The sequence below is a fragment of the Arcticibacter tournemirensis genome (assembly GCF_006716645.1).
GTDB lineage: Bacteria > Bacteroidota > Bacteroidia > Sphingobacteriales > Sphingobacteriaceae > Arcticibacter > Arcticibacter tournemirensis.
The window spans coordinates 576,715-807,400 of the sequence record NZ_VFPL01000001.1; the positions used below are offsets into that span (position 1 = coordinate 576,715).

203 protein-coding genes, 1 tRNA gene and 1 pseudogene (2 of these 205 running past the window's edge) are annotated in these 230,686 nt (G+C 42.1%); 129 read left to right on the top strand and 76 right to left on the bottom strand.

Annotation, left to right across the window (positions count from 1 at the left end; genetic code table 11):
- Window positions 1-395, top strand: partial view of a metal-dependent hydrolase gene (locus tag BDE36_RS02480; RefSeq protein WP_141813616.1) — the 3' portion only. Its footprint begins 295 nt before the window's first position; 395 of the gene's 690 nt are visible here — the last part of the coding sequence; its start codon lies off the left edge, out of view; the stop codon is at window positions 393-395.
- Window positions 396-464: 69 nt separating this feature from the next.
- On the opposite strand, the gene BDE36_RS02485 is transcribed toward BDE36_RS02480, so the two are convergent.
- The 8 genes from BDE36_RS02485 to trmB form a co-directional block, all read right to left on the bottom strand.
- A complete protein-coding gene (locus BDE36_RS02485) occupies window positions 465-1,727 on the bottom strand; it encodes a glucose-1-phosphate adenylyltransferase (protein ID WP_141813617.1) in 1,263 nt (420 codons plus the stop codon).
- Window positions 1,728-1,736: 9 nt separating this feature from the next.
- Window positions 1,737-3,152 (bottom strand): glycogen synthase, encoded by a 1,416-nt coding sequence (locus BDE36_RS02490; protein WP_141813618.1) that lies wholly within the window; start codon window positions 3,150-3,152, stop codon window positions 1,737-1,739.
- A 119-nt stretch (window positions 3,153-3,271) separates the two neighbouring features.
- The gene (locus BDE36_RS02495; RefSeq protein WP_141813619.1) at window positions 3,272-4,384 is read right to left on the bottom strand and encodes a toxin-antitoxin system YwqK family antitoxin; all 1,113 of its coding nucleotides are present in this window, start codon (window positions 4,382-4,384) and stop codon (window positions 3,272-3,274) included.
- A 6-nt stretch (window positions 4,385-4,390) separates the two neighbouring features.
- On the bottom strand, window positions 4,391-7,189 hold the full coding sequence (polA, locus tag BDE36_RS02500; protein ID WP_141813620.1) for a DNA polymerase I: 2,799 nt from the start codon (window positions 7,187-7,189) through the stop codon (window positions 4,391-4,393).
- Window positions 7,190-7,751: 562 nt separating this feature from the next.
- Window positions 7,752-8,321: a DNA-3-methyladenine glycosylase I gene (locus BDE36_RS02505; RefSeq protein ID WP_141813621.1), complete on the bottom strand. Its 570-nt coding sequence runs from the start codon at window positions 8,319-8,321 to the stop codon at window positions 7,752-7,754.
- Between the two features lie 13 nt (window positions 8,322-8,334).
- Complete coding sequence (locus BDE36_RS02510; RefSeq protein WP_128767991.1) at window positions 8,335-8,682, bottom strand: carboxymuconolactone decarboxylase family protein; 348 nt, start codon at window positions 8,680-8,682, stop codon at window positions 8,335-8,337.
- A 159-nt stretch (window positions 8,683-8,841) separates the two neighbouring features.
- Window positions 8,842-9,171 carry an MGMT family protein gene (locus BDE36_RS02515; protein ID WP_141813622.1) on the bottom strand — a complete coding sequence of 110 codons (330 nt, stop codon included), beginning with the start codon at window positions 9,169-9,171 and terminating at the stop codon, window positions 8,842-8,844.
- Entirely contained in the window at window positions 9,171-9,821 is a 651-nt protein-coding gene (gene trmB, locus BDE36_RS02520; protein WP_128767989.1) for a tRNA (guanosine(46)-N7)-methyltransferase TrmB, read from the bottom strand. The genes BDE36_RS02515 and trmB overlap by 1 nt, the downstream gene beginning before the upstream one ends.
- Before the next feature lie 126 nt (window positions 9,822-9,947).
- Here trmB and fcl point away from each other — a divergent pair, with 126 nt between their 5' ends.
- Window positions 9,948-10,874, top strand: a complete 927-nt coding sequence (fcl, locus tag BDE36_RS02525) for a GDP-L-fucose synthase (protein ID WP_141813623.1) — start codon at window positions 9,948-9,950, stop codon at window positions 10,872-10,874.
- A 53-nt stretch (window positions 10,875-10,927) separates the two neighbouring features.
- On the opposite strand, the gene BDE36_RS02530 is transcribed toward fcl, so the two are convergent.
- The 8 genes from BDE36_RS02530 to BDE36_RS02565 form a co-directional block, all read right to left on the bottom strand.
- Window positions 10,928-11,383, bottom strand: a complete 456-nt coding sequence (locus BDE36_RS02530) for a hypothetical protein (protein ID WP_141813624.1) — start codon at window positions 11,381-11,383, stop codon at window positions 10,928-10,930.
- Complete coding sequence (locus tag BDE36_RS02535) at window positions 11,384-11,740, bottom strand: phage holin family protein (RefSeq protein WP_128767986.1); 357 nt, start codon at window positions 11,738-11,740, stop codon at window positions 11,384-11,386.
- A 35-nt stretch (window positions 11,741-11,775) separates the two neighbouring features.
- Entirely contained in the window at window positions 11,776-12,048 is a 273-nt protein-coding gene (locus tag BDE36_RS02540; protein WP_128767985.1) for a YtxH domain-containing protein, read from the bottom strand.
- A gap of 168 nt (window positions 12,049-12,216) precedes the next feature.
- Window positions 12,217-13,260 (bottom strand): AI-2E family transporter, encoded by a 1,044-nt coding sequence (locus BDE36_RS02545; protein ID WP_141813625.1) that lies wholly within the window; start codon window positions 13,258-13,260, stop codon window positions 12,217-12,219.
- Window positions 13,261-13,317: 57 nt separating this feature from the next.
- Window positions 13,318-14,304 (bottom strand): response regulator, encoded by a 987-nt coding sequence (locus tag BDE36_RS02550; RefSeq protein ID WP_141813626.1) that lies wholly within the window; start codon window positions 14,302-14,304, stop codon window positions 13,318-13,320.
- 13 nt (window positions 14,305-14,317) lie between these two features.
- Window positions 14,318-16,030, bottom strand: coding sequence for an ATP-binding protein (locus BDE36_RS02555; RefSeq protein WP_141813627.1), 1,713 nt, complete (start codon window positions 16,028-16,030; stop codon window positions 14,318-14,320).
- A gap of 58 nt (window positions 16,031-16,088) precedes the next feature.
- Window positions 16,089-17,498 (bottom strand): sigma-54-dependent transcriptional regulator, encoded by a 1,410-nt coding sequence (locus BDE36_RS02560; protein WP_128767981.1) that lies wholly within the window; start codon window positions 17,496-17,498, stop codon window positions 16,089-16,091.
- Window positions 17,499-17,822: 324 nt separating this feature from the next.
- Window positions 17,823-19,040 carry an anaerobic sulfatase-maturation protein gene (locus BDE36_RS02565; protein ID WP_141813628.1) on the bottom strand — a complete coding sequence of 406 codons (1,218 nt, stop codon included), beginning with the start codon at window positions 19,038-19,040 and terminating at the stop codon, window positions 17,823-17,825.
- A gap of 192 nt (window positions 19,041-19,232) precedes the next feature.
- Here BDE36_RS02565 and BDE36_RS02570 point away from each other — a divergent pair, with 192 nt between their 5' ends.
- The 5 genes from BDE36_RS02570 (at window position 19,233) to BDE36_RS02590 (ending at window position 25,400) form a co-directional block, all read left to right on the top strand.
- On the top strand, window positions 19,233-20,903 hold the full coding sequence (locus BDE36_RS02570) for a glutamine--tRNA ligase/YqeY domain fusion protein (protein WP_141813629.1): 1,671 nt from the start codon (window positions 19,233-19,235) through the stop codon (window positions 20,901-20,903).
- Window positions 20,904-21,031: 128 nt separating this feature from the next.
- On the top strand, window positions 21,032-22,312 hold the full coding sequence (locus tag BDE36_RS02575; protein WP_141813630.1) for a replication-associated recombination protein A: 1,281 nt from the start codon (window positions 21,032-21,034) through the stop codon (window positions 22,310-22,312).
- 27 nt (window positions 22,313-22,339) lie between these two features.
- Window positions 22,340-23,818 (top strand): DUF5687 family protein, encoded by a 1,479-nt coding sequence (locus BDE36_RS02580; RefSeq protein ID WP_141813631.1) that lies wholly within the window; start codon window positions 22,340-22,342, stop codon window positions 23,816-23,818.
- 82 nt (window positions 23,819-23,900) lie between these two features.
- Window positions 23,901-24,602 carry an ABC transporter ATP-binding protein gene (locus BDE36_RS02585; RefSeq protein WP_141813632.1) on the top strand — a complete coding sequence of 234 codons (702 nt, stop codon included), beginning with the start codon at window positions 23,901-23,903 and terminating at the stop codon, window positions 24,600-24,602.
- Between the two features lie 12 nt (window positions 24,603-24,614).
- Window positions 24,615-25,400: an SDR family oxidoreductase gene (locus BDE36_RS02590; RefSeq protein WP_128767975.1), complete on the top strand. Its 786-nt coding sequence runs from the start codon at window positions 24,615-24,617 to the stop codon at window positions 25,398-25,400.
- A 10-nt stretch (window positions 25,401-25,410) separates the two neighbouring features.
- On the opposite strand, the gene BDE36_RS02595 is transcribed toward BDE36_RS02590, so the two are convergent.
- On the bottom strand, window positions 25,411-26,070 hold the full coding sequence (locus tag BDE36_RS02595; protein ID WP_161987520.1) for a CPBP family intramembrane glutamic endopeptidase: 660 nt from the start codon (window positions 26,068-26,070) through the stop codon (window positions 25,411-25,413).
- Window positions 26,071-26,419: 349 nt separating this feature from the next.
- Between BDE36_RS02595 and BDE36_RS02600 the strand changes: the two genes are divergently transcribed.
- Together BDE36_RS02600 and BDE36_RS02605 are read left to right on the top strand one after the other, a co-directional pair.
- Complete coding sequence (locus BDE36_RS02600; RefSeq protein ID WP_141813634.1) at window positions 26,420-27,100, top strand: YiaD family glycine zipper/OmpA-like lipoprotein; 681 nt, start codon at window positions 26,420-26,422, stop codon at window positions 27,098-27,100.
- Window positions 27,101-27,250: 150 nt separating this feature from the next.
- Window positions 27,251-28,480, top strand: a complete 1,230-nt coding sequence (locus tag BDE36_RS02605) for an FAD-dependent oxidoreductase (protein WP_141813635.1) — start codon at window positions 27,251-27,253, stop codon at window positions 28,478-28,480.
- A 3-nt stretch (window positions 28,481-28,483) separates the two neighbouring features.
- On the opposite strand, the gene BDE36_RS02610 is transcribed toward BDE36_RS02605, so the two are convergent.
- Window positions 28,484-29,731 (bottom strand): aspartyl protease family protein, encoded by a 1,248-nt coding sequence (locus BDE36_RS02610; protein WP_141813636.1) that lies wholly within the window; start codon window positions 29,729-29,731, stop codon window positions 28,484-28,486.
- A 250-nt stretch (window positions 29,732-29,981) separates the two neighbouring features.
- Between BDE36_RS02610 and BDE36_RS02615 the strand changes: the two genes are divergently transcribed.
- The gene (locus BDE36_RS02615) at window positions 29,982-31,280 is read left to right on the top strand and encodes a class II aldolase/adducin family protein (RefSeq protein ID WP_128767970.1); all 1,299 of its coding nucleotides are present in this window, start codon (window positions 29,982-29,984) and stop codon (window positions 31,278-31,280) included.
- A 181-nt stretch (window positions 31,281-31,461) separates the two neighbouring features.
- On the top strand, window positions 31,462-33,114 hold the full coding sequence (gene glgP / locus BDE36_RS02620) for an alpha-glucan family phosphorylase (protein ID WP_141813637.1): 1,653 nt from the start codon (window positions 31,462-31,464) through the stop codon (window positions 33,112-33,114).
- A 200-nt stretch (window positions 33,115-33,314) separates the two neighbouring features.
- Here the strand turns inward: glgP and BDE36_RS02625 are convergent, their stop codons facing one another.
- Entirely contained in the window at window positions 33,315-33,806 is a 492-nt protein-coding gene (locus BDE36_RS02625; protein ID WP_141813638.1) for a threonine/serine exporter family protein, read from the bottom strand.
- Window positions 33,807-33,809: 3 nt separating this feature from the next.
- Complete coding sequence (locus BDE36_RS02630) at window positions 33,810-34,586, bottom strand: threonine/serine exporter family protein (protein WP_128767967.1); 777 nt, start codon at window positions 34,584-34,586, stop codon at window positions 33,810-33,812.
- Window positions 34,587-34,706: 120 nt separating this feature from the next.
- On the opposite strand from BDE36_RS02630, the gene BDE36_RS02635 reads away from it, so the two are divergent.
- From BDE36_RS02635 to BDE36_RS02645, 3 genes are read left to right on the top strand one after another with little or no spacing between them, the layout of a single operon-like run.
- Window positions 34,707-35,945, top strand: a complete 1,239-nt coding sequence (locus BDE36_RS02635; RefSeq protein WP_141813639.1) for a peptidase U32 family protein — start codon at window positions 34,707-34,709, stop codon at window positions 35,943-35,945.
- A complete protein-coding gene (locus BDE36_RS02640; RefSeq protein ID WP_128767965.1) occupies window positions 35,945-36,175 on the top strand; it encodes a ferredoxin in 231 nt (76 codons plus the stop codon). Before BDE36_RS02635 ends, BDE36_RS02640 begins: the two co-directional genes overlap by 1 nt.
- Entirely contained in the window at window positions 36,172-36,624 is a 453-nt protein-coding gene (locus BDE36_RS02645; RefSeq protein WP_141813640.1) for a hypothetical protein, read from the top strand. Before BDE36_RS02640 ends, BDE36_RS02645 begins: the two co-directional genes overlap by 4 nt.
- Window positions 36,625-36,856: 232 nt before the next feature.
- Here the strand turns inward: BDE36_RS02645 and BDE36_RS02650 are convergent, their stop codons facing one another.
- From BDE36_RS02650 to BDE36_RS02670, 5 genes are all read right to left on the bottom strand, one after another.
- Window positions 36,857-38,548 (bottom strand): pyruvate dehydrogenase complex dihydrolipoamide acetyltransferase, encoded by a 1,692-nt coding sequence (locus tag BDE36_RS02650; protein WP_141813641.1) that lies wholly within the window; start codon window positions 38,546-38,548, stop codon window positions 36,857-36,859.
- A 30-nt stretch (window positions 38,549-38,578) separates the two neighbouring features.
- Window positions 38,579-39,574 (bottom strand): pyruvate dehydrogenase (acetyl-transferring) E1 component subunit alpha, encoded by a 996-nt coding sequence (pdhA, locus tag BDE36_RS02655; protein WP_128767962.1) that lies wholly within the window; start codon window positions 39,572-39,574, stop codon window positions 38,579-38,581.
- An 83-nt stretch (window positions 39,575-39,657) separates the two neighbouring features.
- A complete protein-coding gene (locus tag BDE36_RS02660) occupies window positions 39,658-40,164 on the bottom strand; it encodes a DinB family protein (RefSeq protein WP_128767961.1) in 507 nt (168 codons plus the stop codon).
- Window positions 40,145-41,383, bottom strand: a complete 1,239-nt coding sequence (locus BDE36_RS02665; RefSeq protein ID WP_141813642.1) for a sensor histidine kinase — start codon at window positions 41,381-41,383, stop codon at window positions 40,145-40,147. The genes BDE36_RS02660 and BDE36_RS02665 overlap by 20 nt, the downstream gene beginning before the upstream one ends.
- A gap of 145 nt (window positions 41,384-41,528) precedes the next feature.
- A complete protein-coding gene (locus BDE36_RS02670; protein ID WP_141813643.1) occupies window positions 41,529-43,649 on the bottom strand; it encodes a prolyl oligopeptidase family serine peptidase in 2,121 nt (706 codons plus the stop codon).
- A gap of 195 nt (window positions 43,650-43,844) precedes the next feature.
- Between BDE36_RS02670 and BDE36_RS02675 the strand changes: the two genes are divergently transcribed.
- Window positions 43,845-44,597: a UDP-2,3-diacylglucosamine diphosphatase gene (locus tag BDE36_RS02675; protein WP_141813644.1), complete on the top strand. Its 753-nt coding sequence runs from the start codon at window positions 43,845-43,847 to the stop codon at window positions 44,595-44,597.
- An 83-nt stretch (window positions 44,598-44,680) separates the two neighbouring features.
- On the top strand, window positions 44,681-45,145 hold the full coding sequence (locus BDE36_RS02680) for a response regulator (RefSeq protein WP_141813645.1): 465 nt from the start codon (window positions 44,681-44,683) through the stop codon (window positions 45,143-45,145).
- 8 nt (window positions 45,146-45,153) lie between these two features.
- Here BDE36_RS02680 and BDE36_RS02685 read toward each other — a convergent pair whose 3' ends face one another.
- From BDE36_RS02685 to BDE36_RS02705, 5 genes are all read right to left on the bottom strand, one after another.
- Window positions 45,154-45,564, bottom strand: a complete 411-nt coding sequence (locus BDE36_RS02685; protein WP_128767957.1) for a response regulator — start codon at window positions 45,562-45,564, stop codon at window positions 45,154-45,156.
- A 2-nt stretch (window positions 45,565-45,566) separates the two neighbouring features.
- Window positions 45,567-46,652, bottom strand: a complete 1,086-nt coding sequence (locus tag BDE36_RS02690; RefSeq protein ID WP_141813646.1) for a hybrid sensor histidine kinase/response regulator — start codon at window positions 46,650-46,652, stop codon at window positions 45,567-45,569.
- Between the two features lie 155 nt (window positions 46,653-46,807).
- Window positions 46,808-48,949: a sensor histidine kinase gene (locus tag BDE36_RS02695; protein ID WP_128767955.1), complete on the bottom strand. Its 2,142-nt coding sequence runs from the start codon at window positions 48,947-48,949 to the stop codon at window positions 46,808-46,810.
- 9 nt (window positions 48,950-48,958) lie between these two features.
- Window positions 48,959-49,723, bottom strand: coding sequence for a methyltransferase domain-containing protein (locus tag BDE36_RS02700; RefSeq protein ID WP_141813647.1), 765 nt, complete (start codon window positions 49,721-49,723; stop codon window positions 48,959-48,961).
- 20 nt (window positions 49,724-49,743) lie between these two features.
- Entirely contained in the window at window positions 49,744-50,550 is an 807-nt protein-coding gene (locus BDE36_RS02705; RefSeq protein ID WP_141813648.1) for a hypothetical protein, read from the bottom strand.
- Between the two features lie 601 nt (window positions 50,551-51,151).
- On the opposite strand from BDE36_RS02705, the gene prfA reads away from it, so the two are divergent.
- Together prfA and BDE36_RS02715 are read left to right on the top strand one after the other, a co-directional pair.
- On the top strand, window positions 51,152-52,225 hold the full coding sequence (gene prfA / locus BDE36_RS02710; RefSeq protein ID WP_141813649.1) for a peptide chain release factor 1: 1,074 nt from the start codon (window positions 51,152-51,154) through the stop codon (window positions 52,223-52,225).
- A gap of 128 nt (window positions 52,226-52,353) precedes the next feature.
- Window positions 52,354-52,427, top strand: a tRNA-Asp gene (locus BDE36_RS02715).
- 163 nt (window positions 52,428-52,590) lie between these two features.
- Here the strand turns inward: BDE36_RS02715 and BDE36_RS02720 are convergent.
- Window positions 52,591-53,574 (bottom strand): ISAon1 family transposase, encoded by a 984-nt coding sequence (locus BDE36_RS02720; RefSeq protein WP_244939602.1) that lies wholly within the window; start codon window positions 53,572-53,574, stop codon window positions 52,591-52,593.
- On the bottom strand, window positions 53,567-53,845 hold the full coding sequence (locus tag BDE36_RS02725; RefSeq protein ID WP_244939601.1) for an ISAon1 family transposase N-terminal region protein: 279 nt from the start codon (window positions 53,843-53,845) through the stop codon (window positions 53,567-53,569). Before BDE36_RS02725 ends, BDE36_RS02720 begins: the two co-directional genes overlap by 8 nt.
- 534 nt (window positions 53,846-54,379) lie before the next feature.
- Here BDE36_RS02725 and BDE36_RS02730 point away from each other — a divergent pair.
- The 10 genes from BDE36_RS02730 to BDE36_RS02775 all read left to right on the top strand — a co-directional run bounded on the left by BDE36_RS02730 (window position 54,380) and on the right by BDE36_RS02775 (window position 68,842).
- Window positions 54,380-54,988 (top strand): RNA polymerase sigma factor, encoded by a 609-nt coding sequence (locus BDE36_RS02730; RefSeq protein WP_141813650.1) that lies wholly within the window; start codon window positions 54,380-54,382, stop codon window positions 54,986-54,988.
- 54 nt (window positions 54,989-55,042) lie between these two features.
- Window positions 55,043-56,302 carry a FecR family protein gene (locus tag BDE36_RS02735; RefSeq protein WP_128767950.1) on the top strand — a complete coding sequence of 420 codons (1,260 nt, stop codon included), beginning with the start codon at window positions 55,043-55,045 and terminating at the stop codon, window positions 56,300-56,302.
- Between the two features lie 269 nt (window positions 56,303-56,571).
- The gene (locus BDE36_RS02740) at window positions 56,572-57,606 is read left to right on the top strand and encodes a hypothetical protein (RefSeq protein WP_141813651.1); all 1,035 of its coding nucleotides are present in this window, start codon (window positions 56,572-56,574) and stop codon (window positions 57,604-57,606) included.
- 345 nt (window positions 57,607-57,951) lie between these two features.
- Entirely contained in the window at window positions 57,952-58,176 is a 225-nt protein-coding gene (locus tag BDE36_RS23940; RefSeq protein ID WP_128767948.1) for a hypothetical protein, read from the top strand.
- A gap of 356 nt (window positions 58,177-58,532) precedes the next feature.
- A complete protein-coding gene (locus tag BDE36_RS02750) occupies window positions 58,533-61,961 on the top strand; it encodes a TonB-dependent receptor (RefSeq protein WP_235904381.1) in 3,429 nt (1,142 codons plus the stop codon).
- A gap of 13 nt (window positions 61,962-61,974) precedes the next feature.
- Entirely contained in the window at window positions 61,975-63,861 is a 1,887-nt protein-coding gene (locus tag BDE36_RS02755) for a RagB/SusD family nutrient uptake outer membrane protein (RefSeq protein WP_141813652.1), read from the top strand.
- A 37-nt stretch (window positions 63,862-63,898) separates the two neighbouring features.
- Window positions 63,899-65,098 (top strand): DUF5000 domain-containing lipoprotein, encoded by a 1,200-nt coding sequence (locus BDE36_RS02760; protein ID WP_141813653.1) that lies wholly within the window; start codon window positions 63,899-63,901, stop codon window positions 65,096-65,098.
- Window positions 65,099-65,135: 37 nt separating this feature from the next.
- Window positions 65,136-66,254 (top strand): DUF4998 domain-containing protein, encoded by a 1,119-nt coding sequence (locus BDE36_RS02765; RefSeq protein ID WP_141813654.1) that lies wholly within the window; start codon window positions 65,136-65,138, stop codon window positions 66,252-66,254.
- A gap of 220 nt (window positions 66,255-66,474) precedes the next feature.
- Window positions 66,475-67,737: a sulfite exporter TauE/SafE family protein gene (locus BDE36_RS02770; protein WP_141813655.1), complete on the top strand. Its 1,263-nt coding sequence runs from the start codon at window positions 66,475-66,477 to the stop codon at window positions 67,735-67,737.
- Window positions 67,738-67,810: 73 nt separating this feature from the next.
- The gene (locus BDE36_RS02775; RefSeq protein ID WP_128767943.1) at window positions 67,811-68,842 is read left to right on the top strand and encodes a LacI family DNA-binding transcriptional regulator; all 1,032 of its coding nucleotides are present in this window, start codon (window positions 67,811-67,813) and stop codon (window positions 68,840-68,842) included.
- A 39-nt stretch (window positions 68,843-68,881) separates the two neighbouring features.
- Here the strand turns inward: BDE36_RS02775 and BDE36_RS02780 are convergent, their stop codons facing one another.
- From BDE36_RS02780 to BDE36_RS02805, 6 genes are all read right to left on the bottom strand, one after another.
- Window positions 68,882-69,895, bottom strand: coding sequence for a zinc-binding alcohol dehydrogenase family protein (locus BDE36_RS02780; protein WP_141813656.1), 1,014 nt, complete (start codon window positions 69,893-69,895; stop codon window positions 68,882-68,884).
- 56 nt (window positions 69,896-69,951) lie between these two features.
- Complete coding sequence (locus BDE36_RS02785) at window positions 69,952-70,983, bottom strand: aldo/keto reductase (protein ID WP_141813657.1); 1,032 nt, start codon at window positions 70,981-70,983, stop codon at window positions 69,952-69,954.
- Window positions 70,983-72,233 carry an L-fucose:H+ symporter permease gene (fucP, locus tag BDE36_RS02790; RefSeq protein WP_141813658.1) on the bottom strand — a complete coding sequence of 417 codons (1,251 nt, stop codon included), beginning with the start codon at window positions 72,231-72,233 and terminating at the stop codon, window positions 70,983-70,985. Before fucP ends, BDE36_RS02785 begins: the two co-directional genes overlap by 1 nt.
- 133 nt (window positions 72,234-72,366) lie before the next feature.
- Window positions 72,367-73,470 carry an endonuclease/exonuclease/phosphatase family protein gene (locus BDE36_RS02795; protein ID WP_141813659.1) on the bottom strand — a complete coding sequence of 368 codons (1,104 nt, stop codon included), beginning with the start codon at window positions 73,468-73,470 and terminating at the stop codon, window positions 72,367-72,369.
- 157 nt (window positions 73,471-73,627) lie between these two features.
- Window positions 73,628-75,781: a family 1 glycosylhydrolase gene (locus tag BDE36_RS02800; protein ID WP_141813660.1), complete on the bottom strand. Its 2,154-nt coding sequence runs from the start codon at window positions 75,779-75,781 to the stop codon at window positions 73,628-73,630.
- 38 nt (window positions 75,782-75,819) lie between these two features.
- The gene (locus tag BDE36_RS02805) at window positions 75,820-76,869 is read right to left on the bottom strand and encodes a glycosyltransferase (protein ID WP_235904380.1); all 1,050 of its coding nucleotides are present in this window, start codon (window positions 76,867-76,869) and stop codon (window positions 75,820-75,822) included.
- Between the two features lie 233 nt (window positions 76,870-77,102).
- On the opposite strand from BDE36_RS02805, the gene BDE36_RS02810 reads away from it, so the two are divergent.
- On the top strand, window positions 77,103-78,320 hold the full coding sequence (locus BDE36_RS02810) for a family 1 glycosylhydrolase (RefSeq protein WP_170205910.1): 1,218 nt from the start codon (window positions 77,103-77,105) through the stop codon (window positions 78,318-78,320).
- Window positions 78,321-78,357: 37 nt separating this feature from the next.
- Here the strand turns inward: BDE36_RS02810 and BDE36_RS23525 are convergent, their stop codons facing one another.
- Window positions 78,358-78,531 carry a hypothetical protein gene (locus BDE36_RS23525; protein WP_161987522.1) on the bottom strand — a complete coding sequence of 58 codons (174 nt, stop codon included), beginning with the start codon at window positions 78,529-78,531 and terminating at the stop codon, window positions 78,358-78,360.
- Window positions 78,532-79,043: 512 nt separating this feature from the next.
- A complete protein-coding gene (locus BDE36_RS02815) occupies window positions 79,044-79,310 on the bottom strand; it encodes a SemiSWEET family sugar transporter (protein ID WP_141813662.1) in 267 nt (88 codons plus the stop codon).
- Window positions 79,311-79,412: 102 nt separating this feature from the next.
- Here BDE36_RS02815 and BDE36_RS02820 point away from each other — a divergent pair, with 102 nt between their 5' ends.
- From BDE36_RS02820 to BDE36_RS02835, 4 genes are all read left to right on the top strand, one after another.
- Complete coding sequence (locus BDE36_RS02820) at window positions 79,413-79,823, top strand: OsmC family protein (RefSeq protein ID WP_128767935.1); 411 nt, start codon at window positions 79,413-79,415, stop codon at window positions 79,821-79,823.
- 190 nt (window positions 79,824-80,013) lie between these two features.
- On the top strand, window positions 80,014-80,988 hold the full coding sequence (locus BDE36_RS02825) for an alpha/beta hydrolase (RefSeq protein ID WP_141813663.1): 975 nt from the start codon (window positions 80,014-80,016) through the stop codon (window positions 80,986-80,988).
- A gap of 83 nt (window positions 80,989-81,071) precedes the next feature.
- The gene (locus BDE36_RS02830) at window positions 81,072-83,873 is read left to right on the top strand and encodes an outer membrane beta-barrel family protein (RefSeq protein WP_141813664.1); all 2,802 of its coding nucleotides are present in this window, start codon (window positions 81,072-81,074) and stop codon (window positions 83,871-83,873) included.
- A 2-nt stretch (window positions 83,874-83,875) separates the two neighbouring features.
- Window positions 83,876-84,646 carry a GLPGLI family protein gene (locus BDE36_RS02835; RefSeq protein ID WP_141813665.1) on the top strand — a complete coding sequence of 257 codons (771 nt, stop codon included), beginning with the start codon at window positions 83,876-83,878 and terminating at the stop codon, window positions 84,644-84,646.
- 22 nt (window positions 84,647-84,668) lie between these two features.
- Here the strand turns inward: BDE36_RS02835 and BDE36_RS02840 are convergent, their stop codons facing one another.
- Window positions 84,669-86,099, bottom strand: coding sequence for an alanine/glycine:cation symporter family protein (locus tag BDE36_RS02840; RefSeq protein ID WP_141813666.1), 1,431 nt, complete (start codon window positions 86,097-86,099; stop codon window positions 84,669-84,671).
- Between the two features lie 546 nt (window positions 86,100-86,645).
- On the opposite strand from BDE36_RS02840, the pseudogene BDE36_RS24090 reads away from it, so the two are divergent.
- The 6 genes and pseudogenes from BDE36_RS24090 to BDE36_RS02865 all read left to right on the top strand — a co-directional run.
- A pseudogene (locus BDE36_RS24090) lies at window positions 86,646-87,223 on the top strand (ATPase domain-containing protein); the annotation flags it as partial.
- 69 nt (window positions 87,224-87,292) lie between these two features.
- Window positions 87,293-87,610, top strand: a complete 318-nt coding sequence (locus tag BDE36_RS24095) for a sensor histidine kinase (RefSeq protein ID WP_244939633.1) — start codon at window positions 87,293-87,295, stop codon at window positions 87,608-87,610.
- Between the two features lie 106 nt (window positions 87,611-87,716).
- Window positions 87,717-90,143, top strand: a complete 2,427-nt coding sequence (locus BDE36_RS02850; protein ID WP_141813667.1) for a TonB-dependent receptor — start codon at window positions 87,717-87,719, stop codon at window positions 90,141-90,143.
- Window positions 90,144-90,199: 56 nt separating this feature from the next.
- The gene (locus BDE36_RS02855) at window positions 90,200-91,738 is read left to right on the top strand and encodes a sensor histidine kinase (protein WP_141813668.1); all 1,539 of its coding nucleotides are present in this window, start codon (window positions 90,200-90,202) and stop codon (window positions 91,736-91,738) included.
- A gap of 33 nt (window positions 91,739-91,771) precedes the next feature.
- Window positions 91,772-92,449, top strand: a complete 678-nt coding sequence (locus tag BDE36_RS02860; RefSeq protein WP_128767924.1) for a LytR/AlgR family response regulator transcription factor — start codon at window positions 91,772-91,774, stop codon at window positions 92,447-92,449.
- Between the two features lie 212 nt (window positions 92,450-92,661).
- On the top strand, window positions 92,662-92,877 hold the full coding sequence (locus tag BDE36_RS02865) for a hypothetical protein (protein ID WP_128767923.1): 216 nt from the start codon (window positions 92,662-92,664) through the stop codon (window positions 92,875-92,877).
- A 99-nt stretch (window positions 92,878-92,976) separates the two neighbouring features.
- Here BDE36_RS02865 and BDE36_RS23870 read toward each other — a convergent pair whose 3' ends face one another.
- Window positions 92,977-93,147 carry a hypothetical protein gene (locus tag BDE36_RS23870; protein WP_170205911.1) on the bottom strand — a complete coding sequence of 57 codons (171 nt, stop codon included), beginning with the start codon at window positions 93,145-93,147 and terminating at the stop codon, window positions 92,977-92,979.
- A gap of 182 nt (window positions 93,148-93,329) precedes the next feature.
- Between BDE36_RS23870 and BDE36_RS02870 the strand changes: the two genes are divergently transcribed.
- From BDE36_RS02870 to BDE36_RS02880, 3 genes are all read left to right on the top strand, one after another.
- Window positions 93,330-94,340, top strand: coding sequence for a PorP/SprF family type IX secretion system membrane protein (locus tag BDE36_RS02870; RefSeq protein ID WP_128767922.1), 1,011 nt, complete (start codon window positions 93,330-93,332; stop codon window positions 94,338-94,340).
- A 109-nt stretch (window positions 94,341-94,449) separates the two neighbouring features.
- Complete coding sequence (locus BDE36_RS02875) at window positions 94,450-94,809, top strand: LiaF transmembrane domain-containing protein (RefSeq protein WP_141813669.1); 360 nt, start codon at window positions 94,450-94,452, stop codon at window positions 94,807-94,809.
- 187 nt (window positions 94,810-94,996) lie between these two features.
- On the top strand, window positions 94,997-97,114 hold the full coding sequence (locus tag BDE36_RS02880; protein WP_141813670.1) for a hypothetical protein: 2,118 nt from the start codon (window positions 94,997-94,999) through the stop codon (window positions 97,112-97,114).
- A gap of 81 nt (window positions 97,115-97,195) precedes the next feature.
- Here BDE36_RS02880 and BDE36_RS02885 read toward each other — a convergent pair whose 3' ends face one another.
- Together BDE36_RS02885 and BDE36_RS02890 are read right to left on the bottom strand one after the other, a co-directional pair.
- The gene (locus tag BDE36_RS02885) at window positions 97,196-97,723 is read right to left on the bottom strand and encodes a hypothetical protein (RefSeq protein ID WP_141813671.1); all 528 of its coding nucleotides are present in this window, start codon (window positions 97,721-97,723) and stop codon (window positions 97,196-97,198) included.
- Window positions 97,724-97,729: 6 nt separating this feature from the next.
- A complete protein-coding gene (locus tag BDE36_RS02890; protein ID WP_202616816.1) occupies window positions 97,730-98,992 on the bottom strand; it encodes a DEAD/DEAH box helicase in 1,263 nt (420 codons plus the stop codon).
- 161 nt (window positions 98,993-99,153) lie between these two features.
- Between BDE36_RS02890 and BDE36_RS02895 the strand changes: the two genes are divergently transcribed.
- Window positions 99,154-99,741 carry a hypothetical protein gene (locus tag BDE36_RS02895; RefSeq protein WP_128767919.1) on the top strand — a complete coding sequence of 196 codons (588 nt, stop codon included), beginning with the start codon at window positions 99,154-99,156 and terminating at the stop codon, window positions 99,739-99,741.
- A 6-nt stretch (window positions 99,742-99,747) separates the two neighbouring features.
- Here the strand turns inward: BDE36_RS02895 and BDE36_RS24285 are convergent, their stop codons facing one another.
- The 3 genes from BDE36_RS24285 to BDE36_RS02905 all read right to left on the bottom strand — a co-directional run bounded on the left by BDE36_RS24285 (window position 99,748) and on the right by BDE36_RS02905 (window position 101,604).
- Entirely contained in the window at window positions 99,748-99,927 is a 180-nt protein-coding gene (locus BDE36_RS24285) for a hypothetical protein (protein ID WP_317132924.1), read from the bottom strand.
- Window positions 99,928-99,935: 8 nt separating this feature from the next.
- The gene (locus BDE36_RS02900; RefSeq protein ID WP_317132923.1) at window positions 99,936-100,970 is read right to left on the bottom strand and encodes a TCR/Tet family MFS transporter; all 1,035 of its coding nucleotides are present in this window, start codon (window positions 100,968-100,970) and stop codon (window positions 99,936-99,938) included.
- Window positions 100,971-101,175: 205 nt separating this feature from the next.
- Window positions 101,176-101,604 carry a hypothetical protein gene (locus tag BDE36_RS02905; protein ID WP_128767917.1) on the bottom strand — a complete coding sequence of 143 codons (429 nt, stop codon included), beginning with the start codon at window positions 101,602-101,604 and terminating at the stop codon, window positions 101,176-101,178.
- 255 nt (window positions 101,605-101,859) lie between these two features.
- Between BDE36_RS02905 and BDE36_RS02910 the strand changes: the two genes are divergently transcribed.
- On the top strand, window positions 101,860-102,267 hold the full coding sequence (locus BDE36_RS02910; RefSeq protein ID WP_128767916.1) for a hypothetical protein: 408 nt from the start codon (window positions 101,860-101,862) through the stop codon (window positions 102,265-102,267).
- 2 nt (window positions 102,268-102,269) lie between these two features.
- On the opposite strand, the gene BDE36_RS02915 is transcribed toward BDE36_RS02910, so the two are convergent.
- The 3 genes from BDE36_RS02915 to BDE36_RS02925 form a co-directional block, all read right to left on the bottom strand.
- A complete protein-coding gene (locus BDE36_RS02915; RefSeq protein WP_141813672.1) occupies window positions 102,270-102,893 on the bottom strand; it encodes a YceI family protein in 624 nt (207 codons plus the stop codon).
- A gap of 77 nt (window positions 102,894-102,970) precedes the next feature.
- Window positions 102,971-104,320, bottom strand: coding sequence for a hypothetical protein (locus BDE36_RS02920; RefSeq protein ID WP_141813673.1), 1,350 nt, complete (start codon window positions 104,318-104,320; stop codon window positions 102,971-102,973).
- Between the two features lie 33 nt (window positions 104,321-104,353).
- On the bottom strand, window positions 104,354-104,944 hold the full coding sequence (locus BDE36_RS02925) for a YceI family protein (RefSeq protein WP_128767913.1): 591 nt from the start codon (window positions 104,942-104,944) through the stop codon (window positions 104,354-104,356).
- A gap of 404 nt (window positions 104,945-105,348) precedes the next feature.
- On the opposite strand from BDE36_RS02925, the gene pta reads away from it, so the two are divergent.
- From pta to BDE36_RS02945, 4 genes are all read left to right on the top strand, one after another.
- Window positions 105,349-107,442, top strand: coding sequence for a phosphate acetyltransferase (pta, locus tag BDE36_RS02930; RefSeq protein ID WP_141813674.1), 2,094 nt, complete (start codon window positions 105,349-105,351; stop codon window positions 107,440-107,442).
- Between the two features lie 86 nt (window positions 107,443-107,528).
- Window positions 107,529-108,731: an acetate/propionate family kinase gene (locus BDE36_RS02935; protein WP_141813675.1), complete on the top strand. Its 1,203-nt coding sequence runs from the start codon at window positions 107,529-107,531 to the stop codon at window positions 108,729-108,731.
- A 168-nt stretch (window positions 108,732-108,899) separates the two neighbouring features.
- Window positions 108,900-109,913 (top strand): sensor histidine kinase, encoded by a 1,014-nt coding sequence (locus BDE36_RS02940; protein WP_141813676.1) that lies wholly within the window; start codon window positions 108,900-108,902, stop codon window positions 109,911-109,913.
- 1 nt (window position 109,914) lies between these two features.
- Window positions 109,915-110,634, top strand: a complete 720-nt coding sequence (locus BDE36_RS02945; protein WP_128767909.1) for a LytR/AlgR family response regulator transcription factor — start codon at window positions 109,915-109,917, stop codon at window positions 110,632-110,634.
- Between the two features lie 66 nt (window positions 110,635-110,700).
- Here the strand turns inward: BDE36_RS02945 and BDE36_RS02950 are convergent, their stop codons facing one another.
- From BDE36_RS02950 to metK, 3 genes are all read right to left on the bottom strand, one after another.
- A complete protein-coding gene (locus BDE36_RS02950) occupies window positions 110,701-111,435 on the bottom strand; it encodes a lysophospholipid acyltransferase family protein (protein WP_141813677.1) in 735 nt (244 codons plus the stop codon).
- A gap of 109 nt (window positions 111,436-111,544) precedes the next feature.
- Window positions 111,545-112,105, bottom strand: coding sequence for an NUDIX domain-containing protein (locus tag BDE36_RS02955; RefSeq protein ID WP_141813678.1), 561 nt, complete (start codon window positions 112,103-112,105; stop codon window positions 111,545-111,547).
- 109 nt (window positions 112,106-112,214) lie between these two features.
- Window positions 112,215-113,468: a methionine adenosyltransferase gene (metK, locus tag BDE36_RS02960; RefSeq protein ID WP_128767906.1), complete on the bottom strand. Its 1,254-nt coding sequence runs from the start codon at window positions 113,466-113,468 to the stop codon at window positions 112,215-112,217.
- Window positions 113,469-114,244: 776 nt separating this feature from the next.
- On the opposite strand from metK, the gene BDE36_RS02965 reads away from it, so the two are divergent.
- The 27 genes from BDE36_RS02965 to BDE36_RS03100 all read left to right on the top strand — a co-directional run bounded on the left by BDE36_RS02965 (window position 114,245) and on the right by BDE36_RS03100 (window position 138,588).
- The gene (locus BDE36_RS02965) at window positions 114,245-115,117 is read left to right on the top strand and encodes a diacylglycerol/lipid kinase family protein (RefSeq protein WP_141813679.1); all 873 of its coding nucleotides are present in this window, start codon (window positions 114,245-114,247) and stop codon (window positions 115,115-115,117) included.
- Between the two features lie 4 nt (window positions 115,118-115,121).
- The gene (locus BDE36_RS02970) at window positions 115,122-115,466 is read left to right on the top strand and encodes a translation initiation factor (protein WP_141813680.1); all 345 of its coding nucleotides are present in this window, start codon (window positions 115,122-115,124) and stop codon (window positions 115,464-115,466) included.
- 294 nt (window positions 115,467-115,760) lie between these two features.
- The gene (locus tag BDE36_RS02975) at window positions 115,761-116,588 is read left to right on the top strand and encodes a MotA/TolQ/ExbB proton channel family protein (RefSeq protein WP_128767903.1); all 828 of its coding nucleotides are present in this window, start codon (window positions 115,761-115,763) and stop codon (window positions 116,586-116,588) included.
- Window positions 116,589-116,679: 91 nt separating this feature from the next.
- A complete protein-coding gene (locus BDE36_RS02980; protein ID WP_141813681.1) occupies window positions 116,680-117,300 on the top strand; it encodes a biopolymer transporter ExbD in 621 nt (206 codons plus the stop codon).
- Window positions 117,301-117,327: 27 nt separating this feature from the next.
- Complete coding sequence (locus tag BDE36_RS02985; RefSeq protein ID WP_128767901.1) at window positions 117,328-117,873, top strand: ExbD/TolR family protein; 546 nt, start codon at window positions 117,328-117,330, stop codon at window positions 117,871-117,873.
- Between the two features lie 24 nt (window positions 117,874-117,897).
- Entirely contained in the window at window positions 117,898-118,731 is an 834-nt protein-coding gene (locus tag BDE36_RS02990; RefSeq protein WP_141813682.1) for an energy transducer TonB, read from the top strand.
- 227 nt (window positions 118,732-118,958) lie between these two features.
- Entirely contained in the window at window positions 118,959-119,846 is an 888-nt protein-coding gene (locus tag BDE36_RS03000; RefSeq protein ID WP_128767898.1) for a PstS family phosphate ABC transporter substrate-binding protein, read from the top strand.
- A gap of 32 nt (window positions 119,847-119,878) precedes the next feature.
- Window positions 119,879-121,534 (top strand): tetratricopeptide repeat protein, encoded by a 1,656-nt coding sequence (locus tag BDE36_RS03005; protein ID WP_141813683.1) that lies wholly within the window; start codon window positions 119,879-119,881, stop codon window positions 121,532-121,534.
- A gap of 59 nt (window positions 121,535-121,593) precedes the next feature.
- Window positions 121,594-121,968: an NADH-quinone oxidoreductase subunit A gene (locus BDE36_RS03010; RefSeq protein ID WP_128767896.1), complete on the top strand. Its 375-nt coding sequence runs from the start codon at window positions 121,594-121,596 to the stop codon at window positions 121,966-121,968.
- Between the two features lie 113 nt (window positions 121,969-122,081).
- Window positions 122,082-122,624, top strand: coding sequence for an NADH-quinone oxidoreductase subunit B (locus tag BDE36_RS03015; protein ID WP_128767895.1), 543 nt, complete (start codon window positions 122,082-122,084; stop codon window positions 122,622-122,624).
- Window positions 122,625-123,128 carry an NADH-quinone oxidoreductase subunit C gene (locus BDE36_RS03020; RefSeq protein ID WP_128767894.1) on the top strand — a complete coding sequence of 168 codons (504 nt, stop codon included), beginning with the start codon at window positions 122,625-122,627 and terminating at the stop codon, window positions 123,126-123,128.
- Between the two features lie 4 nt (window positions 123,129-123,132).
- Entirely contained in the window at window positions 123,133-124,341 is a 1,209-nt protein-coding gene (locus BDE36_RS03025) for an NADH-quinone oxidoreductase subunit D (protein WP_128767893.1), read from the top strand.
- Window positions 124,334-124,870, top strand: a complete 537-nt coding sequence (locus tag BDE36_RS03030) for an NADH-quinone oxidoreductase subunit NuoE family protein (RefSeq protein ID WP_141813684.1) — start codon at window positions 124,334-124,336, stop codon at window positions 124,868-124,870. The genes BDE36_RS03025 and BDE36_RS03030 overlap by 8 nt, the downstream gene beginning before the upstream one ends.
- 2 nt (window positions 124,871-124,872) lie before the next feature.
- Window positions 124,873-126,240, top strand: coding sequence for an NADH-quinone oxidoreductase subunit NuoF (gene nuoF, locus BDE36_RS03035; RefSeq protein WP_128767891.1), 1,368 nt, complete (start codon window positions 124,873-124,875; stop codon window positions 126,238-126,240).
- Between the two features lie 21 nt (window positions 126,241-126,261).
- Window positions 126,262-127,266, top strand: coding sequence for an NADH-quinone oxidoreductase subunit G (locus BDE36_RS03040; protein WP_141813685.1), 1,005 nt, complete (start codon window positions 126,262-126,264; stop codon window positions 127,264-127,266).
- Window positions 127,266-128,315, top strand: a complete 1,050-nt coding sequence (nuoH, locus tag BDE36_RS03045; RefSeq protein WP_128767889.1) for an NADH-quinone oxidoreductase subunit NuoH — start codon at window positions 127,266-127,268, stop codon at window positions 128,313-128,315. Before BDE36_RS03040 ends, nuoH begins: the two co-directional genes overlap by 1 nt.
- Before the next feature lie 30 nt (window positions 128,316-128,345).
- Window positions 128,346-128,843 (top strand): NuoI/complex I 23 kDa subunit family protein, encoded by a 498-nt coding sequence (locus BDE36_RS03050; protein WP_141813686.1) that lies wholly within the window; start codon window positions 128,346-128,348, stop codon window positions 128,841-128,843.
- Window positions 128,844-128,900: 57 nt separating this feature from the next.
- The gene (locus BDE36_RS03055; protein WP_128767887.1) at window positions 128,901-129,398 is read left to right on the top strand and encodes an NADH-quinone oxidoreductase subunit J family protein; all 498 of its coding nucleotides are present in this window, start codon (window positions 128,901-128,903) and stop codon (window positions 129,396-129,398) included.
- Window positions 129,398-129,727, top strand: a complete 330-nt coding sequence (nuoK, locus tag BDE36_RS03060; RefSeq protein WP_128767886.1) for an NADH-quinone oxidoreductase subunit NuoK — start codon at window positions 129,398-129,400, stop codon at window positions 129,725-129,727. Before BDE36_RS03055 ends, nuoK begins: the two co-directional genes overlap by 1 nt.
- A 60-nt stretch (window positions 129,728-129,787) precedes the next feature.
- Entirely contained in the window at window positions 129,788-131,695 is a 1,908-nt protein-coding gene (gene nuoL, locus BDE36_RS03065; protein WP_141816476.1) for an NADH-quinone oxidoreductase subunit L, read from the top strand.
- A gap of 22 nt (window positions 131,696-131,717) precedes the next feature.
- On the top strand, window positions 131,718-133,196 hold the full coding sequence (locus BDE36_RS03070; RefSeq protein WP_141813687.1) for a complex I subunit 4 family protein: 1,479 nt from the start codon (window positions 131,718-131,720) through the stop codon (window positions 133,194-133,196).
- A gap of 28 nt (window positions 133,197-133,224) precedes the next feature.
- Complete coding sequence (locus BDE36_RS03075) at window positions 133,225-134,601, top strand: NADH-quinone oxidoreductase subunit N (RefSeq protein WP_141813688.1); 1,377 nt, start codon at window positions 133,225-133,227, stop codon at window positions 134,599-134,601.
- 56 nt (window positions 134,602-134,657) lie between these two features.
- Window positions 134,658-135,335, top strand: coding sequence for a DedA family protein (locus tag BDE36_RS03080; RefSeq protein ID WP_128767883.1), 678 nt, complete (start codon window positions 134,658-134,660; stop codon window positions 135,333-135,335).
- Entirely contained in the window at window positions 135,328-135,873 is a 546-nt protein-coding gene (locus tag BDE36_RS03085) for an inorganic diphosphatase (protein ID WP_128767882.1), read from the top strand. Before BDE36_RS03080 ends, BDE36_RS03085 begins: the two co-directional genes overlap by 8 nt.
- A gap of 5 nt (window positions 135,874-135,878) precedes the next feature.
- Window positions 135,879-137,204 carry a hemolysin family protein gene (locus tag BDE36_RS03090; RefSeq protein ID WP_141813689.1) on the top strand — a complete coding sequence of 442 codons (1,326 nt, stop codon included), beginning with the start codon at window positions 135,879-135,881 and terminating at the stop codon, window positions 137,202-137,204.
- Between the two features lie 19 nt (window positions 137,205-137,223).
- Window positions 137,224-137,922: a 16S rRNA (uracil(1498)-N(3))-methyltransferase gene (locus BDE36_RS03095; RefSeq protein ID WP_141813690.1), complete on the top strand. Its 699-nt coding sequence runs from the start codon at window positions 137,224-137,226 to the stop codon at window positions 137,920-137,922.
- A 3-nt stretch (window positions 137,923-137,925) separates the two neighbouring features.
- Window positions 137,926-138,588 carry a DUF4159 domain-containing protein gene (locus BDE36_RS03100; RefSeq protein WP_141813691.1) on the top strand — a complete coding sequence of 221 codons (663 nt, stop codon included), beginning with the start codon at window positions 137,926-137,928 and terminating at the stop codon, window positions 138,586-138,588.
- Between the two features lie 54 nt (window positions 138,589-138,642).
- Here the strand turns inward: BDE36_RS03100 and BDE36_RS03105 are convergent, their stop codons facing one another.
- Window positions 138,643-140,268: an SUMF1/EgtB/PvdO family nonheme iron enzyme gene (locus tag BDE36_RS03105; protein ID WP_128767878.1), complete on the bottom strand. Its 1,626-nt coding sequence runs from the start codon at window positions 140,266-140,268 to the stop codon at window positions 138,643-138,645.
- A 225-nt stretch (window positions 140,269-140,493) separates the two neighbouring features.
- On the opposite strand from BDE36_RS03105, the gene porV reads away from it, so the two are divergent.
- On the top strand, window positions 140,494-141,651 hold the full coding sequence (gene porV, locus BDE36_RS03110; RefSeq protein ID WP_235904379.1) for a type IX secretion system outer membrane channel protein PorV: 1,158 nt from the start codon (window positions 140,494-140,496) through the stop codon (window positions 141,649-141,651).
- The gene (gene ispF, locus BDE36_RS03115; protein ID WP_128767877.1) at window positions 141,648-142,139 is read left to right on the top strand and encodes a 2-C-methyl-D-erythritol 2,4-cyclodiphosphate synthase; all 492 of its coding nucleotides are present in this window, start codon (window positions 141,648-141,650) and stop codon (window positions 142,137-142,139) included. Before porV ends, ispF begins: the two co-directional genes overlap by 4 nt.
- Here the strand turns inward: ispF and BDE36_RS24220 are convergent.
- On the bottom strand, window positions 142,136-142,306 hold the full coding sequence (locus BDE36_RS24220) for a FeoB-associated Cys-rich membrane protein (RefSeq protein ID WP_338080149.1): 171 nt from the start codon (window positions 142,304-142,306) through the stop codon (window positions 142,136-142,138). The genes ispF and BDE36_RS24220 overlap by 4 nt on opposite strands.
- A gap of 115 nt (window positions 142,307-142,421) precedes the next feature.
- Between BDE36_RS24220 and typA the strand changes: the two genes are divergently transcribed.
- Complete coding sequence (typA, locus tag BDE36_RS03125; protein WP_141813692.1) at window positions 142,422-144,227, top strand: translational GTPase TypA; 1,806 nt, start codon at window positions 142,422-142,424, stop codon at window positions 144,225-144,227.
- Window positions 144,228-144,451: 224 nt separating this feature from the next.
- Window positions 144,452-145,342, top strand: coding sequence for an FkbM family methyltransferase (locus tag BDE36_RS03130; protein WP_161987523.1), 891 nt, complete (start codon window positions 144,452-144,454; stop codon window positions 145,340-145,342).
- A gap of 8 nt (window positions 145,343-145,350) precedes the next feature.
- Here BDE36_RS03130 and BDE36_RS03135 read toward each other — a convergent pair whose 3' ends face one another.
- The gene (locus tag BDE36_RS03135; protein ID WP_141813694.1) at window positions 145,351-146,835 is read right to left on the bottom strand and encodes a polysaccharide biosynthesis C-terminal domain-containing protein; all 1,485 of its coding nucleotides are present in this window, start codon (window positions 146,833-146,835) and stop codon (window positions 145,351-145,353) included.
- A 120-nt stretch (window positions 146,836-146,955) separates the two neighbouring features.
- On the opposite strand from BDE36_RS03135, the gene BDE36_RS03140 reads away from it, so the two are divergent.
- On the top strand, window positions 146,956-147,972 hold the full coding sequence (locus BDE36_RS03140) for a glycosyltransferase (protein WP_141813695.1): 1,017 nt from the start codon (window positions 146,956-146,958) through the stop codon (window positions 147,970-147,972).
- A 64-nt stretch (window positions 147,973-148,036) separates the two neighbouring features.
- On the opposite strand, the gene BDE36_RS03145 is transcribed toward BDE36_RS03140, so the two are convergent.
- On the bottom strand, window positions 148,037-148,810 hold the full coding sequence (locus BDE36_RS03145; protein WP_141813696.1) for a class I SAM-dependent methyltransferase: 774 nt from the start codon (window positions 148,808-148,810) through the stop codon (window positions 148,037-148,039).
- Between the two features lie 204 nt (window positions 148,811-149,014).
- Here BDE36_RS03145 and BDE36_RS03150 point away from each other — a divergent pair, with 204 nt between their 5' ends.
- The 4 genes from BDE36_RS03150 (at window position 149,015) to BDE36_RS03165 (ending at window position 153,701) form a co-directional block, all read left to right on the top strand.
- Window positions 149,015-149,944, top strand: coding sequence for a glycosyltransferase family 2 protein (locus BDE36_RS03150; protein ID WP_141813697.1), 930 nt, complete (start codon window positions 149,015-149,017; stop codon window positions 149,942-149,944).
- Between the two features lie 24 nt (window positions 149,945-149,968).
- Window positions 149,969-151,237, top strand: a complete 1,269-nt coding sequence (locus BDE36_RS03155; RefSeq protein ID WP_141813698.1) for a glycosyltransferase family 4 protein — start codon at window positions 149,969-149,971, stop codon at window positions 151,235-151,237.
- Window positions 151,234-151,983: a glycosyltransferase family 2 protein gene (locus tag BDE36_RS03160; protein WP_141813699.1), complete on the top strand. Its 750-nt coding sequence runs from the start codon at window positions 151,234-151,236 to the stop codon at window positions 151,981-151,983. Before BDE36_RS03155 ends, BDE36_RS03160 begins: the two co-directional genes overlap by 4 nt.
- 182 nt (window positions 151,984-152,165) lie before the next feature.
- On the top strand, window positions 152,166-153,701 hold the full coding sequence (locus tag BDE36_RS03165; protein WP_141813269.1) for an IS1182 family transposase: 1,536 nt from the start codon (window positions 152,166-152,168) through the stop codon (window positions 153,699-153,701).
- A gap of 162 nt (window positions 153,702-153,863) precedes the next feature.
- On the opposite strand, the gene BDE36_RS03170 is transcribed toward BDE36_RS03165, so the two are convergent.
- Window positions 153,864-156,347 carry a YfhO family protein gene (locus BDE36_RS03170; RefSeq protein WP_141813700.1) on the bottom strand — a complete coding sequence of 828 codons (2,484 nt, stop codon included), beginning with the start codon at window positions 156,345-156,347 and terminating at the stop codon, window positions 153,864-153,866.
- Window positions 156,348-156,507: 160 nt separating this feature from the next.
- Here BDE36_RS03170 and BDE36_RS03175 point away from each other — a divergent pair, with 160 nt between their 5' ends.
- Complete coding sequence (locus BDE36_RS03175; RefSeq protein WP_141813701.1) at window positions 156,508-158,442, top strand: T9SS type B sorting domain-containing protein; 1,935 nt, start codon at window positions 156,508-156,510, stop codon at window positions 158,440-158,442.
- Between the two features lie 8 nt (window positions 158,443-158,450).
- Here BDE36_RS03175 and BDE36_RS03180 read toward each other — a convergent pair whose 3' ends face one another.
- The 3 genes from BDE36_RS03180 to uvrB form a co-directional block, all read right to left on the bottom strand.
- Window positions 158,451-158,720, bottom strand: coding sequence for a DUF4834 family protein (locus BDE36_RS03180; RefSeq protein ID WP_128767860.1), 270 nt, complete (start codon window positions 158,718-158,720; stop codon window positions 158,451-158,453).
- Between the two features lie 86 nt (window positions 158,721-158,806).
- A complete protein-coding gene (locus tag BDE36_RS03185; RefSeq protein WP_141813702.1) occupies window positions 158,807-159,007 on the bottom strand; it encodes a YwbE family protein in 201 nt (66 codons plus the stop codon).
- Window positions 159,008-159,166: 159 nt separating this feature from the next.
- Complete coding sequence (gene uvrB / locus BDE36_RS03190) at window positions 159,167-161,194, bottom strand: excinuclease ABC subunit UvrB (protein ID WP_141813703.1); 2,028 nt, start codon at window positions 161,192-161,194, stop codon at window positions 159,167-159,169.
- Between the two features lie 234 nt (window positions 161,195-161,428).
- Here uvrB and upp point away from each other — a divergent pair, with 234 nt between their 5' ends.
- From upp to rfbA, 14 genes are all read left to right on the top strand, one after another.
- The gene (gene upp / locus BDE36_RS03195) at window positions 161,429-162,070 is read left to right on the top strand and encodes a uracil phosphoribosyltransferase (protein WP_141813704.1); all 642 of its coding nucleotides are present in this window, start codon (window positions 161,429-161,431) and stop codon (window positions 162,068-162,070) included.
- A gap of 1 nt (window position 162,071) precedes the next feature.
- The gene (locus BDE36_RS03200; RefSeq protein WP_141813705.1) at window positions 162,072-162,764 is read left to right on the top strand and encodes a YjjG family noncanonical pyrimidine nucleotidase; all 693 of its coding nucleotides are present in this window, start codon (window positions 162,072-162,074) and stop codon (window positions 162,762-162,764) included.
- Window positions 162,761-163,279 carry a DinB family protein gene (locus BDE36_RS03205; protein ID WP_141813706.1) on the top strand — a complete coding sequence of 173 codons (519 nt, stop codon included), beginning with the start codon at window positions 162,761-162,763 and terminating at the stop codon, window positions 163,277-163,279. The genes BDE36_RS03200 and BDE36_RS03205 overlap by 4 nt, the downstream gene beginning before the upstream one ends.
- Before the next feature lie 63 nt (window positions 163,280-163,342).
- Entirely contained in the window at window positions 163,343-164,317 is a 975-nt protein-coding gene (locus tag BDE36_RS03210; RefSeq protein WP_141813707.1) for a DUF6427 family protein, read from the top strand.
- Between the two features lie 273 nt (window positions 164,318-164,590).
- Window positions 164,591-164,740, top strand: coding sequence for a hypothetical protein (locus BDE36_RS23530; protein ID WP_161987524.1), 150 nt, complete (start codon window positions 164,591-164,593; stop codon window positions 164,738-164,740).
- Window positions 164,740-165,483: a type III pantothenate kinase gene (locus tag BDE36_RS03215; protein WP_141813708.1), complete on the top strand. Its 744-nt coding sequence runs from the start codon at window positions 164,740-164,742 to the stop codon at window positions 165,481-165,483. The genes BDE36_RS23530 and BDE36_RS03215 overlap by 1 nt, the downstream gene beginning before the upstream one ends.
- Window positions 165,476-166,774, top strand: coding sequence for a BamG family beta-barrel-assembly machinery protein (gene bamG / locus BDE36_RS03220; RefSeq protein WP_141813709.1), 1,299 nt, complete (start codon window positions 165,476-165,478; stop codon window positions 166,772-166,774). Before BDE36_RS03215 ends, bamG begins: the two co-directional genes overlap by 8 nt.
- Before the next feature lie 3 nt (window positions 166,775-166,777).
- Entirely contained in the window at window positions 166,778-167,347 is a 570-nt protein-coding gene (gene lptC / locus BDE36_RS03225; RefSeq protein ID WP_235904394.1) for an LPS export ABC transporter periplasmic protein LptC, read from the top strand.
- Between the two features lie 105 nt (window positions 167,348-167,452).
- On the top strand, window positions 167,453-169,552 hold the full coding sequence (locus BDE36_RS03230; RefSeq protein WP_317132925.1) for a SurA N-terminal domain-containing protein: 2,100 nt from the start codon (window positions 167,453-167,455) through the stop codon (window positions 169,550-169,552).
- A 160-nt stretch (window positions 169,553-169,712) separates the two neighbouring features.
- A complete protein-coding gene (locus tag BDE36_RS03235) occupies window positions 169,713-170,228 on the top strand; it encodes a DUF2480 family protein (RefSeq protein ID WP_141813711.1) in 516 nt (171 codons plus the stop codon).
- Window positions 170,229-170,321: 93 nt separating this feature from the next.
- Window positions 170,322-171,077 carry a DUF3108 domain-containing protein gene (locus BDE36_RS03240; protein ID WP_128767847.1) on the top strand — a complete coding sequence of 252 codons (756 nt, stop codon included), beginning with the start codon at window positions 170,322-170,324 and terminating at the stop codon, window positions 171,075-171,077.
- A 160-nt stretch (window positions 171,078-171,237) separates the two neighbouring features.
- Complete coding sequence (locus tag BDE36_RS03245; RefSeq protein ID WP_141813712.1) at window positions 171,238-171,798, top strand: DUF3109 family protein; 561 nt, start codon at window positions 171,238-171,240, stop codon at window positions 171,796-171,798.
- A 24-nt stretch (window positions 171,799-171,822) separates the two neighbouring features.
- Window positions 171,823-172,776 (top strand): dTDP-4-dehydrorhamnose reductase, encoded by a 954-nt coding sequence (gene rfbD, locus BDE36_RS03250; protein ID WP_141813713.1) that lies wholly within the window; start codon window positions 171,823-171,825, stop codon window positions 172,774-172,776.
- Between the two features lie 62 nt (window positions 172,777-172,838).
- Window positions 172,839-173,699, top strand: a complete 861-nt coding sequence (rfbA, locus tag BDE36_RS03255; protein WP_141813714.1) for a glucose-1-phosphate thymidylyltransferase RfbA — start codon at window positions 172,839-172,841, stop codon at window positions 173,697-173,699.
- A gap of 96 nt (window positions 173,700-173,795) precedes the next feature.
- On the opposite strand, the gene aspS is transcribed toward rfbA, so the two are convergent.
- Window positions 173,796-175,541, bottom strand: coding sequence for an aspartate--tRNA ligase (aspS, locus tag BDE36_RS03260; RefSeq protein ID WP_141813715.1), 1,746 nt, complete (start codon window positions 175,539-175,541; stop codon window positions 173,796-173,798).
- A gap of 115 nt (window positions 175,542-175,656) precedes the next feature.
- Between aspS and BDE36_RS03265 the strand changes: the two genes are divergently transcribed.
- A complete protein-coding gene (locus BDE36_RS03265) occupies window positions 175,657-175,854 on the top strand; it encodes a hypothetical protein (RefSeq protein ID WP_128767842.1) in 198 nt (65 codons plus the stop codon).
- A gap of 12 nt (window positions 175,855-175,866) precedes the next feature.
- On the opposite strand, the gene dapF is transcribed toward BDE36_RS03265, so the two are convergent.
- Window positions 175,867-176,658: a diaminopimelate epimerase gene (gene dapF, locus BDE36_RS03270; RefSeq protein WP_128767841.1), complete on the bottom strand. Its 792-nt coding sequence runs from the start codon at window positions 176,656-176,658 to the stop codon at window positions 175,867-175,869.
- A 456-nt stretch (window positions 176,659-177,114) separates the two neighbouring features.
- On the opposite strand from dapF, the gene BDE36_RS03275 reads away from it, so the two are divergent.
- The 5 genes from BDE36_RS03275 (at window position 177,115) to BDE36_RS03295 (ending at window position 183,185) form a co-directional block, all read left to right on the top strand.
- On the top strand, window positions 177,115-178,647 hold the full coding sequence (locus BDE36_RS03275) for a Do family serine endopeptidase (RefSeq protein WP_141813716.1): 1,533 nt from the start codon (window positions 177,115-177,117) through the stop codon (window positions 178,645-178,647).
- 102 nt (window positions 178,648-178,749) lie between these two features.
- Window positions 178,750-179,400 (top strand): ligase-associated DNA damage response endonuclease PdeM, encoded by a 651-nt coding sequence (gene pdeM, locus BDE36_RS03280; RefSeq protein WP_128767839.1) that lies wholly within the window; start codon window positions 178,750-178,752, stop codon window positions 179,398-179,400.
- A gap of 109 nt (window positions 179,401-179,509) precedes the next feature.
- Complete coding sequence (locus BDE36_RS03285) at window positions 179,510-180,295, top strand: succinate dehydrogenase cytochrome b subunit (RefSeq protein WP_141813717.1); 786 nt, start codon at window positions 179,510-179,512, stop codon at window positions 180,293-180,295.
- Window positions 180,296-180,336: 41 nt separating this feature from the next.
- The gene (locus BDE36_RS03290) at window positions 180,337-182,271 is read left to right on the top strand and encodes a fumarate reductase/succinate dehydrogenase flavoprotein subunit (RefSeq protein ID WP_141813718.1); all 1,935 of its coding nucleotides are present in this window, start codon (window positions 180,337-180,339) and stop codon (window positions 182,269-182,271) included.
- Window positions 182,272-182,414: 143 nt separating this feature from the next.
- Window positions 182,415-183,185 carry a succinate dehydrogenase/fumarate reductase iron-sulfur subunit gene (locus BDE36_RS03295; RefSeq protein ID WP_202616815.1) on the top strand — a complete coding sequence of 257 codons (771 nt, stop codon included), beginning with the start codon at window positions 182,415-182,417 and terminating at the stop codon, window positions 183,183-183,185.
- A gap of 75 nt (window positions 183,186-183,260) precedes the next feature.
- Here the strand turns inward: BDE36_RS03295 and BDE36_RS03300 are convergent, their stop codons facing one another.
- Both BDE36_RS03300 and BDE36_RS03305 read right to left on the bottom strand, forming a co-directional pair.
- Window positions 183,261-185,144: a M56 family metallopeptidase gene (locus BDE36_RS03300; RefSeq protein ID WP_141813719.1), complete on the bottom strand. Its 1,884-nt coding sequence runs from the start codon at window positions 185,142-185,144 to the stop codon at window positions 183,261-183,263.
- Complete coding sequence (locus BDE36_RS03305; protein WP_128767835.1) at window positions 185,141-185,518, bottom strand: BlaI/MecI/CopY family transcriptional regulator; 378 nt, start codon at window positions 185,516-185,518, stop codon at window positions 185,141-185,143. Before BDE36_RS03305 ends, BDE36_RS03300 begins: the two co-directional genes overlap by 4 nt.
- Window positions 185,519-185,647: 129 nt before the next feature.
- Here BDE36_RS03305 and BDE36_RS03310 point away from each other — a divergent pair, with 129 nt between their 5' ends.
- On the top strand, window positions 185,648-187,048 hold the full coding sequence (locus BDE36_RS03310) for an MBL fold metallo-hydrolase RNA specificity domain-containing protein (protein ID WP_141813720.1): 1,401 nt from the start codon (window positions 185,648-185,650) through the stop codon (window positions 187,046-187,048).
- 8 nt (window positions 187,049-187,056) lie between these two features.
- Here the strand turns inward: BDE36_RS03310 and BDE36_RS23535 are convergent, their stop codons facing one another.
- Together BDE36_RS23535 and BDE36_RS03315 are read right to left on the bottom strand one after the other, a co-directional pair.
- Window positions 187,057-187,230, bottom strand: coding sequence for a hypothetical protein (locus BDE36_RS23535; protein ID WP_161973347.1), 174 nt, complete (start codon window positions 187,228-187,230; stop codon window positions 187,057-187,059).
- Between the two features lie 186 nt (window positions 187,231-187,416).
- Complete coding sequence (locus BDE36_RS03315; protein ID WP_128767833.1) at window positions 187,417-188,445, bottom strand: LacI family DNA-binding transcriptional regulator; 1,029 nt, start codon at window positions 188,443-188,445, stop codon at window positions 187,417-187,419.
- A gap of 448 nt (window positions 188,446-188,893) precedes the next feature.
- On the opposite strand from BDE36_RS03315, the gene BDE36_RS03320 reads away from it, so the two are divergent.
- Genes BDE36_RS03320 through BDE36_RS03335 form a run of 4 tightly spaced genes read left to right on the top strand, consistent with a single transcriptional unit; the run spans window position 188,894 to window position 192,747 of the window.
- Window positions 188,894-190,219: a pectate lyase gene (locus tag BDE36_RS03320; RefSeq protein ID WP_141813721.1), complete on the top strand. Its 1,326-nt coding sequence runs from the start codon at window positions 188,894-188,896 to the stop codon at window positions 190,217-190,219.
- A gap of 2 nt (window positions 190,220-190,221) precedes the next feature.
- Window positions 190,222-190,962 carry a rhamnogalacturonan acetylesterase gene (locus BDE36_RS03325; RefSeq protein WP_141813722.1) on the top strand — a complete coding sequence of 247 codons (741 nt, stop codon included), beginning with the start codon at window positions 190,222-190,224 and terminating at the stop codon, window positions 190,960-190,962.
- Window positions 190,963-191,001: 39 nt separating this feature from the next.
- Window positions 191,002-191,793, top strand: a complete 792-nt coding sequence (locus BDE36_RS03330; protein WP_141813723.1) for a rhamnogalacturonan acetylesterase — start codon at window positions 191,002-191,004, stop codon at window positions 191,791-191,793.
- Between the two features lie 6 nt (window positions 191,794-191,799).
- Complete coding sequence (locus BDE36_RS03335; RefSeq protein ID WP_128767829.1) at window positions 191,800-192,747, top strand: pectinesterase family protein; 948 nt, start codon at window positions 191,800-191,802, stop codon at window positions 192,745-192,747.
- A 21-nt stretch (window positions 192,748-192,768) separates the two neighbouring features.
- Here BDE36_RS03335 and BDE36_RS03340 read toward each other — a convergent pair whose 3' ends face one another.
- From BDE36_RS03340 to BDE36_RS03370, 6 genes are all read right to left on the bottom strand, one after another.
- The gene (locus BDE36_RS03340) at window positions 192,769-193,404 is read right to left on the bottom strand and encodes an NAD(P)H-dependent oxidoreductase (protein WP_128767828.1); all 636 of its coding nucleotides are present in this window, start codon (window positions 193,402-193,404) and stop codon (window positions 192,769-192,771) included.
- 15 nt (window positions 193,405-193,419) lie between these two features.
- Window positions 193,420-193,842: an organic hydroperoxide resistance protein gene (locus BDE36_RS03345; RefSeq protein ID WP_128767827.1), complete on the bottom strand. Its 423-nt coding sequence runs from the start codon at window positions 193,840-193,842 to the stop codon at window positions 193,420-193,422.
- A 16-nt stretch (window positions 193,843-193,858) separates the two neighbouring features.
- Entirely contained in the window at window positions 193,859-194,308 is a 450-nt protein-coding gene (locus BDE36_RS03350; protein WP_276481943.1) for a MarR family winged helix-turn-helix transcriptional regulator, read from the bottom strand.
- A 148-nt stretch (window positions 194,309-194,456) separates the two neighbouring features.
- Window positions 194,457-196,100 carry a glycoside hydrolase family 43 protein gene (locus tag BDE36_RS03355; protein WP_141813724.1) on the bottom strand — a complete coding sequence of 548 codons (1,644 nt, stop codon included), beginning with the start codon at window positions 196,098-196,100 and terminating at the stop codon, window positions 194,457-194,459.
- 22 nt (window positions 196,101-196,122) lie between these two features.
- Window positions 196,123-197,145, bottom strand: coding sequence for a pectinesterase family protein (locus BDE36_RS03360; RefSeq protein WP_128767825.1), 1,023 nt, complete (start codon window positions 197,143-197,145; stop codon window positions 196,123-196,125).
- 369 nt (window positions 197,146-197,514) lie between these two features.
- The gene (locus tag BDE36_RS03370) at window positions 197,515-198,303 is read right to left on the bottom strand and encodes a gluconate 5-dehydrogenase (RefSeq protein ID WP_128767824.1); all 789 of its coding nucleotides are present in this window, start codon (window positions 198,301-198,303) and stop codon (window positions 197,515-197,517) included.
- 255 nt (window positions 198,304-198,558) lie between these two features.
- On the opposite strand from BDE36_RS03370, the gene BDE36_RS03375 reads away from it, so the two are divergent.
- The 15 genes from BDE36_RS03375 (at window position 198,559) to BDE36_RS03445 (ending at window position 221,877) form a co-directional block, all read left to right on the top strand.
- A complete protein-coding gene (locus BDE36_RS03375) occupies window positions 198,559-199,329 on the top strand; it encodes an SDR family oxidoreductase (protein WP_141813726.1) in 771 nt (256 codons plus the stop codon).
- 42 nt (window positions 199,330-199,371) lie between these two features.
- The gene (gene kduI / locus BDE36_RS03380) at window positions 199,372-200,208 is read left to right on the top strand and encodes a 5-dehydro-4-deoxy-D-glucuronate isomerase (protein WP_128767822.1); all 837 of its coding nucleotides are present in this window, start codon (window positions 199,372-199,374) and stop codon (window positions 200,206-200,208) included.
- Window positions 200,209-200,470: 262 nt separating this feature from the next.
- The gene (locus BDE36_RS03385) at window positions 200,471-201,070 is read left to right on the top strand and encodes an RNA polymerase sigma-70 factor (protein ID WP_128767821.1); all 600 of its coding nucleotides are present in this window, start codon (window positions 200,471-200,473) and stop codon (window positions 201,068-201,070) included.
- A gap of 70 nt (window positions 201,071-201,140) precedes the next feature.
- Entirely contained in the window at window positions 201,141-202,238 is a 1,098-nt protein-coding gene (locus BDE36_RS03390; protein ID WP_141813727.1) for a FecR family protein, read from the top strand.
- A 187-nt stretch (window positions 202,239-202,425) separates the two neighbouring features.
- Window positions 202,426-205,857, top strand: coding sequence for a TonB-dependent receptor (locus tag BDE36_RS03395; protein ID WP_235904396.1), 3,432 nt, complete (start codon window positions 202,426-202,428; stop codon window positions 205,855-205,857).
- A 28-nt stretch (window positions 205,858-205,885) separates the two neighbouring features.
- A complete protein-coding gene (locus tag BDE36_RS03400; protein WP_141813728.1) occupies window positions 205,886-207,673 on the top strand; it encodes a RagB/SusD family nutrient uptake outer membrane protein in 1,788 nt (595 codons plus the stop codon).
- Window positions 207,674-207,692: 19 nt separating this feature from the next.
- Window positions 207,693-209,225 (top strand): fibronectin type III domain-containing protein, encoded by a 1,533-nt coding sequence (locus tag BDE36_RS03405; protein ID WP_141813729.1) that lies wholly within the window; start codon window positions 207,693-207,695, stop codon window positions 209,223-209,225.
- Window positions 209,226-209,312: 87 nt separating this feature from the next.
- Window positions 209,313-210,791: a pectate lyase family protein gene (locus BDE36_RS03410; RefSeq protein WP_141813730.1), complete on the top strand. Its 1,479-nt coding sequence runs from the start codon at window positions 209,313-209,315 to the stop codon at window positions 210,789-210,791.
- A 253-nt stretch (window positions 210,792-211,044) separates the two neighbouring features.
- Complete coding sequence (locus BDE36_RS03415; RefSeq protein WP_141813731.1) at window positions 211,045-212,724, top strand: glycoside hydrolase family 28 protein; 1,680 nt, start codon at window positions 211,045-211,047, stop codon at window positions 212,722-212,724.
- 6 nt (window positions 212,725-212,730) lie between these two features.
- Window positions 212,731-214,650 (top strand): glycoside hydrolase family 88 protein, encoded by a 1,920-nt coding sequence (locus BDE36_RS03420; protein ID WP_141813732.1) that lies wholly within the window; start codon window positions 212,731-212,733, stop codon window positions 214,648-214,650.
- 11 nt (window positions 214,651-214,661) lie between these two features.
- Entirely contained in the window at window positions 214,662-216,314 is a 1,653-nt protein-coding gene (locus tag BDE36_RS03425; RefSeq protein WP_141813733.1) for a UxaA family hydrolase, read from the top strand.
- Between the two features lie 36 nt (window positions 216,315-216,350).
- On the top strand, window positions 216,351-217,751 hold the full coding sequence (uxaC, locus tag BDE36_RS03430) for a glucuronate isomerase (RefSeq protein WP_141813734.1): 1,401 nt from the start codon (window positions 216,351-216,353) through the stop codon (window positions 217,749-217,751).
- Complete coding sequence (locus BDE36_RS03435) at window positions 217,748-218,764, top strand: sugar kinase (RefSeq protein WP_235904397.1); 1,017 nt, start codon at window positions 217,748-217,750, stop codon at window positions 218,762-218,764. The genes uxaC and BDE36_RS03435 overlap by 4 nt, the downstream gene beginning before the upstream one ends.
- A gap of 162 nt (window positions 218,765-218,926) precedes the next feature.
- Complete coding sequence (locus BDE36_RS03440) at window positions 218,927-220,372, top strand: tagaturonate reductase (RefSeq protein ID WP_141813735.1); 1,446 nt, start codon at window positions 218,927-218,929, stop codon at window positions 220,370-220,372.
- Between the two features lie 14 nt (window positions 220,373-220,386).
- On the top strand, window positions 220,387-221,877 hold the full coding sequence (locus BDE36_RS03445; RefSeq protein WP_141813736.1) for a UxaA family hydrolase: 1,491 nt from the start codon (window positions 220,387-220,389) through the stop codon (window positions 221,875-221,877).
- 131 nt (window positions 221,878-222,008) lie between these two features.
- Here BDE36_RS03445 and BDE36_RS03450 read toward each other — a convergent pair whose 3' ends face one another.
- On the bottom strand, window positions 222,009-222,455 hold the full coding sequence (locus BDE36_RS03450) for a NanQ anomerase/TabA/YiaL family protein (RefSeq protein ID WP_128767812.1): 447 nt from the start codon (window positions 222,453-222,455) through the stop codon (window positions 222,009-222,011).
- Between the two features lie 139 nt (window positions 222,456-222,594).
- Window positions 222,595-223,620: a sugar kinase gene (locus tag BDE36_RS03455; protein ID WP_128767811.1), complete on the bottom strand. Its 1,026-nt coding sequence runs from the start codon at window positions 223,618-223,620 to the stop codon at window positions 222,595-222,597.
- A gap of 323 nt (window positions 223,621-223,943) precedes the next feature.
- On the opposite strand from BDE36_RS03455, the gene BDE36_RS03460 reads away from it, so the two are divergent.
- From BDE36_RS03460 to BDE36_RS03470, 3 genes are all read left to right on the top strand, one after another.
- Entirely contained in the window at window positions 223,944-224,606 is a 663-nt protein-coding gene (locus tag BDE36_RS03460) for a bifunctional 4-hydroxy-2-oxoglutarate aldolase/2-dehydro-3-deoxy-phosphogluconate aldolase (protein WP_128767810.1), read from the top strand.
- 25 nt (window positions 224,607-224,631) lie between these two features.
- Window positions 224,632-226,074, top strand: a complete 1,443-nt coding sequence (locus BDE36_RS03465) for an MFS transporter (protein ID WP_128767809.1) — start codon at window positions 224,632-224,634, stop codon at window positions 226,072-226,074.
- Between the two features lie 245 nt (window positions 226,075-226,319).
- Window positions 226,320-227,942: an NADP-dependent glyceraldehyde-3-phosphate dehydrogenase gene (locus BDE36_RS03470; protein ID WP_128767808.1), complete on the top strand. Its 1,623-nt coding sequence runs from the start codon at window positions 226,320-226,322 to the stop codon at window positions 227,940-227,942.
- A 158-nt stretch (window positions 227,943-228,100) separates the two neighbouring features.
- Here the strand turns inward: BDE36_RS03470 and BDE36_RS23540 are convergent, their stop codons facing one another.
- Window positions 228,101-228,238 carry a hypothetical protein gene (locus BDE36_RS23540; RefSeq protein ID WP_161987525.1) on the bottom strand — a complete coding sequence of 46 codons (138 nt, stop codon included), beginning with the start codon at window positions 228,236-228,238 and terminating at the stop codon, window positions 228,101-228,103.
- A 58-nt stretch (window positions 228,239-228,296) separates the two neighbouring features.
- Here BDE36_RS23540 and BDE36_RS03475 point away from each other — a divergent pair, with 58 nt between their 5' ends.
- Window positions 228,297-230,686 carry the 5' portion of a hybrid sensor histidine kinase/response regulator transcription factor gene (locus BDE36_RS03475; RefSeq protein ID WP_141813737.1) on the top strand. 1,687 nt of this gene lie beyond the right edge of the window, so only the first 2,390 of its 4,077 coding nucleotides appear in the window; the start codon lies at window positions 228,297-228,299; the stop codon falls past the right edge of the window.

The following is a 230,686-nucleotide window of genomic DNA, read 5'->3' on the forward strand; positions in this document are numbered from 1 at the left end:
AGTTCGGTAAGGTAAAAATGGTATTTGCCGCACATTCAAATTCACTGCCCGACGGAACCTATGGCGGCACGGCGGCAGGTTTCATTATTCAATCCGACGGGAAGACCGTTTATTACTCAGGAGATACCGCCCTAACCCAGGAAATGAAGCTTACAGGCGAGCTCTATACTATAGACCTTGCTTTCCTCCCGATTGGGGATAATTTTACGATGGGAATTAACGATGCCGTTATTGCCTCGAAATTTATTAATTGTACAAATATCATAGGGATGCACTATGATACGTTCGGATACATTAAAATCGATAAAAAAGAAGCCCTGACAAAGTTTGAAAATGCAGGGCTCCGTTTAAGTTTGATTGATATCGGAAGCAGCGTTGAAATAATTGACAATTGACAATTGAAAATTGACAATTGAAAATGGGTATTGTCCCCTGTCAATTGTCCCCTTTCCCTTGTTCATTGCCTAAATCACCGTTCCATTGGTTATTACAGCCGATTTCTTAATAACAACGATGCCGTCTCTTACTGTATATTTCTCATAATCGCCGTCCTCCAGGTGAGGGCCTCCATTAATTCTAACGTCGTTTCCGATCCGGCAGTTTTTATCCAGGATGGCATTCTTTATATAACATCTTTCGCCAATGCCCATAATAGGCGAGCCACTCTCTTTTGCTTCTTCAAGCTGCTCCAGGGTCTGGTAATAGTCACAGCCCATAATATAGCTGCATTCAATCGTTGTTCCTCTTCCGATACGTGTACGGATTCCGATAACCGATCGCTCTACACGGCTGGCGTTTATAATGCAGCCTTCAGCAATAACCGTTTTTTCGAGTGTTGTTCCCAGAACCTTTGAAGGAGGTAACATTCTCGCTCTTGAGAAGATACTACGCTTGTCAAAGAGATTGAACTTAGGGATATTATCCGTAAGACCTATATTGGCCTCGAAAAAGGAAGAGATAGTTCCTATATCAGTCCAGTACCCGTCATATTGATAGCTTAATACCTTTTGCTTGGTGATCGCTTCAGGTATAATCTCCTTTCCAAAATCGGTGTGAGGATCGTTCATAAGCATATCGTAGATCATACTCCTGTTGAAGACATAAATACCCATAGATGCCTGAAATAAGCGGCCCTGCGACTTCATTTCATCTCCAACTTCCGAAGCCCATTCCTCCAGTCCGGTTTTTGGTTTCTCTATAAATGAAGTGATATTATTATTTTCATCAATCTTCATGATACCGAAAGAAGAAGCTTCTTTTGCGGTTACCGGAATAGTGGCTACGGTGATGTCGGCCTTATTTGCCGCATGTTTCTCAATCATATCATTGAAATCCATCTGGTACAGCTGATCCCCGGAGAGGATAAGTACATAATCGAATTCAAATGGTGAAATATGATGGAGAGACTGTCTTACCGCATCTGCGGTTCCCTGGAACCAGGCGCTGTTACTGGGTGTTTGTTCTGCAGCAAGAATGTCAACGAACCCATTGCTAAATACATTAAAATGGTAGGTGTTCTTAATGTGTTTATTCAGGGAAGCGGAATTAAACTGAGTAAGTACAAAGATTCTGTCGATACCAGAATTAAGACAGTTTGAAATAGGAATATCAACCAGGCGGTATTTCCCTGCAATAGGGACGGCCGGTTTTGAACGAGTGGCAGTAAGAGGATGTAAGCGGGTTCCTTGCCCGCCTCCAAGAATAACTGCGATTACTTTCGACATCATATATTTTAATTATTTAAGGCTATTATAAAGGTCAATATACTGAGATGCTGAACGATGCCACGAAAAGTCCAGGCTCATCATCCTCTTACGTAACAATCTCATGCCCGGCGTGTTTGAATATAATTCGGTAGCCCGGGTTATAGCATGCGATATAGCTTCAGACTCGGCCTCTTCAAAGCAGATACCGTAACCCTCAGGCTGTGAGTAATCTATTACCGTATCTTTTAAGCCACCGGTACTTCGTACTACGGGTATGGTTCCATATCTCAGCGCATATAGCTGGTTCAAGCCGCAGGGCTCTACCCTGGATGGCATAATGATAAAGTCTGCCCCCGCGTAAATGAGGTGTGAAAGGGCTTCGTCATACCCTATAAAAACGTTATAGTCTTTTTTGAAAGTTGTTCGCAGTCCGGCCAGTGCCTCTTCTATTTCGGGTTCGCCCGACCCCAGAACCATAATGCTGACTTTACCTTTTAACGATTCGAGCGTATTGCTGATGGCTTCGGGCAGCAGGTCAGCTCCCTTTTCACCTACCAAACGACCGATAAATGCCACCAATGGCTTTGTTAAAGTCAGTCCAAATTCTTTGCATATAGCTCTTTTATTTTCCTGCTTTCCCTTGCTTACGTTGTCAGAATGATAATGACACGGAATCATCGGGTCGGTGGCAGGATTCCAGACCTCTGTATCAATTCCATTAATCACACCCAGGCTTTTCTTTTCTTCGTGTATGAACAACTGTTCAAGTCCGTTCGAGTTATATTTAAGTTCCTCAAGGTAGCTTGGCGATACAGTGGTATATTTCCAGCAGCTTTTTACTCCGACTGCCAGCGAATTAATAGTGCCTTCCCAGTCAAGCATTCCCCATTTCCAGGGGTCTACGTCGGGTAAATAATGGTATTTGTCCCATCCAAACCAACCCTGGTACTGTGCATTATGTATTGTAAGAATAGTAGGGATGTGAGTTAACTGGTTATAACGGAAAGAGTGGTTCATCAAAAACGGTATCAATCCGGTTTGATGGTCATGGCAGTGTACAATATCGGGCTTATCGCCAAATTGTATAAGCCACTCCAGAAAAGCAAGCTGGAAAGCTACAAATTGTTCTGTTTCGTCTGGGTAAGAATAGATTTCTGACCGGTCAAGTAAACCCGGAATTCGGATGAGATGAAGTGGATACCCAAGCTTATCTGTACTTTCTTTGAGGACTTGAAAAGGAAGGGTTTTGCCTCCCATCAGTATTTCAGACTCAAAAACGACATCCAGGCGGCTTTCTCTCACAAATTGCCGGTCATAATAAGGCATTACAACCATCGATGTTATTCCCGCTGCTTGTTGATATTTAGGAAGTGAACCTACCACATCTCCTAAGCCGCCAACTTTAGCTACGGGGTAACACTCGGCGCTTACATGGATTACAACCATAATGTATTGTATGTTTTGCTGTTGAAAGTTATGAATTTATATATGTGGAAAACAAGAAAATAATGATTTTGATAACAGTTTTTACGATTTTTATTTAATTATTAATCAGCTATATAGACTTACGTGCCGTCGCGTCTTTTGATTTTTGCGTTTGTAAAGAGGATTTTGCCGGTTGATTCTGTCGTAAGATCTGCACTAACGGTAAGAACATCGTTGATAATCTTTCCATCTTTTTGCGACGGAATCCAGTAGTCCACAGAGTTCAATATCTGAAGAAAGGCCTTGTTCGCAATAGTATTCCCAAGATCTTTTATAAGAGAAATGCGCGACGATGCTCCATTTTTATCAACCATCAGGGTGAATTCTATGGTTCTATCGGTAGTGTCGCTTAACCATTCAGAATTAAAGTTCTGACTTAGGTAGCCCGACAAATAGAGCGTATAGTTATCATGTTCGTCGATATTACAGCCCTTGGACACAAAAAGCTCTGCATTGAGATAAGGTTCTGATGGTGCAAACAGCACTTTTGAAGTAGTATATGTTGAGTAGTGGTCGAGAAACATTGTCCCCTCCGCCAAATTGCCGTTAATAAATTTTTCAATTGCAGCGACCTCACTCCCTCCTTTGGGGTATTCATAAGAAATTCTCCATAAACCCTCCGGCAAGCCATTCTCAACCTTGCCACTATACACTATAGCGTCATACCCCCTCTCGTTAAAACCAAACTGCGGGTCACGAAGCTCAAACTTTCCGGATCTGTTTTTAATAACAGGTTTTCCTCTCGTGTTCCAGGTATTGGTAATATAAGGACGGCTGTTAATGAGTTCTATGATGCTCATAGGACTTCCGTCGGGGTAATAGAAGTACCAAGTTTTTGTGGGCCAGCCTGCTTTAAATTCCGCCTGCCACTTTAAAAATCCTGTAGGGTAAAACGCTTTGAAAGTACCGTCTTTTTTCCCTTCTTTATAAGTGCCTGTTAAAAGAGTATTCCCCTCTGTGTCGAAATCTGTGAAGGCTCCGTCATATGCCTTTAGTTCAATGCTGTAATTACTTAATCTTTTTATGGCAAAGAATTCGCAGTCTTTGTCGACAAGATAATACTGGCTGTCAAAGTAGAACGTATACAGGCTATCTGAAGTCCGTTCGAATAACTTAAGGTCTGTTTGGCCTGACACTGAATAACTGTGCAGCACAAAGAAGATAAAGCCGGTTAGTAGTACTTTTATTTTCATATTCCCTTAATGGGCTTCAAGCCAGTTTGTTCCCACGCCGGTCTCTATCAGTATCGGAACTGTAGTTTTTATGGCATTTTTCATCCGCTCTTCTACAATTGTTTTCACCAGCTCAACTTCAGATAAAGGTACGTCAAAAACCAATTCATCATGAACCTGCATCGTCATTTTTGTCGATAATTTTTGTTCTTTTAAGTCATGGTGAATGTTGATCATAGCAATCTTGATCAGGTCGGCTGCCGATCCCTGTATTGGAGCGTTGATCGCATTTCGTTCTGCGAAGCCGCGCACTGTGGCATTCGCCGAATTAATATCTCTTAAATAGCGTCTCCGTCCCATTAAAGTTTGTACGTAACCATTTTCCCTGGCAAAGTTCATGGTGTCGTTCATGTATTTCTTTATGCCCGAATACTGCCTGAAGTATTCCTCAATGATATCCGCAGCTTCTTTACGCGGGATGCCCAGACTTTGAGATAAGCCGAAAGCCGACTGCCCGTAAATTATACCAAAGTTTACGGCTTTGGCGTTTCGCCGTTTCGTCGAATCAACCTCTTCGAGCGGGATTCCGTAAACTTTAGCGGCCGTAGCGGTGTGGATATCCAGACCTTTTGCAAAAGCATCCATCATGTTTTCATCTTTGCTTATTTCGGCAATCAACCGCAGTTCAATCTGCGAATAATCCGCCGAAAGAAGAACATGTTCGTTGTCGCGTGGAATGAAGGCTTTTCTTACTTCTCTTCCCCGCTCGGTCCTGATGGGGATATTCTGCAGATTAGGATTATTTGAACTAAGTCGCCCCGTAGCAGCCACGGCCTGGTTGTAAGAAGTATGTATTCTGCCCGTCTTCGGATTGATCATCAGTGGCAGTGCATCCACATAGGTCGACTTGAGCTTCTGAAGCTGACGGAAATCCAGGATGTCTTTTGCGATATCGCTTTTATTGGCCAGCGCCGTTAAAATATCTTCGCCCGTTTGGTATTGCCCCGTTTTTGTTTTTTTCGCTTTTGGATCCAGTTGAAGCTTGTCAAAGAGGACCTCGCCCAGTTGTTTGGGTGATGCGATATTAAACTGCACTCCCGCTTTTTCATAAACGGTAAGTTCCAGCTGCCTGATATCTTTTTCCAGCTGCTTTGAGTAGTCCGCCAGTGCCGATTGATCAATCCGCACGCCTTCGCGTTCCATTTCTGCAAGGACATAGATCAGTGGGTTCTCAATTTCAGAAGCCAGTTTTCGGGCTTCGGCCTTATCGAGTAGAGGTTCAAAAACATCTTTTAGCTGCAGGGTAATATCGGCGTCTTCTGCCGCGTACTCCTTCACCTTTTCGACCTCCACGTCGCGCATGTTACCCTGGTTTTTGCCTTTTGCACCTATCAGCGATGTGATCGATACAGGCGTGTAACCCAGATAGTTTTCCGAAAGAAGATCCATATTATGCCTTGTGTCTGGATCAAGAAGGTAATGCGCCAGCATGGTATCGAAAAGCTCTCCCTTTACGTAGATATCATACCAGTTTAAAACAAGAATATCGTATTTGAGGTTCTGCCCAATCTTGCGGATAGCCGGATTTTCCATTATAGGCTTGAAGGCTGTAATTACTTCGAAAGCCTCTTTTTGATCAGGAGATATTGGTACATACCATCCTTCATGCGGCTTAATGGAAAACGACAAACCCACCAGTTCACAATTGTTTGCGTCTGTACAGGTCGTTTCCGTGTCGAAGCAGAAGAAAGATTGTTGTTCAAGAATACGTATCAGCTCCTGCCGTTTCTCCTCCGTATCCACCAGATGATACTCGTGCGGTGTGTTCTGAATACTTTTCGAAGGTGCAAGGGGTTCGATGATCGTTTCCGTTTTTACCTCTACTTTTTCTACAGGCTGGCCAAACAGATCTGTTTGCTGCCCGTAGCTCACCTGCTTTATGTTCGTTACATTAAATTCCTCCCCAAAAACCCGCCGTCCGATTGTTCTGAATTCCAGCTCCATAAACAGCGGTTCAAGCTTATCCCGGCTGGGCGGATTTATCTGCAGGGCCTCTTCATCCAGTTCCACAGGTGCATTCAGCAGGATTGTAGCCAGTTTCTTTGAAACCATACCCTGCTCGGCATATTGTTCAACGTTTTCACGCAATTTGCCCTTCAACTCGTGGCTGTTTTCAATGATTTTTTCTACCGAACCGTACTGTTTAATGAGCGCTTTTGCAGTCTTTTCGCCAATACCTGGAATTCCAGGAATATTGTCGACTGCATCACCCCACAGACCGAGGATATCGATTACCTGTTCAACCCGTTCAACTTCCCATTTCGACAGCACCTCGGGTACGCCTAAGATCTCCATATCATTTCCCATCCTCGCGGGTTTATAGATAAAGATATTCTCAGAAACAAGCTGCGCGAAGTCCTTGTCAGGGGTCATACAGAACACAGTGAATCCAGCCTGTTCCGCTTTCTTTGCAAGCGTCCCGATAATATCATCGGCCTCGTAACCGTCCGACGTAATAACGGGGATATTAAATCCTTCGATCAGCCGAACCACATAGGGAAGGGCTGCCGCCAGATCTTCAGGCATCGCCTGCCTGTGTGCTTTATAATCTGTGAAATCAGTATGACGTTCGGTAGGAGCCTCTGTGTCAAACACTACCGCCATATGTGTAGGGTTTTCTTTTTTCAGCACCTCAAGAAGGGTGTTTGTAAAACCCATAACAGCAGAAGTATTTATACCTCCCGATGTGAACCGGGGAGTTTTGCTTAATGCGAAATGTGCCCTGTAGATAAGAGCCATGCCGTCTAAGAGAAAGAGTTTTTTCATTGTAACGTTTACAGTGAGATATATGATTACACAGATTATATGATCGACTGATTTTAAACGATTGTGCGGGGCAGTCAGGTATACAATCATTCAAAGTTAACAAGAAATAATCAATCTTCGTGGCTGCGGAATGACACCAGCGAAATCGCTTTTGAAAAGCCGCGGACGTCTAGCCCTTTTCATCCTTCTATACCACAAAATTGCGACAAGGAGCTGACAACTGTCTTACCAGTCCCTGATAATTGCCTGACCAGTCCCTGATCTTGTCAGCATCTCATCAGCATCTTCTCAGTATCATGTCAGACTCTCGTTAGACTTTAGTCTGACATGATGCTGATGAGAGTCTAACATGATGCTGACATTATGCGGTTTTGGTCAGGGATTGGTCAGGGATTAATAAGAAACTTGTCAGGGAGAGGCCGATACTTAGATAATACCGGTCACGTGTTTATAATACCGTTTGAGATGCTGAAACGGGGTTTTAAGCCTGGGAAATAAAGGAGTGCTAATAGTCGTCGGGAATCTAGCTTCCTGATAAGCAGGAAGCCTGGATTATTTACTATCAGTTATATCTGAATGCACAATCGGCGATGTGATCGTTGACCATGCCTGTCGCCTGCATATGGGCATAGCAGATAGTACTTCCAAAGAATTTGAAACCTCTTTTCTTCATGTCTTTAGAAATAGCATCCGAAATTTCGGTTTTTGCGGGTGCATGGCGGTGGTCGGCGAGGTCGTTAACTAATGGTTTGCCCTCTGGCATAAAGGAGTACATATATTTATCAAAGGAGCCAAATTCTTTTTGTACTTCAAGAAAGCGTTGTGCATTTGTAATGGCGGCCTCAATCTTCATCCGGTTACGGATAATGCCGGTGTTGTTCATGAGCCGTTCAACATCCTCCTGTGTGAATTCCGCTACTTTAACCGGATCAAATTCAGCAAATGCCTTACGATAGTTTTCCCTTCGCTTTAATATTGTTATCCAGCTTAATCCCGCCTGTGCTGATTCAAGGATTAAAAATTCAAACAACACATTGTCGTCGTGAACCTCTTTTCCCCATTCTTCGTCGTGATATTTTACGTAAAGCGGATCACTGCCGCACCAGGAGCATCTTTTCAGGTCAGTATTCATGAGTAGTAATGTTTTAAGATTGTGCAACAAGTTCATCCCAATACTCAACGGCCCTTCTGTAATGGGGGATAACGATAGATCCCCCAACGAGGTTGGCGATCATAAAAACTTCGTTCAACTCTTCTGTTGTAACGCCTGCTTCGTAGCACTTCCCCAGATGGTATTTAATACAATCGTCGCACCGCAGTACCATAGAAGCAACTAATCCGAGCATTTCTTTGGTTTTAACATCTAGCGCCCCTTCGGCATAGGATGTAGTATCCAGAGCAAAAAAACGCTTTATATTGGTGTTTGCCGTTTCCATAATCCGGTCGTTCATCCGGCTGCGATAACTGTTAAAATCGTCAATTAGTTGTCCCATTGAGTTAAGAGTTAAAAGTGGAGAGTTAAAAGTAATGAATTGCTGGCTTTGAATATGGATATTAGTAGTGTTGAATAAATATCGTATTTCTTAAATTGAGATTTCATACAAGTTATACTTAAAACTTATTACGTATAACTTATCTAAACGAACCTTCCGTTAAAGCTCGGCCCCGGGTTGCCAGAATAGTTTCTTAAAGTTTTTCACTTTATCATTTTCTACTTCAACTCCCTCGCTTTCCAGTAGTTGCTGCATCAGGTGGGGAGTAGCAAAAGATCGTTTCCCGGTTAACAGTCCCTGCCGGTTTACTACACGGTGGGCCGGGACTGGGGGATAGGCAGTTCCACAGCCGTTCATTGCATATCCAACCATTCGGGATGAACCTTTGGTTCCCAGATATTCTGCAATCGCGCCATAGGATGTAACCCTTCCACGAGGAATTAACCTTACAACCTCATAGACCTTTTCAAAAAAATTCTCTTTATCCATTACCCGAAGCTAAAGCTTAAGTAATTTATGTTTTTATCTACTGCAAGATACTTTTTTTCGTAATATGTTTTTATAGATAGAACTTCGTTTACAAGATCGGAGTTGTACAGATCTTCCGTTTTTTGCAACAGCCTTAACTTCTGTGTTTCCACTTTTTCGGCAGTGTAAGCGTAAAATCCGTCGTTATCTGTTTTAAGATGTATTATTCCTTCTTCCGTTAGGATCTGCCTGTATTTCTCAAGGAAGCCCGGGAAAGTGAGGCGCTTTTTTTCGCGACTTATTTGCGGTTGCGGATCGGGGAACGTAATCCATATTTCGGAGACTTCATTTTCTCCAAAATAATCGAGGATGTTTTCTATTTGTATTCTCAGGAAAGCCACATTTGGGATGTTCTCTTCTATTGCTGTTTTAGCGCCCCTCCAGATCCTGTTGCCTTTATAATCGATTCCGATAAAGTTTTTATCAGGAAATAGTTTGGCAAGGTTAACGGTATATTCACCCTTGCCACATGCGAGTTCTAAAATAAGAGGCTTATCATTCTGAAAGTGCCCGGAACTCCAGTGACCTTTAAAACGCTTGCCTTCTTCCAACTGAAAAACATTGCCGAACGTGTCTATTTCTGCAAAACGCCGTAGTTTATCTTTCCCCATTAAAAATCAAAATTGGCCACAAACTTAGATAAAATTCTTTTATCCCCTTAAAGAACAATTCTCTATTAGAACAATTCTGCATAGATGATTGCAGATTTTTTATATTTGGCCAAATAGTACATATCCGTGGAAAAAAAAGATAAAATATATGTTGCCGGACATCGTGGTATGGTAGGGTCGGCAATTTACCGTAAGCTTCAGAAAGAAGGGTATTCAAATATCATTACGAGACGATCGGATGAGCTTGATTTACGAGATCAAAAAGCAGTGGCGGCATTTTTTGAAGAAGAGAAGCCTGATTATGTGTTTCTTGCGGCTGCCAAAGTGGGCGGAATTGTTGCTAATAATACCTACCGGGCTGATTTTCTATATGAAAACCTGATGATCCAGAATAATGTCATTCATAACTCCTATCTGCAAGGGGTTAAGAAGCTGATGTTTTTAGGCTCAAGTTGCATTTATCCAAAGATGGCTCCGCAGCCGTTAAAGGAGGAATATTTACTTACTGGGCCGCTTGAACATACCAACGAACCGTATGCTATAGCCAAAATTGCAGGCATAAAAATGTGTGATGCATATCGCGACCAATACGGCTGTAATTTCGTGTCGGTGATGCCTACAAACCTCTATGGGTACAATGATAATTATCATCCTGAAAATTCTCACGTACTTCCCGCTTTAATCAGAAGGTTTCATGAGGCCAAGGTTTTGGGGAAAGATAAAGTTGTGATCTGGGGTACCGGCAGTCCTAAGAGGGAATTTTTATTTGCTGATGATCTGGCTGAGGCATGTGTATCACTGATGGAGACTTATGACGAGCCGAATCTTATTAATATAGGTACCGGCGAGGATATTACAATCAAAGAGCTCGCCTTAATTATTAAGGAGATCGTAGGATTTGAGGGTAATATTGAATTTGACTCGTCGAAGCCTGATGGTACGCCCAGAAAGTTAATGGACGTGTCAAAGTTACATTCGTATGGATGGAAACACACAGTAGAGCTCGGGGATGGTATTAGGATGGCGTACTCTGATTTTTTGAGCAAGCTATAATATCGATAACAAAAGAGGGTTTTATCACACAGCCCTCTTTTGTTATTGTATAGTTAATAACTTTCGCTGTCAGGCGGGATACCGTAGTCCACATGGCGACGGGTTTTTACTCCGAAATTACTTACTCCAGAGCTCTTTCTGTTTGCAAATATCCCTTTCACCTTATCCAATATTCCTGATACAGCATTAGAATTCACCTGCTTGGCAACTTTCTGGGAAAGAAAGGTGATCAGCGTTTTGGTAATAAAGCCAGATTTCTTGAATACAATCCCATTCATAAATAAGGGAATTACAAACCTTGCTACGTTCGTTAGAATATCCTGGTTAAGAAGATCTGATGTTAAAGATTTTTTGCTGTTTCCAGACATGAAAAAGCCTTTCACCGAACTGAAAATTGCAGAAGGGCTGCTAAGAGATTCTTTTAAAGCCTCTTCCTGCTGGAAATTCCGAACTTTCAAAAGGTCAATTTCTGCCTGTAGTTCCGCCAAGCTGCTAAAAGATTTTTCCATCTATTTCTTCTTTTTATTGAATATTATTTTCACCATGAAATCCTCCAGATACTTATTAAGATACTTTTCTTTAGTAAAAGCAATTGCCAAAGCTGCTGCGAGATAAATAAGCGCCACTATTCCAAATCCTGCTGCGTACGAATCAAGCAATTCCCCGAGATAAAAGGCAAGGGTTAAAGATGCGAACAAGAAGGTTAAGAGCGCTGCTACAATAACAAAGGTGTTTGTTATTAAACTCGCTACCACCACTGTAAGGCGTTCAATAGCAGTAAGACGGATAAGTTCTATCCTCGTACTTATATATTCTTTTAATAAAGAAACAATATCCTGTGGTTTCTGGTCTTGCGTTTCAGGCATAAACAATGGAGTAAATGAATAGGAGACTTGTTAATTTAAACCTGTCCTGCAGCGTCTTGTGAGGCAAATTCGTCTTCTGCCGAGCTGAGTTTGGTCTTTATATTTTCAACAACCTTTTCTTTAAACGCAGTAAGATTTTCAATTTCTTCTGCCGCGCGGTCCTTAATAGAGTCACCCAGGTTTTTAAGGGCGTCATTTAGTTTGTCGCGTGTTTCAGTACCTTTTTCCGGGGCGAATAAAATTCCCAGTGCAGCGCCAGCAGCTACTCCTGCAAGTAATGCTACTAAAATCTTAGTATTGTCGTTCATGACTTAGAAGTTTAAGTTTTAAAGTGTTATTTAATCTATATTAATACAAAGTACAGGCATTAAGTGTTTTGATTAATTCAAAACTTGATGAAATTGTTTGTAGTGCAAATCTCAAAAAAAAGAATAGATAAAGCAATTTGAAGCGATTCTTTTAATCGGCAACTCGGGTTACTCCTCATCGGTTGACATAATTCTTTCAAGCCGATCAGATGCCAGCTTACTGGTTTCATAAATGCGGACAGTCAGGATAAAATAGGAAAGCAAAAGAGGGCCTAAAACTAAACCCATAATCCCAAAGGCCGGAATACCGATAATAACGCCAATCACAGTAATTATGGGATGAATATTTCCAATATGTTTTGCTATCAAAAAGCGAATTACGTTATCGATATTCGATACAAGCAGAATCCCCCATAGCAAAATACCAATACCAGCTGTATTATTCCCGTTGGCGAGTGCTATAACGCCGGCTGGTATAAAAACAAGCGCCGAGCCTACTAAAGGGAGGAAGGACAGGAATATGGATATAACTCCCCAAAATACCGCGTCTTTTAAACCAAATATAAAAAAGCCCAGGCACACGAGGGAGCCTTGGACGATAGCAATGATTCCCTGTCCCAGAACATTCGAATAGGTTGTGTATTTCAATTCATCGGCAAATTTGAGCGCATTTTGCTCTCTGAAGGGCGAGTACTTGATCAACTGCTTCTCAAATGTTTCATAATTAAGGAACATAAAATAGAGCAGGAAATACATTACAACTATTCCCAACAGTAGTCCCGCTGCACCACCTATGATGGAAGGGAAAAGCTCTCCGGCATAGGACGTGGTCTTTTGAATAGCCTTTTGAAGCATATCAGGCTGATGTAGCTTGGATCCAAAGAAATCATCGATCCGCCGGGCAATCACCTTAAGCTTCAGTGGGTCCCTTTGAAACTCAGAAATTTTGTCGATCACCATAAGGCTTAGCCCGTAAAAAGGTATTACAAAAGTGAGGAAGGAACTGATAATGATGCCAATGCAGGCCACGTATTTATTCCAGTTCAGCGACCTGGTGAGATATACGTATACAGGCCTGAACAGGGTGTACATTATAACAGTACTCAACAATGAACCTGCTATGAACCTGAGCGAATATAAGATGCAGCATCCAAGGATCACCAGGATGATCAGGAGGATGTTATTACGTTGTTTATAGTTAAATACCGCCATATGGGTTGAGCTTTTCGATGATTACCAGGAACTGGCATCTTCAACCCCCGGTTCTTTCTATTCTTTCTTTGCTTCTTCAATAAGGGTTGAAGTCACCTGATTGATTCTTTCACAGTTCTTTCTGATAATGTCCAGCAGTTCTTCGTTCCGATATCTATCAGGGTTATTTTTCAGTTCTTCAGTAGCAAAATTTATGTTTGAAAGAGGATTGTACACTTCCCTGACCATGACATTAGCCAAACGGGCAACTGATATTCGTTTGTCGGATGTACCAGGTTCGCGCTCATTGTGCTTAATAGGCGGAATGTCATGCAGTATGGAATAGTAAAGCTCTTTGTGTCCATGTTGTGAAATCTGTATGAAAGAAGAGATACTGCAATATTTTGTTTTCCCCGAAGATGAAATAATTTCAAGTTCCATATCTTTTACGCTCCCGAGCCGTTCCATGGTATTATTAAAAAGCTCTTTATCCTCTGGGTTTTTATAGAAGGTGAAAAGAGTTTCATTATTAAGCCTGTCGGGAGTTGTATCTAAAAACTCTACCGCTGCATCGTTTGCCGCATAAACAAATCCTTCTGCATCGGTAATCATAATCGGATCTTTAGACCGTTCAAAAAGTATCCTGAACTTGTTTTCGCTGCTTCTAAGCTGGCCGAGCGTGTTATGATGCCTTAAAGCGTAGCGGATTGCCCTGGTGAGGATGTCAAAATTAAGCTCGTCTTTAGTGAGATAATCGGCGGCCCCCAGGCGTAGGGCCTCTTCATCGATCTTATTATCTCCTTTGCCGGTAAGGATAATTACAGGCTCTGAACAGTTAGACCTTACAGCCTCGTTCAGCAGGTCAAGACCGGAATGTTTACCGAGGTGATAATCAACAAGATATACGTCGTAATGGCACTTGAGCATTGCATTGATCGCCTCTGCATAATTGTTACACCACGATAGCTCGTAGGTGTTTCCATGCGCCCTGTGAGACAGAATGTCTCTGGTAAGGATGAAGTCGTCCTCATCGTCGTCAATAAGCAATATTTTAATGCGGCACATAACAATGACTATTCTAACAGGGCAGATAAATTCTTATCTTAGCTCCATTGCCTTCTTCGCCCTCTGCTTCAATATAACCGAGGTGGTTCTCCGTTATTTTTTTACATAGCGCCAAACCCAGGCCGGTACCTTCGTATTCTGTTCTGCTGTGAAGGCGCTGGAATAGATTAAAAATCTTTTCCGCATCCTGTTTGTCAAATCCAATGCCATTATCGATAATTTCAATCCTGCAATACAGCGCTTGTGGATTGATGTCACTGGTTCTGTTTTTTAGTTCTTCTCCATCTATATAAATTGCCTCAATTGTAATCAAAGGAGGGACTTCCGGCCTTGAAAATTTTAGTGCGTTACTTATCAGGTTTTGAAACAGTTGGCGCATCTGTACGGGGATTGCTCTCAATTGCATGTCCACCTTTACCCCAATACGGGCATTCTTTTTCTCTATAATATATTCCAGGTCGGAGAGTACATCGTTGATTACTTCTTTCAGGTCGACCATAACCAGTTCATTCGCTGATTTTCTTGCCCTTGATAATGACAAAATATTGTCAATAAGAAGTTGAAGTCGTTCAGCGGCTTTACGCATTCTGGCTATGTAGTCCTGAGCCTGATCGGGGAGCGAGTTTCCGTAGTCCCTCTCAATCAGGTCACTAAAAGCCTTTATTTTTCTTAGAGGCTCCTGTATATCATGAGAGGCAACATAGGCAAACTGTTCCAGCTCCTGGTTAGAACGTTTTAATTCTTCAACTTTGCGTTCCAGGTCGGCCCCGGCTTTTGCAAGTGATGATTCGCGTTCTTCCAGATTTTTCCAAGTCCTCAGGCTGGCAAGTTTTTGGGTTCGAAGGTGCTCTGCGATTTGTTTTTCCTTTTTTATTGCATGGATATAATTTAACACAATCCCCGCCAGTGGCGTAAGATATCCTGTAGCGCGAAGGAAGTACGCAGCGTTAAAAAAGACATCAAAATCCTCCCTGTGAATAGCCATAAAGACCCCAGCGAGTGCTGATGGTATAATGCTAATTATTATAATCCCCGAAAATGGTGAAGCAAACTTCTGTAGCGAATGGGGGAGAATTATAGATCCCAGGGTTAAATAGATTGAAAGGGTAAGTAGTTCGTATGGATGAGTAATGAATTGATTTTTATTGTGGAGGCCCGGAATGGTTTTCAGAAAGGCTGTAAGTGCAACCGCCGCAGTGAAAAAAAGAAAATAAGTAAAGATTAGAAATGGAACATCTTTATTGTTTTCCCGGATACTTTTGTTGGCGTTAAAGATGAAATAAAATGTGCTGGCTACGAGAATGCTGACATGCAATAACCTGCTTATCAGCCATCTGGAGTAGAGTCCATCCGAAAAGTCCTGCGTCGGCAAAACATCGTACGGCAGTGAATAGAAGACATCGTATAATCCAGTGATTGCAAGAGCAATACCGGCTGTCAGGCCCGATGCTTCTTTTCGGAACGCGTAATGTGCTAAAGCCAGGCCGCCTGCTATGAAACAAGACACGATGCCAAATATGAGCCAGGTGTGATATAACAGAAAGTTACTGAGATTGCCACCGGAGGGGGGATAATTTGTGTACTTAAGGTCAGCAGGATTGTTAACTCCAAGTTGGGGAAGTACAATGATGGCAGGAACGACGCAAATTGCCAGTACGGTTACCGTTAGTGCCGACGGCAGATTTAACCTGTTTTTGTAATGACGAATAAACAAGCGGTTCTCCACTCTTAACTTAGTTATACTTTATGCTACCGGCAATAAATTAACTAAGCTATGGCAATTCTTATTCCAGATTAATTGCCTTCATCTTGTTGTACAAGGTTTTCCGGTCTATATTTAAAATTTTCGCAGCTTTAGTCTTATTGAAGTTAACCTCTTTAAGTACCTTCAAAATTGTTTCGTATTCGGCTTCAAGAGCGGCATCTTTGAGGCCCCGCCTGTTTTCTCTGCTGTGTATATTTTCGACCGCTGTTTCGATGGCAGTTACCTTTGCAAAGGTTGATATTTCAAGAGGTAGTGCTTTAAGCTGGATTTCGTTTGTTTCTGTCAACAGGGTAGCGCGTCTGATAACATTCTTAAGCTCACGGACATTTCCCGGCCAGTTGTATGTTAGTAAACAATTAATTACTTCTTCAGAAAACCCTTCGATATTCCGGTTAAGCTCCTTGTTTGTAAACTTGAGGAAGTTATGAGCAAACAATATAATATCTTTATCACGCTGCCGAAGAGGAGGAAGATGAATGCTGAATTCGTTAAAACGATGGTATAAATCCTCCCGGAACTTTCCCTTCTGAATAGCATCATGTAAATTCTCGTTCGTTGCAATAATGATGCGGACATCCAGATCGATCTCCTTCGTTCCTCCTATTCTTTTCACTTTACGTTCCTGAACGGTACGTAACAGGGCTGCCTGTATCTCGTAGGAGAGGTTACCTACTTCGTCAAGAAATAAAGTTCCGCCGTTAGCCATTTCAAAATGCCCTATTTTGGTATATAAAGCCCCTGTGAAAGACCCCTTCTCATGCCCGAAAAACTCGCTCCCAGCCAGCTCTTTGGTGAGTGAACCGCAGTCCATGGCGATAAAGGGTTTGTCTCTTCTATTGCTTTTTAAATGAATTGCCTGGGCTACAGATTCTTTACCTGTACCACTTTCTCCTGTTAATATTACACTGTAGTTTGTGGGTGCGATCAGTTCGATTTGCCTTAATAGATCTTTAGAGGCTATACTTTCACCTACAATAAAAGTCTCAGGAAGTCCAATGCCGTTGCTCTTTTCTTTTTTGCCTGTTGTATTTATCGAGGTCGAAACTGTTTCTGGTCTGGATAAGGCCTCCTGGGTTTCAAGCGCTTTATTAATAGTGTTTAGAATCTCATCCGGATACAGTGGTTTGGTAATATAGTCGTATGCTCCCATTTTGATAAGCTCGACCGCGAGTTTGATATCAGAATATCCGGTGATGATGATTACTCCTGTGGACGGGTACAGAACCTTGATCTTCTTCAGTATTTCCCGTCCGTCTGTATCTTCTAATCTGAAGTCGCATAAAACGAGATTAAAGTTGTCTTTGCTCAACATTTCCATCGCAGAGCCGCCGCTGGTAGCTATATTAACTTCATATCCGTTGCGGGTTAGGAACTTTGATAATAAAAGACCAATATTTATCTCATCATCAACTATTAAAATCCTCTTCATAATAAATAGAAACAGTTCTATAAAGGTAATTTATAAAAATTATTTGGGAAATATATTCTACAACTTCTGCAAATAAACTTCAGTTTTTCCATAGTTTATCTTTGGTCTTCAACTTGTTTAGATATCTGACCCTTATTCTGGGGTTATACGTATTTTGTTGCAAAAAGATCGCGATATTCGAGTCTTTTGTTTTTTTATATGCTTTTTCGCTGCTGTATGCAGTTTCCAGGCGTTGCTAAACAAGGCTTGCCGCAGCCGGTATCGCGGAGTAAGCCTGGGTTTTTCGAGACGAGAATTTCTGAGGGCATGCGGCTCGTTGCGCTATCAACGTATCCTTTGATACATGATATTTGCGGGAGATCTTTCATGTGCCAGTTCATTGGCCATGAACTTCATATGCGGTTTTACATGGCGAAAGAATAACTTATATCCGTCACAAAGGTAATTAAGTCCCGCTTCGCCCATTTTTGTATTTGTAAATCTGTTTTTTGGACATTCGCCGCGGCAATACCTGTACACGTCACATTCTTTGCATTGACGAGGCAATGAATCGTATTTATCATTACCGAATTTTTGCTGTTCAGGAAGAAGAAGCATTTTTTTGAGCGAAGTATTATTAATGTTCCCTATTTTATATTCGGGATACACAAAATGGTCGCACGAGAAAACATCGCCATTGTGTTCAACGGCCAGGGCGTCGCCACAACGCTCATTAAATACACATACACCAGCCGGCATACCTGCTTCATTAGCTAATGTAGCATCGAATATTTGAACGAAATAACGTCCTACATCCCTTTTTACCCACTCATTAAAGATGGCAACAAGGAATTTACCGTATTCTAAGGGATTGACAGACCATGGAGCCAGTTCTGACTGGCCTTCATATTCCGGTAAAATGAGTGTGAGATCAGATGGAGAACAGTTACCGGCAATACGTTCGGCAATAGGAATGAACTGCATATACCCGCTACCCACCTGTTTTAAGAAAGTATACACTTCCAGGGGCTTTTTTGCGTTGACGTTATTGACTACGGTTAATGTGTTAAATTCAACCTGGTGCTTTTTCAGCAGTTCTATTCCTCTCATAACCTTTGCAAAGGTTCCCTGGCTTCCCTTATTAATACGATAAACATCATGGAGCTTTTCGGGCCCGTCAATAGATATACCTACCAGGAAGTTATAGTCCTTAAAGAATTTACACCATTCGTCATTTAAAAGAACCCCATTTGTTTGAAATGAATTATGGATGATTTTTCCGCTGCCGTATTTTTTTTGGAGCAGCAGGGCATTTTTGAAGAAATCCAATCCTAATAAAGTAGGTTCTCCGCCCTGCCATACGAAGGTTACTTCGGCGCCTGGCTGCTCATGGATATATTTTCGTGTAAATGTTTCCAGTGTTTCGTCGCTCATCCTGAAACTGGAAGCGCCCGGGTACATTTTTTCTTTTTCAAGATAATAACAATAAGCGCAGTCCAGATTGCACACCGCACCTGTCGGTTTGGCGAGCAAATTGAATCCTGAAAGAAGCCTTGTGTTCATTTTACGTTCTTTTTTCAAACTTAGAGAATTGCTTTTATATGCGGACATAATCTACAAAAACAATTTATCGGCTTTTATCAGACATGATAATGGCTACGCTGGTACGCGTTCAGAACGTTGTTCACATCAAGGACGATCTTGTGATGCTTTTAATTGAATGTTTAGTACTTTTGTAGCCTTTTAATGCTGTATATGAGCGAAGAACGATCACTTAATTTTTTAGAAGAAATAATTGAAGAAGATATAAAGAACGGCAAGCATGGTGGACGGGTCCATACCCGTTTTCCTCCTGAACCTAATGGTTATCTCCACATAGGACACGCTAAATCTATCTGTCTGAATTTTGGATTGGCGAAAAAGTACAATGGCCAGACGAATCTCCGTTTTGACGATACTAATCCCGAGAAGGAAGAAACCGAGTATGTGGATAGTATTAAGGAGGATGTGAAATGGCTGGGATTTGAATGGCAGAATGAGTTTTATGCGTCTGATTACTTCGAGCAGCTTTATGAGTTTGCAATACAACTTATAAAAAAGGGGAAGGCCTATGTAGACGACAGTACTCCCGATGAAATAGCAGAACAAAAGGGGTCGCCTACTGAAGCAGGAACTCCATCGCCTTACAGGGACCGCTCTATAGAAGAGAATCTGAAGTTGTTTGCTGAGATGCGTGAAGGGAAATACCAGGACGGCGAAAAGGTGTTACGTGCTAAGATTGATCTGGCGTCGCCAAATATGCATATGCGCGACCCGATTATGTATCGTATTCGTCATGCTCACCATCACAGAACGGGAGATGCATGGTGCATTTATCCGATGTATGATTTTGCACATGGACAATCCGACTCTATTGAGAAAATAACGCATTCGGTTTGTACGCTTGAATTTATTCCTCACCGTGCGTTGTACGACTGGTTTATTGAAGAGCTTGAAATATTTCCGTCGAAACAGTACGAGTTTGCACGTTTGAATATGACGTATACTGTGATGAGCAAACGCCGTTTACTCCAGCTGGTGAATGAGGGTTTTGTGGATTCATGGGATGATCCGAGAATGCCTACTATCAGTGCACTTCGTCGTCGTGGTTACACCGCTGCTTCGATACGTGATTTCTGTGAGAGAATAGGAATTGCAAAGCGGGAGAATGTGATTGATGTAAGTTTGCTTGAGTTTTGCGTGCGGGAAGATTTAAATAAAACGGCCTGGCGCCGAATGGCTGTTCTCGATCCCGTAAAGCTTGTTATCACAAATTATCCCGCGGGACAGGAAGAAGTTTTCAGTGGTGAGAATAATCCGGAAGAGGAAGATGGCGGAGGATCGCGTGAGATTCCATTCAGCGGAGAACTATGGATTGAACGTGAAGACTTTATGGAAAACCCTACTAAGAAGTATTTCAGACTGGGGCCGGGTTTAATGGTAAGGCTTAAGAATGCTTATATTGTTAAATGCGAAGACTTTGTAAAGGATGAACAGGGGAATATTACCGAAGTGCATTGTACATATATTCCTGAATCAAAGTCGGGCAACGATACTTCGGCGCTGAAAGTAAAAGGTACGATCCATTGGGTAAGCGTTTCTCACGCAGCAAAAGCCGAGGTTCGTTTATATGATCGTCTGTTCCGTGTAGAAGACCCGGGAGCCGAAGGCAGAGATTTTAGGGAATATATCAATCCTGAAAGCCTCCAGGTGATTCCAGAGGCTTATATAGAAGCTGACCTGGCAAGTGCCGAGCCCGGCAAAGGTTACCAGTTTATCAGGAAGGGTTACTTTACTCTAGACAGAGAATCTGAACCCGGTAAATTGGTGTTCAACAGAACGGTTACATTAAAGGATACATGGGCAAAGGAAATTAAGAAAGGATAAGGGAGTATTGAGATGTGAGATATGAGTGCTGAGATCGTTTTTTTTAAGTTTTTGATAGTCAGATCTCTAATAAATGTTTGGATTGCACCTCTCAATACTCATATCTCAAAACTAAACACCAGGTATATATGGCCACTCTACCTCCATTAGCTGAACGCATGCGACCTGCTTCGCTCGATGAGTATTCGGGTCAGAAGCACCTCGTTGGGCAAAATGCTATCCTACGGAAGGCAATAGAGAGCGGTAATTTGCCATCGATGATCCTTTGGGGGCCTCCCGGGGTTGGTAAAACCACGCTTGCGTATATTATCTCTCAGCAGTTACAGCGTCCTTTCTTTAGCCTGAGTGCTATCAATTCGGGCGTAAAAGATGTAAGGGAGGTGATTGAAAAGGCAGCGAAGCTAAAGGAGTCGCAGGATAATCTACCTGTATTGTTCATTGATGAAATTCATCGTTTTTCAAAGTCGCAGCAGGATTCATTGCTGGGGGCCGTTGAGCGTGGTCTCGTTACTCTGATTGGCGCTACTACAGAGAATCCTTCGTTTGAAGTGATTTCAGCTTTACTCTCAAGATGCCAGGTTTATATATTGAAATCTTTAAGTGAAGATGACCTGATTGACCTGATCAACAGAGCGTTAAGTGCAGATGAGTTTTTGTTGCATAAAAAAGTAACGATAAAGGAGCATGAGGCCTTACTTCGCTTGTCGGGTGGAGATGCGCGCCGCTTGCTGAATGTACTTGAACTTGTGATTAATGCAAGTGGGAAGGAGTCGGTAGAGATAACCAACGCGTTTGTTCTTGAACACGTTCAGCAGAACATGGCGCTTTACGATAAGGCCGGCGAACAACATTACGACATCATTTCGGCATTTATAAAATCTATCCGTGGCAGCGATCCGAACGCTGCCGTTTATTGGCTTGCAAGGATGATTGCCGGTGGTGAAGATCCTTTGTTTATTGCCAGGCGCCTGCTTATACTGGCTTCGGAGGATATCGGTAATGCCAATCCCAATGCACTGCTTCTTGCTAATAACTGTTTTCAGGCTGTGAATGTAATAGGATGGCCAGAATCCCGTATCGTATTGTCGCAAACTGTGACTTATCTCGCTTCATGTGCAAAAAGTAATGCCAGCTACGAAGCGATTAACCGGGCTTCTCAACTGGTTGAACGAACCGGCGACCTTTCAGTGCCTTTACATTTGCGAAACGCTCCAACCAAGTTGATGAAGAATATCGGGTATGGCACAGAGTACAAATATTCGCATGCCTATGAAGGTAACTTTGAGGAGCAGGAGTACTTTCCTAAGGGATTGAGTGGTACCGTGCTTTACGAACCGGGCAATAATGCAAGCGAACAAAAATTAAGAGAGCGGTTAAAAACATTATGGAAGAATAAATATAAGTACTGATCGATTTATTTTTTTACCTTCACACCTATGACCTCATCTTTTTTACAACATCAGTGGAAAGCATTCTGGCGATCTAAGAATACCGGTAAAAGTATCGCTGTCAGAATTGTAATGGCCTTATTGATCCTTTATCTTCTGGTTAATGTGCTGGTTCTTGCTTTCTTTCTCGACAAGATCTTTAAAGCTATTTATCCTGCCGCCGACGTTATAAGATCGTTCAATAGTTTTCTGCTTTATTATTTTCTCCTTGACCTGCTGGCCCGTTTTCAGTTACAGGAACTTCCTACACTGAGCGTCAAACCCTATCTGAACCTTCCTGTCAGAAAGAATCAGATTGTGAATTATTTGTGTTTGACCTCGTTGTGGTCGGGATTTAATCTTACACCTTTTTTGCTGACTTTGCCTTTTCTGATTAAGGTGGTGATTCCATCGGCTGGCGGCGCTGTATTTACAGCGTATGTGGTAACATTGCTGGGGCTCACTATGTTTAACCATTTTTTCAGCCTTTGGCTTAAACGGAAGGTGAACCTGAATGGCTGGTATATGCTTGCTTTTTTACTGTTTATAGCTGTTGTCAGTCTTCTTGATTTTAAATTTAAAGCTATTTCTATTTCGTCTTTTTCCGTTTTCATATTTAATCAGTTGCTTGTTTACCCGCTGTACATGTTGCTTCCGGTGTTGCTTGCCGCAGGGATGTACCTGGTTAACTATCGTTTTCTTAGGAGCAACTTATATCTTGATGAGCTAAGATCAGACAGCTCGGGTGAGAAATCATCTACAGAGATCCCTTTTCTAAATCGTTTCGGAATGGCCGGGCAGTTGACTGTAACCGAGCTAAAATTAATTCTCAGGAATAAGCGATCGAAATCTTCTCTTACGATTTGTTCAATGATGATGTTATACGGTCTTCTTTTTTACACTAACCCTGCTTTGGGCAGCAGTTATGGATGGAAGATATTTGCATCGTTGTTTATGACCGGCATTTTCATCATCAACTACGGTCAATTCATGTTCAGCTGGCAGTCGAGTCATTTTGACGGGATATTAGCACACCGCATTACAACAGAAGATTTTATTAAATCGAAGTTTATTCTGTTTACTATCTTTTCGGGCATTGCGTTTATCCTTACTATCCCGTATGTGTTTTTTGGGTGGCAGGTGCTGTTTGTGCAGTTCTGCATGTTCTTTTGGAACCTCGGTGTAAATACTTTGATTGTGTTGTTTTTCGCTAACCGTAATTACCGAAGAATAGACCTTTCTAAAGGAGGTACCCTTAATTGGGAAGGGGTTGGAGCTTCTCAATGGTTGCTTTCGCTTCCCCTTTTTATATTGCCATATGTGATTTTCGTTCCACTAAACTATCTTGGCTATCCGCTGATCGCCGTTACACTGATGGGGTTTGTTGGTTTAGTGTTTATTATCACCCGCACTATCTGGATTAATATGTTAGTCAAAAATTTTAAAAAGCAACGTTATCTTATTGCAGAAGGTTTCAGGCATAGTTGACACTTATGACTCCTCTATAAAAGATAGAAAGAAGAAATAAAGATTATCAGTAAGTTCTCCGTTCCCAAAAGTGATTTCAGTCATGATAGAAGTAAAAAAATTAATTAAGGTTTATAATGATGTACCGGTTGTAAATATCCCGGAGTTATCAATTAACAGAGGCGAGACAATAGGCCTGGTGGGCAATAATGGAGCCGGAAAGACTACCTTATTCAGGATGATCCTTGACCTGATACGGGCCGAGCGGGGAGAGGTATTGTCAAAAGGCGAAAATGTGGCTCATTCTGAGACCTGGAAAAACTACACAGCTTCTTATCTTGATGAGGGGTTTCTAATTGATTACCTGACTCCGGAAGAGTACTTTTATTTTATTGCATCTCTTTCAGGCCTTAGTAAAGCGCATACGGATGCAGAACTGGAGAAGTATAATGACTTCTTTAACGGCGAAATTCTGAACAAGAAGAAGTATATCCGCGATTTATCTAAGGGCAACCAGTGTAAGGTCGGGGTAGTTTCATGTTTGTTGCAGGAGCCTGAAATACTGATGCTTGATGAGCCTTTCGCCAATATCGATCCGAGTACGCAGATCCGCCTAAAGAATATGCTGCGTCAGATTAATCAGGAAAAGAACATGACAACGATTATCTCCAGTCACGATTTAAACCATGTTACAGACATTTGTCAGCGGATACTACTGATGGAAAAGGGAAAGATTATTAAGGACATCCAGACAGATAGTAATACAAAAGAAGAACTGGAAGAGTACTTTTCTGTTATGCAATAAACCTCACAATGTATGAACACTGATCTTACAGGAAAACGGGCCTTAGTTTGCGGAAGTACCCAGGGGATTGGGAAAGCTTCGGCTATTGAACTGGCTTCTATGGGTGCAAGTATAACATTAGTTGCGCGCGACGAAGAAAAGCTAAAGGAGGTGATCCGGCTGTTGCCGGTTGATGATACTGAGACTCACAACTACCTCGTAGCTGATTTTAACAACCCTGATCAACTGAGACAGGAACTGGACCATTTTCTTAAAGAGCACCCTGTTGACATTCTTGTGAACAATACCGGGGGACCTAAAGGGGGGCAGGCAATCGATGCAGACGTACAGGAATATATTCAGGCTTTCTCAAATCATGTTGTTTGTAACCAGATTCTCGCCACTGCCGTCGTGCCGGGTATGAAGAGCGCTGGTTGGGGCAGGATCATTAATATAATTTCTGCCTCGGTAAAAACCCCTCTTAGGGGACTTGGTGTTTCTAATACTATTCGTGGCGCTGTAGCAAGCTGGGCTAAAACTCTATCGCTTGAACTGGGGCCTTTTGGTATCACCGTAAATAATGTGCTGCCATCTACATCTATGACAGCACGACTGGAGTCACTTATTCAGAGCCGGGCCGAAAACGAAGGGAAGAGTACGGAGGAGGTTGAGGAAGATATGATTAAAGAGATCCCCGTCGGGAGGATTGGTACGGCTGAAGATGTGGCTGTTGCCGTTGCCTTTCTTGCTTCGCCCGCGGCGGGTTATATAAATGGGATCAATCTTCCGGTAGATGGGGGCAAAACCCCGTCCCTCTAAGCTTAGACTGCTAGTGATTGCCGATTAAATTCCATAAAGCATGGAATACTATGGCTGGAAGGATGTTTTCTGAACGTTCTTTAAGCAAGGCTGCGATGATTCCTGTAAAGAATGAAAGTAGTATTCTGACCAGGTTGATCTGCAGGTGTAATCCGTCCTGAAGAACAAAGCCCTGTGTGAGCCCAAAAAGAAGTGAACTTATCAGTACTCCCCAGCTGAGGCTAAAACCAAACGTATCTTCTTTTGAAGTAAAGACCTTGTTTAAAAGAGCCAGAAGGATGCCTCGAAAGATAATTTCGTCGCTAATAGCGGAGAGACTACCCTGGAAAAGAACGGTTTCTGTGTTAAAGTTAGAAGAGGTGGATTGAAAAGCGAAATAGATTCCAGCCCTTAATGCAACTGCCGCCAGCAGCAGAATGACTACCGGCTTAAATGATCCTTGAGTAAAACGCACCCTCAATCCCGTTTCTTTGTTGCTTAACAGTTTACTGCGATAAATGAAAAATAGTCCCAATAGTAAAGTGATGAGCTTCCCTGTCCAGTTCCACTGCTGTGTTTCAAATAATCTTATTCCTGATAGTCCCGTTGTCAAAACAGACCACAGGAGGAAGAGGACAAAGAAAACTGCAATTATTCTCCTGTCGCTTTTTTCCCAATTACGTTTAGCCATAAAAATAAACGGAAGGAGAATAACTAATTGAAGTAGTGCGCTAAGCAAGGGATAAGATACAATCATCTATACGTGTTGTCTTTACCGCAAAGATAATTGAATATCGGTTGCTGAAATGCCATAAATTGAATTCTATAATAAGGGTCGATTTACCTCACCGAAAAAAAATGTCGGCATTCGATATTTAAACGACAAAAGTGTACTTAAAAATGGTCGTTTTTTTGTTTATAGAAACGTAGGTTTGTGCAGATACACAGATTCCGCTTCGTGAAGCGGGTTTATTTCTAATCGTGTATTTGGCATCGGATTTGAGATTTGATTGTTAAATTTGCAAACAAACACAGATAATATGAAATTAACTAAGATTAAAATAGCAACCTGGTGTGTTGCTATTGCTACCACTTCTTTCGTGGTAACTAGTTGTAGTCAGATGACTCGTACTCAGAAAGGGGCAGTTATTGGTTCGGCAGCAGGCGGTACCATTGGAGCTTTGATAGGTAAGAAAGCGGGTAATACGGCTGTCGGAGCCATTGTTGGTGGCGCTATAGGGGGTACTGCCGGGGCATTTATCGGAAGGAAAATGGACAGACAAGCTGAAGAAATTAAGAATACTGTTCCAGGTGCCGAGGTTATAAAAGCAGGAGAGGGATTGATCGTGAAGTTTGATTCGGGTATATTGTTCGACGTTAATAAAGCGAACCTGAAAGATGCAGCCCGAACAAATATTGCGAACCTTGCGACTTCCATGAAGAACAATCCACAAACTAACATCATGGTGATCGGACATACTGACGATACAGGATCGGATTCCTATAATTATACGCTATCTGAAAAGCGTGCACAGTCAGTAAAAGATTTTGCTGTAGCAAGTGGTGTAAGTTCCTCCCGTATTAATATCTCGGGTAAGGGTGAGACAGAGCCAATTGCCGACAATACAACTGAAAGCGGACGCTCGCAGAATCGCCGTGTTGAGATCGTAATTGTTGCGAACGAGCAAATGAAGAACGAAGCACGTCAAAGCGCGCAATAGTACTCTTAGAGTCGAAATAAAAAAAACCTACCTGGTTGCAGGTGGGTTTTTTTATTGTATTTTGTTAAAATTTGTTAAACTGCTAGTAGGGCCGAATTATCAGATTCTTTCTTACGTTGAGGACTTTATATTTGAAAGAGAATTAAGAAGATGATAAGAAAGATATTTAAAGGAGTTTGTGTAGCTTCTGTTTGCTTGCTGTTGTGCTTTGATGGTTATGCCCAGAAAATAAAAGCAGGTGTGCTGGTAGTTGGCAGTTCATCTGCCGGGGTAGCCGCTGCAATCCAATCGGCTCATTCAGGTGTTAAGACAATTCTGATTGATAAAGGTAATTTTGAATCTATCGTGCTGCCGTCTGATGAAGGACAAACACGGTCAGGTATTTATGCTAATTTTATTAAACGAGTAGAGTCGGCGCAGAAGTATCCTGTGACGAAGAACCAGGTGTTTTCGCCTTCTTTCGCAGCGACTATCTTTAAGGCGTGGGCAGATACAGTTAAAAACCTGACGGTAATTACCAGGGGTTCAGTGACAGCTATTGCGAAAGACGGAAAAGGATGGGAAGCCATTTTATCTAACAAGCAAATTGTAAAAGCTGATGTGGTTGTTGATGCGACTCAGGATAATTATGTTGCCTCTCTGGCATCTTTAAAGGTGGTGGACACCATTAAGAATAGTTCTCCAGACTCTCTTCCGTATGCCGACAATAAGTATCGCACGGGAGTGGCGATAACCCCTTCTGCTAACACATTTCCGGTTACTATACCAGTGTCGGCCTTCATTGGTGCAACTGATAATTTTCTCGCACCCTGGAGCAGGGAGATCATCGCTACAACTGCGAGTGGTCAGGCCACTGGCGCAATAGCAGCATTTTGCTCTTTTTTTAAAACGACCACAAAAAGCCTGAACGTTCGTATGATCCAGAGTGAGCTCATGTCGTTTGGTTCTCAGCTTATGAGATTTGATGATGTTGCCGAAAAAGATACAAACGCCATGGCTATTCAAAATATAGCACTGACGGGGATACTTAAAGGACGCGCAGTATCGGGTAAATTTCACTTTATGCCTGATTCGAATATATCAACCGATGAAATAATGGTACCGGTAAAAGAGTATTCCTCAAGGAGCCAAATTTGGTTCCTCGATAATAAGTCTGAAAAGCTCTCTTTGAAGGAGACCCTGTCACTTATAAAGTTCATAGCTTCCAGGGGTAACGAGTTGGACAGAGAAGTCACGAAGGGTTGGAGTGCTTCTCTGAAGCTCCCCAGCAAGTTTGACCCGGCCCGGCCTGTTACGCGACGGGAATTTGCCGTCCTTTTTAACGCCTTTGTCAGGCCTTTTCATGTGTCGGTGGATTTGGCAGGAGCATTAAAAAGGTAAAGTTTATATTCTTCTTTTAAGGGAAAGAATAACAACCCTGACTTTATCAGTTCCGGAAGGACGAATGCGAAACATTAGATTACGTTTATTCCCCGAGCGCAGTAAATCATAGATGTCTTCCATTCCCATTTCGTTAACAGGTTTTAAGTTGATGTCAATAATCTCATCATTCTCCTGCAGCCCCGCCTCCTCAGCAGCAGAACCATCCTCTATCCTGGCAATAAATAGGCGCTTATAGCCGGGCCCACTCCATGATAGCTCCAGGCCGCTCATATCGTGCTCAAAAGCTTCCTTAAATCTGGAATTTGGTTTAAGGTAAATGCAGGAGTTATTGTAGTCAAAAACTACGCTAAACCGGCGTAATATGCTGTTGCCGACGTTTCCATTCCTGTTGATCGATGGGAATTTTCCAGCAGCATCTTTATAATCCGGAAAAGCTGTAATAACATTCTTAAACTTATATTTTCCTATTTCCAAAGATGGGATCCTTGCAATATGGCCATTTATAACGCCGTTTAACCCCACTCCGAGATTGGCACGTATGTTAGGTTCAGGAACCTGATATGGTAAACCCGAGTCGGTTTCGAGCGATATCGGATGGCCGGCCCCGGTATCAATAATTAATTTCGCGGAAGAACTTGCCCCCTGTTTGATTGATACAGCAGCTGTCAGGTAAGGTTTCCTGTCTTCAATCGTAATGGGAATTCTATGCCCGCGGCGTGGAACGTAAGACACCCGTTGAGAATAAAGCCTAATTGTATTAACCGAGTAATTCAACTTTACAATAAAGCTGCTAAAAAACTCATGGCCTATTAGGCCATGTACCGGAGTACCTGTATAAGATGACAGGTTAAACGAGTCCTCTTTGAGGATAGCAGCTGATAGTTCTCCAACAATATCATTGCCACCGATACCGAGATATAAAGACGGGGTTACAAAAGCACTTAACTCTTCCCCTTCTCCGAAACCAGTGATCCTTAATGTCCGGAGGTTTTTAAGTCCCAGCGAATCAGATAAAGAAGGATCTGTTATCAGCATAATCCCTATTCCTGTATCGAGTACGAAGTTATATGGCCCTTTTCCGTTAATGGTGAGCGGGATGATAATCAGGTTTTTAATATACTTGAAGGTTAGAGTTTTGCTTTTTTTGCCGTTCGTAAGGTGAAAAGACTGCGCAAAAGAAGGTAAGCTACTGCCTGATGCTAGCAGAATGCTTATTGCGATGTACAGAAGAAGTTTCCGCAGGTTCACACAGCGATTGGTTACGCCGATTAAGGTAAAGATTTTATAACAATTCTGCTAGCAAGCAGTGGCTAAAATTTTCCGTATCGGTCTTTTCTATCAATAATCGTACTTTTAAATGATCGCCATCATTTCGCGTCAGCGTAATATTTACCTTCTTTGCAGTAATAAGTGATTAAATAACAAGCCGGATACCACAGGACAGATAAGATGGGGCTTTCGTGTATAATTGCGCATTTATTAAAGAAGTACTATTAAAATGAACGAAATTTTGAATACAAAACTGATGCATCCCCGCGAACAGGTTGCATTAGTAATGACAAGGATTTACCGGAGGGGCCTTACAACTACATCTGGAGGTAATATCTCTGTAATCGATGAGAACGGAGATATATGGATTTCGCCGTCTGCTGTTGATAAGGGGTCATTAAAACCGGAAGATATCGTCTGTATGAAAAATGACGGAACCATTGAAGGTGTGCATAAGCCATCTTCTGAATATCCTTTTCATAAGGCTATTTATTCAATACGTCCCGATATTAAGGCCATTATTCATGCACACCCTCCAGCTCTTGTCTCGTTTAGTATTGCAAGAACGATTCCAAATACAAATATCCTTTCACAAGCCAGAACAGTTTGCGGCCCTATAGGGTATGCTGAATATGAACTTCCCGGTAGTGAGGCTCTGGGTACCAAAATTGCCCAGGAATTTACCAAGGGATATAAAGCCGTAATTATGGAGAACCATGGTACGGTAGTTGGCGGGACGGACCTAATGGATGCGTTCCAAAGATTCGAAACGTTAGAGTTTTCAGCAAGAACCATTTTGTACGGGAAGTCAGTAGGTTCTCCTACCTATCTTCAGGATTCGGATGTTGATGCATTTGAGGCGCAATTGCCCTGCTTACCTGAAATGGAAGAAGTGGCATATCCATCGGACGAAAGGGAAAAACGCGCCGAAATATGTAAGATCGTTCATCGTGCCTGTACGCAAGGTCTCATGTTCAGCTCTTACGGAACGATATCCGTTAGATGGCGGGATAACGACTTTCTAATCACTCCTACGGACTTTTCGCGTTGGGATCTTCAGGCAGATGAAATCGTTCAGATAAAAGATGGAAAACGTGAGCCAGGAAAGGTGCCAAGCCGAACGACCTATCTCCATCAGGAAATATATCGTAAACATCCTGAGATCAACTCCATTATCATCACGCAGTCGCCGTACCTGATGGCGTTTTCTGTAACGGGGGCTTCATTTAATGTTCGTACTATTCCCGAAAGCTGGATATTTCTTCAGGATGTTCAGTCTCTTGAGTTCGGCGCTCAATTTATGGGCAGACCTGATATTCCTGACCTGGTTTGTAAAAGTAATCCTGCCGTTTTGATAAAAAACGACTGTGTACTCGTAACGGGAAACCAGTTACTGCAAACCTTCGACTATCTGGAAGTGGCAGAATTTAGTGCCAAATCCCTTGTTATGTGCGCCTCCATAGGTAATATGGTTCCTATCAGCAACGAGCAGGTAGAAGAGTTACGTAAAGCGTTTTTAAAAGAATAACTTCTCTAAAATATTCCGGTAAAACTTCCGGCATAAAAGTTTCAACATTAAAGCAAGGAATCACTTTTGTTTAAATGTTGAAACATTTATATTTCATCTAAGTATAAAGACAATACATTTGCAGGTGCAAGTTCGAAACACATTTTTATAATAATAATAAATTTATTACTACTTTGCTTATATGATTACAACTAAGGATATTTTTAGCTATGAACCTGATAAAAAATATGCAACCCCCGTTGCGTATTTCTCAATGGAGTTTGCCGTTGACCAGGCTTTAAAAATTTATAGTGGCGGTCTGGGATTCCTTGCCGGATCCCATTTGAGAAGCGCTTATGAATTGAAGCAAAATTTAATAGGAGTTGGGATCCTCTGGAAATTCGGATACTATGATCAGGTAAGGGATACTAACGGCACGATGAAAGCTGCTTTTATAGAGAAACACTATTCCTTCCTCGAAGATACAGGTATTAAGTTTACGATTCCGGTTCATGAATCACCGGTGCATGTTAAAGTCTGGCTTTTGAAGCCTGATGTTTTCAGGTCGGCACCTCTTTTTCTGCTTAGTACTGATGTTCCCGAGAACGATGAAATTTCAAAGAGCATTTGTCACCGCTTATATGATTCTAACGAAGCCACGCGTATTGCACAATCTATCCTGTTAGGAACAGGGGGAGCTAAATTGCTTGATATACTTGGTCGGGATGATTCACTCTATCACATGAATGAAGGCCATTCGCTTTCTCTCAATTTTTACCTCTATTCTAAGTTCAAAAGTGTTGAGGAAGTTAAGAAACGTGTTGTTTTTACTACTCATACGCCCGAAGCTGCCGGTAATGAAGAACATGGGTATGCATTATTGCAGGAGATGTCCTTTTTTTATGGGCTTACCGAGGCTGAAGTTAAATCAGTGTTAGGCCTCGACGGACCGGTATTGAACTATACGCTTGCAGCATTGAAGTTTGCCGGGAAAGCCAACGCGGTATCTAAGCTTCATGGTGACGTATCGCGCGACATGTGGAAAGGTAACGAAGGCATCTGTGAAATCACTTCTATTACTAACGCTCAAAATACAGCTTATTGGACGGATCCCGCCTTTGAAAAGGCCCTTCGTTCAGGAAACGACCAGGGCATTGTTGCCCGGAAGAAGGAAATGAAGAAAGCCCTTTTCGAACTGGTTGCTGATCAATGCGGCAAGCTGTTTGACGAGAATGTTATTACTATTGTGTGGGCGAGGAGGTTTGCTGCCTATAAGAGGGCTGACTTGCTGATGTATGACTGGGAACGATTTCTCAGACTCGTGGAAAATACAGAATACCCCGTTCAGGTAATTTGGGCAGGGAAACCTTATCCTCAGGACTATGGAGCGATTGATATGTTTAATAGCATTATTAAGCGGACTCAACCTATTGCAAACTGCGCAGTGCTGACGGGATACGAGTTAAAGCTTTCGGCGTTACTGAAAAAGGGATCAGATATCTGGCTTAATAATCCAAAAATGTACAGGGAAGCCTCTGGCACCAGTGGGATGACAGCTGCCATGAACGGAAGTGTTAATCTGTCGATTCCAGACGGATGGATTCCTGAGTTTGCCAAAGATCTTGAAAACTGTTTTATTATTGAACCCGCGCCCGATCACTTGTCGACTGAAGAAAAAGATCGTATTGAAGCGCTTGATCTAATCGAGACTCTCGAAAATAAAGTGCTTCCAACTTACTATAAAGATCAGAATAAATGGCTTTCAATAGTTAAGAATGGAGCTGCAGATGTAGCCCCTGCTTTCGAATCCGGCCGTATGGCTCAGGAATACTATGAGATAATGTACTCGAAATAATGGACAGTTGACAATGGACAATTGAGAATTAAAATAAAGAACAAAAGTAAAAGGCAAGCTGTTATTAAACGCTTGCCTTTTGTCTTTCTTAGAGTATTTTAAACAGAGTCACTTAATACTAATGATTCCTTTCATTATCCCTTATCATTCTTCCACTATCCGTTACCAACTCTCAATTGTCCACTGTCAATTGTCCTTTGTCAATTTCTCCTTCTGAATTTCAGGTCTTTTGCAGATTCTTTACGGGTAATAAGCATTGGTATCGCAACGCCCCCAGCAAGACACATCAGGATAAACATCACTTTTAGTCCATAATTAACTGTTTCGGCAAGGACCTGATTATAAGTTTCGGGCTGTATTTCTCCCGCTAGTTTAGTCAAGCCAATGATCATACGGTACGCAAGTATGCCTGGAATCATTGGAATAACAGAAGGAATTGCTAAGACAGGCGGAGGTGAATGTCTTTTGTGAGCAAAATAGATGCTTAGGAACCCAACAACTGTAGCTCCGTATAATGATCCGAAAACAATATTCGTCCCAAAATGCATAGTTAATACTTTGGTAAAACCGCCGGCAGCCCCCATAAGATAGATGGTAGGCAGGTTCTTTACCGGTACATTAAACAAAACGGCAAAACCTGTCGCTGCCAGGCCAAACCAAATACATTTCTCTAATAAAAGTAGCCACTCCATTTTCTAAAACTGATAAATAAACATAGATGTCAATAAACCTAACCCTATCGCAAAAGAGATAATAAGGCCATTCATTCCCCGCACAATTGCGTTCTGAAGGTTCCCTTCTATCATATCCGAGAAGGTGTTGATCAGAGGCACCCCCGGGATCAGGAACAATACAGATGTAGCAAAGGCTTGTTCATGGGTGTAACCCATTCCAAATTTAACGGCACCGCCTGCAATCAATGAAGCAGTAAATGCTCCGAAATAAATACACATATACAAATTGAAGCGTAAACGGGTGGCTTCCTGGCGCACGAAGAGCCCGGCAAAAGTTGCGATAAAGACAGCGAGCATATCAAGCGCTTCACCTCCATTTACTCTGCAGAATGACGAACCAGCCAGCCCAACTAAAATGAGCACTATCCACCTTTCATAATGAGGTAATGCTGTTAACTTTGCAAGTTGTTCATTGATTTGGTTTATAGTTAGTTTATCCTCTACAATCTCCCAGCTTAAGTGACTTATGCCCGATAATAGCGTAAAGTTTACCCCGTGAGGAGAGGAACGTTTTAAGCTATTAAAGAAATATTCATTGTTTTCGTCACTAAGCGTTAATAAAAGTGTCCGGTTATTGATAACAAACTCTGTATTATAGCCAAAAGAGTCAGAAATTCTGGTTATCGTATTTCTTGTTCTCCCTGTACTAGCTCCAGCACTCAATAGAAGAGCCCCAATGTGTAACAAGGTTGCTCCAAGCTCTTTAATCTCCGTGTTTTTGATACTTTCTGGTGTCATAGAATTGACAATTTTTGAAACGCTGCAAAAATAGGAGTCTTTTCTTCTCCACACTTGATAAAGATCATATTTTATAGCAAAAAAAATACAATATTTTGTAGTTTAATTAAATGGTATAAAATGCAGAACAGTAAAGTGGAATTGATGGCCCCTGCCGGATCGTTTGAATCGTTAATGGCGGCTATAAAAGCTGGGGCAGATTCGGTGTATTTCGGCATTGAGCAACTCAACATGCGCGCACGGTCGAGCAATAATTTTACTATCGACGATCTGGCAAAAATCACTGCTATATGTAAAGAGCATAATATAAGGGCCTATCTCACCCTCAATACAATTTTATATGATCATGATATCAGCCTTATGCGGAGTATCATTGATGCTGCTAAGAAGCATGGGGTAGATGCTGTGATAGCCACAGATTTTTCGGTACTTCATTACGCAAAGAAAGTAGGACTGAATGTCCATATTTCTACCCAGGCGAATATAACCAATATTGAAACAGTGGAGTTCTTTGCCGACTATGCCGATGTAATGGTGATGGCCAGAGAGCTCAGCCTGATGCAAGTGGGCGCCATTACGCGCGAAATAAAGCGCAGGAATATAACCGGTCCGTCAGGTGAGCTTGTTCAAATAGAAGTATTTGCACACGGGGCCTTATGTATGGCTGTTTCGGGAAAGTGTTATATGAGCCTTCATTCTGATTTCGCTTCGGCTAACCGGGGCGCTTGCATACAAAATTGTCGGCGCAGTTATATCGTAACCGACAAAGATCAGGGAGTAGAGTTCGAGATTGACAATGAGTATATCATGTCGGCCAAAGATCTGTGTACCATAGATTTCCTCGACAAGATGATGGATGCCGGTATAAAGGTGTTGAAGATTGAAGGCCGGGGGCGTAGTGCCGACTATGTTTATACCGTTATTAAATGCTATAAAGAGGCAATAGGAGCTTATTTTGACGGAACCTATACCAATGAAAGAATAGAGGAGTGGAAGACTCGCCTTTCTACTGTTTTTAATCGCGGTTTTTGGGATGGATATTATCTTGGCAGGAAGATGGGCGAGTGGAGCAACGTTTACGGCTCGAAAGCGACACGCAGAAAGGTATATCTGGGCAAGGGTGTTAAATATTTCGACAACGTAAGGATCGGTGAGTTCCGGATGGAGTCGCAATCACTCGACATTGGGGATGAAATATTGATTACTGGTCCGACAACGGGAATCGTACAGACCACGGTGAGCGAGTTGAGGGTGAATGACCGCCCTACCGGACGGGTGAAGAAAGGCGACGTATTTTCTATGTTGCTGGACGAGAAGGTCAGGCCTTCTGATAAGCTCTATAAATTGGTAGATGCCTGATGGTTCGGATTACACAGCAGAGGCAGAAGTGCATAGGATGTAATGCCTGTGTAGAAGCTGCGAGTTACCGATGGCGTATTTCAAGAAAAGATGGTAAATGTACGCTGATTCAGGGAGTAGAAAAAAAAGGCTTCTATTCTGTTTTAGTCGGCGACGACGAATACGAAAGTAATAAGTCTGCTGCCATACATTGCCCCGTCAATATTATAAAAGTAGAAAAAGTAAAATGACAGACGCCCCAACAGAAATAATAAAAGTCGACAAGCGCATAGTAGCGTTTATCCAATCTCAATCAGTACTTACTATCGCTACCAGCGCCAATAATATGCCGTACTGCGCAACTTGCTTTTATGCTTATAGCGAAAATGCCAATGCACTGGTTTTTAAGTCTTCACCCGAAACAACTCACATCGCTCAGGGTATTGAGAACGACTTTGTAGCAGGCTCTGTTCTGCCTGATAAACTGGTTACAGGCAAGGTAAAGGGTATTCAGTATTCCGGTATTCTGGTTAGGGTAGATGCTGCACTTCAGGATGATCTGCAAAAAGTTTATTATAAAAAGTATCCTTTTGCATTGGCTATGGGAGGAGAACTATGGGCGATCAAGCTTAATTGGATGAAGTTTACTGATAACACGTTGGGATTTGGTACAAAAGTGATTTGGGGAGAACGGGATTAGCCGTTAGCTGTCAGCGATCAGCAATCAACGATCAGCTGTCAGCAATCAGCCTTCAGTAATTAGCAATTAACAATCAGGCGTTAGCTGTCAGCCTTCAGCTGTCAAAAATCAGCCGGTAGTTGCCAACTATCAATTGCTGCCGATCCTTAAAAGGGTAATATTATTCTAATGTAAAAAGGCGGCCTTTTTTAAAGGGCCGCCTTATATTTTTATTAGCTGACAGCTATTTGCTTTAAACCAACAACCTTACAGGTTCTTCAAGCAGTTTTTTGAACGTCTGAAGGAATGCTGCACCCTGGGCTCCATCCACAACGCGGTGGTCGGCGCTTAAAGTAACTTTCATTACGTTGCCAGGAACGACTGCTCCGTTCTTTACAACCGGAACCTGCTGTATCCCACCGATAGCGAGAATACAAGAATCAGGAGGATTAATGATCGCCGTAAATTCGTCTACGCCGAACATTCCCAGGTTAGATACTGTAAAGGTTGAACCTTCCCAATCAGCAGGCTGGAGTTTTTTATTCTTAGCCTTCTGCGCAAAGTCTTTTACTTCGGCAGAGATATGAGATAACGACTTTCCGTCGGCGAAGCGAACAACAGGCACTAACAAACCTTCGTCTACTGCAACCGCTACACCTATGTTGACATGTTCATTTACCCTGATCTTATCATCTCTCCATGATGAATTAACACCCGGATGTTGTTTTAACGCTACGGCAACGGCTTTGATCACCATATCGTTAAATGATATTTTCACAGGAGCATATTCATTCATCTTCGTACGGGCAGCAATAGCGCTGTCCATATCGATACTCATGGTTACATAAATGTGAGGAGCCGTGAATAAGCTTTCCGAAAGCCTGCGCGCGATGGTCTTACGCATCTGTGTAACCGGCTTTTCAGTAAACTTCTCTTCGCCTATATACTGAGGGATAGAAACTGCCGGAGCTTCTTGTTTCGTTTCCTTCGGAGCGGCGCTTTCAGCAGCGGGAGCAGTTGCAGCTTTTGCAGCCGGGGTAAAGCTCTCAACATCTTTCTTTACAATGCGTCCGCCTTCGGCGCTTCCTTTCACCTGAGAAAGATCAATCCCTTTGTCTTTAGCGATCTTCTTAGCCAGTGGAGAAGCTTTTATACGAGCATCCGAATCCGCTGTACTTTGAGTAGCAGCAGCTTCAGCAGCTGGTTGAGCTGTTGTTGCCTGCGCATCTCCCTCTTTTTTATCTTCAGAGGTCGTTGGTGCCGGTGCACCGCCCTGAAGCAGAGGTTGAACATCTGTGCCTTCTTTACCAACAATAGCTATAATATCATTAACTTTTGCAGCTTGTCCTTTCTCTACGCCTATATAAAGTAATGTTCCCTCCGCATAAGCGGTTACCTCCATTGTTGCTTTGTCTGTTTCAACGTCGGCAAGAGTATCATCACTTTTAACCTGATCACCCACCTTTTTATGCCATTCGGCAATTACGCCTTCAGTCATAGTATCACTAAGCAAAGGCATGCGGATAACGGTAGCTCCAATTGATTCAGGGTCTACTGCTCCTTTAGCCTCAACCTGAGCATCGGGAACTTTCGTTTCTGGTTTTTCAGTTGTTTCTGCTGTAGAGTTTGCGTCTTCTACTTTATCCGTTTTTCCTGATTCTTCTTTTGCGGAGCCAGCTCCATCAAGAGCCGCTTTATAATCTTCGCCTTCCTCACCCAATACAGCAATAACAGAATCTACCGGAACGGTTGAACCTTCTTCTGCTCCTATATATAATATAGTTCCCTCCTGGTATGATTCAAAATCCATTGTTGCTTTGTCGGTTTCTATTTCAGCTACCAGATCTCCTGAGCTTACTTTATCACCGACCTTTTTGTGCCATTTAGCGATAACCCCTTCGGTCATGGTATCGCTCATTTTAGGCATGCGAACTACTTCAGCCATTTTGTATACGGTTTTTTGTCTGACAATTATTTAGCTTCTTATAAAAGGATAATCTTCCTGGACATATACATCCTTATATAGTTCAGAAGGATCAGGCCATGGTGATTCCTCAGCAAACTTCACTGCTTCATCCACTATAGCCTTCACTTTTTTGTCTATTTCTTCAAACCACTCATCGTCTGCGTAGCCATTTTGAACAATAGCATGTTTTACAACCCCTATTGGGTCCTTAGCTTTATACCTTTCAAGCTCTTCTTTCGTGCGGTACTTGGCTGGATCCGACATAGAATGGCCCTTATAGCGGTAGGTACGTATTTCAAGAAAAGAAGGGCCTTCTCCTTTACGGGCACGCTCCACAGCTGCGTCCATTGCATTATGCACTGCAACCGGATCCATACCGTCAACAGGTTCCGACGGCATATCAAAGCCCAAACCTATCTTATAGATATCCTGCATATTTGTGGTTCTGGCAACCGAAGTACCCATGGCGTAGCCATTATTTTCACAAACGAAAATGACAGGCAACTTCCAGATCATTGCCATGTTAAAGGTCTCATTTAACGACCCTTGTCTAACCGCACCATCACCCATGTAGCATACACAAACATTATCAGTACCCTGATATTTTTCGGCAAAGGCAATTCCTGCACCCAGAGGAATCTGTCCGCCCACAATACCATGACCGCCAAAGAACTTATGTTCCTTGCTGAACATGTGCATGGAGCCTCCCTTACCTTTTGAGCAGCCAGTGGCTTTTCCATATAACTCTGCCATCACTTCGTTGGGCGACATACCTTTTGCTATTGCATGAGCATGGTCGCGATAGGCAGTGATCATTGAATCTCCAGGTTTTAAAACTGAAATTGCACCAGCAACTACAGCCTCCTGGCCGATGTATAAATGGCAAAAACCTCTAATTTTCTGCTGTCCGTAAAGCTGTCCGGCTTTCTCTTCGAACTTACGCAACAACAACATAGAATCATACCATTGCAGGTAAGTATCTTTGGTAATTTCAACTGAACTCATTTGTCAATAATGTGTTTTTGGGATGGCAAATCTAACCATAACTTCCTAAAAAAAAGAAAATCACCAAGCTTTTGCGCCTGTAATCATAAATATCTTTCAGTTATGATTCTGCGATGATGATTGACATGCCCCGCTATAATAAATAAAAGTGCTCTAACGCTAACTGTACAATTATTAGCCATTCCTCTGTATGATAATTCGCTTTCCTGAAGTGAGCGGAATAAGTACAGGTTGGCTCTCCTTAGAACCCCGAATTCCTCTATAAGTTTCCCAAAATCCTGATTTAGATAACTGGATTTTTTCACGTACTCGTTTTCATCGAATCCAGGAAGAGGGGTGGGATCCTGGCGGGAAATGCAGAGGATACGGTACGTCATAATCCGCTCAGTGTCTATTATATGACCCAGAAGTTCTTTTAAAGTCCATTTTTCCTCTGCATAAGCATAGTCCGCTTTTTCCGGTGGTAACGCTTTAAGGAAATCCGGAAAAGCATGTGCCTGGGTTTCAAGCTCATCGATTACATCGTCTGCTACAGTTTCTATATATCCTTTATAGAAAGGCGCATGTTCGTCAGGCTGTGGCCGGTTCATATTGTGTGCTGCTTTTTAAGATTATACGCATTGTAGTGCCCTTGCCGGGCTCAGAGTCTTTCACGAAAATCTGACCCTTATGGTAGTTTTCGACGATGCGGCGGGTCAGGGATAAACCCAGTCCCCAGCCTCTTTTACGGGTTGTATATCCCGGTTGAAATATTGTTTCAAACTTAAGCCGGGAAATTCCCTTGCCGGTATCGACAACATCGATAAACACTTGTTCTTTAACTAAATTTTCAATAACCCGTACTTCTATTCTTCCTTCTCCTTCGATCGCATTTACTGCATTTTTTAAGAGGTTTTCTACAACCCAGTCAAAAAGTGGGACGTTCATCAGGGCCTCAACCTCAGTATCTCCCGAAACTTCAAATTTAATTCTGTCGCTCGCCCTTACCTTGAAGTAGTTAACATAATCTTTAACCACGTCAAAAACGATGTGGCTTTGAAGGACCGGCTTTGAGCCTATTTTAGAAAACCTGTCGGCCACCATTTCAAGCCGGGTTATATCATTTTCCATTTCAAGGATCAGCGGGTCTTCCTCGGCATTAAACTTTGATTTCAATAGTTCTATCCATGCCATCAAAGAAGAAATAGGCGTTCCCAACTGATGAGCTGTCTCTTTGGCCAATCCAACCCAAACCAGATTCTGCTCAGATCGTCGCGACGAGCTAAAAACAGTATACGCAACCAAAAGAAAAAGCGCCACAACAGTAAGCTGGATGTAAGGGAATACGCGCAGCTGGGTTAACAGCAGAGAATCCTTATAATATACAAACCACTTTTCGCCATTATCCTTGGTAATTACAATGGGTACATGCTGCAACTTCATCTCGTTCAGTTGCATCTTAAAGTAAACAGGATCGTATGTTTTCTGGTTGTAAACCGGCGACTCAATGGTGGCAGCTTCTTGCGGAATATTCGTCTTTGTACTATCCAGCCCTTTCCAGTATATGATGCTGTCCTGTTCGTCTGTAAGGATAGCGGGCATGGTCAGACTGTCGCGTACCGAGTAGATATAGGTAAGAAACTCATCGTTTATATCCTCAATTTCAACGATCTTTTTAGTACTCATGGCCCACACTTCAGCCCTCGTTCGTTCCGAAAGAGAAATGTTCTTCACGAGATAGTAACTATACCAGAGCGACGCTGCAGCTATTACCATAGCAAAGGCAAGTAAAAGAAATTTCCAGCGTCGTTTCTGCTCGTATGGATTCATTATTTAGTAGTTAGCTGTTGGCGTTTAGTTTTAGCACTAGGCAGACACCATCAGTTTACATATTCATTTATAAATTTTCTTGATACCTGTGTCTTGATACTTGCTACTTATATCTTGATACTTGCTACTTGTGTCTTGATACTTTTCATAATTCCTTGTACCCCATGTTATATAGCATAAAGGCCCATTTATCAGCCTGTTCTGCAATTACCTGAGCGGTAGATTTTCCTGCGCCGTGTCCCGCTTTTGTTTCAATCCGTATCAGAACCGGGTTTGGCCCCTTATGATATTCCTGAAGGCGTGCAGCAAATTTAAACGAATGAGCAGGCACTACACGATCATCGTGATCGGCCGTAGTAACAAGCGTAGCCGGATATGCAGTACCTGGCTTGAGAGCATGGTAAGGAGAGTACTTAACAAGATAGTCAAACATCTCTTTAGAATCTTCTGCTGTGCCATAATCATATGCCCATCCGGCACCGGCGGTAAATTTGTTGTAGCGTAGCATGTCCAGCACGCCTACTGCAGGAAGCGCCACTTTAAAGAGTTCAGGCCGCTGAGTCATTGCAGCTCCCACAAGCAGACCTCCGTTCGAGCCTCCCGAGATGGCTAGTTTCTCTTTTGATGTGTACTTATTAGCAATCAGGTATTCTGCCGCCGCTATAAAATCATCAAATACATTCTGTTTCTGCAATTTAATACCTGCCGTATGCCATTTTTCGCCGTATTCCCCTCCTCCGCGGAGGTTGGCTACTGCATAAATTCCGCCTTGTTCCAGTAGGATAATGTTAGAAGTGCTGAAGGCCGGAGTTAAACTAACATTGAATCCCCCGTAGCCATATAGCAGGGTAGGGTTGCTGCCGTCAAGTTTGATCCCTTTTTTATGAGTGATGATCATTGGAATGCGCGTGCCATCTTTCGAGTTGTAGAAAACCTGCTTCGACTCGTATTTCGAAGGATCAAACTGCACTCCCGACTTCTTGTACACTTCAGATTTCCCTGAAGCGATGGTGTATTTGAAGATAGTCGCCGGATATACATAAGAAGTAAAGGTATAGTACAGAACCGTTTCATTCCTTTTTGCACCGAAGCCGGAAGCGGTTCCCACACCTGGAAGGCTGACGGTATGTTCGAGCTTACCATTCATATCGTATTGCAGTACTAATGACGCTGCGTCCTTCAGATAGTTCGCAAATAATTTTCCGCCGCCTGTTCCTGCTTGCAAAACGTTCTCCGTTTCGGCAATGACATCCTTCCAGTTTGAAGGAGCCGGATTTGCTGCATCTGCACTCACCACCTTGTTGTTGGGTGCGTTTAAGTTAGTAAAAATGAATAGTTTGCTTCCCTCGTTGTCAATGATATAATGCTCGTTGTCGAAATTGTTAACAACATTTACAATAGCGCTGCCCGGTTTGCTTAAGTCCTGCAGGTATAGCTCATTACCAGTTGTCGAGTTCGCAGCTGTTATTACCAGAAAACGGCCATCTTCGGTAATCGAAGCGCCAATGTATCTTCTTGGTGTGGCCGTTCCGCCAAAAATCAGTTGATCCTGATCCTGCCGGGTGCCCAGTTTATGGTAGTATAACTTATGGTGTTGCGTCATTCCCGACAACTGACTTCCGGCAACAGGTTTATCATAACTGCTGTAATAGAAGCCGTCATTTCCTTTCCATGCCAATCCTGAAAACTTGACATCAACGAGCGTATCTCCCACAACGCTCTTGTCGGCCGTTTTAAGTACAATCACCTTACGCCAGTCAGATCCTCCTTCAGAAATCTGGTAAGCAGCAAGACTTCCGTCCCTGGTAAAATCTATGCCTGCCAGAGAGGTCGTTCCGTCGGAAGAGAACTTATTGGGGTCAAGGAATATTTCTGGCTCCTGGCCTTCTTTCTGCCGGTACATTACCGACTGATTTTGCAGTCCGTCGTTTTTTGTATAGTAAATATATTCACCTTCACGGAAGGGGGCGCTGTAACGCTCATAGTTCCACAGTTTCTCAAGGCGCTGTTTTATCTTTTCTCTGAAAGGTATTTTTGAAAGGTAATTTTGAGTAACTATATTTTCTTCAGTCACCCAGGCCTTTGTATCATCGGCCCTGTCGTTTTCGAGCCAGCGGTAAGGGTCCTGGACCTGTTTCCCAAAATACGTATCCGTAGTGTTGCCTTTTTTAGTAACGGGGTATTGAATCATTTTTTTTGAATTCTTTTGAGCAAAGCCGGGAAGTGTAAGCCCGGTAATAAGCATGAAGATGCAAAGTTTTTTCATATCTTGAATATAGCGTCGATGATGCGGTGTTAGATACAACGGAAAACATATACTGTTAGTGTTGCCATTTATTCTTTATACTGCTACTAAAGCGCAAAATACAATTTTATATTTATCTTCTAAACGCTTTTAACCATCCCGAGCTTTTACCTTTTGGGTTTCGGCCTTTTACATTAGCTTTGTGCTATTACCAGCATGGCAGAAGAGCGCAACAAAATTTATTTTGCTTCAGACTTTCACCTTGGAGTACCTGATTATTCTAAAAGCAGACAACGCGAGGCACTTATAGTTCACTGGCTTGATTCGATAAAGGAAGATGCCGCGGAGCTATATCTTGTGGGCGATATCTTTGATTTTTGGTTTGAATACAAAAGGGCGGTTCCCCGCGGTTTTATCCGCTTTTTGGGTAAGCTGGCCGAACTCTCAGATAAAGGAGTGAAGGTCACCATGTTTAAGGGCAATCACGATATGTGGATGTTCGGTTACCTCACTCAGGAGATGGGAGTAACAATTGTTTCTGACGAGTTAATCATCGATCGTAGCGGGAAGAAGTTCTATATCCATCACGGAGATGGATTAGGCCCTGGCGATGCAAAATATAAAATCTTAAAAAAGATATTCAGAAGCCGGATATGCCAGTGGTTATTTGCAAGGATCCATCCCAATTTAGGTATGGCCATTGCGCTTGGCTGGTCGGGGCATAGCCGATTGAAAAACATGAAAAAAGAAGTGTTTCTTGGCGAGGACCGCGAATGGCTTGTTGACTATAGCAGGGAGATCCTTAAGAAAGAGCATTTCGACTATTTTATTTATGGACACAGGCATCTGCCTCTGGATATTGCGTTGAACGAAAGCAGCCGGTACATTAATCTTGGCGAGTGGATAAACTATTATTCCTACGGGGTTTTCGATGGAAATGAACTGAAGTTGCAATACTTTAAACAATAAAAATGCTTGTTTAATTATTGGAACCTTTATTATGTTTTTTACGTAATATATTTGCATACTATAACATTAAATGTCTATCAATCATGCTGGATAAGAAAATCGCCGTACTATACGTAGATGATGAGGAGAATAACCTCATCTCCTTTAAAGCTACCTTTAGGCTCAAGTATCAGGTCTATACTGCTATTAGTGCCGATGAGGCAATCAAAATAATGGAAACTAAACCGGTTGATGTAATTATTACAGACCAGCGCATGCCCAACATGACCGGAGTAGAATTTTTGGAGAACATTATTGGAAAATATCCAGATCCGATGCGGATTTTATTAACCGGATATGCCGACATGGGCGCTGTTGTTGATGCCGTAAATAAAGGAAAGATATTCCATTATCTTGCCAAACCCTGGGATGAGAACGAACTCGACATGACAATACAGCGTGCATACGAAGTATACAGTGAGAGAAAAAATATAAAGGAAATGAATGGGAAACTGGCAGTATCGAATGATCAGCTCGAGTTTCTTTTAAGGCAGAAACTGCTTTCCTGATAGCTTACCTATTCTTTCGTCCAGCGCAGGTTATTATTCTCAAGTATTTTCGATACTACATTGATGTTAATCGGTTTATCGATTACATCCCTTACTGAAGCATAATTTCTGATAGTCCCGATGTCGTTCTTATTTAAAGACGACGTAATGGCAATTATAAAATACCGCTTCTTTAATTCTTCAGGAAGGCTTTCAAACTCATCAAGGAAATCGAATCCATTCATTAACGGCATCAGAATATCAAGCAGAATTACAGTGGTAACGTCGTCTGCGGGCTGATGGTTTCTGATATCATTTAAGGCCAGCGCAGCGTTAGCATATGTTTTTATGTTTAAGCTTTTGCCCGTATGTCGTATCAGTTTACCTGCGATAAAGCAATCGAGTTCACTATCGTCGATCACGATAAACGAAAGTTTCATAGTTATTTATTAGGTATTGTAACTGTAAATGTTGTACCGATGTCTTCCTCTGATTCCACTGTGATATCCCCGCCAAGTTTTAACAAAGCACTTTTAACATTATATAAACCAAATCCCGATCCCGAACCAAGGTAGGTAGCACGGAAAAAGAGATTAAAAATATCACCAATGTATTTTTTCGGAATACCAATTCCATTATCCTTAACTACAATAGTTGCCTTTCCTTTGTTTACCTCAATAAGTAATTTAACAGATTTACAAGTAGTATCTCTTTTCTGATATTTAAAAGCATTCGATAATAAATTGTTCAGAATGCTCATCAGCAGCATTTCATCGTTTCTGAATGGTTCCGAAGTTTGAATTTTAATGTCAAGCTCTGTATTACTGCCGGCAGCGTATATTTTATAAATGTCCTGCAGTTCACGTGTGATTTTAGCAAAATCTATCTCCTTTATAGATAACTCTCCCCGTTGCAGGCTATAATAATCGTGCATGCCCTGGATAAAGGCATCAAGATTTTTCACCGATTTTTCCATTAAGCCCAGCATCTCTTTAATCTCCGATATTTCATCCATTTCGGCAGATACATTAATAGCACCTAAAATGCCCGAGAGAGGCCCTCGTATGTCGTGACTAACACTATAGGCAAATTTATCAAGCTCATTATAGGCTTTCTGCAAATCATTGTTTCTAACAATCAGCATGGAGTTTGCCAGGTAAAAATTATTTGCTTCCTTAATCGAGGATAACAGATCTTCGTATACCCATGGTTTTCTCACGTATCTGAAGATGTGACTTTTATTAATTGCATCAATTACCGATTCAATATCCGCATAACCTGTCAGCAGTATACGTACCGGCAAAGGATATTTGATTCTGATTTCTTCAAAGAACTCGACGCCCGTTTTTTCCGGCATACGCTGGTCGCAGAAAATAATCCGGATATCGGGGTGTTCTGCCAGGTACTTCTCGGCTACAACTGTGTTATCTGCGATAAACACGTTGCAGTCCATTCTGAGTGAAGCTTTAAAACTGATCAGGTTATTAGGCTCATCATCAACATATAGTATCTTTATTTTTTCTGACATGAGCGATTAACTAAACGGTTCTGTTAGTGGGAACGAGAGCAAAAATTTCAAAAAATGGTGTTTTAACAATTATTATACGTTTGTAATGAAAAACAGTTGTGTTTTTCTCGAACTCATTTACAAGTGACCGGCTGTATTCTATGACGAAACAGCCTCTATAACTTATGTATAATTGGTAATTGCAAAGTAAATTCCGTTCCTTCGCCAGGGGTTGATTCTATTAAAATCTGCCCGCGGTGTTTATTTATGGTGTTAAAGGCGATCGACATCCCTAATCCCGTGCCTTCGCCGACATCTTTCGTCGTAAAAAATGGTTCAAATATTTTCTTCCTGGTATTCTCATCCATGCCCGTTCCATTGTCAGCAATCTTAATAAAAACGTTTTCTTCGTTAAAAGACGTGCTGATTTTAAGTTCTCCTCCAGGTTTCTCACCAAATTTTTTATTTACAGCATGTATGGCGTTAGAAAGGATATTAAGAAATACCTGATTTAACTTGCCGGGATAACACTCTATCGGAGGTACACTGTCATATTCCTTAATTACCCTGATCCGGTTGTTCAAAAGGTTGTTTACAATTACTAACGTCGACTCTAGTCCCGCGGTAACATCCGCCCTCTTTAAATCATCTTCATCAACGCGCGAGAAGATACGCAGTCCCTTTACTATTTCAGCTGTTCTGGTAGCTCCTTCATGTATTCCCTTCAGAAGATGCGATATTTCTATTTTAAGGTAATCGAAATCCAGCTCTTCCTTAATGTTCTCTATGCTTTTTTGCTTATCTGTCGTTGAAGTTTCCTCTGATAGAGCAATATCTTCAATTGACGACAGCGCTTCAATAAGCAGGTCAAAATCCCTCCTCAGAGGCGTTACATTCGATGTAACAAAGTTAATGGGGTTGTTTATTTCATGAGCAATTCCTGCCGTTAACTGCCCGAGCGAAGCCATCTTTTCTGATTCCACCAGCTGACTCTGTGCCTGCTTTAAATCTTCAAGCGTTACATTGAGTTCGTCGTTCGATTCTTTAAGCTCCAGCGTACGCTCATTAACCTTTTGCTCGAGTATAACGTTTTGTTCACGGATGATCCGTTCGTTCTCTTTGGCTACCCTTAGCGCTTCTGCCTGCGAAAACTCTTTCTCTTTCTTAAGTATATTTATGCGATCTGCCAAACCAAAGGAAAGCAGCGACATCTCGATAGCCGAAGCAAGTTGCATCGCATAGCTGGTGAGAGTGTTATAGGGAAGTATCTGGTAATCTTTCAGCAAAAAGATAATAGCTCCGGCAAGTAACACCGACCATGCCGAGAAAAAGAACTTCGCAGGCTGGTACCCCTTTATCATGATGGTAAGCGAGGTAACGAATATAACGATGGATGCCAGCGAAGTAGCCGACTGCATTATTTTAAAGCCTAACGGTATATTGCCGGCAAGAGTAGGCACAAAGCTGAGAATAAATAGTCCCATGCAAAGCCATAACGCCGGTCGTGCTCTTCTGAAGTTTTTACCAACCTCAAGATAGTTGTTGGTAAAGAGCAGGGCCGCAAATCCGCTGGTTGAGGCGAATAAGATGATACTTTTCGAATCAAAACCAGGCCAGGCAGGCCACAGATACTGGAAATTATAGCCCTTTAAGCCAACCTGCGTAAGCCCTACAAAAAAGATGTAAATTACATAGTATAAATAGCTCCTGTCCTGAACCGAGAAGTATACAAAGAGGTTGTAAAAGAGCATGATCAGAACGATACCTATGTAAATTCCCGAAAGCATATTTTCTTTGCTGCTTTGTTGGAACTGCGCTGTTGGCCGGCTTACATATATCGGGAGGAAAATTTGTTTATCCCCTCGTATCTTCAGAAAAAAAGTTTTAGTAGTATTGACCGGAACATTGAGGTCGAATAGATAATCCGGCGATTTGTATTTCCGCGTATTAAAGAAAACATCCTTTCCCGATGAAATATGCTCGTAGTCGCCATTTTTTCCGGGCGAGAAGAGTTCTACCTTATCCAGTTCAGGATAAGCAATATGTAATACTAAATGATTGTCTGACGACTGATTGCTGATACTAAACTTTAGCCAGATACTTGATTTGCTCAGGCCAAAATTAGGTACGGTTACCGTAGAGGGAACAAAGTCTGAAGAATGTAAGACCTCTTTAAAGCCAATTTCCTTATTGGGCTGCAATGTGAACAACTCTTTTCCCGCAAGTACCCTTTCTGTAGACTTTGTAATAACAACCTGTCCCTTGCAAAAAGAACAAACAAAAACGAAAAGAACAGCAATAAGAAAATTCTTTAGCATGTGGGTCATTTATTTTAAAGCAGAAGCTACCACCAGGTTCATTGAGCAAGCAAAGTAATGGTTCGAATCGGCCCGTTGCAAAGAAGCAATAAACGAATCGTATTCCTCAGCGTTTAAATACCCCTTGCTCTTCATTTCTGTTAGTGACTGATCAATAAGCAAATAAGTGAAAACTTCTTTCAATGACTTTAATGCGAAGGGAAATACCTCAAGTTTGATGTTTTTGAATTCTGCTTTTTCGAGATAGCCGGTAAGCTGTCTGGCCGCCCTGCCATTATTTATTTTTTCATCAGTAAGATAACGGCTCACTTTTTCTTCTATCGCAGTATCTGCATTATAAAACGAGAGGTTGCTCCAGTCGGTTTCCACAATAACCAGCGGTTGTCCTGGTTTTAATACTCTGTAAGCCTCGTTTATTACTTTCTGTGGCTCTTTAAGGTGCTGAATCAGTCTTTCGGTACGAATGCCGGAAAGAGTGGCATCTTCAAAAGGGATTGGACTAGCTTCTGAAAGAATGAACTCTACATTCTCATTATCAGCCGCAGCGCTGATCGCTTTATCAATCATCCGGGAGTCATGATCAATCCCAACAATCTTTACTTCCTTGCCCAGCAAGTTACCCAGATTAATGGCATCAATGCCTGTGCCGCAACCCAACTCAAGGACGGTTCCTTTCAGAATGGCAGTAAATGGATTATATGAATATTCCTTTAGTTTTTTTAGGATCGACGCAGTTCCTTCCAGATAACTGATGTCGTAGTGTTTATCTGACATTTGGTGTGTGTATTGCAATTTTATAAGATATTCAGATTGTTTTCGTCAATAGTAACAGGGCGTATTTTTTGAGAGTTTGCGATAGTGTCGGCAAGGCTCCATTTATCCAGGTTGGGAATCTCCAGCTCATAATGGATTTCTATTTCTTTTTTTCTTAACACCTCGGTACGAACAATATTGAGGTTTTTCCTTAATTCCATCATGGAGTTGCGATCTTCTTCGCTTGCCGTGCTTAATCCGTCCATATCTTCATAGATCATTGTTGTTGCTATAAGATCTAATTTTGGATAGTAAAACGTGCCGTTATTTCCCACCCTTGTTTCAAGGCGGTATCCTACAGTTTCGGTTAACTTTACAGTATAAGGGGCACAAAGCGCAAAAAGCGATTTAATACCGATCTGAGGGGCAAGCGATATTGCTGCGCGGGTTAAGAAGATACTGCCGATACCGTAGCCAGCGATTTCCCTTGAATTCCATAGTCCGCAGCCTTCTCCGGTGCCATACAGTGCATATTTTCTCACCAGACTATGGATTGTCGGATCCATCGCTCCTGTAGCCTGCTCAATGGGTAAGGGTTCACTTCCGCCTGCAACATGTATGCGGGCGCCGCCATATACTTTCTTTTTGTCCAATGATTCTACTATCAGCACAAAAGCTGCCGGATTAGTAAGCCATCCATGCCTTGCAGAGGTGATTTTTTGAATCCCGAAATTAGTAAGCACATGCGTATGTCCTTCTACAAACAATGCACAGGCCTCGGGGTCATCAATCGCACGGAATGCCCTTAGTCGTACTACTGGCTTCTCTTTGCTTAAAGTATTGTCCATCTGCAATCTTTTGCGCTAAATTTTCATAAATATTCTATCGAAAGGCAAAAAGCGAATCCAACCCCAAAATAACAATTTATTTTTGTTCTCTCCCAGTATATAATGTGATGTTCTGCTTTACCCGTGGAGGAGCATCATACCCTGGTCATGTTTAATGTTCAAAGACGGCCCTATATTATCATTGTTATCTTGTAAGTAGCATCCATAAGTAAATCTCCGGGATACACTTATCACTCCAATCCCTTAAAAGTCCCAGACCAGTGCCTGACCAGAACCTGATCTTGTCAGCATCTCATTAGGCTCTTGTCAGCATCATGTCAGACTCTCGTCAGACTTTAGTCTGACATGATCCTGAGGAGATGCTGACAAGATGCTGACGAGATCAGGCTTTGGTTAGACACTTGTCAGGCATTTATCCGGGTTTATCCAGTCCCCTGTGCTATCTTTTATGTTCTTAAACTAGTTTCCCGGGCGAAAACCTAATGGCCGTTACTTTTTGTATAAAAAGCCTTATTTTTGTGCACTTTGTAAAAAAATAAGTATAAACCGCATCAGTCATTGGGGGACGTTCTCCGACTATGCTTTTGCTTTTGAATAAAACATGCTAGATAAATTAGAAGCGATAAAATTACGCTGGGAAGAGGTGGAGCGGGAGCTGAGTGATCCTGCAACCATCGGCGATATGAAACGTTTTGCTCAGTTGAATAAGGAATATAAGGATCTGGGAAAGATCGTGGAGGAGTATAAGGTATATCACAATGTCGTATCTAATATAGATGCAAACCGGGATATCCTCAATAACGAGAAAGACGATGAGTTGCGCGAGATGGCGAAGCTTGATCTTGATGATTTGCTTGAGCAGAAAGAGGAAATGGAGGAGAGAATTCGTCTGATGCTGATACCTAAGGATCCCGAGGATGCTAAAAATGCAGTCGTCGAAATTCGCGGAGGTACAGGAGGCGACGAGGCAGCTTTGTTTGCTGGAGACCTTTACCGGATGTATACACGGTTTTTCGAGAAGAAAGGCTGGCGAACGGAGGTGGTGGACGTAACAGAAGGTACTGCAGGTGGCTACAAGGAGGTGATTCTTAAGGTTTCGGGAGAAGATGTCTATGGCCAGCTTAAGTACGAGTCGGGTGTGCATCGTGTACAGCGCGTGCCGGATACCGAAACACAGGGACGTGTTCACACCTCGGCAGCTTCCGTAGCTGTATTGCCCGAAGTAGAAGAAGTTGATTTTTATCTTAATCCTGCCGATGTGGAGATGCAGACTTCGCGTTCGGGAGGTGCAGGAGGACAGAACGTAAACAAAGTAGAAACAAAGGTGCAACTGACCCATAAACCGACAGGGATGGTGGTAGTTTGCCAGGTAGAGCGTTCTCAGCTTGCTAACCGCGAGCTTGCCATGGAAATGCTGCGTAGTAAACTTTACGACCTGGAGGTTCAGAAGCAAACAGGAGATATCGCTGCCAAACGAAAGACAATGGTATCTACCGGTGACCGCTCGGCGAAGATCCGTACCTATAATTATCCACAGGGGAGAGTAACAGAACATCGTATCGGATTAACGATGTATAACCTCCCGGCTATTATGGATGGAGAGATACAGGACATCATCGATGCCCTTCAATTTGCCGAAAATGCAGAGAAAATGAAAGAAGGATCGGGCATATAGAGTTAAAAATCGACTTTGTGAATATTCGTTGAAAATTATTTGCCTGATAGTCAGCTTTAAGGGAACTAATTGAAAATATATATTGACAAATAAAAGAAACAAGCTATATTTGCAGTCCCAAAAGGAACGGTTCGGTAGTTCAGCTGGTTAGAATACATGCCTGTCACGCATGGGGTCGCGGGTTCGAGTCCCGTCCGGACCGCAAAAGCCACTCAGAAATGAGTGGCTTTTGTATTTTTAGTGATTTTGAGATCCGCGGGACCGTGGATCGGGGATCCGAATCATCACTTTTATACTTATCAATTTCTAAAGGTGCCGGGTTACAATATAATGGATCAAGCGGAATTCCTGGGGGGAAGGCTTTATTAAGCATAAATATTAGCAAGACGGAATAAGAAGAAAGCAGTATCTCTAACACCTCTGGAGGTAGCTCTGAAAGCCTTGATCTTGGCATTGAAAGATTCAGCAGCGGCGTTGGTACTTCTGTTGTCAAAGAAGTTCAGGATATATTCGTAATGGCTTTGTACCGATCTGGCTACTGTGCTGAAAGAATCAATAGCAGAAGTTTCCACATCATTATACCACATGGCCAGTCTTTTAAAAGCCTGTGTCTTGCTCTTACAGATGGTAAAGATGTTACTTAACCTGAGGGCTAACTGATAGGCTTTATGTAACAGGGGATAGCGGGGAAATAGGATGTCTGCACGTTCTTTTTGTGATGGAGTCCATTTGCTTTCGTGTTTAAAGAGCAGATATCTGCTTCGGGCCAGGAGCTGCTTGAGGGTATCGCCATTAGGAAGCACCTCAGGCTGATAGCTTTGTTTGGTTTTCCTGGCCTGGGCAATCCGTCCGTTCTCCTCTTCCAAAGCTTCCCACCGGTATCTGATCCTGAGCTCCTGAACAGCATCGCTGGCAAGCTTTTGTACATGGAACCGGTCAATGACCCGGCGGGCAGATGGAAAGCATCTTCGGATAGCTTTGGCCATATTTGCAGCCATATCCAGGGTTACTTCTTTTACTTTTTTTCTCAGGCGGAATGATATACGCTCTAAAACTGCAATGATCTGATCGGCCTGAGTGCCTTTCAGCATGGCTACAATGCTCCCTTTTCTCCCTCTTGCAGCCTTATTAGTGATTATAGTATACAATTCTCCGCCAGAGAGGGCCGTTTCATCTATACTGAGGTATTCTCCCATGTTGGCCGGGAATATCATCCATTCGGCAGCATGATCTTTCTGTTCCCACTGATGGAATGTACTGATATGATCTTTATATTGTTCCTGTAACTGTTTACCGTCAATCCTAAAATAGTGTCCCAGTTGATGACAGCTTACCGGATAATTATCCAAATATTCCTTTTAAAAAAGCGGCGAATTCTGTGGTCATCCGCGCTCCTTTCTGTACTAAATCCCAGTCTCTGGTTACTATAGTCCCTTTATCTGCTACTTCCCATCTGCGCCGTTTTATACACAAGTTTACCTTCTGGCCCCGGATAGGAAAGTCCTGAATGGTGATTTCGGGCATGAACCCCTTGGATTCCAGCTTTTGGTTGTGATATTCCTGGGGAAGGATATTCTTCTCTTCAAGATATATATGCAGGCCTGCTGCACTTTGAAGCACCTGTGTTAATTCAAAAAATTCTAAGATGCCTTTCGGTAATAATATGCTCGCTAACTGTAGGTATGGATCTTGCAAGGGTTACTCTTTTTACGTGTTATTAACTCTCCGCAAAAAAACAACTTTTCATTGTATCCCCCAAGTATTCCGCTTGATCCAATATAATTAAACGAAGGGAAGAATGTTGTTAATATCGAGCAGGACAGTTAAGGTTGCCAAATCTTAAGGAGACAAGTATTATTGTCCACTGATCAGTATAAACGACGAATTTTATGACGAAAAATATTACACCTTGAAAAAAATCTTTAAACCTTTTTTAATTCACTCTTCTGAAATCAGTGATTTGCGGGAGGGTTGTTCTTTGCTCTGTGCTGTTTTCAAGAAGGGATCAAAGAGATGATTTTTTAAACTAGCTAATAGCCTTCGATTTGATCTGTTATGATGAATGAAAATAGTGGCTTTGTTTGGTTCCGGTACAGTGGCCGGTATGGAAACAGCAGAACTGTCAGGAACGGTTAAGATTGATATTTTATAGATATGAATATCTGCAACGAACAGTCCGATATGGAATTAGTTACCTTGTTAAAAGCAGGTGATGTTCTTGCCTTTACAAGGCTATACAACAAATACAGTCGAAAAATGTATATTAATATGTATAGGATGGTAAAGGACAACGATGTTGTAGAGGAGATGATTCAGGTTTTATTTTCACGGATATGGCAACATCGGGAAGCTATTACTTATGAATTTGATTTTTCCTCTTATCTCTACCGTGCCGCATCGAATCTGGTATGCGACTTTTATAGGAAGTTGGAAAGTGACAAAAAAATGAGGGCCCATTTTATATCCACCATAACTGAACACTATTCCCATATAGAAGAAGATATATATTTCAAGGAAAGTAAGATGCTTTTAGAGCAGGCGTTGGCTCTGCTTTCCCCTCAGCAACGGCATGTTTATCAACTATGTAAAATTGACGGTTTTAGTTATAAAGAAACTGCAGGCAGGCTCGGGATTTCTCCATATACGGTTAAAGAATATCTTTGTACGGCAAAACGCCTGGTTAGAACTTTTATTACGGCGAACATGGAAACTATAGGTTGTTTTACAGCTGTTTCTTTTTTGTTGAGTAAGTTATACTTTTAAGAACTTAATCCCCCCGTTTTCTTTTGAAATGCGTCTTTAGATAAAGCTTAATGAATGAACGACCAGGAACTATCGGTTTTGTTTAAAAAATTATTAGAAAATAAATGCTCTGAAGAGGAAGCGGAACTTTTATTAACGATACTTGCCGATAAATCTAAAGAGAAGCAATTGTATTGGTTGATCAGGAATCAGCTAAAGGATACCGGTTTCTCCAATGCTGCCGATGATATCAACGACTCAGTAAAAGAGTCACTCGACCTCCGGCTTCAGCAAATTTTAAATTCTGATATTCCTGTTTCAAAAAAGCCAACCATGCGAATAATATCACCCAGGCGGTTGTGGTATGCTGCTGCTGTGGTGATCCTGTTTGTTTCTATAGGATCTTATTTCTATATAAAAGACTCAATAGGATACGTCTCTGAGATACATCACCCCGGCAGGGAGATTGTTGCCGGAAGGAATAAAGCAATATTAACGTTAAGTAACGGGCAAAAAATCAATTTAGACGACGTATCAGCTGGCAATATCGCAACGCAGGCCAATACCATTATTAAAAAGTCAAAAGATGGCGTTCTTACTTATAATGAAAATAGCGATGAGGCGGCTTCAAATCAAAGACCCGGTCTAATATTCAATACTGTTACAATCCCTAAAGGAGGACAGTATCAGGTTATACTACCCGATGGATCGAGGGTTTGGCTAAACGCCGCTTCGTCTCTTAAATTTCCAGCTCAGTTTTCTAAAGACGAACGGGTTGTTGAGTTGCAAGGTGAGGGGTACTTTGAGATAGTCTCCATTCCGCGTCCGTCATCCGAACCTGGGAACGGCAAAAAAGGTAATCTTCCCTTCATAGTTAGAAGTAACCATCAAAAAATTGAAGTAGTAGGAACAGAATTCAATGTGAATGCTTATCCTGACGAAACTTCCGTTAAGACGACTTTAGTTCAAGGCTCCGTAAAAGTTTGCGTTTTAAACGGCCTTACTGATAAGGAACTTACATCAAATCAAACACTTCATCCAGGACAGCAATCTGTAATTACCGGAAATGACCTTGTTATTCAGAATGGGAACATTGAATCAGCTACAGCGTGGAAAAATGGAAGTTTTCAGTTTGATAATGAGGAGATACAGGTGGTGATGCGAAAAATAGCCAGGTGGTATGATGTTGAAATCGAATATCATGGTAGCATGCAGGGGAAGGTTTTCACTGGTACCATATCAAAATATAAAGATGTGAAAGACGTCTTAAAGATGCTGCAATTAACCGGAAGTGTTTCATTTACCATTAAGGATCGTAAAATATTGGTTTCTTGATGATTGTAAGGGAAGCATAAGTACAAGCTCCAATATCTTTAATCAGCATAGGATGCTGAGACTGCCAATTATTCAAATGACAGTAAAGATAGAAGGCAGCTTCAATTGACGATTTCTACCCCCTTAAATAAGATTTAAAAGCATCCCCCCTTTTTCTGTCGATACCCGTCTTTATTAAAAAGCCTGAATAACAAAGCTGTATCAAATAAAATGAATATTTATTATCCGATTTATCAAATTATTTATCACTAATAAAAAAACTAACAATTATGAAAACGATTATTTTGAAGGAATGGCCAGTTCTTGTCTGCGTTCTTGTATTATCTTTTTTTTTATCGTGCAGAAAGGATTCGGAAAGCAAAGAATTCTCATCGCAGCAAGCTGATGCAGTATGGGAAACACAGCTTAAGCAAGTTCTCACGACAGGTAATGACTTCCTAAAAGAATCATCTTTAAAGATGACAGGTTATAAGGAAAAGGAAATATTAGCATCTAGGCCTGAAATTGAAAGATTCAAGAATAGTTTGTTAACAGATGAAAAGGTTTTACCTGATTATTCACCTGTTGATTTAAAGGACCTCCAATTGATTAAGATTGGAGAAATAAAGCGGAAAACCTCAGGAGTGAAACATAAAGCCCTTACTTATGATATAACAGGCTCTTCCGTATTTTTAGACTCCGTAGTTAAGATAGGTCAAAAAATCATTGAGATAGCATGGGAAAATAATGGGGTTCCATTTACCACCCAAGCAGTTGTAGATGATAAAATAGGGATCATCTACGATAACTTGATTTCTAACATAATGATTATTAAAGAAGAACATGAGGGAGAAGTTGTTCTGGATCCCAATAAAGCTACACTGACCACCGATATCTGTATCTCTATGCCTTTTCCGGAACCAGGTATCACTCCCAGACACAAAACTGTTTCACATGGATGGACAGCTCAATGGTTATGGGGATCTGACCGCGGAGAAGCCAGGGTGAGTCATACTGTAGAAGGATATACTGATACGAGGACGGGTCATGCAAAGCAAGTTTTAACTTGTTCGGCTGTTGACGCTTATTCTTATATGACTTTAGGCAAAGGAGATGCGAAAATTGTCAATCATTCTACACATTATGGAGAAGATGGGTCGTCATCTGTACATTGGGGCCTTTACCTTGCCGCTCCAACTGTCTCGATTTCTATGACATACTCACCTGGTTCGGGTTTTAGTATAACGTTAGGTACAGCACTCGGCTCTGAGTTACACCATACGGGATCCGAGTTTATTTCTGCCTTGCATTTTCAAACAATGTGACATTTTATGAATAAGCTGCTTTGCCTTTTTGTTATTTTCTGTTGGAAATATACTTTGGCGCAAAATACAGATTCAGTTATTTGGAAGGAAAATAAAATAGCGGATAGCTTTTCCGCTATCCCTATATATGACAGCGGCCCGAAGCAATGCAACAGTTGCATTTGCAATCTAAAAAACTTATTTCGGTCGTGGAAAAAGGACAATATCATTAATTATGATGAGATTGAGTTAACGGGATACCGATTGGTCGATTCTTTGACCGATAGTCTGAAAATTCGTCAGTATTATGAGAGGATTGTTGATACCTCGAGTAGTTATTTTATTCAATACAGCGGCAATACAAAAATGCTGAAATTACTAAAGGCCGACACTCTGTCGAAGGAGTATGAAGAGGCATTGCAGTATATGCGAAATCAGTTAGCGTTGTCACTTACACTTAATAGTACTGTGTATGTTATCGACATGCGACTGAAAGATGGTACCAAAATTGAAAATTATGCTGTTTGTGATAAGGCTAAACGAAAGATTACCTATGATAATATGTTTTTTTATTTTTATTTATTTAGATGACGACTGGAATTAATTCCTATTCACCAGTTCTCTTTTACTATCTCCAACTCATTCTTATTTATTATAGCCGGGAAACGATATTATATCCGTTTTGAAAAAATATTTACGAGACATCCCCCCATTTCTTTCAGTTAACCGTCTTTATTGAAAAACCGGAATAATACGCGGGTATAGGATAGGTACTATATCGGATGAATTATAGTAATACCAATTTTAAATGAAAGGAGTTCGAAATATGATTTAGAATTATATCTATCAGAATAAAACCAGGAGCGGTTGCGACGCTCCCGGTTAATGTTGGCTTCTCAAAGTCATTCTGTTACTAACAATTATAACTTAATAAAACTAACATTCAAATGTATAAAACTTCTACGGCATTTCGCGGGCTTATAGCACTTTGCGTAATTCCAAAATTCATCAAGATAATGAAGCTTACTGCTATTTTATTAATAGCCTCACTAGTACAAGTGAGCGCCGCAAGTTTCGGGCAGAGAGTAAGTCTCTCTTTAAGACGGACTTCACTTGAAGATGTTTTAAAAGAAATTAAAGTACAGACAGGGTACAACATTCTGTATAACCCGGTAGTCCTTCGAAACACCAAGCCTGTAACGGTAAAGCTCGGAGATGCGCCGATTGAATACGCACTGGAAAAGTGTTTCGAAGGGCAGCCCGTAAGCTACACTATTGAACAGAAGACAATTATTGTTAAAAATAAGCCTGCGGATGCTGCCAATAAAATAGTTCGTGCAGAGGTGCCGAAGATTACTATAACCGGCACAATCAGGGATTCGGTAGGAACCTTACCCGGTGTGTCTATCGTCATTAAGGATACTAAACTTGGTACGAAAAGTGATGAAAACGGACGATTTGTGCTGGACGTTCCCAATGAGAATGTGGTGCTGGTCTTTTCTATGGTGGGCTATTTGAAACAGGAAGTTCCCGTTAGGGGAAGGGAAGTGTTTAACATCATGCTTAAGCCAGACACTAAAGGACTCGAGGAAGTTGTCGTTGTAGCCTTCGGAACGCAAAAAAGGACAGACATGATCGGATCGGTTACTTCCGTTAAGGTATCCGACCTTAAAATTCCGTCAAGTAACCTTACTAATGCATTAGCGGGACGGGCCGCCGGTATGATTGCTTTTCAGCGCAGCGGAGAGCCTGGGCGCGACAATGCCGATTTCTTTATTCGGGGGGTCACCACCTTTGGTTATAAAAACACTCCTTTGATTCTGATTGATGGCATGGAATTGACGACTACCGATCTTGCCCGCCTTCAGCCCGACGACATATCAAGTTTTTCTATCATGAAAGACGCTACGTCAACCGCGCTGTATGGTGCACGCGGAGCAAACGGTGTTATCCTGGTTACTACTAAACAGGGTGCGGTAGGAAAAGCACAAATTTCATTGCGTTTAGAAAATTCAGTGTCCGCTTCGGTAAAAGACATTGAACTGGCAGATCCTATTACCTATATGCTGCAGTCTAACGAAGCAATTCTAACACGTAACCCTTTAGGAACAACGCTTTATAGTGATGAAAAGATCGCAAACACTGCAGCTGGCGTTAATCCCATTGTTTATCCCGCAAATGATTGGCGGAAACTTATGTTTAAGGATTACGCGGTGAACCAGCGTGTAAACCTGAATGTAAGCGGCGGAGGAGATGTTGCCAGGTACTTCGTTTCGGGTTCCTTAAATAAGGACAATGGATTGTTAAAGGTAGATCACCGGAATAATTTTAATAATAATATAGACCTGAAAAGTTATTCGCTTCGATCCAATATCACCGTGAACCTGACTAAATCGACCGAAATGATCGTCCGTTTGAGCGGAAACTTCGATGATTATACCGGTCCTATGGACGGAGGCGCAGAAATGTACCGCAAAGTGATGCGTTCAAATCCGGTATTGTTTCCGATGTTTTACCCCGTGGATGCAGCGCATTCATATGTAAAACACATTATGTATGGCAATTTCGAAGAAGGAGGATATACTAATCCCTATGCTGACATGACCCGTGGCTATATGGATTATTCAAGATCATTGATGCTGGCGCAGTTAGAGGCAAAGCAGGATTTATCTGTTTTGACGAAGGGGCTCTCTCTGAGGGTAATGATGAACACTAACCGCGCATCTTATTTCGATGTTAAGCGCGAGTACAATCCTTATTTTTATTCACTCGCCGGCTATGATCCTTCGGCAAATACTTATTTTTTAAAGAATATTAACGAAAATACCGCTACAGAATATCTTGGCTACCGTGAAGGAGGAAAGACACTCAATTCCACGTTTTACATGGAATCCATGTTAAATTATAATGCTCAGTTCAAAAAGCACGGAGTTAGTGGATTACTGGTTTACATGATGCAGAATAACATTAACGCCAATGCAGGAGATCTTCAGCAATCACTGCCGTTTAGAAACCTGGGTTTATCTGGGAGAGCGACGTACAATTTTGATAGCCGTTACTATCTTGAATATAACTTTGGCTATAATGGATCGGAAAGGTTCGCTGAAAAAAATCGTTTTGGGTTTTTCCCGTCTGTGGGGATAGCATGGAGTGTGTCTAACGAAAAGTTTTTTGATAAAGTAAGGCCGGTTATCAACAACCTCCGGTTAAGGGCAACGTATGGTGTTGTTGGAAATGATGCCATCGGATCGCCTTCAGACCGGTTCTTCTATTTGTCTAATGTCGACATGAACGCCGGGGCAAGATACGCTGTTTTTGGAAACGGTCAGGGTGCATCATTTGGATTGAATGGAGTTAATATATCCAGATATGCAAACAGTGATATCACCTGGGAAAAATCCACAAAGACAAATCTAGCACTTGAACTTGGGCTGCTCAATAAATTAAAGGTAAATGCCGACTTCTACTCCGAACAGCGTAAGAATATCCTGATGAGACGTGAGGCCATACCTGTTACTATGGGTTTAACCGCAGATGTAAGGTCGAACGTCGGCGAAGCTTCAGGGAAAGGAATGGATATTTCTGCCGATTACCAGCAATCCATTAGTCGTGACTTCTGGTTTTCGGCGATGGGTAACTTTACGTATGCAAAAAGCAAGTATAAAGTTTATGAAGAGCCGGTATACGACGAAAAATACCGCAGCCGCATAGGCCATCCCATTTTCCAGGAGTATGGGTATATAGCAGAACGGCTATTTGTTGATGATGCCGAAGCAGCGAATTCCCCAAGGCAAAATTTTGGAGCCTATGGTGGAGGGGATATCAAGTACACTGATGTTAACCGTGACGGCCAGATTACGGAAGCAGACAGAGTGCCAATTGGAAATCCGAGATTACCTGAAATAGTATACGGCTTTGGCTTTTCAGCTGGTTATAAAAGCTTCGACCTTTCTGCCTTTTTCCAGGGTTTAGCTAACGAATCGTTTTGGATAGATGCTGCTGGTACCTCACCGTTCAATAATCAAACCCAATTACTGAAGGCTTACGCCGACAGCCACTGGTCTGAGGATTCGCGCGATGTATACGCACTGTGGCCCAGGCTAAGCCCCAATCTCAATAACAATAATAATCAAACCAGTACCTGGTTTATGCGCGACGGTTCATTCTTACGTTTGAAGCAGGTGGAAATTGGTTACAAAATTCCTCAAAGTATTCAAAAAAGGCTTCATGCCTCAGGTTTTCGACTCTATGTAAATGCCAGTAACCTGGTCAATATCAGCAAATTCAAGTTGTGGGACGTTGAAATGGGTGGAGACGGGCTCGGTTATCCTATTCAGCGTGTATTTAATATAGGTTTAAACATATCATTGAAGTAAATCAAAGTAGATTATGAGAAAATATCTTATATACGGGGGCTTTTTATTGGCATTTCTCGCCGTGCTCAGCTCCTGCAAGAAATTTTTAGATGTTGTTCCTGATAATGTAGCTACCATCGATAATGCCTTTACCATGCGTTCTCAGGCTATGAAATTTTTATTTACCTGCTATTCATTTATGCCCAGGACAGGCCAGCTGACGGACGACCCAGCTATGGTGGGTGGCGATGAGCTGTGGGAGATTCCAGAGCGGGCTGCTTACCTTGATTTAGCTAAGGGTTTTCAGAGCAAAGTAGGGCCTTTGGGCGACCGATGGACTTCCATGTACCAGGCGATCAGGGACTGCAATATTTTTCTGGAAAACATTGACAGGGTGCCTGATATGCAGGAAGTGGAAAGAGCTCGCTGGATTGGAGAGGTGAAGTTCCTTAAGGCGTTTTATCATTTCAGTTTAGTGAGGATGTATGGTCCGGTTCCTCTGATCAGGACGAACCTTCCGATCTCGGCAGATGTAAACCAGGTAAAAGTAATGCGTGACCCGGTGGATTCGTGCTTTAATTATATTGTACAACTTTTGGACGAAGCCATTCCGGGACTTCCAACAACGATAATTAGTCCCGGCACCGAAGCTGGCCGCATTACCCAGCCAATTGCGATGGCCTTAAAAGCCAGGGTACTTGTTACCGCGGCAAGCCCGTTGTTTAACGGTAACACCGATCAGGTTGGATTGAATAACCCTGACGGAGAGCCACTTTTTAACCAAACGTACTCCAAAGAGAAATGGGAAATTGCGGCTGATGCATGTAAAAAGGCCATAGATATGTGTGAATCACAGGGGATGAAACTGTATGTTTATAATCCCGCTTTTCAGCAATATGTGCTTACCGATACCATCGAAACACAGCTGAGTATAAGAAACAGTGTTACAGAAAAGTGGAACAGTGAAATCATCTGGGCTAATACCCAATCCAATACAGCTGACCTGCAACGATTGATCTCTACCTGGTGGGATCCCCGCTACCTTGACGGCGTTGTAACCAGAGGGGAATTATCGCCACCATTGAAAATTGCGGAAATGTTCTATTCGGATCATGGGGTCCCTATTAACGAAGACAAAACTTGGGATTACACCGGAAGATATGCTTTAAGAAAAGCAGGAAAAGACGACAGACTATATATCCGAAATGGCTATACCACAGTGGGACTGCATTTTGACAGAGAGCCGAGATTCTATGCTGACCTTGGTTTTGACGGTGGTATTTATTACGGACAGGGACATTATGACGATAAAGACGATATGAATCTGTTCTACCTGGAAGGAAAATTTAAACAGAGAAATGGAAAAGGAAAATATGGCTTCAATACCGTCACGGGCTATTACATTAAAAAACTGATCCATTTTCAGAATGTAGTGAATTCTTCAAGCGATTACTCTGTTGTTGATTATCCGTATCCGCTAATGCGTTTGTCTGATCTGTATCTCTTGTATTCGGAAGCACTGAATGAAGCACAGGGCCCCGGTCCGGAAGTATATAAATATATTGATCTTGTCAGAAAGCGCGCTGGGTTGGGCACCGTAACCTCATCATGGACTAATTATTCTACAAATCCCGCAAAATTTACAAATCAGGACGGGATGCGCGCGATCATTCATCAGGAAAGGTTGATAGAGCTGGCTTTTGAGTCGCAACGTTTCTGGGACCTGCGTCGTTGGAAAGAATCAGCCAGAGAATTGAATAATCCAATCAAGGGCTGGGACCTTTCGCAAACAACTGCCGCTTCTTTTTACCGGACAACTGTACTGTTTAATCAAACCTTTGGAACAAAGGACTATTTCTGGCCTATTGCTGACAATAATATCACCACCAACAGAAACCTGGTGCAAAACCTGGGCTGGTAAGCATCTGAAGAATTGATTATTAAATTAAAACAAAGAAATGAAAAGAATATATTTTATCGGAGGACTGTTGATTGTTTTTTTCTGGTTGGGGTGTTCAAAAGAAGGAAGACTTGACTTCATAGATGAGGATTTACCTGCTCCCTTGAACGTCAGTAATGTAAAGGTTTCTCCAACGCCGGGAGGAGCTGTACTTACATATAAGCTTCCGTCAGACCCGAACCTTTCTTATATAAAGGCTGTCTATGAAATTCAGCCAGGGGTATTCAGAGAAGCTAAATCATCACGATACACGGATACACTCCGGCTGGTAGGGTTTGGCGACACATTAAAACATGCGGTGAAAGTATTCAGCGTAGGGAAGAATGAGAAAGTCTCGGAACCTATATCGGTCGATGTCATCCCCAGGACACCCGCTGTCAGATCTGTGTTTGCTACTGCAGATTTTTCTTCAACTTTCGGAGGAGTAAGTGTTTCCTTTAAGAATCCGGATAAGGCAGAACTGTCAATTGTAGTAATGAGGGATTCAACTGGCAATAATACATGGACAAAGGTGGCCACTTTTTATACTGCTGCCGTGTCCGGGAACTTTGCTGCACGAGGTCTCGAATCTGAACCACAGAAGTTTGCCATGTTTGTCCGCGACCGCTGGAACAATAGATCGGATACGCTTTTCAAAACACTTACCCCTAAGTTCGAGGTGGAGATCCCAAAAACAACCTGGAGTGCCCTGGTGCTGCCAACAGACCAAACGGCGCTTGCCGAACCTGGGTTTGTTTTGAGTAATTTGTGGAATAAGGTAATCGGAATTCCGGGTACCGGTGCAAATTACGCCTCATCGAATAGCTCTACACTTCCTCAATGGTTTACGATTGACTTGGGTAAGAAAGTGCTGATGAGCAGATTTAAAATGTTTATGGACGCTGCCGACGGCCATTGTTATGTAGGCTCTGGCGTGAAAAGGTTTGAACTATGGGGTTCAAATTCTCCGGACACAGACGGTGGATGGACTCAATGGCAGCTGCTTGGAACATTTGAAACGTTTAAACCTTCTGGTTTACCCTTAGGTCAGGCAACCGCTGAAGATACGAATTACGCTTCGATCCTTGGCTGTGATTATGGGTTTGATAATCAGCCGCCTGCGGTACGGTACCTTCGGTGGAAAACGCTCGAAACCTATGCCAGCCCAGGACAGGTTGTTATAGCAGAAATCTCACTTTGGGGCCAGGTTGAACCCTAGTTACCTTACTAATGATCAGTGTAAATTTTATTATATTATGAAGAAGATATTCAGTAATACTATGATGATCGTGGTACTGTTCCTGGCATTTTGTGCTCTCCCGGGCTGTACAAAAATGGACAGTACTTATAAAGAGTTTGTTGTTCCGGGCGGCTTAACCTATGCGGGTAAAGCGAATTCGCCGAAAGTATACCCGGGATTCAATAGAGTAAAGATTGCCTGGGTGAGGGGCTCGGACCCTGATGTGATAAGCGCCCGGGTGTTTTGGAATAACTTTAGAGATTCGACAGTGGTGTCAATCCCCCCCACAGGGGATACTATCAGTGTCATTATTGATAATCTGCAGGAGAAAAGTTATTCGTTTGTAATCCGCACCTATGATAAAAAGGGCAATTCATCCATTCCAGTCGAAGCAATTGGTGGTTCTTACGGCGAGAAATACCAGTCGCAGTTGTTAACCCGGCCAGTGAACTCTACGCTAAGCGATACTAAAGGCAAGATTACCATTCAGTGGGGCGCTGCAGATATTTCTAATGGTGCATTCGCCTCGGAAGTTAAATACACCGATGTTAACGGAGACATCAGGTATCAAATGTTTCCTACAGATCTTCCGACTTCTGAAATTACTGGCCTTAAACCCAATACGGGCTACCAGTACAGGACCATGTTTAAGCCTGATTCGCTAAGTATCGATAGTTTTTATACAGCATATTCAGAGGCCGGATTCTTTAACTTTGATAAAAAAGACTGGCGAGTGATCAGTTATTCAGATCAATATTCAGATGGAGATAATGCTGCTGCTAACATTATTGATGGCACTGATGGGACGCGCTGGCATACGAATGGCTCTGCGTATCCGCACTATGCTACGATAGATATGGGGGCTGTACGTACAATTTCGCAGTTTGGTGTGTGGAGAACGCTTTTTGATACACCTAATGGTGATGACCGGGCGCCCACCCGTATTGAGTTTTTAATTAGCATGGACAATCAAAACTGGACAAGCCTTGGAGAATATGCTTTTAATAATTCAATTAACGGAGAGCAGGTGTTTCCAATATCCGGATCTCCTAAAGGCAGGTATTTTAAATTTGTGGGACTTAGGGGAAATAATCATTTCATGACGCTCGGAGAGATTAGTGCATACGGTTTTTAAGTTTAGTTTTTACATTTTGAATAGCACAAAAACACCAGAGCGTTATCTCCCTCTGGTGTTTTTGTGCTTAACTCTATAGTATATCTCATTTTATGCTTCTGCCTTGAATCAGCGGGTAGATTTTTTTAAAGAAATTAATCTATAAATTCTATAGACTAATAAATTTAATATAAATTTACACCCTGCAAATTTTCAAAATCCACAAACGGAAGTAGAAACAATGAGTGAGATACATCTTAATGGCGAAATACGTGGCGACCAGGGATTCAAAATACTGGTTGTAGGTAAGTGTGCTGAAGCCGCAAAAGCCATTTTATCTTTGAGAAAGAACAGAGAGGTCAGGGCTGATATATTACATCAGCAGGGAGACGGGTCCGTTCCGGGTTTTGATGAAGGATTAAATGGCGTTGATGCGTTAAAAGAAGATCTCACGCCCGAGCTGATCGGCCGGTATGATCTGATCCTGATTAAGAGCCCGGGTACTGCTTTCACAAGAGATATTATAAGGCTTGCTAAAGAAAAAGATGTTTGGGTATCTGTTGTTGGGGAAGATGCTATAGCGCCAAAGGCGCAAAGTATTATTTCCGGAGAGAGGTATTGGAGAAAAGTAGCAAAGAGATGTCTTTTTGCACTTGCCTTTGTACTTACAGGACATGTCATTTCTTCTTATTATCCTTTACACGATTTGTTAAGTGCAGGTAAGTCGTTAGGCGAAAGCCTGAATCTGGATGCTGCATTCGGCTGGATGCTTCTGGCGGGTTTTTTGGCGCAGATAGTTGATGGTGCTCTTGGAATGGGATATGGTGTAATTTCTACTACTATGCTTCTTTCCACCGGCCTTAATCCTGCTGCAATCAGCGGAAGTATCCATACCGCAGAAATGTTTTCGAGTGGTGCTTCGGGCTTTAGTCATTACAGATTTGGTAATATCAACAAGAAGTTGTTTAAAACGCTGTTATTACCCGGAGTTTTGGGCGCGGTTGGCGGTGCATTGCTGCTTTCTTATCTGGGGGAAGAATATGGTAACTGGCTGCGACCGGTATTATCGCTTTACACTCTTCTGCTCGGTACCCGCATTCTCATAAATGCTTTTAAGAAAAAGAATGAATCAAGAAAGGTAAAGCATGCGGGCTGGTTAGCCGGAGCGGGTGGTTTTCTGGATTCCTTTGGCGGGGGTGGATGGGGCCCCCTGGTAACCAGTACACTCATTGCAAAAGGGAAAACACCGAGATATATTATTGGCACCGTGAGCTTAACGGAATTTTTTGTTACCCTGGGCAGTGCTTTAACCTTTTTTGTTATTCTGGGCACGAGTCATATTGAAACGATAGCAGGATTGATTATCGGGGGACTTATTGCGGCTCCTATAGCTGCCCGGCTCACAGGTAAACTGAATACGAAATCGATGTTTATCGGCGTAGGCGTACTGGTAATAGCGACTAGTTTGCGCACTATTATCAAGACAATCAGTAACTTACTGTAGGCGGTTTCTTCTCTCACTTAAACCTATATGATGGTCTTGTCGTTTTGCTGCCCAACCCATACATTTGAGCAAAATGAGCAACCAAAGGATAACCATTTATGACATTGCTAAAGAGTTAGGAATATCAGCAAGTTATATATCAAAAGCTCTTAATGGTAAGCCGGGTGTCAGCAAACAGGTACGCGAACTTGTTTTGCAAACAGCTGCAAAGATGAACTATAAGAATAATATCTATGCGGCTAATCTGCGCCATGGGCACTCACGAACGATAGGTGTTATAATCCCTCATATCAACCAGAGTTTTTTTTCGGATGCTATTGCGGGGATTGAACTGGCATGCTCGGAGAATAACCATAACCTGATAATATGCCAGTCTCACGATTTATCTGAACTGGAAGCCCGGGCCATAGAATCTTTAATTCGTTATAATGTTGATTGTATCCTGATCTCTGTTTCTGCAGAAACGGAATCACCTGCCTTGCTTGAGCAGATTATCAGTCATAATATCCGGCTGATCCAGTTTGACAGGGTGATCGAATCAGTTGATAGTTATAAAGTTCTTAATGATAACCGCGAAATCTCTTATAACGCGGCAGTATGCCTGATAAAAGAGAAATTCAGTAAAATCGCTTTCATCGGAGGCCCTCCTGCTGTAAACGTTTTCCGGGACAGGAAGGAGGGATATTTAAAAGCCATGAAGGACTTCTCTTTAAATGTACCTCCAAACTTTATCGTCGAAGGAAGATTAGGCAAGGAAAAGGCCTGTGAAACGGCAATCCAGTTGTTAAGTCTTAGTGATCCCCCGGATGCTTTTTTTACAGTATCTGACCATCAGGCGCTCGGTGTGGCTATGGCTCTCAAAAAGTTAAATATAGATAAAAACAAAGTGGGGCTGTTCGGATTTGCGAATGAAAGTTTTGGAGAGCTTTTAAGTCCTTCGCTTTCTTCAGTTGATCAGAAAAGCACCGCCATGGGATATGAAGCCGCCATGCTTTACTTTAGTGAGATGCTCAATGGTAAGGAGCTTGTTAAAGCCAGCAAAACAAAGATTATCGAAAGCGAACTAGTTATCCGGGAGAGCTCTAAAAGGATGCATCAGGCATAATCCAGAAGATGCATCCTTTTTAAATTTGCTTTTTTAATTCTAAAGTTCCACTATGGCCTTTATTACACCTGTTGCGGGATTGAGCCAGCTTTCAAACTGTTCTTTAACGCTGTCAAAATTAACCCTGTGCGTGATGTAGGTTTTTGGATCCACAAGGCCTTGTTTCATGGAGGAGATGACATGTTCGAAGTCTTCCCGCGTGGCGTTGCGGCTGCTCATTAATGTTCCTTCTCTTTTATGAAATTCGGGATGGCTGAACGAAATTTCACCTTTTTGCAAACCGATGAGTACAAAACGGGCGCCATGGGCCATGTATTGAAAAGCATTATTAATTGCCTTCTGACTACCAGTAGCATCAATCACTACAGTAGGCATGTCGCCGTTTGTAATTTCCCACAGTTGCTCAGTAACGTTGGGAGAAAGGGCGTTAACGGTATGCTCCACTTTCAATCGGTCCTTACAGAACTGGAGGCGTTCGTTGTTGATATCGAGGGCGATCACATTACCGCCTGAAATACGTGCGAATTCCATTGTTCCCAGTCCTATCGGTCCCGCGCCAATCACTAGAACAAACTCACCTTTCTGCACGCCTGCCCTGCGAACTCCATGCGCACCGATAGCCAGAGGCTCAACTAAAGCAAGCTCATCAAAAGTTAGTCCTTCTCCATGAAGCAAAGATGCAGAAGGTACAGACAGGTATTCGGCCATGCCTCCGTCAACGTGTACTCCACAAACGTTTATATCCGTACAGCAGTTAGGTTTGCCGTTCCTGCAGGCCACGCATTTACCGCAATTAAAATACGGTATAAAGCTAACGCGTTCTCCTGTTTCAAACCCTTCGGCTGCGTCAGCCTCGACGAGTTCGCCTGCAAGTTCATGACCAAGAATCCGCGGATAGCTAAAAAACGGCTGTGTTCCCTCGAATGCATGGAGATCAGTTCCGCATATCCCTATCCTTTTGATTTTTATTATTGCTTTTCCCTCCTCCAGAACCGGCTTGTCTTTCTCACAATAATCAAACTGTCCTGGTGTTGTACAAACTAAAGCTTTCATGTATATATTCTTAAAATATTTTATCGATGTTCCAGTGCAGGCATCAATTTATATGTCTACAAATAATTATATTCTTTTGAGATTAGCCCTTTTTCTTTCATAGCCTTCCAGAATGGCGCTGGGACTACCTCATAGGCCATTCCTATATTTTCTTTTACTCTTTTAGGATTTGTAGTATTTAACGCAATGCTTACAACTCCCGGTGCACTCAGTGCAAACTGTACGCATGCAGTAGCAGGTTTTATGTTAAACTCCCGGCATAATTCAAAAAACTCATCCCTCCATTTAAATATCTCTTTATGCTCGTTGGCATCTGGTTTAATTAGTTTATAGTCGTAATAGTCGCCTCCGGTAAGGAATCCAGCATGAAAAACAGCGGAATTGATAATCTTAACTCCATCCAGTTTTAGTTTTTCCATGAAATTGAGCAGTTCGGGCGGATGATTTTTAATTGTCATGCTGTTGGCAATCATTACCCAGTCCAGCTTGATATCTGCATATATCCTCTCAATAGCTTTCCAGCTCTTTGCTCCAACTCCTACCAATACCTGATGAGTTTTTTTCAGACTTAAGAGGGCTTTATACGCTTCCAGGATATCCTGATATAACTTATCCTCTTCGGCAGAGGTTCGGGCAATAGCGAGGTATTCGTCGGGATCGTGAACTGATATTAATTGAGGAGTATATTTTCCTAGTAATAGGTTTCCTTGCCTGAAGCATTCCAGGATTCCTTCGTAGCTGATTTTTTGTACAGCGTCAAATTTAAGGTCTTTCCATACTCCTGGCTCGAAAGTTGGTTCGGGAGTCTTCAGATTTGTTCGGTACCAGCCCAGCTTGTTACTGATGATAACTGATTCGGGCGATACATTTAAGTTGTCAAGACAATTACCCAATGATTCGAGTGCGAGTCCGGCGCCATATTTGCCTGCCGAGTCAAATACAACTGTTCCCTGCGAATTTCTAACACACTCACCTACAATTTCTTCTTTTACCTCATAAGGGAGTGCTGTGTACAAATTCCCAAGGGCACTTGTCCCAAAAATTACCCTTGGCAGAGTAATATCTTTCTGTTTTGTATGTGGTGTCATTAATGAGCTGTTGAAAGTTTAATGTTCTTTACATTGATATTCTTCAACGCAAAGTAGAAGATCACCAGGAAGCATGCAGCTGGCACCAGGTAAGCTATCTGGATATTGCTGATGTCGGAAACAGCTCCCATAATTACCGGAAAAATGGCGCCGCCTACAATAGACATGATCAGCAGGGAAGAACCTTCCTTGGTTTTGGTACCGAGGCCCCGTATTGCCAATGAGAAGATAGTCGGGAACATGATTGACATGAAGAACTCAACGCCAACAAGCGCATATACCGAAAACTTGCCATGACTCAGAACGGCTGTTATCAGCAGGACTATGTTTAAAATGCTGTAGATAGCCAGTAACTTAGCAGGAGATATGAAACGCATCAGCGCGGTTCCTATAAATCGCCCCACCATAAATCCTAACAGAGCTCCTGACAGGAAGTATGCTGCCGATTTCTCCTGTATGCCAGCAACTCTTTCGGAGAAGCGGATGAAGAAACTGCTTACGCACACCTGTGCGCCTACGTAAAAAAACTGGGCTACTACTCCCGCCATCAGGTTTTTCTCTTTAAATATAGAGCCTTCTACTTCCATAGAGTCATCTTCGGCGATTTCGGGAAGCGATGTCCTCCATAATAAGATAGCGATAACCAGAACTACGACACCTATAATAATAAAGGGCGTTTGAACCGAAGTGGCTTCGTGATTAAGATATTGATTTAACTGTTCGGCCGACATGGCTTTTTCTTCAGCGGCAGACAGCGATTTGCCCGATAAAATATACGTTCCGCCAATTAAGGGTGCCAGAAATGCTGCCAGACCATTAAATGATTGCGCAAAGTTTAACCGTTGGGTTGAACTTTCGGGACTGCCCAATACAGTAACGTAGGGATTAGCCGCAGTTTCGAGGAAAGTAAGTCCGCTGGCAATAATAAACAATGCAACGAGGAAGAAAGCATAATCGCGGGTAGCTGCAGCCGGATAAAATAAGAATGCCCCGGCAGAGAAAAGCAGTAGTCCAAGTATTATTCCTCCTTTATACCCATAGCGTTTCATAAATCTGCCAGCAGGGATTGCCAGAAGGAAGTAGGCGATATACGACGCGGAATCAATAAACGCAGACTGGCTGTCGGATAGCTGACAAGCCTTTTTTAAATGGGGTATGAGAATAGGATTCAAATTCAATGCAAAGCCCCACAAGAAGAACAGCGATGTAATTAGAATAAACGCAAATTGTTGCTGGTTTAATTTAGGCATAGTTGATTTATAAAAAATGTTTTCAAACAAAAGTATGATTTGGAAATCGATTTCCAAAATGCCTCGTGTGTTTTTATTTTTGATTGTTAATGGTCGTTTAGTATAGATAAGTGAGTGTATCTGTGTGTGTTACTCAGAGTTTTACATCGGTTAGTACTGGATAATGATCTGACAGCTTTTTCTTGATTATTTGATGATTTAAAACTTCAAATTCAGGACTTACAAGAATATGATCAATCTGGTATTTTAGGAAACCTTTATAATATGTCACCGGAAATATGCCATGACCTTTCTCTGCAAAGGTGTTTTTCAAACCCCTGGCCATTGAATGGAAAGCATATGATGACGGAGGGTCGTTAAAATCGCCGCAGATAATATAAGGGTATGGGCAGGTGGACGCATGTTCTTTTACCAGTTTAACCTGGCTGCTTCTTTCCAGGAACGCACGTTTTAACTGGCCGGCAATTTTTTTCGATGGGCGTATATTTCGTTCTTTGCCTTTTACAAAACTATCTATGTAGCTTAATTGCTGTGATTGAAGTTTTATAGATTCAAGATGTACCGCATAAACCCGTAGTGTTTTTCCATCTTTAAGAATGTCGGTAAAGATGCACTGGTTGCCGCTCGGTTCGATGGAGAACGCAATCATTCCCGTCCGGAGTATAGGATATTTCGAAAAAATGGCCATTCCCCTCGTTTCACCCTCCATTGGTTGAAAGAAGGCATACCTCTTTTTTAGGAATGCTTTAATTTTGTTCATCCCTTTAGTGGCATCATTATCTTGTCCTGTGTAAAACTCCTGTATGCAAATAACATCGGCTTCGGTACCATTTATAGTGGCAAGCATTTCTTGCTGCGATTCGGCAAGAGGCCTTAGATATATATCCTGAAAGTAATGGATGTTCCAGGTTAGCAGGCGAATGGTTTCCGGATCTTTTGATTCTATTGCGGATGCTGATCTGAGACCAAATGTATCAGTCATGACGTTCCAGCCGAGAAGTATTGCAATCAAAGGAATAAGGAAAGTGATTTTTCGTCTCAAACTATGAAAGATCAACAGCAACAGGTTTAACAGAAAAAGAGGAACGTAAGCAAGCCCAATAAAAGCCGATGGCCAAAATACCTGCGGTGAGATATACCTGGCTGTTTCACTGCTAACAAGAGCGAGGGATGCAATGATGGTTAACAGTAATGTAATCCTTATTATTAAATTATTAAGTTTGTATCTTATTGCCATGTAATTTGCAGCTTTTTCAATAACGCGCAGGTATCTTTGTAAAGATGCAATATTATTTTCGAATGACGTAAAAAATACATAATCAGATCGTATGGTGGTATACCTGACTACTTTAATGGCAGAGTATTTTGTTATGGCTGATGAAAGCTTGGTGATATCAGGCGACTATTAACTGTTCAGCGAAATACCGGTTGAGTGCGTCGTCGAGGCAGGGAAGGAGGTCTCCCCGGGTACTTCGAAGAGCACTGTAGATGGGACGCATGGCCCTGAAATCCATTTCTGCAGCGGAGATCGGGATGATAAGGGCTGGATCTCCGCCGCTTCTTTCAGAAATCTGAGCAGCAAGATCAAACCAGCTAAGGGCAACATCATTTGCCAGATGCCATATCCCTTTTTCATCATCAATTAATAAGTCGAGACATACATTGACTAAATCAGGGACGTACGTCGGCGAGATAATAATATCATTTACTGCCCTAAAAGGGATCCTTTTTTTTACGGCGTTGTGAACTTCTGAGACAAAATTGTACTTATCCCAGGGACCAAAAAAAGCGCTTGTTCTGATGATGAGCGCGTCAGGGCAACTTTGGAGAACAGCCTGTTCCGCCTTCGCTTTACTTAACCCATAATTATTCAGCGGGTTTACATTATCATCTTCAATGTAGGGAATGTTTTTTCGGCCATCGAAAACAAGATCAGAAGAAAATGTCATTAGTTTTATTCCGTACTTGTTGCAAAGTGCGGCGAGGTGGCCAGGACCGGTTGTGTTGCTAAGAAAACAGTTTAATTCGTCGTCTTCAGCTTCATCTACTCTTACGAATCCGGCGGTGTTAATTATGGCCCAGGGTTTCACCTCCCGTATCAGCTTTTCCATTCCGGCAAGATCGGTGATGTCGAATTCCTGTCTTCCCGATAGCTTATAATCTATATCCCTCAGTTTGCATATTCTGGCAAAAGCATTTCCAAGAGTTCCGGTTTTTCCTACAATTAAAAGCGGAGGGATATTACGTTGGTTGGTTATATTCTCTATTTTAATGGGATCGTGGTTGTAAATAATCCGCGTGTCCTTTTTCCACCATCCCGGTCTTTCAGTGACTGGATGATTGTATTTTTCTTTTTTGGAGAGAGACCTGATCATCTTGCATAAGGCTGTTGGGCGGGGCCTTCCTGATCGTACGTCGTAAATTCCGGGCTCGTATTCTCCATTAGGACGTGTAAGCAGCTTGTTCCAGCCAAAGGAACCAAGCATCGCCCATGTGGTAACAGCCCTGAGATCAATCTTTTCATCTTCAAGTTTAATGGCCGACTTCCAAACAGAATCGAACCACCGCAATTGTTCTTCCCTTGTGCAATGGAGATGCACCTCCGTTATTGCCATTGGCAAATGATACCGCTCCCATGCTTCTTTAAGAAGATTGTAAGGGCCTGACATTTCTGTACCTGCAACTCTCACGGCCTCTACATCGGCATAGCGGTGAAAATGATTGCCTCCATGCGTATGAGAAGGATAATGTTCAACTCGTTCATCCAGGAATCGCTCAGATGTTACGTAGTGGTTAAAACCGATAATATCAGGGGGGCATGGATTTTCGAGAAAGAAACCGAGATCCCTATCGTTAATGCCGGCACGTTGCAGGTAGCTCCACAGGGGATGCTTACTGTGTACTTTTCCGCATAGCAGATCGATCGAAAGCCACCGGCGGGTGTTTTCAAAATCGGCCTGATATTTCAATAAGGGAGTACTGTGTATTTTTCCGAGATCTTCGGTCTGTACCAGGATAGCCCCGGGGTTGATCTTCCTGATTTCCCTCATTGCCAGCACTGTAGCTTTACACTCGTTGATAAGTATCCGGAGAAAACTGTTATCGCTGCTTTCGTGGGGGTACCAGTGCCCGTATAAACCACAGAAGCGGGCTGTGGTAAGCGGTTCGTTTATAGGGGTGTAGTATTTGATCCATGGAAACTTGGCTGCCGTTTTTGTTGCAAAGCCCGCTAATCCTTTGGGAAAGGAGTCGTCCGTCATTTGTACATAAGCCGGGCCGCTTCCATGATGTACCAAGCCGGCGATGGGATCTATGCCCAGCTCCTTTATTTTAAGCAGTCTTTTTTCAGTGTCCGACCAGTTAATATCAATATCCGCTTCCGGCAGGTGCCTTTCCCATAGCACCGGATACCGGATCTTGCTGATGCCAAGATCGGCAAAAAGTTCAAGATCCTCCGTTCTGTTGTAGTGGCCAGAGTAGTCGAGCTGATCTAAATATAGATTGCCGACTCTGTTAATGGTACATTCTATACCTCCCCAGAGTTCCATAGACTTTTGTAAATGTGATTTCCTGAATAAGCGTCGACTTAACTTGCGATAGAAATCTTGTCTTTGTTTTGCATCGTATCAAGCATAAGCTTCTGCATTGCTTTGCAGGTAATATCCCAGGAATTCTGAGCGAGAAAAGCATCTACTCTTTTTAACCATTCTGTTTTTCTTTTCGATTGAAGTTCGTTTTCTATTGCTTCAACAAACTCTTCCACGCTCGAAGCAATCGATACAAGCTTATTCTTGCCATACGGATTTACAACGTCTCTGATGGGTGATGATACTACAGGGATGCCTGCAGCAAGATATTCAGGTGTTTTGGTCGGGCTTATATAGCGGGTAGAGTCATTCAGCAAGAACGGTATCAGGGCAACATCCCAGCCAGATAAGTAGCCAGTGAGCTCCTGATAGCTTTTTTGATCAAGATAGTGTATATTACTCTGTTTAGGGAGTATGGCGGGGTCGATTTTAACTACAGGCCCAATTAGTATCAACTGCCATTCTGGTTTTGCTTTTGCGATGCTCCTGATTAGTTCTATATCAAAACGTTCGTCTATTACCCCGTAGAATCCGATTTTCGGGCCGGTAATGGTAATCTGATCCTCTGGTTCAATACGGGTTTTTCTTGCTTTTTCGAAATGATTTTTATCGATGCTGCTCGGAAAAGGATAGATGTTTGAATGCTGGTTCTTCTTAGCTTCGTAAAGTGAATTTCCGCCAGTGAACACGATATCGGCATTTTGCATCAGCTTCTTTTCGAGATCTTTTATCTCTTTAGGTGCGAACTTAAACGCAGACAGCTCGTCCATGCAGTCGTATATCGTTAACTTAGGGCTATATTTCGCTGAAAACTCCAGCGCCATCGGGGTATAATACCAAAATGCAAAGTCCTCCAGGTCTTTATTCTGGAAGTATTTATCAAGCAGTTGGGTTAACAGGGCGTTTGTTTGCTGTTTGCTGATTTTCGCAGGCAAATGGGGAACACATAACCATAGGTTATCCAAACGCTTTGAGAACGCTAAATATGCTTCGTTATTTGAATCATGTATCGGCTCCTCCATAAAATATACATTACAGAAGTTTGCCATTCTTGTTAGTAAATGTTGCGGGCGTTGAAATACAAAATCCCAGCGTAAGTGCGAAAAGCACATCAAATTTTGGGGTAAGACTTGAGCTATATTCTTCATAGTTTTAACATAGAGTATTATAATTACAGTTAGAAAAGCCCGATTGTTTTATTGACAATAAAATTTCCTATTAGTAGAAAGGCCGTCAAACATTCGGGAATCTTGCTTGTAAGTAGTTCATATAAATTTAGCCTATGGACAGGAACAAGTTTATGTTCGCAACTGGTATTGAGAACAGTTATCCGATGATCACTCTTCCTGACGGAAGCAGGAAGAGGGTGGACGAAATGGAAAAGTGCGGACATTATAAATACTGGAAGGAAGATTTTAATCTGGTGCGTGAAATGGGGATTGAGTTTTTAAGATACGGTCCGCCTTATTATAAAACTCATATGGCACCGGGACAATACGATTGGTCGTTTACCGACGATACTTTCAATTATATGAGGCAGCTGAATATCGAGCCCATCGTTGATCTTTGCCATTTCGGTGTGCCTGACTGGCTGGGTGACTTTCAAAATGAGGATCTGCCTGGCTATTTTGAAGAGTATGCGCGTGCCTTCGCTACCCGATATCCCTATATACGTTTTTACACTCCTATTAACGAGATATTTGTTGCTGCAGCGTTTTCGGGCCAGTATGGGTGGTGGAATGAGTGTAAAAGCGATGACCGGTCGTTTGTGACAGCTTTAAAGAATATGTGCAAGGCTAATGTGCTGGCTATGAACGCAATCCTGGAAATTCAACCGGATGCTGTTTTTATACAAAGCGAATCTTCGGAATATTTTCACCCCGAATCCCCTGATTGCGATCCGTTGGCTACTTTTCTAAATCAACGGCGCTTCTTGTCGCTTGACCTGAGTTACGGTTACCCCATCAGCGTAGTGATGTATGAATATCTTCTGGAGAACGGGATGACGAAGAAGGAATATCAATGGTTTGAAAGCAATGTCATTAAAGGAAATTGCATTATGGGTAACGATTATTATGTTACCAATGAGCATATGGTTCACGAAGATGGCAGCACTTCGGCCGCTGGAGAAATATTCGGTTATTATGTGATCACTCACCAGTATTACAGTCGGTATAAGTTACCCATAATGCATACCGAAACTAATATTGCAGAGCCAAATTCAGTAAGATGGCTCCAAACGCAGTGGGCAAACGTACGAAGACTGAAGCGCGATGGAATACCGATCCATGGGTTTACATGGTACAGTCTGACCGACCAGGTAGATTGGGATTCGGCCCTAAGAAACGACGCAGGACGTGTAAACTCCCTGGGGTTATATGATCTTGACAGAAAGATCCGGCCTGTAGGGGAGGCTTATAAGCGACTCATTGACCAGTGGAAAGTTGCTCTGGAAAATGAGAGCTATGTTTTGAAATTTAAATCCGGATATTATAAGTGATCGCTATAGTGATATCCTATTGTAGTTTAGGCGGGAATTAAGGTTTTCGCCGCCTTGACTTTTTCTGCCTGGATGCATTCTTAATATTAGAACCTTCAGATTTAAACCAGTCGCCCTGTTGTTTATAGGAGACTTGCGGGTTAAAGGAACTCAGGTCTGCATCAGGTGACATTTTCATTAAAGGCTGTTCAGCCTGGTACATGCTTCTCATAACTATCAGATTAATAATTTGATAACACACTCCGTTTTTAAAGGTTTTGTTTTTTGAAAATAAACTAAAAGGTGCTTTTTAAGTGGATGTCTAACATTGGCGTTGTCAAGCCGAGTTGTTTCTCTGTCGACTTAAAAAAGAAGCTCCTGATGGGCAGGAGCTCAAACTAACCAATTATAAACCTAAATTATTGAAAGGAGTTGCAGGAGAAGGATTCGAACCTTCGAAGATTTACATTTAATATCTCCACCAATTAAGACAGATACATTTTTCTGTCTTTCCGCAAGTTGAATAATTCCTCGTGAATTATTGATACAAATATAATGCATTTTTATAATTAATTGCAAGTTTTTTAATAAATTATTTTATTTTTTATTCTTTTTTTATGATTTACAGTTTTATTTTATGGTATTTGTAGTGATTTATTGTATTTAAAATGCGTTTCGGTAGATTTTAATATAAAGAAAACTCAATTTTTTTTGCTTTTTGGCATTTTGTAATAAAAATAACGGCTATTTATTGTTTTTGTATCGATATTTCAGGATAATCATAGTCGAATTTGGTAAAATTGAAAATATATTAGTGGATATAATAGGGAAATCATCTTTCTTAAATCCATAATAAGACCACAAGGCGTTTCCAGTTAGCATGATAATAAAAAGCAGGAACGACATATCCTGTGCCTTTTTTTTCTTTATTGTAGTTACAAGCTGAGGGACTAAGGCAGAAGATGTAAATATCCCAGCGACAAGGCCTATGATTTCGTTCGTGTCTTTCATAGTTTGATGATGTTGTGAGAAAACTAAACGGCAACGGCTTTGTTTTAATACTGTTTAATTTGGGGAAAACTCCTCTATAGTGTAAAAATTAATTTATAAACTATGATCAGAAACGCAACTGCCGTCTGGAACGGATCCGGCAAAGACGGTAACGGGCATTTAAGCACCCAGAGTACGGTGCTTAGCAACACCCAGTATTCTTTTAACTCAAGGTTTGCTGAAGGAGTGGGGACAAACCCCGAAGAGCTTATAGCTGCCGCACATGCAGGTTGTTTTACTATGAAACTGAGCTTCGTGCTGAATGAAAAAGGGTTTACAGCCGATCAGCTGAGTACAACATGTAAAATTACTTTCGAAAATGGTGCTGTCACCAAATCCCATCTCATTGTGGAAGGAAAGGTTCCGGAGATTAGTGAAGAACAGTTTCAGGAAGCGGTAAAAGATGCCGAGGAAAATTGTCCGATCTCTAAGCTTCTAAATACTGAAATATCTTCAGAGGCAACACTTCTTTAACATTTTATACAACAAGGCGGTCACCGCCTTGTTACCTTGCCGTATCCTATTTACTCTGCAAGGCATGTTCTCCATATTTCTAAAGGAAAACATGATTGTAACTACCACATATAGCGTTCTACTTTTAACTTACCTGCAGTTTGACCAGTCGTAATTTTTTTTTATTATGCCGACTACAAACTATTAAGAAATGAAAGCTGCTATTTCTGCGTTGTGTTTGCTCTTTTCCGTAACGTACGCTGGTACGCAAATGACGCATGGATTAACCGGAAAAAAGGATACAAGTTACAGTAACCAAAGTGCGTTTAAGTCTGCTGTAAAAAAATATCCTTATATAAAACTGGTAAGGGAGCAAACGCTGCCTGAAGTGAAAGAAAAAAGGGATATTATTTATTGCAGCAGGGAGGACAGAAACTTGTATCTTGATGCTTTCTACCCGGAGGCAAAAGGCAACAAACCTGTGCCCGCTATACTGATAATTCATGGCGGCGGCTGGCGCAGCGGAAGTCGTGCGCAACATATTCCCCTTGCCCAACGACTCGCCGCGCGGGGATATGTTTGTTTTACAGCAGAATATAGACTCTCTACCGAGGCCCTCTATCCCGCTGCTGTTAAAGACCTGAAAGCAGCCGTTTGCTGGATTCGTTCCCATGCACCGGAGTACAATGCAGATGCTTTAAAGATAGCTGCACTTGGGTTTTCTGCAGGAGGAGAGCTTGGGGCATTTATTGGCACCACAAATAACAAGCGTCAGTTTGAATCCCTTTGTAGTCTCGGGGAATCAGATGCAGTTCAAGCGGTTATAGATATTGATGGAACGCTTTCATTCGTGCACCCGGAGTCGGGAGAGGGGGATGATACGCGTTCAACGTCGGCTGCAACTTACTGGTTTGGTTATTCAAAAAAAGACAAGCCCGACTTGTGGAAAGAAGCATCGCCCTTAACTCATGCAGGGAAAGACACACCACCTTTTTTATTTATTAACAGTTCTGTCGATAGGATGCATGCTGGACGAGACGATTTTAGAAGCATATTAGATCAGCACGGTATTTATTCTGAAGTTCACACCTTCCCTGATTCACCACATTCTTTCTGCCTTTTTGAGCCCTGGTTCGATCCAACAGTAGATTATATCTCAGCTTTCCTTGAAAAAGTGTTCAAGTAATGTGAGAACATAATACTTAAAAAGTGTTAAAAATTTTATGGACTAAAGGATTAGTTCTATATTGGCCTCTCTAAATAAGCTCAATGAGAGTAATAACTTTTATCCTAGGCCTTCTCTTCCTGATACATTTTGGAGGATTTGCGCAAAAACCTTATTCTGTGAAAGGTTCGGTCGTCGATTCTGTGTCGAGTATCAAGCTCTTCAACACAAGCATCAGTGTCTTATACGCAAAGGATTCTATTCTTTGCAAGTTTACACGTGCGGCAAACGATGGATCTTTCTCTATTACCGGTCTTCCAAAAGGGAAATTTACGCTGTTGGTTACTTATCCCGGATATGCTGACTATGTTGAAACTTTTAGCCTAGATTCTGTTAAAACTGAGATCAATTTCGGGAATATAAATATGTTCCTTAAATCCCTGCTTCTGCAGGATGTAATAGTTAAAGGAACAGTGGCGGCGATAAAAATAAAAGGCGACACCACTGAGTATAATGCTGGAAGTTTTAAAATAGAGCCTAATGCGAAAGTGGAGGACCTGCTTAAGCAGTTACCCGGGATACAGGTCGATCAAAACGGAAAAATCACCGCCCAGGGTCAAACCGTACAGAAGGTACTGGTAGATGGCGAAGAGTTTTTTGGCGACGATCCTACTCTTGTAACCAAGAATCTGAGGGCCGATATGGTTGATAAGGTTCAGTTATATGATAAAAAAAGCGATCAGGCTACTTTTACCGGAATTGATGATGGTGAAAAGACAAAGACAATTAACGTTAAGCTGAAAGAGGATAAGAAGAATGGCTACTTCGGGAAGATAGATGCGGGACTTGGAACCGACGACTTTTACCAGGAACAAGCAATGTTCAATGCCTTTAAAGCGAAGAAAAAGATTTCTGCATATGGAACGATTGCTAATACAGGTAAGACCGGGCTGGGATGGCAGGATAACAGCAAATATGGCTCCTCTTCAAATATGGAATTTACAGACGACGGAGGGATTATGATTTATGGCGGGGGAGGTGATGATCTTGATTCATTTGACGGACAGTATAACGGGCAAGGCATTCCGACAGCTAAAAATGGAGGCGTGCATTACGACGTTAAATGGAATAACGATAACCAGTCGCTTAATACCAACTATAAGATCGGATCATTGGGAGTAGAAGGATCAAGAACTGATTTGTCCCAGAACAATCTGTCAGAAGATGTTATCCGCAGCACTTCGGATCAGACATTCGATAACTTTATGTCGAGACAGAAACTCGATGGAATTTACCAGATTAAGTTTGATACCACCTCGACGCTGAAGATATCTTTGGATGGTTCAGTGAGAAATAGTGAAACCAGGAACGCCTATCTTTCTGAAAGCAGGAGAGGAAATGACACTTTGATGAATGTGAGTGACAGAAAGGTAACAAACGATGAGGATGGAAAGGCTTTTAATGCAAGTGCATTTTGGACTAAAAAGTTAAAGAAGAAAGGCCGCACTTTGTCTTTAAACGTAAACGGATCGGTCAATCAGAACGATGCAAAAGGCTTTCTAAAATCAGGCATTGAATATTATGGACAGACGGGAGTTCTCGACAGTGTACGGCAGATCGACCAGTATAAGACGAATAAAACCAATAATTCGGCGTTGCGGAGTAATCTTACGTATTCTGAACCTATAACTAAAGACTTTTCTGTTATTTTTAATTATGGTTTTTCCATTAATAACAGCAGCGCCGACAGGAAGTCTTTTAATCTATCGGAATCTGGTTATGACCTGCTCGACCGTTCACTGAGTAACGACTATTCTCTTGACCAGCTCTCTAATCAGGTCGGCGCCATTTTCAGTTACAGGAAGAATAATAAGACGACCGTGAACTTTGGGACACGAGCTTCGGCTGTCAGGTTTCAGCAGGTCGACGAATATACCGGCACCAGGTATAAACGCAATTTTGCGAACTGGAATCCCGAGGCAAGCTATCACTATAAGTTTACGCAACAGAGGTCAATCAGGATTTCGTATAACGGGAACACCTCCCAGCCGGGGTTATCGCAAATTCAACCCATACGGGTAAATACCGATCCTTTGAATATAACCCTCGGGAATCCTGATCTTAATCCCTCGTTTACCAACCGCTTCAATGCAAGCTATAGTTCATATAAGATATTAAGTGAGCAGTCCGTCTGGATAAATGGATCCTATAATTTTACAGTCGATCCTATAGTTAGCAGTGTAGCAGTCGACCCCAGTGGGGTCAAAACCTATCAGTCTATTAATCTGAGCGGCAAGAAACCTTCCAGCTTTTACTTTAGTACCTATCTTGATAAGAAAATTAAGAAGGTAGATATGAATGTCGGTGTGAATGTCAGCGCCAATGGAAATACTTATTTCAGCCTGGTAGATAACATTCTGAATAAAACGCGCTCATTTAATTACTCAGGAGGTCTAAGAATATCGAAGTATAAGCAGAAGAAGTACGATTTTTATACCAATTTCGGTCCGAATTACAATACCAGCGAGTCGTCGCTTCAAAAGGATCTGAATAATAACGGAGCCGGGTTTAACGGTGATGCGTCTTTTAATGTATATCTGCCGGGAAAATTTCGTATCGGTTCAGACTGTAATTACGAGTATCGTGCAAAGACGAAGTCTTTTGACGAAAATTTCGAGCGTTTTATCTGGAACGCTTCTTTAAGTAAAACCTTTCTTAAGCAGGATGCTTTAAAACTGTCGGTCACCGGATATGATTTGTTGGATCAGAACAAAGGATTTAACAGGAGCGCTGGCGGTAACTACATTTCGCAAACCAGCTATACGAATATAAGACGATATTTTATGTTCTCTCTGGTATGGGACTTTAATAAAATGGGCGGCGGAGTCGCTCAGCAAGCCAAATAACGATGAAACGAATTGTAATAATAGTCGCAGCCATATTTGTGAGCACATCGGTATGTGCTCAGTATGCAAGGTTTGTCACCGAGGGGACAATCGAGTTCGAAAAATCGGTAAATATGTATGCTTTGATCCGGAAGAATATCAATAAGGATAACGAAAGCTTTCTGCAGCCGGCATTTGAGCAGTACCGGAAGTCGCAGCCGCAGTTCAAAAAGCTTAAGAGTAACCTAACCTTTTCGAAAGACAGAACACTTTTCAGGCCTTTAGAAGAAACGGAAACCAACGCCGGTTTCTTTGGAGCCAGTCCCATGGTAAGCCAGAATAACATCATCTATACGAATCTCACAACAGCATCCAGCATTGCACAGAAGAAGGTGTTTGAAGAAACATTCCTCGTTAAGGACAGCATTCGCAAGATTAACTGGAAAATTACAACCGAGATGCGCGATATTGCAGGATATCAATGCAGGAGGGCTAACGCGATAGTGCTCGATTCTATTTATGTGGTTGCTTTTTATGCCGAGAAAATACCGGTATCAGGAGGCCCCGAGTCGTTTACAGGGCTTCCGGGAATGATCTTAGGGCTCGCGCTACCTCACGAGAATATCACCTGGTTTGCGACTAAAGTCACTGATCAGTCGGTGCCTGCGAATGCTCTTACTCCTCCGGCAAAAGGGAAGCAAATGAATAATAAGCAACTTCACGAGACGATTCTGTCGGCCTTGAAAGACTGGGGAGAGTACGCGCAGGCAGCGTTGAAAGCTTTTTTATTATAACGCAAAAAGAATCCGTCAGATATTACTTAAGGGTTTTCCATTCATCGGCATTTTTAATGCCGAGTTCAGTTGGATTAAACTCAGGGTCTCTCCCGGCTTTTAGCTGTCGGCTATAATCTTTCAACGCAAGCAAAGCAGGTTTCCTAAGAAGGATGATGGCAATAACGTTCAGCCAGGCCATGATACCGACTCCAATGTCTCCAACTGCCCATGCGAGTTCAGCAGTCCTGATAGAACCATAAAAAACGGTTACAAGAATTAAAATCCTTAACAACCATAACATCCACCTTCTGCTATGGTACTTGTTGAGGTAACTCAAATTGGTTTCGGCGATATAGTAATAGGCCATAATCGTAGTAAAAGCAAAGAAAAACAGAGATACAGCAACGAAACCCGCTCCGATAGAAGGAAAGTAGGTAGATATTGCCTGCTGAGTATATTCAGGGCCGATAGCAACCCCGGGCAAGTTTTCGACTATAAAACCACCAGCCGGATTAACAACATTATATTTTCCGGTAAACAAAATCATGAAAGCCGTTGCAGTGCAAACAAATAACGTATCGACATACACAGAAAAGGCCTGAACAAGGCCTTGTTTAACCGGATGGCTGTTTTCAGCAGCCGCGGCCGCGTGTGGAGCGGTTCCCTGTCCCGCTTCATTCGAATAAATGCCCCGCTTTACTCCCCATGCCACTGCCATTCCGAAAATTCCTGCAAACGCAGGTTCCAGGTCGAAGGCCGACCTGAAGATCAGGCCGAACATGGCGGGTACTTCGGGGAGATTCATGCAGATGATAACTACGGCCATCAGAATATAAGCTGCGGCCATAAAAGGTACCACTATTTCGGCAACACGGGCTATACGCTTCACTCCACCGAAGATTATCAATCCCAGTAAAAGAGTTACAGCGCCTCCGGTAACAGTGGGGGGGACGTCAAAGGCATTTTTTATACTTGAGGCGATACTGTTGCTTTGCACGCCAGGTAATAAGAGAGCTGAACTTATTATTGTGGCTACGGCAAAAACTACAGCATACCATTTTACTCCCAATCCCTTTTCAATATAATAAGAAGGCCCTCCCCGGTAGTGGCCATCCTTAACCTGTTTATAGATCTGGCCTAACGTTGCTTCGATAAAAGCGGATGCACTCCCTAAAAAGGCAATCATCCACATCCAGAAGATTGCTCCGGGCCCACCCATTGCAATCGCAGTTGCTACACCAGCGATATTTCCTGTTCCTACGCGTCCAGCAATGGCCATAGTAAATGCCTGAAACGTGCTGACTCCTTTTTCAGAAGATTCTCCTTTCCAAAGTAATCCTACCATTTCTTTCAGGTAACGCACCTGTAAAAAACGGGTAATAAATGAGAAATACACTCCTGCTCCGAGACAAAGAATAATTAGGGCTTGGCTCCAAACGATATCGTTAATTGAATTGATGATTTTGTCCATGTATTGATTTCTGGTATCTGTATTGTAAGTAATAATGTTTTTTTTAACCTCCCCAAGGTTGTGTATGGATGACCGATCCTTAAAGAAAAGTAATTTTAACGAGAAAGTGGGGGTTGTGATAAAGAAAAAGCCATTTTCGATGAAAAAACAGTCCGTTTTTCTAAAAGGCAGGCGAGATGCTGGTGGTTTTCTGCTTTAAATCAATTCATTATTAATAGAAGGGTTTATTTTAATTATATAGCCATTAGCAAGTATGTTGTTTAATTAATGTTAATCTGTTTTAGTGATTTTCGCTCTGGTAGCCGGCTCCAGTTATACACGCTGACCGGATGTCGAGCGTCGCGGTTAAAAACCATTCTCCGTCTAGGATGTTATAGTTAAATCAGTTATTTATTAAGAAAATTATATCCATAATGCTTAAAAAGGCAATACGCATCTGTCTTCTTAAACAATAGAAAAGGGATATGATTTTGACTTTAGCCGGCAGTCTTAGTTTGCTGGTAATTTTTTTCGTGTTGTACTTTAAGTTTATGTTTCAGATTAAATATGAGTAAGAGTAAAGCTCAAGAAAATGAACAAACGGAATCTGTGAAACCATCACTGCCGAAGACTTTAACAGGCATTTCGGGACTGGACCAGATAACTTATGGAGGAATTCCTACTGGCCGGACCACGTTAATTTGTGGCGACGCCGGTAGCGGAAAAACCCTGATGTCGCTTGAATTTATGATCAGGGGATCAATGGAGTATAACGAGCCGGGAGTTTTCATGGCCTTTGAGGAAAAAGCGAAGACCTGTCAACCAATGTTGCTTCTCTTGGATTTGACTTGAATAAGCTGCAGGCAGAAAAAAAAATTAAGATCAGTCATGTGCATATAGACCGAAGTGAAATTGAGGAAACCGGGGAGTATGATCTTGAAGGACTTTTTATACGCCTTGAACATGATATCAATTCTATAGGGGCAAAACGGGTAGTTTTGGATACTATTGAAAATCTGTTTGCAGGATTAAGCAATGAGGGCATACTACGTGCCGAATTAAGACGATTGTTTAACTGGCTAAAAGATAAAGGCGTTACATCTATTATTACAGGAGAAAGAGGAGATGGTAAGTTAACCAGGCAGGGCCTTGAGGAATATGTTTCAGACTGTGTTATGATAGCCGGAAATGCTGAACGGCTGGAACAGGTATTTATGAATCTGGTAAGCAACGCGGTAAAGTACTCGCAGGATAACTATAAAATCATTATTAAAGCTTTTTTAAAAGACAGCATGGCCGAGGTGCGGATTACTGATTTTGGCATCGGGCTTTCTGATGATCAGAAGGAGTTGATTTTCGAACGGTTTTATCGGGTAGAAGATAAAAAGTTTTTAGCCTCAGGGCTTGGTATGGGTCTTTATATATGTTCTGAAATTATTGCTGCCCATAATGGTGTTCTTGGGGTGGAAAGCGAACTGGGCAAAGGGTCTACTTTTTATTTCAGGATTCCTGTTTCGGCGGCACCAGTATAATGAAAGGTATTTCCCGTTCGTCACATTTTAAGGCATATCCGTCACATTCATTGGTTTCTCATATTTAGCGGGATTATCATTGCTCTGTATTCAAAAAACAGAGATAATGAAATTTTTGATGTTAATCATTACGTGCTTTTCTTTTGGTGTTCAGGCGCAAAATACGGAGGTTACTGGATTCGGGATAAGAGGGAAAGTGGTTGATTCGGTTTCACGGAGGCCCCTCGATTTCGTAACAGTGAGCTTAAAGACCGATAACGAAGCATCGGTCAGGACAGCGCAGACTAATGCTGATGGGACTTTTGTTTTCCAAACTCTTCCTTTGGCAAAATATATACTTAAGGTAGCTTCCGTTGGGTATAGTCCCAAGAGCCTGACAATAGATTTTGTCTCGAATGGCCTGAAGGTTAAAGACCTTGGCACGATAAATCTTATTGCTGTTTCAAGTCATTTAAAAGAGGTAGTAGTTACTGCCAGTAAACCCCTTGTCAGCCAGGAGATTGATCGTATCAGCTATGATCTTCAGGCCGACCCGGAAAGTAAAGGGCAGAATGTATTACAAATGATGCGTAAAGTGCCCCTGCTTTCGCTGGATGCCGACGATAATATTCAACTGCAGGGAAATTCTAACTATAAGATTCTTGTTAATGGCCGTCCTTCCAGCATGATGGAGAGGAGCCCGAAAGACATTCTCCGTAGTATGCCCGCCACTTCCATTCAACGAATTGAAGTGATCACTAATCCTCCGGCTAAATATGATGCAGAGGGCCTGGCTGGTATCATCAATATTATTACTTCTAAAAAACTGGATAACGGTTATAATGGCAGTGTGAATGCCAGTTATGGCCTGCCTTCGGGAGGCCCCGGTGTGGGGGGCTCCGCCGGCATGAAGCAGGGCAAATTTGGAGTATCGATATATGGGGGCATAAGTGACCATAATAATCCGGCGACAGAAAGCTTAACGCGCAGACGTGTGTTAGGGGCCGAGCCATCTGTCTTAAATCAGAACAGCAGAAGTGAAGGCGACAGCCGGAACGCTTACCTCGGTTCTGAATTGAGTCTGGAAATCGACAGCCTGCACCTTATTTCTGCTCAATTTAATATTAACGGTAACCGGTCGGAGACGGAGAGTGCTCAGCGGTCGGGACTCACCGAGTCTGACGAAATTTTACAGGCATACCGGCTGGATAACAGGAGAAATGGAAGAGGCAATGGTATGGACGCAGGTTTGAACTTTCAGTTGGGCTTTAAATCAAGCAAGAACCGGCTTCTTACATTCTCGTATCGTTACTACCGGTTTTCAGACCGGCAGAATTCTAACCTTCTGGTGTCTGAACGAATGAATTTCTTTAATCCGGACTATAGGCAGAACAATCTTAGCCGTTCTTCGGAGCAGACCCTGCAGGTGGATTATGTTCACGATATCGGAAAGCTAAATATTGAAGGAGGCGTCAAAGCAATATTCAGGGATAATAACACTGATTTTGGCTATGATTCATTGAATACGGAGGGCGTTTTTGCAAGGGATTATAGCCGGACAAATCAGTATAATAATACTCAGAAAGTCTTGAGTGGTTATAATTCCTATCAATATAGTTTAAAAAGCTGGAGCTTTAAAGTTGGGTTCCGCGTGGAGCAGACAATAGTCGATGCAGATTTTGTTTCTAGTGATACCCAGGTGAAGCAGAACTATTTTAACCTTCTTCCCTCCCTGGCAGTAAATCGTAAGCTTAAAAATAATAGCACTATTAATCTGGCCTTTTCGCAGCGCATTCAAAGGCCCGGTGTTTTTGAGCTTAATCCGTTTGTAGATCGGTCAAATCCGGCTTTTGAAACAAGTGGAAACCCCGAAATTAAACCTGTATTGATTAACTCTTACCAATTTAGTTATAGCTTGCAAAAGAAAATCTCATTATATCTAAGTGCCAGCTACATGTATTCCAATACGATGATGTTCAGGGTTTCTTCTTATGATTCCGTTACCAACGTTACACGCAGTACCCCTAAGAATACAGGTTCAGCAAGATTGCCGGGCCTGAATTATAATGTTAGATTTCCGCTGACAAAAAAAGGAGATCTTAGCTTTAACGGGTGGCTCGGGTATGGCATGGTGAAGGGAGTGAACAATGGAATAAGGGTAAAAAATGAAGGATTGATGCACCGAATGAATGTTTCCGCAGGATATCGCCTTGAGAATAGCTGGAAACTGAATGGCGGATTGTATTGGTATGGTGGTAATATTAGCCCGCAGGGCCGGTCGAATTCGTATATAAGCTCTTCACTTGGTATTCAAAAAGACCTGGTGAAAAATAAACTCGCATTCTCAGCTTCTGCAAGTAATCCTTTTACCAAATACAGAAATAACCGACAGGAAATATCTGATCCTAACTTTATACAGGTGAATGATAACCAGGTTTATTTCAGAGCTTATAATTTTAACATAAATTACCGCTTTGGAAAATTGAAAGAGGTTTTAAAGAAAAACAAAAGAGGGATAAAGAATGATGATGTTTCGGGCGGTGGCGGCTTATAAGGGCGAAAGAAAAATATTTATGATGAGCGATAAATTAGTATGTTAGAAAGGAAGAGATGAAACAGTTAACAGAAAAACAGGACCTCCTGAAAAAAATCGAGTTCTGGGCAGCAACGGCACTTTTTGTTTTTGCCATGTTCTACCTTATCGGAACAGCAGTAAAAAAGGACGGTTCTCTGTTTTTAAATAACAATGGAAATCAGGGGCTGCAAACCTATATCGAGTTGCACTACAATCAATATTATTTTTTCCCAAAACTAATAAGCTATATTGCGCTTTATCTCGGCTTTCTGACCTTGAATTTTAGCGTTGTTCCGGGGCTTCTAAAAAAAGAGGAACCAGTTAAAAATACGGTCTTGCTTATTCTCTCATTTCTGGCCGTCTGGCTTGTTCTGTCAACCGCCGATACATATTTGAAGAACTATATCTTTCTTCAACACCGAACCGATAAAGAGGCCTATACTGCTTTTTTCATAAGTGGTTTTCTTTACACTTCCTGGCTGCTGTTTATGTTTGGTTTTTACTCAGTGATTAAATATGCAGGCTGGTATCTTCTGACTAATTCTGATATTATTCAATCGAAATACCGAATGGTAACGAGGAACGGGATCGCGGCTTTTGTTTTATGGATGATCAGTATGTTCCTCCTGCTGCTTGCCGATGCCGACAAGGGGGTACTTGTTGTCTGGCTGGTGATTATCCCATTCGGAATATGTCTGTACTGGTATTCTTTCTATGCATTTATTCCCGATTCTCTTAAGAAAAAGCAGCCCTTGCTAAGCTACTATTTTAGAGTGCTGCTGGTGCTGCTTGTTTCGCTCGTGCCCCTCTTTCTGATTATAGGCATTGCCGCAAATGAAATGTCGCTGGCCGCAATGATTGTTGCGTTTAATGCTCCTTTCCAGTTACTGATTACCGCCCCGCTGTCGTGGATGGTTTACCGGTGGCAACGTCAGGATCAGGAAGAAATAGCAACGCTAAAAACTGCTCTTGGACAATCGAATGCTAACTTTGACTTTTTGCGGTCTCAAATCAATCCTCATTTTCTGTTTAATGCATTGAACACTATTTATGGAACGGCTTTGCAGGAAAAGGCAGAACGTACAAGCGAAGGAGTGGAACGGCTTGGCGAAATGATGCGTTTCATGCTGCAGGAGAATATGCAGGAAAAGATTCCGCTTGCCCGTGAAATCGAATATCTTAACAACTATATTAGTTTGCAGAAGCTCCGTGTTGATCAGAACCATGAATCGGGTATCACTATCAGATCGGAAATAGAGCGCCCGGTTGAGCAGTTGCAGGTAGCGCCCATGCTGCTGATTCCATTTGTTGAAAATGCCTTTAAACATGGTATCAGCCTTCGTGAGGCTTCGTATATCACCATCAGCCTGCAGTTGCGCGATAAAAAATTGTATTTCGATGTAACAAACAGTATTCACCGTAAAGCGGACGATGATCCGGAAAGAAATAAGGGCGGGATAGGTTTAAATAATGTCCGCCAGCGACTGAAGCTTCTGTACGGAGAGAAGCACGAATTGATAGTTCGGGAAACAGTACATGAATTTTTTGTTCACCTTACGGTTCAGTTAGATTAAACTTGTGTATAGAATTATATTATATTGGCTAACATGAAAGCGATAGCCATTGATGATGAACCGGTAGCGTTAGAGGTGGTGAAAGCACACGCAGCGAAAGTGCCTTTTCTCGATCTGAAGGAGACGTTTACGGATGCTTTTAAAGCGCTGGATTATCTGCAGAAAGAGCCTGTTGATCTTATTTTTCTTGATATAAAAATGCCCGATATATCAGGGATTGAATTTTTTAGCAGTTTAAGCAAAAAGCCACTTTTGATATTTACTACAGCTTACTCCGAGCATGCCCTAACGAGCTTTGAGTTGGATGCAGTGGATTATCTCCTGAAGCCGTTCCCGCTTGCACGGTTCATAAAAGGCTGTAATAAGGCTTATGAGTTGTATACCGCCCGAAATATATCGGATATCAGTGATCACCTTTTTGTTAAAACCGGATTCGAACAGGTAAAAGTGCTCTTTGATGAGATCCTATATCTGGAGGCCGCAGGAAACTATGTGACCTTTGTTCTGAAGGACAAAAGTATTCTCTCAAGAAGTACTTTCAATGAGGCTGTACAGCTTTTACCGCAAGGGAAGTTTATAAGGGTTCACCGGTCTTACCTGGTGGCGGTCTCTAAGATCGACAAGGTTGAAAGGCATCAGGTTACTGTTAATGCTCAGAAGGTCCCTGTAAGTGAGGCTTACAGTCAGAACCTTTCAGTGCTATTTAAGTGATAGAGCCATTTTGCAACAATTTTTTTTCGTTACTCATTGTACTTTCAGGATAATGTGTTTTATTTGTTGCGGTAAATAATAAGAATAAATTGGGGATTAGCCATTTAATTGGTTGATCAGAACAAGGGCTGCTTGAATAGGGCAGCCCTTTTCTGTGTATGAATGTTAAAACATATTTCTTATTTTTGGGGTATCTAACAAAAATACGTCCGATGAAATCTGTTGTTAATAAAGTTTTTTATACCCTGGTTTTTCTTTGCTTTAGCGTTGTTAACTCTTTTGCAGTAAATGTTGCCGACAGTGATATAAGTAATACTGCCGGGTCAAATTCAGGCCATCAGAATATTGCTCCCTTCATTTTAGTGGTACTTTTTCTTTTGCTAGCTGCTACAGCGCCGTTTTATACGAAGAAAAAAGATAATATCTAAGACAAGACCAAGGTTTTTTCGAATTATACCACTGATATAAAAAAGGGGCTGGCAATACATGCCACCCCCCTTTACCTTGCCTAATAAATAAACTAATCTTTACTTTTTTACAGCTTTTTTGGCCTTTGTGGTTTTAACGGCTTTTTTCTTAGCTGTATCAGCCTTTGTAGTAGTAGTTGAAGTTTTTGTTAGAGGTTTTGTTTGTACAGGTGCAGCAAATGCTCCTAAAGTAAACCCTGCTAATGCTAATACTAAAATTGTCTTTTTCATTTGTCTGTTTTTTTTATATACCAAAGTTGCGAAGCCAATGTGAAGATTTGGTGAAGAACGCACCCTTTATAAATTTAAAATGATTTGAGTTTTTTGCAGAAATCTTAAAGCATAAACCTATATTAGTCTTTCCTTTGAACCGGTATAGTTGACCTAAGGATTGTGAGTAGCGTATCATTTAAATGAAGAAATATATCATTCTTCTTCTAGTTCTAATCGCCTGTTTGTCTGTTAAGGCGCAGCAAAAGCCGCAGTATACCCAATATATTTTCAATGGTTTTTTGCTTAATCCTGCGTTGGCCGGCATAGAGAATTACATAGACCTGAAATTAGGTTACAGAAATCAATGGCAAGGTCTTGACGGAGCACCTGTTACAAGCTTCATATCAATAAATGCACCCTTAGGGAAGGAATTTCTTTACGGCAATGCAAATTCGTTTGGCGGACAAGGCAATAATCCTTTAAACAGAAGCTATAAGCAAAACTATATGGCCGCAGAACCACATCATGGTGTAGGGTTACAGGTGGCAAATGATAAGGCAGGCCCTTTTTCACGTACCGATTTTTCTGCCAGCTATGCCTATCACCTGGGACTTGCCGCTCAGATTAATCTGGCCGTTGGCGTTTCTGCTGGTTTTTCTCAAATCAAGACCGATGGATCGGAAATAATTACTGATGTTAAAATGGATAATGCGCTGAGTAATATCGACGAAAGTCAGATAGCACCCGATCTCGGCGCTGGGGTATGGCTATATGGACCTACATTCTTTGCAGGGGTTTCTGCTCAACAGCTTCTTTCTCAAAAGTTACGTTTTTCCGACGAGGCTAGTGTTAATGAGGGAAAACTGGAGCCTCATTTTTTTGCTACCGCAGGATATAAAATATTCCTTGGAGAAGAGATCGCAGTGATGCCGTCGGTAATGGCGAAATATGTCACATCGGTACCCGTCTCGGTTGATCTAAATTGCAAACTTGCATTTTCCGATAAATTCTGGATCGGCGGTGGCTATCGCAATAAGGATTCTTTTTCGGGTATGGCGGGTTTTAACATAGGTTACTTCCTCAACCTGAGCTATTCATACGATTTTACAACTTCCGAGCTGAATACAGTCAGCAACGGTTCGCACGAGATTGTTATTGGATTTCTGTTAAATAACCGCTACAAAGCCTCTTGCGCACAGAGACAGTTCTAACATGTTGGCCGTCTGTTTTCTGTAATTCGCCGAAATGTTCAGTCACCCTACCTAATTCTGATTGCCTGATGAGCTTTCTGAGTATACTTTTGAAGAAAAAACAAAGGGTATGAAAAGCGAAAACAATATACAAACTCCTCGTCAGGGAAAAGCAACGACAGGGATTATTTTTCTTTTATTAGGTGTATTTATGCTTGCAAAAACAACAGGCCTTGCAGCTGATATACCCGACTGGATCATAAGCTGGCCTATGCTGCTTATAATCATAGGGGTTTTAAGTGGAATTAACCATAAATTCCGTCGTCCGGGAGCGTATTTTATGATTGCCATAGGGGGTGTATTCCTCGCCGAACGCATTATTCCAGGAGTACAATCTCATGACCTGATATTCCCTGTAATTCTTCTAGCCCTCGGCCTTCACCTGATCTTTGGCAAGAAGTTATGCAATAAAGCTGCTGTGCATAATTAGTACAATACTCCGCCTCAGGGCGTCCATCATATAACTTACACTTAGAAAAGCCTTCGTTAGGAAGGCTTTTTATTTTTTTTGCTTTAACCAAAAATACTTCCCAGATTTACACATCCATAAGCCGTTATAATGACTTCTGTTAAAATATCCGATTATCTTATAACACAACCTTAGCCACCATCAATACATGAAACATTCATTGCTCTCACTGTCTATTTGTTCAGTGTTTTTATTATTTACTGTTGATGCCTTAGCACAAAAAGACACAGATTTGCTTGACCTCGGCCGCGTACAGGTACATAAGAAGTTTACTCAGCATATCAGCATCAAAGGCGGAGATCTCGAAAAATTCCCTGTTGCTAACCTTTCTGAAGCACTCAATGTATGGCTTTACGGGACTTTCAGCAATAAGAATACCCTCGTTTATATAATTGATGGTAATATAACTACTGATGTAAATGTATATAGTGTATACGATATAGAGGAGGTTACTTTTATTCAGAATGCGATGGTTCAGCTTAATGGTGTCGTCCAGAATGCACAGATGGCCTATATTAAAACTCGCAGAAATCAGCCTGGAAAATCGGGTGTCACAGTAGCGGCACAAACCAATATGGTTGAAAGAGGACTTTTGTATCCTGAAGATAAACAAGCAGAGGAAACCGACAATGATAAAACATCAGCTCTCTCTTTATTCCATCGCTATTATATTTCGGCTTATAAAAATACGAACAGAAGTAAATTCGGTATATCTGCCGCATATCTTAAAGACGTGTTTCCTGAACCCGAAAGTGAGAAAATGGAAGTAGTCAAACAACCAACTTTAGGCCGCCTGAATTTCAATGGCTATGCAAATGCGGAGATAGGTAAATCATCAAACTTTGACATTTATTTAAATTATGCCCCCCAACGAATAAAAGAAGAACAAAGCTGGAATTCCAACGATGCTGACGTGGTGCAGAACACGAAGCACAAAACAGGGATAATAAATACAGGTATAAAGTTCAAAAATAAGTTTAGCACAGCCATTTCAAATACCCTGAATTTCGAGTACGGTAATTACAATCAGGACGACTATGACGGATCAAGATCAGTGTTCAGCAACTCCGCTTATAATTACTATTCCACCAGTGACAAATCGTTACGACAAACAGCAAACAATTTCCTTCTTAGAGATAACTTTGTTTATAACAAATCATTTTCAGGCTGGACTATTGAGCCTTCTCTAAACTTTTCCTTCAGATATCGTAACTGGCATAAAAAGGACAGTTTAGCACAACTAAGTTACTCAAATGGTGCCAATACTGGATATAGTTACAGTTGGTCGGCTTACAAAGCGTATACACGGGTGTATTTGCTTACTCCTTCAATAAATTTTCATTACAAAGGCTTATTTAATATTCAGGGCGGATTAGTTGTGAACCTTTCTGAATCGGTGGGAACAGATATAGAAAGAAGATTTCCATTTATATCTTCCTCCGTCGATGTTGTGCGACTTATAGACAGAAACAGCAAAACGGGACTAAGACTATTTGGTTCGTATGCACAAACTGGTTCATTTGCCGATGATCTCAATCTTGCTGCAAATCTTGATGATGATTTCCATGCTTCTGATATATATACTCCTTTGGTTTTCGATGGATCGATGTTGTTTCTAAATGATCCGGATGAAAAGTATAAGAATATTCAGGCTGGTGCTGATCTAACCCTCTTTGACAGGGTCACCCTATCTTATAGTTATAATCAAAGGGAGTTTAGTTCAGCTGTTTTACAATATCTTTATAGCCCGTCTTATCCTTCCAGCCCCTCTTTTCGTTATGTTCCGGCAAGAGGAGAGATGAAGTTACATGCAATACGGCTCGGGGGAGATATTTTGAGTAACAATAAGTTTAAATGGAATACTTCAGCCAGTATAACTACCGTATTTAATACGGTAGATAATTCAGAAGATTTCGGAATCGGCTATCTCTTTATAAATAACACATACGTCGGGATAAATCAGATTCAAGGCAAAAGGGTTTGGTCTGGGGGCTGGGCCAACCGGGTATCCCTTAATAGTTTCACTGCTGAGGTTGATCTGCTTACGAAGTTTAGAGGAACAATAAGTAATGGAGACTATTCTTCGGGTATTTATAATTCGGTTATGCTGCAGAATCTGAGCGTCGGTTATCGTATTCCTTCTTCCAGGCTACAAGGACTTGAGGTGTATCTTAACTCAAGGAATCTTATAGGAAATAATAAGCAAAATATTACAGATGGACGGAGATATTTCGGCTTTGGGTTTAAAGCCGCATTTACGCGGTAACGTTAGAAATGACGAATTTTTTGCAGAATTATGTAGTACATGGTGCGATGAGGCTGCTTAATAACGTGCGCGTTATTATCGTTACGTTCCTTTTTCTCCTACAAACTGGTCTTCTTTATATTTAAAAAGAATGTTGAATGTGGTAAGACTTCCATAAATACGTGTTATATATTGCTGCAAGTTTACCTTTTCTTCGTTATCAAGATTGCTGCTGTTGATACGCTGTTCCATTACCCGGATACGATCTCTTACAAGCACTATTTTGTTGAAGAACTGGTCTATGGGGATTTCCTTTGTAGATAGCCCGCTATTAGCAGGCTGAAGGATCATTTTTCCGTTTTTCCATTTATCACCCAATGGCACTGTTTCCGATATATCAGACCACCTTTGGAGAAGTTTTTTCAGGGTTTGCTCCACTTCATATGCGCTGACCATATCCGTATCGGGTACCATCTCATCAAGTACATCAAGCGGTTCGGCAACGGGGATCTCTTTGTATCCACTATCGATGAATGTGATCACGTAAACATCAGAACGAACATTAATCACTACGCCTTTTCCGTATTTATCATGCTGTACTCTTGAGCCAATTCCTATATTATCTTTCATAAAAGTTTAGACGTCTTTGTTTTTTTCGCCGTGAGGCCGCGTACTACTATTGTGCTTCTTATTCTTGTTTTTAAACCGGCCCTGGTTGGAGTTTCTTCTGTTTTTAGAGCCCCCTGCTTTTAAAGGCCTGAATACAGCCTGTTCTCCTATTTCGGCAGGCAGTTGCATAATTGGTACAGATCTTCCAATCAGTGCTTCAATATTCTGCAGCTTGCGCTGATCACGTTCGTTTACGAGTGTGATAGCTGTACCGGTAGTTTCGGCCCGCGCGGTGCGGCCAATACGGTGGATGTAGTCTTCGGCATCTGCCGGAGCGTCGAAGTTGACTACCAGGCTAATCCCTTCAATATCTATGCCCCTTGAAATGACATCGGTACCTATGAGCACCTGTAACTGGCGGTTACGGAAAGCGAGCATAATTTCCTCCCGTTCTGCCTGCTCAAGGTCTGAATGAAACGCTTTAACCTGTATTTTCGTCTCTTTTAGGGCTTTATATAACGTCTTTACCTTTTCCTTTGTTGAGGCAAATATAATAACGCTCTTGTATTCTTTCTGCTGCAGCAGTATGCGTAGCAGAGGTATCTTCTGCTCGTCATGAACTTTATAAACCTGCTGGTCTATTCCGGCGGCTGGTTGTGACACAGCAAGGTTTATTTGCGCCGGGTCATGTAAAACCGATTTTGCTAATGTTCGGATCTTCGGAGGCATAGTTGCAGAAAACAGCAACGTTTGTCGTTTTTTGGGCAGGAAGCTGATAATCCGCATGATGTCATCCAGAAAACCCATGTCGAGCATCCGGTCTGCCTCATCTAAAATAAGACATTTAAGATGTTCGGTTTTAACCGTTCCAGAGTTAAGATGGGCGATGAGCCGTCCTGGCGTGGCGATAATAATCTCAACGCCTTCTTTCATTGCCCGTTGCTGCTGAGCGTAGATAATGCCGTCTCCGCCTCCGTACACAGCAACAGAGCTGATGCCGGTAAAGTATCCTAATCCTTCCACTTGCTGGTCTATTTGTTGTGCCAGTTCACGCGTAGGAGCTAGTATGAGGGTATGTGTATGTTTCTTCTCTGTTTTAGATATATTATTCAAAACCGGAAGAAGGTATGAGGCCGTCTTTCCTGTGCCTGTTTGAGCACAGGCTATTAAGTCCTTGCCCTCAAGGATCAGAGGGATAGCCTGCTGCTGAATTGGAGTAGCTTCACGGTAGCCCATACTCAATACTCCTTCAAGCAGTTGTTCGTCGAAATTAAAATCCTGGAATGTCAATAGTTATGTTGTGTTTTTCTAATTGGACGCAAGTTAAAGATTATAAGGCAATCGGCAAAGTTCTTGGGTGAATGGCCAGCCGGGACTTTTTCATTAAGCGGCACAATGGCATTATTGAAATCAAAAAAAAGAGTAATTTAAACGCTTTAAATTCCAATAAAATGAAAGGATCCTATATAATATGTTTTGCTCTGGCAATTGGTCTTTCTGCTTGCAAAAACTCTAAAAAAAATGTTTCAGGCAACGACCTGACGGAGCAGTTGAAAGAACAGAAATACAATACCGACCGGCAGATCTCTGATAGTTCGTTAATAGTACTTGTGAAAGTTAAAGGCGAAAAAAACCTTGTCCGTGTAGAGAATAAAAGATATCCCCGTAACATTGAAACTACCTATAACGTGCTTAAGGACAAAAAAGGCCGCATTATATACCTGGCTGAATTGCCGTATAGCGAAACAAGCGAATGGTTTATTGCCTATAAAAGCTACTATGATTCAACCGGAAATCTCTATGCTTTTCAGCGGATAAATAACTTTCTGAATAATGGATGCACGCGCGGGGCCGCAATGGAAAATATGTTAAAGTATTATGATAGTTCGTTCAAGGTGTTGGACTCGGTTTATACGCTAACAGATACTTACAAGAAGCCGCTTGATAAAGGAGCTTGTAAGTTTCCTTATAATTTCCCTTATTCAATTTTTAAGACGATAAAAGAATATAAAGAGAGCAAGGGCATCCCCGTTCTTTGATGTTTTTTAAGACTGGGCGGTTTTTCTTTTCTTAAAGTGTCTGATACTAAGAAGTGCGCTAATCAGCATGAGCACTGCCCCAAGAAGGAACGGAGCCCCGGGAAACTGAAAAGGAGCATTGTCTCCCGTAAAATAGGCGAACGTCGTAGTCATCAGGGGCGGCCCTATGATTGACGTTGCGCTCATCAAACTGGTTAAGCCTCCCTGCAGTTCACCCTGCTCATTTGACGGCACCTGTGTTGAAATGATCCCTTGTATAGCCGGTCCGGCAATTCCGCCAAGGGTATAGGGATCATAAAAGCAAACATCATCCAGTCTTTATTTGCAACGGAGAACAATAAGAGGGCGAGACTGTAAAGTAGCAAACCAACATATACTGCCCTTTCCTGTCCTATTCTGGGCAGAATTATTCGGATGAGGCCCGCCTGTACAATGGCAGTTAGGAGACCTACAAATCCGAGGGAGTATCCCACCCAGGCTTCGTTCCATTTGAACTTTTCCATTACGTAATAGGTCCATGTACTTTGCACAGAATGTGCTGCGATGTAAACCAGGATCAGCGAAATGATAAGTCCTGCAATAGCAGGGAAGCGCCTCAGCTGTTTAAGCGAACCCACCGGATTTGCTCTCTTCAATTCGAAAGGTCTTCGGTTCTCCCTTGGAAGCGACTCCGGAAGAATGAAGAAACCGTAAAGAAAATTGAGCAGGCTTAAGGCCGCTGCAACAAGAAATGGTATTCGGGAACCAAATTGGCCTAAGACTCCACCCAGAACAGGCCCTATGATAAAGCCTATTCCAAAAGCCGCCCCGATAAGTCCGAAGTTCTGTGCTCTTTTTTCGGGGGTGCTAATATCCGCAATATATGCAGAGGCGGCTGTGAAGCTTGCTCCTGTTATTCCTGCGACAACACGACCGACAAACAGCCAGGTTATAGACGGCGCATAAGCAAGAAAAAGGTAGTCGAGCCCGAATCCTAGAAGAGACAGCAATAAAACCGGCCGCCTTCCAAATCTATCACTCAAATTGCCCAGTACAGGGGCAAATATAAACTGCATAAAAGAATAGGCGAACATCATCCATCCTCCGTATTCGGAAGCTACGCTGAGGTCGCTGTGGATCATTTCTGTAATGAGCTTAGGTAACACCGGGATGATAATACCCATTCCGATTACGTCAACCAGCAATGTGATGAATATAAAGCTGAGGGCTGCTTGTTTTTTATTTCGCATACTATATTGTGTATCTACCTTTCATCTCTAAACAGCATGAAGCTATGTTGAATAAATCAATCAGGAAAAATGCCAGAAATTAGGTTAATAGGAAGCGTAAATGTTACGGTCCTTTTTTAAATATTTTGTAAGAGTGTCATGATGTGGCAAAGGTAGAGTTTTGCAGCAAAAATTGGAGGTTTATTTAGGAAAGGAATGTATCAGACTACTCAGATTTTCTATCTTTTAGTTGTTGTTCAGTAATGATATAAAGTTCTTGTTTGATCTGGTCGAGAACAGGCTGCAGGCCTTTTACTTCTTCCTGGATCTTATTGTGCTGTACAGTTAAATATTGCTCACTGAGCTGCATCATATCTTCAAGAGTGGCTTTCAGGTTTGATTGATAGCAAAAGATATCATTTAATACCTGATTTTTTTGCCTTTCAAGTCTTTTGATCTCTGTATTGATAAGATGGATCTTATTAACGTTATCGTCATTGGCATCCGACAGGAAATATTTCATCAACAGCTTTTTGAAGAACTTTATTTCATCTTCAAAAAACTCTATATAAGAGAGCCAGTTCCTCGAAGAAAGGTATAGTGTCTGAAGTGTTACTCCATTACGTACAGATGAAGATATTACGGCTGCTTTCATAACTTAACTATTTGTCTGATATAAAATTGCGGTTTATTTCTGTTGATAAAAATGATATAGATCATCGAATGACTTGATATAGAGAATAAACCATTTTTATAACTAATTGTATTTCAGCGCAGGAAATGCGTCTGGGAGAGTCGAAATATTTTAGCTTAGATGTGCAGTTATTGCTTCATTTATATTATTTTTAACATTCGCAACAAGCACGAAATTAGGCTGAATTGCGCGTGTAATGTGTTTATATCAGAATAGATGAAGAAGGTTCTTTTTTCGGGGTTGATAGCCGGTGTCATACTTTTTGTAATTAGTTACGGCGGTTTATATCTCGCTATCCGGTTTTTCCCCCAGCTCTTTATTGATTATAATAATCCTTTATTTAATTCGGATGGCAGCCGGGATATTATGTTCTATCTGCACGCCTTTATTATCAGTATGGCGCTGTCATGGTTTTGGGAGAGGTTTAAAGGCCTATTCAGAGGCGGTTTTATCCTAAGGGGGCTTGAATTCGGAATAGTATATGCAATCGTGGCCCTTCTTCCTGTAATGTGGATCACTTTTAGTGCGATGGATATTACAATCTCCATGGTTTCGAGCTGGCTCTTTTATGGTTTCGTCCAGGCCGTGGTTGCCGGGATCGTTCTTGCAAGGATCAACCCTTAAACCTAAATTGATTTCATTCCGAGCTCGAACTGAACTCTCAGTTTATTGTCTGTCTTGATCATTCCCCCTAGTTTACGGGGAGGAGTAAGATTGAAATCCGAGAAGTGGACATCCCGCTCACCTATAAGCCTGATTATCTTCTGCTGATCGCGAAAGAATTTGTAATTAACAATAAACCGACGTGTCACGCCGGCAAGCTCTATATCCACTACTCCTGTTACGTTATCTGTTTGCGAATCGAGTTTAGGAAATTCATTCAATGAAAGAAACCTGATCTTGAGTTTAGGGTAATCTTTTGCTTTAAGTGTTTTCCTGAGGTCGCTCGTCATCACAGGATTGCGGCAATCGAAGAGTTTTACGTCGAGACTTAAACCCCCATTAAGAGATACAGCAGCTGCGTTTCCCTGTTTTTTGTAAACAACAATGGTATCGGGACTACTGTATCCGGTAATTGCACAGTTGAATGTGTTAATGTTGGTGCTACCCTGTACTTGCAGGGATCCCCCTTTAAGTACAACCCATCGGGCCGCCGTCTGCTCGCGATCAGCCTCTCTGAAAGAAATTAAGAGACTAAATGCCGGAAACAGCAGTAAGAAGGACAACAGAAATTTGTGGTAGCGTATCATTATCTGTTAACAACTTAAAATGAAAAAAGTCAGGAGGAAATCTCCTGCCTGACTTTTTGAAAAACGAAAACAGTTTTTTAGAATCCTACAACTGCCTGGATAACATATCCATTAAACTTACCGCCGTGGCGGATGTCAGCTGCATTGAAGTCTTTGTATTTCTGCGTTACATATTCACCCTTTAACAGGATGTTATTTGTTAAGAACCAACCTGCTGCGAATGTAGTACGATCGATTTTAACGTCATTTTGTACGGAAGCAACGTCTGCTGTTGCAGCCACGTCTGCCTTAACAGCATTGTAGCGTGCTCCAACGAAGAGGTTCTCTTTGGAACCGAAGCGGTAAATTCCTTCAACAGCATACTGATTTGCATCTCTCTTGGTTGCTTCGTCATAAGCTCTTCCTTTCGCTACTTCATAGGTTCCGAACACTTCCAGACCCGAATATTTAACGAATCCATTGAACTGTGCAGTTGTGATCTTTCTTTTAAAACCTGGATCAAAGCGGCCAGATAACGCGTTGTCAGAATATGTTCCTGTATTAGCTTCCATTACCATGAAATAGTTAGAACCAGTACGGTCGCCACCAAATAGAGTGTTGCCGGCAGCAGCTACCGCATTGTTGTGGTATACAGAGGCAGCTAATCTTACGCGAAGGTTTTCATCAACCTGTTTGTCGTATCCAACTTTGCCTAAGAAAGACGGCATTTTGCTGATTCCTGCAGGAGCAGCAGCAGTTTGTTTATTTGTACTGTCAATAGTACCTCTGATTGTTCCACCAGTTGCACCGATCATCCCAAATAAGCCGTTACCTCCACTTACATATATTTCGGCACCGATCTCTGTCGTAAAGCTGTCCATGATATAGTTTTCTGCGAATGGATTGTACATCGTTGATCCACCGTCACTTCTGCGGAAGTGGGCATCACCATAGTTAATTTCCATGTGACCTACCTTCAGAGTGATGTTTTTCATCAGATCGTCCCAGAACTGACCCTTGAACGGAAGTTTGTCAAACTGGATGTAACCAGCTTTTACCCAGGTGTCGTTATGGCGGCGTGATGACAGGTAAGAGGTTAAGTTTAACCGAATCCCGTCAGCCAGTTGAGCATCAAACATCAGGTTGGCGCTTGCATTGTTAAAGCCTGGGCTCATGCGATACAAGGACGCGCCGGTAGTTCTGTCATTCTCATGCTTAAGGCCCTGGTATCCCTGAGTAAATCCTGCTCCGATATTGAATTTCATTCCGTCGAATGAAGTTGCTTCTTTTGGTGCTTCAAATACATTGATACCGCTTTTGTCATAAGCACGCATATTTTGCATTCTTTCCCCTACAGTTACCTGCTGTGCTTTTAGAAGCGCAGGAGTGCCGGCGATAAACAACACCGCTGCTGCTTTAAATAGATTTGATTTTAAACGTGTTTTCATGTTTCAATTTTTAATGTGTACTGCTTATTTGTGTTATTTTTTTAGTTTTAAAGTGTATTCTACAGTTACCTCGTCGCCAACTTTTAGTGCGCCAAGCATAAATGAAGGAGGCGTAATTCCGAACTCGCTCATTTTGATTTTACGTGACCCTGTAATTGTAGCTGAACCATCGGCATTTTCGGTGATTTTGCCCTGAAGTGTTACCTGTTTAGTGACACCTGCAATAGTCAACGCGCCTGTTGCTTTTGCTGTTGATTGCGCTATTTCTGCTGAAGCAAGCTTAAAAGTGATGGTATTGAACTTGTCGGCCTTCATCGCTTTATAGGCTCTGCTATTCATCAGATCCTCTTTTGCCTTCAGGTTTTTTACCGGTAATGAAATGCTGAGTGCTGTAATATCCTGAACTTCGCTTCCTTTGAAAGAAAGTTGGGCTTCTGCCGGAACATTTTGAGCAACCATTTCCCAGTCATGAAGATTGGATGTTCCTAAAACCTTAAGAGAAGAACCTGCGACTGTTTTATAGCTCTGAGCCTGGGCACTGAAGCCTATGCTGATTACTAAGGCAAGTACGCTTAATACCTGGTAGTGTTTAAATGAATTTACGATTGTTTTTACTGTTTTCATCTTTCTCGTTTTTACTGTGTATTCTGTTTTTATTCTATACCGACAAATGTAGAGAGTGTATAAATCGTGAGGAATGATGTTTCTTACGCTAAAATATGATGTTAAACATTAAATGTTTGAAGCGATATTGTTAGTTGCAATTAGTGGTACAACCCTTAATTGAAAATACGAGCGTATATCCTGAACTGGAGAGGTAGCGGAAAAAGGAATAAAATGCAGGCACGTTTAAACCCTAAGATTCGATATAGTAATAAAAGGAGCCTTTCTGAGTTTAAATTGTAGGTTTTTCGTAAAAAAAAGCCGTAATAATAGGAAATTTTATTTTTAATCGAATAATATGATGGCTGTCATAATATTTTTTTAGAGTAAGCCATACCTTCGTGCAGAATTTCAATAAAAGAATTATGACCAAAAATATTTTTATTGCAACAGCAGAGCCATACAGTGGTAAATCTATTGTGGCGCTGGGCCTTGTAAATATGCTTTTGGGTAAAACCCGGAAAGTGGGTTATTTTAAGCCTATTATTAATTACGATCCAAAAGAAAAAAAGGATGTTCATATCCAGACGATCGTAGACTATTTTTCACTCCCTGTTAATTACGACGAAACGTATGCCCTGACGAGACAGGAGGCAATGCGACAGCTTGAAGGCGAAAGCCAGGGGCAAATGATGGATACCATTATCAGTAAGTTTAAAAAGCTCGAAGAAAACTATGATTTTACGGTAATAGAAGGGAGTGATTTTGTAGGAGAAGGGGCTGCTTTCGAATTTGAAGCAAACGTTTCGATTGCAAAAAACCTGGGCGCTCCGGCAATCATAGTTGTATCGGGTGAAGGTAAGACCACCGCACAGATAGTGAATTCAGTGTTCACTATGTTGCGGAATTTTGAGGCGCGCGAGGTGCAGGTGCTTGCTATAGTAGCAAATAAGGTAAAGCAAGATCAGGCAGCAGATGTAAAAGAACTTCTAACTCTGCAGTTGCCTAAGAATGCGATTCTTGCCGTTATTCCTGAAGACAAGGGCCTTCTGAATCCGACAATGAAGGAGATCTATGAGAACCTGGGAGGAAATCTCTTATTTGGAGAAGAGTATTTATCTAATCAGGTTGATAATTTCGTTACCGGAGCCATGAACGTTCCGAATTTCCTGAGACACATTAAAGATAATGTCCTTATTGTTACACCTGGTGATCGCGGAGATATCATTATAGGATCATTACAGGCAAATATTTCTACAAACTACCCGAAAGTTGCTGGTATTGTGCTCTCTGCCGGATCGATTCCGGAAGAACCGATTATCCGCCTGATTGAAGGTTCGCAAACAGTCGTTCCAATTATTTCGGTAAATACAGGTACCTTTCAAACTATTGCTGAAATCGCCTCTATTAAGTCGAGGATCACTACCGACAACACCAAGAAGATTCAGCTGGCAATTGATACATTCGACAAATATGTGGATGTGCAGGCGCTTGATCAAAAAATCGTAACCTTTACACCAGAGGGAATCACGCCTCATATGTTCCAGTACCAACTCGGTAAGTGGGCTAAGAGTGAGATTAAACATATTGTGTTGCCGGAAGGCGACGATGAACGCGTCCTTAAGGCTGCAGCCCGGCTGATAAGTCAGGAAATTGTAAATCTGACTATTCTTGGCGACGCCTCTTCTATCGCTGCTGCTGTGAAGCGTTTGGGTCTCGATCTTGATCTCAATAAAGTAAGGATTATTAATCCTGCCCAATCAGAGTTCTACGATGATTATGTAGAAACACTTTACGAGCTCAGAAAAAATAAGAACGTAACGATGGAGATGGCACGTGACCTGATGACAGATGTTTCTTATTTTGGAACGATGATGGTCTATAAAGGACACGCTGACGGTATGGTATCGGGTGCAGTTCATACAACACAGCATACGATACGGCCCGCCCTGCAGTTTGTGAAGACCAAGCCCGGGATTTCTGTTGTATCTTCTGTATTCTTTATGTGCCTGCCTGATCGTGTATCGGTATTCGGCGATTGTGCAGTGAATCCGAATCCTACAGCCGAACAGCTTGCTGAAATTGCAATTTCATCGGCCGAAAGCAGCATCCGTTTTGGCATCGAGCCACGAATTGCTATGCTTTCATATTCTTCGGGAACTTCAGGCGAAGGTGCAGATGTTGATAAAGTTCGCAAAGCTACCGAAATTGTTAAGCAGAAGAGACCTGATCTAAAGGTAGAAGGCCCTATCCAATATGATGCTGCTGTAGATCCGGTTGTTGGTAAACAAAAAATGCCGAATTCAGAAGTAGCGGGACAAGCAAGCGTGCTTATATTCCCTGACCTTAATACAGGTAACAATACCTATAAAGCAGTACAGCGCGAAACAGGCGCACTCGCAATCGGTCCTATGTTACAGGGGTTAAATAAACCCGTGAACGACTTGAGCCGCGGATGTACAGTAGATGATATATTCAACACGGTTATCATCACGGCTATTCAAAGCCAGAATAATTAACAGAAAACAAATTAGAAACCGGCAAGGGACGGCAGCCTCCCTTGTACGGTTTTGTTATTTACACAGGATAAAGAAATATTATTTGCATGAATATTTTTGTAGTAAACTGCGGGAGCAGTTCGATTAAGTACCAGTTGTTTAAATGGCCTTCCGAGTCGCCAATATGCAGCGGGTTGGTGGAGCGTATCGGTCTTGAAATTTCAGCGATCACGCACAAGGTCTATATAAATGGCGAAGAAAAGGTGATAAAGCGTACCCTTGAATTGCCCGATCACGAGGCCGGTATGCAGGAAGTAGGGCACTTGCTCACAGAACCAGAAATCGGCGTTATTCAGGACCCCTCAGAGATCGAAGCTGTAGGGCATCGGATCGTTCACGGTGGCGAGAGTTTTTCTACCACCACTATCGTTACCCCTGAAGTAAAGGAAGAGATAAAGAAACTCGCTGCATTAGCTCCCTTGCATAATCCCGCTCATTACGTTGGTATAACGGTGGCCCAGAAGATTTTTACCAGCGCTACCCAAATCGTGGTGTTTGATACTGCATTTCATCAAACAATGCCTGCAAAAGCCTACAGATACGCTATTCCGGGTAAATTTTATACCGACCATGGAGTACGTGTATATGGTTTCCACGGAACAAGTCATAAATATGTAACAGCTCAGGCGCTTTCCTACCTCAAAAAGCCGGATGCAAAGATTATTACGATCCATCTCGGTAATGGCTGTAGTATGGCTGCTGTAAACGCCGGACAATGTATAGATACCAGCATGGGGCTTGGTCCGCTTGATGGTTTAATTATGGGCACAAGGTGCGGTAATATTGATGCATCTGTAGTTTTTTACCTGGTATCCCAGCTGGGCTACGATATCGAACAGGTGGATGCTCTCTTTAACAAGCGGAGCGGTATGCTGGGACTTACTGGCTACAGCGATATGCGTGATATTCTTAAAGCAATAGAAGAGGGTGATGAAAATGCGCGTCTGGCATATGATATGTATGCTTATCGCATTAAGAAGTATATCGGCGCCTATGCATCTGCGTTGAATGGTTTGGATGCTATTATCTTTACCGCCGGTGTAGGTGAGAATGATAAGAACCTAAGGGAAGTTGTTTGCAGTAACATGGACTTCCTGGGCATTGAAATCGATAAGGATAAGAACCGCGAACGTTCCGGTGAGCTCAGGGAAGTAAATACTCCTGGCTCTAGGGTGAAGGTTATGGTTATTCCAACTAACGAAGAACTTGAAATAGCTAAAGAATGCTTTGAGCTATTAGAATCAAAATAGAACATCCCGGGCGTTAAGAGCACGGACGCAGATAACCCTGTTTGTGTTTCTTAACGCCTTTTATTTTTACCTGCTTCCCTGTCGCCATTTAATTTCTTGCATCGGCAGGTAAAACCTTCTCATTTGTTTATTTACCCTTTATTTCACCGGTTTTATTAATTTAGGCTGATGAATAAACCAAGGACAGTTTTTCTGCACGCCATAATATGGCTTTCTATCCTCCTTCTGTTTGTAGGTATCGGCAGCAGGGGAGGGAAGCTGGAAGAAGCTGTTGTTATTTTTGTATACTTTGGCTTATTAAATATAGCCATTTTCTATATCAACTATCTCTACATCTTACCTAAATATCTAAACAGCCGAAGGTATCTCGGATGCGCATTAAGTATTATATTCCTCATACTATTCTCGGGCCTTATTAAATATACTTTAGCAAGCTTTTTTAGTAGCGTTGTTTTAAAGCGCGGGCCCCAACATCAAATTGTGATCACTTTTTGGGAGTATTACCTGGGAACGGTTTTTACAGGAACGTTTTTTGTATTCCTCAGTACTGCCGCGAAATTTGCAGTAGACTGGTTTGTAAATGAGAAGGTGCGTAAGAATCTGGAGAATGAAAAGCTCATCGCCGAACTGGCGTTTCTGAAATCACAAATCAACCCCCATTTTTTGTTTAATTCTCTGAATAACATTTATTCGCTTGCCTACCAGCATTCGGAGAAAACTCCGGAAGCCATCCTTAAATTATCTGAAATTATGCGATATATGCTTCAGGAGAGCAACGAAGTAAAGGTGGAGTTGTCAAAGGAAATAAGATACCTTGAAAACTATATAGAATTGCAAAAGTTACGCTTCAAGGCCGATTCTTATGTAAGTATGGATATAAAGGGCGACGATATGCAGCAAAGCATAGCTCCGCTGATCTTAATCGCCTTCGTAGAGAATGCTTTTAAGCATGGCGTCGCTTCTGATCCCGAAAATCCTATTGCAATTACTATTGATGTAATGAAAGGAAGATTGTTCTTTAGTGTGAAAAATAAAAAGAGCGCTCAGAACAAAGACGAGGCTAGTGGAATCGGTCTTAACAATGTGAAACGAAGGCTCGATTTACTTTTTCCCGGAAAATATGAGTTGGAAATTAATGAAGGTAGAGAAATATATCATTGTACACTAGTTTTGGACTTATAATATGATACGCTGTCTTGTTGTTGACGATGAGCCTTTAGCACTCGATATTCTGACGGATTATATTGCTAAAGTGCCTTTCTTAGAGCTGGTGAAAGCTACTACGAGTGCTTTTGAGGCATTGTCGATAGTTCAGAATGACTTGATCGATCTTGTTTTTCTTGATGTGCAAATGCCGGAGCTAACAGGCATCCAGTTTTTGAAGATCATTAACGGGAAATGCAATGTAATTCTCACCACCGCCTATTCTCAATATGCATTAGATGGCTATGAGCTTGATGTATCAGATTACCTCTTAAAACCTATCGCCTTTGATCGCTTCTATAAGGCTGTTTTAAAAGTCCAGAACCAGCAAAGTCAGAGTACTCCTGCAGTGACGATAGAGCGGCCTGTGGCAGCATCGGCACCCGATTTTATCTTTGTTAAGACTGAGCATCGTATCCAGAAGATCTATATTAATGATATCCTGTACATAGAAGGACTGAAGGACTATGTTTCTATTTTCACCGCCGTCGAAAGAATAATAACATTACAGCACATGAAAAAGCTGGAGGAAGTATTGCCTAACCAGCGGTTTGCCCGTGTGCACAAATCCTTTATTGTTTCGATTGATAAGATTGAAAGTATAGAAAGAGGACGAATACAAATAGGAGATAAAGTTATTCCCATTGGAGATACCTACCGCGATAACTTCTTTAAGAAAATAGAAGACAGGAACATTTAGCAATTGACAGGGGACAATTGACAATGATTGATAATGATCATTGTGGTCGAGATTCAACAATTGGGGTTAATCGGCGATTGCCTCTTTAATCGCTCTTTCAGCTTCGTTTATCACATCTTCAGGCGTTTTTCCAGCCGGTTCGATCGGTTGAAGTACTGTCCAGTTCATCTTCTCACCAAAGCTCAAAGGAAAAACGCCAAATCGTGTTAGTTTCCATGAACCTTTAATAGCTACCGGCACCACCAGGGCATCGGGAACTTTCTTTAACAAAGTTATTACCCCACCCGCCGCAAACGGCTTCATCTTCCCGTCTTTTGAGCGGGTACCTTCCGGAAATATCGCTGCCGACCAGTTATTCTCACGCATACGTTTTGCCAGTTTCAGGATCTCAGCTATTGATTGCTTAGGGTCGCTGCGGTCAATATTGGCAGCGCCGCCATGTTTTAGGTTAAAGGATACACTTGGAATTCCACGCGTTAGCTCAATTTTCGATATAAATTTCGGATGGTGAGCCCGCAAATGCCAGATCATCGGCGAAATATCGTACATGCTCTGGTGATTGGCTATAAAAATAATGGACCGGCCGGCAGGGAGTCCCACCTTATTCGAGAACCTCATCCGTGAACCCATAAGGTAATAGGTAGTAACCAGAAAGAAATTCAGAATATCTACCGACCTTTTATGGGCACTGTATCCTCCCAGTTTCAAACTCAGCCATTGGATGGGATGAAAGATAACCAGAAAAAGTCCAAAGGCGAGATAATGAAGCGGAGAAAAAATATAACCAAATAACTTGTTCATTGATTGTTAGTGAAATCCGGCATCCTTTACAAGACAGTTTCTTTTAAGCATACCGGGCCGCCAAATTACAAATTTTATCAGTATGGATAAAGCCGCGGCCGATGATGTTTTATAGCTTTCCCTCTATGACAAGCAGTTTTACCCTTAAGATGGCTGCAACGCTTATGGAGTCAGTGATCTTCCCTGAAATGACCATCTGGAAGGCTTCTTCCAGAGACATCTTCGTTATTTGAAGCTGTTCCGTTTCTTCTGGCTCTGACTCAAACTGTTCAAGGTTGCGAGCGAGATAAATAATTCCGAACTCGTCGCTCACAGAATTAGAAAGATGCATTTGCTGAATCTCTGTCCAGTTTTTAGCAACAAGTCCAGTCTCTTCCAGTAATTCCCTTTTAGCAGATTCGAGCGGATCAATACCCAGGGGACCACCACCCTCCGGGATTTCCCAGCTGTATTGGTTTATTGGGAAGCGGTACTGTCCCACGAGCCATATGTTTAGCTGATCATCGAGCGCGACTATCCCAATAGCATAATTCTTAAAGTGAACCTTTCCATAGATGCCCTGCCCTCCTGATGGGTTGATTACATCGAATTCTGTTACTTTTATCCAGGGATTCTCATAGACTTCCCTGTTTGACAATGTTTTCCAGGGATTAACTTCTTCATTCAGCATAATTTCAAATCGGAATAATTTTTACCTGTAATGCATGAAGCGTCACAGGCAGAATAAAAAAAAGCCTTCTGCTTATGATGCGGAAGGCTTGTATGCTCTGTTACTGATATTAAATTCCAAAGGCTGCTTTCACCTTGTTTACATAATCAAGTTTTTCCCATGTAAACAACTCAACTTCGATCTGCTTCTTTTCACCTCCTGCTCCCACAAATTCTTTAGTAACTACTTCCGGATCGCGGCCCATATGTCCGTATGCTGCAGTTTCAGAATAGATAGGGTTGCGTAGTTTCAAGCGTGTTTCTATCCCGTATGGGGTCATGTCGAAGATTTCGGTGATCTTGCTGGCAATTTCACCGTCAGAAAGACTAACTTTAGAAGTGCCGTAGGTGTTTACGTAAATTCCCATTGGGTCTTTTACCCCAATGGCATACGACACCTGCACGAGTATCTCACTGCATATTCCTGCTGCAACAAGGTTCTTAGCAATGTGACGTGTTGCGTAAGCCGCCGAGCGATCTACTTTAGAAGGATCTTTACCTGAGAACGCACCCCCGCCATGAGCTCCTTTACCTCCGTAAGTATCAACGATAATTTTCCTTCCTGTAAGTCCGGTATCTCCATGGGGGCCTCCGATTACGAACTTCCCGGTAGGGTTAATGTGATACTTGATGCTATCGGTAAACAAGCTCTGCAGTTCAGGAGAAATGCTGGCTTTTACCCTCGGAATTAAAATCTGAATAATGTCCTCGCGGATTTTATCCTGCATTTCTTCTTCAGAAGCAAAATCATCATGTTGAGTCGATACCACGATGGCATCTATCCGTATAGGCTGATGGTCGTCGCTGTACTCGATGGTAACCTGCGATTTTGCGTCCGGGCGCAGGTATGGGATCTCCTTGTTTTCGCGCCTGAGTGCAGCCAATTCTATAAGTATTTTATGCGCAAGGTCTAAAGCAAGGGGCATGTAATTGCTTGTTTCGTCTGTTGCATAGCCAAACATCATTCCCTGATCGCCAGCACCTTGTTCCTGTTTTTCCTTGCGGTCAACTCCCTGGTTGATATCAGAAGATTGTTCGTGGATGGCCGAAAGGATACCGCAGGAGTTTGCTTCAAACATATACTCCGATTTCGTATAGCCGATCTTGCGTATTACATCTCTGGTGATCTTTTGTACATCGAGATACGTATTTGATTTTACTTCACCCGCCAGAACAACCTGTCCGGTAGTTACAAGCGTCTCGCATGCCACCTTCGAATCAGGGTCCCATGCGAGGAAATTATCAATTAAAGCATCGGAAATCTGATCTGCGACCTTGTCAGGATGTCCTTCAGAAACCGATTCTGATGTGAATAAATATGGCATAAAAAAGATTTTTGAGTTTATGCAAAAGAGGAGAGACCGGCACTTGCAGCAGATGTAAAAAATGAGCATGTATTAGCCTTTTTTTTACGTGGTTGCAATCTTGTTCCCTTTTAATATGAACACAGCAAATCAGTCCACTTTGCAGCACGAAGGTACAAGATTTTTTATATTTTAAGAAATGAGTATAAGGCCCGCTGAGCATCCGGAAAGAAAATTCAACAGACAAACAATTCCTTATTATAACGTCGTAGCATGCCACCAGTAACAACAAGCTGCTCAATACATAGAAGTGCCGTAAAAGAAGGAACGCTGGTCGTTTGTTAATGTTGAAATCGGGACTATAAATGAAGGATATACGTATGATACAAAAGAGAAGAAGAAGTAGGTACAAACCCATATGAATGCCATACCAGTGCCTAACCAGTCCCTGATCTCGTCAGCATCATGTCAGCATCTCCTCAGCATCATGTCAGACTAAAGTCTGACGAGAGTCTGACATGATACTGACAAGAGTCTAATGAGATGCTGACGAGATCAGGGACTGGTCAGGGACTGGTCAGGAACTTTTAAGAGATTGGAGTGATAAGTGTGCCAAAATGGGGGCATTTTTCCTGGTCAGCTTTCTTAGCCGCTAATCGTAGATGAGAGGAATTAAGAGGGCAGAGGAGGTACCTATGAAAGCTGCTCTGATGCATTAAAGGCTGCTTCTTAGGTATTATTTGAATAGCATTTAATTAAAGGCTATTTTTAGCACCGATTTTGAAAAAGCTGGCTCATTGAAAAAAAGTATTTTATTTATAATAAACCCTATATCAGGAGGGAAGGATAAAAAGCATTTTCCCTCAGTCGCAGAAAGATATCTCGACAAAGATAAATTTACGCCGCGATTTGTTTTCACCGCCCGTTCTGGCCATGCATATGAGCTTGCCTTAAAAGCAGTGGAAGAAGGTACCGATTTTATTATTGCAGTAGGTGGCGATGGTACTGTTAACGAGATCGCATCGGCTGTTCAGGGTAGCCGTTCTGCGATGGGCATTATTCCATGTGGGTCTGGAAATGGCCTTGCGTTATCTCTCAATATCCCGTTAAACCACCGGAAAGCAATCGAGAGGGTCAATCTATTGAGGGCAAGTCCCATCGACACAGGTATATTAAATGGATCATATTTCTTTAATATGGCAGGGATAGGTTTTGATGCCCATATCAGTCATAAATTCTCGAATATGACATCGAGAGGTTTTCTTGGATATGTTAAGACTGCTTTTTCTGAGATAGTGAAGTACAAATCTGGCTCCTACAGGATAGAAGTAGACGGCAAGAATTACGACAGGACAGCATTTATGATTAGTATAGCCAACTCGCCGCAATATGGCAATAATGCATTTATATCGCCCACTGCCTTGTTAAATGACGGAATATTAGATGTTTGCATAGTCAAGCCTTTCCCCCTTGCTCTTTTTCCAGCGGTAGTTTTAAGGATGTTTACAAAAACATCTCAATATTCGAAGTACCTCGAAATAATAAAAGGCAGAAATATACGTATTGTATCATACGATCATACAAGAATTCATTTAGATGGAGAGCCTGGAGAAGCTGGGAAAGAAATTTCTATTTCAGTAAAACCTTCTTCGCTTTCTGTGTTATATTAGCTGCATGTCGAAAAAGAACAAGAATATTGCCGGTGTTGTATATTCAACAGACCCCGATTTTCAATTTCAATTCGAAGAACCTGCTGAACAGGAAACATTAGCTCCGTCAAAACAGGATCTGCGTGTGCAATTAGACAAAAAACAGAGAGGTGGTAAGGCGGTAACTCTGATAACGGGTTTTGTTGGCACTGCCGATGATCTTGAAATTCTGGGAAAAAGATTGAAGCAGAAATGCGGAACGGGCGGTTCTGCAAAGAACGGAGAAATTATTGTACAGGGTGATTTTCGCGATAAAATTGTTGAAACTCTGAAATCTGAAGGCTATAAAGTAAAGAAATCCGGAGGCTAAAAACCTAAAAACAGATTAATATGAAGTTTATTAAGACGATTGAGGCTCTTTTTTATCCGAGATTTGCAATTGAAAAAAAAAATGATTTTTATTGCAGAAAATTGTTACAATCAAAAGACAGTTTTTTTGAAGAACGTTATTTCCTAACCGGGATGCTGCTGATAGGAATAATGGAAATGTAATTAGGATCACATTTTTATTTATTTGAAAACTCTAATTTTGTTATTGTATAATTGCAAGTAAGTAGCAACTATTATATTTAAATTAAAAACTAAAAACTAAATTCTAAAAAAAATGGCAACCGCACCAACACCAACAACTGCGAAGAAAGAAAGCTCTGGTTCTAACATTTTTGCAAGCTTAACGATCGTTATCTGTCTTGTTATTGGCATCCTTTTATGGAAGTATGTAATGGGAAATCCCGCCAATTTTGAAGGTGGCGATCCTGAAAACGGACACCCGCTTGTAGGAAATTATTTCGGAATGGTTTATAAAGGGGGAGTGATCGTACCTATGCTGATGGGTATGTTCCTGATGGTAATTGTATTTTCTATTGAACGTTTCTTTGTTATTAATAAAGCCGCAGGGAAAGGTAACGTTGAAGTTTTTGTAAAAAAGGTTCAAACTTTATTAACTGCAGGAAATATCGAAGCAGCAATGGCTGAATGCGATAAACAAAAAGGTTCTGTAGCAAACGTTATTAAATCAGGTTTGAAAAAATACCGTGAGGTAGAAGCTGAAGGTACTCTTGATAACGATCAGGCAGCTTTAGCTATCCAGAAAGACATCGAAGAAGCAACAGCTCTTGAAATGCCAATGTTGGAACAGAATCTTACAATTATTGCGACTCTGGTTTCTACTGGTACATTAGTTGGTCTGTTAGGAACTGTAACAGGTATGATCAAATCGTTCAGTGCGTTGGCAACTGCCGGTGCTCCTGACCAGGCACAGCTTGCAAATGGTATCTCTGAAGCGCTTATCAACACAGCTACAGGTATCGCAACTTCTACTGTTGCTATTATTATGTACAATATCTTTACTTCAAAAATTGACAAGTTAACTTATTCAATTGACGAAGCTGGATTCTCAATTGTACAGACCTACGCTAGCACGCATAAATAATATTTGAAAAAAGTTTGTCGGATTTATGGAATATCCGACCTTTTTTCATCCACTATTAAAAATGATTAAGGAATCATTATAAAATTGAAAGATGCCTAAAGTAAAAGTACCAAGAAAGAGTACCGCTATAGATATGACGGCGATGTGTGATGTGGCTTCTTTGCTGTTAACGTTCTTTATCTTAACAGCAACTGCCCGTCAGCCAGAACCGTTGACTGTAGACACTCCGACTTCAACCGTAAAGATCAAAGTTCCGGAAGTCAATATAGGGACAATAACTGTCGGAGACGGAAAGGTTTTCTTTGGCGTGAAAGGTCAGAACGTACGTATAAGTATGCTTGAAAAGATGGGCGAACGTTATAAAATACAGTTCACTCCTGAAGAAAAGAAACGTTTCTCGCTAATGGAAAGCTTTGGTGTTGATATTCGTCAGTTAAAACAGGTTATCGCCCTGTCAAGTGCAGACAGAAACAAAGAAGGTTTGCAGCCCGGGATACCAGTTGATTCGGTTGGAACGGCTCCATCACAGTTGCACGACTGGATTTATCAGGCCCGTGTAGCTACAAAAGAGCTTAACGACGAGCAGATGCGCGTGTCTATCAAAGGCGATTCTAAAGAAGAATACCCTGCGGTAAAGAAAATTATAGATATTTTACAAAAACAAAAGGTTAATAAATTTAGTCTGATTACCTCTCTGGAGGGACTTGATTAATCCATTAATCGTAAAAAATAAATAGATATGGCAGAATTAGATACCGGTGGGGGTGGTGGCAAACACAAAGGAGGGAAGGTAAGAAGTAAGAAGCAGTCGACTCGTGTGGATATGACTCCGATGGTTGACCTTATGTTTCTTCTGATCACTTTCTTCATGCTCACTACAACGCTTGCAAAGCCACAGGCAATGGACCTTGCAATGCCGGATAAGAATGATCAGGACCCTAACGAGCAGCTGGATGTTGCTGATACACGGACAATGACCGTATTACTGGGAAATAAAAACAGGATAGAATGGTATATAGGATTAGTTGATGATCCGAAGACGCCACCGACTGTTGAAAACTATGGTAAGAACGGCATCCGTAAAGCAATTCTTGACAAAGCCAAAGAAATTAAGGGTGCTACCGGAAAAGACATGATCGTATTAATTAAACCAAGCGCTAAGTCTAATTATAAAAACCTGGTAGATATATTGGATGAGATAAAGATCACCAATGTTAAGCAGTATGCCATAGTAGATATTACAGATCCTGAAATCGGTCTGCTTAAGCGCGATGACATATATTAATACCACTAAAGAAAGAAATTAGAGATGGCAAAATTAGATATTTTTAATGTTCAGTGGATCGACGTGGTGTTTGCCGGCAGAAATCAGGCTTATGGGGCGTATCAGCTTCGTAAGAATAATGCCAGAACGACAAACCGGGCCCTTATAATAGGAAGTATCCTTTTTATATTGGCAATAAGCTCACCGCTTATCGCTAAGTATATAAGTGGCCTTGGTCCCGACGAAGAGGCTGAAAACAGAGTTATAGAAACTGAGGTAGTTTTAACACCGCCTCCTCCTGTAGATGAGCAGGCACCTCCTCCTCCCCCGGCTGCAGAACCACCGCGCCCAAGGGTAGACCAGGTGCGTTTCCCGCCTCCGGTAGTTGTACCTGCTGAAAAGGTGAGAGATGAAGAACCTCCTACAGTAGAAGAACTGAAAGTTGCTGACCCTGGTCAGAAAACTATTGCCGGAGACCCGAATGCTGAAATCAGAATCGACGAACCGGTGGGAACAGCTCCTCCAACCAAAGCAGCAGTTGTAGAAGATAACTCGGTGCATGACTTTGCAAGTATTGAGGAAATGCCAAGTTTTCCGGGCGGTATGGAAAAGTTCTACAACTATGTTAGTAAGAACTACGTTTACCCTGCTGCAGCGCGTGAACAAGGAGTCTCCGGACGTTTGATCATGAGTTTTATCGTTGAGAAAGACGGAAGTTTAACCGATATCAAGGTGCTTAGGGATCTTGGAATGGGAACCGGCGAGGAAGCTGCCAGGATGTTAAAGAAGGCTCCGAAATGGAAGCCTGGTATTCAGAACGGCCGGCCGGTACGTGTTCAATACACTTTACCGATCATGCTGAACCTGGAGGGATCATAGAAATGATTGAAAGAGAAAGTCAACAAAAATCGCCCGCAAAGCGATTTTTGTTCATTTTTGGCCTGTTCATGTTTGTGTTTTACTTAGTAGTTGGACTGGCTATAATTTTTTGGGACGGAGTTCCCCTGCATCTGGAGAAGACCTATCGCGTGGTATTTGGCGTTTTCCTGATTGCTTATTCTTTTTTAAGGTTGGTTAGGCTTTTACAAACAAGAAGGGACTGACAGATGAAACGCCATATTTTTTATCTTTTATTTACAGGCACTCTGTTTATATCGTGTAATAGCGGTAAAGTTACAGAGTCGGAAACCACCGGGTCTACCGAAATACTGGTCGATGAGAGCTTCGCGCCTATAGTGGAGGATCAATGGTATGTATTTGAGAATACCTATACCAGGGCTGATATTAAGCTAATTTATAAAGCCGAGAATCAGCTCGTTAATGATTTCCTTGCTGATAGCGCGAAAATAGCTATCATGTCGCGCTTGTTAACTCCGGATGAGGCGAGGGTTTTTGATAAGAAAAAGATAAAAATACGGGCCACCCGTTTTGCTGTTGATGCAGTAGCTCTGATTGCAAACAAATCATCGTCAGACACGACGATTACTGTTCAGGAAATTGTGGATATTATGCAGGGAAAGCCCTCAAAAAGGCAGCTTGTATTTGACAATCCCAATTCGAGTACGGTCAGATATTTAAAAGATTTAGCAAAAATTAGTAAATTGCCTTCGAAAGGTGTGTATGCTCTTAAAACAAATTCGCAAGTTATTGAGTATGTACACAATAATATAGGGTCGATTGGTGTTATAGGAATAAACTGGTATAAGCAGCCGAGCAAGGAACTAGAGCCTCTGGTAAAGGATCTAAAGGTGCTTGGTGTAAAGAATGTCGCCGGGAAAGCCGGTTCTGATAAGTTTTACAAGCCTAGCCAGGATAATCTTGCGATGGAGCTTTACCCTCTTAGCAGAAGTTTATATATTATTAATTGCCAGGGCGGGCCTGGATTGGGTTGGGGATTCGCTTCTTTTCTGGCCGGTGAAACCGGACAGAGGATTGTACTGAAGTCGGGATTATTGCCAGATAGCATTCCACCCCGCGAAATAATGATCAGATAAATTAAGTAAAATAAAAAGTATATTAATAAACTATGAAAGTGATAAGAAGAGCAGTACAGGCAGGCCTGGTAATGGGAATGATAGGGACGGCGGCTTTTGCACAAAACTTAGGCGATGCAAAGAAGGCAATCGATGCAGAGAAATATCAGCAAGCCAAAACTATTCTTAAAAAACTAATTGCAACCCAGCCAGCTTCAGGAGAAAATTATTTCTATTTAGGAAACGTATATCTTAAAACAGAGTACGTTGATTCTGCTAAAGCAACTTTTACAAAAGGGGTGTCGGCAAGCAATGAGTACCCACTTAACTATGTTGGACTAGGAGCTGTTGATCTCCATGCCAATAATGCAGCTTCGGCAAAAACCAATTTTGATAAGGCATTGTCGCTGGCAAAGAAAAAGGACTATACACCTTATCTTTATATAGGAAAGGCTTACACGAATAACCCTAAGCCCAACTATGCTGCGGCGATCGAGAACCTTGAAAAGGCTAAATCAATAAATGAAAAAGATGCGGAGATTTTTCTTGCTCTTGGAGACGCCTATAATGGTGATAAAAAGAACAGTGAAGCATATAGTGCTTATCGTACCGCGTTTGATATGGACAAGAACTTGCTGAGGGCAAAGATTGAACTTGGAAAGACTCTTATACGTTCTAAAGCTTATAACGAAGCTACCAATGAATTTAATGCAGTATTAGCAACTAATCCGGATTATGCACCTGCTTACAGAGAGCTGGCAGAAGCTTACTATCTGTGGGCAAAGGATAATAATTATGAAGTAGCCAAGATTAAGGAGGCTTTAAAATATTATGGTAAGTACATGGATCTTACCGATCGCTCTATAGAGTCGAGAATGCGGTATGCGGACTTCCTGATCCTTGCCAGAGAGTATAGTGCATTGGAACAGGAAGCGCAGGAAATGGCTAAGATTGATAAGGCCAATCCGCGCATCTACCGGTACTTAGGCTATTCTGCTTTCGAAAATGGACACTTTGCAGAAAGCGTAACCGCGTTGAAAGAGTTTATGGCAAAGTCTGAAAAAGTAATTGGCCAGGATTATTATTATTTGGGAAGAGCACAGCTGCAGTTAGGCGATACTTCTGCCGTTTCAACTCTTGCAAAGGCGATTGCAACTGATTCTTCTTATGCCGAGCCTCTTAGTGAGCTTGCGAAAACCCAATTTACAGAAAAGAAATATGGATTGGCTGCGAGGCTTTATGAGCTGGCAATAACTTATCCTCAATCAAAAACTTTGGTTTATGATAATTTCTATTTAGGAATGGCCCATTATTTTGATTATGCAGGTAAAGATGCAGCGACTCAAAAGGCCAGCCGTGATATTCTAGTGAAAGCTGATTCAGCTTTTAGTTTCGTAATTCAAAAATCACCTACTACTCCCGATTCTTATTTATACAGGGCACGGGTAAACCGCTTGCTTGATGATGATCAGAATTCAAAAGGACTAATGGTGCCTTTTTATGAGAAGTTTATAGAAATTGTATCCGCGAAACCGGAGGCAGTGGCTGATTCCAGGAACAAGAGAAACCTGGCCGAAGCTTATAATAATCTCGGCGCATTCTATATCAGGTCAAACCAGTCTAAAGCGAAAGACTATTTCAATAAGACGATTCAACTCGATCCAACAAACACCTATGCGCCCGAGGCGTTAAAATCATTAGGGAATTAAAAGAAAGAGAGCCTGTTTCGGGCTCTTTTTTTATATTTGCGTAATTTTAAAGCTTAGCGATGGAAACGCCCGTGAATATGCCTGTTAATTACCTTCCTATTTTGTTTCAAATGCTCGTTGCATTAGGCTTCGTTGTATTCACAATGGTGCTTACGCACATGCTGGGTCCTAAAAGGAAAACTAAAGATAAATTAACACCCTTTGAGGCTGGTATAGAAGTAGTTGGAAACGCCCGCTCCCCCTTTTCAATTAAATACTTTCTTGTTGCGATACTGTTTGTGCTGTTTGATGTGGAAGTGATCTTTATGTATCCTTGGGCGGTAAATTTTAAGGAGATGGGAATGGATGGGATGATTGAGATGTTTATTTTCATGGGGACACTCCTGCTTGGTTTTATTTATATAATAAAGAAAAAAGCACTGGACTGGGAGTAATTAGAATTATTCTAAATAAATGCAGCATATCTTAGTGCTGTGTTAATTTTGTAACTTTGAAGTCCATATTTCTACGATGAAATGGGCTTTTTTTATTTTAGGAGGAGACAGAAATGAGTGATATAAAATTGGCAGAAGCACCTGCAGGGATAGAAGGCTCTGGTTTTTTTGCAACTTCTTTAGAAAAAGTGATTGGGTTGGCCAGGGCAAACTCCTTATGGCCCTTACCCTTTGCTACATCCTGTTGCGGTATTGAATTTATGGCAACGATGGGTGCACATTATGATTTGGCCCGTTTTGGGTCGGAGCGTCCTTCTTTTTCGCCAAGACAAGCCGACATGCTTTTAGTTATGGGAACGATTGCAAAAAAGATGGCGCCCGTTTTAAGGCAGGTTTATATACAGATGGCCGAGCCGAGGTGGGTGATAGCAGTCGGAGCTTGTGCTACCAGCGGTGGGATTTTCGACACCTACTCTGTGCTTCAGGGCATAGATGAAGTGATCCCGGTGGATGTGTATGTGCCGGGTTGTCCGCCAAGACCCGAGGCAATTTTAAGCGGTGTTTTGAGATTGCAGGAGCTTGTAAAAACTGAACCTCTCCGCAGAAGGAATCAGCCGGAATATAAAGAGTTATTAAATAAATACGGAATCCAGTAAATGGGTAAAATTAGCAATCAGGTTGTACTTCAAAAACTGAGTGCAAGATTTGGCACTAAAATTTTGCTTTCATCAGAACCACAAGGCCTTTTAACAATTGAGGCCGGGCGGAACGATATATTAGAAATTTTAACATTCCTGAAAGAGGACGGAGAGTTAAATTTTAATTTTCTTACTGATATAACAGGGATCCATTATCCCGAAAGAGAATTGCCAATTGGCGTAATCTATCATCTTCACAGCTTCAGGAACAATGTACGTATACGTATAAAAGTTTTTCTGGAAGATCAGAATCCTTCTATTCCTACGGCGACCGGCTTATGGCATGGGGCTAATTGGATGGAGAGGGAGACATATGACTTTTTTGGGGTGAATTTTGAAGGTCACCCAGATCTACGCCGTATTTTAAATGTGGACGATATGACGGTATTTCCGATGCGGAAAGAGTTTCCGCTTGAAGATCCAAACCGTGCAGATAAAAAGGACTTTTACTTCGGAAGGTAAAAAAATGAATCAACCCGTAATCGTAAATAATCAGGAACGCAAAGAGACCACGACATTAAATCTTGGCCCAACACACCCTGCGACACATGGTGTGTTTCAGAATGTCTTGGAGATGGATGGAGAGCGTATCGTGAGTGGCGTTTCTACTATTGGATATATTCACAGGGCATTTGAAAAAATAGCCGAACACAGGCCGTTTTACCAGATCACTCCTCTTACCGACAGGATGAACTATTGTTCATCGCCCATTAACAATATGGGCTGGCATATGACGGTCGAGAAAATGCTTGGAATTAAAACGCCAAAGAGAGTGGACTATATGCGCGTTATTATTATGGAGCTGGCGCGTATTTCAGACCATCTTATTTGTAACGGTATTTTAGGGGTAGACACGGGCGCTTATTCCGGCTTTTTATATTTAATGGAAAAGCGCGAGCATATTTACGAAATATACGAGGAGATATGCGGAGCGCGTTTAACCACGAATATTGGTCGTGTAGGTGGCTTTGAGCGTGATTTTAACGATATAGCCTGGACCAAGATCAGGAAATTTGTAAAAGATTATCCGCCTGTCCTGAAAGAGTTTGAAGAGTTGTTTACCCGTAACCGTATTTTCATGGATCGTACCCAGGGCGTTGGCGCTGTGGATGCGGAAACTGCTTTAAGCTACAGCTGGACCGGGCCGATTTTACGCGCATGCGGAGTGGATTATGATGTGAGGGTAAACGAGCCTTACAGTTCTTATGAAGATTTCGATTTTGATATTCCTGTTGGTACAACCGGAGATGTCTATGATCGCTATATGGTAAGGAACGAAGAAATGTATCAGAGTATCCGCATTATAGAGCAGGCTCTTGATATGCTTGAACGTGAACCGAAGGGTGTCTTTCATGCGGATGTTCCTGAAATATTCCTTCCTCCGAAGGAAGAGGTTTATAACAATATGGAGGCCCTGATCTATCATTTTAAGATAGTTATGGGCGAAGTTGATAGTCCGAAGACAGAGGTTTACCACTGTGTGGAGGGTGCAAATGGCGAACTTGGTTTTTATCTTGTGAATGACGGCGGGCGTACGCCTTACAGGCTTCATTTCCGCAGACCAAGCTTTATAAATTATCAGCTATATGCACCAATGAGTCGTGGAATGCTATTGTCTGACGCGATTATCAATATGAGTAGTTTAAATGTGATTGCAGGAGAATTAGATGCTTAAAATTTCTAACACAGAAGAAGTGATTTTCAGTCCTGAGCTTGTTACTAAGTTCAACGAGATTGTTTCACGTTACCCGGAAGATAAGCAGAAGTCGGCTCTTCTTCCGATTCTTCACCTTGTTCAGGCGGAATATGGTTGGATCAGTACACCTGCAATGGACAAGGTGGCCGAGTATCTCGATCTAAAGCCAATTGAGGTGTACGAGGTGGCAACGTTCTATACCATGTTCTTTCTGAAGCCCCAGGGTAAGTATGTCCTGGAAGTTTGCCGTACCGGGCCATGTTGTTTGGTTGGCGCAGAGAAGATAATGAAATATATTGAGCAAAAGCTAAATGTAAAAGAGGGAGAAGTAACTCCTGATGGATTATTTAGCTGGCGAGGAGTGGAATGCCTGGCAGCTTGTGGTACCGGACCTGTTTTACAGATTGGTCCCGAGTATACTTATTACGAGAATCTGACCGAGGCAAAAGTAGATGAGTTAATTGATGGTTTACGTTTGAAAACAGCTGAAAATGCTCAAATGATATAAAGATGGGACGAAAGCTATTATTAGAAAATATAAACGTTCCTGGCATCAACACTTTTGAAGTTTATCGTCAGAAAGGAGGCTATCGTGCTGTTGAGAAAGCGCTCAAAAGCATGTCTCCGGAGGATGTTGTAGAGGAAGTGAAGAAATCCGGTCTTCGGGGCCGTGGCGGGGCTGGTTTCCCTACCGGGATGAAATGGAGCTTCCTTGCAAAACCTGAAGGCAAGCCGCGTTATCTGGTATGTAATGGTGATGAATCTGAACCCGGAACCTTTAAAGACCGTTACCTGATGACTTATATCCCTCATCTTTTGATCGAGGGAATGATTGTTTCAAGTTATGCTTTAGGTGCCAATACTTCCTATATATATGTACGGGGGGAGATGATGCCTCAGATCCGTATCCTTGAGAAGGCAATCGCAGAAGCGAAGAATGCAGGTTTGCTCGGAAAAAATATACTGGGGTCGGGATACGATCTTGAATTATATGTACAGCCAGGAGGAGGGGCCTATATTTGTGGTGAAGAGACTGCACTTATTGAATCTCTTGAGGGCAAGCGTGGTAATCCAAGGATCAAACCTCCTTTCCCTGCGATATCAGGATTATACAACTGTCCTACGGTTGTAAATAACGTTGAGTCGATTGCTGCGACTGTACCTATCATTAATGATGGCGCCGATGAGTATGCGAAGATGGGAATTGGAAGAAGTACAGGAACCAAACTGATATCAGCATCCGGAAACCTCAATAAGCCTGGTGTTTATGAAATTGAACTGGGTGTTTCCGTTGAAGAATTTATTTATTCTGATGAGTATTGCGGAGGCATAGCGAATGGTAAAAGGATGAAGGCCGTTGTAGCCGGTGGTTCGTCGGTTCCTATTCTTCCTGCTAATCTTATATTGAAGACCGCGAACGGCGAAAACCGGCTGATCACTTATGAGTCGCTCGCCGATGGAGGGTTCGCAACAGGAACAATGCTTGGGTCGGGTGGATTTGTGGTATTTGATGAGGACCAGTGTATCGTTAGAAATACCTGGAATTATTCAAGGTTCTACCATCATGAAAGCTGCGGACAGTGTTCCCCATGCCGCGAAGGTACCGGCTGGATGGAAAAAGTTTTGCACCGATTGGAATATGGGCATGGTAAGTTAAGTGATATTGATTTGCTGGTTGATGTTTCAAAGAAAATAGAGGGTAATACAATTTGTCCTCTTGGTGATGCAGCTGCATGGCCAGTTGCCAGTGCTATAAGGCATTTCAGGGACGAGTTTGAGTGGCATGTAACTCATCCGGACGAGGCGATGCAGAGAAATTATGGATTGGCTCATTATGCGGATCCATTGCCAAAACCAGAGGGAGTTACAGCTAATTAATTTAAAGAAGGAATCTTTAACATGTCTGATAAAGTTAAAGTAACAATAGACGGGATTAGTATAGAGGTGGAGCCGGGTACGAGCATTTTAAATGCTGCCAGGCAGATCGGAGGGGATATTGTTCCTCCTGCTATGTGTTATTATTCTAAGCTGCAAGGCAGCGGGGGTAAATGCCGCACCTGTCTTGTAAAAGTAAGCAAGGGTTCTGAGAAAGATCCAAGGCCTATGCCAAAACTGGTGGCTTCCTGCCGCACAACGGTTATGGAAGGTATGGAGGTTCAGAATATTACGTCGTCTGAAGTATTGGAGGCGCGCAAAGGCGTTGTCGAAATGCTCCTCATTAATCACCCCCTCGATTGCCCTATATGTGACCAGGCGGGTGAATGCCATTTGCAGGACTTATCTTATGAACACGGAACGGAATCTACGCGCTACGAATTTGAACGCAGGACCTTTGACCGTATCGATATAGGTGATAAGATACAGCTGCATATGACACGTTGCATTCTGTGTTACCGTTGTGTTTATGTTGCTGATCAGATTACAGATAACCGTGTTCATGGAATTTTAGGACGGGGCGATGCTGCTGAAATATCTACCTATATAGAAAAGGCGATCGAAAATGATTTTTCGGGCAATGTAATTGATGTTTGTCCGGTAGGTGCTCTTACCGATAAGACATTCAGGTTCAAGAACCGGGTATGGTTTACAAAGCCAGTAGACGCTCATCGCGATTGTCCGAAGTGTTCAGGGAAGGTGACTTTGTGGTATAAGGGCGAAGATGTAATACGTGTAACTGCACGAAAAGATGAGTATGGTGAAGCAGAAGAGTTTATTTGTAATGATTGTCGTTTCGAAACAAAGAAGACAAGTGACTGGGTAATCGAAGGACCACGGCGTATTTCGCCTCATTCTGTTATTTCAGCCAATCATTATGAACAACTGAATCCGCCATCAGTAATAAGAACTAACCCTGCTTTGTTAGAATCGAATAAAGAAGAGTTTGAACGAATAACGAGACTTTAATGGAATTAGCATTTGTTATAGAAAAGTTTGTATTAGTAACAGTAATTTTCCTGATTACATTGGGTATTGCTGCTTATTCCACTTTAGCTGAGAGGAAAATAGCAGGCTATATTCAAGGAAGGATCGGGCCGCACAGAGCTGGCCCGGGAGGGCTGTTACAACCTCTCGCAGACGGCGGGAAGATGTTCTTTAAAGAGGAGATCATCCCATCGGAATCGAATCATTTTCTATTCATAGCGGGTCCGTCACTTGCTTTGTTGACGGCGAGTATCGGAAGTGCTGTGATTCCATGGGGGAAAGTGCTGACCATAGGAGGGAGAGCTATCGAACTTCAGGTGGCAGATATTAACGTTGGTCTGCTTTACATTTTCGGTGTGGTGTCTCTGGGCGTTTATGGTGTAATGATCGGAGGCTGGGCTTCAAACAATAAATATTCGCTAATGGGCGCTATCCGCGCAGCTTCGCAGAATATCAGTTATGAAATAGCCATGGGGCTTTCAATTATTGCTCTGCTGATGATCACCGGAACATTATCCTTAAAGGGTATTGCAGCGCAGCAAGAAGGATTTTGGGCTGATGGATGGTTTACATGGAATGTATTTAAACAACCTCTGAGTTTTTTGATTTTCATTGTCTGCGCTTTTGCCGAATGTAACCGCACTCCTTTTGACCTTCCTGAAAGTGAAAATGAACTGGTGGCAGGTTATCATACTGAATATTCGGGATTTAAGCTGGGCGCATACCTCTTTTCTGAATATATTAACATGTTCGTTTCTTCAGCGGTTATGTCTACCCTCTATTTTGGCGGATATAACTTCCCTTTCATGAACGATCTGGGATTGTCGGACAATGTTATTGCGCTTCTTGGAATTGTATTTCTTTTTGGAAAAATATTCTTCTTTATTTTCTTTTTTATGTGGATACGCTGGACCATCCCGCGTTTCCGTTATGACCAGTTAATGAATTTGGGGTGGAAGGTCCTTATTCCCCTGGCAATAGCAAATATTGTAATTACAGGGATCTGGATGACAGTTAAAGATTTAATTTAATAAGGCGGGTGCTTTATATAAAGCTATTTTATGGAATCACTAAGTAACAGAAAGAAAGTATTAGAGCAAAAACCGATGAGTTTTGGAGAAAGGATTTATCTGCCTTCTATACTTACTGGTTTGGCTATAACTTTTAAACATATATTTAAAAAGAGGGAAACGATTTTTTACCCCGAACAGGAAAGGCCTATGTCTGAAAACTGGCGTGGTTTACATTCGCTGAAGAGAGACGAGCAAGGTCGCGAAAGGTGTACGGCATGTGGCCTGTGTGCTTTAGCTTGTCCGGCTGAAGCGATAACGATGACGGCAGCTGAACGTAAAAAGGGTGAAGAGAACTTGTACAGGGAAGAAAAATACGCGGCAGTATACGAGATAAATATGCTTCGTTGTATCTTCTGCGGTTTGTGCGAGGAGGCTTGTCCTAAGGAGGCTATTTATCTTGACGGGCCGTTTCTGGAGGCAGATTATGTGAGGAAGGATTTTATCTTCGGTAAAGATAAACTGGTTGAAGCTCCATTGAAATCGTAAAAAATCATACCTTTGACCTCTATTTTCCAACAGGGTGAAGTAAAACCATAGAATTTAATGAGCTTATTCTATTTAATTGCTTTTTTATCAGTCTTTTTTTCATTGCTGGTAATTTTTTCAAAAAATCCGGTATACAGCGTTCTGTATCTTATTATCACGTTTTTTACGTTCACGATTCATTATGTTTTGCTGAATGCTCAGTTTCTGGCAATTGTAAACTTTATTGTTTACATGGGAGCAATCATGGTTCTATTTCTGTTTGTACTGATGTTGTTGAATCTGAATAAAGAATCGGAACCGATGAAATCGAATCTGATTAAGATAGCGGGAGTAGTTGCGGGGATGTGTTTACTGGTTACTCTGGCAGGATCCGTAAAATTGTTAAATATTTCCGATCCTCTGGTGTTAAAGAATCCTGACATCGGGCTTGTTCAGAATCTGGGAAAAGTTTTATTCAAAGAATTTCTTTTGCCTTTTGAAGTCTCTTCACTTTTGCTGCTGGCAGCGATGGTAGGGGCTGTATTGCTGGCTAAAAAGGATCCAAAAAAAGTATAATGGAAACTGTAACTCAAACAATTCAGGGCGTACCTCTAAATCATTATATTTTGTTGAGCGCCATTATTTTCTCGATAGGCGTGATGGGAGTGCTGATAAGGAGAAATGCCATTGTGATTTTCATGTCTGTGGAATTGATGCTTAATGCTGTCAATCTGCTACTGACTGCTTTTTCTGCTTATTGGGGAGATGCCTCAGGGCAGGTATTTGTGTTTTTTATAATGGCACTTGCTGCAGCGGAAGTTGCTGTTGGACTAGCTATTATTGTAATGATTTACAGGAACACAAACTCTACAGATGTAAATGTACTGAACAGGTTAAAATGGTAAGCTGCAGTCTTGAAGAGTTTAAATAACAATAAATAAACATTTATACGAATAGCATTCATGTTGATAAATTTAGTCTGGTTGGTTCCTTTGTTCCCATTATTAGGATTCCTCATTAACGGGATAGGCAGGAATTTTTTGCCAAAGAGTATTGTTGGATTAATTGGATGTCTGGCGGTTCTGCTGTCTTTTGGAGTAAGTGCCGGGATATTCTACGAGTTAAGTGAATCAAGTGCTACATCGTATCACCAGCCCTTGTTCAGCTGGATAAATGCAGGGAACCTTTCTATTGCTTTTGCCTTCCAGGTAGACCATCTAAGCTCACTGATGATGCTTGTGGTAACCGGAGTAGGCTTTCTGATACATATTTATTCTATTGGATACATGCATAACGATAAGGGTTATGCTAAATTCTTTTCGTATCTGAATCTCTTTATCTTTTTCATGCTCCTGCTGGTACTCGGATCAAACTACGTTGTAATGTTTATCGGCTGGGAAGGGGTAGGTTTATGCTCTTATCTCCTTATTGGTTTCTGGTATAAAAATGATTCATATTCGAGTGCTGCCAGAAAAGCTTTTGTAATGAATAGGATTGGCGACTTAGGGTTTCTGATAGCTGTATTTCTGATATTCCGTTACTTCGGTAGCGTGGAGTTTGGTGACGTTTTTGCAAAAGCTGCTTTAATGCCTGCCGGTGCTCCTGTACTGGTATTAATTACGCTTCTGCTATTTGTTGGTGCTACCGGAAAATCTGCTCAGATCCCACTTTTTACATGGTTGCCCGATGCTATGGCTGGTCCAACGCCCGTTTCTGCATTGATACATGCGGCTACGATGGTAACCGCGGGCATCTATATGATTGCGCGCTCTAATATCCTCTTTACTCTTTCGCCGGTGACAATGGATGTAGTAGCTATTATAGGTCTCGCTACCGCAATTCTCGCAGCAACCATTGCAATCACCCAAACAGATATTAAGAAAGTACTTGCGTATTCTACGGTTTCTCAACTAGGGTATATGTTTCTCGGACTTGGCGTAGGTGCTTATACCGGTGCCTTCTTTCATGTAATTACACATGCCTTCTTTAAAGCGTTACTCTTCCTTGGAGCGGGTTCGGTTATCCATGCAATGAGCAACGAGCAGGATCTGCGACTTATGGGTGGATTAAGAAAGAAGCTGCCTGTAACATTCTTCACTATGCTTGCCGGCACGATTGCAATTTCCGGTATTCCTCCATTCTCTGGGTTTTTCTCCAAGGATGAAATTCTGGCGCATGTTTATGAGCATAATAAGATATTCTGGATCATTGGCGTAATTGGAGCGATGTTGACATCCTTCTATATGTTCAGAATGGTTTATCTTACATTTTATGGTAAATTCAGAGGTACGCATGAACAGGAGCATCATCTGCACGAGTCGCCTCCTTCGATGACCATTCCTTTAATTGTGCTTGCTGTGTTATCCGTAGTTGGAGGGGTTATTGGAATTCCGGAAGTGTTGGGTGGGCATCATTGGCTTGCAGGATATCTTGCTCCGGTCTTTGCAATGTCGACTGCTAAAGGAACAGCTCTTGCTCTCGAGCACAGTACCGAATACCTTCTTATGGCGGTATCGGTTGGAGGTGCTATTATTGCGGCAGTAATTGCCTATGTTAAATATGTTGCTAAGCGTCATGTGCCGGCTTCCGATCACGCTGAACGGGGAATACTGGCGCGGATATCATATAACAAGTATTATATCGATGAGATCTATAATGCTGTTGTTACCAAACCTTTAGATTTTTTATCAGGGTTTTTCTACAAAATTATTGATAAGGCAGCTATAGACGGGATAGTTAACGGATTAGGTAAAGCGACAAGCCTTGCAGGAAGAGGCTTAAGGTTACTGCAGGCAGGCAATATTGGCTTCTATCTGTTTATGATGGTTGCAGGCATTATTGCTTTGCTCTTATATGGATTTTATAAAATATAACGGGAGGGATAAGAAATAATAAATGGAAATATTACTACTTATATTTTTACCTCTGGTGGGTGCTGTTATAGCATCTTTATCGGGTAAATCTCAAGGGGTGAAAACGCTGGCTTTTATCTGGTCGTTGCTGTCGTTGGGTTTATCGGCCTATCTTCTTTCAGTGTTTAATCCCAATTCTCCGGAGCCTCAGTTTACCTATGATTACCCTTGGTTCTTATATTCTGGCATAAGATTCCAGGCCGGCATTGATGGGATAAGTATGCTGATGGTGTTGCTAACAAATGGTCTAATTCCGCTTATTATACTTTCGAGTTTTAAACACCATTACCGGAACCCCGGAGCGTTTTATGCATTGATCCTTTTTATGCAGAGCGGACTTTTGCTTGTGTTTACGGCATTAGATGGCTTTCTATTTTACATAGGTTGGGAAGCCGCGTTGATTCCAATATATTTTATCTGTGGAATCTGGGGAGGAGAGAACCGCATTCGTGTTAATCTGAAGTTCTTTATTTATACCATTTTTGGTAGCTTGATAATGCTGTTAGGTATCATCTATATGGCATCGCATACTCCTGACGGGACTTTCAGTATACAGTCGTTTTACAAGGTAACACTTGACCCGGCAACACAAGGTTGGGTATTCTGGGCGTTTTTTCTTGCTTTTGCTGTTAAAATGCCGGTATTTCCTTTTCACACCTGGCAGCCAGATACCTATACAGAGGCGCCTACTGCAGGAAGCATGCTTCTTGCGGGTGTAATGCTTAAAATGGGAATATACGGCGCTATCAGGTGGCTTATACCAGTAGCTCCCTTAGGTTTTGCAGAGTGGGGACCTGTTGCATTATTGTTATCGATTACGGGGATCGTTTACGCATCAATAATTGCGTTTAAACAAAAAGATATTAAAAGACTTATAGCCTATTCTTCGATAGCGCACGTTGGACTTATTGCAGCGGGTGTATTCGTGTGGAATGTTAAAGGCTTACAAGGGGCCATGATCCAGATGTTAAACCATGGGGTAAATGTATTTGGATTGTTCTTTGTAGCGGATATACTCATCAGAAGAATGGAAACGCGTGATACAGATAAGATGGGAGGAATAGCTGCAGTTGCTCCCACGTTTGCCGTTGCTTTTCTTGTAATCCTGCTAGGGACTATTGCATTGCCGCTTACCAATGGATTTATCGGAGAGTTTCTTCTGTTGATGGGCCTGTATAATTACAATTTATGGGCTTCGGTTATTGCGGGACTTACCATTATTTTCGGTGCAGTATATATGCTCAGAATGTATCAGCGTACAATGCTTGGCAATACCAACGAAGGTACGTTAAATTTTAAAGAGATTGACGGAACGGAAAAGCTGGTACTTGGAATCGTATGTCTGCTCATTATCGTTATAGGGGTTTATCCTAATCCTATTCTTCATATTTCTGAAGCGACAGTGAAATCTCTGGTGGAAATGGTAGATGGCAGAATACAAGGCATAAGTACGACATTCTAAGTTGAATAAGTGATACAGAATTAGAAAAATGAACGCATTAATTACGATATCTCTTTTAGCAATACTCATTTTATATTTAGGCTTGTTTAAGGCAAAAAGGGCGTTGCTGCCAGTGACTTTACTGGGACTGACCGGTGCATTTGTGCTTACCGTGATTGAATGGAATAGTTATGCTCAGCCCATCTTCAACAATATGATGCAGTTTGACCGCTTTGCTGTGGTCTTTTCAGGTATTACTATCCTGACAACTGTATTGGTTCTGATTCTGTCTAAGGATTATTTCGAGAGGATTAGTGCAAATGTTGCTGAATATTATGCGCTGATTCTGTTTTCTCTTGCTGGTATTATAATTATGGTTTCCTACCATAACCTTTCAATGCTCTTTATCGGCATTGAGATTATGTCGGTAAGCCTATATATACTTGCGGGTATAAAGAAAAGGGATTTTTCATCTAACGAGGCCGCTTTAAAGTATTTCCTTATGGGTGCTTTTTCGACCGGCTTCCTGTTATTCGGGACAGCACTTATTTATGGTGCTACAGGATCTTTTGATCTCGCGGAGATCAGAGAATACCTCGTTTCGAGTACTAAATCATCTCCTCTATTGTATTCGGGCATTATTTTATTAATCGTTGGCTTATGTTTCAAGGTGGGTGCTGCTCCTTTTCATTTCTGGACCCCCGATGTATATGAAGGTTCGCCTTCTTTGATCACCGCTTACATGAGTACAGTTGTTAAAACTGCAGGATTCGCTGCCTTTTTGCGTATTATGTTGTACTGCTTTGCGCCTAAACAGGAATTTTGGATCCCGATGATTGTGGCCATTGCGGCCTTGTCTCTTCTGATAGGAAACGTTACCGCCGTATACCAGCAGCATTTTAAACGTATGCTTGCCTACTCGAGTATTTCTCATGCAGGTTATATGCTATTTGGGTTGATTGCCCTGAATGCCTCTTCTGTGAATGCATTGTTCGTTTATGCTGCGGCTTACTCTGTAGCATCGGTTATTGCTTTTGCTGCTCTGATATTACTTCAGCGTCAGACCGGCAATGATAGCTTTGATAGTTTTAATGGTATTGCGAGGAAGAATCCTTTTCTTGCCTTTACATTAACAATAGCCATGCTTTCGCTTGCAGGAATTCCGCTTACTGCAGGGTTTGTCGGCAAGTTTATGATGTTCTCCAGAACGCTTTCTGCATATCATACAATATTAGTAGTATTTGCTGTTATCAACGCCGTAATTGGTATATTCTACTATTTCAGGGTGATCATCTCTATGTATTTTAAGCCCGAAGAAAGGGCAGAGCTAACTGTTCCTACCGGTTTTAAAATTGTTCTTGCCTTTTCGGCGCTGGCTACTGTTGTGCTGGGTATTTACCCTGAATTTATAGCAAGCCTGATTTGAGCGAATATTAAAATCATTTATTATTTTAATATTCGTAGATTTACGAATATTCATTTATGTACGAGCTCTGGGACTACCTTCAACAATTGATAAATCCTGAACGGCTTCTAAGAGAGGGAGGTTTTTACCTCGTTCTTTTTGTCGTTTTTGCTGAGACAGGACTTTTTTTTGGTTTTTTTCTACCGGGCGATTATTTGCTTTTTCTGGCTGGAATGTTCGTTGCGACAGGAAAGCTCGATGCCTCCATATATACGCTGGTTGGGGGGTTAATTGCAGCTGCCGTGCTAGGCAACTTTGTGGGGTATTGGTTTGGAAAGAAGACGGGGCCTGTACTTTATGTTCGAAAGGATTCGCTGTTTTTCAAAAAGCGTTACATAAGGGCAGCTGAGGAATACTATGAGAAGCAGGGGGCTTTTGCATTAATAATGGGGCGCTTCATTCCTATAGTACGTACTTTCGCTCCGATTGTTGCCGGAGTAATAGGCGTAAATACAAGAAAGTTTGCTTTTTATAATATTTCCGGTGCTATTTTATGGGTTTCGTCCTTAACTTTATTGGGATTCTTTTTAGGCAGACGTTTTGAGAAGCAAATTGATGAATACCTTTTGTATATTATTGTAGGATTTATTGTTGTTACTGCGATTCCGTTAGTGTGGACTTTCCTGAAAAGGAAATTTGTTTTAAACAAAAGTGAGAATAAAAAGTTGAACGAAAATATAAATGACTATGAGTAATGATAATGCCTGGCACAGAGTTTCACCAGGCAAACAACTACCAGTATCTGTTAATGCTATTATCGAAATTCCGAAAGGCTCAAAAGCCAAGTACGAAATAGATAAAGAGTCGGGCCTGTTAAGACTCGACAGAATTCTGTTCTCGTCGGTGATGTACCCTGCCAACTATGGTTTTATACCACAAACATACTGTGATGATGAAGATCCACTGGATATTCTCGTATTGTGTTCAGCTGACGTGTTTCCAATGTCGATCATAGAAGCCAAGGTAATTGGTGTAATGCACATGGTAGATAACGGAGAGCAGGACGATAAGATCATTGCGGTTGCTAAAAATGATATGTCTGTTAATTACATCGATGATTTAGACAGCTTGCCACCTCATACTATGAAGGAAATCGTAAGATTTTTCCAGGATTATAAAGCTTTGGAACACAAAAATGTTACGGTAGAGCAGCTGATGGGACGTGAGGAAGCATACAGGGTTATACAGGAGAGTATTGAGTTGTACAACAATACTATTGCAAACAAGCTATAGATAGTATGGGCTTCCAGATATTTCTTACTTTTTTTCTCGTTTTACTCAACGGCTTTTTTGTTGCAGCTGAATTTGCAATAGTAAAAGTACGCGCTTCCCAGATTGAGATTCAGGCTAAATCGGGGAGCCGCGTAGGTAAAACCGCCAAGCATATTACTCAGCATCTTGATGCCTATCTGGCGGCTACGCAGCTGGGTATTACTCTAGCGTCGCTGGGACTTGGTTGGGTCGGGGAAGAAGTAATGGAACACCTTCTAAGTAGCTTGCTGTATGCATTCGGAGCAGGGCCCGAATTTGTTGGCTCGTTTACTGTCACAGCAGCTCCAATTCTCGCCTTCTTGATTATTACTATCCTTCATATTGTATTCGGCGAACTTGCGCCGAAGTCGATAGCCATTCAGCGCCCCATCGGCGTTACTATGGGGATTTCTTTGCCGCTGCACTTCTTTTATATATTATTCCGGCCTTTTATCTGGTTATTAAACGGTTTGGCAAATCTTCTACTCAAACTTGTTGGTATTAGTACAATAAGCGGGCACGAATCGGCACACAGTTCTGAGGAGCTTCAATACCTCCTTGAACAGGGTAAAGAAAGCGGCGTCCTGGACAGCAACGAGCATGAGCTTATCAAAAATGTATTCGACTTTAATGAGCGTGTTGTAAAGAATATCATGGTTCCGAGAACGAAGATCTCAGGGATCGAAATGAATGCCCCTGAATCCGAGGTACTGGAAACTATTTTAAAAGAGGGGTACTCTCGTATCCCTGTTTATGACGACTCCATTGATAAGATAATTGGTGTTATTCATGCCAAAGATATTTTGCCGATTGTTGCCGGAAGGAAAGAGATGATCTTGAAGGATATTATACGGAAGCCATTTTTCATCCCCGAGACAAAAAAGATCAACGATCTGATGAAAGAGTTTCAGCAAAGGCGCATTCAGATCGCTATTGTTCTGGATGAGTTTGGCGGGACGGCAGGCATGGTGACTTTAGAGGACATTGTTGAAGAGCTTGTGGGTGAAATACAGGATGAGTTTGATGAAGAAAAACCTATTGTCGAGAAGGTATCGGAACAGGAGTTTATCGTGAATGCGAATGCGGCGATTTATGATGTTAACGAATATCTCCCGCATGACTTACCTGAGGACGAAGATTATGATACTGTTGGCGGGCTGGTAGGTGATCTGTTTGGGAAGATCCCTGAAGTTGGAGAACGTAAAGAGTTTTACGGCTATACTATTACCATTTTAAAGAAGACGGAACAAAATGTTGAGTCGGTTAAACTGGATCTGGTAATAAACCACGAAGATGCCATAGACAACAGATAACAAGTAACAGAAGTAGCTTATGCATCTGTTTTATACTCCAGATATCAAGGGCAGTGATTACGAGCTTAATGAAGAAGAGAGCCGGCATTGTGTAAAGGTTTTGCGTTTACAAGCGAATGATCTGGTGTTTCTGATTGATGGCAGAGGCGGATTCTATAGGGCCCGAATCGTTCATTCAAACCCTAAAAAGACAGTTCTGTCGGTGGAAGAACACTCAACTGAGTACGGTAAGAGAAATCATTTCCTCCATATTGCGATGGCTCCGACAAAGAACATCGAGCGATTTGAATGGTTTCTTGAGAAAGCAACAGAAATAGGGATCGATGAAATTACACCGCTGATATGTGAGCGTTCTGAAAGAAGAGAGGCCAAGACAGCGCGTTTGAACAAGATCATCACATCTGCGGTAAAGCAATCCTTAAAAGCCTATCATCCAGTGCTTAACGAGCCTGTCAAGTATAAGCAATTTATCAATAAGGTTGAAGAACAGAAGTTTATTGCTCACTGTATGGAAGGTGATAAATTTTCGTTAAAACAATGTATGATACCAGGAGGTAGGTACACTATACTAATAGGACCGGAGGGAGATTTTACGCCGGGCGAGCTTCAGGAAGCAGTAGACTGTGGCTTTCGTCCGATCTCTTTGGGTAACAGCAGGCTCCGTACGGAGACCGCCGGACTTGAAGCGTGCTTTGAAGTAAACTTTTTAAACCGGTAAGGGATGAAACGTAAGGGTTTGATGCTTCTTTTGATAATAGAAGCTGCGTTTTTAATGAGCCCGGCCGTTCCCTCTTATAAACTTGCCAGATTAAAGTATAATGGAGGGGGCGATTGGTATGCCAATCGTACGGCTCTTATAAACCTTATTGCATTCTGTAATAAAAATATTGGAACTAATTTTGAGCCTGAAGAGGCTATTGTAGAGGCAGGAAGTTCGAGTATATATAATTATCCCTTTGTTTATATGACCGGACATGGAAATGTTATGTTTTCTGATCAGGAAGCGAAGAACCTAAGGAGCTATTTAACGGGGGGAGGATTTCTTCATATAGACGATAATTATGGTTTGGATAAGTATGTAAGGCCGCAAATGAAGAAAGTATTTCCTGAACTGACATTTCTTGAGTTGGGTTCAGGACATCCTATATATAATCAAAAATTCAATTTCCCTGCAGGTTTGCCTAAGATACACGAGCATGATGGGAAAAGGTCGCAGGGACTGGCACTTGTTTATAAAGGGCGTGTAGTTGTTTATTATACCTATGAGTGTGATCTTGGGAACGGTTGGGAAGACTACGGTACATACCCAGGCGATTCTAAAGCGACTCGCCAGAAAGCGCTTGAAATGGGCGCAAATCTTATTCAGTTCGTATTTACTCAATAAAAAAGGGGCGACTTATTCAATAAATCGCCCCTTTTTTATTGAGTAATGATACTCTTATCTCGCCCTGCTTGTTGCTCTTGATTTAGGCTGACTAAACTGGGGCTTATATTTCGTATTGATCTCTGCTGAACCCACCATATTCATCGCGCAGCGGAAGCCAATTTCTGCACTCGATTCATCCTGCTGGATAAATCTTCGTGTTGCAGGGTTGAGCCAGTATGCGCGGTCATTCCAGGATCCTCCTTTATAAACCTTCGAGCGGTCGTTCACCAATGAAGTGTTTCCGTATAGGTTCTGATCTACCGTATCCTGGAATCCTCTCATATCAGGATCGAAAGATCTCCCGGACGAGGCGACAGAGTTTGCCGAGCTATCGGCTAATCCATTTAGTTCAGCCCATGTTTGCTTTCTGCGTGAGGGTGCTGGATCCTTAATCGGTCGGCCATATTTATCTTTTGCGTATGTCCATTTCTTTTTATCTTCCAGGCGTTTATTCACGTACTGGTTTCCGCGGAAGGGGTTAAAGTCTTCAAAATCTTCAAATGAAAGCTTGCGGTAGGTATCTTCAACCCATTCGTTCACGTTGCCCGCCATATTATACAAACCAAAGTCGTTCGGCATGTAGCTTTTTACCGGCGCTGTGATGTCGGCTTTATCATTCAGATAACCGCCTGTACCCATGTTATCACCTTCTCCTCTTTTGAAGTTGGCCATTATAAGGCCCTGAGTTTTCTTCTTAGGAGATCTTACTCCAAGTCCTCCCCATGGATAGATTTTCCCATCCTCAATGTTCTCGTATTGAGTATTGCCTGCGAGCGCCAAGGCCGCATATTCCCATTCAGCTTCCGTTGGCAGACGATAATGTTCTTTTAAAACACCGTCTTCTCTTGTAACAGGTCTTCTTGCTACGGTTTTTCCGGTAGTAGCTCCGGCAGCTGGACTTGAAGTAGCATTAAGATTTTTAGGCATTCTCTTTCCGTCAATTCCCGCTCCCTGATACTGCCCGTTCAAGTAAATATCCGTATTAAACGGTGTCGAAGGAGCTGCAGCAGTAGTTGCCTGAGCGGCTCCAGCTGTAGTAGCGCTACCTCCCCGTGCAAGGGTTTTGTGATCAAGCATAATTCCCTTGCTTCTTAATATCTCCTCATTCACACGATCCGTACGCCACTCTGCATAATCCCGTGCCTGTTCCCAGCTAATACCAACAACCGGGTAGTCTTGAAATGCAGGATGTCTTAAATAGTTTTCGACATAAGGCTCGTTATACGACAATGGGCGGCGCCATACCAGCGTGTCTGGCAGTGAATTGTAATAATACTCCCTGTCTTCAGGGAAATTTCGCTGTATCCAGTATAAGTATTCGCGCCAGTCGACATTTGAAACTTCAGTTTCATCCATGTAGAATGATGCTACAGTTACCCTTCTTCTGAGGTTATCATACTCATATGATAAATCCTGGTTAAGGCTTCCTCCCATTACAAATGTTCCGCCTTCAATAGCAATAAGTCCGGGTCCTGGCCCCGGTTTGACTTTTCTTGCCACCGAAAACCCGCCATTATATTTATTATTGTAGGCCCATCCGGTTTTAGAGGAAGCTCCGCTACTTTTGCTTTTACAGGAAGTCCCAAAGATTCCCAACGCCAATATCCCTGCGCTAAAAAGTATAGATAATTTTTTCATTTAAATTATTAATGAGAGCTACGATGCTAAAATAGTCATAAATCATCAGCATGACAAAATCAAGTTCAAAGCCGATTTTATCTTTATACGCTTATTAATCTCGTGGGTTACACCAATTTAAAACTAGGTAATTAAAACCCTAAAGCTGAACAATTTCAGTTTTAGAGAGCCGCGGGGTTTTTAATAAAATGATGCCCCGTATAATTTTTTTTTTACTTTTAATGAATGATGATCAGGAAGTTGTTTTATGCCTTAGCGGCGCTGATAGCCTTAATTTTATTGCTGTCAACGGGCGTATTGGCGCAGTCCGGATCAGTTGCCCGGGAAGACGCCGTTGTTCAGGCGGGGGTGCCTTTTCTTTTGACAGGTCCTGACGCCCGCTCTGGAGGGATGGGTGATGTTGGCGCGGCAACGACCCCTGATATCAATGCGATACACTGGAATCCTTCAAAACTTGCTTTTTTAAGGGATAGTGCAGGGGTGTCTATATCATACAGCCCCTGGCTCTCGCAATTAATATCGGATATGTATCTGGCATATGTGAACGGCTATTATCGCCTGGATGACCGGAATGTTTTAGGTATATCGTTAAGGTACTTTTCTGCGGGCAACCTTGAGCAGAGAGTTGGCCCGGATGATAGTCCTACTGTTTTCAATCCTAATGAGTTCGCTATAGACGGAACCTTTTCGAGACGGTTTGGAGAAGTATTTTCTCTCGGGACGAGCATACGGTTTATACGTTCGAACCTGTCCGACGGACAAATTACCCAGGGGCAGTACGCAAAACCAGGGACAGCTATTGCCGCGGATGTGTCTGGCTATTACAATAAGGAAACAGTATTCTTCGGGAAGGACGGCTTGCTTGCTTTTGGCGCAGTCATTTCTAATATTGGGAATAAGATAAGCTATACCGATGGAGGAAGTAAATTGTTCTTGCCAACTAACCTGCGGTTAGGAGCGGCAGCCACCGTTTTTGAGTCCAGGAACGAATTTACCCTTGCGTTCGATATAAATAAGTTACTGGTTCCATCTCCCCCTGAAAGAGATGCTGAAGGAAACATACTCAGGGGATACAATCCTGATAAGTCGGTTCCATCAGCAATATTTGGGTCTTTTACGGATGCTCCCGGAGGCTTTTCGGAAGAACTTAAGGAAATAGCTTTTTCATTAGGAGGCGAGTACGTATACAACAAGCAAATAGCGCTCAGAGCGGGGTACTTTTATGAGAATCCGGATAAAGGTAACAGGAGATATCTTACCTTAGGGGCCGGATTCAGGTATGGACAATTTAATCTTGATTTTTCATATCTGCCCGGTAGCCAGCAGAAAAGCCCTTTGGCTAATACGCTGCGTTTTTCACTTGCATTCAATATTAAGAAATGAAGATTAGAGTAGGATTTGGATTTGATGTTCATGAACTAAGGGAGGGACATCCTTTTGTACTTGGCGGCGTAACGCTTGACCATCATTCAGGCGCTTTTGGACATTCGGATGCTGATGTCTTGCTGCACGCCATCTGCGATGCTGTTCTTGGTGCAGCGAACTTAGGAGATATAGGTTTTCATTTTTCAAACAAAGATGATCGATGGAAAGGGGTTAGTAGCCTCACTCTTTTGAAAAAATGTATGACTCTTCTTAAAGAGAAGGGATGGCAGGTTGGGAACGTGGACGCCATGATCTGTCTTGAGGCCCCGAAAATCAATCCACATGCACCGCAAATGAAAAGAAATATCGCGGAGGTAATGCAACTTTCAGAAGAAGACATCTCAATTAAGGCGACAACAAATGAAAAACTGGGCTTTATAGGAAGAGAAGAGGGCGTTGTAGCTTACGCGGTATGCTTGATAGAGAAGATTGAATCCCAGGGCTAAAGGAGATCCTTTTTCTTTTGAGGATCTACATTGGAAAAATCGACACCGCATTGGTTACAATGTCCGCATCCCTTTTTACTATTAAGATTTCTATAAATCATTCTGCCAATGTAAAATAGGGCTATCAGGAATAGACAAATCACTATTATTTCCTGTACTCTCATCATACAAAAGTAAACTAATCTTAATATCTGATTGTCATGAGATTTTAACGATTGCAAACCCTCTGAAATGCGGATTTAAAACCTTACCTTTGCCAAAATTTTTTGAAAGCATTTTTTCATGCAGAATATTAGAAATATTGCAATTATTGCACACGTTGACCACGGCAAAACTACGTTGGTAGACAAGATTTTACACTCGTGTCAGTTATTCAGGGATAATCAGGAGACAGGAGAACTGATATTAGATAATAATGACCTCGAGCGTGAGCGCGGGATCACCATTGTGTCTAAAAACGTGTCAGTAAACTACAAGGGGGTTAAGATTAATATCATTGATACTCCGGGGCACGCCGATTTCGGGGGTGAAGTAGAACGTGTACTAAAGATGGCTGATGGAGTATTACTGCTGGTTGATGCTTTCGAAGGGGCTATGCCGCAAACACGTTTTGTAACACAAAAGGCTCTTGCATTAGGACTAAAACCTATTGTAGTGATCAATAAAGTTGACAAAGAGAATTGCCGGCCCGAAGAAGTACATGAGTCTATTTTTGAGCTTTTCTTTAATCTTGAAGCAACAGAAGATCAGCTAGACTTTCCGGTTATTTACGGATCTTCAAAGCAAGGTTGGATGAGTACTGACTGGAATAAGCCTACAGAGGATATTTTTCCTCTTCTCGATGCGATTCTGGAACATATTCCTTCCGCTCCGGTTTCTGAAGGAACGCTGCAAATGCAGATTACCTCTTTAGATTATTCGTCCTTCGTTGGTCGTATTGCGGTAGGCCGCGTTGCCAGAGGCGTGATCAAAGAAAACATGCCGGTGTCACTTGTAAAACGTGACGGCCGGATTCAGAAGTCCCGTATTAAGGAGCTTTATACATTTGAAGGACTCGGTAAAATTAAAGCCCAGGAAGTGAAGTCGGGCGATATATGTGCTGTAGTAGGTATTGAAGGTTTTGAAATTGGTGATACTATTGCTGATTTTGAAAAACCGGAACAATTGGAGGTGATTCACATCGATGAGCCGACAATGAATATGTTGTTCACAATAAACACCTCTCCTTTCTTTGGAAAAGAGGGTAAATTTGTTACTTCACGCCATCTTCGTGATCGCCTTTATAAGGAAATGGAGAAGAACCTGGCACTAAAGGTGGTTGAAACGGAGTCTCCTGATTCATATCTTGTATACGGAAGAGGAATTCTTCACCTGTCGGTTTTAATAGAAACGATGCGTCGTGAGGGTTATGAAATACAGGTAGGACAGCCGCAAGTAATTATTAAAGAGGTTGACGGAGTGAAATGCGAGCCGGTAGAAACCTTAATAGTTGATGTTCCCGGAGAGGTGGCAGGCAAGGTGATTGAACTCGTAACGCAGAAAAAAGGCGAGTTGCTTGTAATGGAACCAAAAGGCGATTTACAGCATCTTGAATTTGAGATTCCTGCAAGAGGTATCATCGGTCTGAGGAATAATGTATTAACTGCTACAGCAGGAGAAGCTATAATGGCTCACCGCTTTAAAGCCTACGAACCCTGGAAAGGAACTATTCCTGGCAGGTTAAATGGAGTGCTTGTTTCGATGGAAAAAGGTCAGACTACGGCCTACTCTATTGACAAACTTCAGGATAGAGGCCGTTTCTTTGTGGATCCCGGTGTGGATGTATATGAGGGCCAGATAGTGGGTGAACATATACGCGATAATGATCTTGTTGTGAATATTGTAAAAGGAAAGCAGCTAACAAATATGCGCGCGTCTGGAAGTGACGATAATGTTCGTATCGCTCCTGCAATAAAGTTCTCTCTTGAGGAAGCTATGGAATACATTCAGAACGACGAGTATATCGAAGTAACTCCAAAGAGCATGCGGTTGCGTAAAATCTATCTTACCGAGAATGAACGTAAGGTGAACGCTAAGAAGTTTGCATAGGTAAATAGAATCCTTGCAACTATAATAAGATTATTGTGCCCGCTGATACTTTCAGCGGGCTTTTTTATTAAAGGTTGTTTATCTAAAGGACACTGGGTTGTCATGTCTTTTTGTTATTCTCCACATTCATCGGCATCGGTGTTTTCGTTTTTGGGGACATGCGCATCAAAGAAATTGAGCATCTTTATTACTTTCTCAACTCAAAAGATTATACATTTATCCATATGAATATTATCGATAAGCTAGCATACAAGATTAGGAGCCGTTTTAGCACATATATATCCAGGACCAAGAATGAAAGCCGGCGACGTAAAATATTGAGGTATTTTCGGGAGAATAATCCGACTGACCCTGAAATAAAGGGCATTATTGATTTTTTAAAAAGAAACCCCCTGGGTGTATTTCTAAATTCATTTAAAAATAAATATCAGCCAAAAGATGTCAAGGTCTTTAAAGATACATCCAACGATCTTTTTTGGGTAGATCATTACGGTAAGAGACTTTATTTTAAACGATCGTACAATATCACAACCATAAGACTATTATATAATGGTCTGCTCACCGAACAGGATCCTGAATCTCCTCATTGCTATGTGAATGAAGATTTTAATATAAAGCAAGGTGATGTTTTGTTGGATATCGGATCAGCCGAGGGGATATTTACTCTATCGAATATAGAACAACTTAAGAAAGCCATTCTGTTCGAACGCGATCCCGAATGGATTGAAGCTCTTGAAGCTACTTTTGCTCCCTGGAAGGAAAAAGTGGAGATTATATCAAAGTTTGTATCAGATACAGATGACTTAGACAATGTCAGCATTGATACTTTTTTATCTGAGAAACAGTTTGATGTTAATTTTGTAAAAATAGACGTAGAAGGAGCTGAAGAACGTGTGCTAAATGGCATGCGTGTTACTATAGGAAAATGCCGTCCTCAAATTGCTTTGTGTACGTACCATAAACAGCATGATTTTGAGAAATTCAATAAGTACCTTACACAACTTGGATATAAAATTAGTTCCACCAAGGGCTATATGTTCTTCCTTAGCAACGATGAAGTGCTTTCTCCTCCATTTTTCAGGCGGGGTTTGATAAGAGCTGTGCCTAACTACTAGGATCGGTATTATTGTCTATTTGATTTAAATCGGGATAAAGCTTCTTTTATTAGGGCATTAATATCTTCCGAAAGTCGGAGGTAATAAACCGCTCCGCCGAAAAGTATAGTTATTAATATAGAGCGTGTAAAGCCGTCAACAATGAAGTTAGGCATAACAGGGATGAAGTTAACCACATAATAAGACGCTATGCCAATAAGAATTGCTACCGGAGTTTTAACTGTGAAAGGTTGAAGTTTAAAAACAAAAAGTATAAACAGATACCTTGACAGATTAAAAATTGCATATGTTAAAGCCGATGCAATAGCAGCACCGGTGATCCCGAAAATGGGAATAAAAATCATATTGGCTCCAATAGTTACTCCAGCCAGAACAAGATAGAAGAAAGAATCCAGCTTGTAATACCTTGAAGTTGAAAGTATCACTCCATTGACTCCTGTCGCAGAATCAATAAGATTACCCAAGCCAATAAAAAAAATCACATATCTTCCTTCGGCATATTCTGGCGGTAGTACTTTATAAATGTTGTCGATGTTTATCCAGATAAGCATGAAGAGAAATAGAGAGCTAATGATCTGATTTATACAGCTTTTCTTGTAAATGGACAGAATACTGTCCAGATTGTTATCTTTCCAAGCCTCCGAAATAACTGTATATGCAATGCTGTATAAGGACCGCGCGGGTAACGTAATTATGATTGCAAAATTGAATGCTATCTGATAGACGCCAGTAGAATTAAGCCCATGAGATTCCGTTACCATAAACTTGTCGACATTCTGGATAATGTACGGTGCCGAGCCTGTTAGTATTCCAAATACACAGAGGTGAACTAACTGAGATTTAATCGGTCTTTTAAGAAAATGAAAGTTGGGTCTAATAACCAGTTGCTTTCTGCTATAGAGGCGATACGCTATGATAGTTGTTGGTATGATATTAGCAATCAGCCAAATCCACATAAATTGGTTGAAATCTAAAAGCTTAAAAGAGGCAACTAGTAGTGTCACCAGGATAAATATACGCTTGGTGAATTCATTGAGCACCCTTCCGGTCGTAGTGTCATACAGCATTCGGGCATAGAGATCAAAGACGTTAAAAAAGAGGGTGAAAAAAGTGAGTGGTATTAAACACCAATAATAATCCTTGAAAAGCTCATTCTCAGAACCTTTCTGACTTACCACCTGGTCTTTGATAAGGAAAGCTACGATACAAAATAAAATAAAGCCAACAAATGCAACAGCACACGCTAAAAATAAGTAGCCATTGTGATTTTCCTTTTCGTTCCTGAAAAAAGGAAATATACGTGCTGTAGCATTGAAGCCCAGTATCGAGAACTGCGCTGTCATAATAGAGAAGGAAGAAAGAATGCCCGTTAACCCAACTTGCTCAGGGGTAAGAACATGGGGCATTATCAGGAAGGTTGTAAAAAAGCCGATGAATACGCCCAGGTAAGAATAGACGGACCCCTTTACCGTTTGCTGTTGTATAATTCCCATTAGAAATAAAGTTCGCTTTTATACTTATTAATTAAGTGATATTCCAATATTTGAATGAATAGAAAAGCAACTGTCATATTGTGAAATCTGAATATCTATTGTAAACTTGTGCAGAATAAGATGGCAAAGATAGCATATAATATTTGTGTGGTTACTGTTACATATGGCGATCGGTGGGAGTTTTTAGAACAAGTGATCAAAGAGGTTTTAACACTAGATAGAGTAGCCAATCTTATTGTTGTTGATAATGCATCTGCTTACAATGTAGAGGCTAAGTGTAGGGAAATGAGGGATGCCAGAATTAAAGTTATTACCCAACAACAGAATAAAGGTTCAGCTGGCGGGTACAAAATTGGATTGGAATATTTTGAAAATCAAACCCAGGCAGATTTTGTGTGGCTCTTAGATGACGATAATCTTCCGAATGAGGATGCCTTAACGAAACTGATGGATGAATGGCATAGTATTTCAGGTGAGGAAGATACGATAGCCTTGTTTTCTTTGCGGACCGATCGAAAGCAACATATTAATATTGCCCGCGGCGTTGATTCCAGACGTTACTACCTTATTCCTAACGGATTCATGGGTTTTAATTTGTTTAGGATACCTTTAAATCAATTCCTGAAAATTAGAGACAAGTTTATTCGATTAAAGCCCTTTAAAAGGAAAGCTATAATGCCATATGTTCCTTACGGTGGATTGTTTTTTCATAAGAAAATGATTTCGAAAATTGGATATCCCAATGAACGCTTTTTTTTATACGCTGATGATTCTGAATATACTTACAGAATCACGGAGCGGGGCGGTACGATTTGGCTTATTCCGGGGAGTAAGATCACGGATATCGACAGATCAATTGGAACTAAATACAAGCATAGGTTTTGGAAGTCAATTTTTCTCGATTTATGGAGCTTCCGTACTTATTATCAGGTTAGGAACAGTGTATTCTTTTACTCAAGAATTACTGTAAGCAATAAAATTACTTACAATATAAATAAATGCCTGTACTTATATATACAATATCTTATAAGCCTTCTATCCTCAAAACAGGAAAACTATAAAAAACTCTTGAAAGCTGTTAATGATGGATTGTCTGGCAACTTAGGTTTGGCAGATCCTGAAGATCTTAAATCGTGAAACCGGTTTCTCCCTTTGGTTATCAGTTTGTAATAGGATGGCTGTATTCGCTATCGTTCTATACTTATTTCCAGATGAATCCGCCCAACCTAAAAAAACGCAGAACCTTATTTATCACAGTGAGTGATTCCTTTTCCAGCCTATCGCCAAGTTTTTGAAATTTGTTTTTCCTGACTGGATTCTGAAAAGACGGAGTGCCTGTCTTTTCGTCAAAAGGGGCAGATCTTGTTTTTTTCTCTACTACGACTATGCTATCGTAATAATGAATAGAATGAACTGAACGGGTGAACTCATTTATCTTGAGAGAGCGTTGCTCAGAGTGATAGGCGTTTAAGGAATCTATGAAGTTCTTACTATATTCTATGAACGTACCTCGTCTTTTATGTCCACCGCCATGACTTAACCAGTAAGAAGTATGAAGGTCCTCACATAAGTAAAGTCCATTTTCGCTGATGGCAGAGAAAAGTTCTTCGTAGCTAATAATCTGTTGTCTCATGGTATGGCCCCCGTCATCAATAAGAATATCTATTGGAGGTAACTGCTCTTTTACGGTCCTCAAGAACTTCCGGTCGGATTGCGAGCCTATAAATATTTTGATATTTTCTTCTTCTAATTCTTTACATTTTGGATTAATGTCAATGCCATATATTTTTGCATTGGGGCCAAAATAATTCTTCCACATCTGAAGGCTTCCTCCCTGAGAAACTCCAATTTCAAGAATTACTACTTCTTTGTCCTTAAATCTGTTAAAATGCTTCTCGTAAATGTCAAAGTAATGATTCCATTTATGAATTAACCGCTGATCGTTTTTCCTGAAATATTCTTCAATAGCATTCATTATAACCTATAAGCTTTTTTTTTTAGTAAATTAACTGTTAAAAAATAAATTATCAAAATAAGTAGATAACGCACACGGTGTAGCAGCATGGACAAGTATTATTTGGAATAATCAAACCATAAATCAGTTACATTAGTTAGATTTGGACCGTAAAGCAGACAAGATGTTGCTTCTATAAAAAGTGTAATTATTCAAAAATAACACATGCAGAATTTCGCCCCTATCGCGTTATTTGTTTACAACCGGCCCGATCATGCCAGACGGACGTTGGCCTCTCTTCAGAAAAACCTTCTTGCCGACGAGTCGCGACTATTTATATTTTCTGATGGAGCCAGACAGGGACAGGAAGAAAATGTAAGAGCAGTGCGTGAGCTTATTAGAAATGCAGAAGGCTTTAAATCTGTCGAAGTTATCGAACGGGAGCATAATTACGGTCTCGCTAATTCCGTTATTGATGGGGTTAGTCGTCTTACCCGTGAATATGGAAAGGTGATTGTCATTGAGGATGACGTCATCTCGTCACCATATATGCTGGAGTTTTTTAACGATGGATTGCAGCGGTACGAACGACAGGAAAAGGTCATGCATATTACGGCATTCATGTATCCAATCAAGACGAATGATCTTCCCGAGAGTTTTTTCCTTCGGATAGCCAGCAGTCAGGCCTGGGCTACGTGGGACAGGGCATGGAAGTATTTTGAGCCTGATATCGATAAGTTGATGAGCAGTTTTACTCCTCAAACAAAATTTCAGTTTGAAGTTGAAGGAGCTATGAATTTCTGGAAGCATTTAAGAGAGTTTAAAGCAGGGAAAAACAATTCATGGGCAATCAGATGGTATGCCTCCGTATTTTTACAGAACGGGTTATCACTGAACCCAGCGGTATCAATGATTGATAATATTGGTCATGACGGATCGGGAGTGCATTCAGGTGTTAGTACGATTTACAAGGGCAATATTAACAAAACCCGTGTTACCCAGTTTCCAGTTGAGTTGAAGGAGGATAAGAATGCTTTAATTGCAGTTAAAGACTTTTTGAAACATCGGAAAGGTTCATTAATGCGCCGGGGAGTTCGTTATATAAATAACATACTAGTGAGACTGCAAAAGGGAACTTTATTTCAAAAAACCTAAGAATCAATAAAAACAGCGTAAGGGGTGAGGATTGTTCATATTAATACATACGACGGAAATGGTGGAGCAGGCCGCGCCTGTCTTAGACTGAATCGGGCACTGAAAAAGGAGGGCGTTGATTCTACTGTTTGGGTTGGCTATAAGTTCAGCGCTAATCCTGATGTTCATTCTTTTTCTTCCAATGGCTTTTCAAAAGCCATAGCCGCTTTTAAGATTGTACTTGAACGGTTGGTCTCCTCCTTCGTATCTAAGCCGCTTAGGATCCCGTTCTCTGTTCCTTTATGGGGACAAAATATAACGGAGACGATTGCTCTTAAAAATGCCGATATTATACATATTCATTGGATCAATCATGCTTTTCTTAGCCCCAGATATCTCCGAAAACTGAGTAAACTGAATAAACCAATTGTCTGGACTTTTCATGATAGCAATGCGTTTACAGGAGGGTGCCATGTAAGATACGATTGTGATCACTTCGAGAATGAATGTGGGAATTGTCCGATTTTAAAGAATTCGCATCCTCGAGACCTGTCGCATAAAATATGGAAATCAAAAAGCAGGGCATACGAGTATTTAAACTTCGAAATAATTGCTCCCAGTAGTTGGATGGCTGGTTCTGTGAAAAGGAGTAAGCTTATGCGCGGCCGGTCAGTAAATATCATCCCAAATACCCTTGAAACAGACATTTTTAAACCTTATGATAAGGCTAAGGCAAGGAAGATGCTGGGTATTCCGGAAAGCAAGTTTATTATGCTAAGCGGCTTTATGCCATCCCGCAAAGATCTTCATAAGGGAACATCCTATCTGCTCGAAGCGTTGCAATTATTAAAAAGCGAGCAATTGATTGATGTTGAGTTAATTGTATTTGGAAATAGGGACGAAAGGAATATAGCTGAGTTTCCTGTGAAGACTACGTTCCTGGGGACTATATCAAATGACGAGAAACTGGCCATGTGTTACAGCGCGGCCGATGTTTTTATAACGCCTTCCCTTGAAGATAATCTTCCTTATACCGTTATGGAATGCTTGTCCTGTGCAACGCCAGTGGTTGCCTTCACTACCGGGGGAATTCCAGACATGGTCGACCATAAAGTTAATGGCTATCTGGCCAAGTATAAATCAGCAGACGATCTTGCACGCGGAATTGTCTGGGTATACAATCACACCGACAGAGAAGCATTAAACCAGAGTGGAAGAGCCGCAGTAAAACAAAAGTTTGATGAAAATACGATAGCACGTCATCATATTGAGTTGTATCGAAAAGTACTTAAAGAAAGTTCAGAGGTGAAATGAGACCTTGCTTAAGCATCATAACAGTAGTTTATAATAACGTGAAAGACATAGAACGCACGATGCTTTCTGTGTTGGAGCAAAGCTACCCCAATATACAATACATTGTTATAGACGGACTTTCTACCGATGGCACTTTAGAGATTATAAATCAATATAAAGACCGCATTGCAATGATCGTGTCCGAAAAAGATAACGGAATTTACGACGCAATGAATAAGGGTCTTGCACTGGCAACAGGTGATTACGTGCTGTTTATGAACTCGGGTGACGAGATCTATTCACCCGACACAGTTGAGAAAGTATTTGTTTCCTCTCCTGATGCCGATATTTATTACGGTGAGACAGAAATGTATGATGAGAATTGGGTAAGCTTAGGTCGCAGGCGACATAGATCGCCAGACAGACTTACTTTTAAGAGTTTCCGTTACGGAATGAGTGTAAGCCACCAGGCAATATACATCCGTCGCAGCATCACTTCTCCATATGATTTACAATATGCACTCAGCGCCGATATCGACTGGATACTAAGATCCTTAAAAAAGGCAAAGAGAATTGTGAATACAAACAGGTATGTTGCCAAATATATGGTAGGGGGCATGTCCAAAAAAAAGCATCGCCAGAGTCTTGTGGAGAGATTTAGGATATTTACAAAGCACTATGGCCTGTTGCCGAATCTATTCAATCATATTTTTATTGCTGCAAATCTTGCCCTGTATTACCTTAGACACGGAAGAACTAATGATTAGTTAAAAGTTGAAAGCAAAAAGTCATATTGTTGAAGGACTATAATTGGCATAAAGGACAAAAGAGGCTGTATCATAAATCATGGTGCAGCCTCTTTTTATTTTTAATATTTCAGGATTTTTACCATTGATTATTTGATTTAATAATCTGATTTTCATATATTTAGTGTATAATCAGATAAAAGATGGCGGTAAAGCAACCTGTTTTCAAGCCCTATAATCAGGCACAAATTCTGGTACTCCCACCAACCCTTGAAGAATTGATCCCTTTATGGCATCCGGTCCGGGTTGTAAATGAGGTCATTAACAAGCTCAATATAGAGCCGCTTTTAAAAGCTTATCACATTAGGGGAAGTTCAAGTTATCACCCTCAAATGCTGCTTAAAGTGGTGGTTTATGGGTACGTTACCAACCTTTATTCCAGCCGTAAACTGGCGGCAGCCTGTAAGGAAAGTATTTACTTCATGTGGTTAAGTTCGATGAGCTATCCCGATCATAATACGATCAACCGTTTCCGGGGTGTGCGCTTGAAACATGCCCTGCGCAGTGTGTTTGAAGAGGTGGTAAAGCTGTTGTCGGAAGAAGGGCTGCTGAGCATAGAGGAGATTAATACGGATGGAACGAAGATCGAAGCCAATGCCAACAAGTACACCTTCGTTTGGAAGAAGTCGATTCAGACCAATAAAGAGAAGATGAAAAAGCAACTGACTGAGATATGGCAGTATGCACAACAGGTAGCCTCGGAAGAAGACAAGATGCCTGAGCCGCCTGATTTTACGGAAATTAACAGCGAAAAAGTAAAAGCTGCCGTAGATCAGCTTAACGAAAAGCTGGCCGCAAAAGATAATGCAGATAAAAAGGTGAAGGCTAAACTGAAGTATATTACTAAACATTACCCGCAGAATATAGAAAAATATGAGCATCAGGAAGAGATCCTGGGCCAAAGGAACAGCTTTAGTAAAACCGATACGGATGCTACTTTCATGCGGATGAAAGAAGACCACATGAAAAATGGTCAGTTAAAACCCGCCTATAATGTTCAGATATCTACCTCCAACCAGTTCATTGTCAATTATACCATTCATTCCAATACAACAGACACCAATACGCTGAATGCTCATTTAACGCAGCATGAAGCCAGCTTTGGCAAAGCACCTGAAAAGCTCACCGCGGATGCCGGGTACGGATCTGAAGAAAACTACACGCTGCTGGAACAAAAGCAAACCATTGCCTTTGTAAAGTATGGGATGTTCGATAAAGAGCAAAATGAAAACTACAATAACAAACAGCCTTTTGCAGCAAGCAAGCTTTTCTATAACCAGGAGAAAGATTGTTACATCTGTCCGATGGGCCGGCAGATGAATTTCATCGGGACAAGTAGAAAACGAACAAGCACCGGTTTTGAGCAAACAGTAAAAAGATACCAGGCGGGCAATTGCGCTAACTGTCCGCTCAACGGTGCTTGTCATAAATCAAGCGCCAACAGGATCATTGAGGTCAATGTAAATCTGAACCGGCTTAAGCAAAAGGCACATGAACTGTTAAACAGTGAAGAAGGCCTACAGCGGCGAAAGAAACGATGCTTTGATGTGGAACCAACTTTCGGAAACATTAAACAGAACCATGGTTTCAAAAGGTTCATGCTTCGGGGTAAGGAAAAAGTGGAGATCGAATGGGGTTTGATTGCAATTGCACAAAACTTAAGGAAAAAAGCAGGGTGAAAAGCTGCTTTTTGACTGGTTTTCGACCCCGAAAAGCAAATTATCCACAGCTTGCCCAAATTCATCTTGCACTACCTTAATAGGCAACAAATACAGAGGCCGCATCATTTGAATTATGATACGGCCTCTTTTGTCCTTTATGCTATTGAGGTAATAAAACCGCTAAGATTTAACCTTTTGGCTTTTACCTTTCTTCTTTTTTTCCTGATAACCGGCAAAACCTAAGCCTCCTACCAGCAAAATAGAAGCTGCTAAGGAGATGTTTTCACCTACATAATAGGAGGCAGGCTCAAATTTAAATTCCAGCTTATGATTGCCACCTGGCAGCTGTGCCGCACGTAGAATGTAGTTAGCTCTGAAATGAGGAATCTCTTCACCATCTACATAGGCAGTCCAGCCTTTGTCATACCATACCTCTGCAAAAACAGCTATCATATCTTTGCCTGCAGAATACTCGTAAGTCAAGTGATCAGGATGGTAGTCCACCAATTTAATAGAAGCATTCAGATCCGGGGTGCCTGCTTTCGTGAGATCTATTAACGGTTTGAAACTTTCTTCAACTATTGCTTCCTTTTTCGGATCGAAACTGCTTATTCCGGTCATTTCCTCCTCCGCATTTTTTACGTATAGGACTTTTGAAACAAACCAGGCATTGCCGCAGGCTGTGCTCCTGTTCTGAATACGTTGCGATTCGCCTTTTTCATCCGCAGTAATAACATACTTTGTATTTAGCATGTCGAGTACATCCTCATTGATAGCGCCATTGAACTGTTTGTCTAGCACTTCCTGGAAACGTTTAAGTTTTGCAGCATGGTAGCCACCTACTGTTTTGTGAAAATACGAAGCTGTAGCGCTTGAGAAAGTATTTATAGTAAGGTCAAGCACCCGGTAATTAAGACTCGGATCCCTCAGTATCAATTCATCAACCTGACGAGGCTGAAAGGTTTGGTTAATGGTGCTTTCATCTACGAACTTTTCGTTGTTCAGATAGCGGCGGTCCACCGTCCACATGTCCACCAGGATAGCGGCTGCAAAGAGGATAAACGCAATCTGTTGATTGATTTTATTTTTAATCAGAGCCCACAGTAGTGCAGCTCCAATCAGCACAAACAATAACGACCTGAGGGCATCTGTCCTCGCCAGACTAGTTCGGTCATTAATCAAGGCATTGGCAATCGCGTTAGCGAAGCCCTGGTCGCCACCTGTTATCTGTGTCAGCTGCTGAATGAACTCTTCATGTGTAGGGGATTTGAAACTGAAAAGCAAGCCTGGTACAATGATCACGATTAGCAGTAAGCCGCCGGTAATAAAAGATGCATATTTTAACTTTTTGACAAGAACTTTAACATCCTGACGTCCGGAAACTATCTCCTGAATCGCAAGCACTGCGAGGATTGGAAACAGCAAGCCTGTAACAGCGAGTGTTGATTCTACAGCCCTGAACTTGTTATAGAAGGGAAAATAATTGAAGAACAGATCTGAGATATACGGAAAGTTCTTTCCAAACGATAAGAACATTGTCAGTAGAGTTGCCCCGAATATCCACCAGGCCAGGCGATCCTTCAAGATCAGTAACCCGAAAATGAAAAGGAAGAATACAATGGCTCCGAAATAGTATGGCCCGGAGGTAAAAGGCCGGTCACCCCAGTAAGTGGGCATTTGCTTGGCGAAGCCAATTGCCTGTTCGGCAGGAACGTTCCGTTGCAAGAGTGTTTTAGCCACTTCAGAATCCTCTCCAAATGCGCCTGATCCGCTAGCTCCGCCGTAAGCATTAGGTACCAGGAAAGTAATACATTCTCCTACACCCTGGCTCCACTGGTATGCATATTCACGGTCAAGACCATTAGACGGTTTGGCTGCTTCACTTTTCAGGTTAGATTTTCCTCTGATAGATTCTTGTCCGTACTCATAGGTTGTCCATAAGGTTCCTGCATTTACCGCTACACTAAGGACAATCGAAGCGGCCAGAAAGCCTACCGATTTTAAGAATCCTTTTGTTGTTTTAGTCTTAATAGCATGGTAAAGTTCGATTCCTGCGAGAATCAACAACACGAGGAACAGATAATACGTCATTTGTATGTGGTTCGACCTGATTTCCAGCGCAAGGAAAAGCGCCGCAATCGTCGCCCCCCAGACATGTTTCCCTCTGAATGTGAGTATAACACCAGCGATTACCGGTGCGAAAAATGCAATGGCGAGCGCTTTATTACTATGGCCGGCTTCTATAATAATGAAGTTATATGAAGAAAATGCAAAGGCAATAGCACCCGCAGCAGCTAGCCACGGATTTACCCGCAGTGCACAAAATAAAAGGTAGGCCCCCAATAAATACAAAAGGACGACATCTATCGGATTCGGGAATACGGTTTTGAAAAAGGTTATTACATAAGTCGTAATATTCTTGGGAAACTGCGCCCATATCTGATAAGCGGGCATTCCGCCGAACATAGAATTAGTCCATAATGGCGCTGTTCCGTCTTTGGCTTTAAAGTCCATTATCTCTTTCTGCATGGCTTTTGCCTGTAAAACATCACCCTGATAAAGTATCTTACCCTGAAGAGCCGGACTGAAATAGATAAAACACATTACTATGAAAAGCCCGATGATGGCCAGATGTACACCGTTACGTTTAAACCAGTTACTCATTATTCAAATTATTGAAGACCAAAAATAGAACTTTTTGGGGGATAGTGAACAGACAAAGAACATTAGTGTTGATCAATCAGGAAATTATAAAATAAAACTATACTGTTTCTCTTAATTCTTATTTATCTTTCTTCCCTCTTTAGATCTGTTTTTTACTATAATGATTCCTTTTGGGTCCTCTTCATATTTTTGCTGGCTAATCAGTTTTTGGGTTTTCTTTTCTCCTCTTTCTGCAGCAGCCCAGCTGTGTACCGGTAGCTTGGGCGACCCGATTGTTAACATCGATTTTGGCAGAGGAAGCACTTCAAGAGGGAACCCTCTTGCTGCTGGGATTACGAATTACCGATACTCTGGTACTAATGTGGATGACGGTTTTTACACCATAGTGAACAATACCTCGGGTATGAACCAAAACTGGTTTTCAACATATGATCATACGCCGGGAGACACTGACGGCTATATGATGCTGGTTAATGCCTCTTACGATCCCGGTACCTTTTATAGAGTGAGTATCGATGGGCTTTGTCCGGGTACCAAATATGAAGCTGCTGCGTGGGTCATGAATCTTCTGACGGGATACGACGGCTTGAAACCAAATATTACATTTTGGGTTGAAACCGCTGGCGGTGATCCTATTGGTCAGCCCTATACCACCGGGGAGATTCCTCAAAGCAGTACTCCGCAATGGCTTCAGTACGGATTTTTTTTTACTACTCCTGCTAATACTTCTGAAGTTGTATTGAATATACGGAATAACGGGCCGGGAGGATTGGGGAATGATCTTGTTCTGGACGACATTACATTCAGGCCGTGTGGGCCTAATGTAGTAGTAGCAACTTCATCAGGTAACACATTGACAAACTTTTGCGAAGGAGATGACGTCAATGTGGATTTAGTTGCATCGGTATCCGGCGAATTTTTGAATCCGCTTACACAGTGGCAGCGTTATGATGGTACTGCATGGAGGGATGTAACAGGCGAAGTAACGGATCGACTTCAGGTTTCATTTGCTGATGCACCGCCAGGTAACTATTTGTACCGTCTTACAGTAGGTGAGCCGGCTATGTTCGGCTCCGAGCGATGCCGGATTAATTCAAATGTTTTTACTATTGCTGTAAACCCTAAGCCAGTTCCTGCTGCACGGAATGATGGCCCCGTGTGCTATGGTGACAACCTGGCTTTAGCAGCACAGGGTGGAACGTTATATAGGTGGACCGGCCCCAATGGGTTTGTATCGTCCGAACAATCGCCTGTCATCAGAAATATTACAGCTGCCGCAGCCGGAGTATATCAAGTTACTGTTACTTCTGCTGCCGGATGTATCCAAACGGATCAAACAAGGGTGGAAGTCGTTCCACCGCCAGTAGCTAATGCAGGAGATGATGTCACAATTTGTATAGGTGGTAGTACTGCTTTGCACGCTAAAGGAGGAACATCGTATAAATGGGTACCATCTGTAGGATTGTCTGATGCCAACAGTTCGGATCCTATTGCTACACCCCTGCAAACTACTGCTTATACAGTTTCTGTGTCTAATGGGGCCTGCAGTGTTTCGGATGAAGTACTCGTTACCGTTTTGCAACCAGCGATAGCTAACGCAGGTTCTGATAAAGTAATAATCGAAGGCGATTCTGTGATGTTAGAAGGAGAGGTGACAGGTCCTGCCGGGCTCAGATACTATTGGACGCCATCAGACTATCTCGACGATCCTGCCTCTTTGCGTCCAAAAGCCAGTCCGCCATCTGACATGGTCTACACCCTTCATGCCGAATCAAATAATCAATGCACCAGCACCTCAGAGGAAGTTTTTGTAAAAGTGTTTAAGAAGCTTATTATTCCAAATACTTTTTCCCCCAATGGAGATGGGGTCAACGACGTCTGGAATATTGAAGCTCTTGCCTTTTATCCCCAATCTGATATAAAAGTGTATAACAGATACGGATCATTAGTTTTTTCGGAGACCGGTTATTTAAAACCATGGGATGGAAAACTAAACGGGCAGGATCTTCCGCCAGGAGTATATTATTATGTTATTTCACCGAAGCCTCGTCTTAAGCCTGAAGTTTACCGGGGTTGGGTAATCATTGCAAAATAATACCGCTGTTACTTTATCTCTTCAAAGTCGATAAAGTCACCCGCCTTATCTGCAGCCCTTGCTTCTTTATCTTTAGGGGGGATATAGTCGATGCTGATCTTTTCAGAAGCTCGGTTTGAGCTTCTGCTACTTTGGCGTTGCTGCCGGTATTGATTGTTAACCTGCTGTTGCGCTTTGTTAACCATCTTCTGAAACAGAAGAGGTAACAGTAGCCTGACAATCATTTTGATTAGCCACAGTATGCAGATCGTTATAAATAAAAATTTAAGTAATGCCATTCTTTATAAATACAAATATGACGATTAAACCTCTAAAATATTACATCTGTAAAGCAACATTTACATTTGTATGAAATAAAATACAGCTAACCTTCTTCAATTATTTCCGCTACACGTCCTATTTGACCATCCTCCAAACGTACTTTAATGCCCCTCGAATGAAAGGATGAACTAGTAAGCAAATCTTTAACGAAGCCCCTTGTTCGTTTCCCTGTCCGCTGGTCTTTTTTTAGAATGATCTCTACCTCAAGACCCGGATAAATATCTTTTCTGTTTTGTCCGTTCATTGTTTTAGCTTTAAGCAAAGATAGCAATCAGTAATTAGCAATCAGCCGTCAGCATTCAGCTGCTAAAGTTGATTTATTTTAAAAGTAAGCCACACTCTTGATACCTGATACTAATATCTTGATACTCTATACAACATGCAACCCACATCTCACAACTTCCTACCCCCGTCCTTCCATTTCCTTTTCCAGTGCAAACATCTCATCTCGAAGTTTCGCGGCTAAAAGAAAATCCAGATCTTTCGCCGCAGCAAGCATATCTTTTTTCGTTTTATCAATAGCCTTTTTCAGTTCCGGCTTACTCATATATTGAACGATCGGATCGGCAGCTACAGAATTCACTTCATCCGCACCCACATATACCTTCTGCACACCACCCTTAAAATCAACTACCGAGGTTTGTTCTATAATTGCTTCTTTTGATTTACCAACCGTGCGTGGAGTAATACCATGCTCTTCATTGTATTTTATCTGCTTTTCGCGTCTCCTGTTCGTTTCGTCAATGGTAATACGCATGCTATCAGTAATCTTGTCGGCATACATAATTACCTTTCCCCGGTCATTTCTTGCAGCACGTCCGATAGTCTGGATCAATGAGCGTTCCGAGCGCAGGAATCCCTCCTTATCCGCATCCAGGATTGCTACCAGAGACACTTCAGGAAGATCAAGTCCCTCTCTGAGAAGGTTGATCCCCACCAGAACGTCAAATTCACCTAGCCGTAAGCCCCTGAGAATTTCCACCCTTTCTAAAGTCTTAACTTCTGAGTGAATATATCGCACCCTGATGCCAAGCCGGTCCATATATTTAGTGAGCTCTTCAGCCATCCTTTTGGTAAGGGTAGTAACGAGTATACGGTCACCCAGCTTAACCGTCTGATCTACTTCCTCCAGAAGATCATCCACCTGGTTGATTACAGGCCTGATTTCTATAGTTGGATCAAGAAGCCCGGTAGGTCGGATCACCTGCTCCACGACTACACCTCCCGACTTTTCAAGCTCGAAATCGCCCGGAGTAGCACTCACATATATGGTTTGGGGGGCAAGTCTTTCAAACTCTTCAAAGTTAAGAGGACGGTTATCAAGCGCTGCCGGAAGCCTGAACCCGTAGTCCACCAGTGCCATTTTTCTCGAACGGTCACCGCCATACATCGCTCTGATCTGCGGAACCGTGGCGTGACTTTCATCAATTACCATGAGATAGTCATCAGGAAAGTAATCGAGCAGGCAAAAGGGACGCATCCCTGGTGTACGTCCGTCGAAGAAACGCGAGTAGTTTTCTATTCCGCTGCAGTAACCTAGTTCACGCATCATTTCCAGGTCGTAATTCACCCTTTCTTCAAGCCGTTTTGCTTCAAGAAATCGTTGTTCTCCGATCAATTGCTGCTTACGCGTTTCGAGCTCTTCCTGGATTGCCCATACCGATTTATTAAACCGGTCACGCGGAGTAACAAACAGATTTGCCGGATATACAACCATATGCGTCATTTTCTCGATCGTTTTGGCAGTTGACGGATCTATGATGCTTAGCTCTTCAATATCATCACCGAAAAAGCTTACCCTGTAAGCATAATCGAGGTAGGCCGGATAGATGTCTACTGTATCACCCTTAACCCTGAATGTCCCTCTTCTGAAATCGGCGGTCGTTCTCGAATAAAGAATTTCAACCAGGCGGTGAAGAAACGCATTCCTGCTAATTCGTGTTCCTACGGCAAAACGGAAAACCGAATTGTAAAAATCCTCCGGATTGCCCATGCCATAAATGCAGGAGATTGAAGAAACAACGATGACGTCTCTCCTTCCCGACATAAGCGACGATGTTGTCCGAAGTCGTAGTTTTTCTATCTCATCATTTATTTGAAGGTCCTTTTCAATATATGTATTCGTGGTAGCAATGTAAGCTTCCGGTTGGTAGTAATCGTAATAGGATACAAAGTAATTAACGGAATTTTCGGGAAAGAACTGCTTAAATTCGCCATAAAGCTGGGCCGCCAGGGTCTTATTATGACTTAAGATGAGCGTTGGCTTCTGGGTTTGTTGTATCACGTTGGCAATAGAAAATGTCTTCCCTGATCCCGTAACCCCCAGAAGTGTCTGATAATGATCCCCGTTCTGTACCCCTTCAACCAGCTGTCTGATTGCCTCAGGCTGATCACCCGTGGGTTGATAGTCAGATATTAATTTAAAATCCATGCAAGATCAAAGATAATGAAATATGCCGAACCCCCCGGTGTTCGGGTTGAACAGACTGGCGAATTACAGTGCAATTTCTGCAATCCCCTTTAGCTTAACAAAGCATTCACTAGCGCCATTAAAGCAAAACGCTGTTCTGGTATTTTAGTTTAGTTGAATATTCATTTAATGCCAGCGCAACATTTGCCGATTATATTACTTCTATAAGATAGAAATGCTTATTTTTATCATTATATGTTTGTTTTAAATAATACGCCCTCGATTGGAAATAATTTCCTGGCAGAATTACGGGATGCTCAGATACAGCAGGATAGTATGCGTTTTCGTAAAAATCTCGAACGCCTGGGGGAGATCTTTGCTTACGAAATCAGTAAAACTTTAGCGTATATAGATACAGAGTTTGAGACCCCTCTCGGTACGGCTCTCGTTTCAGTAGTGGAAGAACACCCGGTTCTTGCAACTATTCTTCGCGCCGGGCTGCCGCTTCATCAGGGTCTGCTTAATTACTTTGATAAAGCTGATTCTGCCTTTATTGCAGCGTACAGGCAGACAACTAAAGACGACGGCTTTGTTATTCAAAAGGAATATGTAACCAGCCCAGACTTAAACGGCAAGATTGTTATAGTGGCCGATACAATGCTCGCAACCGGAAGAAGCATAGTCTTAAGCTGTAAAGAGTTGCTCGATCAGTATAAGATCAAGCAGTTGCATATCGTATCTGTAATAGCCAGTACCGAAGGGGTGGCTTATGTAAAGGCAAACCTGCCAAAAGCTAGATTATGGCTGGGAGCCGTCGACGAGGAAATGACCACCAAGGCATATATTGTTCCAGGATTAGGCGACGCGGGCGATCTCGCTTTTGGAATAAAAGAGTGACATGAGGTATAAGCACATTTTTTTCGATTTAGACCATACGCTATGGGATTTTGATAAAAATGCGGAGGAAACACTGCAGGAGTTATATAAAACCTATGAGCTCGACGAATTAGGTGTTTCCTGTGCAGATACCTTCATTGACACCTATACAAAAAACAATCATGAACTATGGACTTCATATCATGAGGGAAAGATTTCGAAAGACCAGCTGAGGCAGACCCGTTTTAAAAAGACTTTCCTCGATCTTGGTGTGCCGCCTGAGATAATACCTACTCTTTTTGAAGATGACTATGTCCGTATCTGTCCGACGAAGACAAATCTTTTTCCCCACGTTCATGAGACCTTAAGCTATTTGGAAGAAAGGTACAGTCTGCATCTCATTTCAAATGGGTTTTTAGAATCTACCCAAATGAAGGTAGATCTCTGCGGATTGGAGAGATATTTTAAAACTGTAGTAATATCTGAGAATGTAGGCTTTAACAAGCCTGACAGGGCCATTTTTGATTTCGCATTGAAGGGTGCAGGAGCGCAAAAGGAGGAGAGCCTGATGGTTGGAGACAGCTTGGAAGCAGACATAAGGGGTGCGTTGAGCTATGGAATGAGTGCTATTTATTTTAACCCCGGCGGTAAACCAAAACCCGAAGATGTAGAAGTACAAGTAACACAGTTATACGAATTAATGAACTTGTTATGAATACCAGGTTGTGTGCCGAATCTATTCTAAGGGTTATTAATGATTACCAGGAGGCCCTTAAGGATTTTTCTGAAGAGGAATTTTGCAGAAAACCCGAAAACGGCAGATGGTCCTATGCTGAAATCTATTGCCATATTATTCAGGTCAACATGCGTTCACTTCTGGCTGTTGAGAGGTGTATTTACGGTAAGCAGCAACAGAAAAGAGATGTTGCACCCTTGATAAGCCGCCTTATCTTATATTTTGGCCAGCTTCCACCTGGTCGGATACGAATTCCAGCTAATATCAGTGCTATCGTGAAAGTTATAACTAAGGAAGAAGCAAAGAACGACCTTATTAAGTTTACAGGCAAGCTTAATGAGCTGATGCCTAAAATCTTAAAATGCTCACCCTACCAGCGAATACGACATCAGAGGCTGGGCATGCTGAACTGCAACGAGTGGATCCGCTTCATCGAAATATACAGCATCTATCACTTTAAGAGTCTGCAAAAAATGAAGGATTCAAAACGATGACATATAATTTTCAGCATTCGCTGCTTTTATCCTAATATTGCCGTTTAAAATCCCAGTTGAGGTATGATCAATCAGTTCCGCAGTTTAAATCCCGTTAACCTGATATTTCTGGTTGTAATAGCCATAATATTACGAACGGGCGTTTTACTAAGATTACCTGACTCATCCAGCTTTTCTCTTCTGGAATCCTATACTGGCTTACTCATAAATATCCCTGAAGATCTTTTTACGCCATTCAGCAGTGTTTTTTATGCAACTGTTGTTGTCCTGATACAGGCAATACTGCTTAACAGGATCGTTAATAACTATAATCTTTTAGGAAAACCTTCTTTTATGCCAGCGTTGCTGTATGTTACAGCCACCGCTCTTCTGGAGCCTTTCATCGTCCTTAATCCCGTTCTAATCGCCAATTTTCTGGTTCTGTGGATGATAGAAAAATTCATGAGCATTTACCGGCGGGAAAAAGTGCTTTCGGTATTATTTGATCTGGGAATGATAGTAGCTGCAGGGACGTTAATTTACTTTCCTTTTATCGCAATGCTTCCCTTGTTGTGGATATCCCTTATAATTTTCAGGCCGTTTAACTGGAGAGAGTGGGTCGCCGGACTTACGGGCTTCATCACGATCTGCTTTTTTGTTATGACGGTTTATTATCTAAACGGCTCCCTTAACGATTTTTTTAAAACAGTTCCACTGGTAAAAGCTTTTCATCCCGGTTTCCATGTAAACCCGTATGATTATATTGTGCTTATTCCTGTTCTGCTGATACTGGTATCATCTGCGTTTACAATATGGCATAAGTTTTACCGCAGCAATGTCCATGTACGTAAAGCTTATTTTATTCTTTTGTTCCTGTTGCTCTTTTCTATATTATCGTTCTCACTAAGCATCGAGTATGAAATTTACCACTTTCTTTTGGCAATACCGGCCCTCGCCATCTTTATGTCTCACTTCTTTTTAAATGCTACAAAACGTTGGTTTTACGAAAGCGTCTATCTGCTCCTGGCAGCGTTTATAATTTATTTTCAGTTTGTGTAAGTCGATAGTATCAAGACATAAGTATCAAGTATCAAGATATTAGTATCAGGTATCAAGACAAGTCTCAGAAAAAAGAATCAGGAAACAGGAGTTAAGAAGTTCGTTGTCAGTCGAAAGGATCCGGTCATCTATTAGCTGTATTACTTAAATGCCACTATGCGTCCTGTCTTGATACTTGATACTATATACTTGATACTACTATCACTCCTCTTCCTTAACCTTTTTTAACAAAATAAAAGATACAGGCAATCAAAATTTAGATAGTTTTGTATCATGAAGATCGCAGCTGCCGTTTTTACCAGATTGAAATATGATAAGGACAGCATTGAAGTTGCCGGGCAAATCTCATATCAGCAGGTTGTTAAGCTCTGGGATACAGACTATCCATGTATTTTTGAATCGATAAGAACCGTTCAGTGCTAATGGTGAATCTGGTTATAGACATAGGAAATACCTTTTCCAAAATCGCTCTGTTTGATAACCGGAAACTACAGGAGTTCGCGACTACAATAGATGTAACAGAACAAACGATATCAGCATGGTTTCAGAAATACGAGATTCATAATGCGATTGTTTCTTCTGTAAGGAATAGTGCGGTAGAACTTGAAACATATCTCAGCGCCAGGTGCAGGTACTTTCGTTTCGACGCCAGCGTTCAGGCGGGGATAGTGAATCACTATAAAACGCCCTTAACATTAGGTTTGGACAGATATGCAGCAGTGATTGGAGCGAGGGCCGTAATGCCACGAACTAATTGTCTGATAATTGATGCCGGTACTTGTGTCACATATGACTTTATTGATAGTGAAAGTAACTATTATGGCGGAAGTATATCACCGGGGATTGGCATGCGATTAAAGGCTATGCATACTTTTACCGGACGGCTTCCGTTAGTTGAGTTTAATGATGCTTTCGATTCAGAATATGGGCAGGATACAAAAAGCGCGCTGGTATCGGGAGTTAGTAACGGAATTATTTTTGAAGTAACAGGATTTATTAACAGTTTTTATAACAAGCATTCTAACCTCAAAGTACTTCTTTGCGGCGGAGATATGAATTTTTTTGACAGACGGTTGAAAAATAGCATCTTTGCCGGCATTGTAAAGACCGAACCCTATCTGGTTCTTATTGGTTTAAACGAAGTTATTCATCAGCATAATGAGTAGAATTTTAAAAAATATATTTTTCCTTTGGATTTTTGCCGGCTCTTTAAGTGCAGCGGCGCAAACCACTACAAGTTCCACATATTCGCAACTCGGACCGGGACTTCTAAACAGGTCTCTCCTTCCGCAGAGCAGAGCTATGGGAGGTATTTCTGCCGGTTTACGTAAACCAGGCGCTTACAATAATGTAAATTTGGCTAACCCGGCCTCGTATTCAGCTATTCAACTCACTACCTTTGATGCTGGTATTTCAGGAGAAATACTTGATCGTAGCAAAGGTGGTGTCTCAGAAGGCGATTTTACAGGATCGTTAAGTCATCTTGTATTTGGTATTCCCGTAACTAAAACGTCGGCTTTAAGTTTCGGTATCCTCCCCTACAGTAGTCTCGGTTACCAAACACGTGTTAGAGGAGCCCTGGATACAAGTATGGTAGATCACTTGTACAGCGGAGACGGAGGACTTTCTAAGGCATACTTTGGTTATGGCATTCAATTAGGAAAGCATTTCAGCATCGGTGCTAATGCTTCATACATATTTGGCAAACTCGAAAGAAGCAGTTCTCTGGAGTTCGTAAATGATTTCTCGGCTTTTAATACCAGGCAGCAAAGCAGCAGCAGCATAGGAGGCTTCAACTTTGATTATGGCCTCCAGTATACCGGTAATTTATCTAAGAACACGAGACTTGTACTGGGGTATGCGGGTACTGCTTCTTCAAAGCTTGATTTGGACGAAAGTAGTGTCTTCACCCGCTATATAAAAGGAGCCGGAGGAGAAGAAGAAGTCGCTGCCGATACTGCATATCAGTATAGTTCTGCTACAAAAACACTTAAGCTGCCCATTATGCATACGGTTGGGTTCACCGTAGAGAAAGTTAATAAATGGCTTTTGGGAGCCGATTTAAGATTAGGTCAATGGGATAATTATCGCGAAGGTAATGAGAATCCAGGTGAGATTCAGAATTCGTACGGTATATCCGTAGGAGGTCAGATAACACCCGATATTAATTCAGTAGGCAGCTATTTGAAGGTAATGGACTATCGCTTAGGTTTTGCCTACGATAAAACCAATATGAGGATCAATAATACGGATATTAAGCAGATGGCCGTAACTCTTGGTTTTGGATTCCCGCTTCAGGCCAGTCCTACCCGTACAACCTTTTATAAAATAAACGTCGCAGCGGAATTAGGGCAGCGCGGTACAGAATCTAACAACCTGGTCCGCGAACGCTACATTAATATCCATTTAGGGTTTACCCTTAATGATCAATGGTTCCGGAGATATAAATTTGATTAAGGTTTGAAACGTGTTCATGCTATCGGATTAACAATAGCTGTTGCCGCATGCTCTTTTTTAAGCTCCTGTGAGAATGATCTTAAGGAGGTCGAAAAGGTAGCGGCGAAAGGACAATCTGCGCAAGTAGATAAATCAATCGGTGTAGAGGTCATTTACAGCGACTCGGCTGTGGTGAAGGCAAAGGTTCTCACTCCTGTGCTCAATTACTATAAAACTGTAACTCCTTATTATGAAATGCCGAAAGGTACAACTGTTATATTTTTTGATCAGAATCAAAAAGAAAGCAGCAGGATAACTTCCGACTATGCAATTATGCATGAAAAGAGCCGCATTGTGGAGATGAGAAAGAACGTTGTCGGAACCAGTGTGAAGGGCGATGTATTCAAGTCAGACGAATTGATCTGGGACCCTAAAAGGCCCTATCCTATTTATTCGACCAAATTGGTCACTGTTACTCAGCCTAATGGAAACGTGATATTTGGTAATGGCTTTTCGAGCGATGAGAACTTTAAACACTGGGAGTTAAGTGACGCCACCGGTAACTTCCCGTCAAACAGCGGTTTAATTGAGTGATTTCTAAAAGGTTTGATAGTGTAATTTCTGTTAGTATTTTTTTTTAAAAATTGTATCTTGCGCCCTCTTTTAGAATATGAATAAAGTTTAGAACATATGGGAATAATGAATTTTTTGCGGAACCGTGCAGGTATTATCCTTGTAGGGGCAATTGGTTTTGCAATAGTAGCTTTTTTGGTCGGTGATGCTTTACGGGTTGGTAGTCCTTTTTTAAGAGGGAACCAGACTGAAGTTGGCGAGGTTGCCGGTAAGCCAATCAATATTGATGAGTTCAGAGCAAAAGTGGAGCAGAATGAAGCCCAGTTTAAACAACAGATGGGACAGTCGAGTTTGAATCCTCAGATGGCTTCGTACGTTGTTGAAAACACATGGAATCAAACAGTGAGCGAAATGCTTCTAAACAATGAAGTTAAAAGACTGGGTCTTGAGGTTGGTAAGGTAGAAATTAACGACATGCTAACTGGTAAGAACCCCGATCCTCAGGTTGTTCAGGCTTTCGGTGATCCAAAGACCGGCGAGATAAACAGAGCTCAGTTAAATACCTTCCTTAATAATATAGAATCTCAGGCAGGCAACCCAATGAGGGAGCAATGGGGTAACTTTCTTGTAGGATTAAAACGTAGCCGTTTATTTCAGAAATACAATAATCTGGTAAGAAACAGTATCTATGTAACTTCCCTCGAAGCTCGCGAGGAATATTTACAGCGTAATAAACTTGCCAGCTTTAATTATGTAAATCTCGAGTATGCTTCTATTCCCGATAACAAGGTAACTTTAACTGACGACGATTATCAGGAATACTATAATAAGAATAAGAAGAGGTTTTACAATAGAGAAGAATCACGGTCTTTCGATTATGTGGTTTTTGACGCAAGTCCTTCAAAGGCCGATTCAGTTGGGGCAAAGCAGCTAATAACGAAGCTTACTGCAGACTTTAAAGCTACAGCCAACGATTCTCTTTTCGTAAGTGTAAATTCTGATACCAAGACACCCGTAACCTATGTAAGAAAAGGACAGTTAGATCCGGTACTGGATTCAGCTGTATTCAATGCTAGTGTAGGAGCAGTGATTGGACCAGTGTTTAGCAATGGCGCATTTAAAGTGGCAAAAGTTGTCGATGTAAGAATGAGTCCCGACTCTGTAAAGGCCAGTCATATTTTAATTAACCCAGCTACCGTAGGCGGACTTGACAAGGCAAAATCGATAGCTGATTCTCTTAGAAACCTGATCAGTAAAGGCGCAAACTTTGCCGAACTTGCTAATAAGTTTGGTTCTGACGGTACTAAAGAAAAGGGAGGCGACCTTGGTACATTTGCCAGAGGATCTATGATTCCGGCATTTGAAGAAGCTGTTTTCAACGGACACACAGGTGATCTTAAAGTGGTTGCCACTCAGTATGGCGTTCACGTTGTAAGGATTGATAAACAGGTAGGTTCATCGAAGGTGGCGAAAGTAGCGGTTCTTGACAAGGTAGTTGCCAGCAGCAATCAAACTCAGCAGGCTGCATATTCTAAAGCTTCAGAGTTTCTTGGCGCAGTAAACGATTCAAAAGCGTTTGATGAATATGCACAAAAGCATAAGCTTCGGAAATTAGTAGCCGAGAATGTTAGCCCTTCTCAGTCTTCAGTCTCTGGGTTGGATAACCCGCGTGAGCTTGTGCGCTGGGCCTTCGAAGCCAAAGAAGGAGATGTTTCCGAAAAAGTATTTGAGATGGAAAATACGTATGTTGTTGCCAGACTCAGCGATATTCGTAAGAAGGGTATTCTTCCTCTTGAGAAGGTTAAAAAAGAAATTGAGCCGATGGTTCGCAACCAGGTTAAAGCACGCATGCTATCTGAAAAAATTGAGAAGGCCCTCGCAGGCGCTTCATCTATTCAACAGGTTGCTTCAAAACTTGGAAGACCTGTTCAGCCAGTGCAGAACGTAGTATTTGCAAACCCTATAATCCCGGGTGTTGCACAGGAAAATAAAGTAGTGGGTACGGTATTTGGCCTTGAACCCCGCAAACTTTCTAAAGTAATTGAAGGAGAGCAGGGTGTTTACCTGGTACAGGTGAATGGTTTTACTAATCCTGCACCGTTAACCAATACCTTCAGTCAAAAACAACAAATGTCCCAGACTATAGATCAAAGGGCTCAGGGACAGGTGCTCGATGTATTGCGCGACAAAGCCGATATAAAGGATTACCGCTTGAAGTTTTTCTAGAAGAGCAATTAGAAATAGAGGTCCGGAAGAGAAATTTTCCGGACTTTTTTTATTTAATAGCATAGCATTTAAAACAATATCAGTTTTAAAGTTTTTACTTTATGCTTATAGGGTTTGGTTTTTAAGTGTCGATCTTTGACATTTGAAATAGCTGAATAAAATGGATATTAACGAGAACATAGTAAACCGCGTGGCGCAGAGTGGTCTGGTCAGCTTTGATTTAGCCGACTTTTATCCACGTGGCGAGCGGGTAACTTACGATATAAAAGACAATCTGTTTCATGGATTGATACTTAAAGAGAAAGACTTTCGCGAGTTTGTGAAGGACCATGATTGGGAGCAATACACAGGTAAAAATGTAGCAATTATCTGTTCATCGGATGCTATTGTTCCTACCTGGGCTTATATGTTGCTGGCTAACAGAATGGCTCCATATGCCAGAGAAGTTGTTTTCGGATCTCTTGATACATTGGAAACAGTCCTTTTTCAAAAGGCCCTGGAAACGCTTGATATGGAAAGCTATCGCGACAAACGTGTGGTTGTAAAGGGTTGCGGCGATGTTACAGTGCCGATCTCTGCTTATGTAGATCTTACAACCAGGCTCACTAAAGTTGCAAAAAGCGTGATGTACGGAGAGCCATGCTCTACCGTGCCAGTATTTAAACGTAAAGATTAGATTAGTAAGATCACAGAAATTGTTAACTTACCTGATAATACAAATGAAGATATATAATTTATGGTGTTCAAAAGCGGCAGGGCAATTGATAGTATGAGAAGAGTTTTATTTCTGCTTCCTTTTTTTCTGTTTACCCAAACGGTCTTTTCTCAGAATCTGGAGAATAGGAAAGAACCCGCCTTTAAACCCGGAGAAGAATTAAAGTATCGTTTGCGGTATGGTTTTATTACAGCTGCTGAAGCTACATTAAATGTTCTTGATTCAGATGTTAAATTCGATAACAAGGCAGTTTACCACCTGGTGGCTCAGGGTAGAACTGCCGCATCTTTCAATCTCTTCTATAAGGTAAGGAACCGCTATGATTCGTACATTGACCGCACTGAACTGATACCGTACCTTTATACCGAGAATATTCGGGAAGCCAATTACCGCCGGGTTGACAAGGTGCGCTTTTATCAGGACCAGGAAAAAGTAGTGGGAAACAAAGGAACATTTAAAGGAAAGGATAAAACCTTCGATCTTGTTTCCGCATTCTATTTCGCCCGTAGTCTCGATCTGTCTTCGGTAAAGATTGGAACTCAGTTTACTATTCCTTATTTCCTCGACGATGAAGTTTCCGACTTAAAAATCACCTATGTAGGTAAAGAAAAGGTTAAAACCCCGATAGGCACTTTTAATTGTTTGAAATTTAACCCCTCTATTAAACCAGGTCGTATCTTTCGTAAAGACAGTAAGCTTTATCTATGGATTACTGACGACGGAAACCGTATTCCTGTCAAAGCGCAGGTAGAGATTCTCGTGGGTTCTGTCACTTTAGAGATAACTTCTGCCAAAGGACTGAGATACTAGCTACGCACTGTTTAATCGACTCCTTATCGCCGCAACCGAAATTGTAGTTAGCGATATTTCCATTACTTTACATGTTGTAATGGTTAATAATAAACCTGTAGCTTAAAATCCCTGTTTCCCAACCAAATATTTCCGACATTTGCGTTTTAAATAGAATAATATGTTAGAGGTACAGCAGACTTTAGTGCATGAGGATATTTTAGAAGAGAATTTTGTATGCCACCTGGATAAATGCAAAGGTGCATGCTGCGTGGAAGGTGATGCCGGGGCTCCTCTTGAAAAAAGCGAGCTGAAGATACTGGATGAGATATATGAGCATGTGAAACCATATATGACTCAAAAAGGTATTGAGACCGTAGAGCAGAATGGTACATGGGTACGTGATTTCGAAGGAGATTACACAACTCCCTGCATTGATGGAAATAAAGAATGCGCTTATGTAATATCAGAAGATGGTGTGAGTAAATGCGCTATTGAAAAAGCCTGGGCCGAAGGACGTGTCAATTGGAAAAAGCCAATCTCTTGTCATCTTTATCCAATACGGATTACAGAGTATCCGGAATTCGATGTCTTAAATTACGATCGCTGGCACATTTGTAAGTCGGCTTGTTCTTTCGGGAAAGAACTTAAAATACCAGTTTACCAGTTTTTAAAGGAGCCTCTTATAAGGAAATATGGAGAAGACTGGTTTAACGAGCTGGAGGGAGCGGTTAACATCTGATAGCTTCCTGTACCTGTATCAAATATGAACGATATAAATTATACAAGTCTTTCTGCTTCGGAAGTAAATATCCCCCCGGCAGATTTGGGTACTAGAATAATTGTCTTCGGCGCCTCTGGTCAGCTGGGACAGTGTCTTCAACAACAAGCGGCGGTAAGGGGCATTAAGAATATAAATTTTCTTCCAGAGGAAAAAGCCGATATTCTTGACAAGGATATTGTAGCGAAGGTTTTTGCTGATGAGACGCCAGCATATGTTATCAATTGTGCCGCCTATACAGCAGTCGACAGGGCCGAAGACGAAATTGATACCGCACGGAAAGTAAACAGGGATGGAGTGGCTAACCTGGCAACAGTCTGCCGTGCGCATCAGTCCACCCTTATCCATATCTCAACCGATTTTGTTTTCGAGGGCGATGTTCCCAAACTCTTAGGAGAAACGGAGCCTGCCAGGCCCATAAATATCTATGGGCTTACCAAGTTACAGGGAGAGGCAGCGCTCGCCGGCATCATACACAAGTATTATATCCTTCGTACCAGCTGGTTGTATTCGGAGTATGGAAATAATTTTGTTAAAACCATGCTCAAACTTGGAAGGGAGAGAGATGAACTGGGGGTAATTGTTGATCAGGTGGGCACGCCTACCTACGGTATGGATCTGGCCTCAGCAATCTTCGATATCATTCAGTCCGATGTTCAGGCATACGGAATATATCATTACAGCAACGAGGGCGTCGCCTCATGGTATGATTTTGCAAAGGCGATATTCGACCTGAGCGGTACGACTGTAAAATTGAAACCTGTAAAGACATCAGAATATGTTACAAAAGCCGCAAGACCGGCCTTTTCTGTGATGGATAAGTCAAAGATTAAAGATACTTTTGGTTTAGAAATCCCTTACTGGCGCGACAGCCTGTCTGATTGTATTGGTAAACTGCAGGACCCGGATGCAGATGCCGCGGGGAAACTGGATAGCTAGAATACTTGAAAGAACTTAATTTAATATAGAAACGACCTGTAACTTTAACTAAGATCAATATAATGAAAGGAATCATACTTGCAGGGGGATCCGGAACCAGGCTTCACCCCCTTACGCTGGCAACAAGCAAACAAATGATGCCGGTTTATGATAAACCGATGATCTATTATCCCCTTTCGATATTAATGCTTGCGGGTATTCGGGAAATCCTCATTATTTCAACACCTCAGGATCTTCCTAACTTTGAACGGTTACTGGGGGATGGATCGCGAATTGGCTGTCGTTTTACGTATAAGGTGCAGGAAGTGCCAAATGGTCTGGCTCAGGCTTTTGTAATAGGAGAGGAGTTTGTAGGAAATGATAGTGTTGCCCTGATCCTCGGAGATAATATATTTTATGGCGACGGGCTTTCGGTATTGTTACAGCAGATGAAGGAGCCGGATGGGGGAGTGGTATTCGCCTATCAGGTATCCGACCCAGAAAGATACGGTGTGGTAGAGTTCGACGGAGATAATAACGTTATTTCGATAGAAGAAAAGCCGGTGGCCCCCAAATCTAACTTTGCTGTGCCCGGGTTATATTTTTACGATAACGAAGTCGTCCAAATTGCCAAAAGCATTGAGCCGTCTGTACGGGGCGAATACGAAATAACGGATGTGAATAAAGAATATCTCAGAAGAGGTAAACTTAAAGTAGGTGTTTTAAGCCGGGGTACGGCCTGGCTTGACACAGGGACGTTTCAATCCCTTATGCAGGCCGGGCAGTTCGTTCAGGTGATAGAAGAGCGCCAGGGGCTTAAAATTGGCTGTATCGAAGAGGTTGCGTACCGTATGGGATTTATTTCAGCTGACGAGTTGCGGGTAGCGGCAGCTCCTTTAGTGAAGAGTGGTTACGGGCAATACTTATTGCGGATTTTGGGCTGATCTATATATTATAAAAGGTCTGCACCTATCGGGGCGCAGACCTTTTTTCTGTTACAGATGGAACAAGCAATAGCAATATAGCTGCAGATTGCCTGTCTATACCGTTGTTTTAATACAAAGCTCTTTTAATTGTTCCTCAGAAATCGTGGCTGGAGAATCAATCATAACGTCCTTGCCCGAGTTGTTTTTAGGGAAGGCAATAACGTCTCTGATAGAATCAAGTCCTGCGAAGATAGATACCAGTCGGTCGAAGCCGAAAGCAATACCTCCGTGCGGAGGAGCTCCGTATTCAAAAGCGTTCATCAAAAATCCGAACTGTTTCTGAGCTTCCTCCGGCGTAAAGCCAAGATGTTTAAACATCAGGGATTGCAAATCTCTGCTATGTATACGGATAGAGCCCCCGCCTACTTCCGTTCCGTTGATCACAAGGTCGTAAGCATTTGCCCTTACCGCTCCGGGGTTTGAATCAAGCAATGCGATATCCTCCGGTTTAGGTGAAGTAAACGGATGGTGCATGGCATGATAACGACCAGTTTCTTCATCCCATTCCAGTAAAGGAAAGTCAAGTACCCATAGCGGAGAAAAGTTGTTCTTATCGCGAAGGCCTAAACGGTTACCCATTTCCAGGCGCAGTTCGTTTAATTGTTTCCGGACTTTTTCTGTGGGACCGGCCATGATGAGCATCAGATCACCTGGCTGTGCATTGAATGCCACTGCCCATTTTTTCAGCTCATCTTCACTGTAAAACTTATCTACCGACGACTTCAGCGTGCCGTCAGTATTATACCGGCAATAAACAAGCCCGGTAGCGCCTATTTGCGGGCGTTTGATGAAGTCAGTGAGCTCATCAAGCTGCTTGCGTGTATAATGCGCACAGCCGGATGCATTGATGCCGACCACAAGCTCCGCACCATCAAAGACTGGAAAACTATGTCCTTTTACAATTTCATTTAATTCAGTAAACAGCATTCCGAAGCGTGTATCAGGCTTATCTGAGCCATACATCCGCATAGCGTCCTGGTAATACAAACGCGGAACAGCATCAATATCAATGTCCTTTATCGCCTTGAAGAGGTGGCGGATAAGACCCTCGAAGGTATTTAAAATATCCTCCTGCTCAATAAATGCCATCTCACAGTCGATCTGCGTAAACTCAGGCTGGCGGTCGGCACGCAGGTCTTCATCGCGGAAACACTTAACAATCTGGAAGTAGCGGTCAAAGCCCGAAACCATTAATAATTGCTTAAACGTTTGCGGCGATTGCGGCAAAGCATAGAATTCGCCCGGGTTCATGCGGCTCGGCACTACAAAGTCGCGGGCACCTTCAGGTGTCGACTTTATAAGCACAGGTGTTTCCACTTCCAGAAAATCCTGCGCATCCAGGTATTTTCTAACTTCCTGCGCCATTTTATGACGAAGGATCAGGTTATTACGCACCGGACTGCGACGCAGGTCGAGGTACCTGTATTTCATACGCAGGTCGTCACCCCCATCCGTTTCTTCTTCAATAAGAAAGGGAGGCAGTTTGGCTGCGTTCAGCAGTTCAAGTTTTGTAACTTTTATTTCAACATCGCCGGTTGGCATTTTAGGGTTCTTATTAGAACGTTCAACCACCAATCCGGTTACCTTTATTACGAATTCCCTCGACAGTCCGCGAGCCTGCTCACATAAACCTGCATTATCATCCATATTGAATAGCAGTTGAGTGATTCCATAACGGTCACGGACGTCAATAAAGGTCATGCCCCCAAGGTCGCGCGATTTCTGCACCCAGCCGGCAAGAGTAACTTCTTTGCCTAAATCATTAAGGGTTAATTCTCCGCAAGTATGTGTTCTGTGCATAAGTTGTTTATTATTTTGCAAAAGTACTTTTTTTGATGAAGGATAGGCTTCAGTAAATGAATTTTTTAATGAAACTACTCCGCGGTCTGCGTGTTTAATCTGAAATACACTACCGATGAAAAAAACAGCTTTTCGCCTGATGTTCTTTGGCTTTGCCGCTTTTGCTGCCTGTAACAGTGTACAAAAATCAGTAGATCCTACCGGACAAAGCCCTATCCCACGTGGCTCAGGCAGAAATATAGACGAGGATACTTTAAAAGCTCCGGGGAGTGATACAAGCAGGGTAAGCGTTCCCGATAGTCTCAAAAATTAGCGACGCCGGCACTCACTTCAACGGTATATTACCCTCGAAGACAAATTCTGCGGGGCCCTCAAGAAAAACACTTGTGTATCTCAGGCCATCCGTATGAAACTTAACATTTAGATCGCCGCCGAGTACTTTAATGGCCGTGCTAACGTCACCGGTAAGGCCTTTCCTTTTTGCCATAGCAATAGCGACAGCAGTTACTCCGGTTCCGCAGGCATAGGTTTCGTCTTCAACACCACGCTCATAAGTTCTCACGAAATAGTGATCGCCCTGGTCTTCTACAAAATTGACGTTTATTCCCTCTTCTTTATATTTTTCACTGTTACGTATCGTTCTTCCTTCGGTATAGACATTTTTATCGGCTAGCCCCGAAGTACAGGCGACGTAATGAGGCGAACCCGTATTTAACACAAGTGCATCTTTATCGGAATCGACTTTGCTAACGTCGATCATTTGAAGACTCACCCAGCTGCCATCTTCTGAAATTTTGGCATAATGAGGTCCATCGACTGCCAGAAAGTTAGTTTCATCGTGTATGATGTTTAGATGCTTTGCAAAGGCAACTATACAACGTCCGCCGTTCCCGCACATGCTACTGGGTTTACCATCAGCGTTGTAATAAACCATTTCAAAATCGTATCCTTCTTTTTGCTGCAGGAACATTATGCCGTCGGCACCGATACCAAACCGGCGATTGCATAAAGCAGCGATCAGCTCCGGCTGCTGGTGGTTAACGACGTTGTCGCGGTTATCAATCAGGATAAAGTCGTTTCCGGCTCCCTGATACTTATAGAAATGGAGATCTGACATTTGTAAAGGGGAAAATGAATATGTAAAGATACACTTTTATCCCAAATGCCTGTAGAATGGCTTACCAGTGCCTGACCAATCCCACATCTCGTCAGCATCTCATTAGACTCTTGTCAGCATCATGTCAGACTCTCGTCAGACTTTAGTCTGACATGATCCTGAGGAGATGCTGACGAGATGCTGACAAGATCAGGCTCCGGTCAGGCACTGATAAGGGTTTGGTGAGAGACTATGGCTACCAGGGGGTCTTTTCTTCACACTTGGGGTCAGGTAAGCATTTCATCGCGTTTTTCCGTTTTAAAGGCAATTTTGACCTATCCTTCCAGCTATGAGAACTACTTTTCAAATTATCTTTAACATTTTTTAACACAAAATGAGATACCAGGAAGTTGCATAATCAGTTTCAGTGGTATTACTTTTGAACTAAGAAACGCACACAGAGAAAAAAATAGGAATATGAAAAAAATAGGAATAACTCTTCTCACTGCATTTTTCGGTGGTGCAGTAGCAATAGGCGGATATAAGCTTATTGAAAATAATAACACCGAAAAGATGAGTATTGAGGATAAACAAAAGGTTTATTTTACTAATAATCCCGTAAGTGTTTCTTCTGCGGGCGATGTCGATTTCGTTCAGGCGGCTGCTGCAGTAACGCCCGCGGTGGTTCATATTCAGACCACCTATGGCGGATCGTCCAGGCAGCAACGTGGCGGGGGAGGTGTTGACCCCTTCGAAGATATGTTCAGAGATTTCTTTGGCGGCCCCCGGGGTAATACCCAACGTGCTCCAGCAATGGCATCCGGATCGGGTGTGATCGTGTCTGACGATGGATATATTGTAACTAACAATCACGTTGTAGAAGACGCTTCTAAAATAGAAGTGATCCTGCCCGATAACAGGTCTTTTCAGGCAAAGGTAATTGGTCGCGACCCCAATACTGATTTAGCGCTTCTAAAGGTAAATGCTACTAAACTACCTGTTGTTAAACTTGGAAATTCGGACAATGTGCAGGTCGGCGAATGGGTTCTGGCTGTAGGCTACCCGCTTACGCTGAATACTACAGTGACCGCCGGTATTGTGAGCGCAAAAGGACGTGCTATTGGGATATTAGGGCAACCCGAGCAAGAAGATTATTACGGCAACCGGAATCAGCCGAGAGTGAATTCAGCAATTGAATCGTTTATTCAGACTGACGCAGCCATTAACCGTGGAAACAGCGGAGGCGCTCTTGTGAACACACGAGGCGAACTGGTTGGTATTAACGCTGCAATTGCTTCTCAAACGGGTTACTATGCCGGTTACGGATTCGCTATCCCAGTTAACCTTGCAAAAAAGATAATGGACGACTTCATTAAGTATGGTGCCGTTAGACGTGGCTTTGTAGGTGTAACATTCCAGGAGCTGAATTCAAGTATCGCCAAGGAACTTGGAGTTAGTGAAATCAGTGGCTTGTATGTAAACACAGTAGTCGAAGGCAGCGGTGCTGCTGCTGCCGGCATAAAAAAAGGTGACGTGATAACCAAGGTAGACGGAGCGAGGATTATGTCGTCGTCTGATCTTCAGGAACGCGTAGCACGCCTTCGTCCCGGCGATAAGGTACAGCTTAGCTTCAACCGTGATGGAAAAGAGCGTACTGTATCCGTTACTCTTAAAGGCGAAGATGATGTGAAGATCGCGGGAAATAATAATAGTTCTGCCGAAGAGCTTTATAATCAACTTGGAGCGAGCTTTGCTCCTGTGTCGACGGCACAAAAACAACGTTATAAGATTAATTCAGGAGTAGTTGTGACTGAAGCTCGCGACGGCGGATTGTTCTCAAACTTTGGAATCGAAAAAGGTACCATTATCACCAGTATCAATAATAAACCGATTAACAAGGTTGATGATATTGACAATGCCCTTTCGGCAAGCAGTAATAACATGATCCGTATCAATGGTATATCAGCTGATGGATCAAGAATTATGATGTCCTTCCCGGTCGCTCAATAGCAGATCGTCCAACATATATAAAAAAAGGCCTTCCGGAAATGGAAGGTTTTTTTTTGCCCTGACGATGAAAGGTCGCCGAAACAAATTATCTTAGTTTTTGATATGACAGAGCACGGAATGAAATGGGAACTGCTTGGTCAGCATTTAGTAATGCTTCCTCAGAAAGCACTTTATTGGGATGAAGAGAGAGCATTAATTGTTGCCGATCTGCACATCGGTAAAGTAGGGCATTTCAGAAAAGCCGGAATTGCGATACCCCGTCCGTTGGAACAGGAAGAACTTGCCGTACTTGCTGATCTGATACATATATTAAAACCAGAGAAATTAATCTTTCTTGGCGATCTTTTTCATAGCGAGTTTAATAATGACTGGAACTGGCTGCAGTTATGGCGTGAGCTTTTCGCGGATGTAAAAATAATTCTCGTCCGGGGCAATCATGATATACTTCACGATGAGTATTACAACGAAGCGGGCTTTGAAGTATGTGAGAAACTTGATTTGAACCCCTTTGTTTTTACCCATGAGCCTGTTTCGAAACCCGATGGTAATGAGTATATTATAAGTGGCCATGTTCATCCTGCTGTAAGGCTTAGAGGAAAGGGCAGACAAACCACTGTTCTTTCTTGTTTTTATTTCGGCCGGACTCAGGCCATCCTTCCGGCCTTCGGTCGTTTTACCGGGAATTGCTGCATTAGTATTGACGAATTGGCTGCTACTTTCGTGGTTGTAAATGACAAGGTTATAAAACTATGATCTTAGACCGGTTCTAAATAAATTAAATAAAGCCATAGATAACAAAATAGGTTATATTATTGCGGCTATAATAATACTTTTGTACCACTAATAAAAATAATGAAAGGTAATGAGCAGTTTCACTAAGGCATTCTCGTCAACATTAGGGAAGAAATTGATCATGAGTTTAACAGGGCTGTTTCTGTGCCTGTTCCTCATTGTTCATCTTCTCGGAAATTTACAATTATTTAAACATGATGATGGAATGGCGTTTAATGTGTATTCACATTTTATGACGCACTTTCCACCTATTAAAATCGTTTCATATCTCTTATATTTATCGATAGTGTTCCACGCTGTGTATGCTTTAGTTATAAGCATCAGGAATCGCAGAGCCCGGAAAGTGGGCTATGCTGTTTACAAGGGATCTGCAAACAGCAGCTGGAGCTCAAGAAATATGGGAATATTGGGAACGGTACTATTAATCTTTATCGTTGTCCACATGACTAACTTCTGGGCAGAATATCACTGGGGCGGCTTGCCTTTTATCAAGTACGAAACCAGTCTTACCAACCCGGAAGAAGTAAAAGTTACCAAAATTCCTTACGATGGACATCAGATGGTTCATTCGGAATATGTGGATCTGCAGTCGGGTAACCAAGTTGTCATTGCGAAAGATTTGAACATCATCGTTATGGAGCTTTTCAAGCTATGGTGGTATGTTGCGCTTTACGTGATCGCTATGATCGCAATGGGTTACCACCTGTATCATGGTTTCCAGAGCGGTTTTCAGACGCTTGGGTTTGATCATAAAAAGTATAAGCCAGCTATTGACTTTTTGGGCCTTTGGGTGTTCAGCATTATTATTCCTGCTGTGTTCGCTGCAATGCCTCTTTACGTGTTTTTTTTCAAATAAGATGGATCATCCCGATTTAGGGACTAAAAAATATTTCTCAAATGGTATTAGATTCAAAAATTCCAGAGGGCCCTTTAGGAGAAAAGTGGTCTAAACATAAATTCAATCTGAAGCTGGTTAACCCGGCCAATAAAAGAAAATATACTGTTATCGTTGTTGGTACCGGTTTGGCAGGAGCTTCTGCTGCCGCATCGCTGGCCGAATTAGGATACAATGTAAAAGCCTTTTGTTATCAGGACAGTGCACGCCGGGCGCATTCTATTGCTGCTCAGGGTGGGATTAATGCTGCAAAAAACTATCGTAACGATGGCGACAGCGTTTATCGTTTATTCTACGATACTATTAAGGGCGGCGACTATCGTGCCCGTGAAGCGAACGTTCATCGTTTAGCTGAAGTTTCGAACGATATTATTGACCAGTGCGTGGCTCAAGGGGTGCCTTTTGCCCGCGAATATGGTGGCTTGCTTGACAACCGCTCTTTTGGTGGTGCGCAGGTATCACGTACCTTCTATGCGAGGGGACAAACCGGACAGCAGTTGCTTTTGGGCGCTTACTCTGCTTTAAACCGTCAGATCCATGAAGGTAAGGTGAAGATGTATAACAGGCATGAAATGCTTGATCTTGTTACAGTTGACGGAAAGGCGCAAGGAATTGTTACCCGTAACCTGCTGACAGGAGAGATAGAAACCTTCGCAGGCCATGCTGTATTACTTTGTACTGGCGGCTACGGAAACGTATTCTACCTTTCAACTAACGCCATGGGTTGTAACACTACAGCAATCTGGCGTTCATATAAGAAAGGAGCTGCATTTGCTAATCCTTGCTTTACTCAGATCCACCCTACCTGTATTCCGGTAACCGGCGATCATCAGTCTAAGCTTACCTTAATGTCTGAGTCTCTGCGTAACGACGGTCGTGTTTGGGTACCGAAGACAAGGGAGATGGCTGAAAGACTTCGCAAGGGAGAAATTAAAGTATCTGACATAAAAGAAGAAGACAGGGATTATTTCCTTGAACGTAAATATCCATCTTTTGGTAACCTGGTTCCTCGTGATGTAGCTTCCCGTAATGCTAAAGAAGCGGCTGATGACGGACGCGGTGTTGGTGCAAGCGGTAAAGCGGTATACCTGGATTTTGCAGAAGCTATCGGGCGGCTTGGTAAAGCTGCAGTGGAAGCAAAGTATGGCAACCTTTTCGATATGTATTATCAGATCACAAATGAAAATCCATACGAAATGCCAATGCGTATCTATCCTGCAGTACACTATACCATGGGAGGCCTTTGGGTTGATTACAACCTGATGACTACAGTCCCAGGCTTGTATTGCTTAGGCGAAGCAAACTTCTCAGATCACGGAGCGAATCGTCTTGGTGCATCTGCTCTGATGCAGGGTCTTGCTGACGGATATTTTGTAATACCATACACTGTTGGAGATTACCTCGCTAATATCGGTCCTAAGCCGGTTGATGCATCTCACCCTGCATTTGCTCAGGCAAAGAAAGACGTTGAAGACAGGATTAAGAGATTCCTTTCTATGAAAGGGACTAAGACGGTAGACGAGTATCATCGAGATCTTGGTCTGATCATGTGGGAATATTGCGGTATGGCAAGAAATGAACAGGGGCTAACTAAAGCAAAGGGTATGATCAAAGAACTTCGCGAAGATTTCTGGAAAAATGCCATTGTGATAGGTGAGAACGAAGAGATGAACATGTGTCTGGAGAAAGCAGGTCGTGTAGCCGATTTCCTTGAACTTGCAGAACTGATGGTTGACGATGCACTTAACCGTAAAGAGTCGTGTGGTGGTCACTTCCGTGAAGAAAGCCAGACTGAGGAAGGTGAAGCAAAGCGTGACGATGAAAATTATGCATATGTTGCCGCCTGGGAATTTAAAGGAGATGATGCCCCTGCTATGATGCATAAAGAAGAACTGATCTTCGAGAATGTTAAGCTAACACAAAGGAGTTATAAATAAGTATCTGGTGGCAAGTATCAAGTATCAGGACGAATGGAAATGCCGGAAAGATATTTGAAGTGCTCAGGAGAAAAGATTGATTAGATGTTATGCAAGTAATCTGGATACTGTAATCTTGATACTTGCTACTAAAAAAAAGTAATATGAGCGGAAACATGAATTTAACCTTGAAAGTCTGGAGACAGAAGAATGCCAGCGATAAGGGCGGATTTGTAACATATAAAGCAGATGACATATCACCTGATATGTCGTTCCTGGAGATGCTGGACATAGTGAACGAGCGTCTTGTGAAGGAAAAGGCTGATCCTATTCATTTTGACCACGACTGTCGTGAAGGAATTTGCGGAGCGTGTTCTTTGTATATTAATGGCCGTCCTCATGGTCCGAAACAAGCAATTACGACCTGTCAGCTTCACATGCGCAGTTTCAGCGACGGCGAAACCATTACTATTGAACCTTGGCGTGCAGTAGCTTTTCCTATCATCAAGGATTTGGCTGTTGATCGTTCTGCGTTCGACCGTATCCAGGAAGCCGGTGGGTTTGTGTCGGTAAACACAGGAGGTGTACCTGATGCTAATGAGATTGCTATTCCTAAGCCGGTAGCAGACGAAGCAATGAATTCAGCAACATGTATCCAATGTGGTGCTTGTGTTGCAGCATGTAAGAATGCATCGGCCGCGTTATTCGTATCGGCGAAGATCTCGCAGTTTGCGTTACTTCCTCAGGGCCAGCCTGAAAGGTATCGTCGCGTTCAAGCGATGGTTGCGCAGATGGACGCAGAAGGCTTTGGTAGCTGTACGAATACAGGTGCTTGCGAAATAGAATGTCCGAAAGAGATTTCTTTAACAAATATTAACAGGATGAGGCGGGATTATTTTACTGCCGGATTTTTTAAAGAAGAAGAAATTCACTAATTTTGTCCAACGAGGCAAGGAGGATTTTTTAAGAACCCTGCGCATTAGCGCGGGGTTCTTGCTTTTTGGGGCACTTTAGTTCGCTTTTTTCTTCGTTGTAATAATTATTACTCCGTTTTTCCCTTTATCGCCATACTTATCTGTAGCTTGTTTGTCTTTTAATACACTTATCGACTGGATTTCTGACGGCTTTAGTGATTGCAGATCAAAGGAAGGTTTTTCTACACCATCAATTATGTAAAGAGCATTCGGTAAAGAATTATGCCTGAAGGTAAGAGCTTGTTCACGTGTGAGGTTTACCAAAATCGGTAATGTGTATTGGACTCTTATCGGGTGTCCATCCTGCATTCCGGGATTCCATTTTGGTGTATTTTCCAACATCCTTATAGCTTCTTCGCCTGTTCCGTAACCAAGGTCACGCAAGAGCCTTATATCTTCAAGGCTTCCATCTTTCTCTACAATGAAACTTACAATAAGCCTCCCTTTAATGTTGTTCTTCCTGGCTTCTTCGGGGTATTTATAATTTTTTGAAACGTATGCGTAGAATGCATCCATTCCTCCCGGAAAGTTAGGCATAACATCGATGGAGGCGAAGTCATGTACTGCGTCATCTTCAACGGCTTTCCCGGGGGACGGGCTGGTTGAAGGCAAGCGTTTTGGGGAACCGACGATCATGATGGAAGATAGCTCTTTATATCCGTCAGGAATAGTTATTGGCGTTTCTTTAGCCCCTGTCCCTGTTCCTTCCAGACTGAAGCTTATCCTGAAGTAGTACTTTCCCGCTACTGCCGGGTCCATGTTATTGATCTTTTTTAAGGTCCTTAACACTTCTTCATCAATCCCACTACCGAGGCCGCGGACTATGTTTATGTCTGCAAGGCTGCCGGAGGAAGTGATTTTAAATGAACTTACCACATCCCCCTGGACGTTGTTAAACCGTGCTTTAGAGGGATAAATGATATTCCTGGCTACATAACTATATAAGTATTTAAGCGGAGCGCCTCCCAGCTTTTTGGTGCTGTCGTTAGTCGTGGTGTCTCCTAATATCTTCTTAGCCGAGCTAATTATGGAAGTTCCAGCTTCGCTGGCGGAAACGACATTTATTTCGCTGATCTTATTTGTTATCTTTTCCAGAGAATTATATCTGTCGATTGTTGCCGACGAAAAAATTAGCATGCAAAGGAAAAGCGGAACGGAGAGACCGTATTTTATCAGGGCGATCCTGTGCGATTTAGATTTGTGAAGCATACGAATTCTCAGTTTTAACAGCGATTCGTTATAAAAGTTATTAGAAAGACCTGAAGGCGACACACCAAATGCAGTGCTCAGAAGCAGTAATGAATATTCCGATTTGTCAGCTTTAGTTTTTGCCGCTGCTTCATCGGCAATAAATTCGTGAATAAGCTTCACCGCTTTTTTATATACATATACGATCGGGTTGAACCAGTTAATTATGGAAATTACCTCGAAAAGTACTACGTCTGCTGAATGTAACTGGCGCACATGCACTACTTCATGTTTTAGAATGGAATGCCGGTCGGGCAGGTCATCCGGAACTACAATACGACCAAAAAATGAGTAAGGTTGGTGCCCCTGGTCAGGCCGTTGCCGGCAAACCTGTAAAAAGCGGATAATAAAACGTGATAAGAATATAGTTAAACCGGTCAGGTAAGTGATCAAAAGCCAGTTGACGCTGGTCTGCTCGACGGTCGGGTCAGTATTGGCCGTGAAATACAAGACATTGAGCGAGTCGGCTGCCTGGTACACCTTTTCGTTTACGAAAAACGTGCGCACCCACTCCGCATCCGTCAGCGGTATTAAGAAAGCGAGGATGCCGGAGCTGATAAGATATACCCTGTTAAGCTTAAAAAAGGTTTCGTTCCTAAGGAATAAAAAATAGAACGCATACAGGATGATCAGATAAATGTTAGTTTGAAGGAGATAACCGAACCATGTCATGGCTTTTTATTTTTTAGGTTTTTTATTAGTTTTAATATCTCATCTGCTTCGTGCAGGTCTATCTTTTCCTTCTTTACAAAGAAAGAGAACATCTTCTCCACCGAATTACTGAAGTAATTGGTAAGTAGCTTTTCTGTTGCGAAGCTTTTATATTGCTCCTTGCTTACCAGGGGGTAATACTGGTGGCTTTTCCCAAAGGCTTCGTGGTCAACAAAACCCTTTGTTTCCAATATCCTGATAATTGTGGAGACAGTATTATAGGCAGGCTTGGGCTCGGGAAGTTCATCAATCACATCTTTTACAAATCCTTTTTCGAGTTGCCATAGTATCTGCATAATTTGTTCTTCAGCTTTTGTTAATTCTTTCATTCCCATCGTTTTATTGTTTAAAGTAAATATACAACTACTGTGTTAGTTTTGCAACTATTTTTTTAGTTTATTGTTTCGGAAACTTATACTTTCCTTTTCTGTTGTCTGTAAGTTTTTAAATACTCACATTTAAATATGACAATAACTTTTCATGGAGCCGCCCGTTGTGTAACAGGCAGTAAACACTTGCTAAAACTGGATAACGGAACACAAATACTACTTGATTGCGGAATGTTTCAGGGGATGGGTGGGGAAACTGATGAGTTAAACGGCCATTTTGGTTTTAATCCTGCTAAGGTTGACTATCTTATATTGTCACACGCTCATATTGATCACTGCGGACTCATACCGCGAATGGTAGCAGAAGGATTTAAAGGTACGATTTTCAGCACCGCTCCCACTATGGATCTTGCGAGGATCTTGTTGAATGATTCTGCCGGGATACAGGAGCAGGATACAGAATTTATTAACGACAGCAGGGAGAAGAAAGGTTTGCCGCCGCTTAAACCGCTTTATACAGAAGATGACGTGATGGAGGCAATGCGCTTGTTTAAAATTGTGGATTACAACGAAGACTTTGAAATTGAGCCAAGAGTGACCTTGCGCTTTACAGATGCCGGACATATCATCGGCAGCGCGGCTGTTCATCTTTCAATCCTGGAGAAAGGCAAATTTACCCGGCTTACATTTAGTGGAGACGTTGGCCGGTATGAGGACCTCCTGTTAAGAAGTCCTCAGTCCTTTCAACAGTCTGATTATATAATTATCGAATCTACTTATGGAGATTCTTATCATAAAGATCTGGAGCCACTGGAAGGGCAACTGCAGGAGATCATCCATCAAACGTGTAAATTAAAAGGTGGTAAGCTGATTATTCCGGCTTTTAGCGTTGGCAGGACCCAGGAACTTCTGTATGCCCTCAATTCACTTGAGCTTAAGGGCAGTTTGCCTGATGTTCCGTATTACGTAGACAGCCCGCTTTCAGAAAAGGCGACGCAAGTATTAAAAGAACATCCGCAGGTTTATAACCGGGACGTGAAGGAGGTGATGGCACAGGATAGTGATATATTTAAGTTTAAAGGACTGAAGTTTATTCAGTCAGCAGGTGAATCCCGATCATTGAATGATGATCCTCGTCCCTGTGTGATTATATCGTCATCAGGTATGGCAGAAGCTGGCCGGGTAAAGCATCATATTCGAAATAACATAGGGAATGAAAAGAACACCATTCTGATGGTCGGCTACTGTGAACCGTCGTCTTTAGGAGGTGAGCTAAGCAGAGGAAAGAAAGTGGTCTCTATTTTTGGCGATGAATATGATGTCCGCGCCGAGGTCCGCGTAATCAGATCAATGAGCGCACACGGCGATTGTAACGATCTTCTGAAATTCCTATCCTGCCAGGACCCCTCTCTTGTTAAAAAAGTTTTCCTTGTGCACGGAGAATATGATGTACAAACAAAGTTTATGCAACGACTTAATGAAGTTGGATTCAATGAGGTGCGGATTCCGGGGCAGCATCAGATGCAAGAGCTGTAATACAGCTTCTAAAAAAATGTCCGTACGAGTCCGTTAAACGAAGGCATTCTGAAATAAGAGGCAGCTTCAAACTTTTCCTGGTTCAGGGTGCTATTGCTATTATTTAAGGTGAGTAATATAGCGAGTAATACAGGTACCAGCAGGATGATAAAGGGAGATAGAAGATTCTTTGGCGTTTTCATTTTGCTTAATATTGACGATTCAAAGCAACGCTAACTTTTCGTTATTTGAAAATTATTTAGACTAAGGGCAGAGAATATTAGATGAACGGTTGATTTTGCCTTATAAAATACACCGGGAGTGCGAAGAAAAGGGCATCTCTCATGAGGCCCGTATGATATGTGATGCTCGTAATAGAAGTGGATACTTTAAATAAGTACGGTGCCAGGCGTAATTAATTCAGTGTTAAAAACCCTTGTCTCGAATTCGGTGACAGGTCTTTTGCTTTCTATTAACTGAATCAGCAGTTCGGTGGCGGCTTTGCCCATCTCAAAAGCGGGTTGCCTTACGGCTGTAATGCCTGGCATAAAGAGGTCAACAACATTTGCGTTGGTAAAGCCAGCGATAGCAAGGTCGGAAAGACAGTGGGGCACAAGCTTTTTAATCGCCATAAGGCATCCGGTGCTTATTTTATCTTGTGCGATAAATATGGCTTTGGGCGGATCTTCCATTTCGAATAGCTCCTTGATTACCTGATCGATCTCTTCCTGTTCAATACCCCTGTATTTGCCATACTTTACATAATCTTCATTAAAAGGCAAACCGTGCTTTTCCAGGGCTGCCTTATATCCTTCGAGGCGTTCCCGTGTGATCGACAGATGCGCAGCATTTGTTATATGAGCGACTTTTTTATGCCCGAGGCTTATGAGATATTCGGTCGCATCGAAGGCGCCTTTAAAATTATCTGCAATGACCTTGTGAGTCTCGATCTGTTCGGTTACGCGGTCAAACATTACAATCGGAAGGCCTTGATCATGCAGTGACTTTAAATAAGATATATCCGAACTTTCTGACGAAAGGGAGATTAACAGGCCGTCTACTGATCGTGAGGCGAGGTGTTCCACGTTCAGTACTTCGCGGTCCAGCCGTTCATGGCTCTGAGTAATTATAACATGGTAATCCCTGTTATATGCGACAGATTCGATTCCGTTAATTGCCTGTGAGAAGTAATTGTTCGCAATCTCAGAAACAATAACGCCAATTGAATAACTTCTTCGCTCTTTAAGACTTAAAGCAATGGGATTGGGACGATAGTTTATCTTTTCGGCGTATTCCAAAACCACCTTTTTGGTTTCATCACTTATTTCATAACCACCACGCAAGGCTCTTGAAACGGTTGAGGTTGAGAGTCCTAATGCTTTCGCTATATCTTTAATAGTTACGGTATTAAACTTCATTGGTTACCTCCTGATTGCTGAATGAAGATGCTAAGATAATTATATTTTATCCAAAGCCCGCATCGTTTTGTACAGCTCAGTATACGAGTTAAAAAGGGCGTATTATTAGTAATAAATTGAGCGGTGAAAACGAGCATTATAAACCAAAAAGTCGGAATCGATTGCGGGAACGATTGCGTAAAAATATATTCCGTTCTTCTAAAAGATTGTTAGTAAAGTGATTAATATTGTTTTGTCTGAAGTTATAAACCAGAATAAAAGTTATAAATCAAGTATACCAGCCTTCAATCTCTGATGATTGTGAATATTAGAATGAAGTAGCCAAAACGCAGCAACCTGGTACAACTAACGATAATATCAAAGTTTATATCAAGAGTAATACAAACATATAAAAAGGGCACACGTAAACGTGTTTAAAGAGAAGAATGGAATATTGAAAGGGTAATTTATGACTTTTAGAACGATATTATGTATAGGTCTGATTTCTGGGTTTGCAAGCTTTGCTTTTGCACAGCAGCTTGCATTTCCCGGAGCGGAAGGCTTTGGTAAATTTACAACCGGTGGCAGAGGGGGAAAAGTATTGATCGTGAGTAATCTGAACGATGAGGGAGAGGGTAGTTTAAGAAAGGCTATTCAAGCAAAGGGACCCAGGATCATTGTTTTTTCAGTCTCCGGAACGATTGCTCTTGAATCTCCTCTCGACATAAACAAAGGAGACCTAACCATTGCTGGCCAGTCCGCACCGGGTGACGGGATCTGTATTAAAAATTATCCTGTTAGCATCAAATCAGATAATGTAATAATCCGCTATATCAGGTTCCGGATGGGAGATGAAAAAAAGATCGCTGCGGATGCATTAGGTGCAAATAAAGGAAACAATAACATCATCGTTGATCATTGTTCCATGAGCTGGGCGACTGACGAATGTGCTTCATTTTACCGGAATAGCAATTTTACTCTTCAATGGTGTATTATATCCGAGAGCCTGAACTCATCGGTGCACCAAAAAGGCGAACATGGCTACGGCGGTATATGGGGGGGCGAAGGAGCTTCCTTTCATCATAACCTCATTGCCAGTCACAAAAGCCGGACACCACGTTTCAGCGGATCATCCACAACGCCAAATTCGGAAAATGAGCTGGTCGACTTTACAAATAACGTCATCTATAACTGGGAGGCGAACAGTGTATATGGAGGCGAAAAAGGCCGGTATAACATAGTTAATAATTACTTTAAGCCGGGGCCTGCAACCGCGTCGTCAAAGAGGACCCAGATCCTGAATCCATGGTCGCCCTACGGGCGGTTTTATTTAAACGGGAACCATCTTGACGGTAACAAAGCCATATCGAAGGATAACTGGGGGGGCGTTAAAGCCGATCATCCAGATTCAGCGAGGACTTTAAATCCCTTCAAAGTAGAATCCCTGGCGTGCCAGAATCCAGAGAAAGCTTATACAGCAGTATTAGATTTTGCGGGTGCCAGCTTCCGGCGGGATGCAATAGATACGCGGATTGCAAATGAAGTAAAGAGCGGCAGTTCGGGACTGGGTACACAAAAAAACGGGATTATCGACTCGCAGAACGACGCGGGCGGATGGCCTGAGCTGAAATCGCAGCCAGCTCCCACAGATACCGATAACGATGGAATGCCTGATGCATGGGAAAAAAAGAACGGCTTAAATCCCTCAGATCCTCTCGACTCTTCTGCCTATACAATAGATAAGAATTACACGAACGTTGAAATTTATCTTAATAACTTATTATCAATAAAATAGATATGAAAAGGTATGTTTTTTTCTTTTTGTCTGCTTTGATTTTAATGTCGTTTGCTTTAATACAGAATAAAAAGATAACCTTGTGGATGATTGGTGATTCTACAATGTCTGTGAAGCAACCAAAAGCCTTCCCGGAAACTGGATGGGGCATGCCCTTCTCAACTTTTTTCAATAAAAAGGTAACGGTAGATAACCGTGCTGTAAATGGCCGCAGTACGCTTTCATTTATAACTGAAAATCGTTGGAAAGCCGTATACGATAATTTAGAGGCAGGCGATTATGTGTTTATTGAGTTTGGGCACAACGATGAAAAGCTTAATAAGCCAGGTGTTGGCACCTCAATAGATCAGTATAAAGCCAATCTTGCAAAATTTATAGACGAAGCCAGATTAAAGAAGGCGATCCCTGTGTTACTAACTCCAATTGCGAGACGTAATTTTATCGAAGGGAAGCTTGTTGACACTCATCTGGGATATCCTGATGCAATGAGAAAGGTTGCCGACAGCCTGAATGTGCCTTTAATCGACATGCAGAAGAAGACCGAAAAGCTGCTGACTTCTCTTGGCGAGGAAGGATCGATAAAACTGTTTAATCATGTGGCGCCAGGCAACGAAAATTACCCGGAGGGAAAAAAAGATGACACGCACCTCAGTCCCGAAGGAGCTAAGCAAATCGCCGGTCTTGCTGCAGAAGGAATGCGGGAATTGAAAATTGATCTGACGGGCTGTCTAAGAAAGAAGTAGAACGTTAGGGATCTATTGTTTCAATCTTAAAGAGCGGATATGGACAGGAATATGAAGGGGCTTCTTTGCCTCGTATGTTGCATTTTAATGTCTTTTGTTTATCTGAAAAAGGAGCCCGTTAAAGTGTACCTTATTGGCGACTCCACTGTTGCTGATTATTCGCTCGAACCAGACTATAAAACCAGGCGCTATCCCTTAACGGGATGGGGACAGGTTTTTCAACAGTTTCTGCGTCGTGATAATTTAGTTCATTTAAAAGGGATTATACATGCTGATAGTGCAGTTGTTGACGATAGGGCTAAAGGAGGGAGAAGTACCCGAACCTTTTTCGAAGAAGGACGATGGGCCGAGGTTTATAAACTGTTAAAGAAGAATGATGTTGTTATGATTCAGTTCGGACATAACGATGCCTCAGCAGAAAAGCCCGAGCGGTATGTGAACATCACCGGATACAAAGAATATCTGAGGCTTTTTATAAATCAATCCAGGAGTAAGAGAGCCTGGCCCGTGTTAATCACACCAGTGACAAGGAATTATCCCTGGAACGGAGGAAAACTGGGGAGTGCTCACGGTGACTATCCTCAGGCGATGGAAGATGTCGCTAAGGAGCTGCGTGTCCCTCTGATTAATCTGACTAAGTTGTCGGCAGATTACTTTACAATGAAAGGCCAGGACTATGTTACCTCCAGGTATTTTATGAACCTGCCTGCAGGAGCGTACGAAGCTTATCCTGGCGGGCAAAAAGACAATACACATTTTCAGACTGAAGGTGCCACTGAAGTTGCACGTTTAGTCTTTCAGGGTTTGAAGAAACTGTCGGGTAATAAATAAAATACTATGAAAAAGGTGTTTCTTACGCTTATCTCTTTTATTGCAAGCTTGTTTGTTGTCGCTCAGGAGAGACATTTCACTGTGGCTCAGGACGGCAGCGGGAATTTTAAAACCGTTCAGGAAGCGATTAATGCTGTTCCCGACTTTCGTAAAGTGCAGACTGTCATCTTCATAAAGAATGGAGTATATAAGGAAAAACTGATCCTTGCTCCATCCAAGAAAATGGTGAAGCTGGTAGGAGAGAGCGTTGAAAAAACAATCCTCACCTATGATGATTATAACCAGAAGAAAAATATTTTTGGAGAGGAGAAAGGAACGTCAGGTTCAGCGAGCTTCTATATTTATGGCGACGACTTCAGTGCCGAAAGCATCACTTTTGAGAATTCCTCGGGACCAGTAGGCCAAGCGGTGGCGGTTTGGTCGGCAGGAGACAGGATGAAATTTAAGAACTGCAGGTTTTTAGGTTTTCAGGATACTCTTTATACCTATGGATATGGCAGCCGGCAATATTATACGGATTGCTATATTGAAGGCACTGTCGACTTTATATTTGGGTCGTCTACAGCAGTGTTTAATAACTGCGATATCTTTTGCAAGAAGCAAGGTTATGTAACCGCAGCTTCTACACCCGACTCTACAAAGTATGGATACGTGTTTCTGAACTGCCGGATCAAAGGGGATGCTCCTGAGAATTCTTTCTATCTGGGACGCCCCTGGCGTCCTTATGCCAAAGTAGTTTTCATCAACTGCGAGCTGGGTAAGCATATAAAACCCGAAGGCTGGAATAACTGGGGTAAGGAGAGTAATGAAAAAACTGCATATTATGCAGAGTATAATAACAAGGGTGAAGGTTTTAAACCTAAACATAGGGTTAGCTGGTCTCATCAATTGACTAAAGAAGGAGCCAGAGAATATACGATAGAGAAGATATTCCGGGGATGGAACCCGGAATAATTGTTCGTGCAGTTTGAATTGTTATTTCAGCTCGAGTGCAAACTCCTCTGATGGATTGCGCACTTTCTTCATATTGACAAGCCAGTCGTTTTCGGCGTCCCGATAGCCGACAGCCAATATGGTAACACTTCTCAATCCTTTCTCGCGGAGGTTTAAAAGTTCATCAAGCTGATCGCTGTCGAAACCCTCCATCGGTGTGGAATCAATTTTAAGTTCGGCCGCTTCAGCAATTGCGAGGGCAAAGCCTATATAGGCCTGACGCGCTGTATGAACGAAATTTTCATCCGCGGACTGATTGAGGTACACAGATTTCAGCATATCGGTGTAATTTTTGAATTGTTCCGGAGGAAGGCTTCTTTCCTCCGTAATTCTGTTAAAGATCGAGTCTATCCTTTCTTCCGTGTACTTGTCCCACGCGGCGAAAACAAGGAGATGAGAACAGTCGGCAACAGTCTGCTGACCTTTTGCAATTGGAACGATTTTTTCTTTGAGCTCCTGATTGCTGATGACAATCACTCTAAACTGCTGTAGCCCTGACGATGTTGGGGCGAGCCTGGCGGCTTCAACGATTTTCTTAATTTCTTCTTCTCCTACTTTCCGGGAAGGGTCGTATTTTTTAGTGGCATATCGCCATTGTAAATTATCTAAAAGTGACATTTCTTATATCGTAAATTAGCTATTTGTGACTATTAATTTTACTTCGATATTGCCTCTCGTTGCATTCGAATAAGGGCACACCTGATGTGCTTTCTCAATCAGGCTTTGTGCCTCTTCTCTGGTTACACCTGGAATATTTGCCTGTAATTCTACTGCAAGGCCGTAGCCGCCATTATCCAGTTGTCCGATAGTAACTTTTGCAGTTACACTTGTCTCTCCTGCTTTTATCTTTTCGTTCTTTATAACAAGATTGAGAGCGCTGTCAAAACAGGCAGAGTAACCTGCAGCGAATAATTGTTCCGGGTTTGTATAATTATCATTTGCCCCGCCTAAAGCCTTAGGAGCTCTGACTTCTAAATCCAGTACTCGATTATCTGATTGAACATGACCGTTACGGCCTCCTTTTGCAGTTGCTACTGCAGAATACAATGACTTCATATATAATAATGATTTTCTATTTGAGATTTTTGGTAAGATCAAGGATCTTATTTATCGTGTGATGCAATTGCACCAGTTCCTCAGGGCTGATATTTAACGAAGCGAGGAATTTCTGCGGGACTGCACACGCAGGCTCCCGTAATTGTTTTCCCTCTTTTGTCAGAGAAATTTCTACTACACGTTCATCGGCAGTACTTCGCGTTCTCTTAATTAGTCCTTTTTGTTCAAGTCTTTTTAACATAGGAGTTAAAGTCCCTGAATCCAGATATAATCTCTCTCCTAACTGATTGACACTGTGTTTCTGATGTTCCCATAATATAAGAAGGACGAGATATTGCGGGTAAGTAATATCAAGTTCGTCAAGTATAGGTCTGTAACGCTGATTGATCTGCCTTGAGAGGGCATAGACGGAAAAACATACCTGCTTATCGAGGCATACCATTTCATCTTCTTTTCCTTTTTCCACGCCACAAAAATAAACATTGTGCACAATTTAATTTTGTGCATTGTGTTTTTCTTTTGTCATTTTGCTTGTGGCCGGGATTGCTTTAGGTCAAGCTAAAATATTGCCTGAGAAGGCGTTTTACCGATAGAAGCTGTTTAGATGCGGAATACTACTTCAGCGGTTCAACCCTGAACCAGTCATAATCAGCCCAACCTGAGTCGTTAGTCTCCGTATCGCGAGACGCGAATAATCCAACCTTGGCGCCTATCCATTTCCCTGGCGTGGCTGTGAATACCGGTTCCGCGCTGATGAACGTTTTGCCGTCTGTACTATAGCTGAACTGGCATTTTGCTGCCGCTGTAACGGTCACCCGAAGGTATGCAGTGTTGCTTTTTAATTTAGTTACAGCAGTTTCTTTCTCGGTAGCACCCTTATCGGCTTTTTCGCATACCCCCTGAATAAGGTATAATCCGTCTTTTTTACTTCTTATGAAAAAGTCAGCATAGCTTAATCCCATGATCACGAGCCCTGTTTTTTCGTTCTCGAGCTTTGGATTAGGAGTAAACGTCACTTTTGCTGTTGCCATGAACTCATCTGCCGGGAACTTCTGTAGAAGAATGTTTGGTACGTCCCAAAGGTTTTTAGCCTCTTCCGGTATTTTGTGAGTGTAAAGCCTTAATACTCCTTTGGCAGGGTTGGTAAATGCCCATGTAGCCTGTGGGTTTGCCTGCCATTGCCATTGGAGGCCCAGGCTATGATCATTGAATTCATCGCTTTCGACAGGGGTGACAATAGGATATGTTTTACCTACGTCGGGCTTTTTGTAAGTTAGTGCAGGTTCGCCTTTACCGTCGCCGTCTTTATCTACGCCGATCACGGGCCAGTCTTTCATCCACTTCATCGGTTGAAGGTGCACTACGCGACCATAGGCTTCCTTATCCTGGAAATGCAGGAACCAGTCTTCACCTTTCTGTGTGTCAACCCATGCTCCCTGATGAGGGCCGTTTACGGGTGACTTTCCTTGATCCATCACCACTTTACGTTCATAAGGTCCATAAATGCTTTTAGACCGCAATACCAGTTGCCAGCCTGTTGGTACCCCTCCGGCTGGAGCGAAGATGTAGTAATAGCCGTTTCTCTTATAAAATTTAGGACCTTCTATGGTTGGGTCGTTTTCGTGCCCGTCGTAAACGATAACACCTTCGTCGAGTGTTTTGGTGCCTTCTGTATTCAATGTCTTTACAGCAAGCACGCTTTTTATTCCCGCCCGGCTTCCAGCGTAAGCGTAAACGAGATATACTTTTCCGTCTTCGTCCCATAAAGGACAAGGATCAATGAGGCCTTTTCCGCTTTCTACTAATACCGGCTCAGACCAGGGCCCTTCGGCTTTTTTAGCTTTGGTGAGGTAAATGCCAAAGTCAGGGTCGGGGTAATAAATATAAAACTCATCGTTGTGATAGCGAATGGATGGCGCCCATACGCCATTGCCGTGCTGTGTTTTTTCGAAGTGTTCAAAAGGGGGCTGGCGTTTTAATGCGTGTGTCAGGATTGTCCAGTTCACAAGGTCTTTAGAATGAAGTACCGGCAGACCGGGGACGGCATCGAAGCTTGACGCTACCATGAAAAAGTCGTCGCCAACCCGAATAGCGTCAGGGTCGGAATAATCAGCATTTAGAATCGGATTTTTATAGTTTCCATTTCCAAGATCGGCAACCCACACTTTTGAAATATAATTTTTTTTGACTTCCTGCTGTTGTGCAAGCAAACTTGTAGAAATAGAAAGAAAAGAGATATAAATCGCCAGTCGTTTCATGCTTTATTCCGATTGATTGTATTTATTTACCGGCTGCAGGCAGCCATTCTGTTTTTCCTGCAAAAATGTTTGCAAGCGTGTATTTTTTAATTTCTTTAGCGGAGAGGGTCTTAGCCCATTTCACGCGGCCGGTTGAAGTTGCTCCGTCGCCACGGCTCATATAGTCGCTGTAGGTGGCAGTCTTTTCATTTTCAGGATTGCGCCAGTTGTCCCATCCTTCGGGCCGGATATGACTGCCCATCTCCGTTCTGATAAAAACGGTTTTTGAGTAGGGGCGCCATGGACGGCCGAGAAAAACTTTTTGTGCTTCGGGTGCCGCAATGAGCTTGCAATCAAAGAACACATAGCCGAACTGCTGGTGGGGAGTGGTTGAAGCAGCGGTAATGTAGGAATTGCTTAAGCTTTTGATGATACAATTTTGAAATACCACGGTTGCTTCACCAAATATGAAGTCGGTAGTACCTTCGATATAGCAGTTGGTATAATACTGCCTGCTGTTTTCGGCGGCTGTGTACAAAGTGTCCTGATTTCCTTTGAGGTTGCAGTTTTTTATTATTGCGCGGTCGCCCTCTACATGTAATGCTACTGCCTGCCCCACTCTGCCGGCCGTATTTTCTATCGTCAGGTTTTCGGCCGAGAAGTCGTTTCCCTCCACCAAAACAGTGTATGAAGTGTAAGTGCTGAACTTATCTTTCCCATATGGATCTTTGCCGTTCGGGTAAGGCTTACCGGAGTAATCATTGTTTGTAATAATGGTATTCTCCTTGCTTTCGCCTACTAAAGAAATCTTTGATTTCCATGATGGGATCACCAGCTTTTCGTTGTAAATGCCATTTTTAATGAATATCCTGACCTGTTGCTGAGAAAGATCACGAACTGCGTTTACAGCCTCCCGGATCGTTTTAAAATCACCGCTTCCATCCTGTGCAACTGTGAAGGAGTCAGGATACTGCTGCGGCTGAGCTTTTGCTTCAGGCAACAAATACATAAGAAACAAAAAGACCAGAAATGATAAGGAATGTTTGGCCATTAATCTATAGTCCATTCGTTAGTTTTTTAGTTTACAATGAGTAAGATCTATAACAAGATTAATAAGTTTATTCCGGTAAAGGAACTGATCTGTTGGAATTTTTTGTGCAATCGTTCCCGTGGGAGCGGAAGGGGGAAAGGGGAAAGCAGAAAGCAGATAGCAGAAAGTTGAAAGTTGAAAGTTGAAAGTTGAAAGTGGAACGCAGAAAGTGGAAAGTTGAAAGCAGAAAGGGAAAAGTTGAAAGGGAAAAGTTGAAAGTGAAAAGTTGAAAGCAGAAAGGGGAAAGCTGAAAGGATAAAGCAGAAAGGGTAAAATTGAAAGCTGAAGGGGAAAAGCAGAAAGCCCCGGACAGGCCGGGGCTTTCTGCTATGAAATGATTTGAGATTATTCGTTTGCTGCTTTACCAAGAGAAGCGAGAATTCCCCCATCAACGTAAAGGATATGCCCGCTTACGAAGTCGGAAGCTTTAGACGAAAGGAAAATAGCCGCTCCCTGAAGGTCTTCCTGTTCGCCCCAGCGTGCTGCAGGCGTACGGCTAATGATGAAGTCGTTAAAAGGATGTCCGTCAACGCGGATGGGCGCTGTTTGTGAGGTTGCAAAATATCCGGGACCAATACCGTTCACCTGAATGTTGAACTGAGCCCATTCGGTAGCGAGGTTTTTAGTAAGCATCTTTAATCCGCCCTTTGCTGCAGCGTAAGCGCTCACAGTATTTCTTCCTACTTCACTCATCATTGAACACATGTTGATTATTTTACCGGCTCGGCGCTCGATCATGTATTTACCGATATGCTTGGCCATAATAAATGGTCCGGTCAAGTCGATTTTAAGTACCTGTTCCCAGTCTGCTACTTCCATATCTACAACGGGAATGCGTTTTATAATTCCGGCATTGTTTATCAGAATATCAATCGGTCCGATTTCCTTTTCAATCTTATCTATATAAGTCTTTACAGCTTCTTCGTCGGTAACATCAAAAACGAAACCATAAGCCTTTATTCCATTGTTTGCATATTCAGCAATAGCAGCATCCAGCTTTTCCTGAGAGATATCGTTGATAATGATTTGGGCGCCAGCTTTAGCAAGCCCCGTAGCCATAGACATTCCAAGTCCGTGTGTAGCACCTGTTACCAGTGCGCGTTTGCCTGTTAGATCAAAAAGTGATAGTGACATATTTGGTTTATTTAGTATTTTAAAGTTAAAAACAAGCTATAATTGAAGCTGCCGGGAATGGGCTCGGAAAGCCTCGTGTTCAATTAAGTTGAGCAAATATATAGTGATATTCAGGATATTTTGAAATAAATGGGCTATTAAATTTCCGGCAACGTTGCCGGAAAAAAAATACGGCAATTGCCTGGTATATCGGGGCAATATTCTTCCATATCTTATCTATAAATACTAATTTGCACACATTATCCTCTCTAAATTATGAACAACCATTCGTTATTTGATTTAACCGGAAGAACTGCGCTGGTCACCGGATGTACCCGCGGCATTGGTAAAGCAATGGCAGAAGCGTTGGCAGAAGCAGGGGCTGATATCATTGGGGTGTCTTCTTCTATTGCCCTGAACGGGAGTGAAACAGAAAAGGCGGTGAAGGAGCGGGGACGCAATTTTAAGGCTTATCAGTGCGATTTCGGTAAAAGGCAGTCAGTGTACGCGTTTTTAGAGAAAGTCCAGGCAGAGCATGAACATATAGATATCCTGGTGAACAATGCTGGCACTATTCTGCGACAGGCAGCAGCAGAACACTCCGACGAGTACTGGGATAGGGTGATTGATATAAACCTGAATAGCCAGTTCGTGATCAGCAGAGAGATAGGAGCGCGAATGATAAAGCAGGGAGGGGGCAAGATTATTTTTACGGCATCTCTATTGACCTTTCAGGGAGGCGTGTTGGTACCGGGATATGCTGCAAGCAAGGGTGCGATAGGAAGCCTGGTAAAAGCGCTGTCAAACGAATGGGCTTCAAAAGGCGTGAATGTAAATGCAATTGCGCCCGGATATGTATCTACCGACAATACAGAGGACCTGAGAAATAATCCCGAGCGAAGCCGTGCCATTCTGGACAGGATTCCGGCTGACAGATGGGGTGAGCCGGAAGACTTTAAAGGACCGGTGGTGTTTTTGGCATCGAAAGCGGCAGACTACGTGCACGGTACAATTCTAACAGTGGATGGGGGTTGGATGGGCCGTTGAGAATCGAATGGTAGAATAAATGAATAATAAATAACAAGTAATATGATAATGAATCAAAGATATGCACAAAGCCCCAAGGAGGTTGCAGGCTTAAATACAGCCGAGCTTCGTGCAAACTTTTTACTGGAGGATCTGATGCAGCCTGATCAGTTCAGCTTCACCTATTCGCACTATGACCGTGCTATAATTGGAAGCGTTGCTCCTGTTAATGAAGTTCTGGAGCTTCCTGTGTATGAAAACCTGCGTGCAGATTATTTTCTTGAAAGACGCGAACTTGGAATTATTAATGTCGGTGGCAATGGAGAAGTGAGCATCGACGGCACAACATATCAGGTAAGCAAGCTGGATGCTGTATATGTGGGGAAAGGATCTAAATCGGTGCGTTTTAAAAGTGTCTCCGCTGCTAATCCTGCAAAGTTTTTCCTTTATTCTGTACCAGCGCACAAGGAGTATCCGCATCAGCTGATCACAAAGGAAAATGCTTTTCCAACTACTGTGGGAAGTAAGGATACAGCAAACGAACGTACTATTTATAAATACATCCATCTCGAAGGTGCGAAGAGCTGCCAGCTGGTAATGGGATTGACCATCTTGAGTACCGGAAGCGTGTGGAATACCATGCCTTCACATGTGCATGACCGCCGTATGGAGTCTTACTTCTATTTTGACGTTCCCGAGGATCAAGTGGTGTTTCACATGATGGGACAACCACAGGAAACCCGTCATCTGGTCGTTCAGAATCACCAGGCGATTATCTCTCCCCCATGGTCTATTCATTCAGGAGGAGGTACTTCCAATTATGGGTTTATCTGGGCAATGTGTGGTGAAAACCTTGTATACTCGGATATGGATGCTGTAGCGATTAAAGATCTGAGATAATAAACGTTATAATACCTGCCTCTGTAAAAGCTTAAAGCCGGTAATTTAACTGAATTACCGGCTTTTTTATCTGATAAATGAATCGCTGATAGCTGATTCCGGGAACGATTGCACAAATTGTTTTTTGCTTACTGTTGCATGTAATATATAATAAACGTAAAATTGTTATCAGAGAAGCTAACATGTTATAAACCTGAAGATAACCTGAATTTTCAAATGACTGATAGTTAAAACTTCTCTGTTACAGGGTAATCGTCTGTATATGAAAGAAGGAAGGAAGGATTTCAATAGTTGTTTAGTGGACCTGCAAAGGCGGATTTCGGAGGGTGATGAACATGCTTTTGAAGAAATTTATTCTCATTATCATAAGAAGCTCACTGCATTCTCTAAAAATTTCCTGCGTTCGACGGAGCTAGCAGAAGAAGTCGTAGAAGACGTTTTCGTGAAGCTATGGAGCAAAAGAGAGGATATCATTGATATAAACAATCTTACTACCTATTTATATTCGGCCACCAAAAATCGCTCGCTTAATGCCTTATCCCAGGAGGCCCGGCGTTTGGTTACCGAATCTCTTGAGATATCTGATTCGGATATGAAGGCAGAGAGTTACACGCCGCATGATTTACTTGTAACTTCCGAAATGATGCAGTTGATGCAGCAAACGCTTGAATTGCTTCCAAAGCGCTGTAAGTTAATTTTCAGGTTAATAAGGGAAGATGGCTTGAAGTACAAGGAAGTAGCCGAAATTTTAAATATTTCTGTCAATACCATTGACGCGCAAATGGCGATCGCCGTGAAAAGGCTTTGTGCTGCGCTTTCTGTAGATAAAAGTAAAAAGGATCGGGTCCATTTACCCGGATAAAAAAATACAATTTTTTTTAGTAGAAGTTTTCATTGCGGCTGTCTTAATAGAAAAGCAGGTAACCACCGTAATGGACAACAAAGACAGAATATGGAGATTGATGGCGCGCTCCTTAAGCGGAGAAGCAAGCGCTGAAGAGTCCAGCGAGCTGTCAAATTATTTGCATTACGAGCCGGAATTGCAGCAGCAGTACCATATGTTAAAAAAACTGTGGGATGTTAACGCTGAGCTCCATTCAACTTCCATTCAAGATACAAACGAAAAAACGCGCGTTAAAAGTATACTAAAAAAGGCCGAAGAAGAACGAACGGGAATCGCTAATGAGGAGGAAATAGGTAAAGATGATAAAGAGGACAGCATCTGGAGATTTTTATTCGGTCGTTCGTTTAAGCTTCTGTACGCAGCAACCATTACCGTTGTTTTAGTCCTTTATTATTATCCCCGTTCTGATAGTAAGCATATCCCTGAGAGAAAGCAAGAAGTAGTGGCTGTAAAAAACGGCTCGCGAACGAAAATCTTACTTCCAGACGGCTCAAGCGTTTGGTTAAACGGTGATTCAAAGTTATACTACGATGCTGCGTTCAATGGTAAAGTGAGAAAGGTGCGGCTCGTGGGGGAGGCTTTTTTTGATATTGTAAAGAACCCTAACAGGCCATTCATCGTATACGCAGGGAAGATAAACATAAAGGTACTTGGTACTGCTTTTAACGTAAAGTGTTATGAGGATGACAGGGATATTGAAACAACGCTTTTGAGGGGCAGTATTGAAGTGACTGAAAATACATCTGGATCTACGCCGAGAATATTATTAAAGCCAAATCAGAAACTGATTGTACCGATTGAGCCGGCTTCTGTAGTACTACCTAAGAAGGAAGATTTTAAGATTCTGAACCTTGATAAGAAACTTAAGGAAGACGAACATATTGAAACGTCGTGGATTTATAATCGTATCGAATTCAGAGGCGAGAACTTTGAAGAACTAGCCAGGAAGCTGGAGCGATGGTACGACATTAAAATACAGTTCGAAGACGAAAGGGTGAAGAACATAAAATTTAACGGGTCGTTTGAACAGGAGACAGTAGAAGAGGCCTTTAACGCATTACAGAAAGTAGCATCATTTAAATATAAAGTATATGGACGTGAAGTATTTATTAAGTCATCTGAATAATCTGGCGCCTGGCTAAAAGAAAAAACGGAGAATGGTGACGCATTCCCCGTTCAAAACAGATTAAATTTTTTAGTAGTAGAATCCCAACCGTGACGGGTTGGGGATGTTTGATTTAACCTAATGTAAAAGTATGAAATGTTTTTATACGATTTCACAAAAATCGTTATTGCAAAAGCTTGTCCTTACTATGAAACTAACCATAATGCTGATCATAATCTTTACTGTATCAGTATCGGCAGCAGGTTTTTCGCAAAACAAGATAAACCTGGAAGTAAAGAAATCGGCAATCTCTAATGTGATTCGTCAGATCGAAGGACAAACTTCGTATCGGTTTTTATACAACGAAAACTTAGAGGGGATACGTAATAAAGTATCCGTTACACTTTCAGATGCCACTATTGACGCGGCTATGGAAGAACTGTTGAGAGGCACCAACCTTAGTTATCAAGCCCTTGAAAACCAACTGATCGTTATTAAAGACAAGAAGGAAGCCTTAGCTGATATCGTGATTACGGGAAAAGTCGTTGACGTGAAAGGGGAAGAGCTGATAGGGGTTTCCGTAAAAATTAAAGGAACCGCTAAAGGTGTTTCTACAGATGCTGCAGGAAGTTTTAAACTGACTGCCTCTGAAAACGCGGTTTTAGTATTTACGTATGTTGGTTTTGAAACTATAGAAGTTCCGGTACAGGGGAGGAAGACCTTGAAAGTGACCTTAAAAGCATCAACCAGTCAGCTTGATGAGGTCGTGGTGATTGGTTATGGAACAGTGAAGAAGAAAGATTTAACAGGAGCTGTTGCATCGGTTAGTTCAGAAACGATTGCGGCTGCACCAGTGTCATCTGCCCTTGAAGCCATTTCAGGAAGGGTTTCGGGGGTTCAGATTACAACCACAGAGGGTTCTCCGGATGCTGAGATGGTTGTGAGAGTAAGGGGCGGTGGCTCTATTACCGGCGATAACTCTCCTTTGTATATTGTTGACGGTTTTCCTTTAAACTCAATTTCCGATATTGCTCCTGCAGATATCGAATCCATAGATATTCTTAAAGATGCTTCGTCCACTGCTATTTACGGTTCGAGGGGAGCAAATGGTGTCGTGGTAATTACGACAAAAAGCAGTAAGAACGGGAAAACAAATATAAGTTACAATGTATTTACGGGGGTAAGGAATCAGGCAAAGAAGCTCGACGTACTATCTCCTTTCGATTATGTGACTTGGCAATACGAACGGTCGCTTCTAGACAATAACAATACAGATGACTATACCAAGTATTTCGGTAATTATCAGGATATAGATTTGTACCGGAATGTGGTGCCTAACGACTGGCAGGATATTATTTTCGGTCGTACAGGAACGACGTTTAATCAAAATCTAAATATAAATGGCGGCGGTGAAAAGACTAAATACGCCCTCAGCCACAGCTACGTAAAAGACAAAGCTATTATGCAACTATCGGGTTTTGAAAGGCAGAACCTCAACTTTAAGCTTAATCATAAATTGTTTGACAAGCTGACGCTTGATTTTGGCGTTCGTTACGCTAATACAAAAACTAATGGCGGGGGAGCTAACGAACAAAACGAAAAGTCATCCGCAGATTCACGCCTGAAGAATGCGATGATCTATCCTCCTTTCCCGGTATCTGGATTAACAACAAGTACCGAAACTAATGACGATTTCAATTTATATAATCCTTTGATTTCCATTTCTGATAACGATCAGTATGTTGACCGTAAAACATATAATTTAAATGGAGCAGTGAATTATCAGGTGATCCCTGCCCTGCGCCTGAGATCTGAAGTGGGGTATGACGGATACAGGAACGATCAGGACCGTTTTTACGGAACCACTACATATTATGTAAGAAATGCTCCGGGTGCGACTTTCCAAAATCGTCCTGCAGTTATTTTTACTAATACCAACAGAAACAGCTTCAGGAATACAAATACGCTGAACTTTGATTTTAAGAAGTATTTGAATAAAAACCACAGTCTGACTCTTTTGTTAGGGGAAGAATATATTAGAACCGAGGAAATCGTTTTAACCAATACTGTTCATGGATATCCATCGACGTTTGATTTTGACCAGGCGAGAAAATTAACCACTCTTGAAGGAGAAAAATTTATTAATAATTTTTATTCTCCGAAGGAGACACTGTTCTCTTTATTTGGTCGACTGAACTACGATTACAAGGGGAAATATCTTTTTGCTGCTACTTTTAGAGCGGACGGGTCTTCGAAGTTCTCGGATGGTAATCGTTGGGGATATTTTCCTTCTTTCTCGGGAGCATGGCGAATTTCAGATGAAGAATTTATGGAGGACACGAAATCGTGGCTGTCCGACCTTAAGCTACGTGCCAGTTATGGAGAAGCAGGGAATAACCGTATTCCCTCTGGTGTGATTGTCCAGCCATTTATAAGTCAGAATACTTCATGGGTGAATGGGTTTAGCAGCTATTGGAGCCCATTAAAGATAATGGCCAATCCTGATTTGAAGTGGGAGACAACAGTTACTCAAAACCTGGGGCTTGATTTTTCACTATTTAAAACAAAGATCAATGGTACTATCGAAGCCTATTTAAACAAGACAAATGACTTATTGATCGAATATCCAGTAGCCGGTACAGGTTATGATATCCAATACCGGAATTTGGGACAGACGCAAAACAAAGGTTTAGAATTCTCTTTGAACTGGAGCGCTGTGAGGAAAAAGAACTTTGATCTCACTGTAAACGCTAATATGGCGTTTAACCGGAATAAAGTGAATACCTTAGGAGACGTTGTGAGATATGTTGCGGGGTATTCTGGGTGGGCGTCCTCCGAAATCGGAGCCGATTATATCGCAAAACCAGGCGGACCTGTAGGCAGAATTCAGGGGTATCAGGTTGACGGCAGATATGAGGTTTCTGATTTTGAACCTTATAACGGATCGTGGAAGTTGAAACCAGGTGTGGTCGATGCCAGCCCGATCGTGGGAAATCTTCGTCCGGGTTCTATGAAGCTCAAGGATATAACTCCGGGTAATGATAATAGCAAGATTACATCTGACGATATTTCAATTATCGGGAATACAAATCCACGTCATACCGGAGGTTTCTCTGTAACGTCAAGGATATTTAACTTTGATGTAGGCGCTTATTTCAACTACAGCTACGGCAACGATATCTATAATGCCAATAAGATAGAATATACTTCCACCAGTAAGTATAGTTCAAGGAACATGATTTCCATTATGGAAAGCGGCAACCGGTGGACTAACTTGCGTGATGATGGCACGATCAGTAATGACGCTGCTGAGTTGGAAGCCATGAATGCAAATACTACAATGTGGTCGCCTTTCATGAAGAGCTATGTTTTGACTGATTGGGCTGTTGAAGACGGGTCGTTTTTGAGATTATCAACGCTAACAGTAGGATACACGCTTCCGTTTTCGTTGTCATCCAAACTCCGGATGAAGAGTTTAAGGGTGTATGCTTCTGGATATAACCTTTGGCTTCTGACTAATTATTCTGGTTTTGATCCGGAGGTTTCTACACGTCGCAAAACGCCGCTTACGCCAGGTGTAGACTATTCAGCCTATCCTAAAAGCAGATCATTTGTGTTTGGTCTTAATGTCAATTTTTAGTTTGCCTATTTTATTAATTACGAGAGAGATGAAAAAGATTGTCAAAATAATTATAGCAATAGCCGGCATCACTTTTATAAGCAGTTGTAAAGATATGCTTGAAGCGCCTACTCAGTCATCCTTGGATGAGGCTGTTATTTTTTCTACTCCAGCTTTAGCGGAAGGCGCTATCGCAGGCATTATACAGTCGTTTGCTGAGACCAATTCTTACAGGGGAAGATACCTTGTTTTTTATGGGATCAATACCGACACTGAAATTAGCAACAGTTTAAAGAGCATTGATGACGATAAATCGCGGTTGTCAAATTATAATACCAATGTGAATAACAGCCAGATGAATACTGATAACAATGCCTGGGCGAAGTTTTATGAAGGTATTGAAAGAGCAAATCTGGCTATCAGAGGGATCAGAACCTATGGTGACGTTGAACATAACCCGCAGCTGGCACAGATTTTAGGGGAAATGTTAACTCTGAGGGCAGTGGTATATAGTGACCTTATAAAAGGTTGGGGCGATGTCCCTGCCCGGTTTGAACCCATTAGTTCAGAAACGCTTTATTTGCCGAGAAGCGACAGGGATGTTATTTATAAACAGTTACTTGCCGATCTGGAAGAGGCTTCTAACCTGTTAGCCTGGCCTAATGAAACACCAGCTACCAAGTCTGTGGAACGTGTGAATAAAGCATTTGCTAAAGGACTACGTGCTCGCCTGGCATTGGCAGCCGGAGGATATGCCCAGCGTATGGATGGTACAGTAAGATTGAGCACTGATCCGGACCTGTCGAGGGATAAAATGTACGCAATAGCCAAAAAGGAGTGTCTAGACATTATTAATAGCGGAAAATTACGACTGCTTGGATTTGAAGAAGTATTTAAAACCCTTAACCAGGAAACAGGTGTCGCGGGGAAGGAGTCAATGTGGGAAATTCCTTTCAGTGAAGGAAGAGGACGTGTGATCTTTGATTTGGGAGTTAAACATACGACTACTGATAAATATACCATGCAAAATAAAGGAGGAACGAACGGGCCTAATGCGCTGATGTTGTATGAATATCAGCCAGGAGATGTGCGACGCGATGTAACGGTGGTTCCTTACGAGTGGACAAACGGTGTTCAGGTACCTACCAACTTGAATAAATTATATTTTGGTAAATACCGATACGAATGGATGAAACGGATAGTAACATCCACCAACGACGACGGCTTGAACTGGATGTATATGCGTTATGCCGACGTTCTCTTAATGGCCGCCGAAGCAATTAATGAAATTGACGGGCCCGCTGCAGCTGCGCCGTATCTTAAGATGGTTCGCCAAAGGGCGTTCCCTGCTAACGCGGCAAAAGTGGACCAGTTTATGGCTCAGGTGACAGCCTCGAAAACTACTTTTTTTGACGCTATTGTTAACGAACGCGCGCTGGAATTTACAGGCGAGATGCTCAGAAAGGCTGATTTGATTCGCTGGAATTTGTTAGAAACCAAGCTGAATGAAGCAAAGGCAAAATTGATTCAGCTTGAAAACAGACAGGGCATATATGTTGATGTGCCGAAGACTATTTACTATAAAACGGCAGCAGACGGTGAAAGTGTAGTGATATATGGACTGAACATGGGAGAAAAAGACATCCCGGATCCTTCTCTTGGATTCACATCCAACAAAAGCTGGACCCTTTCTTCCAGCACTGATCAAAATACGTATTGGGACGCCCTCGTATACAAAAACCGCAGCCCTAATAAGCAGCAAGTATGGCCGATCTGGCAATATTTTATCGATAATTCGAACGGGCTGTTAGATAATAAACATTTAGACGTACAGTAATTCATACTAATATATTGATATGAAAAAGATCTTAATATTCCTTTGTTTGATCGCTGGTGTAGGAGTTTCCGGGTGTAGCGATCCGATGGACGAAATAACCACTCTGGATTTCAATAGACTGCTTTCACCGACTGATTTAAGTGCGACCGTGGTTAACAGAACGGGCGTGCTATTGAGCTGGAAAGCGGTCAACAATGCTCATTCGTATACGATAGAGATATTCGATAATGTCGACTTTACAGGTACAGCGGTGAAAAGATTTGAAGGGATCACCTCTGGTCAGGTTCCTTATACAGTTACTGCATTAGATGGCCAGACTAAATATTTTGCTAGGGTGAAGGCACTTGGTGAGGGCGTTGACGAGTCGAAATGGATGACGGTTGATTTTACCACAGATGCAGAGCAGATCCTTGAAGAAGTTGTACTCGAAAAATTGACGTTTACCTCAGTAACGCTTAACTGGCCTGCCGGTCAAACAGCAACTTCGATTACAATAACGCCAGGAGATATTCAGCATACTGTTACTACAGCGGAGATAGCTGCAGGGGAAGCAACTGTTGGAGGACTGATACGCGGAACTACCTATACGGCTACTTTACAAAACGGCACCAAAATACGAGGTGCAAGAACGTTTACAACGTTGGGTGGTGCGGTGATTGTATCACCAGGAGCCGATCTTGCGAGTTTAATAGCAAATGCCGATGCAGATGCTATTTTTGACCTTAAGGTAGGTGAATATACTGTGAATGCCGATGTAATAGTTAGTAAATCGATCACGATCAAAGCTGCAAGCTCGAGCCAGCGGCCGGTAATAAAAGGGGCTGTTTTGAGAATAAAAGGAAATGCCGGTGTGTCTTTGAAGGATCTCATACTTGATGGCACAGGGTCCCTTAATGGCAACCAGGCAATCATATATGATGAGGCTTTAAATAATGCTTATGCGCCTTTGAACGTCGAAAATTGTGAGATTAAAAACTATGTAAAAGGTGTGATGTATGTGAATGTTAAGGCATTGATTGAATCTGTTACATTTAAGGAAAACGTTATTCACCATATTGAGTGTTCAGGTGGAGACTTCATTGACTTTAGAACCGGTTTGGCAAAAACATTTCTTTTTGAAAACAACACAGTATACAGCAGTGCCGCAGAGAGAGACTTATTCCGGATGGATGCTAATGGCTCTACGAACTTCCCAGCGGAAACGAGCATCGTGACCATTAGGACGAATACGTTTAATAGTGTTTCCACGGGGGCTTCCCGCAGGTATCTGTATATTCGTCTGGCATCACATCAGATTCATTTTACTAAAAATCTGATAGCTAATACAAATGGTTATTATAGCAATCAGCCTTCGACGACTATCACGACGATGTCCAATAACAACTATTTTAATGCTCCTAACTTCACGCAAAGTACGGTAAGCAATGCTAAAAATGACACGGGTACATTCACCACTTTGGATCCGCAATTTGCGAATGTCGCTCAAGGTGATTTTACCTTAGGTAATCTTACTTTGAAGGCAGCCGGGGTTGGTGATTTAAGATGGCGTTAATAAAAAGGGATTTTTATTTTTTACTACAGAAGAGGGTGTATCAAATGCACCCTCTTCTGTTCGATAATGAAATTTTGTAAAGCAATTATGGATCTGAAACTAACATTGGTTTTGGTTGGGGGCATGTCGTTAGCCTTGTTCTTTTCAAACTGTAAAAAAAGCTCAGCGCATACCGAAACAAAAGAGGAAGTGGATACGCCGAACAACCCCAAGCCGACTCCCGTTAATGAAACCGCCATCGCCTTTCCCGGCGCTGAAGGATATGGTAAAAATACCACCGGGGGTAGAGGGGGTAAAGTAATAAAGGTGACTAACCTGAACGATTCGGGCGCAGGAAGTCTAAGAGAAGCTATCAATGCAGTCGGCGCCAGGATCATCGTTTTTGAGGTGTCGGGAAATATAAAGTTGAAAAGCAGGCTTCAGATAAAAAACGGAGATGTCACCATTGCAGGGCAAACGGCGCCGGGAGATGGCGTATGTATCCAGGACTATGAGATGAACATTGCTGCAAATAATGTTATTGTTCGTTTCTTACGCTTCCGGATGGGGGATCTTACTCAGAACGAACAGGATGCTCTGTGGGGTCGAAATTGTGAAAAGCTGATCGTTGATCATTGTTCGATGAGCTGGTCGATTGATGAATGCAGTTCGTTTTATGCGAATAAAGACTTTACTATGCAATATTGCATCTTATCTGAGAGCCTCAATAAGTCTTTTCACGAGAAGGATGACCATGGATACGGGGCCATCTGGGGGGGTCGTAATGCTACATTTCATCATAATCTGCTAGCACATCACAATAGCCGTAATCCGAGGTTTGATGGAGGCAGCAGATCAGGAACAGGGAAAAGTCCTTTTGGGACGGACCTCGTGGATTATCGTAATAACGTGATCTATAACTGGGGCAGCAACAGCGCTTACGGAGGAGAAAACGGGCAGTATAATATTGTTGCAAATTATTACAAACCAGGTCCGGGTACGGAAAGCAGCAAAAACAGGAGGATTATGCAGATTTCTATGGAGGCGGATTTAGCCAATTATCCTCCGGGTTATGGTTCTTTTTATATCGCTGGGAATTATGTTTATGGCAATGCTGCTGTAACTGCCGATAACTGGAACGGAGGTGTCGATATATCTTCAGGCGTTGTTCTTTCGAATGCTAGGTTAAGCAATGCGGTGTCGGCGGAAGCTATTACCCAACAGACAGCAGAGGAGGCGTATACCCGTGTGCTTAGCTTTGCAGGGGCAACCTTAAAGCGAGACGCTGTAGATACGCGCATAGTGAATGAGGTGAAAGCCGGAACTGCAACATATAGTGGTTCAAAGACCGGGAAGAAAGGTATTATTGATTCCCAGACCGATGTTGGTGGCTGGCCGGAATTGGCATCTGGAACTTCGCCAAAGGATTCTGATGGAGACGGTATGCCGGATGATTGGGAAACGGCTAATAAGCTTGATCCTAACAAATCAAATGCGAATGGCAAGGATCTTAGTACAGGGTACGATAATATAGAAGTTTATATGAACAGCCTTGTTAAGAGTATTATTGTGGAGCAGGTAAAATAAGACTCCGAATTTATCAGGCCTGGTAATTCCGGCAGCACGGCTATTTAATTATACGCCCGCAACACTTGATCGTTCCCGATAACGATTGCGTAAATATTTCCATTCAAATCATTTTTTATTCGCCTTAAAGTCTGTAGAATTGTTTTAAAAGTTGATAAATCTGATTGTACTAACCAGGTAATTAAACGGAAAAAACCAGTGTTGGCCATTACGGCCTTTGTAAAGATATAGAGCTGTTGAAAAAATCTAAAGGATGAAACACACACAAATATTAAGAACGATACTTATTGCCTCTCAGATAATTATGCTGAATAAGGCTTACTCCCAAAATAAAAGTACGCAGTCATGGCCCATCGCTGATTTGCCGGTGGTGGAGACTCCAGTCTTTAAGACTGATACTTTTAATATAGTAAAATACGGGGCTGTAAATGATGGCGTGACTCTTAACACTGTAAGTATTAACAAAGCGATTGCTGATTGCAGCAACAAGGGCGGAGGGGTTGTGCTGGTTCCTACCGGCTTTTGGGTAACCGGTCCTGTCGAGTTGAAAAGCAATGTGAACCTGCATTTGCAGAGTGATGCAGTGCTGTCCTTTACCCGTGACTTAAGTCAGTATAAATTAGTTGAAACCAATTGGGAGGGACTTGCAGCAGTGCGGAATCAATCGCCCATTTCCGGAACCAACCTCGTTAATGTAGCTATCACAGGCCAGGGCATTGTCGATGGCAATGGCGACGCCTGGAGGATGGTTAAAAAAGAAAAGCTCACCGACTCACAGTGGAAAAAGCTATTGGCATCCGGAGGTGTTCTAAGTGAAGATAAAAAGATATGGTATCCAACAGAAAGCTCCTTTAAAGGCTCGAAGATTAAAGGGGCAGGAGTTATCGCACCGGGTAAGACCGTGAAGGATTATGAGGAGATCAAAGACTTTCTACGTCCTAACCTTCTTGTGCTTACCAAATGTAATAAGGTATTATTGGAAGGGGTGACGTTCCAGAACTCTCCTGCCTGGAACCTTCATCCGCTGATGTGCGAAAATCTTACCGTCCGTGGCATAACTGCAAAAAACCCATGGTATGCGCAGAATGGCGACGGTATTGACGTGGAATCATGCAAGAATGTTCTGATCGAGAATAGCGTCTTTGATGTTGGCGACGACGGGATCTGTATTAAATCAGGACGTGATGAGCAGGGCCGGAGGAGAGGAATGCCTACTGAGAATGTTCTTGTGAGAAACTGTACGGTTTATCACGCCCATGGCGGTTTCGTTGTCGGAAGCGAAATGTCAGGGGGCGCACGCAACCTCTTCGTCACCGACTGTACGTTTATTGGTACCGACATCGGCCTGCGGTTTAAAACAACCCGGGGCAGAGGAGGAGTTGTCGAAAAAGTTTATATCAGGAATATCGGAATGAAAGATATTGTGGGTGAAGCCATTCTCTTCGATATGTACTACGAAGCGAAAGATCCGGTTCCGCTTACAGGCGAGCAAAGAGAAGCTCCGAAAGTTGTTAAGCTTCCTGTTACTGAAGCTACTCCGCAATTTAAAGACTTCCACGTGAGTAACGTGGTTTGTGACGGCGCTGAAAAGGCCATCTTTGTACGAGGTCTTCCGGAGATGAATATCAACAATATCTACCTGGAGAATATGACCCTGCAGGCAAAAAAAGGAGTTGAAATGGAAGAAGCCGGCCAGATTCAGTTAAAGAATATTCGTCTAATCACCCGTGAGACGAAACCCGTAGTCAATATTTTGAATAGCAATTCGTTGTATTTTCAGGGTTTAACCTTTAATGACGGCAGCGATCTGTTGTTTTCGGTTAACGGGGATCGCAGTGCCAATATTACGGTATCAGATACGAATACAAAGAATGTGAAGAGCGTTGCAGAGTTTAACTTCGGTGCGAATAAAAAAGCGCTGAAAATTAAATAGAATTATATGAAAAGAATTTGCATATTATCCTTCTTCAGTTTGCTTTTTACTGTTCAGGTATTCAGCTCGTATGGCCAGACAAAGCCCTTATCGGAAAGAATGGCTGCTACGGTCATGGACATCTGGAGTGATTCACTCTGGGTAGGGCGACCGTTTAAATGGACTTATGATCAGGGAGTTTTGCTTGAAGGGGTCTCTTCTATCTGGCAAAGAACTGCCGACCGGAAGTATTTCGAGTATATAAAGAAGAGCATGGACTTCTTTGTTCAGAGCGACGGCACGATCCGCACATACGAGCACAAGTCTTACAATATTGATAATGTAAAGAACGGGCGGTCTCTTTTACTTTTATACAGAGTAACTGGGCAGGAGAAATATCTCAAGGCCGCCCAAATATTGCGAAATCAGCTTAATACGCATCCTCGCACAAACGAGGGCGGGTTCTGGCATAAAAAAATCTATCCATACCAGATGTGGTTGGACGGTTTATATATGGGACAACCTTTTTATGCAGAATATTCGGCAATGATGGGTGATACCGCAGCGTTCAATGATATAACTAACCAGTTTGTTTTTATGGAAAAACATTCTCGTGATGCTGCAACCGGACTGATGTATCATGGCTGGGATGAGTCAAAACAGCAGCAGTGGGCTAATAAAACAACCGGGTTATCGGCGCATGTTTGGGCCAGGGCTATGGGTTGGTATGGTATGGCTTTAGTTGATGCTATTGAATACTTTCCTGCCAACCATCCTGGTAAAAAGCAGTTAATCGATATCCTGGGGCGTTTCGCCAATGCAGTGCAGAAGGTGCAGGATCCAAAATCAGGAGTTTGGTATGATATACTGGATGCTCCTTTGCGTAAAGGAAATTACTTTGAATCATCGGCTTCGAGCATGTTTGTATATACGTTTGCCAAAGCTGTCCGCATGGGCTATTTACCGTCATCGTATCTGAAAGTGGCAAAAAAAGGGTATGAGGGTATTCAGAATGAGTTTATAGAAACGGTTGATGCCGACAAAATAAATCTTAAGGGTACGGTAAGTGTTTCGGGACTTGGAGGAAAGCCATATCGCGATGGCAGCTTCGAGTATTACATGAGTGAAAAGGTGATCACTAACGATCCGAAAGGGGTAGGCTCTTTTATGCTGGCTGCCAATGAAATGGAACTGGCTGCTATTCCTAAAATCGGGAAAGGAAAAACCGTCACTCTTGATTGCTATTTTAATAACGAATGGAAAAAGGGACCTGCCGGCAAAGATGTTCGTTATCACTATACCTGGGATGACCAGGCAAACAGCGGCTTCTGGTTCTGGGGTAATATTTTTAACTATACCGGTGCCAAGACCAATAGCCTGACAGTGGCCCCTTCTGCAGCAAATCTGAAAAATACAGATGTATATATCATCGTAGACCCTGATACCGAGAAGGAAACGGCGAAGCCAAACTTCGTATCGGCCAAGGATGCCGATGTATTGTACAACTGGGTAAAAAACGGGGGAGTACTTGTTTTAATGGCAAATGATCCGGCAAATTGCGAGCTCAGGAATTTTAATACCCTTGCCGGTCGCTTCGGGATCCGTTTTAACGGAGATATGCGAAATGCGGTTAAGGGCAACGAGTATGAAACCGGAGCTTTTAACATCCCTGCCGCTCATCCAATTTTTAAGACATCGAAGAAGGTGTATATTAAGGAAATTAGTACCATCAGTGTTTCTGCTCCGGCAAAAGCAGCATTTATTGAAGGTAAAGACATAATCATGGGTACAGCCAAAATTGGAAAGGGTACTGTTTTTGCAATAGGAGATCCCTGGTTCTACAACGAATATGTAGACGGAAGAAAGATTCCGGCTGAATATGAAAACTACAAAGCAGCTACTGATCTTACAAACTGGTTGCTGCTACAATTACCTAAGAAAAATTAATAAATTACAAGATGAAACAGAAAGTATTAAAGGTTCATCCAGACGACAATGTTCTGGTAGCATTAACGGACCTGAATCCTGGTGAAGTTGTAAGTTACAAAGGAGAGGAATACCAAATTCAGGAAAAGATCCCTGCTAAACATAAGTTTGCGCAGGAATTCCTGGCGACCGGAGCTGAAGTAACAATGTACGGCGTACTCGTTGGGAAGGCTCAATCTGATATTCATCGGGGTGGCTTATTATCTACTGAAAATATAAAGCATGCGGCAAGTGGCTTTTCTATAGGTGAAAGAAGGACAGAATGGGATGCTCCTGACGTTAGTAAATGGCAGTCGAAAGTATTCTATGGATATCACCGGGCGGACGGGAGCGTAGGAACTGCAAATTACTGGCTTGTAGTACCGATGGTGTTTTGCGAAAACCGTAATCTGGAGGTTCTCGAGGAGGCCCTTGTTAACCAGTTGGGATATGGCCGAAATAAAACATATGCCAACCAGGCAAAGCAGCTCATTGAGCTTTATAAATCGGGGAAGGACGTCGATTCTCTACTTAACATTCCTTTGGAAGAGATTAGTGTAACCCCTTCCTCAGAAAGGTTGTTTCCCAATGTAGATGGAATCAAGTTCCTTACACATTCGGGTGGTTGCGGAGGAACACGTCAGGATGCTATCGCTCTATGCGGGCTGCTGGCCGGATATATTACAAATGCCAACGTAGCTGGAGTAACTGTGTTAAGTCTCGGTTGTCAGAATGCCCAGGTAGAAATACTTGAAGAAGAAATAAAGAAGAGAGATCCTAATTTCAGCAAACCGCTTTATATCCTCGAACAACAGAAAATAGGGACCGAGTCTGAACTCCTTTCGCGGGCTATTAAACTGACCTTCGCCGGTTTGGTGCAGGCTAATCAGTGCAAACGTGAACCGGCTCCTCTTAGTAAACTTTGCATCGGACTTGAATGCGGTGGTTCTGACGGCTTTTCGGGTATTTCTGCAAATCCGGCAATCGGGTATACATCTGATCTCCTTGTGGCATTAGGAGGCTCTGTGATATTGGCCGAGTTCCCTGAACTTTGCGGGGTAGAACAGAACCTCAGCGACCGTTGTGTTGATTATGAAAGTGCTGAACGCTTTTCTTTCCTTATGAAAACATACAATGAACGAGCTGAGGCTGTTGGCTCAGGCTTTGACATGAACCCTTCTCCCGGAAATATTAAGGACGGCCTTATAACAGATGCCATTAAATCGGCAGGCGCAGCAAAGAAAGGTGGAACCTCTCCAGTTGCCGATGTTCTGGACTATCCCGAGAAAGTAAAAAGGCCGGGATTGAATCTTCTTTGCACGCCTGGCAATGATGTAGAATCTACTTCAGCAGAAGTCGCTTCAGGTGCGAATGTGGTTTTGTTTACCACAGGGCTTGGTACGCCTACGGGAAATCCGATAGCGCCGGTTGTTAAGATATCCAGTAATACTGTTCTCTACAATAAGATGAACGATATTATTGACATTAACACAGGGACAGTAATTGAAGGCGAAGAAACGATTGAGCAAGCTGGTGAAAGGATACTGGATTATGTTGTTCGTGTGGCGAGCGGAGAAATAGAAGTGAACGCAGTTCGACTTGGACAGGATGATTTTATCCCCTGGAAACGGGGCGTTTCTTTATAATATAAACAATACAATAAATTAAAATAGACGAGGGAAATGAAAAATTTCTTAGATGAAAACTTCTTATTAACTACAAAAACCTCAGAGCGGCTTTATCATGAGTTTGCAAAGGATATGCCGATTATTGACTATCATAATCATTTAATTCCTGAGCAGATCGCTAACGACATCAACTTTGAGAATCTGTCGCAGGTTTGGCTTTATGGCGATCATTACAAGTGGCGCGCCATGCGTGCGAACGGAGTAAATGAAGAATATATTACAGGTGGTAAAAGTGATTACGAAAAGTTTGAAAAGTGGGCGGAAACTGTTCCTTACACTCTGAGAAACCCTCTCTATCATTGGACGCACCTTGAGTTGAAACGTTATTTTGGTGTGAGCGAAATCCTTTCAGGAAGCACTGCAAGAAAGGTGTATGATGAATGTACCGCAAAGCTCCAGACTCCTGAGTATTCAGTCAGGGGACTTCTGCGCAAGATGAACGTTGAGGCGCTCTGCACAACGGACGATCCTATTGATTCTTTGGAATATCATCAGCAGATAGCAAAAGACGGATTTGAGATTCTGGTGCGGCCTGCCTTCAGACCTGACAAGGCAATGAACGCCGATGACATAGAAGGACTGAACGCCTATATCAATAAGCTGGAACAGGTTGCTGATGTGAGTATCTCTGACTTTGACGGTTATCTTTCTGCTTTGAAGAAACGACATGATTATTTCGCACAAAATGGATGTTGTGTTTCTGATCATGGCCTTGAGCAGATCTATGCAGAGGACTATACAGATCAGGAAATCCGTGCTATTTTCCAGAAAATAAGAAATAATCAAAAGATTGATTTTTCTGAGGTGCTTAAGTTTAAATCGGCTATGCTGGTTCATTTTGCCGTGTGGGATCACGAAAAGGGATGGGTACAACAGTTCCATTTAGGCGCTTTACGCAATAATAACACCCGTATGCTGAGTCAGCTTGGCCCTGATACCGGCTGGGACTCCATTGGCGATTTTAGTCAGGGACGCCAGTTGTCTAAGTTTCTTAACCGCCTCGATACGGAAGATAAACTTGCTAAGACAATCATTTACAATCTTAATCCGGCCGACAACGAGTTGATGGCCACTATGATCGGTAACTTTAATGACGGGTCAGTAGCCGGGAAAGTTCAATGGGGTTCAGGCTGGTGGTTCCTAGATCAGAAGGACGGAATGATCAGGCAGATGAACGCCCTTTCAAACATGGGACTGATCAGTCGCTTTGTGGGAATGCTTACCGATTCAAGAAGTTTTCTTTCGTATCCGCGTCATGAATACTTCAGGCGAATTATGTGTAATTTATTTGGTGAGGAAGTCGAAAATGGCGAGTTGCCTAATGATATTGAATGGATAGGTAAGGTGGTGAAGGATATTTGTTATAATAATGCTAAAAACTATTTTAACTGGTGATAAGTAAAGTTTTGTGCTTTGGCGAACTACTCTTACGTATTTCGCCGGCTGCAAATGAAGAAGCGGAGAAGCACCCCTTCCAGTTATATATGGGAGGCGCAGAGGCGAATACCGCCACTGCGCTTGCTGCCTGGAATATACCCGTAAAGTACTGTACGGTACTGCCCGACAACTTTATGTCGAAGTATGTGATCAATTACCTTGAGTATAAAGGTATTTATACTTCATCCATCATGTTTGGAGGAAACAGGGTAGGTGTTTATTATCTCGACAGGGGTGCCGATCTGAAAAGCAGTGTTGTATACGACAGGGATCACTCTGCTTTTTCGGAACTTAAGCGCGGAATGATAGACTGGGATAAGGTGTTGAGAGATGTATCCTGGTTTAACTTTACCGCTATTAGTCCCGCATTAAATGAGACTGTAGCTGATGTGTGCCTCGAGGCCCTTGAAGCCGCATCTTCAAAAAATATAACGATCTCTGTGGACCTGAATTATCGTGCCCGCTTGTGGAAATATGGGAAAAAACCCGTTGAGGTGATGCCGGCGCTGGTTGAACATTGTGATGTGGTGATGGGGAATATCTGGTCTGCCAATGCTTTGCTTGGTACTTCTATTGATCCTGATATACATCTGAAAGGCACCCGTGAAGACTATCTGGATCATGCAAGGGCAACTTCGCTTGAGATCATGGATCGTTTCCCTAAATGTAAGTCGGTAGCCAATACATTTCGCTTTGATTCGGATAAGAACAATCTGCTGTATTATACCAGTGTATATACAGGTGGGGAACAGTTCAATTCCGATGAATTCAGGACAACAGGCGTTGTTGACCGCTCTGGCAGCGGTGATTGCTTTATGGCCGGGTTGATCTATGGGTCTTACTTAAAACATAGCCCTCAGGATACTGTTGATTACGCTACAGCGGCAGCATTTGGTAAACTGCAGGAGCAGGGCGATGCGACTGGTCAGGATATTCTTACTGTATCAAAGATTCAGGGAAACGGCAAGTAGGATTCACGATTTTATATACGATTTAAGGCGCAGTGTAGGGTAGTAAGAATATTGGACCGCTTAGGTTGTATGGAATGTTAGAAAAATAAATAAAAACTGTCTCTATAACAATTACTGTTAAAAGCTGATTGCCAGTAGCTGACAGCTAATAGCTTAGAAAATATGCAATTAAGTAAAAAAACGTTTCAGGGATACAGGGAGTATCCTGAAAAAGTACTTCAGTTTGGAGAAGGAAACTTCCTTCGTTGTTTTGTAGACTGGATGTTTCACGAGCTGAATAAAAAGGCTGATTTTAATGGTTCTGTGGTTGCTGTACAGCCGATTGATAAAGGAATGGTCAATTTGCTGAACGAGCAGGACGGCCTTTATACGCTTTATCTGAGAGGATTAAAAGATGGAAAGCCCGAGAGCACTCATGAAACGATTGATGTAATCAGCCGTGGAATAAACCCTTATGAGGACTTCAGCGGTTATCTTCAGACTGCTGAAAACCCTGATATGCGTTACATTATTTCGAATACGACAGAAGCGGGGATCGCGTATGATGAGAACGACGTACCTACAGCAACTCCACCGAATTCTTATCCCGCAAAGCTTACCGTTTGGTTGAACCACCGGTACACTACTTTCGCCGGCGATCAGTCTAAAGGCGTTCATATTATCCCATGTGAGCTGATAGAGAAGAATGCCGATAACCTGAAAAGGATCATTCTACAGCTTGCCGCAAAATGGAATCTTGGCGAGGGCTTCGTCAACTGGTTAAATACAGCCTGTACGTTCAGTAATACCTTAGTGGACCGCATTGTTCCTGGTTATCCGAGAGAGCGGATTGCGGAGATTACCGAAGAGTTAGGTTATGAAGATAAACAGGTAGTTGAGGGTGAGCACTTCCACCTGTGGGTGATTGAGGCGCCTGAAGAACTGCAAAAAGAGCTTCCTTTTCCTTCTATAGGCCTTGATGTGCTTTATGTTAAAGACGTTACTCCTTACAAGTCACGCAAGGTAAGGATCCTTAATGGTGCGCATACGGCTCTTGTGCCGGTAGCTTATCTGTACGGTATAGATACTGTTCGTGAGTCGGTAGAGCATCCGGTGGTAGGTAAATTTATCAAAGAGGCCATTTTTGATGAAATCATCCCAACGCTTGACCTACCAAAAGCCGAGCTTGAAAAATTTGCCGGTGAAGTGATTGAGCGCTTCAGCAATCCTTATATCAAGCATCTTTTAATGAGCATTGCTTTGAACTCATTTCCGAAGTTCGAAACGCGCGTGTTACCGTCTATTCTTGAGTATAAAAAGAGAACAGGAGGTATTCCTCAAAAGCTAGCTTTTTCGCTTGCTGCAACTATCGCATTCTATAAGGGTAAACGCGGAGAGGAAGCTATCGCCTTGAATGACGATGCCGCCGTTCTTGTTCAACTGAAAGGCGCATGGGCTAAATATGACGGCGACGATGAGTCTCTTGAAGATGTCGTAAGGGAAGTGCTGTCTTTTGAAAGGAACTGGAAAATGGACCTGAACAAGGTGGAAGGCCTTACTGAAGCTGTTACTAAACATCTGATCAATATTGAGAAGAATGGTATGCAGAAAGCGATAGAGACCGTTTAGGCTTTGAATTTAAGATGAAAGAATTTATTAAGATACATTCACGGGATAACGTGGTGATTGCATTGAAGAATTTCAGTGCGGGCGATTTTATTGAAGTTGAAGGTAAGCGGATTGTTTTACTGAATGATGTGGAGCGGGGGCATAAAATCGCTACTGCAGATATTACTTCTGGCGAAGATGTGATTAAATATGGCTATCCCATTGGATATGCTACAGCCGACATCAGGATGGGCGAGCACGTGCATGTACACAATGTAAGAACGAAGCTTCAGGATGTAAACGATTATTCCTATAATCCCCATTTGCACGGAGAGCTGCCTCATGCGAACCGCAACCTGACTTTCAACGGATACAGAAGGGCAAATGGAGATGTGGGTATCCGTAACGAAATATGGATAGTTCCTACGGTAGGATGTGTGAATGGTATTGCCGAACAGATCATCCGTGAATTTAAAGCGGAAGAGAATCCAACGGACATAGAGGGAATAGAAGTATTTAAACATAGTTACGGTTGTTCGCAATTGGGCGATGATCATGTGAATACACGGCAAATCCTTGGGGATATAGCGCTGCATCCGAATGCAGGTGGCGTGCTTATTCTGGGCCTCGGATGTGAGAATAACAAGATTGACGAGTTCGAAGCCTCGTTAGGCGACTATGATAAAAGCCGCATCAAGTTCCTTTCAAGTCAGAGTACTTCAGATGAAGTAGAAGACTCGAAGGCTCTTCTAAGAGAAATATATGAGGTGGTTCGTAAAGATAAGCGGGAACCTATTCCTGTATCAGAGCTGAGGGTAGGTTTGAAATGCGGAGGTTCTGATGGACTTTCGGGGATTACAGCAAATCCGCTTGTAGGATATTTCTCAGATTTTCTGATCAGCCAGGGCGGTACTACTATTCTTACTGAAGTGCCTGAAATGTTCGGTGCCGAGACAATCCTTATGGATCGCTGTGTCAATGAAGAGGTGTTCGAAAAAACGGTTCATCTGATCAACGATTTCAAGCAATATTTTATCGATCTCAAACAGCCTATTTACGAGAACCCCTCTCCGGGTAACAAAGCCGGTGGTATAACCACCCTGGAGGATAAATCTCTTGGCTGTACACAGAAAGGTGGTATTGCAAATGTGGTAGACGTATTAAAATACGGTGAAAGGCTGAAGGCTAAAGGTTTGAACCTTTTGAGCGCCCCGGGCAATGATCTTGTAGCTACCACAGCTCTCGGAGCGTCGGGATGTCATATTGTACTGTTCACAACAGGTCGCGGAACACCGTTCGGCAGCTTTATACCTACGCTGAAAATTGCGACTAACAATGAACTTGCCACTAAAAAGCCTCATTGGATCGACTATAACGCAGGTCCTCTGGCTGAAGATAAGACCTTTGACGCTGCGTTAGAGGAATTTATTGATAAGATTGTGAGAGTGGCAAGCGGAGAGAAAGCGCACCATGAGAAAAATGGATTTCGCGAAATCGCCATTTTTAAAACAGGTGTTACCTTGTAAATTTTCAGATTCGATTATAATGAAAAGAGGCTTCTCCGAAAGGAAAGCCTCTTTTTTAGTTATGGGTGATGAGTTATGGATTATGAGTGCCTTTAAATTCATAATCCATAACTCATGATTCATAACCAATCCTAGATTTTCACTTTAATAACCAGCTTTTTAATAACTCCTTCGCCGATCATTGGGGCATGTACATCTTCAGGAAAGAAGATAGCAAACTGACCGGGCTGTAGTTCGAAGTACATTCCTGGTTTGTCATTGTAAAAAATAACGTCCTTTTCCGGGTTATATGGAGCAACAGGATTCGTGCACACACTGCGGGTGCTCCATCCCATTTTTTCTTTTCCAGAGATACATACCTGGATGTCGATAAAGTTGTTGTGAGCTTCAAATTTAGCGTCTTCAACTTTCGCGCCTTCTTTCGCCGAAACAGCGGAGGTCAGCGATCCTTCTTCAATTACAGTTTTACCAACTTCGAGCGACTGTAAATCCTCGTTTTTGAGATATTCAAAAGCTTTAGCAAAGTGTTTGTGAACGCTCAGGTATTTGTCGGCGTTTTCTAAAGAATCTATAATCATTGTGTAGTTTTTAGACGTGAGTAATGAGATTTGAGAAATAATCAATTAGTTAAAGTAAAAATAAAAAATCCGCCAGGCACATCGAAGCGCGCAGGCGGATTTTCCTATAATTTATTACGATCCCGCATTGGGTAAGTAATTATCTTTGAACTCTTCCGGAAGCATCACCTTTGATAAGGGTTTGAACTTCAGAAAGTGTAGCATGATTCAGGTCACCAGGAATAGTGTGTTTCAGTGCGGAAGCTCCAACACCAAATTCAGCAGCCTCGCCCATCGGCATACCGCTCACCAGACCGTAGATAAATCCACTTGCAAATGAGTCGCCACTACCTACACGGTCGACTATACGAACTTCATACTGTTTTGTATGATAGAATTCATTGCCGTCGTATACCAGTGCAGACCATCCATTGTCGGAAGCGCTATGGCTTTCACGCAAAGTAGAAGCAATGTATTTAAATCCAAACTTCTCTTTCATCTGCTGAAATACATCTTTATATCCCGCGAGGTTTAATTCACCTTTTGTAATATCTGTTCCGGCGCTCTTGAATCCTAAAGTAGTTTCAGCATCTTCTTCGTTGCCGATACATACATCAACGTATTGGCAAAGTTTAGTCATTACTTCTCTTGCTTTCTCTTTGCTCCACAACTTTTTACGATAGTTAAGGTCGATACTGGTTGTAATGCCCTTTGCTTTAGCCGCTTTTAAGGCAGCCTCTGTAAGTGCAGCGGCTTTATCGCTTAGTGCAGGGGTGATTCCTGTAGTGTGGAACCAGTCGGCACCTTCGAAGATTTTATCAAAGTCAAATTCAGAAACGTCTACATCAGCGATAGAAGCGTCGGCACGGTCGTAAATTACCTGAGACGCACGCATTGAAGCACCTGTTTCCAGAAAATAGATACCTAATCTTTTTCCACCTCTTGCAATATGTTGAGTATCTACGCCATATCTTCTGATATGGTTTATGGCAGCCTGGCCTAAGGCGTTATCAGGTACTTTGGTAACGAATACTCCGTTTAAGCCATAATTAGTTACCGCTACGGCAACATTTGCTTCACCGCCGCCATAAGTTACGTCAAAGCTGTCGCTCTGTACAAACCGCTCAAATCCGGGAGTTGATAAACGCATCATAATTTCTCCCAGTGTTACAACTTTTTTAGACATCTTAAAATGATAATTTTTATATTTAAAAAGGTTTATTAATTATACTTTCAAAAGAGTTTTCCAAAAGTACGTTATAGTTGCGCGAAATGCAGGAACCCGTAATGGGATTTCGTAAAAAATTTGTGCAATCGTTTCCGGCTGAAACATTAGTTCACAATTAAAAAGAAAAATTAAGATTTTCTTAATAAAAAAGCCAGTTAGATGATAAAATGATAAAAATTAGCCGGGTTTTAATAAGTGATTCTCGTCATGAGCCGGTTGAAGTTATCATAAATTTTATACATTAGCCTCATTATATTTCCGAAATTTTCACGAATCATAATATGGATAAGAAATCAGAACTTTTAAAAGTAATACCTGAACAAGGTATATTGCCATTGTATTTTAACAAGGATACTCAGGTAAGTGTGGATTTGCTAAAAGCACTGTATAGTGCCGGCATCAGATCGGTTGAATATACAAACAGGGGAGAGGCAGCATTGACAAATTTTGCTGCTATGAAGAAGGTTTGTGATACTGAATTAAAAGGAATGTATCTTGGTGTCGGTACGATTAAAGACGCCGCAGCCGCTCAGGCTTTCATCGACGCAGGTGCAGATTATATCATCAGTCCCGGACTTGTTGAAGACGCCGCAGAAGTAGCCGATAAGAACAATATGCTTTGGGTACCAGGCTGCATGACTCCAACCGAGATCATCAGGGCCGAGAAGCTGGGTGCTAAGTTTGTAAAATTATTCCCTGGAAATATACTCGGGCCATCTTTCCTGTCTGGCATTAAAGAGCTTTTCCCGAATTTATTGTTTATGCCTACAGGAGGAGTTGATCTTGACAGAGACAATATTGCAGGGTGGTTTAAGGCTGGAGTTTGTGCAGTTGGAATGGGAAGTAAGCTGGTAAGTAAGGATATCATGGAAAATAAGAAGTATGATGAATTGATTTCCCTTACTAAACAGGCTATGGAAATAGTGCAGTCTTGCAAAAAATAAACTAACAGAACCTAATTATAACGAAATGGGACAAACTAAAATAGGAAATTACAGGTGGACGATATGTGCCATGTTGTTTTTTGCTACGACAATCAACTATTTAGACCGGCAGGTCCTTTCACTAACGTGGAAGGATTTTATTGTTCCTGAATTTCACTGGACTAACAATGACTACGGGAATATTACCGCCCTTTTTTCTATTTTCTACGCAGTAAGTATGTTGTTTGCCGGTCGTTTCGTGGACCGGTTAGATACAAAAAAGGGGTTTCTGTGGGCTATTGGAGTTTGGTCCCTTGGCGCATGTCTTCACGCTTTTTGTGGAATTGCAACTTCAGGAATCCTTACAGGGAAATGGCTGGTAGGTTTTGAAGAAGCTAAGGAGGCCATTGCAACGGTAAATAATACGGGAATGGTGATATCAGTTAGTGTGACGCTGTTTATCTTCGCCAGGCTTGTACTTGCCTTTGGCGAGGCTGGAAACTTCCCGGCTGCAATAAAAGCTACAGCAGAGTATTTTCCAAAAAAGGACAGAGCTTTATCAACCAGTATATTTAATGCAGGCGCTACTGTAGGTGCCCTGGCTGCTCCTGTTACAATTCCTTTTATTGCTGCCGCATGGGGTTGGGAAATGTCGTTTATTATTATAGGTGCTCTTGGTTTCGTTTGGATGGGGTTCTGGGTATTTGTGTATAAGAAACCTGAAGTTCATCCTAAAGTGAGCGCTGCCGAACTTGCCTATATTCAACAGGATATAGTATATGATAAGAAGATTGTAGATAATGTAGAGGGTATTCCAGAGAAAAAAGTAACGTTTAAGGAAGCTTTCGGATATCGCCAGACCTGGGCATTCGCCTTTGGCAAGTTTATGACGGACGGAGTATGGTGGTTCTTTCTGTTCTGGACACCGGCCTATTTAAGCTCTGTTTACGGTATGGATACTACAGAAAGTGCACTTCCGCTTTTTGTACTTTACATGATCACTCTTCTTTCCATTATTGGTGGATGGCTGCCATCTTATTTCGTTGATAAAAGAGGGATGAATCCATATGCCGGTCGTATGAGGGCAATGCTGATATTTGCCTTTTTTCCGCTCCTTGCCTTATTGGCACAGCCATTGGGACAGATTACTTACTGGATCCCGGTGATCATCATAGGTATCGCCGGTGCAGCTCACCAGGCATGGTCGGCAAATATTTTTTCGACTGTCGGCGATATGTTCCCTAAAAAAGCTATTGCAACCATTACTGGTATTGGCGGTATGGCTGGAGGCGTAGGTGCTTTCATTATCAATAAAAGTTCTGGCGTGCTGTTTGACTATGCCGGGCAAACTAATATGGTGTTTATGGGCTTTAAAGGCGAAGAGGCAGGATATTTTATCATTTTCTCTATTTGCGCGGTAGCTTATCTGATAGGCTGGACCGTTATGAATATATTAGTTCCTAAATATAAGCCTATCACAGATCTATAATAGGAACCAAAGAAAAAAGGATCCCTGGTTTTGGTTGCCAGGGGTCTTTTTTTATGTCTTTTCCTCAGCAGATGTTTTTATACTGTAAAATTTGCCTTGAGGGTATTAGAGAAGTGGTCATTCTTTTGGAGATGACAACAATTCGCCTAAGTTTGTAATATTACAGCTACCTTTCAGCGTTTGGCTGCTATTAAATAAGTGGGTTCTCTATCTGGAATCCTTAATTATCGAATTAACACACGATTATGAGTGAAAAGTTAAATCTAGAATCAATTTTTGTTCCGGAGGATCAGATTCCGCCGGAATTCCTGATCGGGGAGATACATCAAAGGGAGTATCTCTGCGATGGAGAAATGCGTCCCTGGGATGGAGCAGTGAGCGAAGTTTATTCGCCTGTTTGTGTTCCCACTTCCGAGGGGCTGAAGCGAAAGCTGATTGGTACATACCCTGTATGTACCGAGAAGGAAGCGACACATGCGCTTGACGCCGCTATAGCCGCCTACGATAACGGTCGTGGTGAGTGGCCAACCATGAGTATTGACGGACGTATCAAGTGTATGGAACGCTTCATCTTTAAGATGAGCGAGCAGCGCGATCTGATCGTGAAGCTTATTATGTGGGAGATCGGAAAATCGTATGCTGATTCAACGAAGGAGTTTGACCGTACTGTCGAATATATTAATGCGACTATTGATGCCCTTAAAGATATTGACCGGCAGTCGTCGAGGTTTGAAATAGAGGAAGGCGTAGTCGCTCAGATCCGACGCTCGCCAATTGGTGTGGTGCTCTGTATGGGCCCCTTTAACTATCCTCTCAACGAGACTTTTACCACGCTTATTCCCGCAATATTGATGGGAAATACGCTTTTGTTTAAACCACCCAAACACGGTACGTTACTTCACTACCCATTGCTGAAAGCTTTCCAGGAATCGTTCCCTAAAGGGGTTGTTAATACGATTTATGGACGTGGTGCGGTAGTAACACCCGGACTGATGGCAACGGGCAAGATAAATGTCCTGGCTTTTATTGGGTCAAGTAAGGTGGCAAATGACTTGAAAAAGAGACATCCGAAGATTAACAGGCTTCGTGCCGTATTAAGTCTGGATGCTAAAAACGCAGCTATTGTTACCAAAAATGCCGACCTTAAGCTATCTGTGAGCGAATGTATCCTGGGCGCGTTATCTTTCAATGGACAGCGTTGTACAGCGATCAAAATGATCTTTGTTCATAAGGATGTTGCCGATGAGTTCCTGAAGCTGTTGGGAGAGGAGATAGCCAAACTAAAATGCGGCCTGCCATGGGATAAAGATGTTAAACTTACTCCGGTGACAGAACCTGGGAAACCGGCATACCTGCAGGAATGTATCGACGATGCAATTGCAAACGGTGCAAGTGTTGTAAATGAGCATGGAGGTGAAACCCACGAATCGTTCTTCTATCCGGCAGTTGTGTATCCGGTGAACGAAAAGATGAAGCTGTACAGGGAAGAGCAGTTTGGTCCGGTAATTCCGGTAGTTCCGTTCGAATCTATTGAAGAGCCGATCCAATACCAGATCGATTCGCCACATGGAATGCAGGTAAGTATTTTCAGTAATGACGCCGAGGAGGTGTCTGCACTGATAGATCCTTTTGTGAACCTGGTAAGCCGGGTGAATATCAATGCTCAGTGTCAGCGCGGACCGGATGTGTTTCCGTTTACTGGTCGTAAAGACAGCGCCGAAGGAACATTGTCGGTTCATGATGCATTACGATCATTTTCGATCAGATCACTGGTAGCTACCAAGCTGAATGAGAATAATAAAAAGCTATTTAATGAAATCGTGAGCGGACATACTTCCAACTTTTTGAGTACGAAGTATATATTTTAGTGTTAAGTTATACGTAGCAAGTTATACGTAATAAGTTGTAAGTTTTAAGTATCAATAGGCTTAAGATCTTCTTTTTTGAGGAAAAGCGAATCATTTTACTTGAACATACACTAGCTGACTATCTTTAGATGCCCCGGGGATTCAGTTGCCGGGGCATTTTACTGAAGGCGTAAAAGTCCATTTACCATGTTATAAACCTTTATGGCAGGCCAGGCCAGGCCATTCCGTTCCGATACAGATTTACCGAATTGCCAGGCATTTTTCATAGATCCTGTCTTTTCAAGAAAAATAATCATTAAATTAGAACCTTGATCAGGCTGTCTGTGAAGCCTTTGAAAAACAATCCGCTAATTAATGTTAAGCCGTCTCTATCCTTTTATCCTGTTCTGTGTTCCGCTGTTGCTCTATAAGGAAACTAAAGCACAATCTCTTCAGTATCAATTCTCGGCATTGAATATTTCTCAAGGGTTATCTCACAATCAGGTGAACTGTATCTTCAAAGACCGGAAGGGCTTTATGTGGTTCGGGACCATGTCGGGACTGAACCGGTTCGACGGATATACATTTAAAGTATTCAGGCATGTGATAAAAGATAGTACGTCTATAAACGATGATAACATTATTAATATTCAACAAGGGCCGGAAAATAAGTTGTGGGTTCAAACCCGCATGGGCTTTGTTATTTACGATCCGGTAAAGGAAAGATTTGACCGGCGTCCTGAACTTTTTTTATCCCGACTGAAGATAAAAGGTACACTCCTCGATCTTAGAGACGACCGCAGGGGCCGTTTCTGGATAATCACAAGCAGCGGATTATATTACTATAAGGAGGGGACAGTAAATGCCGTTCTTGTGAAGAAAACGACTGTCGGGTTTAGCGCTTTAAATATCGACAAACGAAGTGGGATATGGGTGGTTTATAACAACGGTCTTATCGAGCGGATCGACTCCCGCGGAAGCAGCCTGCAGACGCGTTTCAAGCCATCTTCTGCAGGAGATACGGCTTCATGGAAGCTGTTTATCGACAAGGATGATGATCTATGGGTATATGCGGTAGACCAACCAAGGGGAGTCGTTCACATTAATCCATCGAATGGGGTAACAGAATATTACACAACCGACAGTGGCAGGTTCCGGCTAAATACAAACAACATTTACAGCATAAGTGAAGACAACAGCGGGATTATCTGGGTAGGCACAGATCATGGAGGAATTAATCTTTTAAACAAAAAGACCGGTAAAGTGACCTATCTCCTAAATCGGGAGTCGGACGAAAAAAGTCTTGCTCAGAATAGTACACCCGTCATTTACCGTGACAATAACGGAGTCATGTGGGTGGGAACTTTTAAAAAGGGAATTAGTTACTACCATGAAAGTATCATAAAATTCCCGCTGTATCGCCACCAGCCCAAAGAACCAAACAGTCTCAGTTACGAGGATGTAAACCGATTTGTGGAAGATGCAAAGGGCAATCTATGGATAGGGACCAACGGGGGAGGACTTGTTTATTTTGACCGGCAAAAGAATAGTTTCTTAACGTTTAAACATGAGCCCGGAAATAGTAATAGCCTGAGTAATGACGTTGTCGTTAGTTTATGTATTGATCACCAGCAAAAGCTCTGGGTAGGAACTTATTTTGGTGGTCTGGATTGTTTTGACGGAAAGACATTTACTCATTACCGGTATAACAATTCGGATTCATCGAGTTTGTCGGACGATAGGGTCTGGGAAATTATGGAAGATTCTAACAAGAATCTATGGATCGGGACACTCGCAGGCGGTTTAAATCGCTTCATCCCCGAAAAGCGATCTTTCGAACGTTTTAAGTCTGGCCCCAATTCCATTCAGTCAAATTACATCGCCGCTTTACTCGAAGACCGCAGAGGGAATATCTGGATAGCGACAGACAATGGCATTGATATAAAGATGAAGCGGAGCGGAAAGTTTGTACATTATGCTCATTCAGAGACAGACAATGGAAGCTTAAGCAACAACAATGTTATTTCTTTACTGGAAGACTCTGCCGGGAGAATATGGGCCGGCACCCAGGATGGTCTGAATATCTATGATTGGAGAAAAGGGAAATTCAGACGTTTGCGGAGTACCGATGGCTTACCTGACAATACCATACTCACCATTCTCGAAGACAGCAAGGGTAACATATGGCTCAGTACTCCTAATGGAATCTGCTGTATACATACCCGGAAAAATGGGACGGGCCACTATATATTCAGAAATTATGATGAGCTCGACGGGTTACAGGGACGGGGATTTAATGAAAATGCGGCACTTAAAACACGCAGGGGAGAATTGATATTTGGTGGTGCAAATGGATTTAACCTTTTTAGTCCCGAAGCGATCAGTGTTAGCAAAAAGGCGCCGGCAGTGGTGTTTACCGACTTTCAGCTATTCAACAGGAGTGTTTTACCGGGCGAGGCAGTGGATGGAAATGGTATTCTTAAGCATTCTATCAGTGAAACAAGCGAAATCATACTTAACTATGACCAGAACGTATTTTCCATAGAGTTCGCTGCCCTAAACTTTTCCAATGCAGCTAAGAATAAGTACGCATATAAGCTTGAAGGGTTCAATACAAACTGGCTGACGACCGATAGCAGGAACAGGAAAGCGACATATACAAACCTCGATCCCGGAGAATATATATTCAGAGTACGTGCTTCGAATGACAGCGGGGTATGGAATAACGATGGTAGTTCTTTGAAAATTACTATTCGACCGCCCTT

What these genes read in the sequence shown, in the direction of transcription:
- BDE36_RS03080 (WP_128767883.1), top strand. Translation starts at nt 134,658, where the DNA reads ATGTACGAGCTCTGGGACTACCTTCAACAATTGATAAATCCTGAACGG.
- BDE36_RS02885 (WP_141813671.1), bottom strand. Translation starts at nt 97,723, where the DNA reads ATGAAAGATAATATAGGAATTGGCTCAAGAGTACAGCATGATAAATAC.
- BDE36_RS02640 (WP_128767965.1), top strand. Translation starts at nt 35,945, where the DNA reads ATGGTTCGGATTACACAGCAGAGGCAGAAGTGCATAGGATGTAATGCC.
- BDE36_RS02925 (WP_128767913.1), bottom strand. Translation starts at nt 104,944, where the DNA reads ATGAAAACAGTAAAAACAATCGTAAATTCATTTAAACACTACCAGGTA.
- BDE36_RS03050 (WP_141813686.1), top strand. Translation starts at nt 128,346, where the DNA reads ATGGAATCACTAAGTAACAGAAAGAAAGTATTAGAGCAAAAACCGATG.
- BDE36_RS02590 (WP_128767975.1), top strand. Translation starts at nt 24,615, where the DNA reads ATGAACACTGATCTTACAGGAAAACGGGCCTTAGTTTGCGGAAGTACC.
- BDE36_RS03130 (WP_161987523.1), top strand. Translation starts at nt 144,452, where the DNA reads ATGAATATTATCGATAAGCTAGCATACAAGATTAGGAGCCGTTTTAGC.
- BDE36_RS02850 (WP_141813667.1), top strand. Translation starts at nt 87,717, where the DNA reads ATGAAATTTTTGATGTTAATCATTACGTGCTTTTCTTTTGGTGTTCAG.
- BDE36_RS02595 (WP_161987520.1), bottom strand. Translation starts at nt 26,070, where the DNA reads ATGGCTAAACGTAATTGGGAAAAAAGCGACAGGAGAATAATTGCAGTT.
- BDE36_RS02705 (WP_141813648.1), bottom strand. Translation starts at nt 50,550, where the DNA reads ATGGACAATACTTTAAGCAAAGAGAAGCCAGTAGTACGACTAAGGGCA.
- BDE36_RS03295 (WP_202616815.1), top strand. Translation starts at nt 182,415, where the DNA reads ATGAGCGGAAACATGAATTTAACCTTGAAAGTCTGGAGACAGAAGAAT.
- BDE36_RS02735 (WP_128767950.1), top strand. Translation starts at nt 55,043, where the DNA reads ATGAACGACCAGGAACTATCGGTTTTGTTTAAAAAATTATTAGAAAAT.
- BDE36_RS24285 (WP_317132924.1), bottom strand. Translation starts at nt 99,927, where the DNA reads ATGAGCGCAACGTCAATCATAGGGCCGCCCCTGATGACTACGACGTTC.
- BDE36_RS03425 (WP_141813733.1), top strand. Translation starts at nt 214,662, where the DNA reads ATGAAACAGAAAGTATTAAAGGTTCATCCAGACGACAATGTTCTGGTA.
- BDE36_RS02895 (WP_128767919.1), top strand. Translation starts at nt 99,154, where the DNA reads ATGAAAGGATCCTATATAATATGTTTTGCTCTGGCAATTGGTCTTTCT.
- BDE36_RS03275 (WP_141813716.1), top strand. Translation starts at nt 177,115, where the DNA reads ATGAAAAAAATAGGAATAACTCTTCTCACTGCATTTTTCGGTGGTGCA.
- nuoF (WP_128767891.1), top strand. Translation starts at nt 124,873, where the DNA reads ATGGGACGAAAGCTATTATTAGAAAATATAAACGTTCCTGGCATCAAC.
- BDE36_RS02530 (WP_141813624.1), bottom strand. Translation starts at nt 11,383, where the DNA reads ATGGAAAAATCTTTTAGCAGCTTGGCGGAACTACAGGCAGAAATTGAC.
- BDE36_RS02865 (WP_128767923.1), top strand. Translation starts at nt 92,662, where the DNA reads ATGAAATCTGTTGTTAATAAAGTTTTTTATACCCTGGTTTTTCTTTGC.
- BDE36_RS02605 (WP_141813635.1), top strand. Translation starts at nt 27,251, where the DNA reads ATGATAAGAAAGATATTTAAAGGAGTTTGTGTAGCTTCTGTTTGCTTG.
- pdeM (WP_128767839.1), top strand. Translation starts at nt 178,750, where the DNA reads ATGACAGAGCACGGAATGAAATGGGAACTGCTTGGTCAGCATTTAGTA.
- BDE36_RS02545 (WP_141813625.1), bottom strand. Translation starts at nt 13,260, where the DNA reads ATGGCGGTATTTAACTATAAACAACGTAATAACATCCTCCTGATCATC.
- BDE36_RS03340 (WP_128767828.1), bottom strand. Translation starts at nt 193,404, where the DNA reads ATGTCACTTTTAGATAATTTACAATGGCGATATGCCACTAAAAAATAC.
- BDE36_RS03375 (WP_141813726.1), top strand. Translation starts at nt 198,559, where the DNA reads ATGAACAACCATTCGTTATTTGATTTAACCGGAAGAACTGCGCTGGTC.
- dapF (WP_128767841.1), bottom strand. Translation starts at nt 176,658, where the DNA reads ATGTCAGATCTCCATTTCTATAAGTATCAGGGAGCCGGAAACGACTTT.
- BDE36_RS03100 (WP_141813691.1), top strand. Translation starts at nt 137,926, where the DNA reads ATGAAACGTAAGGGTTTGATGCTTCTTTTGATAATAGAAGCTGCGTTT.
- BDE36_RS03325 (WP_141813722.1), top strand. Translation starts at nt 190,222, where the DNA reads ATGAAAAGGTATGTTTTTTTCTTTTTGTCTGCTTTGATTTTAATGTCG.
- BDE36_RS02760 (WP_141813653.1), top strand. Translation starts at nt 63,899, where the DNA reads ATGAAAAGAATATATTTTATCGGAGGACTGTTGATTGTTTTTTTCTGG.
- BDE36_RS03095 (WP_141813690.1), top strand. Translation starts at nt 137,224, where the DNA reads ATGCATCTGTTTTATACTCCAGATATCAAGGGCAGTGATTACGAGCTT.
- BDE36_RS03355 (WP_141813724.1), bottom strand. Translation starts at nt 196,100, where the DNA reads ATGAAACGACTGGCGATTTATATCTCTTTTCTTTCTATTTCTACAAGT.
- BDE36_RS02980 (WP_141813681.1), top strand. Translation starts at nt 116,680, where the DNA reads ATGCCTAAAGTAAAAGTACCAAGAAAGAGTACCGCTATAGATATGACG.
- BDE36_RS02910 (WP_128767916.1), top strand. Translation starts at nt 101,860, where the DNA reads ATGAAGAAGGTTCTTTTTTCGGGGTTGATAGCCGGTGTCATACTTTTT.
- BDE36_RS02630 (WP_128767967.1), bottom strand. Translation starts at nt 34,586, where the DNA reads ATGACACCAGAAAGTATCAAAAACACGGAGATTAAAGAGCTTGGAGCA.
- BDE36_RS02975 (WP_128767903.1), top strand. Translation starts at nt 115,761, where the DNA reads ATGGCAACCGCACCAACACCAACAACTGCGAAGAAAGAAAGCTCTGGT.
- BDE36_RS24095 (WP_244939633.1), top strand. Translation starts at nt 87,293, where the DNA reads ATGAATCTGGTAAGCAACGCGGTAAAGTACTCGCAGGATAACTATAAA.
- BDE36_RS03180 (WP_128767860.1), bottom strand. Translation starts at nt 158,720, where the DNA reads ATGGCATTACTTAAATTTTTATTTATAACGATCTGCATACTGTGGCTA.
- BDE36_RS02915 (WP_141813672.1), bottom strand. Translation starts at nt 102,893, where the DNA reads ATGATACGCTACCACAAATTTCTGTTGTCCTTCTTACTGCTGTTTCCG.
- BDE36_RS02870 (WP_128767922.1), top strand. Translation starts at nt 93,330, where the DNA reads ATGAAGAAATATATCATTCTTCTTCTAGTTCTAATCGCCTGTTTGTCT.
- BDE36_RS03455 (WP_128767811.1), bottom strand. Translation starts at nt 223,620, where the DNA reads ATGTCTAAAAAAGTTGTAACACTGGGAGAAATTATGATGCGTTTATCA.
- BDE36_RS03040 (WP_141813685.1), top strand. Translation starts at nt 126,262, where the DNA reads ATGTCTGATAAAGTTAAAGTAACAATAGACGGGATTAGTATAGAGGTG.
- BDE36_RS03310 (WP_141813720.1), top strand. Translation starts at nt 185,648, where the DNA reads ATGACAATAACTTTTCATGGAGCCGCCCGTTGTGTAACAGGCAGTAAA.
- BDE36_RS02575 (WP_141813630.1), top strand. Translation starts at nt 21,032, where the DNA reads ATGGCCACTCTACCTCCATTAGCTGAACGCATGCGACCTGCTTCGCTC.
- BDE36_RS02985 (WP_128767901.1), top strand. Translation starts at nt 117,328, where the DNA reads ATGGCAGAATTAGATACCGGTGGGGGTGGTGGCAAACACAAAGGAGGG.
- BDE36_RS02945 (WP_128767909.1), top strand. Translation starts at nt 109,915, where the DNA reads ATGATACGCTGTCTTGTTGTTGACGATGAGCCTTTAGCACTCGATATT.
- typA (WP_141813692.1), top strand. Translation starts at nt 142,422, where the DNA reads ATGCAGAATATTAGAAATATTGCAATTATTGCACACGTTGACCACGGC.
- BDE36_RS02700 (WP_141813647.1), bottom strand. Translation starts at nt 49,723, where the DNA reads ATGTCAGATAAACACTACGACATCAGTTATCTGGAAGGAACTGCGTCG.
- BDE36_RS03160 (WP_141813699.1), top strand. Translation starts at nt 151,234, where the DNA reads ATGAGACCTTGCTTAAGCATCATAACAGTAGTTTATAATAACGTGAAA.
- BDE36_RS03395 (WP_235904396.1), top strand. Translation starts at nt 202,426, where the DNA reads ATGAAACTAACCATAATGCTGATCATAATCTTTACTGTATCAGTATCG.
- BDE36_RS02690 (WP_141813646.1), bottom strand. Translation starts at nt 46,652, where the DNA reads ATGTCAGAAAAAATAAAGATACTATATGTTGATGATGAGCCTAATAAC.
- polA (WP_141813620.1), bottom strand. Translation starts at nt 7,189, where the DNA reads ATGAAAAAACTCTTTCTCTTAGACGGCATGGCTCTTATCTACAGGGCA.
- BDE36_RS02635 (WP_141813639.1), top strand. Translation starts at nt 34,707, where the DNA reads ATGCAGAACAGTAAAGTGGAATTGATGGCCCCTGCCGGATCGTTTGAA.
- BDE36_RS02550 (WP_141813626.1), bottom strand. Translation starts at nt 14,304, where the DNA reads ATGTGCCGCATTAAAATATTGCTTATTGACGACGATGAGGACGACTTC.
- BDE36_RS03420 (WP_141813732.1), top strand. Translation starts at nt 212,731, where the DNA reads ATGAAAAGAATTTGCATATTATCCTTCTTCAGTTTGCTTTTTACTGTT.
- BDE36_RS03360 (WP_128767825.1), bottom strand. Translation starts at nt 197,145, where the DNA reads ATGGACTATAGATTAATGGCCAAACATTCCTTATCATTTCTGGTCTTT.
- BDE36_RS02785 (WP_141813657.1), bottom strand. Translation starts at nt 70,983, where the DNA reads ATGACACCACATACAAAACAGAAAGATATTACTCTGCCAAGGGTAATT.
- BDE36_RS03105 (WP_128767878.1), bottom strand. Translation starts at nt 140,268, where the DNA reads ATGAAAAAATTATCTATACTTTTTAGCGCAGGGATATTGGCGTTGGGA.
- BDE36_RS03465 (WP_128767809.1), top strand. Translation starts at nt 224,632, where the DNA reads ATGGGACAAACTAAAATAGGAAATTACAGGTGGACGATATGTGCCATG.
- BDE36_RS03020 (WP_128767894.1), top strand. Translation starts at nt 122,625, where the DNA reads ATGGGTAAAATTAGCAATCAGGTTGTACTTCAAAAACTGAGTGCAAGA.
- BDE36_RS03010 (WP_128767896.1), top strand. Translation starts at nt 121,594, where the DNA reads ATGGAAACGCCCGTGAATATGCCTGTTAATTACCTTCCTATTTTGTTT.
- BDE36_RS02905 (WP_128767917.1), bottom strand. Translation starts at nt 101,604, where the DNA reads ATGAAAGCAGCCGTAATATCTTCATCTGTACGTAATGGAGTAACACTT.
- BDE36_RS03200 (WP_141813705.1), top strand. Translation starts at nt 162,072, where the DNA reads ATGAGGTATAAGCACATTTTTTTCGATTTAGACCATACGCTATGGGAT.
- BDE36_RS03145 (WP_141813696.1), bottom strand. Translation starts at nt 148,810, where the DNA reads ATGAATGCTATTGAAGAATATTTCAGGAAAAACGATCAGCGGTTAATT.
- BDE36_RS03390 (WP_141813727.1), top strand. Translation starts at nt 201,141, where the DNA reads ATGGACAACAAAGACAGAATATGGAGATTGATGGCGCGCTCCTTAAGC.
- BDE36_RS02835 (WP_141813665.1), top strand. Translation starts at nt 83,876, where the DNA reads ATGAAACGAATTGTAATAATAGTCGCAGCCATATTTGTGAGCACATCG.
- BDE36_RS24220 (WP_338080149.1), bottom strand. Translation starts at nt 142,306, where the DNA reads ATGATGAGAGTACAGGAAATAATAGTGATTTGTCTATTCCTGATAGCC.
- BDE36_RS02900 (WP_317132923.1), bottom strand. Translation starts at nt 100,970, where the DNA reads ATGCGAAATAAAAAACAAGCAGCCCTCAGCTTTATATTCATCACATTG.
- BDE36_RS02815 (WP_141813662.1), bottom strand. Translation starts at nt 79,310, where the DNA reads ATGAAAGACACGAACGAAATCATAGGCCTTGTCGCTGGGATATTTACA.
- BDE36_RS03320 (WP_141813721.1), top strand. Translation starts at nt 188,894, where the DNA reads ATGACTTTTAGAACGATATTATGTATAGGTCTGATTTCTGGGTTTGCA.
- BDE36_RS03055 (WP_128767887.1), top strand. Translation starts at nt 128,901, where the DNA reads ATGAGCTTATTCTATTTAATTGCTTTTTTATCAGTCTTTTTTTCATTG.
- BDE36_RS03335 (WP_128767829.1), top strand. Translation starts at nt 191,800, where the DNA reads ATGAAAAAGGTGTTTCTTACGCTTATCTCTTTTATTGCAAGCTTGTTT.
- upp (WP_141813704.1), top strand. Translation starts at nt 161,429, where the DNA reads ATGTTTGTTTTAAATAATACGCCCTCGATTGGAAATAATTTCCTGGCA.
- BDE36_RS02765 (WP_141813654.1), top strand. Translation starts at nt 65,136, where the DNA reads ATGAAGAAGATATTCAGTAATACTATGATGATCGTGGTACTGTTCCTG.
- BDE36_RS02505 (WP_141813621.1), bottom strand. Translation starts at nt 8,321, where the DNA reads ATGAATACTGACCTGAAAAGATGCTCCTGGTGCGGCAGTGATCCGCTT.
- BDE36_RS03245 (WP_141813712.1), top strand. Translation starts at nt 171,238, where the DNA reads ATGTTAGAGGTACAGCAGACTTTAGTGCATGAGGATATTTTAGAAGAG.
- BDE36_RS02920 (WP_141813673.1), bottom strand. Translation starts at nt 104,320, where the DNA reads ATGAAAACACGTTTAAAATCAAATCTATTTAAAGCAGCAGCGGTGTTG.
- rfbA (WP_141813714.1), top strand. Translation starts at nt 172,839, where the DNA reads ATGAAAGGAATCATACTTGCAGGGGGATCCGGAACCAGGCTTCACCCC.
- BDE36_RS03400 (WP_141813728.1), top strand. Translation starts at nt 205,886, where the DNA reads ATGAAAAAGATTGTCAAAATAATTATAGCAATAGCCGGCATCACTTTT.
- BDE36_RS03470 (WP_128767808.1), top strand. Translation starts at nt 226,320, where the DNA reads ATGAGTGAAAAGTTAAATCTAGAATCAATTTTTGTTCCGGAGGATCAG.
- BDE36_RS03150 (WP_141813697.1), top strand. Translation starts at nt 149,015, where the DNA reads ATGCAGAATTTCGCCCCTATCGCGTTATTTGTTTACAACCGGCCCGAT.
- aspS (WP_141813715.1), bottom strand. Translation starts at nt 175,541, where the DNA reads ATGCACAGAACACATACTTGCGGAGAATTAACCCTTAATGATTTAGGC.
- BDE36_RS03030 (WP_141813684.1), top strand. Translation starts at nt 124,334, where the DNA reads ATGCTTAAAATTTCTAACACAGAAGAAGTGATTTTCAGTCCTGAGCTT.
- BDE36_RS02875 (WP_141813669.1), top strand. Translation starts at nt 94,450, where the DNA reads ATGAAAAGCGAAAACAATATACAAACTCCTCGTCAGGGAAAAGCAACG.
- BDE36_RS02685 (WP_128767957.1), bottom strand. Translation starts at nt 45,564, where the DNA reads ATGAAACTTTCGTTTATCGTGATCGACGATAGTGAACTCGATTGCTTT.
- BDE36_RS03445 (WP_141813736.1), top strand. Translation starts at nt 220,387, where the DNA reads ATGAAAGAATTTATTAAGATACATTCACGGGATAACGTGGTGATTGCA.
- BDE36_RS23535 (WP_161973347.1), bottom strand. Translation starts at nt 187,230, where the DNA reads ATGAAAACGCCAAAGAATCTTCTATCTCCCTTTATCATCCTGCTGGTA.
- porV (WP_235904379.1), top strand. Translation starts at nt 140,494, where the DNA reads ATGATGATCAGGAAGTTGTTTTATGCCTTAGCGGCGCTGATAGCCTTA.
- BDE36_RS03015 (WP_128767895.1), top strand. Translation starts at nt 122,082, where the DNA reads ATGAGTGATATAAAATTGGCAGAAGCACCTGCAGGGATAGAAGGCTCT.
- BDE36_RS02755 (WP_141813652.1), top strand. Translation starts at nt 61,975, where the DNA reads ATGAGAAAATATCTTATATACGGGGGCTTTTTATTGGCATTTCTCGCC.
- BDE36_RS02795 (WP_141813659.1), bottom strand. Translation starts at nt 73,470, where the DNA reads ATGGCAATAAGATACAAACTTAATAATTTAATAATAAGGATTACATTA.
- BDE36_RS02560 (WP_128767981.1), bottom strand. Translation starts at nt 17,498, where the DNA reads ATGAAGAGGATTTTAATAGTTGATGATGAGATAAATATTGGTCTTTTA.
- BDE36_RS02950 (WP_141813677.1), bottom strand. Translation starts at nt 111,435, where the DNA reads ATGAACAAGTTATTTGGTTATATTTTTTCTCCGCTTCATTATCTCGCC.
- BDE36_RS02570 (WP_141813629.1), top strand. Translation starts at nt 19,233, where the DNA reads ATGAGCGAAGAACGATCACTTAATTTTTTAGAAGAAATAATTGAAGAA.
- BDE36_RS02645 (WP_141813640.1), top strand. Translation starts at nt 36,172, where the DNA reads ATGACAGACGCCCCAACAGAAATAATAAAAGTCGACAAGCGCATAGTA.
- BDE36_RS02775 (WP_128767943.1), top strand. Translation starts at nt 67,811, where the DNA reads ATGAGCAACCAAAGGATAACCATTTATGACATTGCTAAAGAGTTAGGA.
- BDE36_RS03345 (WP_128767827.1), bottom strand. Translation starts at nt 193,842, where the DNA reads ATGAAGTCATTGTATTCTGCAGTAGCAACTGCAAAAGGAGGCCGTAAC.
- BDE36_RS03290 (WP_141813718.1), top strand. Translation starts at nt 180,337, where the DNA reads ATGGTATTAGATTCAAAAATTCCAGAGGGCCCTTTAGGAGAAAAGTGG.
- BDE36_RS02695 (WP_128767955.1), bottom strand. Translation starts at nt 48,949, where the DNA reads ATGCTAAAGAATTTTCTTATTGCTGTTCTTTTCGTTTTTGTTTGTTCT.
- BDE36_RS03235 (WP_141813711.1), top strand. Translation starts at nt 169,713, where the DNA reads ATGGATATTAACGAGAACATAGTAAACCGCGTGGCGCAGAGTGGTCTG.
- BDE36_RS02805 (WP_235904380.1), bottom strand. Translation starts at nt 76,869, where the DNA reads ATGGCAAACTTCTGTAATGTATATTTTATGGAGGAGCCGATACATGAT.
- BDE36_RS03230 (WP_317132925.1), top strand. Translation starts at nt 167,453, where the DNA reads ATGAATTTTTTGCGGAACCGTGCAGGTATTATCCTTGTAGGGGCAATT.
- BDE36_RS02510 (WP_128767991.1), bottom strand. Translation starts at nt 8,682, where the DNA reads ATGGGACAACTAATTGACGATTTTAACAGTTATCGCAGCCGGATGAAC.
- BDE36_RS02665 (WP_141813642.1), bottom strand. Translation starts at nt 41,383, where the DNA reads ATGAATCCATACGAGCAGAAACGACGCTGGAAATTTCTTTTACTTGCC.
- BDE36_RS02490 (WP_141813618.1), bottom strand. Translation starts at nt 3,152, where the DNA reads ATGGTTGTAATCCATGTAAGCGCCGAGTGTTACCCCGTAGCTAAAGTT.
- BDE36_RS03205 (WP_141813706.1), top strand. Translation starts at nt 162,761, where the DNA reads ATGAATACCAGGTTGTGTGCCGAATCTATTCTAAGGGTTATTAATGAT.
- BDE36_RS02730 (WP_141813650.1), top strand. Translation starts at nt 54,380, where the DNA reads ATGAATATCTGCAACGAACAGTCCGATATGGAATTAGTTACCTTGTTA.
- BDE36_RS03075 (WP_141813688.1), top strand. Translation starts at nt 133,225, where the DNA reads ATGAACGCATTAATTACGATATCTCTTTTAGCAATACTCATTTTATAT.
- BDE36_RS03240 (WP_128767847.1), top strand. Translation starts at nt 170,322, where the DNA reads ATGAGAAGAGTTTTATTTCTGCTTCCTTTTTTTCTGTTTACCCAAACG.
- BDE36_RS02820 (WP_128767935.1), top strand. Translation starts at nt 79,413, where the DNA reads ATGATCAGAAACGCAACTGCCGTCTGGAACGGATCCGGCAAAGACGGT.
- BDE36_RS02780 (WP_141813656.1), bottom strand. Translation starts at nt 69,895, where the DNA reads ATGAAAGCTTTAGTTTGTACAACACCAGGACAGTTTGATTATTGTGAG.
- BDE36_RS03405 (WP_141813729.1), top strand. Translation starts at nt 207,693, where the DNA reads ATGAAAAAGATCTTAATATTCCTTTGTTTGATCGCTGGTGTAGGAGTT.
- BDE36_RS02540 (WP_128767985.1), bottom strand. Translation starts at nt 12,048, where the DNA reads ATGAACGACAATACTAAGATTTTAGTAGCATTACTTGCAGGAGTAGCT.
- BDE36_RS02660 (WP_128767961.1), bottom strand. Translation starts at nt 40,164, where the DNA reads ATGAACCGGCCACAGCCTGACGAACATGCGCCTTTCTATAAAGGATAT.
- BDE36_RS02830 (WP_141813664.1), top strand. Translation starts at nt 81,072, where the DNA reads ATGAGAGTAATAACTTTTATCCTAGGCCTTCTCTTCCTGATACATTTT.
- BDE36_RS03415 (WP_141813731.1), top strand. Translation starts at nt 211,045, where the DNA reads ATGAAACACACACAAATATTAAGAACGATACTTATTGCCTCTCAGATA.
- BDE36_RS02580 (WP_141813631.1), top strand. Translation starts at nt 22,340, where the DNA reads ATGACCTCATCTTTTTTACAACATCAGTGGAAAGCATTCTGGCGATCT.
- BDE36_RS02800 (WP_141813660.1), bottom strand. Translation starts at nt 75,781, where the DNA reads ATGGAACTCTGGGGAGGTATAGAATGTACCATTAACAGAGTCGGCAAT.
- glgP (WP_141813637.1), top strand. Translation starts at nt 31,462, where the DNA reads ATGATTACAACTAAGGATATTTTTAGCTATGAACCTGATAAAAAATAT.
- BDE36_RS03170 (WP_141813700.1), bottom strand. Translation starts at nt 156,347, where the DNA reads ATGAGTAACTGGTTTAAACGTAACGGTGTACATCTGGCCATCATCGGG.
- BDE36_RS02535 (WP_128767986.1), bottom strand. Translation starts at nt 11,740, where the DNA reads ATGCCTGAAACGCAAGACCAGAAACCACAGGATATTGTTTCTTTATTA.
- BDE36_RS03410 (WP_141813730.1), top strand. Translation starts at nt 209,313, where the DNA reads ATGGATCTGAAACTAACATTGGTTTTGGTTGGGGGCATGTCGTTAGCC.
- trmB (WP_128767989.1), bottom strand. Translation starts at nt 9,821, where the DNA reads ATGGGGAAAGATAAACTACGGCGTTTTGCAGAAATAGACACGTTCGGC.
- BDE36_RS23530 (WP_161987524.1), top strand. Translation starts at nt 164,591, where the DNA reads ATGAAGATCGCAGCTGCCGTTTTTACCAGATTGAAATATGATAAGGAC.
- BDE36_RS03070 (WP_141813687.1), top strand. Translation starts at nt 131,718, where the DNA reads ATGGAAATATTACTACTTATATTTTTACCTCTGGTGGGTGCTGTTATA.
- BDE36_RS02940 (WP_141813676.1), top strand. Translation starts at nt 108,900, where the DNA reads ATGAATAAACCAAGGACAGTTTTTCTGCACGCCATAATATGGCTTTCT.
- BDE36_RS23870 (WP_170205911.1), bottom strand. Translation starts at nt 93,147, where the DNA reads ATGAAAAAGACAATTTTAGTATTAGCATTAGCAGGGTTTACTTTAGGA.
- BDE36_RS03165 (WP_141813269.1), top strand. Translation starts at nt 152,166, where the DNA reads ATGGCGGTAAAGCAACCTGTTTTCAAGCCCTATAATCAGGCACAAATT.
- BDE36_RS03440 (WP_141813735.1), top strand. Translation starts at nt 218,927, where the DNA reads ATGCAATTAAGTAAAAAAACGTTTCAGGGATACAGGGAGTATCCTGAA.
- BDE36_RS03025 (WP_128767893.1), top strand. Translation starts at nt 123,133, where the DNA reads ATGAATCAACCCGTAATCGTAAATAATCAGGAACGCAAAGAGACCACG.
- BDE36_RS02670 (WP_141813643.1), bottom strand. Translation starts at nt 43,649, where the DNA reads ATGAAAAAACTTTGCATCTTCATGCTTATTACCGGGCTTACACTTCCC.
- uvrB (WP_141813703.1), bottom strand. Translation starts at nt 161,194, where the DNA reads ATGGATTTTAAATTAATATCTGACTATCAACCCACGGGTGATCAGCCT.
- rfbD (WP_141813713.1), top strand. Translation starts at nt 171,823, where the DNA reads ATGAACGATATAAATTATACAAGTCTTTCTGCTTCGGAAGTAAATATC.
- BDE36_RS03285 (WP_141813717.1), top strand. Translation starts at nt 179,510, where the DNA reads ATGAGCAGTTTCACTAAGGCATTCTCGTCAACATTAGGGAAGAAATTG.
- BDE36_RS03300 (WP_141813719.1), bottom strand. Translation starts at nt 185,144, where the DNA reads ATGACATGGTTCGGTTATCTCCTTCAAACTAACATTTATCTGATCATC.
- BDE36_RS02565 (WP_141813628.1), bottom strand. Translation starts at nt 19,040, where the DNA reads ATGAACACAAGGCTTCTTTCAGGATTCAATTTGCTCGCCAAACCGACA.
- BDE36_RS03330 (WP_141813723.1), top strand. Translation starts at nt 191,002, where the DNA reads ATGGACAGGAATATGAAGGGGCTTCTTTGCCTCGTATGTTGCATTTTA.
- metK (WP_128767906.1), bottom strand. Translation starts at nt 113,468, where the DNA reads ATGCCATATTTATTCACATCAGAATCGGTTTCTGAAGGACATCCTGAC.
- BDE36_RS02825 (WP_141813663.1), top strand. Translation starts at nt 80,014, where the DNA reads ATGAAAGCTGCTATTTCTGCGTTGTGTTTGCTCTTTTCCGTAACGTAC.
- BDE36_RS02585 (WP_141813632.1), top strand. Translation starts at nt 23,901, where the DNA reads ATGATAGAAGTAAAAAAATTAATTAAGGTTTATAATGATGTACCGGTT.
- BDE36_RS23940 (WP_128767948.1), top strand. Translation starts at nt 57,952, where the DNA reads ATGCTGAAATTACTAAAGGCCGACACTCTGTCGAAGGAGTATGAAGAG.
- BDE36_RS02955 (WP_141813678.1), bottom strand. Translation starts at nt 112,105, where the DNA reads ATGCTGAATGAAGAAGTTAATCCCTGGAAAACATTGTCAAACAGGGAA.
- uxaC (WP_141813734.1), top strand. Translation starts at nt 216,351, where the DNA reads ATGAAAAATTTCTTAGATGAAAACTTCTTATTAACTACAAAAACCTCA.
- BDE36_RS03000 (WP_128767898.1), top strand. Translation starts at nt 118,959, where the DNA reads ATGAAACGCCATATTTTTTATCTTTTATTTACAGGCACTCTGTTTATA.
- BDE36_RS03090 (WP_141813689.1), top strand. Translation starts at nt 135,879, where the DNA reads ATGGGCTTCCAGATATTTCTTACTTTTTTTCTCGTTTTACTCAACGGC.
- BDE36_RS02840 (WP_141813666.1), bottom strand. Translation starts at nt 86,099, where the DNA reads ATGGACAAAATCATCAATTCAATTAACGATATCGTTTGGAGCCAAGCC.
- BDE36_RS03215 (WP_141813708.1), top strand. Translation starts at nt 164,740, where the DNA reads ATGGTGAATCTGGTTATAGACATAGGAAATACCTTTTCCAAAATCGCT.
- BDE36_RS03315 (WP_128767833.1), bottom strand. Translation starts at nt 188,445, where the DNA reads ATGAAGTTTAATACCGTAACTATTAAAGATATAGCGAAAGCATTAGGA.
- ispF (WP_128767877.1), top strand. Translation starts at nt 141,648, where the DNA reads ATGAAGATTAGAGTAGGATTTGGATTTGATGTTCATGAACTAAGGGAG.
- BDE36_RS03185 (WP_141813702.1), bottom strand. Translation starts at nt 159,007, where the DNA reads ATGAACGGACAAAACAGAAAAGATATTTATCCGGGTCTTGAGGTAGAG.
- BDE36_RS03175 (WP_141813701.1), top strand. Translation starts at nt 156,508, where the DNA reads ATGATTCCTTTTGGGTCCTCTTCATATTTTTGCTGGCTAATCAGTTTT.
- BDE36_RS02495 (WP_141813619.1), bottom strand. Translation starts at nt 4,384, where the DNA reads ATGAAAATAAAAGTACTACTAACCGGCTTTATCTTCTTTGTGCTGCAC.
- BDE36_RS02750 (WP_235904381.1), top strand. Translation starts at nt 58,533, where the DNA reads ATGTATAAAACTTCTACGGCATTTCGCGGGCTTATAGCACTTTGCGTA.
- BDE36_RS03140 (WP_141813695.1), top strand. Translation starts at nt 146,956, where the DNA reads ATGGCAAAGATAGCATATAATATTTGTGTGGTTACTGTTACATATGGC.
- nuoH (WP_128767889.1), top strand. Translation starts at nt 127,266, where the DNA reads ATGGAATTAGCATTTGTTATAGAAAAGTTTGTATTAGTAACAGTAATT.
- BDE36_RS03385 (WP_128767821.1), top strand. Translation starts at nt 200,471, where the DNA reads ATGAAAGAAGGAAGGAAGGATTTCAATAGTTGTTTAGTGGACCTGCAA.
- BDE36_RS02810 (WP_170205910.1), top strand. Translation starts at nt 77,103, where the DNA reads ATGGACAGGAACAAGTTTATGTTCGCAACTGGTATTGAGAACAGTTAT.
- prfA (WP_141813649.1), top strand. Translation starts at nt 51,152, where the DNA reads ATGCTAGATAAATTAGAAGCGATAAAATTACGCTGGGAAGAGGTGGAG.
- BDE36_RS02600 (WP_141813634.1), top strand. Translation starts at nt 26,420, where the DNA reads ATGAAATTAACTAAGATTAAAATAGCAACCTGGTGTGTTGCTATTGCT.
- BDE36_RS23540 (WP_161987525.1), bottom strand. Translation starts at nt 228,238, where the DNA reads ATGATTATTTTTCTTGAAAAGACAGGATCTATGAAAAATGCCTGGCAA.
- BDE36_RS02855 (WP_141813668.1), top strand. Translation starts at nt 90,200, where the DNA reads ATGAAACAGTTAACAGAAAAACAGGACCTCCTGAAAAAAATCGAGTTC.
- BDE36_RS02485 (WP_141813617.1), bottom strand. Translation starts at nt 1,727, where the DNA reads ATGATGTCGAAAGTAATCGCAGTTATTCTTGGAGGCGGGCAAGGAACC.
- BDE36_RS02860 (WP_128767924.1), top strand. Translation starts at nt 91,772, where the DNA reads ATGAAAGCGATAGCCATTGATGATGAACCGGTAGCGTTAGAGGTGGTG.
- bamG (WP_141813709.1), top strand. Translation starts at nt 165,476, where the DNA reads ATGAGTAGAATTTTAAAAAATATATTTTTCCTTTGGATTTTTGCCGGC.
- BDE36_RS02515 (WP_141813622.1), bottom strand. Translation starts at nt 9,171, where the DNA reads ATGGATAAAGAGAATTTTTTTGAAAAGGTCTATGAGGTTGTAAGGTTA.
- BDE36_RS03460 (WP_128767810.1), top strand. Translation starts at nt 223,944, where the DNA reads ATGGATAAGAAATCAGAACTTTTAAAAGTAATACCTGAACAAGGTATA.
- BDE36_RS03005 (WP_141813683.1), top strand. Translation starts at nt 119,879, where the DNA reads ATGAAAGTGATAAGAAGAGCAGTACAGGCAGGCCTGGTAATGGGAATG.
- BDE36_RS02615 (WP_128767970.1), top strand. Translation starts at nt 29,982, where the DNA reads ATGAACGAAATTTTGAATACAAAACTGATGCATCCCCGCGAACAGGTT.
- BDE36_RS03135 (WP_141813694.1), bottom strand. Translation starts at nt 146,835, where the DNA reads ATGGGAATTATACAACAGCAAACGGTAAAGGGGTCCGTCTATTCTTAC.
- kduI (WP_128767822.1), top strand. Translation starts at nt 199,372, where the DNA reads ATGATAATGAATCAAAGATATGCACAAAGCCCCAAGGAGGTTGCAGGC.
- BDE36_RS02935 (WP_141813675.1), top strand. Translation starts at nt 107,529, where the DNA reads ATGAATATTTTTGTAGTAAACTGCGGGAGCAGTTCGATTAAGTACCAG.
- BDE36_RS02740 (WP_141813651.1), top strand. Translation starts at nt 56,572, where the DNA reads ATGAAAACGATTATTTTGAAGGAATGGCCAGTTCTTGTCTGCGTTCTT.
- BDE36_RS02675 (WP_141813644.1), top strand. Translation starts at nt 43,845, where the DNA reads ATGGCAGAAGAGCGCAACAAAATTTATTTTGCTTCAGACTTTCACCTT.
- BDE36_RS03265 (WP_128767842.1), top strand. Translation starts at nt 175,657, where the DNA reads ATGAAAAAAACAGCTTTTCGCCTGATGTTCTTTGGCTTTGCCGCTTTT.
- fucP (WP_141813658.1), bottom strand. Translation starts at nt 72,233, where the DNA reads ATGCCTAAATTAAACCAGCAACAATTTGCGTTTATTCTAATTACATCG.
- BDE36_RS03305 (WP_128767835.1), bottom strand. Translation starts at nt 185,518, where the DNA reads ATGGGAATGAAAGAATTAACAAAAGCTGAAGAACAAATTATGCAGATA.
- BDE36_RS03450 (WP_128767812.1), bottom strand. Translation starts at nt 222,455, where the DNA reads ATGATTATAGATTCTTTAGAAAACGCCGACAAATACCTGAGCGTTCAC.
- pdhA (WP_128767962.1), bottom strand. Translation starts at nt 39,574, where the DNA reads ATGAGTTCAGTTGAAATTACCAAAGATACTTACCTGCAATGGTATGAT.
- BDE36_RS03085 (WP_128767882.1), top strand. Translation starts at nt 135,328, where the DNA reads ATGAGTAATGATAATGCCTGGCACAGAGTTTCACCAGGCAAACAACTA.
- BDE36_RS02970 (WP_141813680.1), top strand. Translation starts at nt 115,122, where the DNA reads ATGTCGAAAAAGAACAAGAATATTGCCGGTGTTGTATATTCAACAGAC.
- BDE36_RS23525 (WP_161987522.1), bottom strand. Translation starts at nt 78,531, where the DNA reads ATGAGAAGCATGTACCAGGCTGAACAGCCTTTAATGAAAATGTCACCT.
- BDE36_RS02680 (WP_141813645.1), top strand. Translation starts at nt 44,681, where the DNA reads ATGCTGGATAAGAAAATCGCCGTACTATACGTAGATGATGAGGAGAAT.
- BDE36_RS02650 (WP_141813641.1), bottom strand. Translation starts at nt 38,548, where the DNA reads ATGGCTGAAGTAGTTCGCATGCCTAAAATGAGCGATACCATGACCGAA.
- nuoK (WP_128767886.1), top strand. Translation starts at nt 129,398, where the DNA reads ATGGAAACTGTAACTCAAACAATTCAGGGCGTACCTCTAAATCATTAT.
- BDE36_RS02770 (WP_141813655.1), top strand. Translation starts at nt 66,475, where the DNA reads ATGAGTGAGATACATCTTAATGGCGAAATACGTGGCGACCAGGGATTC.
- BDE36_RS03370 (WP_128767824.1), bottom strand. Translation starts at nt 198,303, where the DNA reads ATGTCACTATCACTTTTTGATCTAACAGGCAAACGCGCACTGGTAACA.
- pta (WP_141813674.1), top strand. Translation starts at nt 105,349, where the DNA reads ATGACCAAAAATATTTTTATTGCAACAGCAGAGCCATACAGTGGTAAA.
- BDE36_RS02880 (WP_141813670.1), top strand. Translation starts at nt 94,997, where the DNA reads ATGAAACATTCATTGCTCTCACTGTCTATTTGTTCAGTGTTTTTATTA.
- BDE36_RS02990 (WP_141813682.1), top strand. Translation starts at nt 117,898, where the DNA reads ATGGCAAAATTAGATATTTTTAATGTTCAGTGGATCGACGTGGTGTTT.
- BDE36_RS03210 (WP_141813707.1), top strand. Translation starts at nt 163,343, where the DNA reads ATGATCAATCAGTTCCGCAGTTTAAATCCCGTTAACCTGATATTTCTG.
- BDE36_RS02625 (WP_141813638.1), bottom strand. Translation starts at nt 33,806, where the DNA reads ATGGAGTGGCTACTTTTATTAGAGAAATGTATTTGGTTTGGCCTGGCA.